General features: G+C 43.0%; 187 protein-coding genes and 2 pseudogenes (1 of these 189 cut by a window edge). 92 read left to right on the forward strand and 97 right to left on the reverse strand.

Translation table 11 applies throughout. The features are described from left to right. The 6 genes in view from R7Q47_RS05540 to R7Q47_RS05565 are tightly spaced (at most 12 nt apart) and all read left to right on the forward strand, a layout consistent with a single transcriptional unit that may run on beyond the window. On the forward strand, positions 1–563 hold the final stretch of the coding sequence (locus R7Q47_RS05540) for a class I SAM-dependent DNA methyltransferase (protein ID WP_065779135.1). Its footprint begins 1,477 nt before the window's first position; the window shows 563 of its 2,040 coding nt (coding positions 1,478–2,040); the start codon falls outside the window, past its left edge; the stop codon is at positions 561–563. Next, complete coding sequence (locus R7Q47_RS05545; RefSeq protein ID WP_065779134.1) at positions 563–1,912, forward strand: restriction endonuclease subunit S; 1,350 nt, start codon at positions 563–565, stop codon at positions 1,910–1,912. Before R7Q47_RS05540 ends, R7Q47_RS05545 begins: the two co-directional genes overlap by 1 nt. Next, positions 1,912–3,054, forward strand: a complete 1,143-nt coding sequence (locus R7Q47_RS05550; RefSeq protein ID WP_065779133.1) for an FRG domain-containing protein — start codon at positions 1,912–1,914, stop codon at positions 3,052–3,054. Before R7Q47_RS05545 ends, R7Q47_RS05550 begins: the two co-directional genes overlap by 1 nt. A gap of 12 nt (positions 3,055–3,066) precedes the next feature. Next, positions 3,067–3,279 (forward strand): hypothetical protein, encoded by a 213-nt coding sequence (locus tag R7Q47_RS05555; protein ID WP_031847882.1) that lies wholly within the window; start codon positions 3,067–3,069, stop codon positions 3,277–3,279. Then, positions 3,276–4,316 (forward strand): YhcG family protein, encoded by a 1,041-nt coding sequence (locus R7Q47_RS05560; RefSeq protein ID WP_065779132.1) that lies wholly within the window; start codon positions 3,276–3,278, stop codon positions 4,314–4,316. The genes R7Q47_RS05555 and R7Q47_RS05560 overlap by 4 nt, the downstream gene beginning before the upstream one ends. After that, complete coding sequence (locus R7Q47_RS05565) at positions 4,317–7,556, forward strand: type I restriction endonuclease subunit R (protein ID WP_065779131.1); 3,240 nt, start codon at positions 4,317–4,319, stop codon at positions 7,554–7,556. 95 nt (positions 7,557–7,651) lie between these two features. On the opposite strand, the gene R7Q47_RS05570 is transcribed toward R7Q47_RS05565, so the two are convergent. The 4 genes from R7Q47_RS05570 to R7Q47_RS05585 form a co-directional block, all read right to left on the reverse strand. Further along, positions 7,652–8,089, reverse strand: a complete 438-nt coding sequence (locus R7Q47_RS05570; protein ID WP_065779130.1) for a hypothetical protein — start codon at positions 8,087–8,089, stop codon at positions 7,652–7,654. 171 nt (positions 8,090–8,260) lie between these two features. Then, positions 8,261–8,746: a hypothetical protein gene (locus R7Q47_RS05575; protein ID WP_237769429.1), complete on the reverse strand. Its 486-nt coding sequence runs from the start codon at positions 8,744–8,746 to the stop codon at positions 8,261–8,263. 57 nt (positions 8,747–8,803) lie between these two features. Continuing rightward, positions 8,804–11,227 carry a DEAD/DEAH box helicase family protein gene (locus R7Q47_RS05580; protein WP_065779128.1) on the reverse strand — a complete coding sequence of 808 codons (2,424 nt, stop codon included), beginning with the start codon at positions 11,225–11,227 and terminating at the stop codon, positions 8,804–8,806. Positions 11,228–11,937: 710 nt separating this feature from the next. Further along, positions 11,938–12,381, reverse strand: a complete 444-nt coding sequence (locus tag R7Q47_RS05585) for a hypothetical protein (protein WP_006071682.1) — start codon at positions 12,379–12,381, stop codon at positions 11,938–11,940. A gap of 188 nt (positions 12,382–12,569) precedes the next feature. Between R7Q47_RS05585 and R7Q47_RS05590 the strand changes: the two genes are divergently transcribed. The 3 genes from R7Q47_RS05590 (at position 12,570) to R7Q47_RS05600 (ending at position 14,716) form a co-directional block, all read left to right on the forward strand. Next, on the forward strand, positions 12,570–12,950 hold the full coding sequence (locus R7Q47_RS05590; protein ID WP_006071684.1) for a hypothetical protein: 381 nt from the start codon (positions 12,570–12,572) through the stop codon (positions 12,948–12,950). Positions 12,951–12,970: 20 nt separating this feature from the next. Beyond that, positions 12,971–13,246 (forward strand): hypothetical protein, encoded by a 276-nt coding sequence (locus R7Q47_RS05595; RefSeq protein ID WP_054868370.1) that lies wholly within the window; start codon positions 12,971–12,973, stop codon positions 13,244–13,246. Positions 13,247–13,565: 319 nt separating this feature from the next. Next, positions 13,566–14,716, forward strand: a protein-coding gene (locus R7Q47_RS05600) for an IS3 family transposase (RefSeq protein WP_139103814.1) whose coding sequence is annotated in 2 segments (ribosomal slippage) — positions 13,566–13,809 and positions 13,809–14,716 — 1,152 coding nt in all. Because the reading frame shifts where the segments join, the coding sequence is not laid out codon by codon here. A 27-nt stretch (positions 14,717–14,743) separates the two neighbouring features. On the opposite strand, the gene R7Q47_RS05605 is transcribed toward R7Q47_RS05600, so the two are convergent. The 3 genes and pseudogenes from R7Q47_RS05605 to R7Q47_RS05615 all read right to left on the reverse strand — a co-directional run. Continuing rightward, positions 14,744–15,985: a type II toxin-antitoxin system HipA family toxin gene (locus R7Q47_RS05605; protein WP_065779125.1), complete on the reverse strand. Its 1,242-nt coding sequence runs from the start codon at positions 15,983–15,985 to the stop codon at positions 14,744–14,746. A 172-nt stretch (positions 15,986–16,157) separates the two neighbouring features. Continuing rightward, positions 16,158–17,861, reverse strand: a complete 1,704-nt coding sequence (locus R7Q47_RS05610; RefSeq protein ID WP_065779124.1) for an FAD-dependent oxidoreductase — start codon at positions 17,859–17,861, stop codon at positions 16,158–16,160. Positions 17,862–17,945: 84 nt separating this feature from the next. Then, positions 17,946–18,113, reverse strand: a pseudogene (locus R7Q47_RS05615) (pyridine nucleotide-disulfide oxidoreductase); the annotation flags it as partial. Positions 18,114–18,264: 151 nt separating this feature from the next. Between R7Q47_RS05615 and R7Q47_RS05620 the strand changes: the two are divergent. Genes R7Q47_RS05620 through R7Q47_RS05630 form a run of 3 tightly spaced genes read left to right on the forward strand, consistent with a single transcriptional unit; the run spans position 18,265 to position 19,429 of the window. Then, positions 18,265–18,555 (forward strand): ArsR/SmtB family transcription factor, encoded by a 291-nt coding sequence (locus tag R7Q47_RS05620; protein ID WP_005376206.1) that lies wholly within the window; start codon positions 18,265–18,267, stop codon positions 18,553–18,555. A gap of 5 nt (positions 18,556–18,560) precedes the next feature. Further along, entirely contained in the window at positions 18,561–18,974 is a 414-nt protein-coding gene (locus R7Q47_RS05625; RefSeq protein WP_411912868.1) for a YeeE/YedE family protein, read from the forward strand. 14 nt (positions 18,975–18,988) lie between these two features. Next, complete coding sequence (locus R7Q47_RS05630) at positions 18,989–19,429, forward strand: YeeE/YedE family protein (RefSeq protein WP_031781165.1); 441 nt, start codon at positions 18,989–18,991, stop codon at positions 19,427–19,429. A 36-nt stretch (positions 19,430–19,465) separates the two neighbouring features. Here the strand turns inward: R7Q47_RS05630 and R7Q47_RS05635 are convergent, their stop codons facing one another. Then, positions 19,466–20,329 (reverse strand): endonuclease/exonuclease/phosphatase family protein, encoded by an 864-nt coding sequence (locus tag R7Q47_RS05635; RefSeq protein WP_033907051.1) that lies wholly within the window; start codon positions 20,327–20,329, stop codon positions 19,466–19,468. A 309-nt stretch (positions 20,330–20,638) separates the two neighbouring features. Here R7Q47_RS05635 and nrdD point away from each other — a divergent pair, with 309 nt between their 5' ends. Further along, positions 20,639–22,759: an anaerobic ribonucleoside-triphosphate reductase gene (gene nrdD / locus R7Q47_RS05640; RefSeq protein ID WP_318088679.1), complete on the forward strand. Its 2,121-nt coding sequence runs from the start codon at positions 20,639–20,641 to the stop codon at positions 22,757–22,759. 84 nt (positions 22,760–22,843) lie between these two features. Continuing rightward, on the forward strand, positions 22,844–23,314 hold the full coding sequence (gene nrdG / locus R7Q47_RS05645) for an anaerobic ribonucleoside-triphosphate reductase-activating protein (protein WP_017634628.1): 471 nt from the start codon (positions 22,844–22,846) through the stop codon (positions 23,312–23,314). An 84-nt stretch (positions 23,315–23,398) separates the two neighbouring features. On the opposite strand, the gene R7Q47_RS05650 is transcribed toward nrdG, so the two are convergent. Further along, positions 23,399–24,784: an MATE family efflux transporter gene (locus R7Q47_RS05650; protein ID WP_005376214.1), complete on the reverse strand. Its 1,386-nt coding sequence runs from the start codon at positions 24,782–24,784 to the stop codon at positions 23,399–23,401. A gap of 120 nt (positions 24,785–24,904) precedes the next feature. Between R7Q47_RS05650 and R7Q47_RS05655 the strand changes: the two genes are divergently transcribed. The 3 genes from R7Q47_RS05655 (at position 24,905) to R7Q47_RS05665 (ending at position 27,800) form a co-directional block, all read left to right on the forward strand. Continuing rightward, positions 24,905–25,762: an AraC family transcriptional regulator gene (locus R7Q47_RS05655; RefSeq protein ID WP_005376215.1), complete on the forward strand. Its 858-nt coding sequence runs from the start codon at positions 24,905–24,907 to the stop codon at positions 25,760–25,762. Positions 25,763–25,917: 155 nt separating this feature from the next. Next, on the forward strand, positions 25,918–27,105 hold the full coding sequence (locus R7Q47_RS05660) for an aromatic amino acid transaminase (RefSeq protein ID WP_005376216.1): 1,188 nt from the start codon (positions 25,918–25,920) through the stop codon (positions 27,103–27,105). A gap of 11 nt (positions 27,106–27,116) precedes the next feature. Beyond that, the gene (locus R7Q47_RS05665; protein ID WP_318088680.1) at positions 27,117–27,800 is read left to right on the forward strand and encodes an ATP-dependent zinc protease; all 684 of its coding nucleotides are present in this window, start codon (positions 27,117–27,119) and stop codon (positions 27,798–27,800) included. A 123-nt stretch (positions 27,801–27,923) separates the two neighbouring features. Here the strand turns inward: R7Q47_RS05665 and R7Q47_RS05670 are convergent, their stop codons facing one another. After that, complete coding sequence (locus R7Q47_RS05670) at positions 27,924–28,460, reverse strand: hypothetical protein (protein WP_017634623.1); 537 nt, start codon at positions 28,458–28,460, stop codon at positions 27,924–27,926. 155 nt (positions 28,461–28,615) lie between these two features. Further along, positions 28,616–28,990 (reverse strand): YgiW/YdeI family stress tolerance OB fold protein, encoded by a 375-nt coding sequence (locus R7Q47_RS05675; RefSeq protein WP_005376220.1) that lies wholly within the window; start codon positions 28,988–28,990, stop codon positions 28,616–28,618. A gap of 155 nt (positions 28,991–29,145) precedes the next feature. On the opposite strand from R7Q47_RS05675, the gene R7Q47_RS05680 reads away from it, so the two are divergent. The 4 genes from R7Q47_RS05680 (at position 29,146) to modC (ending at position 33,242) form a co-directional block, all read left to right on the forward strand. Further along, positions 29,146–30,597, forward strand: a complete 1,452-nt coding sequence (locus R7Q47_RS05680; RefSeq protein ID WP_053308076.1) for a cobyric acid synthase — start codon at positions 29,146–29,148, stop codon at positions 30,595–30,597. 69 nt (positions 30,598–30,666) lie between these two features. Further along, positions 30,667–31,422, forward strand: coding sequence for a molybdate ABC transporter substrate-binding protein (gene modA, locus R7Q47_RS05685; protein ID WP_005376225.1), 756 nt, complete (start codon positions 30,667–30,669; stop codon positions 31,420–31,422). 27 nt (positions 31,423–31,449) lie between these two features. Continuing rightward, positions 31,450–32,139 (forward strand): molybdate ABC transporter permease subunit, encoded by a 690-nt coding sequence (modB, locus tag R7Q47_RS05690; protein ID WP_005376227.1) that lies wholly within the window; start codon positions 31,450–31,452, stop codon positions 32,137–32,139. Beyond that, on the forward strand, positions 32,136–33,242 hold the full coding sequence (gene modC / locus R7Q47_RS05695) for a molybdenum ABC transporter ATP-binding protein ModC (protein ID WP_005376229.1): 1,107 nt from the start codon (positions 32,136–32,138) through the stop codon (positions 33,240–33,242). The genes modB and modC overlap by 4 nt, the downstream gene beginning before the upstream one ends. Before the next feature lie 76 nt (positions 33,243–33,318). Here the strand turns inward: modC and R7Q47_RS05700 are convergent, their stop codons facing one another. Beyond that, positions 33,319–33,756, reverse strand: coding sequence for a DUF3069 domain-containing protein (locus tag R7Q47_RS05700; protein WP_005376232.1), 438 nt, complete (start codon positions 33,754–33,756; stop codon positions 33,319–33,321). 273 nt (positions 33,757–34,029) lie between these two features. Here R7Q47_RS05700 and R7Q47_RS05705 point away from each other — a divergent pair, with 273 nt between their 5' ends. Beyond that, positions 34,030–34,989 carry a diguanylate cyclase gene (locus tag R7Q47_RS05705; RefSeq protein WP_318088681.1) on the forward strand — a complete coding sequence of 320 codons (960 nt, stop codon included), beginning with the start codon at positions 34,030–34,032 and terminating at the stop codon, positions 34,987–34,989. Positions 34,990–35,240: 251 nt separating this feature from the next. Here the strand turns inward: R7Q47_RS05705 and R7Q47_RS05710 are convergent, their stop codons facing one another. Further along, a complete protein-coding gene (locus tag R7Q47_RS05710; protein WP_248486338.1) occupies positions 35,241–36,479 on the reverse strand; it encodes a GGDEF domain-containing protein in 1,239 nt (412 codons plus the stop codon). A 253-nt stretch (positions 36,480–36,732) separates the two neighbouring features. Here R7Q47_RS05710 and R7Q47_RS05715 point away from each other — a divergent pair, with 253 nt between their 5' ends. From R7Q47_RS05715 to R7Q47_RS05760, 10 genes are all read left to right on the forward strand, one after another. Next, a complete protein-coding gene (locus R7Q47_RS05715; protein ID WP_005376241.1) occupies positions 36,733–37,101 on the forward strand; it encodes a late competence development ComFB family protein in 369 nt (122 codons plus the stop codon). 41 nt (positions 37,102–37,142) lie between these two features. After that, positions 37,143–37,424, forward strand: a complete 282-nt coding sequence (locus R7Q47_RS05720) for an HlyU family transcriptional regulator (RefSeq protein WP_031781167.1) — start codon at positions 37,143–37,145, stop codon at positions 37,422–37,424. Positions 37,425–37,858: 434 nt separating this feature from the next. Further along, positions 37,859–39,415, forward strand: a complete 1,557-nt coding sequence (locus tag R7Q47_RS05725; protein WP_248486340.1) for a Re/Si-specific NAD(P)(+) transhydrogenase subunit alpha — start codon at positions 37,859–37,861, stop codon at positions 39,413–39,415. Positions 39,416–39,423: 8 nt separating this feature from the next. After that, positions 39,424–40,800 (forward strand): Re/Si-specific NAD(P)(+) transhydrogenase subunit beta, encoded by a 1,377-nt coding sequence (gene pntB / locus R7Q47_RS05730; protein ID WP_005376248.1) that lies wholly within the window; start codon positions 39,424–39,426, stop codon positions 40,798–40,800. A gap of 155 nt (positions 40,801–40,955) precedes the next feature. Beyond that, positions 40,956–42,410, forward strand: a complete 1,455-nt coding sequence (vxrA, locus tag R7Q47_RS05735; RefSeq protein ID WP_025767766.1) for a sensor histidine kinase VxrA — start codon at positions 40,956–40,958, stop codon at positions 42,408–42,410. Further along, positions 42,385–43,047: a response regulator transcription factor VxrB gene (gene vxrB, locus R7Q47_RS05740; protein ID WP_005376251.1), complete on the forward strand. Its 663-nt coding sequence runs from the start codon at positions 42,385–42,387 to the stop codon at positions 43,045–43,047. The genes vxrA and vxrB overlap by 26 nt, the downstream gene beginning before the upstream one ends. 6 nt (positions 43,048–43,053) lie before the next feature. Beyond that, complete coding sequence (locus tag R7Q47_RS05745; protein ID WP_053303637.1) at positions 43,054–43,935, forward strand: DUF2861 family protein; 882 nt, start codon at positions 43,054–43,056, stop codon at positions 43,933–43,935. Positions 43,936–43,995: 60 nt separating this feature from the next. After that, positions 43,996–45,117, forward strand: coding sequence for a conjugal transfer protein TraF (locus R7Q47_RS05750; protein WP_085569025.1), 1,122 nt, complete (start codon positions 43,996–43,998; stop codon positions 45,115–45,117). A gap of 41 nt (positions 45,118–45,158) precedes the next feature. Beyond that, positions 45,159–45,320: a YoaH family protein gene (locus R7Q47_RS05755; RefSeq protein ID WP_005376257.1), complete on the forward strand. Its 162-nt coding sequence runs from the start codon at positions 45,159–45,161 to the stop codon at positions 45,318–45,320. Between the two features lie 874 nt (positions 45,321–46,194). Next, positions 46,195–46,584: a universal stress protein gene (locus R7Q47_RS05760; protein ID WP_318088737.1), complete on the forward strand. Its 390-nt coding sequence runs from the start codon at positions 46,195–46,197 to the stop codon at positions 46,582–46,584. A gap of 90 nt (positions 46,585–46,674) precedes the next feature. Here the strand turns inward: R7Q47_RS05760 and R7Q47_RS05765 are convergent, their stop codons facing one another. Together R7Q47_RS05765 and R7Q47_RS05770 are read right to left on the reverse strand one after the other, a co-directional pair. Further along, on the reverse strand, positions 46,675–46,887 hold the full coding sequence (locus tag R7Q47_RS05765) for a hypothetical protein (RefSeq protein ID WP_005376260.1): 213 nt from the start codon (positions 46,885–46,887) through the stop codon (positions 46,675–46,677). Positions 46,888–47,183: 296 nt separating this feature from the next. Beyond that, the gene (locus tag R7Q47_RS05770) at positions 47,184–48,023 is read right to left on the reverse strand and encodes a LysR family transcriptional regulator (RefSeq protein ID WP_213962452.1); all 840 of its coding nucleotides are present in this window, start codon (positions 48,021–48,023) and stop codon (positions 47,184–47,186) included. A gap of 81 nt (positions 48,024–48,104) precedes the next feature. Here R7Q47_RS05770 and R7Q47_RS05775 point away from each other — a divergent pair, with 81 nt between their 5' ends. Then, the gene (locus R7Q47_RS05775) at positions 48,105–48,455 is read left to right on the forward strand and encodes a hypothetical protein (protein WP_213962453.1); all 351 of its coding nucleotides are present in this window, start codon (positions 48,105–48,107) and stop codon (positions 48,453–48,455) included. Positions 48,456–49,142: 687 nt separating this feature from the next. Here the strand turns inward: R7Q47_RS05775 and yciH are convergent. The 4 genes from yciH to R7Q47_RS05795 form a co-directional block, all read right to left on the reverse strand. Continuing rightward, positions 49,143–49,454, reverse strand: coding sequence for a stress response translation initiation inhibitor YciH (gene yciH / locus R7Q47_RS05780; RefSeq protein WP_005376292.1), 312 nt, complete (start codon positions 49,452–49,454; stop codon positions 49,143–49,145). 1 nt (position 49,455) lies between these two features. Then, positions 49,456–49,842, reverse strand: coding sequence for a DUF3319 domain-containing protein (locus R7Q47_RS05785; RefSeq protein ID WP_005376294.1), 387 nt, complete (start codon positions 49,840–49,842; stop codon positions 49,456–49,458). Positions 49,843–49,970: 128 nt separating this feature from the next. Then, positions 49,971–50,960: a D-alanine--D-alanine ligase gene (locus tag R7Q47_RS05790; RefSeq protein WP_033907069.1), complete on the reverse strand. Its 990-nt coding sequence runs from the start codon at positions 50,958–50,960 to the stop codon at positions 49,971–49,973. A 149-nt stretch (positions 50,961–51,109) separates the two neighbouring features. Then, on the reverse strand, positions 51,110–51,679 hold the full coding sequence (locus R7Q47_RS05795) for an SPOR domain-containing protein (RefSeq protein ID WP_005390018.1): 570 nt from the start codon (positions 51,677–51,679) through the stop codon (positions 51,110–51,112). Positions 51,680–51,915: 236 nt separating this feature from the next. On the opposite strand from R7Q47_RS05795, the gene R7Q47_RS05800 reads away from it, so the two are divergent. Next, positions 51,916–54,549, forward strand: coding sequence for a bifunctional acetate--CoA ligase family protein/GNAT family N-acetyltransferase (locus R7Q47_RS05800; protein WP_248486342.1), 2,634 nt, complete (start codon positions 51,916–51,918; stop codon positions 54,547–54,549). A 77-nt stretch (positions 54,550–54,626) separates the two neighbouring features. Here R7Q47_RS05800 and R7Q47_RS05805 read toward each other — a convergent pair whose 3' ends face one another. Further along, the gene (locus R7Q47_RS05805) at positions 54,627–55,514 is read right to left on the reverse strand and encodes a LysR family transcriptional regulator (protein WP_318088682.1); all 888 of its coding nucleotides are present in this window, start codon (positions 55,512–55,514) and stop codon (positions 54,627–54,629) included. A gap of 231 nt (positions 55,515–55,745) precedes the next feature. Here R7Q47_RS05805 and R7Q47_RS05810 point away from each other — a divergent pair, with 231 nt between their 5' ends. Continuing rightward, entirely contained in the window at positions 55,746–57,884 is a 2,139-nt protein-coding gene (locus R7Q47_RS05810) for a TonB-dependent hemoglobin/transferrin/lactoferrin family receptor (protein ID WP_053303617.1), read from the forward strand. Positions 57,885–58,219: 335 nt separating this feature from the next. Here R7Q47_RS05810 and galE read toward each other — a convergent pair whose 3' ends face one another. Next, a complete protein-coding gene (gene galE / locus R7Q47_RS05815; RefSeq protein ID WP_005376309.1) occupies positions 58,220–59,236 on the reverse strand; it encodes a UDP-glucose 4-epimerase GalE in 1,017 nt (338 codons plus the stop codon). A 54-nt stretch (positions 59,237–59,290) separates the two neighbouring features. Beyond that, the gene (locus R7Q47_RS05820) at positions 59,291–61,249 is read right to left on the reverse strand and encodes a diguanylate cyclase domain-containing protein (RefSeq protein WP_213962459.1); all 1,959 of its coding nucleotides are present in this window, start codon (positions 61,247–61,249) and stop codon (positions 59,291–59,293) included. 319 nt (positions 61,250–61,568) lie between these two features. On the opposite strand from R7Q47_RS05820, the gene R7Q47_RS05825 reads away from it, so the two are divergent. The 3 genes from R7Q47_RS05825 to R7Q47_RS05835 are packed head-to-tail and all read left to right on the forward strand — an operon-like array spanning position 61,569 to position 63,939. Then, positions 61,569–62,324, forward strand: coding sequence for a 5-oxoprolinase subunit PxpA (locus tag R7Q47_RS05825; protein WP_005386314.1), 756 nt, complete (start codon positions 61,569–61,571; stop codon positions 62,322–62,324). Beyond that, positions 62,324–63,007 (forward strand): 5-oxoprolinase subunit B family protein, encoded by a 684-nt coding sequence (locus R7Q47_RS05830; protein ID WP_213898332.1) that lies wholly within the window; start codon positions 62,324–62,326, stop codon positions 63,005–63,007. The genes R7Q47_RS05825 and R7Q47_RS05830 overlap by 1 nt, the downstream gene beginning before the upstream one ends. After that, entirely contained in the window at positions 63,004–63,939 is a 936-nt protein-coding gene (locus tag R7Q47_RS05835; protein WP_318088683.1) for a biotin-dependent carboxyltransferase family protein, read from the forward strand. The genes R7Q47_RS05830 and R7Q47_RS05835 overlap by 4 nt, the downstream gene beginning before the upstream one ends. 28 nt (positions 63,940–63,967) lie before the next feature. Here the strand turns inward: R7Q47_RS05835 and R7Q47_RS05840 are convergent, their stop codons facing one another. The 3 genes from R7Q47_RS05840 to R7Q47_RS05850 all read right to left on the reverse strand — a co-directional run bounded on the left by R7Q47_RS05840 (position 63,968) and on the right by R7Q47_RS05850 (position 68,908). Continuing rightward, positions 63,968–65,407: an FAD-dependent oxidoreductase gene (locus R7Q47_RS05840; protein WP_213962460.1), complete on the reverse strand. Its 1,440-nt coding sequence runs from the start codon at positions 65,405–65,407 to the stop codon at positions 63,968–63,970. Positions 65,408–65,759: 352 nt separating this feature from the next. Then, a complete protein-coding gene (locus tag R7Q47_RS05845; RefSeq protein ID WP_213867710.1) occupies positions 65,760–68,216 on the reverse strand; it encodes an ABC transporter permease in 2,457 nt (818 codons plus the stop codon). Next, positions 68,216–68,908, reverse strand: coding sequence for an ABC transporter ATP-binding protein (locus R7Q47_RS05850; protein WP_005376323.1), 693 nt, complete (start codon positions 68,906–68,908; stop codon positions 68,216–68,218). Before R7Q47_RS05850 ends, R7Q47_RS05845 begins: the two co-directional genes overlap by 1 nt. Here R7Q47_RS05850 and tesA point away from each other — a divergent pair. From tesA to R7Q47_RS05870, 4 genes are all read left to right on the forward strand, one after another. Next, a complete protein-coding gene (gene tesA / locus R7Q47_RS05855) occupies positions 68,907–69,509 on the forward strand; it encodes a multifunctional acyl-CoA thioesterase I/protease I/lysophospholipase L1 (RefSeq protein WP_005376324.1) in 603 nt (200 codons plus the stop codon). The two genes, R7Q47_RS05850 and tesA, sit on opposite strands and share 2 nt — an antisense overlap. Before the next feature lie 82 nt (positions 69,510–69,591). Next, positions 69,592–70,791, forward strand: coding sequence for an enoyl-ACP reductase FabV (fabV, locus tag R7Q47_RS05860; protein ID WP_213867709.1), 1,200 nt, complete (start codon positions 69,592–69,594; stop codon positions 70,789–70,791). Between the two features lie 180 nt (positions 70,792–70,971). Then, positions 70,972–72,882, forward strand: a complete 1,911-nt coding sequence (locus R7Q47_RS05865) for an EAL domain-containing protein (protein WP_213962461.1) — start codon at positions 70,972–70,974, stop codon at positions 72,880–72,882. 71 nt (positions 72,883–72,953) lie between these two features. Beyond that, entirely contained in the window at positions 72,954–74,609 is a 1,656-nt protein-coding gene (locus R7Q47_RS05870; RefSeq protein ID WP_213962462.1) for an ABC-ATPase domain-containing protein, read from the forward strand. Between the two features lie 79 nt (positions 74,610–74,688). On the opposite strand, the gene R7Q47_RS05875 is transcribed toward R7Q47_RS05870, so the two are convergent. Together R7Q47_RS05875 and R7Q47_RS05880 are read right to left on the reverse strand one after the other, a co-directional pair. Then, positions 74,689–75,309 carry a DNA-J related domain-containing protein gene (locus R7Q47_RS05875; RefSeq protein WP_213907675.1) on the reverse strand — a complete coding sequence of 207 codons (621 nt, stop codon included), beginning with the start codon at positions 75,307–75,309 and terminating at the stop codon, positions 74,689–74,691. A 128-nt stretch (positions 75,310–75,437) separates the two neighbouring features. Then, positions 75,438–76,277, reverse strand: a complete 840-nt coding sequence (locus tag R7Q47_RS05880; RefSeq protein ID WP_005386285.1) for an isopenicillin N synthase family dioxygenase — start codon at positions 76,275–76,277, stop codon at positions 75,438–75,440. A gap of 242 nt (positions 76,278–76,519) precedes the next feature. Between R7Q47_RS05880 and R7Q47_RS05885 the strand changes: the two genes are divergently transcribed. Further along, complete coding sequence (locus R7Q47_RS05885; protein ID WP_005376330.1) at positions 76,520–77,116, forward strand: DUF2238 domain-containing protein; 597 nt, start codon at positions 76,520–76,522, stop codon at positions 77,114–77,116. On the opposite strand, the gene cutA is transcribed toward R7Q47_RS05885, so the two are convergent. The 5 genes from cutA to R7Q47_RS05910 form a co-directional block, all read right to left on the reverse strand. Continuing rightward, on the reverse strand, positions 77,078–77,410 hold the full coding sequence (gene cutA, locus R7Q47_RS05890; RefSeq protein ID WP_017634166.1) for a divalent-cation tolerance protein CutA: 333 nt from the start codon (positions 77,408–77,410) through the stop codon (positions 77,078–77,080). The two genes, R7Q47_RS05885 and cutA, sit on opposite strands and share 39 nt — an antisense overlap. Positions 77,411–77,424: 14 nt before the next feature. Continuing rightward, complete coding sequence (locus R7Q47_RS05895) at positions 77,425–77,676, reverse strand: hypothetical protein (RefSeq protein WP_005376334.1); 252 nt, start codon at positions 77,674–77,676, stop codon at positions 77,425–77,427. Continuing rightward, positions 77,660–79,369: an SgrR family transcriptional regulator gene (locus R7Q47_RS05900; protein ID WP_033907082.1), complete on the reverse strand. Its 1,710-nt coding sequence runs from the start codon at positions 79,367–79,369 to the stop codon at positions 77,660–77,662. Before R7Q47_RS05900 ends, R7Q47_RS05895 begins: the two co-directional genes overlap by 17 nt. A gap of 79 nt (positions 79,370–79,448) precedes the next feature. Next, on the reverse strand, positions 79,449–79,682 hold the full coding sequence (locus tag R7Q47_RS05905; RefSeq protein ID WP_005386281.1) for a DUF3389 domain-containing protein: 234 nt from the start codon (positions 79,680–79,682) through the stop codon (positions 79,449–79,451). A 6-nt stretch (positions 79,683–79,688) separates the two neighbouring features. Continuing rightward, on the reverse strand, positions 79,689–80,123 hold the full coding sequence (locus tag R7Q47_RS05910; protein ID WP_005376340.1) for a hotdog fold thioesterase: 435 nt from the start codon (positions 80,121–80,123) through the stop codon (positions 79,689–79,691). Between the two features lie 201 nt (positions 80,124–80,324). On the opposite strand from R7Q47_RS05910, the gene R7Q47_RS05915 reads away from it, so the two are divergent. Next, positions 80,325–81,113 (forward strand): M48 family metallopeptidase, encoded by a 789-nt coding sequence (locus tag R7Q47_RS05915; protein WP_017634168.1) that lies wholly within the window; start codon positions 80,325–80,327, stop codon positions 81,111–81,113. 74 nt (positions 81,114–81,187) lie between these two features. On the opposite strand, the gene R7Q47_RS05920 is transcribed toward R7Q47_RS05915, so the two are convergent. Beyond that, positions 81,188–82,216, reverse strand: a complete 1,029-nt coding sequence (locus tag R7Q47_RS05920) for a site-2 protease family protein (RefSeq protein WP_246544170.1) — start codon at positions 82,214–82,216, stop codon at positions 81,188–81,190. 422 nt (positions 82,217–82,638) lie between these two features. On the opposite strand from R7Q47_RS05920, the gene R7Q47_RS05925 reads away from it, so the two are divergent. From R7Q47_RS05925 to R7Q47_RS05940, 4 genes are all read left to right on the forward strand, one after another. After that, complete coding sequence (locus R7Q47_RS05925; RefSeq protein ID WP_031781326.1) at positions 82,639–83,874, forward strand: outer membrane protein transport protein; 1,236 nt, start codon at positions 82,639–82,641, stop codon at positions 83,872–83,874. 20 nt (positions 83,875–83,894) lie between these two features. Beyond that, positions 83,895–86,303: a VolA/Pla-1 family phospholipase gene (locus R7Q47_RS05930; protein WP_318088684.1), complete on the forward strand. Its 2,409-nt coding sequence runs from the start codon at positions 83,895–83,897 to the stop codon at positions 86,301–86,303. A 136-nt stretch (positions 86,304–86,439) separates the two neighbouring features. Next, positions 86,440–86,649, forward strand: coding sequence for a YgdI/YgdR family lipoprotein (locus R7Q47_RS05935; RefSeq protein ID WP_005376349.1), 210 nt, complete (start codon positions 86,440–86,442; stop codon positions 86,647–86,649). Between the two features lie 289 nt (positions 86,650–86,938). Continuing rightward, the gene (locus R7Q47_RS05940; RefSeq protein ID WP_005376350.1) at positions 86,939–87,496 is read left to right on the forward strand and encodes a PhnA domain-containing protein; all 558 of its coding nucleotides are present in this window, start codon (positions 86,939–86,941) and stop codon (positions 87,494–87,496) included. 185 nt (positions 87,497–87,681) lie between these two features. Here R7Q47_RS05940 and R7Q47_RS05945 read toward each other — a convergent pair whose 3' ends face one another. The 3 genes from R7Q47_RS05945 to R7Q47_RS05955 all read right to left on the reverse strand — a co-directional run bounded on the left by R7Q47_RS05945 (position 87,682) and on the right by R7Q47_RS05955 (position 91,537). Further along, a complete protein-coding gene (locus R7Q47_RS05945) occupies positions 87,682–87,873 on the reverse strand; it encodes a hypothetical protein (protein WP_005376351.1) in 192 nt (63 codons plus the stop codon). 279 nt (positions 87,874–88,152) lie between these two features. Then, positions 88,153–89,172: a TerC/Alx family metal homeostasis membrane protein gene (locus tag R7Q47_RS05950; protein ID WP_256902701.1), complete on the reverse strand. Its 1,020-nt coding sequence runs from the start codon at positions 89,170–89,172 to the stop codon at positions 88,153–88,155. Positions 89,173–89,794: 622 nt separating this feature from the next. Next, entirely contained in the window at positions 89,795–91,537 is a 1,743-nt protein-coding gene (locus R7Q47_RS05955) for a bifunctional UDP-sugar hydrolase/5'-nucleotidase (protein WP_318088685.1), read from the reverse strand. A gap of 268 nt (positions 91,538–91,805) precedes the next feature. On the opposite strand from R7Q47_RS05955, the gene R7Q47_RS05960 reads away from it, so the two are divergent. Next, positions 91,806–93,440 (forward strand): ATP-dependent endonuclease, encoded by a 1,635-nt coding sequence (locus R7Q47_RS05960; protein ID WP_017634174.1) that lies wholly within the window; start codon positions 91,806–91,808, stop codon positions 93,438–93,440. A 153-nt stretch (positions 93,441–93,593) separates the two neighbouring features. Here the strand turns inward: R7Q47_RS05960 and R7Q47_RS05965 are convergent, their stop codons facing one another. Together R7Q47_RS05965 and R7Q47_RS05970 are read right to left on the reverse strand one after the other, a co-directional pair. Then, entirely contained in the window at positions 93,594–94,076 is a 483-nt protein-coding gene (locus R7Q47_RS05965) for a DUF1097 domain-containing protein (RefSeq protein WP_017634175.1), read from the reverse strand. Between the two features lie 228 nt (positions 94,077–94,304). After that, positions 94,305–95,210: a LysR substrate-binding domain-containing protein gene (locus tag R7Q47_RS05970; protein ID WP_005376369.1), complete on the reverse strand. Its 906-nt coding sequence runs from the start codon at positions 95,208–95,210 to the stop codon at positions 94,305–94,307. A 301-nt stretch (positions 95,211–95,511) separates the two neighbouring features. Here R7Q47_RS05970 and focA point away from each other — a divergent pair, with 301 nt between their 5' ends. Next, on the forward strand, positions 95,512–96,963 hold the full coding sequence (gene focA / locus R7Q47_RS05975) for a formate transporter FocA (protein ID WP_213898341.1): 1,452 nt from the start codon (positions 95,512–95,514) through the stop codon (positions 96,961–96,963). A gap of 137 nt (positions 96,964–97,100) precedes the next feature. Here the strand turns inward: focA and R7Q47_RS05980 are convergent, their stop codons facing one another. The 3 genes from R7Q47_RS05980 to R7Q47_RS05990 all read right to left on the reverse strand — a co-directional run bounded on the left by R7Q47_RS05980 (position 97,101) and on the right by R7Q47_RS05990 (position 98,623). Then, positions 97,101–97,670, reverse strand: a complete 570-nt coding sequence (locus R7Q47_RS05980; RefSeq protein WP_017634178.1) for a YceI family protein — start codon at positions 97,668–97,670, stop codon at positions 97,101–97,103. Then, positions 97,667–98,206 carry a cytochrome b gene (locus tag R7Q47_RS05985; protein WP_005390157.1) on the reverse strand — a complete coding sequence of 180 codons (540 nt, stop codon included), beginning with the start codon at positions 98,204–98,206 and terminating at the stop codon, positions 97,667–97,669. Before R7Q47_RS05985 ends, R7Q47_RS05980 begins: the two co-directional genes overlap by 4 nt. Positions 98,207–98,380: 174 nt before the next feature. Further along, complete coding sequence (locus R7Q47_RS05990; protein WP_005376386.1) at positions 98,381–98,623, reverse strand: DUF2164 domain-containing protein; 243 nt, start codon at positions 98,621–98,623, stop codon at positions 98,381–98,383. A gap of 183 nt (positions 98,624–98,806) precedes the next feature. On the opposite strand from R7Q47_RS05990, the gene R7Q47_RS05995 reads away from it, so the two are divergent. Both R7Q47_RS05995 and R7Q47_RS06000 read left to right on the forward strand, forming a co-directional pair. Beyond that, on the forward strand, positions 98,807–99,439 hold the full coding sequence (locus R7Q47_RS05995; RefSeq protein WP_005376385.1) for a hypothetical protein: 633 nt from the start codon (positions 98,807–98,809) through the stop codon (positions 99,437–99,439). A 187-nt stretch (positions 99,440–99,626) separates the two neighbouring features. Continuing rightward, entirely contained in the window at positions 99,627–100,415 is a 789-nt protein-coding gene (locus R7Q47_RS06000; RefSeq protein WP_054576002.1) for an EAL domain-containing protein, read from the forward strand. Positions 100,416–100,442: 27 nt separating this feature from the next. Here the strand turns inward: R7Q47_RS06000 and R7Q47_RS06005 are convergent, their stop codons facing one another. The 3 genes from R7Q47_RS06005 to R7Q47_RS06015 all read right to left on the reverse strand — a co-directional run bounded on the left by R7Q47_RS06005 (position 100,443) and on the right by R7Q47_RS06015 (position 102,627). Beyond that, positions 100,443–101,702: a DEAD/DEAH box helicase gene (locus R7Q47_RS06005; RefSeq protein ID WP_318088686.1), complete on the reverse strand. Its 1,260-nt coding sequence runs from the start codon at positions 101,700–101,702 to the stop codon at positions 100,443–100,445. 67 nt (positions 101,703–101,769) lie between these two features. Then, entirely contained in the window at positions 101,770–102,372 is a 603-nt protein-coding gene (locus tag R7Q47_RS06010; RefSeq protein ID WP_017820947.1) for an ACP phosphodiesterase, read from the reverse strand. Positions 102,373–102,453: 81 nt separating this feature from the next. Further along, a complete protein-coding gene (locus tag R7Q47_RS06015) occupies positions 102,454–102,627 on the reverse strand; it encodes a hypothetical protein (protein WP_005376381.1) in 174 nt (57 codons plus the stop codon). 314 nt (positions 102,628–102,941) lie between these two features. Here R7Q47_RS06015 and R7Q47_RS06020 point away from each other — a divergent pair, with 314 nt between their 5' ends. Next, entirely contained in the window at positions 102,942–104,372 is a 1,431-nt protein-coding gene (locus R7Q47_RS06020) for a methyl-accepting chemotaxis protein (protein WP_005376380.1), read from the forward strand. A gap of 430 nt (positions 104,373–104,802) precedes the next feature. Here the strand turns inward: R7Q47_RS06020 and R7Q47_RS06025 are convergent, their stop codons facing one another. Then, on the reverse strand, positions 104,803–105,471 hold the full coding sequence (locus R7Q47_RS06025; RefSeq protein ID WP_031778921.1) for an HAD-IA family hydrolase: 669 nt from the start codon (positions 105,469–105,471) through the stop codon (positions 104,803–104,805). Positions 105,472–105,666: 195 nt separating this feature from the next. Then, entirely contained in the window at positions 105,667–106,176 is a 510-nt protein-coding gene (locus R7Q47_RS06030) for a hypothetical protein (RefSeq protein WP_005376378.1), read from the reverse strand. Positions 106,177–106,321: 145 nt separating this feature from the next. Between R7Q47_RS06030 and R7Q47_RS06035 the strand changes: the two genes are divergently transcribed. From R7Q47_RS06035 to glgC, 4 genes are all read left to right on the forward strand, one after another. After that, on the forward strand, positions 106,322–106,792 hold the full coding sequence (locus tag R7Q47_RS06035) for a CreA family protein (protein WP_005397614.1): 471 nt from the start codon (positions 106,322–106,324) through the stop codon (positions 106,790–106,792). A 233-nt stretch (positions 106,793–107,025) separates the two neighbouring features. Continuing rightward, positions 107,026–108,330, forward strand: a complete 1,305-nt coding sequence (locus tag R7Q47_RS06040; RefSeq protein ID WP_005376376.1) for an inosine/guanosine kinase — start codon at positions 107,026–107,028, stop codon at positions 108,328–108,330. Between the two features lie 236 nt (positions 108,331–108,566). Next, positions 108,567–110,315 (forward strand): formate--tetrahydrofolate ligase, encoded by a 1,749-nt coding sequence (locus R7Q47_RS06045; protein WP_186585332.1) that lies wholly within the window; start codon positions 108,567–108,569, stop codon positions 110,313–110,315. A gap of 537 nt (positions 110,316–110,852) precedes the next feature. Beyond that, the gene (gene glgC / locus R7Q47_RS06050) at positions 110,853–112,070 is read left to right on the forward strand and encodes a glucose-1-phosphate adenylyltransferase (protein WP_213960955.1); all 1,218 of its coding nucleotides are present in this window, start codon (positions 110,853–110,855) and stop codon (positions 112,068–112,070) included. A 97-nt stretch (positions 112,071–112,167) separates the two neighbouring features. Here glgC and R7Q47_RS06055 read toward each other — a convergent pair whose 3' ends face one another. After that, positions 112,168–115,329, reverse strand: coding sequence for a chitinase C-terminal domain-containing protein (locus R7Q47_RS06055; protein WP_213962473.1), 3,162 nt, complete (start codon positions 115,327–115,329; stop codon positions 112,168–112,170). A gap of 277 nt (positions 115,330–115,606) precedes the next feature. Further along, positions 115,607–116,488 (reverse strand): AraC family transcriptional regulator, encoded by an 882-nt coding sequence (locus tag R7Q47_RS06060; protein ID WP_318088688.1) that lies wholly within the window; start codon positions 116,486–116,488, stop codon positions 115,607–115,609. A gap of 206 nt (positions 116,489–116,694) precedes the next feature. Here R7Q47_RS06060 and R7Q47_RS06065 point away from each other — a divergent pair, with 206 nt between their 5' ends. The 7 genes from R7Q47_RS06065 to R7Q47_RS06095 all read left to right on the forward strand — a co-directional run bounded on the left by R7Q47_RS06065 (position 116,695) and on the right by R7Q47_RS06095 (position 123,229). Beyond that, a complete protein-coding gene (locus R7Q47_RS06065) occupies positions 116,695–117,843 on the forward strand; it encodes an iron-containing alcohol dehydrogenase (RefSeq protein ID WP_017634188.1) in 1,149 nt (382 codons plus the stop codon). A gap of 294 nt (positions 117,844–118,137) precedes the next feature. After that, a complete protein-coding gene (locus R7Q47_RS06070) occupies positions 118,138–118,794 on the forward strand; it encodes a lysoplasmalogenase (RefSeq protein ID WP_005376394.1) in 657 nt (218 codons plus the stop codon). A 162-nt stretch (positions 118,795–118,956) separates the two neighbouring features. After that, positions 118,957–119,691: an amino acid ABC transporter ATP-binding protein gene (locus R7Q47_RS06075; RefSeq protein ID WP_213962475.1), complete on the forward strand. Its 735-nt coding sequence runs from the start codon at positions 118,957–118,959 to the stop codon at positions 119,689–119,691. Beyond that, complete coding sequence (locus tag R7Q47_RS06080; RefSeq protein WP_318088691.1) at positions 119,691–120,488, forward strand: amino acid ABC transporter permease; 798 nt, start codon at positions 119,691–119,693, stop codon at positions 120,486–120,488. The genes R7Q47_RS06075 and R7Q47_RS06080 overlap by 1 nt, the downstream gene beginning before the upstream one ends. Positions 120,489–120,497: 9 nt before the next feature. Continuing rightward, complete coding sequence (locus tag R7Q47_RS06085; protein ID WP_213880725.1) at positions 120,498–121,316, forward strand: transporter substrate-binding domain-containing protein; 819 nt, start codon at positions 120,498–120,500, stop codon at positions 121,314–121,316. An 81-nt stretch (positions 121,317–121,397) separates the two neighbouring features. Beyond that, entirely contained in the window at positions 121,398–122,318 is a 921-nt protein-coding gene (locus R7Q47_RS06090) for an amino acid ABC transporter permease (RefSeq protein ID WP_213962477.1), read from the forward strand. A 92-nt stretch (positions 122,319–122,410) separates the two neighbouring features. Next, positions 122,411–123,229 carry an EAL domain-containing protein gene (locus R7Q47_RS06095; protein ID WP_213962478.1) on the forward strand — a complete coding sequence of 273 codons (819 nt, stop codon included), beginning with the start codon at positions 122,411–122,413 and terminating at the stop codon, positions 123,227–123,229. Positions 123,230–123,335: 106 nt separating this feature from the next. On the opposite strand, the gene R7Q47_RS06100 is transcribed toward R7Q47_RS06095, so the two are convergent. After that, positions 123,336–123,869, reverse strand: a complete 534-nt coding sequence (locus R7Q47_RS06100) for an RNA-binding S4 domain-containing protein (protein ID WP_005376400.1) — start codon at positions 123,867–123,869, stop codon at positions 123,336–123,338. Positions 123,870–124,095: 226 nt separating this feature from the next. On the opposite strand from R7Q47_RS06100, the gene R7Q47_RS06105 reads away from it, so the two are divergent. After that, positions 124,096–125,049 (forward strand): endonuclease/exonuclease/phosphatase family protein, encoded by a 954-nt coding sequence (locus R7Q47_RS06105; protein ID WP_025767799.1) that lies wholly within the window; start codon positions 124,096–124,098, stop codon positions 125,047–125,049. Positions 125,050–125,066: 17 nt separating this feature from the next. Here R7Q47_RS06105 and cra read toward each other — a convergent pair whose 3' ends face one another. Continuing rightward, positions 125,067–126,047, reverse strand: coding sequence for a catabolite repressor/activator (cra, locus tag R7Q47_RS06110; protein ID WP_086047419.1), 981 nt, complete (start codon positions 126,045–126,047; stop codon positions 125,067–125,069). 373 nt (positions 126,048–126,420) lie between these two features. Between cra and fruB the strand changes: the two genes are divergently transcribed. The 3 genes from fruB to fruA are packed head-to-tail and all read left to right on the forward strand — an operon-like array spanning position 126,421 to position 130,293. Continuing rightward, complete coding sequence (gene fruB, locus R7Q47_RS06115; RefSeq protein ID WP_005386065.1) at positions 126,421–127,554, forward strand: fused PTS fructose transporter subunit IIA/HPr protein; 1,134 nt, start codon at positions 126,421–126,423, stop codon at positions 127,552–127,554. Between the two features lie 9 nt (positions 127,555–127,563). Then, positions 127,564–128,535 carry a 1-phosphofructokinase gene (gene pfkB, locus R7Q47_RS06120; RefSeq protein ID WP_318088696.1) on the forward strand — a complete coding sequence of 324 codons (972 nt, stop codon included), beginning with the start codon at positions 127,564–127,566 and terminating at the stop codon, positions 128,533–128,535. 18 nt (positions 128,536–128,553) lie between these two features. Then, positions 128,554–130,293 (forward strand): PTS fructose transporter subunit IIBC, encoded by a 1,740-nt coding sequence (fruA, locus tag R7Q47_RS06125; protein ID WP_033906530.1) that lies wholly within the window; start codon positions 128,554–128,556, stop codon positions 130,291–130,293. A gap of 82 nt (positions 130,294–130,375) precedes the next feature. On the opposite strand, the gene R7Q47_RS06130 is transcribed toward fruA, so the two are convergent. From R7Q47_RS06130 to R7Q47_RS06145, 4 genes are all read right to left on the reverse strand, one after another. After that, the gene (locus R7Q47_RS06130) at positions 130,376–131,086 is read right to left on the reverse strand and encodes a hypothetical protein (RefSeq protein WP_005376411.1); all 711 of its coding nucleotides are present in this window, start codon (positions 131,084–131,086) and stop codon (positions 130,376–130,378) included. Positions 131,087–131,261: 175 nt separating this feature from the next. Beyond that, positions 131,262–134,321 (reverse strand): efflux RND transporter permease subunit, encoded by a 3,060-nt coding sequence (locus R7Q47_RS06135; protein ID WP_169628827.1) that lies wholly within the window; start codon positions 134,319–134,321, stop codon positions 131,262–131,264. Continuing rightward, a complete protein-coding gene (locus R7Q47_RS06140) occupies positions 134,321–135,382 on the reverse strand; it encodes an efflux RND transporter periplasmic adaptor subunit (RefSeq protein WP_154204341.1) in 1,062 nt (353 codons plus the stop codon). The genes R7Q47_RS06135 and R7Q47_RS06140 overlap by 1 nt, the downstream gene beginning before the upstream one ends. Then, complete coding sequence (locus tag R7Q47_RS06145) at positions 135,382–136,455, reverse strand: efflux RND transporter periplasmic adaptor subunit (RefSeq protein ID WP_154204340.1); 1,074 nt, start codon at positions 136,453–136,455, stop codon at positions 135,382–135,384. The genes R7Q47_RS06140 and R7Q47_RS06145 overlap by 1 nt, the downstream gene beginning before the upstream one ends. A gap of 160 nt (positions 136,456–136,615) precedes the next feature. Here R7Q47_RS06145 and vdeR point away from each other — a divergent pair, with 160 nt between their 5' ends. Further along, on the forward strand, positions 136,616–137,344 hold the full coding sequence (gene vdeR, locus R7Q47_RS06150) for an efflux transporter transcriptional repressor VdeR (RefSeq protein ID WP_017820966.1): 729 nt from the start codon (positions 136,616–136,618) through the stop codon (positions 137,342–137,344). Positions 137,345–137,414: 70 nt separating this feature from the next. Here the strand turns inward: vdeR and gcvT are convergent, their stop codons facing one another. Both gcvT and R7Q47_RS06160 read right to left on the reverse strand, forming a co-directional pair. Next, entirely contained in the window at positions 137,415–138,533 is a 1,119-nt protein-coding gene (gene gcvT, locus R7Q47_RS06155) for a glycine cleavage system aminomethyltransferase GcvT (RefSeq protein WP_154204339.1), read from the reverse strand. 260 nt (positions 138,534–138,793) lie between these two features. Next, a complete protein-coding gene (locus R7Q47_RS06160) occupies positions 138,794–139,417 on the reverse strand; it encodes a helix-turn-helix domain-containing protein (RefSeq protein ID WP_005376429.1) in 624 nt (207 codons plus the stop codon). Positions 139,418–139,796: 379 nt separating this feature from the next. Here R7Q47_RS06160 and R7Q47_RS06165 point away from each other — a divergent pair, with 379 nt between their 5' ends. The 3 genes from R7Q47_RS06165 to gcvP all read left to right on the forward strand — a co-directional run bounded on the left by R7Q47_RS06165 (position 139,797) and on the right by gcvP (position 144,517). Then, positions 139,797–141,092 (forward strand): serine hydroxymethyltransferase, encoded by a 1,296-nt coding sequence (locus R7Q47_RS06165; protein ID WP_005376430.1) that lies wholly within the window; start codon positions 139,797–139,799, stop codon positions 141,090–141,092. Positions 141,093–141,145: 53 nt separating this feature from the next. Then, positions 141,146–141,526, forward strand: coding sequence for a glycine cleavage system protein GcvH (gcvH, locus tag R7Q47_RS06170; protein WP_005376432.1), 381 nt, complete (start codon positions 141,146–141,148; stop codon positions 141,524–141,526). A 126-nt stretch (positions 141,527–141,652) separates the two neighbouring features. Further along, a complete protein-coding gene (gcvP, locus tag R7Q47_RS06175) occupies positions 141,653–144,517 on the forward strand; it encodes an aminomethyl-transferring glycine dehydrogenase (RefSeq protein WP_154204337.1) in 2,865 nt (954 codons plus the stop codon). A 239-nt stretch (positions 144,518–144,756) separates the two neighbouring features. Here the strand turns inward: gcvP and R7Q47_RS06180 are convergent, their stop codons facing one another. The 3 genes from R7Q47_RS06180 to R7Q47_RS06190 all read right to left on the reverse strand — a co-directional run bounded on the left by R7Q47_RS06180 (position 144,757) and on the right by R7Q47_RS06190 (position 147,408). Continuing rightward, positions 144,757–145,158, reverse strand: a complete 402-nt coding sequence (locus R7Q47_RS06180) for a VOC family protein (RefSeq protein ID WP_137282666.1) — start codon at positions 145,156–145,158, stop codon at positions 144,757–144,759. Positions 145,159–145,408: 250 nt separating this feature from the next. Then, the gene (locus R7Q47_RS06185; RefSeq protein WP_239945295.1) at positions 145,409–146,236 is read right to left on the reverse strand and encodes an MBL fold metallo-hydrolase; all 828 of its coding nucleotides are present in this window, start codon (positions 146,234–146,236) and stop codon (positions 145,409–145,411) included. Between the two features lie 266 nt (positions 146,237–146,502). Further along, positions 146,503–147,408 (reverse strand): LysR family transcriptional regulator, encoded by a 906-nt coding sequence (locus R7Q47_RS06190; protein WP_005376440.1) that lies wholly within the window; start codon positions 147,406–147,408, stop codon positions 146,503–146,505. A gap of 93 nt (positions 147,409–147,501) precedes the next feature. On the opposite strand from R7Q47_RS06190, the gene R7Q47_RS06195 reads away from it, so the two are divergent. The 3 genes from R7Q47_RS06195 (at position 147,502) to R7Q47_RS06205 (ending at position 149,916) form a co-directional block, all read left to right on the forward strand. Then, positions 147,502–148,413 carry a DMT family transporter gene (locus R7Q47_RS06195; protein WP_154204335.1) on the forward strand — a complete coding sequence of 304 codons (912 nt, stop codon included), beginning with the start codon at positions 147,502–147,504 and terminating at the stop codon, positions 148,411–148,413. Positions 148,414–148,609: 196 nt separating this feature from the next. After that, complete coding sequence (locus tag R7Q47_RS06200) at positions 148,610–149,071, forward strand: carboxymuconolactone decarboxylase family protein (protein ID WP_005376442.1); 462 nt, start codon at positions 148,610–148,612, stop codon at positions 149,069–149,071. 104 nt (positions 149,072–149,175) lie between these two features. Next, positions 149,176–149,916: a helix-turn-helix domain-containing protein gene (locus tag R7Q47_RS06205; RefSeq protein WP_170960428.1), complete on the forward strand. Its 741-nt coding sequence runs from the start codon at positions 149,176–149,178 to the stop codon at positions 149,914–149,916. Positions 149,917–150,035: 119 nt separating this feature from the next. On the opposite strand, the gene R7Q47_RS06210 is transcribed toward R7Q47_RS06205, so the two are convergent. From R7Q47_RS06210 to R7Q47_RS06225, 4 genes and pseudogenes are all read right to left on the reverse strand, one after another. Then, a complete protein-coding gene (locus R7Q47_RS06210) occupies positions 150,036–150,530 on the reverse strand; it encodes a YcxB family protein (RefSeq protein WP_213962484.1) in 495 nt (164 codons plus the stop codon). Between the two features lie 224 nt (positions 150,531–150,754). After that, complete coding sequence (locus tag R7Q47_RS06215; protein ID WP_005376453.1) at positions 150,755–151,015, reverse strand: DUF5062 family protein; 261 nt, start codon at positions 151,013–151,015, stop codon at positions 150,755–150,757. An 82-nt stretch (positions 151,016–151,097) separates the two neighbouring features. After that, a pseudogene (locus R7Q47_RS06220) lies at positions 151,098–151,466 on the reverse strand (threonine aldolase); the annotation flags it as partial. After that, positions 151,467–152,327 carry an immunity 49 family protein gene (locus R7Q47_RS06225; RefSeq protein ID WP_017820973.1) on the reverse strand — a complete coding sequence of 287 codons (861 nt, stop codon included), beginning with the start codon at positions 152,325–152,327 and terminating at the stop codon, positions 151,467–151,469. Between the two features lie 355 nt (positions 152,328–152,682). Here R7Q47_RS06225 and R7Q47_RS06230 point away from each other — a divergent pair, with 355 nt between their 5' ends. The 4 genes from R7Q47_RS06230 to R7Q47_RS06245 all read left to right on the forward strand — a co-directional run bounded on the left by R7Q47_RS06230 (position 152,683) and on the right by R7Q47_RS06245 (position 156,847). After that, positions 152,683–153,297: a PolC-type DNA polymerase III gene (locus R7Q47_RS06230; RefSeq protein WP_017820974.1), complete on the forward strand. Its 615-nt coding sequence runs from the start codon at positions 152,683–152,685 to the stop codon at positions 153,295–153,297. Positions 153,298–153,549: 252 nt separating this feature from the next. Then, positions 153,550–154,077: a carboxypeptidase-like regulatory domain-containing protein gene (locus R7Q47_RS06235; RefSeq protein ID WP_248486356.1), complete on the forward strand. Its 528-nt coding sequence runs from the start codon at positions 153,550–153,552 to the stop codon at positions 154,075–154,077. Positions 154,078–154,194: 117 nt separating this feature from the next. Then, the gene (locus R7Q47_RS06240; protein ID WP_248486358.1) at positions 154,195–155,955 is read left to right on the forward strand and encodes an ABC transporter ATP-binding protein/permease; all 1,761 of its coding nucleotides are present in this window, start codon (positions 154,195–154,197) and stop codon (positions 155,953–155,955) included. 499 nt (positions 155,956–156,454) lie between these two features. Further along, on the forward strand, positions 156,455–156,847 hold the full coding sequence (locus tag R7Q47_RS06245) for a hypothetical protein (protein ID WP_005376463.1): 393 nt from the start codon (positions 156,455–156,457) through the stop codon (positions 156,845–156,847). Between the two features lie 40 nt (positions 156,848–156,887). On the opposite strand, the gene R7Q47_RS06250 is transcribed toward R7Q47_RS06245, so the two are convergent. The 4 genes from R7Q47_RS06250 to R7Q47_RS06265 form a co-directional block, all read right to left on the reverse strand. Continuing rightward, entirely contained in the window at positions 156,888–157,892 is a 1,005-nt protein-coding gene (locus R7Q47_RS06250; protein ID WP_318088710.1) for a metal-dependent hydrolase, read from the reverse strand. Positions 157,893–158,220: 328 nt separating this feature from the next. Beyond that, positions 158,221–158,679 carry a hypothetical protein gene (locus R7Q47_RS06255; protein ID WP_005388759.1) on the reverse strand — a complete coding sequence of 153 codons (459 nt, stop codon included), beginning with the start codon at positions 158,677–158,679 and terminating at the stop codon, positions 158,221–158,223. A gap of 93 nt (positions 158,680–158,772) precedes the next feature. After that, positions 158,773–159,801: a phospholipase A gene (locus R7Q47_RS06260; protein WP_017820977.1), complete on the reverse strand. Its 1,029-nt coding sequence runs from the start codon at positions 159,799–159,801 to the stop codon at positions 158,773–158,775. A 226-nt stretch (positions 159,802–160,027) separates the two neighbouring features. Then, positions 160,028–160,531: a DUF2938 domain-containing protein gene (locus R7Q47_RS06265; RefSeq protein ID WP_005376471.1), complete on the reverse strand. Its 504-nt coding sequence runs from the start codon at positions 160,529–160,531 to the stop codon at positions 160,028–160,030. 84 nt (positions 160,532–160,615) lie between these two features. On the opposite strand from R7Q47_RS06265, the gene R7Q47_RS06270 reads away from it, so the two are divergent. Beyond that, entirely contained in the window at positions 160,616–161,023 is a 408-nt protein-coding gene (locus tag R7Q47_RS06270; protein ID WP_031778925.1) for a helix-turn-helix domain-containing protein, read from the forward strand. A 72-nt stretch (positions 161,024–161,095) separates the two neighbouring features. Here the strand turns inward: R7Q47_RS06270 and def are convergent, their stop codons facing one another. The 8 genes from def to R7Q47_RS06310 form a co-directional block, all read right to left on the reverse strand. Continuing rightward, positions 161,096–161,602, reverse strand: a complete 507-nt coding sequence (def, locus tag R7Q47_RS06275) for a peptide deformylase (RefSeq protein WP_005388756.1) — start codon at positions 161,600–161,602, stop codon at positions 161,096–161,098. A gap of 234 nt (positions 161,603–161,836) precedes the next feature. After that, on the reverse strand, positions 161,837–162,301 hold the full coding sequence (locus R7Q47_RS06280) for an ABZJ_00895 family protein (RefSeq protein ID WP_017820978.1): 465 nt from the start codon (positions 162,299–162,301) through the stop codon (positions 161,837–161,839). Positions 162,302–162,333: 32 nt separating this feature from the next. Continuing rightward, positions 162,334–162,663, reverse strand: coding sequence for a YceK/YidQ family lipoprotein (locus R7Q47_RS06285; RefSeq protein WP_053349143.1), 330 nt, complete (start codon positions 162,661–162,663; stop codon positions 162,334–162,336). A 396-nt stretch (positions 162,664–163,059) separates the two neighbouring features. Continuing rightward, positions 163,060–163,599 carry a tetratricopeptide repeat protein gene (locus tag R7Q47_RS06290; RefSeq protein WP_053349144.1) on the reverse strand — a complete coding sequence of 180 codons (540 nt, stop codon included), beginning with the start codon at positions 163,597–163,599 and terminating at the stop codon, positions 163,060–163,062. A 1-nt stretch (position 163,600) separates the two neighbouring features. Next, positions 163,601–164,425, reverse strand: a complete 825-nt coding sequence (locus tag R7Q47_RS06295; protein ID WP_258656207.1) for a hypothetical protein — start codon at positions 164,423–164,425, stop codon at positions 163,601–163,603. Positions 164,426–164,671: 246 nt separating this feature from the next. Next, positions 164,672–166,117: an AGE family epimerase/isomerase gene (locus R7Q47_RS06300; RefSeq protein ID WP_213886083.1), complete on the reverse strand. Its 1,446-nt coding sequence runs from the start codon at positions 166,115–166,117 to the stop codon at positions 164,672–164,674. Positions 166,118–166,230: 113 nt separating this feature from the next. Next, on the reverse strand, positions 166,231–166,767 hold the full coding sequence (locus R7Q47_RS06305; protein WP_318088714.1) for an AAA family ATPase: 537 nt from the start codon (positions 166,765–166,767) through the stop codon (positions 166,231–166,233). Between the two features lie 295 nt (positions 166,768–167,062). Continuing rightward, positions 167,063–168,406 carry a magnesium transporter gene (locus tag R7Q47_RS06310; protein ID WP_033906508.1) on the reverse strand — a complete coding sequence of 448 codons (1,344 nt, stop codon included), beginning with the start codon at positions 168,404–168,406 and terminating at the stop codon, positions 167,063–167,065. A 215-nt stretch (positions 168,407–168,621) separates the two neighbouring features. On the opposite strand from R7Q47_RS06310, the gene R7Q47_RS06315 reads away from it, so the two are divergent. After that, positions 168,622–169,497 (forward strand): universal stress protein, encoded by an 876-nt coding sequence (locus R7Q47_RS06315; protein ID WP_053349149.1) that lies wholly within the window; start codon positions 168,622–168,624, stop codon positions 169,495–169,497. Between the two features lie 43 nt (positions 169,498–169,540). Here R7Q47_RS06315 and R7Q47_RS06320 read toward each other — a convergent pair whose 3' ends face one another. Beyond that, entirely contained in the window at positions 169,541–169,930 is a 390-nt protein-coding gene (locus R7Q47_RS06320; RefSeq protein WP_005376487.1) for a MazG nucleotide pyrophosphohydrolase domain-containing protein, read from the reverse strand. Between the two features lie 26 nt (positions 169,931–169,956). Continuing rightward, positions 169,957–170,385: a PaaI family thioesterase gene (locus R7Q47_RS06325; protein WP_031781242.1), complete on the reverse strand. Its 429-nt coding sequence runs from the start codon at positions 170,383–170,385 to the stop codon at positions 169,957–169,959. A gap of 211 nt (positions 170,386–170,596) precedes the next feature. On the opposite strand from R7Q47_RS06325, the gene gloA reads away from it, so the two are divergent. Together gloA and R7Q47_RS06335 are read left to right on the forward strand one after the other, a co-directional pair. After that, positions 170,597–170,983: a lactoylglutathione lyase gene (gene gloA / locus R7Q47_RS06330; RefSeq protein WP_318088716.1), complete on the forward strand. Its 387-nt coding sequence runs from the start codon at positions 170,597–170,599 to the stop codon at positions 170,981–170,983. 11 nt (positions 170,984–170,994) lie between these two features. Then, positions 170,995–172,095, forward strand: coding sequence for an alkene reductase (locus tag R7Q47_RS06335; protein WP_045545997.1), 1,101 nt, complete (start codon positions 170,995–170,997; stop codon positions 172,093–172,095). 119 nt (positions 172,096–172,214) lie between these two features. Here the strand turns inward: R7Q47_RS06335 and R7Q47_RS06340 are convergent, their stop codons facing one another. Next, on the reverse strand, positions 172,215–172,490 hold the full coding sequence (locus R7Q47_RS06340) for a nitrogenase-stabilizing/protective protein NifW (RefSeq protein ID WP_005498697.1): 276 nt from the start codon (positions 172,488–172,490) through the stop codon (positions 172,215–172,217). A 241-nt stretch (positions 172,491–172,731) separates the two neighbouring features. On the opposite strand from R7Q47_RS06340, the gene R7Q47_RS06345 reads away from it, so the two are divergent. After that, positions 172,732–174,582, forward strand: coding sequence for an acyltransferase family protein (locus R7Q47_RS06345; protein ID WP_318088724.1), 1,851 nt, complete (start codon positions 172,732–172,734; stop codon positions 174,580–174,582). Positions 174,583–174,660: 78 nt separating this feature from the next. Here the strand turns inward: R7Q47_RS06345 and R7Q47_RS06350 are convergent, their stop codons facing one another. The 4 genes from R7Q47_RS06350 to R7Q47_RS06365 form a co-directional block, all read right to left on the reverse strand. Then, a complete protein-coding gene (locus R7Q47_RS06350) occupies positions 174,661–175,131 on the reverse strand; it encodes an RES family NAD+ phosphorylase (protein ID WP_005376497.1) in 471 nt (156 codons plus the stop codon). 1 nt (position 175,132) lies between these two features. Further along, positions 175,133–175,585: an antitoxin Xre/MbcA/ParS toxin-binding domain-containing protein gene (locus tag R7Q47_RS06355; RefSeq protein ID WP_054574610.1), complete on the reverse strand. Its 453-nt coding sequence runs from the start codon at positions 175,583–175,585 to the stop codon at positions 175,133–175,135. A gap of 153 nt (positions 175,586–175,738) precedes the next feature. Beyond that, positions 175,739–177,913 (reverse strand): catalase/peroxidase HPI, encoded by a 2,175-nt coding sequence (gene katG / locus R7Q47_RS06360; RefSeq protein WP_213969415.1) that lies wholly within the window; start codon positions 177,911–177,913, stop codon positions 175,739–175,741. A 186-nt stretch (positions 177,914–178,099) separates the two neighbouring features. After that, positions 178,100–179,641, reverse strand: coding sequence for a glutamate synthase-related protein (locus R7Q47_RS06365; protein WP_248486368.1), 1,542 nt, complete (start codon positions 179,639–179,641; stop codon positions 178,100–178,102). 156 nt (positions 179,642–179,797) lie between these two features. Here R7Q47_RS06365 and R7Q47_RS06370 point away from each other — a divergent pair, with 156 nt between their 5' ends. Continuing rightward, positions 179,798–180,277: an aminoacyl-tRNA deacylase gene (locus R7Q47_RS06370; RefSeq protein WP_005376501.1), complete on the forward strand. Its 480-nt coding sequence runs from the start codon at positions 179,798–179,800 to the stop codon at positions 180,275–180,277. A gap of 175 nt (positions 180,278–180,452) precedes the next feature. On the opposite strand, the gene R7Q47_RS06375 is transcribed toward R7Q47_RS06370, so the two are convergent. The 3 genes from R7Q47_RS06375 to R7Q47_RS06385 all read right to left on the reverse strand — a co-directional run bounded on the left by R7Q47_RS06375 (position 180,453) and on the right by R7Q47_RS06385 (position 183,126). Then, positions 180,453–181,865 carry a coniferyl aldehyde dehydrogenase gene (locus tag R7Q47_RS06375; RefSeq protein ID WP_017820990.1) on the reverse strand — a complete coding sequence of 471 codons (1,413 nt, stop codon included), beginning with the start codon at positions 181,863–181,865 and terminating at the stop codon, positions 180,453–180,455. A 125-nt stretch (positions 181,866–181,990) separates the two neighbouring features. Next, positions 181,991–182,563 (reverse strand): GNAT family N-acetyltransferase, encoded by a 573-nt coding sequence (locus tag R7Q47_RS06380; RefSeq protein WP_017635338.1) that lies wholly within the window; start codon positions 182,561–182,563, stop codon positions 181,991–181,993. A 104-nt stretch (positions 182,564–182,667) separates the two neighbouring features. Beyond that, on the reverse strand, positions 182,668–183,126 hold the full coding sequence (locus R7Q47_RS06385) for an NUDIX hydrolase (protein WP_005376504.1): 459 nt from the start codon (positions 183,124–183,126) through the stop codon (positions 182,668–182,670). 168 nt (positions 183,127–183,294) lie between these two features. Here R7Q47_RS06385 and R7Q47_RS06390 point away from each other — a divergent pair, with 168 nt between their 5' ends. After that, complete coding sequence (locus tag R7Q47_RS06390) at positions 183,295–184,200, forward strand: DMT family transporter (RefSeq protein ID WP_248486370.1); 906 nt, start codon at positions 183,295–183,297, stop codon at positions 184,198–184,200. 79 nt (positions 184,201–184,279) lie between these two features. On the opposite strand, the gene R7Q47_RS06395 is transcribed toward R7Q47_RS06390, so the two are convergent. Beyond that, a complete protein-coding gene (locus tag R7Q47_RS06395; RefSeq protein ID WP_005376506.1) occupies positions 184,280–184,594 on the reverse strand; it encodes a DMT family transporter in 315 nt (104 codons plus the stop codon). 394 nt (positions 184,595–184,988) lie between these two features. Here R7Q47_RS06395 and R7Q47_RS06400 point away from each other — a divergent pair, with 394 nt between their 5' ends. Further along, positions 184,989–186,353, forward strand: a complete 1,365-nt coding sequence (locus tag R7Q47_RS06400; protein WP_239945290.1) for an endonuclease/exonuclease/phosphatase family protein — start codon at positions 184,989–184,991, stop codon at positions 186,351–186,353. A 284-nt stretch (positions 186,354–186,637) separates the two neighbouring features. Here the strand turns inward: R7Q47_RS06400 and R7Q47_RS06405 are convergent, their stop codons facing one another. The 4 genes from R7Q47_RS06405 to R7Q47_RS06420 form a co-directional block, all read right to left on the reverse strand. Continuing rightward, the gene (locus R7Q47_RS06405; protein ID WP_033906497.1) at positions 186,638–187,171 is read right to left on the reverse strand and encodes a hypothetical protein; all 534 of its coding nucleotides are present in this window, start codon (positions 187,169–187,171) and stop codon (positions 186,638–186,640) included. Then, on the reverse strand, positions 187,165–187,551 hold the full coding sequence (locus tag R7Q47_RS06410) for an MAPEG family protein (protein WP_005376510.1): 387 nt from the start codon (positions 187,549–187,551) through the stop codon (positions 187,165–187,167). Before R7Q47_RS06410 ends, R7Q47_RS06405 begins: the two co-directional genes overlap by 7 nt. A gap of 209 nt (positions 187,552–187,760) precedes the next feature. After that, positions 187,761–188,666, reverse strand: a complete 906-nt coding sequence (rarD, locus tag R7Q47_RS06415; RefSeq protein WP_213969418.1) for an EamA family transporter RarD — start codon at positions 188,664–188,666, stop codon at positions 187,761–187,763. 102 nt (positions 188,667–188,768) lie between these two features. Beyond that, positions 188,769–189,491 (reverse strand): sulfite exporter TauE/SafE family protein, encoded by a 723-nt coding sequence (locus R7Q47_RS06420; RefSeq protein ID WP_042520743.1) that lies wholly within the window; start codon positions 189,489–189,491, stop codon positions 188,769–188,771. Positions 189,492–189,935: 444 nt separating this feature from the next. Between R7Q47_RS06420 and R7Q47_RS06425 the strand changes: the two genes are divergently transcribed. Further along, a complete protein-coding gene (locus R7Q47_RS06425) occupies positions 189,936–190,466 on the forward strand; it encodes a prepilin-type N-terminal cleavage/methylation domain-containing protein (RefSeq protein WP_005376513.1) in 531 nt (176 codons plus the stop codon). A 49-nt stretch (positions 190,467–190,515) separates the two neighbouring features. On the opposite strand, the gene R7Q47_RS06430 is transcribed toward R7Q47_RS06425, so the two are convergent. Continuing rightward, positions 190,516–191,496 carry a chemotaxis protein gene (locus R7Q47_RS06430; RefSeq protein WP_025998672.1) on the reverse strand — a complete coding sequence of 327 codons (981 nt, stop codon included), beginning with the start codon at positions 191,494–191,496 and terminating at the stop codon, positions 190,516–190,518. Between the two features lie 683 nt (positions 191,497–192,179). On the opposite strand from R7Q47_RS06430, the gene R7Q47_RS06435 reads away from it, so the two are divergent. Continuing rightward, positions 192,180–192,788, forward strand: a complete 609-nt coding sequence (locus R7Q47_RS06435) for a response regulator transcription factor (protein WP_213969421.1) — start codon at positions 192,180–192,182, stop codon at positions 192,786–192,788. Here R7Q47_RS06435 and R7Q47_RS06440 read toward each other — a convergent pair. The 5 genes from R7Q47_RS06440 to R7Q47_RS06460 all read right to left on the reverse strand — a co-directional run bounded on the left by R7Q47_RS06440 (position 192,785) and on the right by R7Q47_RS06460 (position 200,614). Beyond that, complete coding sequence (locus R7Q47_RS06440; protein ID WP_213962497.1) at positions 192,785–193,672, reverse strand: LysR family transcriptional regulator; 888 nt, start codon at positions 193,670–193,672, stop codon at positions 192,785–192,787. The genes R7Q47_RS06435 and R7Q47_RS06440 overlap by 4 nt on opposite strands. 157 nt (positions 193,673–193,829) lie before the next feature. Beyond that, complete coding sequence (locus R7Q47_RS06445) at positions 193,830–195,200, reverse strand: GGDEF domain-containing protein (RefSeq protein WP_086047447.1); 1,371 nt, start codon at positions 195,198–195,200, stop codon at positions 193,830–193,832. 9 nt (positions 195,201–195,209) lie between these two features. Continuing rightward, a complete protein-coding gene (locus R7Q47_RS06450) occupies positions 195,210–195,806 on the reverse strand; it encodes a response regulator transcription factor (RefSeq protein ID WP_213962498.1) in 597 nt (198 codons plus the stop codon). Further along, complete coding sequence (locus R7Q47_RS06455) at positions 195,799–196,965, reverse strand: EAL domain-containing protein (RefSeq protein WP_017821555.1); 1,167 nt, start codon at positions 196,963–196,965, stop codon at positions 195,799–195,801. Before R7Q47_RS06455 ends, R7Q47_RS06450 begins: the two co-directional genes overlap by 8 nt. Further along, a complete protein-coding gene (locus R7Q47_RS06460) occupies positions 196,949–200,614 on the reverse strand; it encodes an ATP-binding protein (RefSeq protein ID WP_213962499.1) in 3,666 nt (1,221 codons plus the stop codon). The genes R7Q47_RS06455 and R7Q47_RS06460 overlap by 17 nt, the downstream gene beginning before the upstream one ends. A gap of 447 nt (positions 200,615–201,061) precedes the next feature. On the opposite strand from R7Q47_RS06460, the gene ylqF reads away from it, so the two are divergent. Continuing rightward, positions 201,062–202,006 (forward strand): ribosome biogenesis GTPase YlqF, encoded by a 945-nt coding sequence (gene ylqF / locus R7Q47_RS06465; RefSeq protein WP_005376521.1) that lies wholly within the window; start codon positions 201,062–201,064, stop codon positions 202,004–202,006. A 337-nt stretch (positions 202,007–202,343) separates the two neighbouring features. Then, on the forward strand, positions 202,344–203,525 hold the full coding sequence (cqsA, locus tag R7Q47_RS06470; protein WP_213867675.1) for an alpha-hydroxyketone-type quorum-sensing autoinducer synthase: 1,182 nt from the start codon (positions 202,344–202,346) through the stop codon (positions 203,523–203,525). Between the two features lie 103 nt (positions 203,526–203,628). Here the strand turns inward: cqsA and R7Q47_RS06475 are convergent, their stop codons facing one another. Then, a complete protein-coding gene (locus tag R7Q47_RS06475; protein WP_064369289.1) occupies positions 203,629–205,674 on the reverse strand; it encodes a response regulator in 2,046 nt (681 codons plus the stop codon). Between the two features lie 363 nt (positions 205,675–206,037). Between R7Q47_RS06475 and R7Q47_RS06480 the strand changes: the two genes are divergently transcribed. After that, the gene (locus R7Q47_RS06480; RefSeq protein WP_005388227.1) at positions 206,038–206,655 is read left to right on the forward strand and encodes an HAD family hydrolase; all 618 of its coding nucleotides are present in this window, start codon (positions 206,038–206,040) and stop codon (positions 206,653–206,655) included. Positions 206,656–206,822: the final 167 nt, after the last annotated feature.

Consider the following 206,822-nt stretch of genomic DNA (forward strand, 5'->3'; position numbering starts at 1 on the left):
AGCGCCCGCGGCAACTGGCCATTTACCCGAAAGACGAACTGCGCCTTGAAGCGCTTCAAGCCGACAGCGCATGGGCGAAAATGGATGAAACGACTCAACAAGCCATTCTGGATGCGCTCGCTTCTTTTGAACAAGAGAAATATTTATCGCGTGACAAGTTCCTCAAGCAACTCAAAGCTAGACTAGCAGCCGTTAAACTCAGCGCAGTTCAACTAAAACTGATCGTCAAACACCTAGGCGAGCACGATGACGAAGCAGAAGTATGCAAATCAAAAGGCCAGATTGAAGCCAACCCAGACTTACGTGATAACGAGAACGTACCACTAACTGAAACGGTTGCCGATTACTTTGCTCGTGAAGTTCTGCCTCACGTTCCTGATGCGTGGATTGATGAAAGTAAAACCGACCCTAAAGATGGCGAAGTGGGAATTGTCGGTTATGAGATCCCATTCAACCGCCATTTTTATGTGTATCAACCACCAAGAGCATTAGAAGCAATTGATGCGGATTTGGATGCGGTATCGGCTGAGATTATGCAGTTGCTGCAAGAGGTGCATTCATAATGGCTGGTCGCTATAAAGCATATGCCGAGTATAAAAACTCTGGAGTAAAATGGTTAGGAAATATACCAACCCATTGGAATGTCTCAAAACTAAAGCGATATTGTCAGGTTACGGACGGAAGTCATCACTCACCTAAGATTGAAGTTGATGGAAAACCATTTGTATCTGTGACTGACGTTGGAGAAAACTCGATAAACTTTGAAAGTTCAAAAAAAATATCTGTCGATAACTATGTGAGGCTAGTTAGAGAGGGGTGTAAGCCTAAGATTGGAGATGTTCTTTTAACCAAAGATGGAACTATTGGGCGCGCTTGTATTGTAAAAAAAGATATGCCCGACTTCGTTATTCTTTCATCTTTAGGGCTACTAACACCATCAAAGTTAGTCTCGGAAACATACCTGTATTACTACCTTGTCTCAGGTATCAATATCGATCAGATGAATAGCCTTATTCATGGTTCAGCACTGCGTAGAATGACAATAAGCAAGATTGATGATTTGGTTTTTTGTTTCCCTGAAAAACAAGAACAACAAAAAATCGCCAACTTCCTCGATCACGAAACCGCCAAGATCGACACCTTAATCGCCAAGCAAGAAAAGCTGATTGAGCTGTTAAAAGAAAAACGCCAAGCGGTGATTTCTCACGCTGTGACCAAAGGGCTTAATCCGCAAGCACCTATGAAAGATTCTGGTGTGGAGTGGTTGGGTGAAGTGCCTGAGCACTGGACAGTAGGTCGAGTAAAAAACTTAGCTAAATTAATATCAAAAGGCACAACTCCGAGCACAATTGGAGGAGATTTTATTGATGAGGGAATTCGTTTTTTGAAAGGAGAGAACATTGGTAAATCGCTGTTTGTTAATCCATCTCCGACCTTCTATATATCTGAAGAGGTAGATGCTCAACTATCAAGAAGTAGATTACAAGAAAATGATGTTTTAGTTATTATTGCAGGAGCAACAACTGGTAAAGCATCAATTTTGACCAAAGAGCTATTACCTGCAAATACAAATCAAGCGGTAAGCTTCATTCGTCCTAAAAAAGCAATATATTCAAAGTTAATTACTCTTTGGTTTTCAACTGAATTTGCTCAACGCATAATTTGGATGGGAGCGGTTCAAGCTGCTCAACCAAATTTATCAATGGAAAATCTAGGTAATTTACCAATTGTGTTACCTGATGAAGTCGAAATAGCCCCCTTACTAAACGAAATTGATAAAAAGGTAGAACAATTTGATGCGCTAATTATAAAAGCAAACTCCGCTATTGAACTTATGAAAGAACGCAAAACAGCCCTGATTTCAGCAGCAGTAACAGGCAAGATTGACGTGCGTGATTGGGAGCCTAAGTAGTGGCAGTAAAAAACATCAAGTCGTTGGCGCACTTTATAGCAGCGTGCTCAGAAATAAAGGTAAAAGATGACCACACTCTTTTCTATCGTGGTCACGCTTCGGATGCGTATACTCCGCTGCCGACTATTTTTAGAAACCAAAACGACGACCCCAAGAAAAGCCGTTATGTTGAAAACGAGGGTGAGTTATTTCACAACTTAGTGACTCAGTGCCCTGAAGAGTTTAAGGATTGTGTTTCAACATTCGATTTCTTAGTGAAAATGCAGCACTACGGTCTGCCCACTCGATTACTTGATATTACAAGTAACCCGCTGGTTGCACTCTACTTTGCATGTTGCACACTGATACCTGAGACATCTCGGGACACAAATGCCAAAAATGGACAGGTACTAATCTATCAAGTGCCCAATGATGAAATTAAGTATTTCAATAGTGATACTGTGTCAGTTGTTAGTAACTTAGCTAGAGCAGAAGCAAACTTTGACTTTTCAAAGCCTGAAGATCAAGAGCGCTTTCTTCACTCAATTCAAGCGGAAAAGCCTTACTTCAAACCTTACATTAAAGAAGAACATCTTCACTCTGTGATTTGTGTAAAGCCAAAGCTCGATAACCGAAGAATAGTCAAGCAGAGCGGTGCTTTCTTTCTGTTTGGTATGGGTAATAGGAAAACAGATGCCATTCGCATACCAGAGCATTTCCGTCCTGATGTTAAGCATATAGCGATCCCTAAAGGGTCTAAAGAGAATCTGTTAAAAGAACTTGCAACACTGTCTATTTCGGAAGCAAGTCTGTTTCCTGAAATTGACAATGTTGCTAGTTTCTTAAAGAAGAATATTAAGATAAAAATTCAACCACAGGATGATGATTCAATCAGTTTTGACGAGATAATTTCACCAATTTACCACACCCTTATTGCCGATCGCTTGATGGCAAATGAAGACCTTATAGAGCAAATAAAAAACAACCCTGAAGATCGAGCGAAACAAGGACTCTACCCCGACCTACTGGAAAAAGCGATTATCGAAAGTCTGGATACTCATAACGAAATTGCTATGAAATTACTTGCTAAAGGAGATGTTGCCAAGCAGTTTTCAAGTAACGTTTTCAATCAGTTAAAGCAAAGAACTGTAGCTATGGTATAAAAGGACTAAACAATGTCAGACGCAGCACAAGAAAAAATATTCCAAAACGACATTCTTGACCAAATGCAGTCTAAAGGTTGGTTGCTGGGCGAGTCAAACAAGTACAACAAAGAACTGGCCCTTTACCCTGAAGATGTGATTGCTGTTGTGGCAGACTTGCAAGTTGAACAAAACTCAACCACTAGGAGTTCCCGAATAGTTCGTCAAGGAGGATTCGTTAGATGACACAGAATTTGCCAACAAGCCATACCCTTTTAGTTGAGGATATATCACTACTGGTGGCATCGGCTAAGCAGCGTGCCGCCGCCGCCATTAATAATGAAATCACCTTGCTCTATTGGCAGGTCGGCAACCGAGTTCGTCAAGAGGTGTTAGGCGGTGAACGGGCTGATTATGGCAAACAAGTGATCGCCACCCTAGCCACCGAACTCACGGCACAATATGGTAAAGGGTGGAGTAAACGCAATCTTGCCCAAATGGTTAAGTTTGCAGAGGTGTTTACTGATGCTCACATTGTGCAGACGCTGTCTGCACAATTGAGCTGGAGCCATTTTGTTATCCTTTGTGCCATTGACGACCCGCTCAAGCGGGATTTTTACACCAGCATGGCCATGCAAGAGCGTTGGTCAACCCGTACCCTTGATGAGCGCATTGGCGCATTGCTTTTTGAGCGCACCGCCATTTCTAAAAAGCCCGACGAAACCATCGTCGCCGAGCTAACTGAGCTGAGAGTCTCTGGTCAATACAATAAAAACTTGCTGTTAAAAGATCCCTATATATTGGATTTTCTAGAACTGAATGATCGCTATCTCGAAAAGGACTTAGAAGACGCCATTCTAAGAGACATTGAGCAGTTTTTATTAGAATTAGGTGCGGGCTTTACATTTGTTGCCAGACAAAAGCGCATTCAAATTGATAACGATGATTTTTACATCGACCTACTGTTTTACAACCGCAAATTAAAGCGACTGGTGGCGATAGATTTAAAGCTAGAAAAATTCAAACACAGTCACAAAAGCCAGATGGAACTTTACCTTAGCTGGTTGAAAAAATACGAAACCGAAGAAGGTGAGAACCCGCCACTAGGCATAATATTATGCTCCAGTAAAAAACAAGAACAAATTGAGTTACTCGAGATGGAAGGCAGCGATATTCACGTGGCTGAATATTTGACCCGCCTGATAGACGTTGAATTACTAGAGCAAAAGTTACAACACTCGATTGCCAACGCGAAGCAGCGACTCAACAATCAAGGCGGATAAATGAACCAAGAAAAAGCATTAAAAGAGTTTCAGTTTCAAAACGACATCCTTGAGCAAATGCAGTCTCACGGTTGGTTACTGGGCGAGTCGAACAAATACAACAAAGCGTTGGCACTTTACCCTGAAGATGTGATTGCCTTTGTCAAAGCAACACAACCTGAGCAGTGGGAAAAGTTAGCTCAGCACTTCCCAGAGACGGAGCGTAACCCCAATGCAACGGCTGACGCTCTGCTCAAATCATTAGAACAAGAGCTAAAAAATGAAGGCACGCTGTGGGTACTGCGCAACAAACTCAGTAATCGTGGGGCCAAGTTTGACCTTTGCAGTTTCAAGCCTGATCACGACTTAAACGAAGCGGCAACCGCCCGTTATGAACAAAATATTCTGCGAGTCGTGCCCGAGCTGGTTTACTCACCCAATGGCTATGATGGACGTTTAGATTTAACCCTGTTCGTCAATGGTATCCCTGTTGCTACCTGCGAGCTTAAATCTGAGTTTAAGCAGTCGATTGATAACGCCAAAGTCCAATATATGAAGGACAGGCAGCCAAAAGACCCAAAAACGCGTAAACCAGAGCCGTTATTAACCTTTAAGCGTGGTGCATTGGTTCACTTTGCCGTGAGCCAATACAATGTCGCAATGACCACGCGCTTAGATGGCAAGAAAACCTTTTTCCTACCATTTGATCAAGGGACAAGCGAAGGTGGTAAGGGGAATGATGTTCCTGAAAATGGTAGCTATGCTACTTCTTACCTTTGGAACGAGATTTTCCAAAAAGATAACCTGTTACTGATCCTTGGCCGCTACATTCACCTTGAAGTGAAAGACGTTGAAAACCTAGACGGTTCAATCACTCAAAAAGAAACGATGATTTTTCCTCGTTATCACCAGTGGGCGGTGGTTTCTAAGCTGCTTAAAACGGTCGATAGTGAAGGCACAGGGCATAAATACCTTATCCAGCATAGTGCGGGTTCAGGCAAATCAAACTCGATTGCGTGGCTGTCTCATCAACTCGCATCAAAACACTACTACACCGACCATCCAGAGCTTAATAAAAAGGCAGGGGATAAGGTTTTTGATTCTGTTATTGTCATCACTGACCGAACGGTACTTGATAGCCAGCTACAGGACACGATTTATCAGTTTGATCATAACGAAGGTATGATTGCGCGTGTTAACCGAGAAGAGGCGCAAGGCTCCAAATCCAGCCAACTGGCAGGAGAGCTAAAAGCAAGCACCTCGATCATTATCGTCACCATTCAAACCTTTCCTCACGTTTTGGAAGCGATCCGCAAAGACTCAACCCTTGCAGGTCGAAGCTATGCCGTGATAGCAGATGAAGCCCATTCTAGCCAAACAGGGACAACCGCTCGCAAATTGCGCGAAGTGCTCATGGCGGAGCAATTAGACGGTGATGAAGAGTTAGACAGTGAAGATATGCTGCGTTTATCACTGGAAGCCCGTAAAGGTTCAAACAAACTCAGCTACTTTGCTTTTACCGCTACGCCCAAGGCGAAAACACTAGAGCTTTTTGGTCGCAGACCAAACTTTGATGAGCCAGCGAGCGATACCAACAAGCCTGAGCCTTTCCACGTTTATTCAATGCGTCAAGCAATTGAAGAAGGGTTTATTCTGGATGTGTTGCAAAACTACACCAGTTACCGAGTCGCTTACCAGTTAGCGCACAACAACCCAGATTTGGATCACGAGGTGGACAGTAAAAAAGCCGCTTCGAAAATGGCGAAATGGGTTCGCTTGCACCCGTATAACATTGCTCAAAAAGTAGAAACCATCATTGAGCACTTTAACGAGAAAGTGAAACATCTGCTTGGCGGTGAAGCAAAAGCGATGGTTGTCACCAGTAGCCGTTTAGAAGCGGTGCGTTACAAACTGGCGTTTGAAAAATACGTGCAGGAAAAAGGCTATACCAACGTCAATGCAATGGTGGCCTTTTCGGGCGAAGTGAATGATCCTGACTTACCTGATCAGCCATTCACGGAAACCAATATGAACCCGAATCTGCGTGGTCGTGATATGCGTAAAGCATTTGATACCACAGATTATCAGGTGATGCTGGTGGCGAATAAATTCCAGACTGGCTTTGATCAACCCAAGCTGGTGGCCATGTATGTCGATAAACCATTAAAAGGCGTTGAGTGTATTCAGACTCTTTCAAGGCTAAACCGTACCTACAAAGGCAAGGACAAAACCTTTGTGCTCGATTTTGTGAACGACCCAGAAGAGATCTTGGCAGAGTTTAAGGTTTACTTCCAAACCGCAGAACTCGCTGGTGTATCCGATCCAAACATCGTTTATGAGCTGATGAAGAAGTTGGATAAGGTTGGCATTTACCAATGGCGAGAGGTTGAGGCGTTTGTTGAGTCGTATAACAACAAACAAGCAAACCAAGCTAAATTAGCCAACTTGTGTAAACCTGCTGTTAATCGTTTCTCTGTTCGTTATAAAGAAGCGACACAAGTGCTTCAATCCGCACAAGCGGAACTGTCAAAAGCGAAAATTGAGCAGAACGACAAGAAAATCAAGTTTGCCGAAAACAGCGTCAAACACGCCAAGGAAGCACGAGATATTCTGGAAGTGTTCAAGAAAGATTTAATCTCTTTCTATCGCTTCTACGAGTTTACCTCTCAAATCGTCAATTTTGATGATTATGATCTGGAAAAGCTGAGTATCTTCGCCAAACATCTTTACCCATTGCTGCGCCTTGATGTGGTGGAGGATGAAATTGATTTATCCGATGTGGTAATGACGCACTACCGCTTGCACGAGCAGCGTGAAGCCGATCTACAGCTTGGCGTGAAAATCGGTGAAGAGCCAAAGTCTTACTTGCCAGCCGCAAAGGAAGGCACTGGTGCCGTGCCGAAAGATCCAAAAACTGAACTACTTAACGAGATCATCCAGAGAATGAACGATTTGTTTATCGAGGATGGTTTGTCTGAAAATGATATGCTCAATTATGCCAATACCATTGCAGGCAAGATCTCGGAAAATGAAGTGGTAATGGATCAACTCCGCAGCAATACTAAAGAGCAAGCTATGCTCGGCCAATTCCCAGAGTCAATCAACAATGCCATTATCGAGAGTATGGACGTACATAACGAGATGGCGATGAAGCTACTGTCCAACGAAGCGGTAGCGAAAGGCTTTGCTGGGTTGATGTTTGATGTATTGATGAAGGGGTTAGGCAAATCGGTTTCAGAATCGAACTCATCGTCAACATAGAGATGAAAGATGCTTGTATGACGGAGTTTGTTTTGTGATTAAAAAAGCCAGTGCGGATGCACTGGCAAAATCGATGGGGTAGAGGAAGTGCATTATTATAATGATGAACTTTGGTTTAAGCGGTAAAGCCACTCTTGTAATGAAAAACAATTAGAAATGATACTTTCAGAGTCAGATAAATCATCATTGAGATAAATCTTTAACTGATTATCTTCGAAATGAGTTTTAATGAGGTTCGATTTGTTCATCGTAAACACGGCTTCTAGAATGTCATCAAAACTCTCAACTTGATGAAGAAAGCGATTTGATAAACGCCCGAATAAAAGACTTCTATCTTCTGAGTATTCATGTGATAAACATACAAACCTATGGGCTTGAGCGAAGACAACAAATAAATCAATGGGATCTTGAAAATGAACTGTTCGAGGATGATGTTTTAATGCACTGAAGTTTAAGCTAACAAGAGCGCTAGTATCAGCCGAGGTAGGCTGTGATGACAGTGCTTTTTGATTCTTAGATATAGCAAAATTCATAAATTACTCCATAATAAACTAAACCTCCCCAAAAAAGATTTAATGATTCGTTTATTATAGATTAATTTAAATGTGTAAAACTGGGGTTTAAATTACACGGTTACAAAGCTAATATGTTAAGTGGTGATTGTCAAATGTTTTTTAAATGTATAAAATTTGATTTTTAGAAATTTAATCTTCGCTATAGAGTTCTTCGTAATCGATAAGATGCATGTTCCTATCAATCCGTTTTAAATCATCAAAAGCAAAAAATTTTTTAGCTAAGCGAATAGTGTCATAAGGTTCAGTTGTGTTAGCTATTATTACTTCATAGCTATGAGGTACATGAACAAACTCAATGCTGCCAAACCTAGTCTTATAAAAACCTGATTCCCCTGTTGTACCCAGAATTAAAATCATCGGGATCTGAGAGATAACACTCCATCTTGAGAGGGCATCTTCGAAAGAGATATAACACAGTTCGCCTTCTCGCAGTGACAAAGCTAGTTTGTCAAAGAAATCAGGCGGCAATGTCGAACGCAAGTAAACAAATCGCTCAAGATCAATACTCACGATATAGTCGTGTTTTGCAATGATCTGCTCAATATCATCACATCTAAAGATTGAGCAGATCTCTTCACGTTTATAAATGAACTTTTCTGTACGGCGGTACTGCATTTCGAAAATCATTTTCATAGATTAAAAGGTAGAATTGCTTAAAACCGAACAGAATGATTACATAATAGCTTGTTTTATATCAAGTGAAGTTTCATAATAATCATGTTGATTGAGTATCGATGGATACGCGTGTGAATTTAACCAGATGTTATACTTTCTATAATTTCCGTTTGTTTTATGATCAACTTCAGTGTCAAACCCGAGTTTAGAAAGAAAATCATTTATTGCCCGTGTTTTATAGCCTTCAGAATGTGACTGTGAAGTGATGGGCTTCAACATAGTATTCATCGAACTCAGTTTTTTACAGAGTGCGGAATTACCATTTAATAACTGGTTGATGATATCATAAGCTTCATAATAACTGGATTTAGGGATAGAATGCTTCTGGTCAATACGTTCAATAGATATGTTTAAAGTTTTAAAAAGAACATTCATCAGATTAAAAAGGGGCTGGTCTGATGTTTTAGTCTGGCGCCACTCAGTATATTCTTGCAAATGTTCTAATAACGAAGCTTTGTTTCTAGAAAATGAGATTGCGTCGTCAGTCAAATAATCAATTTGAATATGCAACCTTTCTGAAATCACTCTCTTTTCAGCAGCACTCAGTTGCAAGTTGTTTGCTTGGCCTGATTGAATGACTTCATTAGCTTCATCTAGGTCAGTGATATGTTCAGGCGCGTTATAAATCGATTCGTTAACTGAGGCCCTGTATACTTCTTCAAGCTGCTTTTGCAGCAGAGATTCATTGGCATCTTGTTTTGCGTAGTATTCTTCAGCGTTAACTCGAAAACCTAACGCTGTCGCGGTGCGCTTTAAAGATACAGGCATATTATGGCGCGTATGCGTCGAGATATGATGGATAACGTGCTGCATGTGTTCGAAAGTAAACGAACTATTGATTGGTTTACCAGAAGAATCTATGTTTTTGTACTCATAGGGGATAACGTTGTCGGTTTGAATACCGTAAGTAATTTCTTTTGCTTGGCGAAACCTTCTCCCCATCTGAATGAGTCCCTTAGGTGTGAGTATGCTATGTGATATAACTAAAATCTTATCTGTGTAATTGGTTTCGATACTGACTGCTGAATCGATGTAGGGCGAGTATAAGATTTGCTTGTACAAGAAACATGAAACGTTTGGGGTAGCTAGATATTTACGTACAGCATCAGTATTACAAGTATCACGGGTAACCACTAGATACCCAGCTTCCAGTGCTTTTTCAGCACAGCCTTTACCTGAAGATTTAAGGCCGATCGAAAACAAATATTGGTACAAAGCTTCTTTCTTATCGAAAGCAATCACCTGATAAGCGTTATCTTCGTTCCTGATTGCGTTCAGTACGGTATCTCTATTCACGAGGTTGATGTTGATGTCAGAATATTTTCCGCCCTCGACTTTATAGAACTGATAATCGTGAATTCCTGTAGACTTAACTAATTCAGCCGTGATGCAGTTAGTGCTGTCAGCATCCATCATGATAACTTGCTTAGCGTAGGTGATGACCGTTTTTAAAGCGTTAAATGATTTTGCTTTCAGTCGTTCATTTTTATAATGATTACCGTCGAGTGATAAGAAGCCTTTTTCGCTCTCATCGAAGATAACTAAATCGCAGCCGAGTACATACTGCAGCATGTTAGGCAGTGAGTTTGTGGTTGAAACGATGATTTGTGCCTCTTCAAGCTTTCTTAATGACTTAGTGTTGTGATTTGCTTCCTTCGCATTGGGTAGCAGCGTTGAGATCTTATAATTTATGTTAGTATTGATTTCGTTTTTATGAGCAATGATGGCAACTCTTAAGTTCGAATCCTTTTTCAGAAGATCACGAAGATAATTATCAATGACATACGTTGTTTTCCCAGTCCCTGTTTCAGCAGAGATAACATTAACTCGGTTTAACGATAAGTCGATGTTGTTTAAACAGGAAACCGTCTTTGCTTCTGAAAAGTTCAGGGACAGAGTGATCGCTTCATTCTCCTTTAGCCTGACGGAGCGTAAACGCTGATTGATCTCATCGTCACTGATTTCAAAGAATGTTGAAGCAAAAGACTTCACAAAATCAATAGATGCAGAAGACGTTTGCACAGCTTTTCTGAGCAGCTTGAACGCATGTTCTATTAACTCATCACTGTTGATGTCTAGCTTACATGCCTGAGACGTTAAGTAGACTTCTTGAAATATAGGGTGCATATCGATCAAATCTATCGGGTGGCCTGAGATGAGCAACTCCTTTTTAAATCGGATGGCTGTGGCTATGGCATCGATAATTTCGTGTAAATCAGTCGATGCGTAAATACAGATTGAACTCACACAACGGTTGTAGACGTGGTTATTAATGAGTACTTCACTCGGAGATCGTATAGCTAAGTCATCACGTGCTTCGGTGTCTTTTATAACATCCGTTTCATTCTTAGTAATGTGAAGTCTAATATTTTTGTTTTTTAAAGGTGTAGCTGTGCTGATATTTTTATAAAAATATTCCATGATTTAATCTCGATTAATTAGTTTTTGAAAATTCTAATTAATAAATAACGACAAAATCAATCTATTTTTTATTGTTTTTTATAATGTCTATTTATTCTTTGTATTTCAATGATTTAATTGTTATTGGTTTTTCTATTTTAATTTTAATATATCGATGATATTAAAATTAAAATAGAAAGGTTAAATGAGTTCTTACGTTGTTAATAATATTATTTAAATAATATTACTCCCATGTATAACGAACTTTTCAGGTTGTAACTGAGTGTATTTAAGTTTAGAAATATGACTTGCTTTGACTTATGATCGTATACCAATGTGTCCATTTCTGTATTGTATATATAATACAGAAATGTAGATGTGGACACTGAGAGCCTGTATTCCTAAACATAAACTCTTAATTGACATTGAATTATTGAACTATGCATGCGGTAGCATGCTGAGTTTGCTGGTTGTTCAATTTGAGTAAAAGTTAACCTTTGAATGGCTATCAACCTATGTGTCCACTTCTCAAATGTATATATAATAATAAATGGAGAAGTGGACACTCAAAATTAAACATTAAATCTATATGCCACTTGCGAGGTATTATGCATCAGTGCATCAGTTCATCAGTAGGTAGACTCGCTCTTTGAGCGAGAGCTTCAATAGATGAGTACGTGATCATAACTCCAGTAAACGAATGGTGATACTTAATGATATTTAGACTTAAACTAAAGGTTGTCATCCTCAACGATTTCATCGGTTTTAAAGTCTTTCTTAGTCAGTTTTGTACCATTTTCACTATTGTATCTTTCAATTGCTGCCGCCAGTTCACGTGATGCTTTACCTTGGGATCTTTCTTTAAAAACATCTTCTCCTACTTTAAATTTAACAAGTGGTGCTGGTTTTCGCTTCGTTGCGGTAGAAGACTTTGAACCTGTTAAAGTTTTATACTTTTTTTCGAGTTCGTGAGGGATTTCAAAGTCAATTACTTGTAAAGCGTGTATGGCTGCTTCAACAGCCTTCACTTCTTGCGCAGTATTAAGCTCATCGATAACGTGGCTAACTCTATCACGGATTGCTTCTAACTCACCCAGAGATAGTTCTAAGCCTCGGATATTATTGCGACTATTAAATATTTCTATGGCTGCTTCTTGTTTTTCAGTCAATGTCATTAGTTTTATTCCTATTAGATGTACAACTGCAAAACTCCAATTTTAAACCAAACTTAAAAAGTGTGGAAGTTTTTAATTATTAAAAATTTTTTGTTTGATTTATATTTTTGTTTTTATATTTACAATGATTTTTAAATGTGGTTTATTAAAAGGGTGTTAAACGTCTTCTCGATTTAAAGGTGACCATAATGAATCGTCGTAAATATGTATATAAAAACCCAAAACTAAACCTTGTTAAAAGTCGTTTAAATGATGGTTTAAATCCCAATGTTGATTTAAATCCTTTTGATGATTATTTGATCTCAGATTGCGAAGCATTACTTAAAGCGAACAGTTTAACTGTTGAAGAACAGCAGCATAGAATTAAACCAAACGCATCATTCTCCAATAAAAAATCGGCTAACTGTATGTTGTCGAGTCAATACCATATTAAAACGGATAGACTCCAATCAGCGCAAAGCAATCAAACACAGAAGGAATCTCGTGTCCCTGGACTCTATGGTTGCAATCGTTACAAATCAAAACGAAAAGAGCAAGTCAAAGAAAGCGAAATGTTTTGTTTCTTTTAATGTGAATCGGGATAGATATTATGACGAAGCAGCATCAATGTGAACAAATGCCTGAGGAAGTTCAAGTGTACTATACAGATCACTACACAACTGAAGAACAATGGTTTTTGTTTGTCTCTGAAACCGCAACAGAAATGGATCTAGAATTAAGCCATGAACTTAATGATGTAGGAGAGTTGCTGTGGCAAACTGCTTTTAACATCATTCATTGTCCGTATTGCGGCTTGAAATTTGAAAAAACTACACAGAAGGTTACTGCTCATTTTCATAAAGCTGTTAACTATAAACTGATTTAGTCGCTTTACTTTTGTATTTGTCATGCTTATCAGCATGACTAAAACCCTAATTTTGAGAAGCGGTTAGGCCTTGTTTGAGCTTTGATAGAACCGCTCATAGCAATCTATGATCACAGAAATCTATGCTCTCGGTAAACTCGGCTTAGCCCCAAAATGAGTCAGGCCAACAATATTGAAATTAGTATAGGTAATGTAAAATATGCTCAATTTTTGAGTTTGACCTTTGTAAAATGTCTAAAGTAAGTGAAATCCCATATTGATCCGCCCCAGCAGTTTTGGACACCGAGTTAAGTGAGTACAATCACTAACGAGGTGAACAATGACAACCAAGAATACAAGAATCAAACACACTCCTGAATTTAAAGCTGAAACCCTTAAATTAGCTGAAAAGATTGGTGTGGCTGCCACTGCAAAACAGTTATCGCTGCATGAATCTCAAATCTATGCATGGCGAAAGGCTTCGAAGAAAGATACCAACACCAGTAATCGAGAAAAAGAACTGGCTGCTGAAAACGCTAAGCTCAAAAGGTTACTTGCTGAGCAAGCAGAGGAGCTAGAAATCGTAAAAAAGGCCGCCACCTATTTCGCGAAGCATCTAAAATAGATTGCTATGAATTTATGCTCGAACACTTATTAAACTTCCGTATAACCAGTATGGTTAAAGTGTTCGATGTTTCACGAAGTGGGTTTTATTACTGGATTAAGCACCGCCACAAGACAACGAATCGTGAGACATTTCGTCAACAGCTTGATTGTAAGGTCAAGAAAGCTTTTGATAGCAGCAAGGCACGAGACGGCTCCAGACGAATTCAAAAGGAACTGGCTGATAACGGTGATGAGCACGACGTAAAAACCATTGCAGCCAGTTTGAAGCGGCAGAATTTAACGCCGAAAGCTGCCCGAAAATTCAAATGCACGACAGACAGTAAGCATGAAATGCCTCTAGCCCCGAACCTGCTTGCTCAGAACTTTGACGCTTCAGCCCCCAATCAGAAGTGGGCTGGTGATATCACCTATCTAGCGACGAGTGAAGGCTGGCTGTGTTTGGCGGTAATTATCGACCTTTACTCAAGACAAGTGATTGGCTGGTCTATGGATACTCGCATGACTGCAAAACTAGTCAGTGATGCTCTATCAATGGCGTTGTTCCGACGGGGCTTCCCAGAACAAGTTATCATCCATAGTGACCGTGGTAGCCAGTACTGCTCTAAAGATTATAGAGATCAGATAGCCGCTTATAATCTAAAGCAAAGTATGAGTAGGAAAGGAAATTGTTGGGACAATGCTTGTGTCGAGAGCTTCTTCCATTCAATGAAAGTTGAAGCCATTCAATATGAGCCAATCATGACAAGAAGCGAGATGCGTCAAACGATCTTTGAGTACATAGAGGTTGATTATAATCGGACAAGAAGGCACAGTGCTCTTGGGTATTTAAGCCCAGTCAACTTTGAACAGCAATATGTCGCTTAGCAAGGTGTCCAGTCTTGCTGGTGCAGATCAGTAGGGTAGGTGGTTAACTACTTGTTCAATAGCATTCGGAAAGGAGTCAACAAACTCGTCAAGTATCTCTTGCATTCGAATTGTGCAGAAACCAACGGTTTCTGCTGTTGCAATAAAGTGACGGGGATATACCTTTTCAAGATGCCACTTATTGCCGCTTGAAGTGGATTTGAGAGACATAGCTAACTTTAGTTTACGCGTGTTTATACCTTTGCCATTTGATGCGGGATAGGCTGACATGATGTCGTAGAAAGGTGTTAGTCTATAAGCACCGTTGGTCTCAATAAAAATTGAAAAGTTTTTTGAATGACCGTCGGTTGCGCCTATCAACCATTGAAAAACTTGGAAGCGCATGAAGTTATCACGGTCTTTCTCTGCGTTAGTGGAGCTGTTCAATAGCTGCATTATTTCTACAATACCAATTCCTCCGTCAGCTTGATATTTCATGCTGGTGGGTAAAGACAATGCTTGGCACATATCTTCTTGAGCTAATCTTATAAGCGAACCTGTACTTGTAGACCATGCACGACCAAACCGTTCAACAACTAAAGATTTCACATTATCAAAGTCTAATATCTCTACGCTAGGTACTTTGAATCCCATTGCTTCTGCTAGTTTGATACAGAGATACTCATTTTCAACGCTCTCAGTCATGTCTAGTGTAGCGAATGGTTGCTGAATAACTCCAATCGGAAATTTGAGAATATGAGTACTTGGATAATCCAAATTGGGTAAAAACCAATCATTTTTAATCTTAAGTAGCGCGGTTTTCTCTTGTGCCCCTGATATTGTGATGCGAAAGTCATGCTTGTCGATTATGCCAAGTGGGTTCTGCTGCTTATGAGCAGTTATGATACTGCGCAAATCATCAACTGAAAGTGTCTCCAACTTGGCTAGATCTAATCTATCCTCAACTTCTTCTTCAGGTACTAATGATAATGAGCCTACACAGTCTCGACCGATTGCATGCAATAAATCGAAGGTATTTGTTGAGGCGGTGCTATGGCGACGCTGTATGTTCTTACGTGTTGAAGTTAGGTCAGGTAACAGATTATCAAAATAGTTTGCTACAGGGTCACCTTTGTGTGGCTGGCTTTGAAGTGGAAGAGATAGCGAAATCGGGTAGGCATTCGGTTTATCTAACCAATTATCGTCATAGCAAAATTGCAGTTTGCCATTAGTAAGCTTGATCAAATGGGCAACTTTGGTGCTGTTGATGTGTATTAGTAACGTGGTCATCTGTTTCTTCTGAACAAAATTGAAGGCGGAGAGGTGTACCTAAATCATATAATTAGTTAACAAAATAGCTAGTGCTGATTTTTACAGCACAGCGGACTGACTATTAAGGGATACGGTAGGTTATACAACAGCCAGCAATCAAATTTCTGGCTGTCAATTTTGTTAATTGTAATTACATTTTTGAATGAAGATAGGTTCGATAACCGCCTATAAGATTACGGGCTTTGTAACCATTGTTAACTAACTGACGATAAGCAACGTTACCACGTAACCCAACTTGACAGTAAATCACAATCTCTTTGTCTTTTGGTAACTCGTCCATTCGGTGACGTAATTGATCAACAGGGATGTTGATCGCATCCTTTATAAAGCCAACACTTTCAAGCTCACCTGGGTTACGTACATCGAGTAGCACTTGATTTTCGGTTAAGGAATCCATTTCATCATAGTGAATTGCTGTAGCATCACCTTTAATGATGTTGTTGGCGACAAATGCCGCTTGGTTTATGACATCTTTTGCACTTCCGTAAGGAGGCGCGTAAGTCAACTCCAGATGTTGCAGTTGTTCGACCGTCATGCCAGCTCGTTGTGCAACAGCCATTACGTCAATTCGCTTATCAATGCCATCTTTACCAACCGCTTGTGCGCCTAAGATCTTACCAGTCTTTGGTTCGAACAACATCTTGAATGAAACGACTTCAGCGCCAGGATAGTAGCTTGCATGGCTTGCGGTGTGGACATAGACTTTTTCGTATTCCATACCTGCTCGTTTTAGCTGTTTTTCATTTTTACCCGTTGAAGCCACAGCAAGGTCAAAGATCTTACAAATTGCCGTACCTTGTGTACCTTGATAAGTCTCGTTACGACCTAGCATGTTGTCGGCTGCCATACGACCTTGACGGTTGGCTGGACCCGCTAAAGGAACAAGTGTCTGCTCGCCAGTGACAAAATCTTTTTCTTCAACTGCATCACCAACAGCGTAAATTGAAGGATCGCTGGTTTGCATGTATTCATTAGTGTAGATACCACCAAGCGTCCCAATTTCTAATCCCGCTTCTTTTGCTAATTTAGTTTCTGGACGAACACCAATAGCCATAACCAGGATGTCGGTGGTTAGTTTTTCACCGTTATTAAGCGTAAGAACCAATTCACCTTCTAAGTGTTGATGTTTCTCACTCTCACCAGCATCCACGCTAGCCACATGTTCATTTGGAATAAATTGTACAGACTCAAGAGCAACGCCCAATTTAAGGTCGATCCCTTTTTCACGGATTTCTGCGTGAGCAAAACCTGCCATTTCACGGTCAATAGGTGTCATGACTTGCTCTGCCATTTCAAGCAAAGTGGTTTTGATACCCAGTTGGTGGAAGGCTTCCATTACTTCTAAACCAATGAAACCGCCGCCTACAACCGTGGCGTGCTCTGGCTTGTTCATCTGGATCGTTTTAATGATGCGATCCATGTCAGGGATATTACGTAGTGAATGAGTCAACGGATTGTCCAGACCAGGGATTGGTGGAACGATAGGGCCTGCACCTGGGCTAAGTAATAGGAAGTCGTATGTTTCTTCGTATTCTGAGCCATCAAGAAGATTTTTTACTGTCACTGTTTTGTCTTGACGGTTTATCGATACCACTTCATTCATTACACGAACATCAACGTTGAAACGCGCTAAAAAGCTTTCTGGTGTTTGTAGCAATAATTTACTGCGATCTTTGATGTCGCCGCCGATGTGATAGGGAAGGCCACAGTTAGCAAAAGACACGAAATTACCTCGTTCGAACATAATAATTTCTGCATCTTCACTTAAACGACGAGCGCGAGCTGCTGCTGATGCACCGCCAGCTACACCACCGACAATGAGAATTTTGGTCATATAGACACTCCAACTTAGCGAGTAAAAAACAAACAATAATACACTCGAAAACAAGTGAATTTTTGTTTGTTTTTAAGGTTATATTAGGAGCAGTGCTAAATTATTTTTAATGTCGCTAATCATGTAGTTGACTAATGACACAAATGGACCGCGTTCAAACATAATGATTTCTGCGTCTTCACTAAGACGACGAGCGCGAGCTGCTGCAGATGCACCGCCAGCAACGCCACCAATAATCACGATTTTGCTCATGGATTTCTCCTGCTGAATGATCGAAAACGCCTACACCTTACTTAAATAAATTAGCCAAGTCTAATGTTATTTAATCTACATTAGCATTGACTTAATAATATTAATTAGTAATATCTAATAAAATGTAATGTAGTAATGAAGAGGCATAAGAATGGGCGACAGTATGCTACAAAGTGCGACCGAAGCGAGTGAGCTGCTTAAAATTATGGCTCATCCAGAGCGCCTAATCGTGATGTGTAAGCTGATTGAAGGCGAGAAAGGGGTCGGTGAACTGTTTGAAGGTTCATCATTAAGCCAATCTGCTTTTTCACAACATCTCACCGTATTGAGAAAGCACGACATTATTAAAGCTAGAAAAGTTTCTCAGCAGGTATTTTATTCAATTTCTGATGAAAGAGTTGGTCCGCTGGTTGAGGCCTTTAAGCAAGTTTTCTGTAAGTAATTAGTTTGGCGGTTGCTATGTTTGAAGTTCCTTGGATGTCGCTGTTGGGCGGCATAATAGTTGGCGTATCAGCGATAACACTGGTGCTATTTACTGGCAAGACTGCTGGGATCAGTGGGATCTTAAACGGTGCCGTTGAGAACGCAGATCGCGTTTGGCGCATTGTTTTTTTAATTGCGATGGTATTAGGTGGCGTGTTTGCTATTTATGTTCTTGGCGGGCATGTACCAGAACAGTACAGCGGTTCTGTTGTTTTAGTTATCGTTGCTGGCTTGTTAGTCGGTGTCGGTACGCGTATCGGCAATGGTTGTACTAGTGGTCATGGCATTTGTGGGATAGGGCGTTTCTCAATCCGTTCTGTGGTCGCGACGTGTACTTTTATGGCCACAGCCATGTTAACCGTCTTGCTAGTATCGTGAGGAATAGTGCCGTTATGAAAACTCATGTAATGAAAAGTATTAAGCAAATGTCCGTTGTTGCATTTTCTGGTGTGCTCTTTGGTATTGGTATGGTGGTCTCTGGTATGGCTGAACCGGCAAAAGTGATTGGCTTTCTCGATATTACTGGAGCATGGGATCCAAGCTTAGCCTTTGTAATGGGCGGAGCACTTGCGGTGTTCGTTCCAGCTTATCTTTTATTAATAAAGCCAAGAAGCGAATCTGTGTTTGGTGATGAGATTGTCTGTCCGACTTCTAAAGCGATAGACAAAAAGTTAGTCGGTGGTGCTGTACTGTTTGGTATTGGTTGGGGGTTACTGGGTGTGTGTCCTGGTCCTGCGGTTGCCAGCCTTTTCACTGGCAACACACAAGTTCTGCTCTTTATAGTGGCAATGTTGGCTGGGTCATTCACCGCTAAAAGAGTGGTTCGTCAATAAAGAAAGTACTTCAACGTTAAAAATAGTACTTAAACGCTAAAAAGTGAGTGTCGTAGAAACCGGGCAATGGTCACTCAGTTTATAGTCGAGTACATCTTGTGTTTTGAAAACGGTTTGAACACCAGACGACGCCTTTAAATCACCACTCACAATAATGTGGTCTATCACCGAGCGGAATTGGTGGGTTTTATTCGGATTACGATTAGAACGCACTTTACATTCCGCTTTAGTCTCTTTAGTCACTAGCTTTGCACTAGTATTGTCCGATATCACGTCCCACAACCAATCTCCTTGATAACCCAAGTTGTGGTTAAAGTCGCCAAGCACGACATAATGTTGTTTGTTGTCCTCGCGCGCCTTTATCCACTTAGCTAGTGCCTGTCCTTGTTGTTTCACTATCTTACAATCGCGGTTATTACGATACGCGCCACTGCAACCCGCTTTCAGATGTACAGAGAGTAGGTGAGTCTCGTTTTCTTGGTTTGGATTTAAAACAAGGTAGCTCGCGAAGCGCAGCTTGCTGTTGCCTCGTGTGATAGAGAAGTCTGGCTTGTCTAATACGCTTACGCCATTGCGCACGGCAAAGCCTGTGTATTGGTTGGTGTCGTTAAACTGAAGGTGTCGGTTGGAGGCGTTTGAACGATCGGAAAGATAGATAGTGAAGTCATTGCCAACAGCTTTTTGCATTGCAGCGACGCTTTCGACTTCTTGAAAAGCAAGAATGTCGGCTTGTGTTTTATCCACATAGTGGGTCAGTTTTTCAAAATCTTGTGGTGTTCTCGACACTTTTCCACCATCTATAGATAACCATTCTATGTTCCAACTGGTTAGATTGATGGAGTTTTGAGCAAATGAAAGAGAACTAAAAAGTAATATTAACGTAACAAAAAGTGATCGCATTTTGGCCTGTTGCACTCCTATCTTTTAGCGTATTCCTTTCCATCCTTTATCCTACAAGACCTCCAAAAATAGCAAGTAGATTTAGTACCAATTTTGCAATTTTCATGGTTTTCTTCGCAACTGAGATCAACGCCAATAAGATCGATTTCTTCTTGTTCGCTAGCCAATCTTTATTGATCAAAATCAATGTTTTCGAGTGGTGCTTCTCGTTAAATACGCCACAATATATTGTGTTGCTAGAATAAAAAATAACCCCATATAGTGTGTTTGTGGATAACTCTGTGAGTATGCTCGGGTAAGGAGAACAAGGTGAAACCAATCGTAATCAAACGCGACGGATCAAGAGCTCCGTTCAACAGGGATCGTATCCAAGCAGCAGTTGAAGCAGCAGCGGAAAACAAAGATAAAGATGTCGCTATTTATGCTCTTAATGTGGCTCTTGCTGTCGAGTTACAGTTAAGAGAACACGATGAAGTTCACATCCATGAGATTCAAGACTTAGTCGAAAATGAACTCATGCAAGGTCCTTACAAAGCCCTAGCGCGTTCTTACATTGAATATCGCCACGATCGCGACATCGCTCGTGAGAAGCAAAGTGCACTAACTCGCGAAATCGAAGGTTTGATTGAAGAAAGTAATCTGGATCTAATCAACGAGAACGCGAACAAAGACGGCAAAGTAATTCCGACTCAACGTGACTTGTTGGCTGGTATCGTAGCGAAACACTATGCGAAGACGCACATTCTTCCTCGCGATGTGGTTCAAGCGCACGAAGTGGGTGACATTCACTACCACGATTTAGACTACGCACCGTTCTTCCCAATGTTTAACTGTATGCTTATCGATCTTAAAGGCATGCTGACGCATGGTTTTAAAATGGGTAACGCTGAGATTGATACGCCAAAATCAATTTCGACTGCAACAGCGGTAACAGCGCAAATCATTGCTCAAGTCGCGAGCCACATTTACGGCGGTACAACCATCAACCGTATTGATGAGGTTCTAGAACCGTACGTAATCACAAGCTACGAGAAACACCTAGAGATCGCAAAAGAGTGGAACATTGCTGAGCCAGAAGAGTTCGCAAAATCGCGCACTGAGAAAGAGTGTTACGACGCATTTCAATCTCTAGAATACGAAGTAAACACGCTGCATACAGCGAACGGTCAAACCCCATTCGTTACGTTCGGTTTTGGTCTTGGTACAAGCTGGGCATCACGCCTGATCCAGAAATCGATTCTGAAGAATCGTATTGCAGGTCTAGGCAAGAACCGTAAAACAGCGGTATTCCCTAAACTTGTATTCGGCATCAAAGATGGTTTGAACCACAAATCAGAAGATCCAAACTACGACATCAAGCAACTTGCGCTTGAGTGTGCGTCTAAGCGTATGTACCCAGACATTCTTAACTACGACAAAGTAGTGGAAGTAACCGGTTCATTCAAAACGCCAATGGGTTGCCGTAGCTTCCTTGGTACTTACGAAGAAAACGGTGAGCTGATTCACGAAGGTCGTAACAACCTTGGCGTCGTGAGCTTGAACCTTCCTCGTATCGCTATCCGTGCAAACGGAAGCGAAGAGAAATTCTACGAGCTTCTAAATGACCGCCTACGTCTTGCTCGTAAAGCACTAGAGACACGTATCTCTCGCCTTGAAAACGTGAAAGCACGTGTGGCCCCAATCCTATACATGGAAGGCGCATGTGGTGTTCGCTTGAAAGCAGACGACTCAATCGCAGATATCTTCAAGAACGGTCGTGCGTCTATTTCTCTTGGTTACATCGGTGTACACGAGACAATTAACGCGCTATTCGGTACAGAAGCGCACGTTTATGATGACGCTGTTTTGCGTGAAAAAGCGGTCGCGATCATCAAGCATCTAAAAGATGCTGTGAATCAATGGGCTGACGAAACAGGTTATGGCTTCAGCTTATATGCAACGCCAAGTGAAAACCTATGTAGCCGTTTCTGCCGCATCGATGCGAAAGAGTTCGGCGTAATTGAAGGCGTAACAGACAAAGGTTACTACACCAACAGCTTCCACCTAGATGTTGAGAAGAAGGTGAACCCATACGACAAGATCGACTTTGAGATGCCTTACCCAGAAATCTCAAGCGGCGGCTTTATCTGTTACGGCGAGTTCCCGAACATGCAACGTAACGTTGAAGCACTAGAAAACGTATGGGACTACAGTTACACCCGAGTGCCTTACTACGGTACAAACACGCCAATTGATGAGTGCTACGAGTGTGGCTACAACGGCGAGTTTGACTGTACAAGTAAAGGCTTCACTTGCCCAAGCTGTGGTAACCATGACTCAACTAAAGTATCAGTAACACGTCGAGTTTGTGGCTACCTAGGCAGCCCAGATGCACGCCCGTTTAACTTCGGTAAGCAAGAAGAAGTGAAGCGCCGAGTTAAACACCTGTAAGGTTTACTACCACTCGTTTTAACACTTTGAAAATCAACTTTAAACAGGTTGATTTTCTCTTTCGCGATAACACAGAGACGCATTATGAATTACCACCAATACTATCCAATTGACGTTGTTAACGGACCGGGTACGCGCTGCACGCTGTTTGTGTCGGGTTGTGTGCATCAGTGCCGAGGGTGTTATAACCAGTCGACGCAACGTTTGGATTCTGGTGTACTTTTCACGCAAGAAGCGGAAGACAAAATCATCGCTGACTTAAACGACACGCGTATCAAACGCCGTGGCTTGTCGTTGTCGGGTGGAGATCCGCTTCACCCTGCTAATGTGCCTCATATTTTGAAGATAGTGAAAAGGGTGAGAGAGGAGTGCCCAGGTAAAGACATTTGGGTTTGGACTGGCTACACGCTGACGGAACTGAATAACGCGCAAAGGGAAGTGGTGCAATACATCGATGTTTTGATTGATGGTAAGTTTGAACAAGACAAGAAAGACCTCAATCTCGAATGGCGTGGCAGTTCAAACCAAATCATTCATCGCTTTACGGACATCTAATCAAGCATTCTCTGCACATAAAAAGGGCTCACGCGTGCATAACGGGTGAGCCCTTTTGGTGTGAGTTCGTTAATGTCTTTTTGGTTACGCTGTCACCGATTGGTCATCTTCAACCATATTATTTATCCAACGTTTAGATTGAATACGGTAAGTCGTCAGTACGCCTTTCACTAACTCTTCCGCGAGCAGAGACATCAAGACAAAATGCAAAGGCAGCCCTAACACCATGCCTGTGTAATAAGTAAGGGGGATGCCAATAGCCCACTGACCGAACGTGTCGATGAAAATGCTATAGCGAATATCAGCGCCACTCTTTAGTACGCCGCCAATCCCAACCATGTTAAACACCCTCAAAATCATACCTAGCGCCATGACTAAACATACGTTAAGTGCCATGTCTGCATCGGTTAACGGGCTCAGTACCAATAGGTGATGAATCATGGGCGAGCTCAACCACACTAGGAAAAACAGCAAGGTGGCTAAGATTGCGCTGGTTAACACATACCACCACGCCGTTTTCTCGACTCGGTCATAATGTTTTGCACCAATATCATTCCCAAGAAGAACGGATGCAGCGACCGCAAATCCCATAAAGGTTGAAATCAGTACCCCTTCAATCGGTGATAAGAATGAGATGATCGCCAGTTCTGAAACGCCCAATTGACCATAGATGATGCTGTAAACGATCAATCCACCAGTCCAAAGCGCATCGTGGACCAACATGGGTAAAGAAACCTTAAAGTACTTTTTTCGATACTGTTTTAAGCGGCCTTGTACCCAATCGAACTTAGTCGGAATTAGGTAAGCATATCGTTTGTAGAAAAAATAAATCAAGACGGCCGTTTGGAAAAATCGAGAAACAAAACTACCTACGGCTGCACCAAATACGCCCCATTGAGGGAAACCAAGTAAACCAAAAATCAATACATAATTAAGCGCGACGTTAACGACAATGGCGGAGATACTAACGTTGGTTGCCAGTTTGGTTTGGCCCACGGAGCGCAATACCGCTTCAATCGGTACTACTATCGCCGTAGCAATGAGGCTAAAGCCCGTAACCACAAGATAATCACGTGCATAAGTGACGTATTCAGGATCGTCTGACATAAAAGAGACGATCTCTTCATCAAAAATCGCATAAAGAACGATAAACGGCAGCGTCACCAAAATGGAAATAAACCAAGATTGCGCCAACGTTCTGCGAATTCCGGCTAGGTTTCCTGAGCCGTAGTATTGAGAAGCAAGTACGGTAACTGCACCGCACAGGCCAAAGACAACCGCTAGGTTGAAGAAAAAGATACGATTTCCAACTCCAACTGCTGCCGTTGCAGATTCACCGAGTAGGCTTACCATGAAAATATCCACGACGCCGAGCAAAGAAAAAAGCATGGACTGAAGTGAAACAGGTAGGCCAATCGTAATCAGCTTTTGCCAAAATGCTTTATCGATGTATTCGCGTGTTAAGAGCATCGCATTTCTCCTTAAAGATTAATGCGAGTAGTTTATCCTCATGATTTGGCGGTGTATTTTTCAAAGGAATCCAAAACCTTTGTAAAACTCTCTACTAACGCACATGTGAGCCAATAAATCATGGAAGATAAACAAGAACGCTACGCGATTTCAGAAAAAACTTATCAAGAGTTTATTGATCACAGTCGAGTATTAGCACTTGAGGAGAGAGGCATTGTGCAGTGCGGCATTGCCACTTGTCGTGACTTCTTCTCTGTTTATCGTAAAAACCAAAAGAAACACATGCTGCTCTATACGGTGCGTGGTAAAGGGTGGCTAGAGAGTGGGACTTATCGATACGATTTGGAACCGGGCTCGTTGATTACAGTACCCGCAGGTGTTGAAAACGGTTTTGGTATAGAAGAAGAACCTTGGCAGATCGCGTGGCTTTTTCTTGCTCCTGATAGAGAGTGGCCGATATTAGAATGCGATGTTCGCTACCAGCTTTCATCTACACCTGAAGTGATGTATGCATGTATCCAAACACTACTACGCAGCATTCACCTTCCAATCGATTATGGTGGTGCGGTAGGTGAGCATAGTGTGGCTCAGTTAGAGCTGATGTTAAACATGCAGCCCTCAGAGTCGATATCACGCAGCCAATTGAGGCTTCGGCGTGTATTTGACCTTGTCCAACGTCAGCTCCATAAGGATTGGAGCGTTGAGCAGGTAGCGGCTCTATATCCATGTTCGGAGCCTCATTTGCATCGACTGACTCAAAAGCAGTTTGGTCGAAGCCCAATGGCACATTTAACGCGTATGCGCATGGAATATGCTGCTAGGTTACTTCGTTCAACAGAATGGCCAATTCAGCATATTGGAGAAATAGTCGGATATCCGACCAGCGCTAACTTTAGTACACGTTTTAAAGCGTGGTCGACCATGACACCAAGAGAGTTTAGAAAAAACGGTAGAGTGGATTGGTACGACGAGGAGTGAATCGTTCTTTTTCTGAACGATAGAGCGCACAAAACTCACCGCAATCCAGAATTTTGTTCTCTAATTGATGAAATAAGTGAAAAATCATTTCGTCATTTTTTGCGATGGTGTTAACGTGAGGTTCGGTACTTGAATTTCAAAGGGTTATGACTTTCATGTTTTCTAATCTCCCAACTCCCGTATTAGATCCTATTTTATCTCTATCCGTTGCATACCGTAACGATGAACGTCCAAACAAGGTTGACCTTGGCATTGGCGTATACAAAAACAGCGCAGGCGAAACGCCGATTATGAAAGCCATTCAAATGGCGCAGGATGTCGTTGTTGAAACTCAAAAAACCAAGTCTTATGTTGGTCTTGCGGGTTGCGAAGAATTTAATAAAAGCATGATCGATTTGCTGCTGACGGGAACGTCTGCAATGGATCGTGTTGCAGCAATTCAAACGCCAGGTGCAAGTGGTGCGCTGCGTATGCTCGGTGATCTGATGAAGATCGCACAGCCAGATACGACGGTTTGGATTTCCAACCCAAGCTACGTAAACCACAAGCCAGTAATGGAAGCAGCAGGCCTTAAAGTTAAGTTCTACCACTATTTCTCTTCGGAAACGAAACAAGTAGACACCGCAAAAATGATGGATGATCTTGCGAAAGCTGGGCCTTCAGATGTGGTACTTCTTCATGGTTGTTGCCACAATCCAACTGGTGCGGATATTGACTTATCTGCTTGGCAAGCCATTACAGAATTGTCGCAGAAGAACGGTTTCATCCCATTTGTGGACATTGCCTACCAAGGCTTCGGTGATGGCCTAGAAGAAGACGCAAAAGGTCTTCGTTTTATGGCAGATAACGTTGAAGAGATGTTGATTACTACTTCATGTTCGAAGAACTTTGGTTTGTACCGTGAACGAACTGGTGCAGCGATTGTGGTTGGTAAGAACATGCATGATGTAACCAATGCAAAAGGTAAACTCCTCACTCTAGCTCGCTCGACTTACACGATGCCACCCGACCATGGTGCAGCTTTAGTCAAGACCATTCTGCAAGATGACAAGCTCACTTCCGTTTGGAAGCAAGAATTGAGTGAAATGCAACATCGTTTGGTTAGCCTTCGTCAAAGTTTGTGTAACGAGTTGAGAAACAACCATAATACAGATCAATTTGATTTCATTGAGGGTCACAAAGGCATGTTTACTGTGCTAGGCTTTAGTGGAAACCAAATGGCGCAACTGCGTGAAGATTATGGCATTTATGGTGTTGGCGATGGTCGAATTAACATTGCCGGACTTACCGAAACTCATATTCCATACGTAGCGGACGCAATTAAGAAAGTATCTCAAGCTTAATTGGAGTGTGGATGAAAAACTGGAAACTGATTCTGCCGCTTATGATGAGCGGCAGTTTAATTGCTTGTACGTCAACTCAAACGACGCAGGAACCTGTTGAGCCAGAGTCGCCAAAGGTCGAAGAGCCCGTTAAAGTCGAGCCAGAAGTGAAACCTGATGTAGATCCAAAGCCAGAGGTGGAGCCCAAACCAGAAGCGAAACCTGAGAAAAAGCCGGAACCAAAACCTAAGAAGCCAGTCAAGGTCACAAAAACACCCGATGGCATGTTAATTCTTGGTTCTGAAGAATGGGTTTATGTTCCTGAAATTGACCAGACTTTCAAGGCTAGAGTCGATACAGGTGCGACAACATCATCAATTAGTGCGACTGACATTGTTCCGTTTGAGCGTGATGGTAAAGACTGGGTTAAATTTAAGATAGATTTAGGTGACAAAGACACCAAAGAGTTTAAAGTACCCGTTGAGCGCTGGGCTAAAGTTAAGCAGTCTTCGTCAGAAGAGGTGGATAAACGAGCGGTGGTAATAGCCTACATTACCGTTGGGGATCACAAAGAAAAGACAGAGTTTACGTTAGCGGATCGCGGACATATGACGTTTCCAATTTTGCTTGGTCGAAGCTTTTTTAGAGATATCGCCGTTGTAGATGTATCGAAAAAATATGTGCAAGATAAACCTAAAAAAACCGCTAAAAACTGATGTATTAAAGCTGGTTTCTGCTACAAGCTAATAATTCGTGATTAACAAAAAATGGCCTCCAAAATCGGAGGCTATTTTTATTGAATCATATGCTTGCTTGTGATGCCCTAGTAGTCATGTCCACTAAAATGCAAAACGAGCAGACATTACAATTTGCTGGCCATAGACACCATTATTTTTGAAATCTGCACCAAGCGATAGTTGCTGAGTTGAGTGGAATCGTGCGCCCAGATTGTAAATGGTGTTCGAATCGTCATTATCTATGATTTGGCCGATACGGCCATGTAGCTCAACATTTTGCATAAACCAAATACGAGTGCCAATATTCACTTCCGTGCGCCACTCGTCGCCCACTTTATCACTGCCGTTCTCCTTAATGTTGTGTACCAACATTTGGCCATAAATATCTGCAAATTGGCCTGCTGGCCCATTAAAGCCTATACCACCAGCAATGTCCCAGTCTCCGCTAAACTCACTGTCTGCGCGAGCAATGAAATGGGTATTCTCTGTAAAGTAGGTATTGAACTCGCCACCAAATGTACCAGGGCTAGTACCCATGCGAAATTCCATCGTGTTGTAGTTGAAATTATTTGCATGTGCGGAAAGTGGCAAAATAGCACACAAACCAAAGGCTGCAACCTTTAGAGCTTTACCTAGCATGGTGTCTCCGGGCAAGATGATTAAAATGAACAAAAAAATGGTCTGCAAAAAGCAGACCAAGATTGATAAAGCTATCATTTTAAGTGCTTGCCGTCACTATTTAGCTGTAATCGTCACTACATCATGTTGATATGCACAGCAATCGGGGTTTTGTTTTACATGACCACGAGTTGTTCGACTTCAATCTCTGGCTTATTTCCGCCTTCAAATTCGCCAAACAGACGGACTTTAGTCGTGTGATCAATCGGAGTATTTAGCTGAATATCGTCATCGAGTTCGACCATCACTTCACCGGAACCATCGCTAAAGACAAACTTATCCGCGCGAACTTGACGCAATAAGTTACCTTCAACGACCACATCTTTTTCAGTAAACATATTGGAGTCGTTTAGCAAGGCATCCAATTTTTCCACAGTGACAGGACCGTTAAACTGCAAGTTTGATTGGTTTTGAGCGTTATCTTTCGCGAACGCGATAGAAGGAGCAATAGCTAAGGCGGCGATTGTTGCGATAATTGTATTCTTTTTCATGTTACATCCTCATCGGTTTGTTTTGATGGGGTCATTAAAGCAGGGCTTGTTTGAACCAATGATGATTTCAACATTCATATTCTATTCATTTGCTTGAGTAAGTGGGGACGATGACGTTATGATTGTTCATCTTCCTCTATTCCTTACAAATGTTCATGAAATCAGCGATCCCATCTTTAATGGTTCAAGGCACCACTTCGGATGCCGGAAAAAGTGTCCTTGTGGCAGGTTTATGCCGTGTATTAGCACGAAAAGGGATAAATGTTGCCCCATTTAAGCCACAAAACATGGCACTAAATAGTGCGGTAACCAAAGATGGCGGTGAAATAGGTCGAGCACAGGCCGTTCAGGCACAGGCGTGTAATATTGAGCCAACCGTACATATGAATCCGGTTTTAATTAAACCTAACAGTGATACAGGTGCTCAGATCATTTTGCAGGGTAAGGCGATTTCCAATATGGATGCGGCTGGCTTTCATGATTACAAGAAAGTGGCGATGGACACGGTGTTAGATTCCTTCTCTCGTCTGACTCAAGAATTTGATTCGATCATTATCGAGGGCGCGGGGAGTCCTGCTGAAATCAATTTACGAGAAGGCGATATTGCAAACATGGGTTTTGCTGAGGCCGCTGATGTACCAGTGATCATTGTTGCTGATATTGATCGTGGTGGAGTGTTTGCACATTTGTACGGAACACTTGCGTTACTTTCTGAATCTGAACAAGCGCGAGTAAAAGGATTTGTTATCAACCGTTTTCGAGGTGATATTCGTTTATTGCAATCGGGCCTCGATTGGCTAGAAGAAAAAACAGGTAAACCTGTACTTGGTGTACTTCCTTTTCTTCATGGTTTGAATTTAGAAGCAGAAGACGCGATCACTGCGCAGCAAGAGTTGCACTCTGAGGTAAAACTGAATGTTGTTGTGCCTGTTTTAACCCGGATTAGTAATCATACTGATTTTGATGTGCTGCGATTGAATCCAGATATCAATCTACGTTATGTAGGTAAAGGCGAAAAAATAGATAAAGCCGACCTTGTTATTTTGCCTGGGACCAAATCAGTGAGAGACGACTTAGAGTATCTAAGAAGCCAAGGGTGGGATAAAGATATCTTGCGTCATATTCGTCTTGGTGGAAAAGTGATTGGTATCTGTGGCGGCTACCAGATGCTTGGAAACTTGATTGATGATCCAAACGGCGTCGAAGGCCAACCAGGTCAAAGCGAAGGACTTGGCTTGCTTGATATCACTACGACGCTAACTAACAGCAAACAGCTTACAAACACACAAGCACAGCTTTCTCTTAACGGCAAAACAGCCAATGTAAAGGGTTATGAAATCCACGTAGGGCGAAGTGAAGTACGGGGCCTGCAACCTCTTACATTCAGTTCCGGTGAAGCGGAGGGGGCGATCAGCGAGTGTGGCCAAATCATGGGAACCTACCTTCACGGGTTCTTTGACGAGGCAGCTGTCTTAAGCCTGGTATCAGAATGGGTAAACGGCACCCAAATCAAACAACAAGACTTTGAAGAGTTAAAGGAGCAAGGCATTAATCGCATCGCAGATGCGATAGAACAACATGTGCGCCTTGATTTTTTGTTTAAATAGCCCATTAACTGATTGAACTTTATATTTAAATAACCTGTTCTTTCGCTTGCCTTGTATTGGAGTATCTCTATGAAAGCATGGAAACAGTATGCTTGCCTTACGGTAGTATTAAGCATTTCATTTTCAGCAAACGCATCAACGAACCTAAAAGTGTATGCAGCCTCTTCTATGACGAATGCGATTAACGAGATCGCGCAAAACTTTGAAGAAAAGTATGACGTTTCTATTACTCCCGTTTATGGTGGTTCTTCTTCTATCGCTCGACAAATTATCAATGGCGCACCAGCGGATGTATTCATTTCTGCGAACACGAAATGGATGGATTATTTGGTCGATAAAGACGTCATTTATCGTGACAATGTCACAAATCTAGTGCGCAATAGCTTAGTGTTGATTGCTCCTCAGTCTTCAGAATTAACCTCATTTAACTTTTCTGATGCAAAGGCATGGGAGAAGGCATTGCATGGAAATCGTCTTGCTTTAGGCAATCCGACGTCAGTACCTGCTGGTATGTACGCGAAAGAGTCATTGACTACACTGGGTGTATGGAAAGCGGTTCAAACTCACGTCGCACCAGCAAAGAATGTGCGCTTAGCTTTGGCGTTGGTTGAACGTGGAGAAGCGCCTTTAGGTGTGGTCTACAAAACCGATGCTCAGTTAACTGATAAAGTCAAAATTGTCGGCGAATTTGCGAGTGATACGCATGCGGCTATTGTTTACCCGGCTGCAATTGTGAATGATTCTACTGAGTCGGAGCAGTTCTTCCAGTACCTAAAATCGGACGAAGCCGCACGCGTTTTTGCTCAATATGGCTTTCAGCAATAAACCGGCCTTCAATTATAGGAACGAAGCGTGACAGAACTGGAATACCAAGCCTTAATGTTAAGCCTCAAAGTAGGCGCGTACGCAGTACTTTGGCTGATTCCTCTCGGCGTTTTTCTTGCTTGGCTACTTTCTCGAAAAACGTTCTTTGGTAAATCGATTCTCGATAGCTTAGTTCATTTACCACTGGTATTGCCGCCAGTGGTAATCGGCTATTTGTTGTTGATTTCTTTAGGACGACAAGGGTTCCTTGGAAAGTGGCTCTATGAAAACTTAGGGGTAGTCTTTAGCTTTAATTGGAAAGGGGCAGTAGTCGCTTGTCTTGTCGTGGCTTTGCCTTTGATGGTTCGTTCAGTACGCTTAAGCTTAGATAGCGTCGACCCTAAATTGGAGCACGCAGCCTCTACGTTAGGCGCTTCTCCTTTAAAAGTGTTTCTCACCATCACGTTACCACTGACCATTCCCGGAATTATTACGGGCACGATGCTGTCATTTGCTCGTAGTCTTGGCGAATTCGGGGCGACGATCAGTTTCGTCTCTAACATTCCGGGTGAGACCCAAACGATTCCGCTGGCAATGTACAACTTTATTGAAACGCCAGGTGCAGAAATGCAGGCGGCTCGTCTGTGTATCATTTCTATCGCGTTAGCCTTGTCTACATTAATGATCTCTGAATGGCTAAATCGTAAAGCGGCAAGCAGATTGGGTGCGAAGCAATGACGATTAAAGTCCAATTTAAACAAATGCTTGGTGAGACTGACTTCGACATCAAACTTAAGTTACCCTGTAACGGAATTAGTGCCTTGTTTGGACGATCTGGTGCTGGTAAAACGACGTTGATTAACATCATCAGCGGATTGGTAACTCCAAGGCAAGGGTATGTTGCGGTTGGTGAGCATGTTTTGTTTGACAGTGAACAGGGAATCAACCTACCAACGCACAAGCGTGGTATTGGTTATGTGTTTCAGGATTCACGTTTGTTTCCTCACTATTCGGTTCAAGGCAATTTGTTATATGGCGTTAAAGAAAAAGATGACGAGTATTTTGATGCAGTCACCGAACTCTTGTCTATCAAACCGTTACTAAAGCGCTTTCCGGTATCACTTTCTGGTGGTGAAAAGCAACGTGTTGCGATTGCGCGCGCATTGCTATCTAAACCCAATTTGCTTTTGATGGATGAGCCACTTGCCTCACTCGATATGCCAAGAAAGCGTGAGGTAATGCCTTTTCTTGAGGAGTTGTCGGAGAAGGTAAATATCCCTATTATCTATGTCACACACAGTCTCCAGGAAATTTTAAGGCTTGCTCAGCACCTTGCAATTATTGACCAAGGTAAAATTTCGAGTTCAGGTAAGCTTGAAGAAGTGTGGGCTTCTCATGCTATGCGTCCATGGCAATCTTTCTCAGATCAAAGCAGCTTATTTGAAGGCCGGATTGCTGAACATCATGAACGTTATGCACTGACTTGTATCAGCCTTGCACCTAATGTATTCCTGTGGGTGCAAAAGATTGACGGAACACCAGACACGCCAATACGCTTGCAAGTGCGTGCCAACGACGTTTCTATCACGCTCGAGCAGCCCAAGGCGACGTCGATTCGAAATATTCTGCCTGCTATTGTCGATTCCATCGAAGTGTTTAACGCAGCCGATGACAAACAGAGTATTAATGTATCACTCAAGCTAGACGAGAAATGTTATTTGTGGGCAACGATCACACCGTGGGCCCTTGACGATCTCAACCTAAAAATTGGTAGCCGTGTTTTTGCACAAATTAAAGGTGTCAGTGTGACACAAAAAGATATGGCACTAGCGCCTCATTAACCGTTTAGACTGATTTACGCTTCATGATCAAAAAAGGCCGCAAAGTGCGGCCTTTGTTACTAGAAGAATGTCGGAATTACTTCGCGAATACTTCTTTGAATTCACGCTTAAGAAGTGGGTCACGACGTGCTTTCTTAAGTTGCTTAACCATGTCTTTCACACAGTTGTGAAGCACATTATCAAGTAGTTGAGCACGGTATTCTTCTTTATCTTCATCTGTCATGTTTTCTGGCAGATTAAGAGTCGGAAACTCTTCCATCACATTAATACCAGCGAATGCTTGGCCTACAGAAACTAGAGCATGAAACTGTTCAAAGTTGTCTAGAATGTTCTGTGCACTTGCTGGCATTTCGTCCCATGATTCACGTACCGCTTCTTCAGACACTTCATGGATAGAGGTAACCATTTCGAACATTTGCTCTGGAACTTCGTCAAATTCGATAACTTTACGTAGCTCTGGAGAAATGCTGGCTAGATCGATTTTTTTGCTTTCGCTGTTAGTTGCTTCTGACATGGTGTGTCTCTCATTACAAAAAGGCGGGAATATTAATACCAAATGCATCAAATAGCTATACCCATTAGTCCGCAAGATGACCAAAGTGAATGAGTTTGTTGAACTTCTGCTCACAGGCTATGATTAGATAGGGTAACGTCCAGTCTAACTGCTTTATGCAATGGATTCCGTGATATTCAAACAAAAATATAGCACTTAATTATGAGTCGAATGCAACAACTCTATGAGTATGGTATATGTTTAATAAAGACATAATTAAAAATGGAACGCGTTATGCAACCGACAGGGACATCGATGCGAATCCTTCTGGTTGACGATGTTCAGCTAGACAGGATGCAGTTGGCTATTCGTCTAAAGCAACTTGGACATATTGTAAAAGCCGTAGGTAGTGGACTAGAGGCGTTAAATACCTACGAGAGTTTTGATCCGGAACTGGTGTTACTCGATATATCAATGCCAGATATGAACGGTTTTGAAGTCTCTCTTCATATAAGAGAAACGTTTCCGGATTGGATCCCAATTATTTTCTTGAGTAGTCACGAAGAGCCAGAAATGATTGCTAAAGCCATAGACGCGGGCGGTGATGACTATTTAATTAAGCCGGTAGATAAACTGGTACTGAACTCTAAACTTATCGCAATGCAGCGTATTGCTCATATGAGACGAGAGCTTAAACAAGCGACAGCTCAATTAGAGCAAGTTAATCAACTTTTGACTCAACAAGCGAATGAAGATGGCCTAACCAAACTCTATAACCGCCGTTATATCGACCATAAGTTGGAATCGATGGTTGCATGGCATGGCCGTCACAACATGCCAATGGCTTTGATTCTATTGGACGTCGATTTTTTTAAACCGTTTAATGATAATTACGGTCATATTGAAGGCGATCGTTGCTTGCAAGCGATTGCGAATCAACTCAAGGCTACTTTTTGTCGCTCTGGGGAATATGTAGGTCGATATGGTGGAGAAGAGTTTGTCGTGTTGCTAGGGTGTACCGACACTCAAACAGCAGAAAGAGAAGCCGAGCGTATACAAGAGGCTATGTATTTTCTCGATTACCCACATGAGTATTCTAGTGTGTCAAATAGAGTGACAGTGTCACAGCGTGTTTTTGTTTTTCAACCGACAGGGAAAGAAGTGCAATCAGACTTGTATGCAACCGTTGATAAAGCGCTATATACCTCGAAGTCTTTGGGAAGAAACACACATACTTTAGTTAATTCTCTTTAAAAACAAAATCTTATGAACGCCACTCTTTTTGTTGCGTTGTCACTTTTTGGTGGTTATTTTAAAGCTCACTCAAAGTAAGATAGGCAAACAGTGCGAACGGAATGTCGCAATCGGGCGTATACCTTATACCTTTGATTAGATAGATAACATCGGGATAGTGGCAACGATGAGTGCAGTTATTATGCTGATGGGGAAGTTCGGTTTTGTTGTAAACCCAGACAAGCTTGTTAACTTTCACGATTGGTGAGAGTCTAACGAAGCTTTATGCAGTTACGTCCGGCCTTTTTCGCTTTGTAAAGTGCTTCGTCCGCTGATTTAATGACGTCCAGAGGAGCTTGCCCATTCCGGCTATCAGCAACTCCGAAACTTGCGGTAACAAAAACCGACTTTCTTTTGGAACTGTTGCTACCACGACGTTTTTGTCCTTGTTTATGGTTCTCAGGGCGAGATTCTTCATCGCGTAATATCATCTCGTATTCTGCAATCGATTTGCGAGCTTCTTCCAAAAAGTTCTTACATTCGTCAGTGTATTTGCCTTTAAAAACGATGGTAAATTCTTCTCCGCCAAATCGATAAACTTTTGCGCCGCCTGGGGTTTTAGTGAGGCGCGAAGCGACCATTTTTAGAACGTCATCACCAGTATCGTGACCGTAGGTGTCGTTAAACTTTTTAAAATGGTCAACATCAAGCATTGCGATCGTGAACTTCTTACCCATGTGTTTTAGATCGAGATCAAGTGCACGTCTGCTCGGAATCAGCGTTAGGCTATCGGTGAAAGCCAGTTGATGGCTAGCGGAAGCGGCATAAATAATGATAAGCAGCCCTGTTAGCGTAAACATGGTGCTTGATATGTACTGCACATCAAAGAAAATGAACGTCGCAGACGCCAATACCATGGCAGAGTAGGTCATCGCATGGATAATTTCATTCTTCTTTAAAACAAGAATTCCAAGAAAACAGACAATACCCACGCAATATAAAACAAGAATGAAAGGCAGTTTAGAGACCGTCGGTACAATAAATAAAATACCGCTTGTCCATTGTTCAAACCCTCCTTCAACGTAATATGCTAGCGTTAGATAAGACCAAAGAACGAACATTGCTAACATCAAGATGTAAGTCAACATGGCTCTGGAGTCAAAACCTTCTTTACTAAACAAAAATACCGTAAGAAACGAGACAGGAAGTAACGTGGCTAAAATGGTTAGCTCAAGTAAAGCGGTACCACTTTGAAGCGGGACTTGTAGGCGATGCTGTATCACGAAGTAGGCTAGCAACATTGCCATGCACACCATGGACTCTCTGCCTTGCTTAAATGAATAACAAAGGAGTAGCGCACAACCTAATAGTATGTACGGCAAGTTTGCGGCAATGCCCCAGTTTGCCTGAGTCATCTGAATAATGCTGTCCATGCCCGAACTCACTATGCCCAGTAGCAAAAAAGGGAATAAGAATCTGAAGCCTGATGAAGTCATTGACGATGAGGACATCTATTACAAACTGCCTGAAAATAGTTGACTATATAATTGGTTAGGTAAATCGTTTTATCAATATGGATATTTATCCGTTATTGAATTTCGAACTTTGAGAACTAGCAAGAATACGTCTATTTGTTCCTTTTCCCAAGTATTTTGGAAGACATTACGGCAAAAAGAGAGAGATTGATTAAATTAAGAGCAATCAATAAGTTGTTATAAACAAGTCGTTGCTATACTCATTTCATAGGAAAAAGGAGATTTACAGATGCAGATAAGCTCAGATGTGCACAATTACATGGAAACATTAGTAGGCCAGGTTCTCAGTTTGCCCGAATTTTTAGAACAGTATGACAACGAACAGTTAGCCGATATTGCTTGCCTTGCGCTTATCCAGCTCAAGCCTGTCTATATCCGTCATGATATTGATTTTTTGTCTTCACTTCCTGAACAAAAATTAAGCCAGTTTAAGCAAAGCGCGGATATAGCGGTGAAAAACGCCGCAGAAATGGTGAAAGAAGACAGGCGTAAAAACCGAGAGTATGATGTGCCTGTAATTTTTTCCCATACTAGTTATGATGATGACAAAGAGTTGGATTGGTATGAAAAACCGATCCTTAACGTTAATATTAAGTAAGAGTCGCTCAGTTGACTAGTGAGCTGACCCAAGGAGGAATCGTGGGATTTTTTTCGCGTTTGTTTGGTGGTAGTGAGAAAACCGCTGAAGCTAAAACTATCGAGCCAGTTGAGTATAAAGGTTTCTTTATTTACCCAGAGAGCCTTTCAGAGGGCGGACAATATCGCATCGCTGGTCGAATAGAAAAGCATGACAATGATGAAGTGAAAACACATCGGTTTATTCGCTCCGATTTACTTGGCTCAGAGCAAGATGCCAATGACCTAATGTTGAAGAAATCTCAAATGTTTATTGATCAAATGGGCGATAAAATCTTCAACTAGCAATTTACTGCAATTTGATTCCAGTCATCTTAAAAAGAGCCATTAGTGTATATGCTAGTGGCTCTTTCTTTTTAACGCTTAAATCTCTGTTAAGTCAGTATTTAATCGTTACCTGGTTAGACCTCAGTCTAGTACGGTGTTGCGTTGTTATTTTTCGAGCACAGAGCGACAATCATTCATTACTTAGCGTTATATGTAATGAAATTTAGTATTTAAATTACAAAAGACTTGAAGTAATGAGACGCGTTCGATACAAACAGAATAATAACAGGGCTGTTAGTCAAGGTGTTATTGTGCAAATGGGTGTCCCCAAACATCATCTTTCGTTTGCAATTGTCTTGCGTGGTAAACAGATAGAAATAAAAAAGAATTAGAGTAGAGCGACGCTCTGTTTTGGGACTAATTTATTGATATGTATACAAGGAGTATGCGTTTTGCAAATCGGTGTACCTAAAGAGATACTCGCGGGTGAATCGCGAGTGGCTGCATCGCCGAAGTCGGTTGAGCAGTTAATAAAATTGGGATTCGATGTCGCGATTGAATCCCAAGCGGGGGTGCTAGCGAGTTTCGATGATGCCGCTTATGAAGCAGCTGGTGCGAAAATCGTTTCTAGTGAAGAAGTTTGGGTATCTGGCCTTATTTTAAAAGTTAATGCGCCAATTGTGGATGATGAGCAAGGCATTGACGAAATTGCGTTACTGCAAGATGGAGCAACACTGGTTAGCTTTATTTGGCCGGCTCAAAATGCTGAGTTGATGGAACAACTTTCAAGTAAGAACATTAACGTTCTTGCCATGGATTCCGTTCCTCGTATCTCACGTGCACAAGCCTTAGACGCGCTATCTTCGATGGCTAATATCGCTGGTTATCGTGCAGTGGTTGAGGCAGCTCATGAGTTTGGTCGTTTCTTTACAGGTCAAATTACGGCTGCCGGTAAAGTGCCTCCAGCGAAAGTATTGGTTGCGGGTGCTGGCGTCGCTGGCTTGGCGGCTATCGGTGCTGCAGGTAGCTTAGGTGCCATTGTCCGTGCGTTTGACGTCCGCCCAGAAGTAAAAGAGCAAGTTGAATCGATGGGCGCTGAGTTCCTGACCGTTGACTTTCAAGAGGAGTCAGGCTCCGGGGATGGCTACGCAAAAGAAATGTCTGATGACTTCAACAAAAAAGCGGCAGAGTTATACGCAGAGCAAGCTAAAGATGTTGATATCATTATTACGACCGCGCTCATCCCTGGTAAACCTGCGCCGAAGTTGATCACCAAAGAAATGGTCGACAGCATGAAAGCGGGCAGTGTTATTGTCGATTTGGCAGCTGCTAATGGCGGTAACTGTGAATATACAGTGAAAGACCAAGTTATCATGACGGATAACGGCGTAAAAATTGTTGGTTACACTGACATGGTTGGTCGTTTGCCAACACAATCTTCTCAGCTTTACGCGACAAACCTTGTCAATCTTCTAAAACTGTTGTGTAAAGAGAAAGATGGCAACATCAATATTGATTTTGAAGATGTTGTTATCCGTGGCGTTACCGTGGTGAAAGAAGGTGAAGTTACTTGGCCAGCGCCACCAATTCAGGTTTCAGCTCAGCCGCAAGTGAAACAAGAACAGCCTGTGAAGCCAGAGCCTAAAGTAGAAGAACCTACGTCTCCAACGAAGAAAGTTATTGGTGTGGCAGCGGCTGTTGGAGCCTTTGCATGGGTAGCATCGGTTGCTCCGGCAGCGTTTCTTTCTCACTTTACTGTATTTGTTCTAGCGTGTGTTGTCGGATACTACGTAGTATGGAATGTTACTCATGCACTTCATACACCACTAATGTCAGTAACGAATGCTATCTCTGGCATTATTGTCGTTGGTGCATTACTGCAAATTGGACAAGGTAATGGCGTCGTTTCATTCCTATCTTTTATTGCCGTATTGATCGCGAGTATCAATATCTTCGGTGGTTTCACCGTCACCAAGCGTATGCTTGAAATGTTCCGCAAAGATAAATAGGAGTCACAATGTCTGCAGGATTAGTACAAGCAGCTTACATTGTTGCTGCATTATTTTTCATCATGAGTTTGGCGGGGCTTTCAAAGCAAGAGTCTGCTCGTAATGGTAACTACTACGGTATCGCTGGTATGACGATCGCGCTGATAGCGACGATCTTTAGCCCAGATGCTCAAGGTTTTGGTTGGATCATTATCGCGATGGCGATAGGTGGTGCGATCGGTATTTTCTATGCGAAGAAAGTAGAAATGACCGAGATGCCAGAACTGGTTGCGATTCTACACAGCTTTGTAGGTTTAGCTGCGGTTTTAGTTGGCTACAACAGCTACCTAGATGCGCCAGAAGCAGCAACACATGCTGAGCATGTTATCCACCTTGTAGAAGTATTCTTGGGTGTGTTCATCGGTGCCGTAACTTTCACCGGTTCAATTGTCGCATTTGGTAAGCTGCGTGGTGTGATTTCTTCGTCGCCACTTAACCTGCCCCATAAGCACAAAATGAACCTCGCAGCGGTTGTTATCTCTACGCTTCTTATGATCTACTTCGTAAAAGCAGATGGCAGCATGTTCGCTCTTATTGTGATGACTTTGATCGCGTTCGCATTCGGCTACCATTTAGTCGCTTCAATCGGTGGTGCTGATATGCCAGTTGTTGTCTCTATGTTGAACTCATACTCAGGTTGGGCAGCAGCGGCAGCAGGTTTCATGCTAGCAAATGATCTATTGATTGTAACAGGTGCTTTGGTAGGTTCATCAGGTGCGATTCTTTCTTACATCATGTGTAAAGCAATGAACCGTTCGTTTATCAGTGTTATTGCCGGTGGTTTTGGTCAAGAGATAGTGATTTCAGGTGACGAAGAGCAGGGCGAATATCGTGAAACAACGGCTGAAGAAGTTGCAGAGATGTTGAAGAACTCAAAATCAGTAATCATCACTCCAGGATATGGCATGGCAGTAGCTCAGGCACAATACCCTGTTCATGAAATTACTGATGTACTTCGTTCACAAGGTATTGAAGTTCGCTTTGGGATTCACCCAGTAGCGGGTCGTCTACCGGGGCATATGAATGTGTTACTCGCTGAAGCAAAAGTACCGTATGATATCGTTCTTGAAATGGATGAAATCAATGATGACTTTGCAGAAACCGATACCGTATTGGTTATCGGTGCTAACGATACGGTCAACCCAGCCGCACTGGAAGATCCGAACAGCCCAATCGCTGGTATGCCCGTATTGGAGGTATGGAACGCGAAAAACGTAGTGGTATTCAAGCGCTCAATGAATACTGGTTACGCAGGAGTACAGAACCCACTGTTCTTCAAAGAAAATACATCAATGCTATTTGGTGATGCGAAAGAAAGTGTTGAGTCTATTTTTAAAGCACTTTAACCATTCTTGATTTAAAACTATACAGGGTCAGCAATCGCTGGCCCTTTTTTGTTCCGTTTCAATGTTATAGTAATGCAAATCCTTCTGTTAGCAGATGTCAATTGCTTGTAGATTGATGTATAGTTTTGGCTAATGTAACAAGTGACGGTAACAGTTTGATTAAAAAGTTTTTGCTCGGTTTTGCAACTGTATTGCCGCTTTTTTCGGCACCTGCATTTTCCGATTCACTACCAGAAAGAATAGATACGTTTACAGAGCTATTTAACTATGAAGTAGCTCTTAAGTCGTACGATATTCGTATTCTGCAATCAAATTATCCTACCAAGTTACTTGCGCCAGATTCGCTTCTGCCGCAAACGTCTGACTATCCGTTAAAAGATATCCAACAGCTTTACAGCTTGGCGAATACTTGTCGTGGCAAATTACCATTAAGTCCTTTAATTACTGAGCCTTTAGTATTTACAAGGGCGATTTGTAAAGGGACGCAGCTGACACCTCGTTGGTTCTCGCGTAGTGGTCTCATTCACCCTGGTGGTGGGACGTATGCGGCACGTTATGTGGATAAGTATCCAGAACTCAAACCCAAACTATCTCAGTACATGCATATAAAAGAGCGTGATAACGAGGAAGGGGATGAGTTGCTAGAAAGCTTGAAAAACATGGATGACGACGCCATTAATGCTTTGATTGCAGGCGCGAGCATGTTTATTGAAGGTAACGAACTTTGGTTAAGACGTGGTGACCGTTACTTTGTTTTCGAGAAAGATATCTGGCAAGAGAACGTAGCGAATGCGGGTCTGTCATACGCTCTAGCGTCTCAAAGCAAAAGTTGCTTTGTTAAACGAGGTAATATTTGTTGGGATGTAGAAGATCACTCGCAAGTTTTGCGGATCAGTATGATCATACTGGTAATCGCCAATATTCTTTTGGTGATTGGTTGGGCGGTGTACCGTTGGAATAGCAAGCGAGAAGAACTACGTAGTAGAATGCTCGTGTTGCAAATTTTAACGCATGAGCTCAGAACACCGATTGCATCTCTGTCACTAACGGTTGAGGGCTTTCGTCGAGAGTTCGAGCATTTGCCTGAAAGTGTGTATGACGAATTCCGTAGATTGTGTGAAGATACGCGCCGCCTGCGTCAATTGGCAGAAGCGAGTAAAGATTATTTGCAATCTGATAACCAAATGCTTGCAACAGACTGGGTACCATCCGTTGCAGATTGGTTAGAATTTAAGATCGAAGAAGAATTTGATAGTGCCGTGCTTTTTAACATCAATGAAGATGTGGCTGCTAAAGTTAATGTGTACTGGTTAGGAACTTGTATCGATAACTTGCTTCGTAATGCGCTTAAGTACGGTGTCGCACCGGTTGAATTGGATGTCTCAACTAGTGAAGAAAAAATAGTATTCCAAGTCCGAGATGCAGGAGGCCTAACGGCTAAAGATTGGGCAAATTTGAAGAAACCGTTCGTAAGTAAGAGCGGGTTAGGACTTGGATTAACAATCGTTGAATCTATGGTAGGCCGCATGGGCGGAAAAATGTCCTTAATGGGACCACCTACAACTTTTATATTGGAGATACCTTGTGAAACAGACACTGCTTCTCGTTGAGGACGATAAAAACTTGGCTGACGGCCTGTTAGTAAGCCTGGAACAAGCAGGATATGAGTGTTTACATGTGGAGCGTATTGCAGACGTAGAGCCACAATGGAAAAAAGCTGACTTGGTAATTCTCGATCGCCAACTCCCAGATGGTGACTCTGTACAATGTCTCCCAGAATGGAAACAGATTAAAGACGTACCAGTTATCTTGTTAACAGCACTTGTTACCGTAAAAGATAAAGTTGCAGGCCTTGATTCCGGCGCGAACGACTACTTAACAAAGCCTTTTGCTGAAGCGGAGCTTTTTGCGAGAATCCGTGCACAGCTACGAGCACCGGATTCAGCAGAACAAAGCAACGCTGATAAAGTGATTACGAAAGACTTAGAGATTGACCGCTCGACTCGTGAAGTGACTTATAAAGACGAGCTAATTACGCTTACTCGAACAGAGTTTGATTTGCTGCTATTTTTGGCGTCAAACTTAGGTCGCGTGTTTACTCGTGATGAGCTACTTGACCACGTTTGGGGTTACAATCACTTCCCGACAACACGTACGGTTGATACACATGTACTGCAGCTTCGTCAAAAACTGCCAGGACTGGAAATTGAAACACTTCGTGGTGTTGGCTACAAGATGAAAGCATAAGTCGTAATGAAAATACTACTCCCTGTAGTTCTCTCATTAGCGTTAGTGAAACCAGTCCATGCGATGGACTGGTTTCAAACTAACACGCCTTTAACACAGGCACATCAACACTTACTTGAAGATGATCTTGCGGGTATGTTCAACTCTCTTGTTGAACTCTGGCAAACTGAACCAAGTAAAGATTTGACTCCTCACCTTAATGATCTTCTTGGTCAGTCACTATCTAAAAACTGTGGCAAGGCTCTCACTGGTGTAACGCTGCCTGATTGGATAAGTGGTGTGAACGTTATTCGTCAGACTATTCAAAGCCCTGGGCGAGATACATTTAGATTGGTGATCAAGCTAAGAGCTACAACTGACATCGAAAATATTTCATTTAATCGATGGGTGGATGATTCTATATCCGCGGACAGTTCATTCAGCTATGAACAACAGCCGAACGGGACAGAACTTGCCAACGAGCGTAGTTACTCGAAACGCTATAACTTAACAGGTAAGCTTGAAGCTGGTTTATATCACTTAACCGTTGTTTCTACTGATAAACAAGAGTATCGAACTTGGGTAATACTTGGAGATTCAAACTCTTCTCAATATGTTCGTTGGACATCTAAAGAGAATTGGAAAGTAGAAAAGAGCGCACTTCGTAATCCCCATTGTCCATTACCGCAACTTGAAGTCGGTTTGTATGACTACATTGATGGCCAGTACGAGCAAATGTGGAAAAAGACTTACGAGTCTAACTATCCAAATTCATTGGAGCTAGCGGGTGTCCCAAACGATAGATACGTATTGGCGGTAAGTATCAATAGTCGCCGTTGGCAGGGCGATATAATTGTTGAGCAGGCTCAAACTATTAGCCGAACCTATGATCTTTCCCAAGAAGAATAGTTAAAGAAATACTACTTGTGCCGATAAAGGTTCAGGACGAACTAAAATCATAAGTGTAGTATGAAAAACAAATATAAAATTCTTGCCACTTCTGTTGCTACTCTTCTTTTCGCTAATGCTGCTTCTGCTGCTACTTATGCGATAGAGGCTCGTAGTGATGCAATGGGTGGCGTTGGTACCGTATCAGCAACTTATCTAACTGCGCCTTTTTTCAACCCCGCTCTTACTGCGATTTATCGCCGAAATGACGATGCAGGCATGATCGTGCCAAGTTTTGGTGGCAGCTACGATGATCAATATGATCTAGTTGATGAGATCGAACGCATCAGCAAATTGACAGACGTCGATGAAATCAAAAAATCGATGGATGCTATCGATGGGAAAAAGACAGACTTTGATCTTGGTGGTGTCGTTGCCATTGGTATTCCCAACAAATTCTTATCTGCAACTGCATACGGTAAGCTATACACTGAATCATTCGTACAACCAAATGTTGATACCTCAGGTACTAATCCATTAGATGATAGCTATGTACAAGGTGTTTCTATTGGCGTGGCTGAAGCAGGTATTTCACTTGCTAAATACACTAATTTCATGAATCAACACCTTTCTTTTGGTGTTACTCCTAAACTTCAGCGTATATACACATACTCATACGCCACGAGTTTTCAGAATTTTGATACTAAAGACTTACGTGAAAATGAGACCGCGGAAACGATGTTTAACTTAGACGCAGGCGCACTTTGGTTCTTTGGCCCATATCGTCTCGGTATTTCAGCGAAAAATTTGATCGGAAGAGACGTTAAAACAAAATCATTCCAATATGGCAGCGATACGATAAAATCATACGAATATAGCATGCGTCCTGTATACACCGTTGGGGCAGGGATTGTTGCCGATTACTTTACGATGAGTGTTGACTACGATCTTAACGAAGAAAAACGTTTTTCATCCTTTGATGATAATACGCAAATGATTCGAGCTGGTATTGAATTTGATATTTTGCGTCAAATGGCATTACGAGCAGGGTATATGAAGAACTTAGCTCGAAGTAATGACGAAGGAACCATTACTGCTGGCATCGGGTTGTCCCCACTTAAGTTGTTCGAATTGGATATCGCAGCTCAGTACACAAACGAGAACGCTATGGGTGCATCCATTAATTTCCTTGCTACCTATTAGTTGAATCGTTATAGTCAGCTCCTCAAAATGAGGAGCTTTTTATGTTTGACGATTTACCCCCTCTATCCCACCAAGAGCAACAACAAGCTGTAGAGAGAATTCAAGAATTGATGGCGAAGGGCACAAGTACTGCAGAAGCTATCAAAATTGTTGCCGAACGGATTCGTTCTGAGTACGCAGAAAAACAACAACAACAAAACTAATCAATTCATGGACAGGGCATACGCCCTGTTTTTTTGCCTTTCTATTTTCTATTCCTTTACATTCCCAAACACCACCCTAATTACGCTGTAACTACAATTTACTAAACCTATATGATTTTAATCTTGTTCAATTGCCTTTAAGATTAAATAGCGAGTTAGTAAAATTTTACCTAATCGTGTTAACCTTAGTTTTCGTAGCACAGGCAATTAGGCTTTTTTTAAAGAGATCATAAATTAAACTCAATAATATCAATTATTTACCTCGGGCATTTAATCTGCCAACCATATTGGTTGCGATTGATCTTGTAATTTAATTACAAAGTGCGAGAGGGCTTCGTTCCAAGGTAGAGGATTATGCTGAAAAAAGAAAAAAGATACACCGTAACTTATAACGGTAATTAAACTAGACTTATTAAATACGCGATATAAGAACAGTAAGCACTCGCAGACATATGTAATAGATGAATCGGAAGTTCATCTTATTTAGCTGATTTTTTAGCCGAAATACGTCTCCTGGATTTGAGCGGAGCGTTACATATTGAACACGCTTAACCTAAAGTAGTTTTACTAAACTAGGCGACGTTGAAGTGGGTAATATGAAACCTCAAGAGTAGTAGAAATAAAGAGCAGTGACGAGCGTTACAACGTAATGTTTCTTAGCATCCTTCCTGTTAAATAGTCCGATAATTAGAGAAGAAATTGGAAAAACATCGTTGATCTTTGGATGAGAGGAAGCAACAAGGTTGCAATGAAAACTATTTGCCTGTTTTACACTAAACTCCTTTAACTATCATGTAGCAGTAGTTTTGATGTTGTGTTCGCTCTATGTGGACTAGACTTAATATGAGAACAAAAACTAACCAAGGGAGGAATGATGGGTTACAAGCACGTTTTGGTTGCTGTCGACTTATCTCAATCTAGCCAAGCCGTTATCGAAAAAGCAATAATGCAAGCAGATAACTCAAGCAGCAAACTCTCATTTGTTTACGTAGATGTTGATCGCATAGTCATGGAAGCGAAGGAAGAGCAAGAATTGGAAAGAAGGCTGCAAGAGCTCGCTGATAAATGCTTATACCCAGTACACGAGACCATGGTAGTAATCGGCGATCTTCATATAAAACTATCGGGAATCGTCAAAAAAGAGGGGATAGATTTAGTTGTCTGTGGTCATCATCACAACTTATTGAGTCGCTTTTTTTCATCGATACCAAAGGTTGTGAACGAAGTTGAAGCTGATTTATTAATCGTCTATTTAGAAGAGTGATCGACAACTCTTGTTCGCACTCATCATTTTTTGTCACTAAAAAGCCGAACTTTTATGTTCGGCTTGGTGTATCGGTGATAATAAAAGTTTTTAGCCAGGAATGATTGATGCCTCATGAGATAAAACAGATGCAGACTCCGCGTTTGACTGCAGATCAAAATGTACGTTAACTTGCACGCCTTCTCGCTCAAAAGTGACATCATCAAAATCGGTCATAGCTATTTTGAATCCATTTCTAGCAAAAAAGCCAGTCACCATAGTTCGCTGCTTAATTTCTAATGCAGACGCGAGTAGCTTATCCATGGCATTCTCCTTGGTTATTGTGGGGATATGGGTAGAAGATACACATAGATTGGTATGAAATCAATTTTATATAAAGTTGCTTTTGATGAAAATTTTAATGTAAGTCTATCTATCGTTTACCCCACGTGATTTATTCCACGCAAAACCTTGATAACAAGACGGCAGAGCATCTCACATTGTGATAGCAAGCATAAAGATGGGGGTGTTAATAAATACTGCCGAAACAATATGTTACAAATATTAGCGTTAGGCCTAGTTGAGTAGACAACGCAAAATTCTAAATCTGAACAACCGCCCTAAAATGACTCACTCTTCAATACTTGTGATAACTCAGACCTAATAAAAGTAGATATCTCAGCTAGCTTTCTTGGCAAAGGGTTTTGATAAGGGTAGGCAATATACATGGAACGTTCTATATCAAAAGTTTGCGATATTCGGATGTTTTTGTCTATATAGTTACTTTTAATAAGATAGTTTGGAATGACACCAACCCCAACTCCCTCAGAAACAAAGTTTATTAAAATAGAGGTGTTATCAACTTCGATAACATCAGTATATTGATTTTTAATTGATTCCTTATTCGAATGATGTTTGTAGATTAATAGTGTTTTGTGGTTGGCATTACTTACCCTAGATATCAAAACATCACTATAATCACCAATTTTATGTGCAATAAGGGTGTCATCAATAACATTATTAAGCCTAATCGCTAAATCTACGTTGCTTTCTAATAAATTTTCTACATTGTTACTTGACGATATTTCAAAATCAACTTTTGGATATCGTTCTTTTAAGTCTTTAAGAACAGAACCAAAAATAGAAGAGGCTATAGAGTTGGGCATTGTGATTTTAAACTTTCCATCAATGCATTCACTCAACGAGCTAGCTCTGTAATTTAACTCGTGCAAACTCTCTAACGTCTTGATAGCAAGCTCTCTAATGCTTTCGCCATGATCAGTTAAAACGAGTTTCCTTGTTGTTCTGTGGACGAGTGTTACGCCAAGTTGTTTTTCTAATGCTGCTAGCTGCCTGCTGACTTGAGCTTTAGACTTTCCAAGTTCTTTTGATGCCTCTGTAAGAGAGAGGTGTTTACAAATGGCTGCAAAGCAGATCAGCTCATTGTTCATCAATTCCATGATTGTTACCTTTTTGCAACTCTGAGTCACGTTGTCTTTTAACTGGTGGGAAAGTATAACTTGCATCATCGGAGGGGGACAATGATATTTAAAAACCGCCATGAAATAATGGCAGACTACTATCTTAATAAAACCATATTGGATATTAAGTTAAACCGATATCCTGAAGAAATTAACTCAATCGGATTAAATATAGAAAATAAAGATTTAAAAATAAAGAATTTGTCTCGTGAAATTACTAAGTTGGATTCGGGTGATTTAATTGTTGATTGTGCATCATTGATAATGACTCATTACATATCTAAAAAAGTAATAATAAAAGTTGAAATTGATTTTTTAAATTATAAAGTTAAACGTGTAAGGATATTAAAATATGAAGACTGCAATACAAAATTCGAAAAGATCTGTTTATCAGAAAGATACATTGTATAGAATAATAAATAATATTAGTGCTTTGTATACCAAATCACTAGTAAAATTATTTGGTGAAGAGTTGAGAATCCATCATTGCAAACATAAGATTAATGTAAGAACCACTAACGAGTTGAGTGAGCATATGAAGAAAGATCTAGGTATAGATTGAAAAGTAGAGAGTTTACATCTGTTAGATTCCTTGTTCCTATAAAGGTAATCTAGTACTTATACGTTTGGGTTAAGCAAATGCGTGTCTATGTTGACTCATATTGAATGAGCAAGATGCAAAACCAACGTGCATGGTGTCGGACGTAACCAAAGATACAGTTCAAGTGGTCGCTGTGGTGGAATCGAAGTTCATGGCCCATACAAGACAGCTGATGAAGCTTGCAAGGAAGCAAAAGCCAAATACGGCGTAACTAAGCTGACTTCACCAATGCTAATCTTCTAACTCTCAAGTTCGTATTATGTATATTATGTTAAATTGTCTATTGCCATACGCTAAATGTTGTCTGAGTATACTCCTATTCCCCTGCAGATTTTAAATTTAAGGGCCTTACTGTAAGTATTAAACATAATGGTTATTTACCATAAAATAGCTAATATCGATCTATCAATCTACGATTGCTTGCTCTTCAATTAGCAACTTATAAAAAATGGCGTCTATTTCTTTAGACGCCATTTTTGTTTACTGGAAATATTAAATTAGCCACCGGCTAATTTGACTGTCATGCCTTTCTTTTCAAGATGTGCCTTGATCTTGTCTCTAGCATCACCTTGAATCTCGATATTGCCATCTTTTACAGAGCCACCACAGCCACAGACTTTTTTGAGTTCTGCCGCTAATAACTTTAAAGGTGCATCATCCAAGTCTAAACCTGTAACAATGCATACGCCTTTACCTTTACGGCCTTTCGTTTGGCGCTGAATCCGAACAACACCATCGCCTTTAGGGCGAGATACTTTTTCTTCTTCCGGTTTAATTCGACCGGTTTCTGTTGAATACACCAGAGTCATTCTATTGTTTCTTTTGTTGTTGAGCTTGCATCGCTTTTTGCTTTGCAACCAAATAAGCTTCGATATGGCGTTGAATAGCGGCTTTACTGCCCTTAATCAGTTTACCATTAAACATACAGTACCAAGAGTTAGGTTGGCCTGTATCGTTTTGAATAGTATAGCCGTTAAAGACCTCTGATTTTGCAACACCAGTTTGCTGCACTCTTTGTCCGAGTGAAGCAAACTCTTTGGGATCAATAATCGATGCGGTGTCACACCACCAATCAATGCTTTTCTTTACCGCCGTCAAACTGCCCTGTAAAACGTGGTTCTTGATTTTAACCTTCCAAACACTGCCATCTGATCCGACTGACTGCAGGTTAAAACCTCTATAATTTGAAATCGCCATACCACTGAGTCATCTGTTTAATGCGTTGATATAATCATAATTGCTACTGAGCAATATTCAAATACGGCTTGAATAATCCTTGCTCTAGAAAACAACTTGTATCATAAAACGCGTCTCGATAACGTTAATCACTTTGCACTGTTTATACAATCTTCCAAGAACTCATGAAATTTGTGCCCGTTGTTTTGAAGCATTTTAGGGAACATTGAGATCGGAGTCATTCCTGGAAATGTGTTTACTTCGTTTAAGTAAATCTCATCATCTTCCGTTAGGAAAAAGTCGATACGAGATAAATGACGAAGATTCATTTGTTTAAATACCGTCTCTGACGCGTGTTGGATGGAATCTAATTGTATTTGAGTTAGATTCTTCGCCTCAACTTCTGTGAGCGAGTGACTTGAACTGCTGTACTTTTCATCGTACGAGTAAAAAGCACCATCAGGCGCGATGACCTCGCCTGGCTTAGTGATATGTAGTTGGCCATTCATCTCATATGCAGCAACTTCAAGTTCTCGAGGTTTTACTGCTTTCTCAACCAACACTTGGTCAGAAAACCCAAAAGCATCATTTACTGCATTAGAAAGCTTGTCTTTTTCTGTGACACTGTAACAGCCAACGGAAGAACCTTGGCGAGCGGCTTTAACAAAAACTTTTCCCCACTTTTCAAAGGCTTTATGAGCTTGAACGTGAGCTTCTTCATCGTTTCGCGTTAAGAATAAGTATGGCGTATTGGGTATGCCAATAGCGTCGTACCAAAGCTTAGATGTGATTTTATTGAAACTATTGCTACTCGCTTCTGGCCCGCAGCCAAGATAAGGAATACCTGCGATTTCAAACAGAGATTGAATGTCGCCTGTTTCGCCAGGAAAACCATGTATACAAGGCACGATGAAATCAATGGTTTGATTAGATTCACTTGAGCACAACTGCTTGGTATTGAGATCCAAGTAAACCAACTCACCTTGGTTGGTCATCCAACCTTCGTTTTTTATTTCTACGCGTGTAACGTGAACGTCTTCAATAAGATTTAGTTGTTGTTCGACAAAGTTTGCAGACAATAATGAAATCTCGTGCTCAGAAGAGCCACCGCCGCATAGTAAAAGAATATTTTTAATCATGAATCCATCTTTCCGTGACCTACAAAAGATACTATTTATTATGATAAACCTTTGAAGTGTGACGTACAGTAATTTTAATGTGAGGAATGTTGTTCGAATAGGATTTGAGCAAATAAATAAGGGAGCTATTCGCTCCCTTATTTGATGTGTTAATTTAATTTGTTAAGCGTTGGGTAAGCTGAGTTTTTGATTGCATCAATGCTTTTAACAAATGGTCTTAACTGCTGAAATTGAGCTGGCAAAGTCGAAATCGCTTGCTTGGCTTCTGCGCTTGTTGCGTAGTCTCCGTATAAAACTGAGAACCACTTAGTACCGTTTACAACTTTGTAGTTTTCCCAAATTGGCTGACCGTTCTGTGGCAGCTTATTTGCAAACTGATCGACTTTAGCTTGGCTACCCACAGCTGCGACTTGAATGGTATAGCCGAATCGTTGAATGCCAGCTTGCTTTTTACTTGGTGGTACGATCTTAACTGGCTTCGCCTGCTCTTTTGGCGTTAGCTTGACTACTTTCTTTTCTTCAGGCTTTGCCGTCATTTTCACAACAGTTGGTTGTACGTCTTTTTCTACTACAGCGTTTTCAGACGCCATAATTGGTTTAGAGATACGATCTGATTTGTAGTCCTCTCGGTAACTTTCTGAGGTCACATCCGTGATGTAAGTTTCAGATGCACAAGCAGAAAGCAGAACTGACAAGCCGATGATTGCGATTTTTTTCATGAAGTAACAAATGCTCTGGATAAATATTACGATAAATCATGCCGATAGCAGGGCCGTTTATCAAGCATCAAATACAATAATCTGTGATTTTGATGTGATGAATAACACAAACTCCATAAGCATCGTACACATTTTCTGCAATGTCTGGTCTGAAGATGTTTTATCAGTAAATTATTCGTTTATGATTGATATGAAACCGAGAAGCCAACGTGACTTACAAACGGCCAGGAGTCAGCATGAATAAACTACATAAACTCTTTAAACCCAACTCTGTGGCCGTTATTGGGGCATCTCAAAAAGCATTGCGAGCAGGACATGTTGTGATGCGCAACCTTCTACAAAGTGGATTTGGTGGCGCGATTATGCCAGTAACGCCGCGATATAAAGCCGTATCTGGCGTGATCGCTTACTCTGATGTAGCTTCCCTGCCCTATACGCCAGATATTGCAATTTTGTGTACGAACGTTTCACGTAACGAGCAATTGCTTAAAGAGCTAGATGAGAGAGGCACACCGTTTGCGATTGTTATCTCTGATGACCCTAACCCTTTAGATATCTCATCATTGAACATTCGAGTCTTAGGCCCAAACAGCTTAGGTATCATCCTTCCTTGGCACAATTTTAACTGCACGTTTTCCCCTGTTGCAGCTAAACCCGGAAAAATTGCTTTCATCTCACAATCCGCGGCGGTTTGTACCACGGTTTTAGACTGGGCAAATGATAAGAACATTGGTTTTTCTTCGTTCATTTCGATTGGGCGCGGACAAGATATCGATTTTGCAGATTTGCTCGACTATTTGAGTATGGATGGAAACACTGAAGCTATTCTGCTTTATGTTGATAATATCCAAGACGCTCGCCGATTTATGTCTGCTGCGCGCGCCGCTTCACGTAACCGACGTATATTGGTGCTAAAAGCGGGCCGCTCTAAAGAGATGAATACTTTTGAGCAGCAAGACGGAGATACACTTGACGTAATTTACGATTCTGCTATTCGCAGAACTGGTATGTTACGAGTCAGCAATACGCATGAGCTTTTTGCCGCGGTAGAAACACTCACGCATTCTGTGCCACTTCGTGGAGAGCGTTTAGCGATCATCACCAATGGCGGCGGCCCTGCTGTTATGTCCGTTGATACTTTGATTGAACGTGGTGGCCAACTCGCAACGCTTGATGACGCTTCCATTGAGCAATTACAAGCAGTACTTCCATCCAACTGGCGTGCTCGAAATCCAATTGATCTGTCTGGTGACGCAACCCAAAAACGCTATATTGATACCATTAACGCACTGATGAATAACGACTGTGCAGATGCGATATTGATTATGCATAGTCCTTCTGCTGTTTCTGATCCTCTTGAAACTGCTCAAGTCGTTATTAATGCCATCAAATCTCACCCTCGGCATAAGCATTTTAATATCTTGACCAACTGGTCAGGAGAACAAACGTCGAGAGAAGCGCGACTGGCCTTTACTCAAGCAGGCATTCCAACCTATAGAACACCTGAAAGTGCGGTTGTAGCATACATGCACTTGGTCGAATACAGACGAAACCAGAAACAACTAATGGAAACGCCAACGACGGCAGAGCCATTACATTCTGGAAGTGTGAGTTCAGCAAAAGAATGGGTAAACGAACGACTACTGGATAAAAACACAGTCACCTTGGATACGCATCAAACCAGCCCATTATTTAAGCTGTTCGGGTTTAACGTTTTGCCTACGTGGATTGCATCTGACGACATTGAAGCCGTTCATATGGCAGAAAATATTGGATATCCTGTTGCGGTTAAATTGCGTTCTCCAGACATTCCTCATAAATCGGATGTTCACGGTGTCGCTCTAAATTTAAGAAACAGTCGAGAAGTTTCCAACGCAGCGCTATCCATTTTAGATACCGTAAAGCTCAGCTACCCTTCCGCCAATGTACATGGGCTGTTGGTACAAGGGATGGCAAAGCTCGGCAGCGCTGAAGAGCTACGGATTAGTATTGCAGTAGATAAAGTCTTTGGACCAGTGATCTTGCTTGGTCAAGGCGGCTCTGAGTGGAATATCGCCCAAGATGCCGTCGCTGCACTTCCTCCTTTGAACATGACGCTTGCGCGCTACCTTGTCGTTGTTGCCCTAAAGTCTGGAAAGATTCGCCTGCAGAAACACAAAGATGCGCTCGATATTACTGAGTTGTCGAAGTTCTTGGTTCGTATCTCCCAAATGGCAGTTGAGTTACCAGAAATACAAAGGCTGGATATCCATCCAGTGCTGGTATCCGGAAGCGATTTAACTATCCTTGATGCAGATGTCACACTGTGTAAATACGAAGGAGACGCCCAAAAACGGCTAGCGATTCGCCCTTTCCCGGCAGAGTTTGTCGAAACTGTAACGCTTCGAGATGGCCAACCTATCCTGCTTCGCCCTATCTTGCCTGAGGATGAACCGCTGCATGCTCAATTCATTAATAGCGTATCGAAAGAAGATCTCTATAAACGTTTCTTTTCTGAAGTTGGAGAGTTCAACCATGAGGCTTTGGCAAACTTTACTCAAATCGACTACGACCGCGAAATGGCGTTTGTTGCGGTAGCGTTTAATACTGACGGACCGTCTATCATAGGGGTAGCCCGCGCATTGATTACACCAGACAATAGTGACGCTGAGTTTGCTATTTTGGTTCGTTCAGATTTGAAAGGAAAAGGTTTAGGCAAAGTGCTGATGCAGAAAATAATCAGCTATTGCAAAGTTAAAGGCACAAAGCAAATGTCTGGAATGACCATGCCAACAAATAGAGGAATGTTGATGTTGGCTCAGAACTTGGGGTTTGAGATCGATGTCCAGTTTGCAGACGGTACGGCAGATATGGTGCTCCCTTTAAATTGAAAAGCTCAGCATTAGCGATGACTTTTACTTCTTACATTCGATAATCAATGGGAATTTAAGAAGTAAAAGTTACGTTGTTACTTTAGTTTCCAATTCTTTTTTAGGTACTGAATACACCAGGATTTTGCTTCACCCATAGTGTTCCGGCGCCATGCCAAAATAATATCCATCGGCTGTTCTTCAGTGCCTTCGATTCCTTTCAATACACCACTATCAATAAGAGGTTGCGCAATTTGGCTTGGTAATGTACCAATGCCTAAACCTGCAGTGAGCGCTTCTACTTTTGCCGTAAAGTTGGTGACGGTCAAGCGAGGCTGTTTTTGAATGATATTAATTGAGAGCGCGGGTTGCTCACGTGCGGTATCTGCAATAGCAATAATCCGATACTTTTCTCGCGCTGCTTCATCAAACTTACCACTACGCTTGTGAACATAGTGATCAGCGGAAGCTACCCAATACATACTCATTTTACCAATTTTTTCTGACTTAACTTCTTGAGGAAGCGTATCCAGTGATGGGCAAATCAGTAAATCAGCTCTCCCCGTATTCAACGACTCCCAGCTACCAGCCAGAATCTCCTCTTGCAGCCTGACTCGAGTTGAGCTGACCTCGGCCAGCGCATCAACCATCGGGAAAAAGTTGGATATAGGAATAATGCCATCGAAGGCAATGGTAATATCCAGTTCCCAGCCATTCGCCAATAACGTTGCATCGTTCACTAACTTTTCACTGGCTTGTAAAATGGCTCTTCCTCTTTCAAGAATAAGCTTACCTGCTTCAGTAAAATGGGCTTTGTGACCAGAGCGATCGAAGATAATAATGTCTAAGTCTTGCTCGAGTTTCTGGATTTGATAGCTCAGCGATGACGGGGCTCTGTCTAACTCATTCGCAGCAGCAGCAAAACTCCCTCTTCGATCAATAGCATCTAGAATATGGAGTGCTTCTAACGTAATTGGACTCTGCACACGGCCTCTCTTAATGTGATATTCATCACATTCGTTGTATTTGGATGAACTTATCAAGAACTAACGACAAATAATATAACATATTGATAACTAAAGACTAGGAATGCTCATAGCCTAAGAAGAAGATTCAATACAAATCAATAAATGACAATGGTAATGATAGTAATTACCATTTAGATCCATTAATATCCGCGTGTTGTTACCTATTATGGATCTAAGGTATTGAAGCCAATGTATAAAAAATCAATTTTGTCAGCCTCCATTTTAGTTGCCCTTTCCCATACTGCTTATGCGGAAGAAGCTTCTAAGTTTGAAGAAGTCGTTGTGTCGGCCACCCGTACCAACCAAACCATAAACACTGTTGCTGCTTCTGTTGCTGTTGTATCAGAGAAAGACATCGAAGAAAACATGGTAAAGGACTTGAATGATCTATTCGAGTATACGCCAGGTGTTACTGTTAATGGCACTCAACGCCAAGGCGTCCAAAGTATTAACATTCGCGGGATGGAAGGTAAACGAGTTAAAATCTTAGTAGACGGTGCATCTCAACCAGGTGTATTCAGCGGTGGACCATATTCGTTTATCAATTCTAGTGCCGTTACTGTCGACCCCGATATGCTAAAGAGTGTCGAAATTGTTAAAGGAGCAGCTTCTAGCCTACATGGTAGTGATGCAATTGGCGGTGTTGTCGCATTCGAAACAAAAGATCCGAAGGATTTCCTCAAAGATGGTAAAGACTTTGGTGGTCAAGCTAAACTCTCTTATTCATCGGAAGATAACTCTTTTAGTGAGCATGTAGCTTTAGCAAAGCGTTTCGGTAATACAGAAGCACTTATAGCCTTTACACGCCGTGATGGTGCAGAGCTACAAAATTTCTCTAAGGCGCCTTACGATAACTATTCTGTGGACAACCAAGATTATTACAAAAACGATCTATTGGTAAAACTTCAATCTCAATTGAATGACGCTCATCGCTTGGAGTTCTTGGGAGAAGTTATTTACAACGAGACTGACTCAGAGATCGCACATAAAAGTTACAAAAACTTCAACGCTGAAGACACAACCAAGCAAAATCGCATTGGGCTCAAGCACATTTGGTTTGCAGATGCAGCTATCTCGGATACGATCACGTCCAAGCTTACATGGATTGGTAAAGAAGAAAACGGCGTGTCTAATCGCTTTATCGAAGCCAGCCCTGGTTACCCACCTTATGTACCGCCTAGTGGTGACAACCAACAGAAAAAAGATTACGAATATACTGAAGACAAATTTGAATTCGAAACTCAGTTAGATAAAGAGATTCAAAACCACTATATTGTTTACGGAATATCGTACAAACATAGTGACATCAGTAATACCAATCGCGAGTTTAATTCCGATCCTGGCACGCCAGATACTGTTTACGTTTACACACCGGATGCAAAAGAAGAAAGCTTTGGTTTATTCTTGCAAGATGAAATTTCGCTTCTTAATGACAAGCTAATTCTGACTCCAGGTGTGCGTTACGATTACTTCTCTACTAATCCTTCAAATACTTCTGAAGAGTCATTCGAGAAGTTTAGCGACTCTGCATTAACTGGTCGTTTAGGAGCAACTTACTCTGTATCGCAACCTGGCACGATCTTCGCGCAAGTGAGCCAAGGGTTCCGAGCGCCATCGTTCGACGAGCTTTACTACACCTACGATAATCCGGCTCATGGCTATACCAACCGCCCTAACCCAAATTTGGGATCTGAAAAGAGTTTGTCTTATGAACTTGGTTACCGTCATAACACTGCAGCGTCTGCAACTGAAGTAGCGTTCTACTACAGTGATTACAGTGACTTTATTGAGCAAACGTCATCAAACAATGGTGGTTTAACTGAATTCACAAATATCAATATTAGTGAAGCAAACATTAAAGGGGTTGAGCTCTCTAACCGTCTTGATTGGCATGCTATTGCCGGTCTTCCATCAGGCGTAACAACTCGCTTTGTTGCAGCATACACAGAAGGTGAAGATGGTGATGGTAATCCTTTGAACAGTGTAAACCCATGGAATGCCGTGGCTGCTGTAAATTACGATTCACCAAATGCACTTTGGGGGACAAGCCTAAAAGTAAACTACACGGCTAAGAAATCGAACAGTGATATCAACTCTGATGGTGATAAAGGCGGAATCAAAGACCAAGTTGCTTTGCCGTCTGCGACAGTCGTTGACTTAACGGCGTACTACAAACCAATGAAAGATATAACCATTCGTGCTGGTGTTATGAATCTAACGAATGAAGAATACCATCTTTGGAACGATGTTCGCGGTAAGACTGAGTTAAGTCGAGACAAAACGCAAGCTGAGCGTAATTACAACATTAGTGTTAAATACGAGTTCTAAACCTTAAAAACACAAAAGCCAGCGTAATGCTGGCTTTTTTTATGGCTTTCATTTCAAAAATGTAAAGAAAAGTATGAAAAATGAAAGTTTACTGTTTTGCCATCTCTTTTTTCACCATTACTGCTGCTGCAATGATGAAAGTGATGATCAGACCGAGTTCCATGAACTACCCCAATAGCTATGAGAAAATTTATAACCCAAATTAAGAGTCGGGCATAGTTTAACAGCTCTATATATACTTGCTACCTTTTAACCAGTAATTTACGATTTTTTCCGATTTGGATCAAAAAAGACGCAATCACGCGCCTTTTTGTTACTATTATGTAAATTAAAGATTAGGCGTCTGGATAACCTTGAGGGTTAGTAGACTGCCAGCGCCATGTATCGCCAGTCATTTCTTCTAGAGTGCGAGTTGCTTTCCAACCTAACTCATTCATCGCTTTTGATGGATCCGCCCAACACTCTGCAATATCACCTGGACGACGCTCAACAAGTTGGTATGGGACATCTTTACCACTTGCGGCTTCAAATGCTTTCACCATGTCCAGTACACTGTAGCCGTTACCAGTACCGAGGTTATAGATATGAAGGCCAGCTTTGCTACCTACTTTTTCTAATGCAGCAACGTGACCATCGGATAAGTCCATTACATGAATATAATCACGTACGCCTGTGCCATCTTTGGTCGGATAATCACTACCAAACACAGAAAGGAACTCTCTGCGCCCTACCGCAACTTGAGAAACAAACGGCATTAAGTTGTTGGGAATACCTTGAGGATCTTCACCTAGCTCGCCTGTTGGATGTGAACCTACCGGGTTAAAGTAACGAAGAAGTGTAATGCTCCAGTCAGGGTTCGCATTTTGGAAGTCGGTTAAACACTCTTCTACCATTAATTTGCTGCGCCCATATGGGTTAGTTGCGCTAGTTGGAAAGTCCTCTGTGATGGGTACAGAAGCAGGATCACCGTATACAGTCGCTGATGAACTAAATACCAACGATTTAACTCCGGCTTCACGCATTGCATCAACCAATACTAAAGTGCCATTAACGTTGTTGTCGTAATACTCTAAAGGTTTTGCTACAGACTCACCGACGGCCTTTAAACCTGCAAAATGGATAACAGCTTCAATATTGTGCGACTTTAGTGCTTCTACCATCGCCAATTTATCTCTGATATCGGCTTTAATGAAGGTTGGCTTTACACCACATACCTTTTCAATTCGATCTAATACCGTAGATTTACTGTTGTACAGGTTGTCTAGAATCACTGGCGTCATGCCAGCTTCGATCATTTGAATACACGTATGACTACCGATATAGCCCATACCACCCGTAACGAGTACTTTCATTTTATTATTCCTTCTGACGCGAATTGAGTTAGTTTAAAGCTTTGACGTTACGATTTAAACTGTCTCTTGTAATTCGCATCCCATTAATATTGCTTGGCCTTTCCCGGCTTTCTTTGCTTGATACATTGCCGTATCCGCACTTTTTAAAACTCGAGTAGCATCGCGCTCATTTACGCCGACTAATTTTACGCCGATACTAACGCCAACTTTGAGTAAGTGACCTTTGTACTCAATTGGAGCACATATGCTCTCGAGCAACTGTTCTGCTATTCGGGTGACCACTTTTTGATTGGCGGGATTTACCAACATGACAAATTCATCACCAGAAAGTCTTGCGATTAAATCACTATGTCTCGTCGCAGATGTTAGACGCTCGGAAACTTTTTTCAAAACTTCATCACCTGCATCATGACCGTAGGTATCGTTAACTTCTTTAAATCCATCCAGATCGAGGTACAAAACTGCAAATTCGTCACGCAAGTATCCAGAGCGTTGTACTAGTTGTTCCAACTCTAAATGGAACTTAGATCGATTGGCTAACCCCGTTAAAGCATCGTGATGAGCTAAATGCTCCAATCGTTCCATCTCTTTTGCGCCTGAAAGGTCGGTAAGAACAATAACCAGATCATAGAAACCATAGTCTTCACACTTAACGATACGATTGACTCGAGCAAACATCGGTACAAACTGACCAATATGGTTCTTCTCGATAACTTCACCTTGCCAAACGCCATAATTTTCTATCGACTCGATGATACTAGGCATCATTTCCTGTAACTTGCGCCACTTTAGCGTTTGGATGAATGACTTCCCAATAAGCTGATCCACCTCTAAGCCGACTAACTTAGTGACGGCAGGGTTTGCCATCGTAATGACACCGCGATGATTAAGAACAATGAGACCATCTTGGCTGCTTTCAAAAACACGTCCCGCAACACGTTGCCGGTTTATGGCTTCTTCAATTTCGGTGATATCTTGAATCGAAAACAGTAAGTATTCATGTGTCGAGAGGCGACGACTGGTTAGGCTCAACTGCTGTTCGTTATCTGCATTTTTGAGGTGAATATCATCGCACTCTAGGCCTCGACTCAGGATCTGACTCAGCTCATTCGGTGTTTTGGTTTTAATTAGATCACGAATATTGGCATATTTAAGTTCATCTAATTTTTTTTGAAATATTTGCTGGGTCGCCGTATTACAATGAATAACACGTCCGGAATTGTCTGTAATAACTAATGCATGCTGAACAGATTCGATAACCTCTTCTGAAAATGCGCGCTTTTGTTCTAGTGTGTCTAGTGAATGTTGCCGCTGCTTCTCACGTACTGTTAACCTGTTCATCATTTGATTGAAAGATCTCGCGAGCTCTCCAATTTCATCGTTGGCGTAATAGCGTGCTTGATTTTCCGTGCTTCGTCCGTGTGTCACATTCTCTATTACGCGGCTAAGCTCCATAACGGGCTTGAGAACAAGCCTCTCGATACTTATGTAAAAAACAGTGCCACCAGCGATCAGAAACAGAAGAAGTAAAGCGCCATCTTGAAGTAAAGATTGTATGGCTTCTACAATTGGACGATGAGAAAGCGTGACTCTAATACTACCAATGACATAGCCATCATGGATAATCGGCTCTAGAACATAAAGAAATTTGGTTGATAAGGCATAGCCTAGAGCGTGCAACCTACTTCTTTCGGTTTGACTGGGAACGGGTGCTAGTGCCCCACTTATCTCCATAACAGCGAATGGTTGATCATCTTGGTCATAAAGTTTGACCCGCGTTACATTTGGCTGGTTTAAAAAGTTGGCGAGAATAGTTTGAGCTTTTTGCTTGTCCTTTGTCGTCAGCGCATCTTTAATTGAGAAAGAAACGTTGTTAATCAACTTTCTTGTCTGCTCGACCAGTTCATGCTTAGACGATTGGTATACAGTATACGAGGTGTAACCTTTTGAGATAACAAAGATAGCCGTTAAAAAGACCAGAAGAGGCCAAATAAGCTTCGCTCGTAATGACATATATATTCCTGTCGCAGACAACCACAAAAATGACAGAAGAACCATTATGCAATCTATCACCCATGAAGGGCGACAAGATTAACACGATGCTAATGCAAAATAACCTTAAATTCTCAAAAATTGGATGGAAAAGAAACGAAATACCTCAAAATTCGGATCAACTCAAATAACGGCAACATCTTTATGGACTAACGTGATCTTTTTCGTCAGCTATCTGCTCAAAAAGCTTCGTTTTCATGATAGAAGAATGAAGTGAGTCACTGAACCTAGATGCATTTTCCTGCATCGTAAACCCATTGCTTGTGTAGAAATAAAACGTATGACATTGAATAAACAGCAACTTACATTGAACTGTGATATGGGCGAGAGCTTTGGCTCTTGGAGTATGGGCGCAGATGAAGACGTGATGCCCCATGTTGATATGGCGAACATCGCGTGTGGTTTTCATGCCTCCGACCCTAATGTCATGCACGACACCATCACTCTAGCGAATGACAACGATGTTGATATTGGCGCACACCCAGGTTACGCCGACCTACAAGGCTTTGGCAGACGAAGCATAAGCATGACGGGTGATGAAATTACGAACATGGTTATATATCAGGTTGGTGCTTTACAAGCATTATGCCGGGCGCAATACACAGACATCAGTTACATAAAGCCTCATGGCGCTCTATACAACGACATGATGAAAAGTGATGCGATATTTAGAGCGGTAGTAAAGGCGGCAGCACTGTTCAAAGTACCGTTAATGATCCTAGCTTCACAGGAAAACGAAAAATACTTAGAAATCGCAGACGATTATGATGTTCCCTTGCTATTTGAAGCATTTGCAGACCGTTTATACCAAGATGACGGCTTACTGACTCCTAGAACACAGCCCAATGCCGTGTTAAAAAGCGAGCACGCGATACTTGAGCAAGTCCGGACCTTAGCTGACTCTGGGCGTGTCAAAACCGCTTCAGGCGGTTACATATTATTGGAAGCCGACACAATTTGTGTTCATGGTGACAATGAAGAGTCGATCGCGCTGATCCAAAAGATCCGCCAGAGCCTATACGCTGGAGGAAATTAATGCATAAAGAGAAATTTAATATCTCTTTGATCTCCGAGTGCAGTATTTTCATTAAGTTTGATGAGAGTATTTCTGAAAATGCAGTCGGAGAGCTTGCTCGCAGCATAAGAGAAACTTTCGCTTCAATTGTTATGAACGTTGTCCCCTCCTATCAAACTATTCTCATTGATTACTTACCTTTTCGAATCAACGAAAAGAACTTAGCCAATGAGCTGCAACAAATCGTGAGCCAGTTTGATACTCAATCACTTAAGCTTTCCCAGCCGAATCACATTACTATCCCTGTATATTACTCTGAAGAAACCGCGTTAGATCTATCTCGTTTTAAAAAGCGAGGTCTGTCATTAGACGATCTTATTACCCTGCATACGAAAACCGAGTACGCGGTTTCTGCAATTGGCTTTGCTCCAGGCTTTGCATTTCTCTCGGACGTTGATACTCAATTGCACATGGCAAGGCTTGCCACACCAAGAACTCACGTGCCGGCCGGAAGTGTAGGAATCGCAGACTCTAAAACGGCCGTCTATCCATCAGATAGTCCTGGCGGATGGAACATTATTGGTAAAAGCCCGCTTGCGCTCTTCTCCGACTCTCCTCCTTTTATACCGTTTGAAGTGGGTGACAAGGTCACCTTTAATGCTATTTCAAAACAAGAGTTTATCGATTTAGGAGGCGTACTATGAGTTACGGTGGATTACTGGTGGAAAAGCCAGGACCGCTCTCTTTAGTTCAAGACTTTGGTCGTTTTGGCTTAGCGCATATCGGTGTGACTCAAGGTGGCCCGGTCGACGACTATGCTTACAGTTGGGCCAACCATTTGCTTGGTAACGTAGTCAATTGCGTTGCGATTGAAATTACTCTGGGTAACGCTTGTTTTATTGCATTGCATAACTGCCACCTTGCTATATGTGGCGGTGATTTAAATGCAAAAATAGATGGTGAACCTATTTCAAATTGGTCTGACTTTACGTTGAAAAAAGGACAGAAGCTTCAGTTCGGAGTCGCAAGGAATGGACTTCGCTCCTACCTAGCGGTTAAAGGTGGATTCAATGTTGCTCAGCACTTAGGAAGCGCATCGACCGTCTTGCGAGAATCTCTAGGTGGTTATGATTCAAATGGTGGCGCTTTGAAAGCTGGTGATATTCTTCCCTTTGTCCCTCATAACTTACCGAAACGTAAACCAAGGCAAATGACGTTTCGCTTTAAGCCAGATTACAACTTACCCATTAAGCTGAGAGTGATTGAAGGCTATCAGAACGAGGACTTTGATGAAGACGCTCGCCAAGCATTTTATAACAAAGCATTCATCATCTCCCCAAATTCGAATCGCATGGGCTACCGTCTTGAGGGCAATAACATTCGTCCACCTTACGAAGGCGTCCTATCAGAGGGAATTGCATTAGGTTCAATTCAAGTACCTAGCGATGGTAACCCTATTGTGCTGCTCAACGATCACCAGACTATTGGCGGGTATCCTAAATTTGGCTGCGTAGCCCGTATTGATTTACCTAGACTGGCACAGGCGAAACCCGGACAAAAAGTCAATTTTGTTAAAGGAGACAGACTAGGCTTGCAAGAAGTATGGTGCCAATGGGCTCAGTTTTTTGGGTATTAATACAACCACTGAGCCCAAACACAGCCGATTATGCAGGCATACCATAACGCACTGCTAAAGCTTGAGGATAGCCTCGCTCTTGAGTGAGTTTAATCGCGTACTGCTCGACCTCTTTTTCAGACCACTTTACAGCGACCGGATGCTGTGTTTCCACATTTTGGTTAGGATCGATGTCAAACCAGAATTGAAGCATTTTTTGTGCTGCGAGTAGTGTCGATGACGCTTTTACCACCTCTATTCTCGCGTAGTGGTTATCTTCAAAAGTCACATCTGCCGCTCTGAGTACTGGATCTGTGCCGGGAATTTGCTGAGCGCCAAATAATGCTTTTCCTCCTTTTACAGCAGAGTGATAGTCGGGTATGAACTGTGCCATGTGTTTGATGGCGTTGTTCGTTCGCTCTTCTAACACTTCTTCTCTCCAGCCGTTACGGATCTTCGAGAGTAAAGGCATAGGCAGTTCAGGTTGAGCAGATGAGTTCGTGCTCTCCACTAAACCATCTTCAAACAGCGTGATTCCTTTTGTCATACCATGAAGTTGAAAGTAACCATCGCCATAAGGCGTCAATTGAGCCATTCCTTTATCGGTTCCACGCGGGCCATGAAAAATAACTTCTGGCCATTGTTGTTGACAGTCTGCCCACCTCGTAACGTAAGCGGCTTTAAACTCCACCAACCTGTCTCGCTTGGCACCAACTGTGTTGTCAATTGAGCCTGTTTCAAAGCCACACGCGTTAACCAAGTAGTCGCATGTCATCAGGTAATCGATACCTTCACGTTCATAGCCAAGTTGCCAGTGTTCCCCCATCCAATCGGCTTGCTTAAACGTTGCTTGTGTGAAGACCGAAGCATTAGGAAGCGTATCTAGTGTTAAGTTGGCAATTGCGGCGAGGCGAAAAACACTCCAACCATATTCTTGAACTGCGACAACAGGATACTTTAGCGCTTCAAGATCAGCATGTTGAGCAAAAGGAATGCACCACTCATCGAAGTCTGTAGGATGACTTGGTTGAGTACGTTGCGCGAGAGCTTCTAGCTCCGCTTTTGAATAAAGTTTGTAGTATTCGCTTGGTTCGCCGAGCACTTTATTACTCTCATCTATATCAACGAGCGTCTGATAAGCACTTTTCACAACCTCTAATCGCGGAATTAGTGTGGATGGGTCTCCACCATCGGAATGAGGAACCGCGATGATTGTCGGACGAATATTCAGTGAAAGCGGATACAGGCGAACAGTATCAATAGATTGTGCTAACAAGTCTAAGCATTGTTGCTCGGAAATCTCTCGATATAAATTACCACCAGCATGTAAATGACAAATGGGTGGACCATTTACTAGTGATACGCCCTTCTCTATTACGGAAACTTTAAAACCCAGCTCCGCAAAATGAATTGCTGCTGTTGCACCTGCTACACCGCCACCAACAACAGCGATATGCTTATCTTTATAACTTGGAAACTCAGACTTCATTGCTTCACTAAAAATTTTATAAGGACAATTCTTTACTAACGGTGGATTCTACTCGTGTTTAGACTTGATTAAAATCACAAAAAGTTCATGGGTTTGCGAAATATCCAACAGCGCCTGTAAAGTGCATTAAAGTAGAAAAAATTTGCGAAAAAGTACTTGACGACATGGTTAAGAAGACACTTTTTTGTGTCTATGTGAATAAGAATTTCACTGTAAGACCCATGGCGCAAAGCCTGCAGAAACACCCCACTTTTTACACCATTTAGTTATCCCAAAAGTTATCCACTGTTTTTGTGGATAACTAAAATAAAAGTGTCATGGAGTGTTCCAAACTTGATAACACTCGCTGCGATTAAGTGTTTACTGGCGTTAACAATCTTTTCAACAAACTCATCACTACAAGTGCCAACGTAACAAATGTTGCAAGCGGTAAAGCTATCCACAATTCGGGGTGAATTTGTGCATTGAGATCGAACCCATATGTCATGACTGCGGCCACACAAATTTCCGCAGCGAATACCGCAACACCACTAGCAATCAACGCCATAATTCCGTACTCGGCCCACAGGGTTGTGTTGATCCGTTTCTTACTTGAACCTAATGTGCGATACAAACGAATCTCTTGTTGACGTTGGGACAAGCTTAACCTCAGTAGAGTAAAGATGAGCAGCAGACCAGCAACAACGCCTAAAAGAGCAAGGATGGTGATTGCTGATACGATTTGCTGAATCAAAGCCTGAATTTTCTCGCCCATAGTTCGGATATCTAAAACAGAGACCGTTGGGTGAGCACGTGACATTGACGTCAACAACGCTTCATTTCCTTCTTCAATCCTATAACTGATGAGGTAAGAACCAGGTAAATTAGCCATCACGTCAGATGAGAAAATAAAATAAAAGTTAGGCTTCATGTCACGCCATTCGACATAACGGATGGTATCTACTACTGCATCGTAATTCTGACTGTTTATTACAAAGCGCAGCGTATCACCGAGTTTGATGCCTAAGTCATTTGCTACATCCGCTTCTACAGATACACTCCCTTTGTTTGTCCATTCACCCGAAAGCACATCATTATATTCTGGTAGGCTATCTCCCCATGTCAGGTTTAGCTCTCGACGTATCGCGTCAGAACCTTCTCCTTCGTACTCAACCTCTTTGACGTTTTGACCGTTGATCTCTGTTAGTCGTCCACGAATTATTGGATAAGCTTGTGACCGCGTAACTCCGTTTTTATCTAGGGTTTCTAGGTAGTTATCGAGCTCATAATCACCAATGTTCAAAGCGAACACATTTGGCGCGTCTGCAGGTAAGGTTCTCTCCCAATCAGCGAGAATATCGCTGCGCACAAGCCAAATGATAGACAGCAACATCAAAGATAATGCCAAAGCACCAAACTGTAGACCGCTGGTTACTGGCGTCCGGTTGATACGACTCAACGCAAGCTTCATTGCAGGATGGGTTGACACACGTGCAAACAGCTTTGTGAGTATGACGCTAACTGCTGCGAGTACCACAAACAGTACCGCTATACCAGTGAGCACGATCCAAACTAAGGTGTTATCTGCATACAGTAAAAGCAATGGAACAACGGGAACTAGAACAAGTAACATTCGCTTCCAAGAACGTTGCGCTTTACCCTGCTGTAGCACTTCTAACGCGGGAGTTTTAATCAAGCCTAACAATGGTATACCGAGAGCAGGCACCGTAATCAAGACTGCTGAGATAAATGCCACCAAAAATGGTGTGACACCGTAACCAGGGAGTGGATCGGGTAATAAGTCTTTGAGTGGAATGCGTAATAAATATTCCAGCCCGCTCCCTAACAATAGACCGACGACACTGGCACTAATGAGAAGGATTGTGACTTGAATAAATAACCACTTTTCAATCCATCGGCGACTCGCACCAAGACTTTTCAACATCGCGATAGTTTGTGTCCGGCTGTTCACGTAATTTTGACAAGTAAGAACCAATGTTGTCGCTGCCATAATGATGACAATCGCTACGGTCAACGACAGATACTGCGTCGTGCGTTCAAAAACCTCATTACTACGACTGGCAGTATCTTGCGTGCGCCAGCGATCGCTCGGAGAAAGCTGCGTATCATCTTGTAAGCTATTTAGTGTTTTATCATCGGCTTGTAAAAACAGACGGTATTGAACTCGGCTCCCAACTTGAATTGCTCCTGTTTTATCTACGTCACTTTGATGAATGTATGCAGAAGGCATTTGTTGAAATGGATTAAAGCTCAAGCCTGGTTCCATCAATACTGCGCCTGATACAGTAAACTCGGCATCGCCTATCGTGACGCTGTCACCTGACTTTACGCTTAGTTGAGTCATAATCCGCTCATCAAGCCAGAGTTGGTTCTCTTTAACGCGACCGGCTGGATTATTTTCAAGAACGAGCTCTCCCATTAAAGGGTAATTATCATCCACCGCCCTTACAGAAATAAGCTGCATACCATTATCGCTAAATGCCATAGTGGCAAAGCGTGTCATCGTCGAACGGTCAAGGCTTTCAGTCGAGGCTAACAACGTGTCCGGAATGGGATTAGCAGACACAAACACCGCATCTGCCGTTAATGCGTCCTTCCCCTGCTTGACGATCACCTGCTCCATTCGTTCTGCTAATGCAGAAAGCGCAAAGATACTCGCAATCACGAGAATAAGAGCAACGCTAATAGGCCAAAGATTCCCCTGCCTTATTTCGCCGAAACTCCAGCGTATCAAACTTTTATTCGACGAGTGCTGTGTTGTACTGTTTTGCTCTGTGGATGTTGCTTCACTTGATGATACTGCAGACATTATATCTCCTCCTTAAGCTCACCCGCCTCCATACGATAGATACGGTCACATCGGCTTGCTAGATGACCATCGTGTGTTACTAAAATCAGAGTTGTCCCGTGCTGTTCATTAAGATCGAATAGCAGCTCAATCACTTTGTCTGCGGTTTGATGGTCAAGATTGCCGGTAGGCTCGTCTGCGAACAACAGCTCAGGCTGTGTCATAAATGCACGCGCTAGCGCAACTCGCTGTTGTTCACCACCAGATAACTGGCTTGGTAAATGGTCGACACGTTTTTCCAATCCAACAGCAGCTAATAATTCCGCTGCTCTTGCTTCATCTTCGGCTTCACCACGTAAAAGACAAGGAAGTGTGACATTACGTAATGCACTCAAACTCGGGATTAACAGGAAACTTTGGAAAACAAAACCTAAAGAGTCAGCCCGAATTTTCGCGCGTGCTTCATCGTCCAGTTTTGATAATTCATGACCTAATAAAGTAATTTCGCCTGATGTCGGCGTATCAAGACCAGCTAGCAACGTCATCAATGTTGACTTACCTGCACCGGAAGTTCCGACGATGGCGATTTTTTCTCCTTTTCGGATGTCAACATTTACGTCTTTGAGGATTGTTAATTGTTCTTGATTAGTAGAGACTTGTTTAGAAACCAAATTGGCTTGAACAATAGGTGCATTAAGTACAGGTGTTTGCATGATTCGTATACTTTCCTTAGTTCTATTTTTTTGTTTTTCCGCTACTGCACATGCGAGCGAAAAGCTACTTGTCTTGGGTGATAGCTTGAGTGCAGGCTATCAGATGCCGATCGAAGAGAGTTGGCCTAGCTTACTCCCTGATGCGTTGTCAGAACATGGTCAAGATGTAACAGTTATTAATGCCAGCATTTCTGGCGATACAACCGGCAATGGCTTAGCACGGTTACCTCAGTTGCTAACTCAGCATAGCCCTGACATGGTACTTATTGAGTTAGGTGCCAACGATGGACTGAGAGGTTTCCCTCCTAAACTTATTACGTCGAATCTTTCAAAAATGATTACCATGATAAAAGATTCTGGTGCGGACGTTGTCATGATGCAAATTCGGGTTCCACCTAATTATGGTAAGCGCTATAGCGATATGTTTTACGATATCTACCCTAAGCTTGCACAGCATCAACAAGTTGCCTTGATGCCATTCTTCTTAGAGCATGTTGTCACCAAACCAGAGTGGATGATGGATGATGGCCTTCACCCAAAACCAGATGCACAACCTTGGATCGCTGATTTCGTTGCTCAAGAATTAATTAAACATCTCTAATTTTAATGGTCTAGCTCAATAAGTTTTACGTAACTTTACGTTAATCTATTTTCAATTCCACTCATCGAGGATAGATAACAACATGCGAATAGAACCGTTAATTCAAGGTGTTGTTGCTCGCTCTGCGCACCCCAAAGGGTGTCATGCATCTATTAAAGAGCAAATTGAATACGTAAAACGCGCCCCACAGATCAAAAAAGGCCCAAAACGGGTTTTGATTATTGGAGCCTCCTCTGGTTTCGGCCTAGCGGCACGAATCGCCTTAACGTTCGGTGGCGCTAACGCCGATACCATTGGCGTCTCATTTGAGCGTGGCCCTTCAGAGAAAGGGGTTGGGAGTGCGGGTTGGTATAACAACGTCTTTTTTAAGCAAGAAGCAAATCAAGCCGGGCGTACCGCAATAAATATTGTTGGTGATGCATTCTCTGGTTCGGTGCGCAATCAAGTGATTGAAGCCATTGAAACGTACTTTGAGGGTGAAGTTGACTTAGTCATCTATAGCTTGGCAACCGGTGTTCGACCTAAACCTGAATCTGATGAGTTTTGGCGCAGTGTCATTAAACCTATTGGTGAACCTGTCACTGGCGCTTCTATCATGCTGGAGAACGATAAGTGGACAGAAACCACCTTAACGCCTGCAACAGAAGAGGAAGCCAATGCCACCATTAAAGTAATGGGCGGCGAAGACTGGGAAAGCTGGATTGACACACTCATTAATAACGACTCTATCGCAAACGGCTGCAAAACCATCGCCTTTTCTTACATGGGCCCTGACATTACGCACCCAATTTATCTCGATGGTACGTTAGGTCGAGCGAAAATCGATTTACACCAAACCAGTCATTCATTAAACCTCAAACTCGCCAACTTTGACGGCGGTGCTTACGCAACCGTGTGTAAGGCGTTGGTGACGAAAGCCAGTGTATTCATACCTGCTCTAAGTCCTTACCTGTTAGCGCTTTATCGAGTGATGAAGGAAAAAGGTACTCACGAACGCTGTATTGAACAAATGCAGCGACTGTTTACTACGAAGTTATACGATCAAGAGAAAGTGCCAGTTGACGGTGAACGCTTGATTCGAATAGATGACTTGGAACTTGAACCGCAAGTTCAACAAGAAGTCCACGCTCTTTTAGAACAAATGAATGCTGATAACTTTAAAGAGATTGGTGATTACCAAGGTTTTAAAGATGAGTTTATGAAGATCAATGGCTTTAACTTTGAATATGTCGACTATTCGCAAGACATTTCTATTGAATCGTTAATGTCGCTTAAGCCTTGATGCTTGTTATCTGTTTCAAGGATGAGATATGTGACAACTATTCCTAGTCCTGAACACTTTTCAGGACTTTTTTTTGTTTCGAGCCCTAGCCACCCTATACTTAATTAAAAAGCGAGAACAAAATAGAGCAGTCTGCATTTTTAATTCACAGGAAGTGAAACCACGTAAAGGATGACCTATATGGGGAGATTGCAAACATTAGACTACGAAATCCCTGAGTCTATGCGAAGAAGTTGGCAGGAAATCGTCAACTTACTGGCTCAAATAACGCACGTACCCACCACATTAATTATGCGTATCCATCCAGATCGCATAGAAGTAAATACATCCAGCGAAACTATAGGTAATCCTTATCGTACTGGCGATACTGAGTTGCTTGGCAACGGTTTGTATTGTGAGCATGTCATAAAACACAAAAGTGAACTTATTGTCCCAAACGCGCTTGAAGATGAAGAGTGGCAAAATAACCCTGATATCAAACTAGGTATGATCTCTTATTGCGGCTTACCGCTATTCTGGCCAAATGGAGAGACGTTTGGAACTATTTGCATGCTTGATTCTAAGGAGAATGAATACTGCGACACTTACCGGCAATTGCTTGGGACTTTTAAAGATTCAATCGAAGCGCAGCTTTCCATCGTGCATCAGCAACACAAACTTCAGCGTCTTAACAACGAACTCAAAAATAGAGTTGAGAATCGCACTACAGATTTGGCGCAGTTAAGTTATTCCCTAACGCAAGAGATTGATCGTCGCAGAGCCGCTGAAAAGCAGGTTAGCTACCAAAAAACACACGATCAAGGAACTGGATTCCTAAACCGAGCAGCACTCGAAAATATAGTCAGTGACACACTCAGAACGTTAGATCACAGTCAGCAATCATTAATCGTAATAAACATTGGTTTTAGCAATGCACGCAGTATCCAAACCCGTTATGGCTTTGAAGCTTTCGACGAAATATTGAAAGAATTTCGGTATCGTCTTGGTAAGCGGGAGTCCAGACATTTTGTTACGGGGAGGCCTAGCTCCAATGATCTCGTATTGCTCGTTTGGGGCACAGACATCGATATAAAATTGCATCAGCTACTGAATGATATTACCGATATTGGTATGGGAAGTTATTATGTAAAAGACACAGAGGTTCACCTAAACTCTTACATTGGTGTTGTACAAGCTCACCGAACCAGCAATGCTAAACAACTACTCCAGAACGCATGTTATGCCATGCTTTTGTGTAAAGAATCTGGCGAAGCGTATAGTTATTTTTGTGAAAGCCATTCAAATGAACTCAACAACCACAATCAACTGGAAAGCTACTTATTGCAAGCGGTAAGAAACGACGACCTAATGCTCTACTTTCAACCCAAAGTACACCCTCAAACCCACAAGTGGATTGGCGCAGAAGCGTTACTACGCTGGAGGCATCCAATACTTGGCGACGTATCCAACGAAGCATTAATACATATGGCTGAACAAAACGGGCTTATCTTTGAAGTTGGCTCTTTTGTTCTGCGTACCGCGATAGACAAAGCAAAACAATGGTCTGAGTTAATCGATAACTTCAAAATGGCCGTCAACGTTTCTCCCATTCAATTACAAAACGTAAATTTTGCGGAACAAGTGCAACACTTACTCGAGTCTTTTCACTTGCCAGCGCACTTTCTCGAGCTCGAGGTGACCGAGAGCGCTTTAATTGCCGATGAGGTCGTAGCACGCACTACATTAAATAAACTGCACAAACTAGGCGTGACACTGTCACTTGACGATTTTGGTACAGGATATGCCTCGTTCAGCTATTTAAAGAAATATCCATTTGATGCCATCAAAATTGATAAAAGCTTCGTCCAGCAAATGGAAAAGTCGGACGATGACCGCGCGATAATTTGTTCTATCATACACATTGCGAAAAAACTGGAACTCCAAGTCGTGATCGAAGGCATTGAATCTCCCCAACAAGAACAGTTTCTCATTGGTGAGGGCTGTGATATCGGACAAGGTTTTCTTTATGGTAAACCTATGCCTTGTAATGAATTTGAGCAAAGTTTGTTTAATCAGCGCCTTTCTGGCGGGCAATACGCCTACTCTTCCTAAGCATTCTCTTTACTATGAGGGCGGTGGTTTCTATAATCGCCGCCCGCTTCTATTAAAAGGCTAATATCTTCATGGATCAGTTGACTGCCACGCTTAAGAAAATTGAAAAGCAGAACTACCGAGCTTATCAGCAAATCAAAGGTCAATACGACTTCACTGATTTCACTTTGTTTATCGATCATGTACAGGGTGACCCTTATGCATCGGCGTCACGTTTTCGTGCGACTCGCTCATGGTCTTTGACTGGTCTTGAGTGGCTAAGAGACGAGTCTCCTGCATTTCAAAGAGCTGCACGTGATTTTATTGCGCGTAGTTTTGAGCAGTTTGCTAAACAAGAAAACTCAGTATCAATTTCACTGACAGGCCAAACAGTACTGGATAGCACCGCGGTGTTGTTTACTGAAGAAGGTATTGAACTGCGTTTTCGAGTTAACTTACCAGCCGAAGGTCGTTCAGTATTGGGGAAAAAAGCCAACAACATACTGACTTTCCACCTGCCTAAGTTTATCCGTCGAGCAACTTTAGAGCGTGAACTCGACAAAGCCGCTTTAATTAAGCACTGCCAAGTTGTTGAAGACCAAGATGCCCTGCGAGAACAGTTGGAGGCCAATAACTTAGTCGCGTTTGTCGCAAACGGCAGTATTCTTCCTCGAATTGCAGGTAATTGCGACCTTCCTATGAAAGAAGCCGTTGAGTTTAAAGCCCCTGAATCTCTACAAGTCACTTTACATGCGCCAAACAAGGGCCATGTCACAGGATTAGGAATTCCAAAAGGTATCACACTGATCGTAGGTGGCGGCTTCCACGGTAAATCTACCTTATTAAATGCAATAGAGCGTTCAATTTACGATCATATTCCAGGAGATGGTCGCGAATACATTGTTGCCGATAACAAGGCTATGAAGATTCGTGCCGAAGATGGCCGATGCGTACACCACTTGAACCTCTCGAACTACATCAACCATTTACCGATGGGTAAAGATACGGCGGACTTTTCTACTCAAGACGCATCAGGCTCAACGTCGCAAGCCGCTTGGCTTCAAGAGTCTATTGAAGCGGGTGCAAGCACATTATTGATTGATGAAGATACTTCTGCTACCAACTTCATGATTAGAGATGAGCGTATGCAGGCATTGGTGGCAAAAGGTGATGAGCCAATTACTCCTCTCGTCGACCGCATTGGTCAATTACGAGATGATCTTGATATCTCTACCATTATCGTTATGGGTGGGTCGGGCGACTACTTAGACGTTGCCGATACCGTCATTCAAATGCACGACTACCAAGCCGTTGATGTAACTGAAAAAGCGAAAGAAGTTATCGCTCAGCACCCTACTCAACGCCATAACGAGTCAGAAGAACGTTTACAGACCTTCCCACCTCGAGCACTGAACCGCGTTGCGTTGATGAATATTCTCACTGACGGCAAGTTCCGTGTGAATGCGAAAGGCAAAGAGTCACTTCGATTTGGTAAAGAGTTTACTGATCTCAGCGCTTTGGAACAGATAGAGTCAGCCGATGAAGTCAACACAATTGGCTGGTTATGGTTCCAAATTGCTCAACTTCCAGGTTGGTGTAATCATCCGGCGAAGGAGATTGAAGAAATGCTGTCTGGTGAGTGGCATGCCGTTCTTCCTAAGCAAGGCGACTTAGCCAAACCACGCACACTAGACGTTATGGCTGCCCTCAACCGCATGCGAAAATCTCAGTTTAAGTCATCATGCTAGTTTTGATACGCTGACAGAGACAGTTCAATCAAAAGGCAGCTATAGTTAGCTGCCTTCCTTTATCTTTATTCTTAGCGAATCATTCGTTTCTCAGTACATTCCACGCTTCACAAAGAACTCTAAATCTTTCTGCATCGCCATTTTCTCGATCAGGATGCCAACGAAGCGCGAGTTTTCGCCATTGTTTTCTAATTTCCGCAGGCGTAGCGTCAGTGTTAAGTTCAAATAGTGACAGTGCCTTTGTCTTATCTACGCTGGCTACTGACGAACCACCGATGAACTTTTGATAAGTTGTCCAAAATTCATTCAACAATCGACGCACTTCATCTTCGTCCGCTTCGTAATTGCGCCAATCTAAGTAATAATCACGCAAAGGATCATGAATATCGATCTTATGCCTCAAAGCTTCCATCGAAGACATGAGCTGAATATCCATGGCTTCGACTTGAAGCCAGCTATCCGGATACAGAGTGTCTTGCAGTTGATATAATGCATTCATGATCAGGAAATTTCTTTTGAATAAATCCTTATCGGGAGAGTCGTCCAGCTTTGAAATATAACCTTGTTCACCCAACCAGCTTGCCAAGGTGTGCACTTTCCAATTAGAGGGCTGTTTTCTCAGAATTTCTAGCATTGGCCAAAGCAGCGGATTTTCTATTGCATGAGGCTCAATACTACTGACAGTACGTTGTCCTTCCATTCATCCTCTCTGACACGAGTTTAGGGCCCCATTCACGGCACAAAAAACATAGTTTCCACTTTGTAGCATAAATGCAAAAAGGCCGATAGTCATTCACCATCGGCCTTTGTAAGGAGATCACGTAAAGGTTAAATAACCCCTAGCTCACGTAAACGTTCCATAAGGTAGCTATGTGCAGTATAGCGCTCAGATAACACCACTTCCGGCTTTGGATGCAGGAACAACGGTAATGAGATACGTGACTTTTCTTGACGGCCACCCGTAGGGTTGATTACACGGTGAGTCGTTGAAGGGAAATAACCACCTGACGCTTCTTGAAGCATATCACCAATGTTGATGATTAAGTTCCCGAAGTCACATGGTACATCGATCCAATCACCCTCTTTACTCTTTACTTGCAGTCCAGGTTCATTAGCAGCAGGCAAAACCGTTAACAGGTTAATGTCTTCATGCGCAGCAGCACGAATAGCGCCTGGCTCTTCTTCGCCTGTCATCGGTGGGTAGTGAAGCACGCGTAGTAATGTTTTGTCACTGTTATTGATCATTTCTGACAACGCGATAGAGAACTTCTCTTGAACGTCCTTAGGTGCGTACGCTTCAACCCAGCCTAATAGCTCTTGAGCAAATGCATTGGCACGCTCGTAGTACTCTAAGATTTCAGCTTTAAGCTGCTCTGGGATCTGACCCCAAGGGTAAACATGAAAGTACTCTTTGATGTCTTTCACTTTGTGCCCTTTTGCCACTTCAGACACAGAAGGTGGGAAGTAGCCATCTTGGGTGTCTACGTTAAAGTGAAAATCATTCTTTTGTTCTGAACAGAAAAACTCATGCCAGTTTTTGTAAATTGACTCTACAAGCTCTTGTGGAATCGGGTGGTTTTTCAACACACCGAACCCCGTTTCGCGTAAAGAGGTAACGAACTGTTGAGCAGCATCGTCAGCAAGATAATCGACAGTTTCCAGTTTCATGGCTTTACTTCTTTTTTATTAGACTGAATCATGGATTCTATGGATGGGCATGTTGTAAATCAAACTTTAATGAAAAGTGCACGCGCAAACGTTTTAATGTTGAGCAGTTTGCCAATAAATCAACATTTTCAGTGATCAAAAAACCCATTAAAATATCAATTGCACACCGTTCAATTAAGTGTAATCATTAACACAATCTATGGAGTCCCACTGTAAGATAAATTGAAGGATCAAATAACTCTATGAAAAGCACCTCGACACTCTTAGGATTAACGATTTTTTATGCCATCGTGTTTTTATTTTCTGCGTTGGAACCTAACTCACGTGCAGTTTGGTTTGCGGAGATTATCCCGGCGATTGGTATTCTTGTTGCTATTTGGGCGATTTCGATTCGCTATCAGTTCAGTAATACGGCTTACTTTTTAATGTTCATCTGGCTCTGTTTGCACACTATCGGTGCGAAATATACGTTCTCCGAAGTGCCGTTTGACTGGTTTAACGACATGATTGGTTCAGAGCGAAATAATTTTGATCGCGTTGCGCACTTTTCAATTGGCCTTTACGCATATCCGATCGCTGAATACTTGATAAACAAAAAACGGTTCAACAAAGCGTTCTCTTGCTGGTTTGCTTTGTTTGCTATCATGTCACTTGCTGCTGGCTATGAGATTATCGAATGGTGGTATGCGGAGTTGGCTGGTGGCGATGAGGGAATTGCCTTTCTGGGCTCGCAAGGTGACATATGGGACGCCCAGAAAGATATGTTGTGCGATACCGTTGGTGCAGTGTTGTCGTTATTCTTAATGTCGGCTCAACGTCGATTCTCTCAACCATTCTAAATAAGGGTTAAACCCATCAACAATTGGAACCTGTACGATTTGAGCGACCTCGTATTCGTGCAGGTTTTCTATTTTCTCTTCCACCAATTCATAAAGTTCTCGACGAGTCTTGATGACTAGCAACCATTCGTTGTCAGTACAAACCTCCCCTTTCCAAACGTAGTGGCTTTCAATAGGCATTGTTTGAATACACGCGGCTAATTGGGCATCTAGCAAACCTTTAATGATCTGATCTCGATTTTTTTCATTACTGGTTGTACTTAAAACCATGCAATAGTCATGTTTCATACTCATTTTCTAGCCCTTTATTATTTCATCGTCACTTTGCCGCCAATCATTTTGTAAGCGGGGGTTCCTCTTACTAGGGTATCTCTTGCAAACTCTTGTCCGCAAGCGGGGCAAATACATGGGGTTTGTGTGAAATCGTCAACAATGCGCTCTTTGAAGCATTTAACCAGTGCGCCTTTCCCGCCTTTACGGTACTTAAATAGTTGAGTTTTACATTTAGAGCAAAAGATATCGACGGTTTTCGTCGGTTGTTTTTTATTCGGTTTCGCCATGGTTACTTTCTATATCCGGTTTGACCCATACATTATTAAAATCAAACCAACCTAAGGCATTACACTTTGCATTTTGTAACGCACCGCTGTGGTCTTTATTCACGCCTAGCCAGCAGTGAAACATAGGAATCACCTGACAGCTTTTTACTAACTGTCGTCCTAGCTCACGCGCAGGAAAGTCTGTGTGCATCCCAGCACGCCATTGATCGACAAGTTTAGCCCATTCACTAAAATCGTAACCTGAACTGAACTTCTCAATATCACTGTAATCCAGGAGCCAGCCCGCCAACGCGTCATTTCGGTTCGTTGCAATGCCCATAGCTTTCACCCAGATATCCACTTCCTCCGGCGCGGGCGGTTGAGAATCATAACGAATAAACTCAACCTCTATACCGTGCGGTTTTAAGAGTGTCTTGATGGCCTTGGCAACTACTGGAAACATCGGATGCTTTTTCTGATACGCTACGGAAATTACCTTATTAGCCTGTGGTACGCTGCCCGCTTCCGCTGGCCTGAGATCAATCCAACCGGGCTTAAGGCCAAAGGCTTGCAATACTCCCAGTTCCATCACTTTATCTTGTGGAACATGCGCGTAAATCTGGTGACTGTTGAGGGTTTGCGAGAGGAACTCTGCCCAACGTGGATCTTTTGCAATCCCAGTGTTTTTGTTTAGTAATAGGAATGTACAGCCAGGGTCCAGCTCGACTTCATCGGATGAACCTTGTTTATCCATCTTCGGCTTTGACAGGCTTGGATAAACCATTGAAGAATAGGCTTCATCGATTACCCACACCTCCACTTGGTCAAGTAAAGGGCGAAAACCAAAGTAGCCATCAAAAGCCGTCAAAATAAGACGCTTATCATCATTCATTTTAACTTGGAACGGCCCTGTCCCTATCGGTTGTCTATCGAAGCTTTCAGAACGCAAAGCACTCGGTAGCAAAATTTTTGCTTGCGACTCACTCAGAGCCAGAGGCAGGTAGCGATCAGGACGGATGAGCTCAATATCAACGGTCCACTCTTGTGGCGAAGACACCCGCTTTATGTGAGAAAACAAGTTCAAGCTATTTAACGCAAGCACACTCTCAAGAACACAACTGGTTGTTAACGGTTCACCGTTATGAAAGCGTACTCCACGACGAAGATAAAAACGCCAATGTGTATCAGAAATTGCTTCCCACGTGTGGGCTAAATCTGGTTGAAGTTGTTCATTTTCATCAAGGCGAGTGAGTCCGCTAAAAATTTGTCTGGCGATGTGCTGTTCAGAACGCCGCATCGGTTTCTGCGGGTTTAACATCGACAATGGTCGATAATAAGGCAAACGCACGACCTGCTCGCCCTGTCGATGCTGAAGCCCTAAATAACCTTGGATAACCTGCGTCAATCGTGCCGCATCGTTATCAAGCGCATCTAGAGCCTGACCGATTTTCCCTTCATCGAGATAACGCCTGGCGAGGTTTTCGCTGACGTCGCTTCGATTACGTTTAAAAACGAGTTTCGAAAGTTTTCCTCGACCCGCTGCCGGATGCCACTCAATCCAGCCCTCTTCTTCAAGTTTATTTAGAACAATACGAGCATTACGACGTGTACAAAACAACGCTTCGGTGATGTCTTCGAGCTGAACGTCCGTATCGTGACCGGAAAATTTTTCAAACAGTGTTTCGAACTGAACACGTAAACGAGGGCTACTCATAAAGAGGAAATTCTTATCTTGTTGTCGATAAGCTAAGTTTCCTCATTTTTACCAAAAAGTGCAAACATCACACTATAAATTATTGAATATCGATACCAATTTCTCGCGAAAGTTCAGCCAGTTGTACCTCGTTGTCGAGCTTGATAGACCATTTGCACTCTGCTCCATGAGATAAAACAACGTTCGCTCCTCTACCCAGCAACTGAATTGCATCGGTTTGCGCTTGCAAGGTTACCATTGCACTACCGGAGAGCTTAATCACTATTTCACGCTGGGTTGCAATGATTTTTCCTAATGAAAACTCAATCACCATCTTAGTTTATACCGACTTTGTTTTGTGTTGTTTCACAGCGATGGTCAAGCGACTGGTACACACTAAACGGCCTCGCTCATCAGTGATATCGATTTGCCACACTTGCGTTGAAATACCCAGATGAAGCGGTTTTGCCGTACCAATCACATGACCACTTCGCATGGCTCGCACATGGTTCGCGTTAATATCTAAACCGACGCAGTAGCTGCCCTCATCGACAGAGAAGTTTGCAGCCAATGAGCCTAATGTTTCTGCGAGCACGACTGATGCACCACCGTGAAGCATTCCTAAAGGTTGATGAGTAAAGCTGCATACGGGCATGGTTGCTGTCAGGGAGTCGTCAGTGAAATCTGTATATTTAATTTGTAGGTGCTCGATCAGGGTATTTTTTGACGTGGCATTCAGAATCTCTATGCTTACGGGCTTTTTCCATATACTCATTGTTTTACTCTTAGTTTCACAAACTGGTTTGTTAGGTTGTAACGATGTACTGGGAAGCTAGCATAGACGCTACCTGGGCATAACTTCAAGACGTAACATCTCACCTTCTTTATCAATCAGATGAATAACTTGATCCATGCATCATGTTACTATTTGGGTATATACTATTGCTTCAAAACAAAAAATTAAATGGAGCCTATTATGAAGGTATGGATGAAAGCCTCTGCTCTTTTAACTATCGCGGGTTTAACAGCGTGTAGCGCATCACCGACGGGTCGCAACCAGATCCTGATGTTTTCAGATCAGGAAATGTCATCGCTTGGCGCTAAATCTTTCGAACAAATGAAGAAAGATATCCCAATCAGCAAAGACCGCAAAACGAATGCCTACGTTCAATGCGTTGCCAAACACATCACTGACACCATTCCCGCTCAATCTGGATTTAAAGACTGGGAAGTCGTTGTTTTTGATAGTGAACAAGTCAATGCGTTTGCTCTACCAGGTGGGAAGATCGGCGTGTATACCGGGCTTTTAGATGTCGCGAAAAACCAAGATCAGTTGGCAACAGTCATTGGTCACGAAGTCGCTCACGTCCTCGCTGACCACAGTAATGAACGTCTCTCACAAAGTCAGTTAGCAAATGCCGGGTTGTCTCTAGCAAACGTTGCCATTGGCGCTTCCGAGTACAAACAGTATCAACAAATGACGATGGCGGCACTTGGTGTCGGTGTCCAATACGGTGTTATTTTGCCATACGGTCGTACTCAGGAATCTGAGGCTGATATTGTCGGGCTGGAATTCATGGCAAAAGCAGGTTTCGACCCACGTCAAAGTGTCGATTTATGGAAAAATATGAGTGCTGCATCAGGTGGTTCTCAACCACCTGAATTCTTCTCAACCCACCCATCGCACAGTACGCGCATTAAAGATTTACAAGCAACCATAAATAAGCTGCCTGCGTATAACGCGAAAGCACCAAGGTGTGGCTAATTCATTGCTACTATCGTCTACTACTTAAGCTTGCCAAATAAAAAAGCTCCCTAGGGAGCTTTTAATGATTCTAATCAAGTGCCCAATATCTGTAGCGGCAAACTTAACAAACTATCTCCGAGAGTGGCAAAATACCAGATGATAGAAACAAAACCTCCGACAGAGACCAAGTACCAAGCCAGTGAGAATAGCTGCCCATAACGGGTTAATGGCAATAAATGGCTTTGATGTCGAGCTCTCCATTCCATCACCACTTCCAACATTCCCATTAACAATAAAAACCCTAGCAACGTCAGACCGAAATAGTAACTGATAAAAATGCCTAATAAAGCGGTCGCAATACTGCCAACTAACCCGACCCAAGTATTCATTGAGAAGGTAATACTTTTGAGCACATGGCCACCATCTAATGGTAAAATAGGCAGCAGATTAAATAGGTTTAGCAAGGCGTTAAACACGGCAAGCCCAGCGAAGATCACCTCACCAGTCATCCAATAAAGCAAAGTAAAAACAATACTAAGTACTAAACCGAAAAATGGTCCCATGATTGAGATAACCACATCCTGCCAGCGCGTGTTTATCTTTTCGTCACTTAGCGCCAAACCACCTAGGAATGGAATCAAATAGATTCCTTTGGTCTTCATTCCAAAATACTTCATCGCTCTAATGTGACCATATTCATGAAAAACCAAACAAGCGATCAACGCTAGCGCGAACTCGATGGAAAATAGCCAAGAATATGCAGCGAGACTTGCAGACGCTAACGCCACTTTAATAACTTTCGCACTTTTAAGTGCTTTCATCCCAAGAGATACGAGGCCTATTACACTTAAACGCTTTTCGGATGGTGGCGTAACTTCTGGCACTTGGCGCTCGATGTCTTTTTCATTTCGACAACCTTCATTGATGAGCTCACCGTTAATTGTGACCTTGTAACTCAATTCAAACGGTTGCCATATTAAAGAACACTCTAAATGACAGTTCAGGATTTCCTCACCCGCAGAGAGCCTAAACTGGTGTAGACAAGTCTCTGCGGTATTGTCACTGGCATCGATTTGAGACACCAACGTATTATCCCAATATAACTGCTGCCACCCAGCCATCGATCCTTCGAGCCTTAGCGAACGACCTAAAAATTCAACATTCAGTAATTCCAATGCGGTTCCTATTGCGTCTATTGAATAACTACATAGCGAGCGCGAATTATGCCTGTGAAGTGAAGAAACAGCAAAGCGAGCTATCTCTTGATTTGATCGTTATTTATCTATAAAGCTCGCAAAACAATTCTGGTCGTACCATTCTCTTCAAAAATATAACGATAATACATGCCCTTACAAGCCATCGTTTGACCTATGCATCATATTTAAAACGCAAAATACGCTCAAACTTTGACAAGTTATTAAACATACAATTAACATTACATTTACATCACCGTTGTATTTCGCGTATTAACAATTGGTGTAAGTACCACACAACAATTACAAGGACTTCGGTCCAGCATTATGACACCCTAGGAGGGTCAAGGATGAACAAGAAGCACTGCTCTCTGCTTACAATTTCAATATTGTTTGCGTGTAATGCCCACTCAGCGGGCTTCCAGGTAGCTGAACATTCGGCATCTGGTCTTGGTCGAGCATTTTCAGGTGAAGGGGCTGTCGCAGATAATGCCAGCGTCCTTGCTCGTAACCCTGCAGCAATGACACTTTTCAAAGAAGCTCAATTTTCGGGCGCGTTATCTATCATCGACCCTGAAGTCGATGTGTACGACACTGTAAACAATGAACACGCGAAAGATGTCGCCCCTTTACAGATCGTGCCAGCAGGTTATTACATCAGCCCTATCAATGATAACTGGGCTTGGGGCATCGGTATGTTCACAACATACGGTGTTGCCACTGACTATCCAAATGATATTTCCGCAGGTGATATGGCGGGTGACACTTCCCTACTTTCAGTAAACATCAACCCTAATGTCGCTTACCGTATCAACGAGTCTTTCAGTGTCGGTGGTGGTATCAACCTAGTATACGCTGAAGCAGAGCTGACTCGCCACAAAGGCGCACTCGCCGGTATTTTAGGTGGTAATAAGTCCGATAACCTTGTCGGCATGGAAGGTGAAACTTTCGCTTGGGGTTGGAATGTCGGCGCTTTATTTGAGCTAAATGAAAACAACCGTTTTGGCTTTGGCTACCGCTCTAAGGTTGATCTAGATTTTGATGACGGTGAGTTTAGTAGTTACGACTCTGGTCGAGCTTCATCACCAAAAGTTGATGGCCGTTTAAAAATCTCTCTCCCTTCAATTATCGAATTATCGGCTTTCCATCAACTGAATGAACAATGGGCTGTACATTACGGCTGGCAACAAACCGACTGGAGCACATTTAAAGAACTAAAAGCGACCAGTAACGAATGTAATGACGGAGTATGTTTCTTTAAACCTGAGAAATATGAAGACAACAATCGCTACTCCATTGGTGCAACTTACATACTTAATACAGACTGGACATTCCGTGCAGGCTTTGCGTACGACGAACAAGCAGGTGAAGCGACATTGAGTATCCCTGACAGTGACCGTTTTTGGTACAGCGCGGGCCTAACTTACGCAATGAATGAGAATTTAACTTTCGATGCAGGCTTTGCACTTGTTAAGAGTAAATCAGGCTCTTTCACTGAGACAAATGCTCTGGGTGAAGAGATTAAGTTTGACTCAGAAGGTACTGCTTACATCAGCGCGGTACAGATGAACTACACCTTCAAATAATGGGATTACGGAGTAAACCAATGAAACACACGTTTAAATTATCAATGCTTTGTTCTGCAATCCTTCTTGCTGGTTGTGGTGATGATACCTCCAGTTCTGGTACTTCCGACAAAGTTCAATTTGAAGATGAAGTCCAAGCATTGCTTGATCGCGAAACATCCATCAGTTTTACGCTTCAAGGAGCGAACGCAGATGTACCGGCACCGTCTTACTTATTAATGGACACAAGCGATGGTACGCTTGGTCTGCCAACTGATGGCGATGATGCTTTAACCAACCCTAGAGCCTCAATGAACACGATGGATGGATGGTCAACGTCTATGCCAATCGTTCTTAACTTCAACGGCGACGGTTTTGCAACGGGCATGCTGTCGTCTGGTGTTAAAGTCATCAAGATTAATCAACGCTTAACCGAGTGGGACCGCAAATCTAACCCAATCGAAGAAGAGCTTGTTCAGAACCAAGACTACGTAGTTCAAGCAAAAGGTAACTCTCTATACATCCAGTTCTTGGCTGCACTTGATGAGTCAAGCGAGTACATTTTTGCGGTCACACAAGATGTTACTGACGTAAATGGTGAGCCAATTGGTACATCTGCAAGCTATGCAACTGGTAAATCGAAAGAGATCGTTTATGAAACTGGCGACCTTGCTTCTGTTCAAGCAGTCACTCAGGCGGTTGAAGGAATTTTTGGTATTGCCAAAGTAAACCCTGCAGACATCGTTTATTCTTCATGGTTCAGCACCCAGTCAGTAGGTGATACGTTAGCGGCAGTCAAAGGAGTAACCGCTACTGGTTTTTCTACTGGCGCAAACACACTAAATACCGTTTACAAAAATGACTCAAACGAAGGTTCAGTTGACTTATCAACGGCCTACACAATAACGCTCGGTGAAACCCAAGACTTTAGCACTGCGCTAGACTCTGACGATGACTTTAGTAAATACATTAGCGATCTAGACGCAGCTAAAACGGCAATTAAAGGCCTTTACATGCAATCAGGTGCCGATGTAAGCGTGACACAAGGTGTGGTAAGACTGCCTCATTACTTGGAAAAAGGCGCAAGCTGGAACATGCAACCAATGGTATCTGCGATGCCAAGCCTAGCGAAGCTAAGCGCAGCATTAGCGGATCCGAACGAGCAAGCAAACATGGTTCAGCAGCTATCAACAGGCGTTTTTGCAAATGATCCTGTTGATGTGACAAAGCTTGCTACAGATCCTACAGAGCAGCTAAAACTTGTTGGAGCTAAGCTTACTCTTACCGATGGTACCCAGCTTGATAGTGAGCGTATTATTACTCGCTACTCGCCTGTTCCCGTAGTGAAATCGGTTGAAGATGTCGAAGTACTGGTCTTCACACCTAAATCTGGCGTCGCGACAGACGTTGTGATTTATCAACACGGCATCACCTCAGCGAAAGAGAATGCGTACGCGTTCGCGTTCAATATGGTAAAAGCAGGTGTGGCAGTTATCGCTATTGACTTACCTATTCATGGTACGCGCAGCTTAGATGAACAACGTTCCGCAAATGCGAATGTACTGGCTTATCTAAATCTTTCCAACTTAGCCGTTGCGCGTGACAACCTACGTCAGAGTGTTCTGGATGTGTTAGGTTTGCGCGCTAGCTTGGTAGTATCTGCTCAAGGCGGTCTTTTAGCTGGAGGTCCTCTGCAAGGCTTCAACCCACTGACGGGTTCAAAAGTCAAAATGCTAGGTCATTCACTTGGCGGTATTGTCGCTACATCTGCCGTCGCAGCAGCAAACAATACATTGGGCAGCCCTACTGCGGATGCACTGTACACCTTTAGTTCTGCATCAGTACAGAACTCTGGTGGACAAATTGGTAATTTGTTACTGGGTTCAGACAATTACGGCCCTCAGATCAAACATAACCTCGCTTATGCAGCATCTAAAGACTATGCGAGTTACGCTGATGCATCATGTGCGGATCTAGAAGATAAAACATGTTACGAAGCATTTGAGGCTGCGGCAACGGAAGCTCAAGTAGCAGCGCTAGAAGCAGGTTTCTCACAATTTATCTATGCAGCACAGACTACACTAGACACTGTCGATCCGTTCACAAACGCTTCAGATTTAGTGGCATCTGGTTCGCTAACGACACCATTCTTTATGACAGAAGTGGATGGCGATAGCACAGTACCAAACAGCGTTCCAAATGCACCATTCGCGGGTACTGAACCGCTCGCTAATAAGCTAGGGTTGAAGACTGTGAACAGTACGGACACTGATGTGAATGCAACTGCGAGCTTCGTACAGTTTAATGCTACTGCATCGCACAGTACTTTTGCTTCGCCAAATGGCACTCTGTCTGATATTGATCATCATGTAGAGATGCAGATGGAAAACACTGACTTCTTAATGGATGACGCACTAACAGGTGTCACTAACACTTCTGTTTTGAAGTAATCGCAACGCCCTTCCTACCAAAGCCCAGTTTCTACTGGGCTTTTTCATTTCAATTGTATTCAAACCCACTCATATTTCCTCTGCTATAGTTAAAACGATGTCTTTGCCTAACTCACTTGTTTAAAAGGAAAACTCTATGCGCGTATTGACTGTTATTGCCACTGTATTACTTCTTGCTGCATGCGGAAGTAGCCAATATCTGATGTCGACAAATGAAGGGAAAATTATTACCTCTTACGGTAAACCAGACCTGAACGAGGAAACGGGTATGTACGAGTATGAAGACATGGATGGTAAAGAAATGAGTATTTCAAAAGAGCAAATTGTCCAGATTGTCGAACGTTAACGACAGGCCCTCTGTAAATTAGAGGGCTATGTTCTAGCCACCCTCTCTCTACATTTCCCTCTTTTAGGCTTGTAATCGTTGTAGAAATTGACACAACCAATTCATAATCCAAAACAATTAATAGTGTCTATTATACTTCCGTATTATTTATTTAGCGAATATTTTACATCTTCATCTTAATCAGGTTGGAGTATTGTAAAATCTAGTCTTTAATTCGCTAACACCCTTTTATTTCTCAGGATAAAGTGGATAATACCGCCACAAAATAACATTACTAAGGTGAGTCCTTATGTCTATTGAAGCTACTCTGCTTGCGCGCTGCGAGTCAAAATGTGAACTGTGTTCTTCTGAATCTCAACTAACTGCATACGCTGTCCCACCTCACGGTAATGTGACGGTTGATACTGCCATCATGGTTTGTGATAAGTGTCTGGGTGAGATCGATGAGCCAAAAGACATTAACCACTGGCGTTGTCTAAACGAAAGCATGTGGAGCCAGGTTCCTGCTGTACAAGTGACTGCATGGCGCCAACTCACTCGCCTAAACACAGAAAGCTGGGCTCAAGATGCTCTTGACATGATGTACATGGAAGAAGAGCAAATGAACTGGGCAATGAAAGGGATGTCTGCTGACGATAAAACGGTTGACTGTAACGGCACTGAACTTAAGAAAGGTGACGATGTAACAGTAATTAAAGACTTACCAGTAAAAGGCACTAACCAAGTAATCAAACAAGGTACAGTGATTCGTGGTATTAGCCTTGGCGATGATCCAAAGCTAGTTTCGGGTAAGGCAAATGGTGGTCAGTCGATGTACGTGATCGCAGAATACTGCCGCAAGAAGTAATATCTCACTTCAGTCATGTCAAAACGGGGCACCAATGGTGCCCCGTTTTTCTATACAACACTTAATCTACTATCATGTCTACCTCCTCTAGAGTGTTTCTTTTCTAGGGCGTAGGTTGAGTAGGCATGTTTTACAAATAAAAAAATACCGGCTCATAGGCCGGTATTTCTTACACTATTTCAATATTAACGGTACATACCGATGTCTTTTTGAATATGTGCTGACAAGTCTTCTGCGTAGTAACTGCGTGGCGCAGTGTTATCTACAAATAGAATGTCCAGTAAGTGAGCAATCAGTCCTTTGAAGTTAACCGCGTAGGTTTTCTTATCCATAGAGGTTGGTAAAGCTACATTTGTCATTTGCATTGCTTGTGCCATGATTGCCTCTCTTTAAAAGCAGTAGTCTGTTTAGTTGGTTGTATATTAGTCAGTTTCTTACTGTTTAAGAAATGACAAATTTTACCCATTCAAATTAGAATTTCTAATAAAACAAACTCATTACAAAACTCAAAAATACAAATGAATAATAACGGCATAAATAATCACAATTGCTGTAATTACATTGAATAACTGAACATTACCTGCATAATCGCCCCTTAAGCAACAACATATATTTAACAATATTTTTCGTTATTTCTTTTGATTTTAGTGCTTACTTTATATTTTTTGATTAGTAATATTAACGCTAGTTTGACGCTTCGCTTTATTTTTTAGGAGTGATGCCACCACTGCCGATGTCATCACAACAACTAAAAATGTGAGAGACCATGTTGTCGGAATCTCATATTCTGTTCCAACCAATAGCATTTTTACCCCGATAAACATCATGATTACTGATAATGCTGGTTTTAAGTATACAAACTTGTCTAACATTGCTTGAAGAACAAAGTACAGCGATCGCAAACCCAATAATGCAAATACGTTCGCGGCTAAGACTAAAAATGGCTCTCGCGTTACCGCGAATATAGCTGGTATAGAATCCAACGCAAACATAACGTCCATTACTGCAATGACACCGACAACGATCAGCATCGGTGTTGCCACCCACTTACCAGTTTGCTTTAAGATTAAGTAATTTCCTTGGTAGTCATCTGTAACTGGCAATACCTTTCGAATCAACTGCTCAGGATATGGATTAACCTCTTCTGCTTCGCCTTTGTCGCGAGCTAACTTAACACCCGTCCAAATAAGGAAAGCAGCAAATAAGTACAATACCCAGTGATACTGTGCAAGTAACTGAGCACCAACCGCAATCATGACAGCGCGTAAAACTAGCGCACCTATCACCCCCCAAAGCAATGCTCTCGGACGCAAGTGCTCCGGCACACTGTATTGTGCAAATATGATGGCAAACACAAACAAGTTATCCACGCTTAGCGACTTCTCTAGTAAGTAACCAGTTAAGAATGAAATCGTTGCTTTGTCGTTCGTATAAGCGCTATGTGGCGCGTAAAAGTCCCAGAATAAATAAATAGAACCTGCAAAAACAAAGGCAAGCAAGAACCAAAAAACACTCCAAACGATGGCTTTTTTCATCGTGATAACGCCACCACGTGTTTGATAGATATCAAGCGTCACAAGAACAAGGGTAAACAAACCAAAAGCACCATACATCGCTAATGATTCTTGAAGAGGCACCGATTGGCTCAATTGGGTGGTATTTTCGATAAGAGACATATTTCCTCCCATGGCGGAAGGACTTCGTTTGGTGACCTTCCGCAGACAATAACAACCAACAGCCACATAACGATTATGTGCTGCTAGTCAATGAATGCGTTGGTCTCGTTGAAGTGTTGACGTGAATGAACCACGTAACACCTTTACTTACCGGATAAGCTGATGCTTAACGAGATGACGATAAGTAAACTTGCGCTAACTACTCCCCAAACGCCGACATAATAACGCCGAGCGTCAGGCTTTCCAACAAAAAAGCCTTGTCTTATCGAAATAAAATTCTTATCAAAAATCAGGAAGCACTATAAAAAGAAAGAAATGGATTCAACCACCTGAACTGCAGTAAACAGACAAAAAGCAGCAAATGGCTCAAGACAAACTCTTCATTGGTTAGAGCCCTAACGGGGAAGATAGATACAAAAAAGGAGCATTACTGCTCCCTTTTGTAACATCCACATTCTTAGCAATTCAAAAGCCGCTTAGAGGCACAAAGTAGACCAGTGTTGACCAAATTGCGATCCAGGCAACCACGACTGCCGTATCTGCCCAATCTTTATTCCACATACTGCCATCCTCATCAACCCATGTAGTAAGTGGAGAGCAGCAAAATCAATACCAGTATCTATTATCGACGTCGCTTTGTGTAAAGTTTGTGATTTTGATTCAAACAGTTTGGCTCATCGGTCAGGAGTTCAATAAAACAATCAGCCATGGACAAACTGGTCACACGCCCTTCTCCTTTCATCTCCTGCAATGCGTCATACCCCTCTTTCCCTTTCATCGTATAGGCAGAAGAAGTCCCTCGATACCAAACATCATCTTGAACACCTACCCATTGTTTGCCATCAAAAATCACTAATGATTGAACTCTTTCACCTTTTGGGGCATCTGCGTGGTACTCGAAGTTTAAATTGTAAGTGTACGGATAACTGCCAGATCCAGTGCCTTCTACGCCATTGTTGAGTGCATTATTTATCGCGCCTTCAAGTGCACGGCGAATAGCGCTGCCTTTTACATCGTAAAAGCCGATAGGAACGGCAAAAGGCAACAGTCGTCCGGCAATGTCTGCCACTGTGATGTTGCCAGGGTTCAAAGAGGTTCGCACGCCACCCGCATTATGAATTGCAAATTGAACGTCATATCCACGTTTGTTTAAACAGTGCAGAAATGAGCGGGCAACGGAGGAAGCCAACTCACTCTCACCAAATTCATCGGGAATTCTCACATGACGCTTTTTGGTGTCAACACTAGCAATGACTTGTGACTGTAACTGCCTGACCTGAGGAATATACTTATCGCTCAGGATCGCTTGAGTTTCCGGGTGTTTCTTACAAACCACGACATTCGGTTGACCATGGATGAAGTCGCACGCGGTTTCGAATACACCTTGGTCGAGCTGTTGGTTTAGCGTCGAGTCCCAAAAAATACGTCGACCAAGCAACAGTTCATTTTGTCCACTCAACATCGTTGCTTTACCGTGTTCATCAAACTCAATGACGCAGTGCCCCATTGTCAAAGCATGGAAACCCGCTTGCACCACATAGGTATCATTAATTTTGATACCGTAGGGATCGTCTTGTCCTAACCCTATTGATGAAAAATCACCTTGCAACCGGTGGCTGTGTCCACCAACAATTATACCAATACCTGCGACTTGCTCAGCTAACTCTAAATCACCTTCATAACCTAAGTGGCTCAGAAGAATAATATTTTTTATACCTGATGAATGGATTTGTTTTACGGTCGCCTTGGCGGTTTCAATTGCTGAGTGAAAAGGCGTGTCTGCATCAGGGTTTGCGATGTCGCTCATTTTATCTATGGATAATCCGAAAATCGCGACCCGCTCACCATGGAATTCTTTAACAATGTATTGAGCGCTCTGTGTATCCGGTTGGTAACTATATACATCCTTACAATCACTGATACGGTGAGGTTTTTTAAGTGATTCATTGGATAAATCCCAGTTGCCAGCAAGCAATGGGAACTGAGTACGTTGGCAAAACAATGCAACTGGCTCATTCCCCATATCTAATTCATGGTTACCTAACGCCATTGCATCAATCTTTAATGCGTTCAATAAGTCGGCATTGGCTTTGCCTTTAAATAGTGAGAAATACAGCGTACCTTGGAAGCAATCTCCGGCATGGAGGAACAACATCCCATGACCTTGGCGCTGAGCATCATCTCTTAACTGCTCGACTCTGGTTGCGATACGAGAAAAGCCGCCAGCACTGACATAGGGTTCTAGCGTGAGTTCATTGTTTATCTTAAGCTTTAACTGTAATGACGTTGGTTCAAAGTAGGAATGTGTGTCATTGATGTGTGCCAGTTTGATTCTCACTGGCTTATGATTGTTATTCATCTTCATCTTCTCTTTTTTCATTCCTTATAATAATAAGAAGTGAATCATGACAGAATCATGAATTTTATGAAACTGCGATTTAGGATTTCATGTTTAAGTGATCACGATGCTGTCCCCCGGCTTTGAAAGCAAGCCTCGCTTGTAACGGTCTCTATTCAGTAAGAGGCTCTCGTAATTTTGTGAACTGAGCTTAACTCAAAAATTCCGAATTCATATATGCTTAGGAGTAGCAAAATAACTCTCGATAATTCAAATAATTGCAAGGAGGATTGAGATGAGACTAGAACGCATCGAAATCTCCGGGTTTAGAGGCATCAAACGCCTTTCACTCTCTTTTGACGAACTCACCACGCTCATCGGTGAAAACACGTGGGGCAAATCATCATTGCTCGATGCCCTTTCCATCGCACTACCTGCCAATGGCTCATTGTATCAATTCAAACTGAAAGATTTTCACGTTGACTACTCAATTTCTCATCCACAAACACAACACTTACAGATCATTGTTTGTTTTAAAGCACAGGATAAAAACGAAGTAAAAGCGGGACGCTACAGACGCATAAAGCCTACATGGTGCACCAACGAAGATGGTGAGCAAGTCATTTACTATCGTATTAGTGCGTCTCGCGATGAGCACGGCATTAATACAAAGTACGCGTTTTTGGATCATAACGGCAAACCCAAAAAACTTCACCACTCAGAGAAACTCGCTATTGAGTTAATGACACTTCATCCTGTAATCCGACTACGTGACTCCCGACGCTTCCCAGATTTAAACCATGTCAACGGCGATGGTAAAAATGCTCGGATTGAAAAACGAATCAACAACACCTGTCGACGCTTATTGGCTATGCCTGGCCATGTGAATAAAGGTGAGATTCGTAGTAGCCTCGACTCAATGCAAACGCTTGTTGAACACTATTTCGCGTTCAGAAGTGTCAGTAAAGGCAACCCACGCAAACCTCGTGATGGTCTTTTCTATACAAGCCCTTCCTCTGATAAAGGCTTGAGTCAGTTCTTGAAAGAAACCAATGACAAACAAAGCCGCTTGCTTTTAATGGGGTTACTCAATGCCTATCTTCAAGCTAAAGGCCCCACCGATTTAAGGCGCTGTGCGAGACCAATACTGATCATTGAAGATCCAGAAGGTCGACTGCATCCAACTCATCTAGCGAGAGCGTGGTCCTTATTGCAATTGTTGCCAATGCAAAAGATATTAACCACCAACAGTGGCACGTTACTCGGTTCTGTTCCACTGTATTCAATTCGACGTTTAATTCGGCTATCAGACAGAACCATCGCTAAGAGTTTAAACTCAACAAAGTTTGGTCGAGACGAGTTGCGCCGAATTGGTTTCCATATTCGTTTTCATCGTTCAGGAGCATTATTTGCACGGTGCTGGTTACTTGTTGAGGGCGAAACCGAAGTTTGGCTTTTTCATGAACTGGCTCGTCAATGCGGGTATGACTTGGCTGCCGAAGGGGTTCAAATCGTTGAGTTTGCTCAATCAGGTCTAAAATCACTCATCAAAGTAGCAAAAGAGTTTGGTATTGATTGGCATGTCGTTACCGATGGCGACCCAGCAGGGAAAAAGTACGCGCATGCAGTGCGAGCACAGCTCGACCATGATCAGGAAAGGCATCGACTTACGGAGTTACCCGACCGAGACATCGAGCACTTTCTGTACAACAATGGTTTTGAACTTTTCTTTAAGGACATCATCAAAGTTCCTCATGACCACCCTATCCCTGCTAAAAAAGTCGTAAATCGTGTTTTGAAAAAACATGCAAAACCGGACTTAGCTTTGGCCATTGTTTCTCATTGTGAAGAGAAAGGCATGGAGTGTATTCCTGTACTTCTGCGCTGGACACTTAAACGCGTTGTTACCATGGCCAACGGCAATACATGAGTTAGGCCTATTTCACACTCAGCGTATTGTCTTGTAATACAAAAAAAGCACACCAATTTGGTGTGCTTGTATCAAACATCATTAATTTTGATTAAGGGTATTGAGAGGGATAAAACTCAATACACAGTGGATACCAATAAGACCGGGGGTTCACTACTGTGCTTGCTCAGCAAGCGAAGATGAAGTAGCGGTTGATTTCGTATGCAACCATAGCCCTGTCGCTTTCATTAGATAGCCAAACACACCACCTAGCAACAACGATGGAATGACAAGTTGCCAGTTTCCGTCAGCCGCAAATGTTGCGCATGAACCAATAAAAGTACCAGGGATGTACGCGAGCCAAGCCTGTTTAGCTTGAATACACATGAAGAATGCCACAATAGCGGTAATCACATAGCCAATAATTTCCAACCCCACGTAAGTGGAACCGTGAATAATTACCATTGCCCAGAATACGCCTGTCATATTGGTGATTAAGCTGATGCCTAGTCCTTTCAATCCGCTCGTTGGCGCTGCAAAGTAGCTCGTGCAACCTAAAAAACCAGCCCAAGAAAGCAAACCTAAAGAGATGGCGATCCAACCCCATACGCCAGATAAAATTCCAGTAGTGATAGAAATAGCTAAAAGTGTCGTCATGGTAGTCATACCTACTCGGCTATTATCGTACCTATATGGTTCAATAACTGCCTTCATACATTGAAATCAAGGACACATGTTAGATACATCAGCTCAGCTTATCGGTGATACTGATCACAATAAGATATTATTATTTTCACAATTTACATTAAAAGTTTGACGCAACCGATAAATCAACAGATTTAGGGAATAAACCCAACTCATCTCGTAGGCATGTTTAATCAACCTTTAAAGAACTGAAGGCTTCCCTTTCATCATTCGTAGTCCCTCTCTTTTAATGCAGTCGACTAATGGGTTTTCTGCCATATCTGAACGCCATATAAATGAAAGCGTCCTTTCCATTTTTAACTCAGGTACATTTAATGCCACAAGATGACCTGCTTCTATATATCGCTCTACATCTAAATACGGTAAGCAAGTAAGGTACTGACCATTAGCAACTAAACTACGTAACACCGGAACGTGTTCGTACTCGCGCCACACATCCAAATCTTCAATAAGGTGGTGAATAGAACTATCAAATGTTTTTCGTGTGCCAGAGCCATGCTCTCTTAGTACCCACTTCGCTTGCTCTAACTGCGCAAGGCTAACAGACTGATTACGCGCAAAAGGATGATGAGAAGCTGCGACAACAGTAAGATGATCACGACACCATACTTCTTGGTGTAAACGGTTATCATCACAGCGCCCTTCAATAATCCCTAAGTCATACTTGTAATCTAATACCCCATCAATCACCCCTTTTGTACTTTGTACACCGAGGGAAATACGCATTTCTGGAAAGTCATTATCAATGATACTGATAAGGTCGGGAACTAAGTGCTCTGCTGGAGTTTGACTCGCTCCCATACGAATCTCACCACTCAATAAATGTTGCTCATAGAAGCCCATTTCAATCTGCAATGCATCTTGTAGCAAGCGTTTTGCTTTTGGTCGTAACCACATCCCCCAATGGGTTAACGCCATTTGCTTGCCTTGCCTCTCAAACAACGGCCTGCCAAGCATCTTCTCTAATTGCGCAAGCGACATGCTTGTCGCTGATTGTGTCAAAGCCAATTTTTCTGCGGCTTGGCTTACACTGCCGGTATCTGCAACTGCGTCGAAAACCGCTAATTGCTTAAGTGAGTAGCGCAAAGTGTCCTCCATTATTAGTGGGTATTTCCCAATCCCCACAATTGTTAAAGCATGCCCCAATAAGCAATAGAGTTCATTTTACCTGGCCCCGTAAAGTTATCAATTAATTTGATGAGGTTTCTAAATATTATCAATTTTACCTTACTAACCGTTCTCCCTATTCTGAGTACGCGGTTCGGGAACACCGCAAGCCTCAATGGTTTTGAAACTGAAGTCATTGAGGCTCTTAATAAAAACAACAATTTCATTTTTGAGTTAATAACCAAGGATTTTTTATGCGATTACAAATTAAGGAGTCAATATGGCGGTGACCAGTTCTCAAAATCACCAGTATTTTTCTCCAAAAGAGATGATGGTTGAAGCGGAAAAATTTGCGTTAAGTAAGGCAAACAAAACCAGCAGTATGACATTAAGCCTCGCGATTATGGCCGGCGCGTTCATCGGGTTAGCATTCTTGTTTTACATCACGGTGACCACCGGCAGTACGGGCGCTGGTTGGGGCTTGAGCCGCCTAGCTGGTGGACTCGCATTTAGCATGGGATTGATCCTCATAGTGATCTGCGGTGGTGAATTATTTACCAGCTCCGTCCTATCCAGTATTTCTTGGGCCAATAAGCAAATCTCGTTCGGTAAGATGCTTTCGATCTGGGGCAAAGTTTACGTTGGTAACTTTATTGGTGCGATGTTCCTACTTGCGTTGGTTACTGCTGCTGGTCTTTATCAGATGGATGGCGGTCAATGGGGATTAAATGCGCTTAACATCGCACAACACAAACTTCACCACACTCTCATTCAAGCGTTTGCACTCGGTATTCTCTGTAACCTGTTGGTCTGCCTAGCGATTTGGCTGACATTTAGTTCTGCAAATGCAATGACAAAAGCAGCAATGACAATTTTGCCTGTGGCAATGTTTGTCAGCAGCGGTTTTGAGCACTGTGTTGCGAACATGTTTATGGTTCCACTTGGTATTGTTATCGCGAATTTTGCACCTGAATCTTTTTGGGCATCTGTCGGTGTGCCCGCGTCACAATACACAGACCTAAACATTAGCCACTTTATCACCGCTAACTTGATTCCTGTCACGCTTGGCAACATCGTCGGCGGAGCGGTATTAGTTGGCCTTTCAAACTGGTGTATTTTTCGCCGACCAGAACTAAAAGCAGCGAATATTTCTTCTATCACTACAACTACAACACTGTCGTCAGTTAAGGATTTCACCATGAAAAATGCCTCTTTTGTTAAAGACATTATGAACCCAAAACCAGTCACCGTTCGTGCAGAAACGCCAATTGCAGCCGCTCTGGATGTGTTACTTGATAACAACGTAACTAGCGCACCTGTTGTAGACGTACAAAATCGATTAGTTGGCTTCTTCTCTGCTCACGATGTGATGGTAGAACTATGGTGTGAGGACTACATTCCGGTGAAAGACCAAAAAGTCGTCGACATCATGAGCCGAGATGTGGTCGCAATTGACGCTGGTGATCGCCTCGTTGATGTTGTGGAATTCCTATGTATCGATAAAGAGCAGTTGTACCCAGCGAGCAGTATGGGTATTGCCACTCGCTTGACGTCTTTGTCTCTCGAAGAACGCGCTAAAAGTATCAAAGTAAGTAAGCCACAAGTGCTTCCTGTGCTTGAAAATGGGCAGATGGTCGGGGTGGTTGCTCGTACTGAAGTATTAAAAGCACTACGCCCGATTTTTGGTGAGCGTTTAAACCTAGTGGAAAAAAGCGAGTTAGAAACAGCGTAATTCGCTAAACATTTACAACGTCTATTGGCTTTCAATCGCTATCACTGACTGGTTTATCGATGTTAGTGATGTGATTAAGATAATAAAAAAGCGCTCTTCAAGTGAAGAGCGCTTTTAGTGTATCTAAAAGGAACTAATTACTTCTTAATACCTTCGATATGAAGTTCCATATCGACGTAGCTTGAAGCACCCATTACTGGGATGTCAAAGTCAGCAAGCTCTAGGCGAGTGTTGCCAACAAAGCCAGCGCGCTCGCCGCCCCATGGGTCACTGCCAGCACCAACGAATTCAGCCTCTATAGTAATAGGCTTAGTAACACCGTGTAGCGTTAGATCACCAGTTACATCTAGTTTGCCATTGCCTTTATCAACCACTTTTGTGCTCGTAAAGGTTGCTTCACTGTATTTACCAGCATCGATGAAGTCACCACTACGAATGTGTTTGTCACGTTCAGCATGGTTTGAATCTAGGCTGGTTGTATCAACAACAACATTTACTTTTGAGTCAGCAATGTTGTTTTCATCAAAAGAAAAGTCACCAGAAAATGTATTGAAACGACCTTTGATGAAACTGTAACCCAAGTGGCTAACTTTAAAGTTGATTGAAGCGTGAGCACCTTTGGTATCGATGACATAATCTGCAGCTTGCGCGCCAAATGGCAGTGCCATAGCGATAGCTAATCCTGTAGCGAAAAGTGACTTTTTCATTTTGAAGCTCCTAACATTTTTCTTAATGTGTTGTCTTTATCGATAAAGTGGTGTTTTAGTGCAGCAATAGCATGTAAACCTGCAATCAGGATGACTGCCCAAGCTGCATAGAAGTGAATCTCACCTGCAATATCTGATTGGCCTGGGAATAACTCTCCCGCTCCTGGCACGGTGAACCAATTAAACACTTCGATACCGCGTCCATCAGACGTTGAAATGAGGTAACCTGAAACAAAGATGGTGACCAATAGTAGGTACATAACACCATGCGCTGCTTTAGCAGCAAGCACTTCGTAACGTTTGCCTTCTACCTTTGGTGACGCCGTCACATGTTTCCATACGATGCGTGCCAAAGTTAAAATAGCGAGTAAAATACCGACAGAGCGATGGTAATGCGGCGCAGTTCGATACCATTCGCTGTAATAGCTAAGGTCGACCATCCACAAACCCACTGCAAATAGACCAATAATGCACAGCGCTGATAACCAATGCATCACGCGTGCAGTAAGGTTGTAATTCTTTACCAGTGTATCCATCTCAAGTTCCTAGATATATTCCTAAGTTAATGCTGAGCAAGAAACACTACATTAACCTATTTACGTCATATGAAACAGATTATTTACCATCATTTACATCCAGCCAATGGTACCGTATCTATCAAGTTGTTCGAATTTTTTGAAGGAACTTTAAATCGTTTGTAAAACTGAAACTTACAGCTTAATTTCTTGTTCTATCTCATACAGCTCTTCGGAAACTTCTAACATTCTGCGTTCAACCAGTAACTTAGCATCTTCAACACCCTTGTTATAATAAATTACCCCTAGTTTTTCTGTAATAAAATCAATTAGAAACTCACTATCGAACTGGCCAATTTCAACATCTAGCTCGTCTTGCATGTAATCTTGAATGGCGGTGGCCAACGCCTCTTTTTGTGCGCGTTCTAGCTTTATCATTTTTTCCCTTTCAAATTTTTGTTCAACTTCTGCTTCTTTCGTGTTGCTCTATTAAAGATTAAACACGGTCATTTGTGAGAAATTTGGTGTTTAGATCAAGAAGTTGCCGAAGTAAATTAGTCTATTCTCAAAAGACTATGCTAACCTTTTGCAGTTCGTTTTGTAATTATTAAGGGATATTCTTTGCTACTCGACCTAGTTATTCAAAGTGTTAATGATTTTCAAGACGACTGTCTTAAGCTGTGTGAAAAGCATTACCCTGCGGTGCATAACCAAGGCATGAGTGAGCATCATCTTGGTCTCGCGTTTTCAAGAAGGATGGAACATACTTTTCGTCACTTTGGATACAACTGCGTGATAAAGCCAATCGAAGTGTTGGATTCTCCAGACCTTCCCCATCACTATCGAATTTCATCCGACATCGGCACTGTCTGGGTTCTGAGTCACCATATGGTCAGTGCCGGAAAATCTTGCCGGGAAAACTTACTCTCATCAATTACCGAATGGCAGAGTGAATATGGCTATGCCTTACAGCCTAATGACCTACTCTTTTTGGTTTGCGATCATTGGATAAGTCGCAGCAAAACGAGCCGAGAATTGCTTCATTGGTGGATGGGGGAACTACCCGATCAGATCAACGAATACACAGAACAAGGAATCACACTGTACACCAGCGAGTCGCAACTCACGCAATCGTTGGACACTCGATTCGGTATTAGCCCTTGTTACATTAAGTTTGGGCATCCTTTACGGCGTTCGAACAAACAGCAGTTAGTCAGAAAATATTTGCAGTTGTATGCCGTACTGCAATGGTAGCATCAAATTGAAGTGCTGAGATTATCAATTATTTCATCAATTTGTTTGATATCACTCGACAAAACTACCCATCCATTACCATCGTTCTTGCTTGAGTTAATTAGCACACTTAGATTCATTGCCAATGAAATAGAAAAATTAGCGCGATAACGCTGATGTTGAGACATTGATTTAGGTTGTGGTAACAATGATGAGCATCTCGCAACTACTTAGTTGCATCCGGAAACAAGCCGACGGGCAGTATATTGCGAAATACGCGAACTTCACTCTCCGCAGTGTCTTTCAACCCATATATAAGAACGATATTTCCATCGTTGGCCTTGAAGCACTGGTAAGAATTAGCAATGCCAATGGCACCATGGTTAGGCCAGATCAGTTTTTCCAATCCAAAGCGACTCCCACTCAAGATTTGCTCAACGTTGAACGCTTAAGTCGCCTAATCCATATCAAAAATTTCTCTCAGTCTCGCTTTCACACAAAACAATTGTTTCTCAATGTATTACCGGTAGCGGCAGAGATACTAGTTAAAGACATCACTTATAACCGACTGCTAAAACAAACCATTTATGAATCGCATTTGATGAATGAACAAATCGTCATGGAGTTACTTGAATTGAAGGTGGAGGATGAACTCTCTTTGTCTCAAGCTGCTCGGGAGTTAAGTCTTGAAGGATTTAAATTAGCGATTGACGATTATGGCGTCAATGCATCGACAACTGAGCGAGTGAGAAGCGTTTGCCCAGATATAATCAAGATGGATCGCTCTTTATTGCTAAGGTATGAAAACGGTGATTTTAAAGCGCTTAACGATGCATTATCACTCGCAAAAGCGTTATGCTCTAAAACCGTTATCGAAGGAATTGAAACCGAACATCAACTTCGCTTAATGAAAAAGCTCGGTTTCGATATGTATCAAGGGTACCTACTTGCTATCCCCCAGACGTTAGACGTCTATGAAGAGGCAAAAACAGCCTGACTATGTAAGAACAAAAGTTTGCGCGGTTTAGCGAGAGCTACGTGATTTACCACGATTCTTATGAATCGCCAATTTTGCTTTTAGCTTACGCTTCTCAGATGAACGACTACGACGACGCCCACCCCCATTTTGTTCAGGCTCAACTTCTTCTACAAGACTTGGTTCGAAACCTGCCAGCCATTCTTGGGGTAAGCGTTGATCAAGCAGGTTCTCGATAGCTTGCAACAAGTACTCCTCATCTCTACTCATCAGAGAAACCGCCAAACCTGACTTTCCTGCTCTTCCAGTGCGGCCAATTCGATGGACATAATCTTCTGCTTTGAATGGCATATCAAAGTTCACGACTTGTTCTAGCTCTTGAATGTCTAACCCTCGTGCTGCCACATCGGTTGCAATCAAAGCACGTACCTTACCTTGTTTAAATTCATCCAAAGCTCTTTGGCGGGCACCTTGTGATTTATCACCGTTGATAGAAACCGCTTTGATGCCATCTAACTTGAGCTCTTTCGCTAACTCATCACTGCCTTGCTTCGTTTTTGTAAATACAAGCACTTGCTGCCAATTCCGCGAGCCAATTAAGTACGCTAGCAATTCACGTTTCCGTTTTTTATCCACTGGATAAACCATTTGTGTTACCGTTTCAGCAGTCGTATTTGCTGGTGAAACTTCGACTTCAACTGGCGATTCCATGAGTTTATACGCAATAGTTTTGATTCGCTTCTCAAATGTCGCAGAGAACAATAGGATCTGTTTCTCAGCAGGCAAACGTCGGAAGATGCGCTGCAAGTCAGGCCAAAATCCCATATCTAACATACGGTCGGCTTCGTCTAACACGAGCATATCGGTTTTAGAGATGTTTACGTTACCATTAAACAGGTGATCCAAAAGGCGGCCTGGCGTGGCAATCAAAATATCAGCGCCCTCTTCTAACTTTCTCTTTTGTACGCCAATGCTTGTACCACCATAAACACACACGATGCGAAGTTCTGTTTCTGCCGAGTAGTGATTCAAATTATCAAATACCTGCTGTGCAAGCTCGCGTGTTGGAACCAAAATCAATGCTTGAGGTGTGCCGTTAAGTTTCTTTTGCTGAACGGTTTGTATGATAGGTAAACCAAACGCAGCCGTTTTTCCCGTACCAGTTTGTGCAGCAGCAAGTAAGTTTTTTCCTGCAAGGACGTGTGGAATTGACTTTTCTTGCACTGGTGTTGGCGTCACGATATTTAGATTGCCTAGCGTCTCGATTAGCTTTTGTTCGATGCCTAAATCAGCAAAATTAACAGACATGTGTAACCTCATTATTTTTGGAGCGCAGAGTTTACCAGAGCCCCTAAAGCCATACTACTTTTCTATCTCATTGAGTTGAGTCATTAAGCTGTTGCTGAAAATCATACGACTGGCGCAAAACATCTCGATAAAGTGACGAGAACTTCTCTTCTAATTCGGTGTAATCACTTTCAATCACTTTAAATGTTGTAATTAAGTCTGCCATTCTAGGACTTCTTTGCGACATCCGATGTAGTGCAAATTCTATATTGTCTAGATCTTGATAGGATTGAAGCCATCGGCCATGCCACATCCTACTGTGGAGCACCAAAAAACGTGGCGGCAAATGTTCATGAACCTCTCGGTTTACTCTCTCGTATGCCGTTTGTACAAAGTGTTCGAGAGGCACGGAATGAAAGTCGTTCCAGTGTTTTGCGAGGCAATGATCCCAAAACATATCCAAAGCGATAGGTGCAAAACGTCGCGCAACACCAGTGAAATGAGGCTTACATTCGTTGACGATTGGATGATGGTCAGTAATACGGTCAACAAATCTATGTAATCTGATACCATTTGAGATATCGCGATCATACAGCTTGCTTGGATCTCCTTTTACGAAGTCTCCAAGCAAGTTTCCCAATAAATGGCTGTTACTGTGATCTGCGATATGCAGGTGGGCTAGAAAGTTCATTCGACGCCAGTTTTGGCCTCTAGGGCTTGGTGTGACATGAACCTAGTATAACGTCAATTACGACGAGATGAGAGTGTTCCGCTATTCGGCTTCGTTGTCTGAGCCAACGTATTCCGACAAGATAATGCCAATTTCAAGCGCATCTAGCAGCTCTAGGCTCTCATCGTTTTGGTATTGGTCGCTCATTGTGACCTCCTTTATTTTAAGCTCTCTTGCTTTTACTTGCTGACGGCCTGACTCTTGCCATATCCACATCAGCAACTCCTTTTTATAGTCTTTATATGACACATTCATGACAGCGAGAAGTAAAGATTTAAAAACCTATGAGCATAATCAAAAGTAAACGATTGCAATTAGATTTCATATCCGCTTAACACTTTAGAGAAATGACTCTTTTATCAACATTCATGTCAATTTAAAGATATAACATACTGTTATAGGCGTCCTTAGATCTCATTTCTTAAACTAAATTTAGTATTCGTTACATATTTTGCTGATTAACTTCGCATATTTTGTTTCGATATAGCAATAGATTTGGTCAATATCTTTTATCTCTAATGGAGCTTTAAATGAGAGAAGTTGAGTTTAGAACGATAGACAGGCTGTTTATCAAGATGTCTATCAACGACAAAATGTGGGTTATATTCCTACTATTTTTAGTAGCCCTCACTTCAGTGGCTGGAAGCCGCTACTTCAATGAAATACAACAATTTGAGCAGCAAGCCATCTCGGCGAGCGAAGCGAAGCTTTCTGGTATCGTTGATGCTCAATCAAACCGCGCTACAGAAATTGACGGCGTATCGAAATCGAACCGCGTAAGCGAGAGTTCTTTTGTCGATGGGTCTGTGACCGCTTATGCCAAGTTGCATTCTGGGGAAGTGATTAAGCTGACTCAAAATGTGTCCACACAATACGAATCGTTAAAATCATCAGCTCTATCGTCACTATTACTCAGCTTCTTATGGGTTATTCCTTTTGCCCTATTCTCTTACTGGGTGGCAACGTTTATCGGAGGAGCTCTGTGGGTTTTATATACAACAACCGAAAAAATTGGTGACGGTGACTTAACCTCTCGTCTTGGTTTCCATCCAGGTCGAGATGAATTCGGTACCATCGGCTGTGCGCTAGACAAGTCTATGGATACCTTAAGTGAACTGGTTAATAGTGTTAAAAATAATGCAACGATGTTGAGCGAGACATCTTCTGCATTCGAAAAAGATATGCAGTTGAGTGAAACCCAGATATCTCATCAATATCAAACGCTTGATTCAGTCGCGACGGCAATGGAAGAAATGACAGCCTCTGCAAAGGAGGTATCAAGTATTTCTCAACAAGCAACGACGCAGTCAGACCAAGATGCCCAGAAGATCGAACTAAGCAGAAGCCGTGTACAAAACGTGATTGGCGAGATAGAGACGTTATCTAGCTATATTGAACAAGCCTCTACGTCAGTAACCAATTTAAACGAGAATACGACGCAGATTAATGACGTGATCACAACGATTAACGCCATTTCAGAACAAACTAATCTGTTGGCACTAAACGCAGCAATCGAAGCAGCCCGTGCTGGTGAACAAGGTCGTGGATTTGCAGTGGTTGCCGATGAAGTACGTACATTAGCAAGCAGAACTCAACAGGCAACAGTAGAGATCCAAGCCATGATTGAGAAGCTTCAAATTGAGAGCCAGAACATTGCTTCAATCACCAACCGAACCGTTCAGCAAGCTCAAACCAGCAGCCAGCTTATTGATGAAATCGGCCATGATGTTACCTCTATTGCCGAGTCAGCACGCTCATTAATGGACATGAGCATTCAGATTTCCACATCTGCTGAAGAACAAAGCGCAGTTGCTAACGATATTGCATCGGAACTTTCAGAAATTCGTAGTCAATCAAGCACAATCAGAGAAGTGGCGGAGCAATCTACCGCTGGCGTCGCTAATCTCACGCAAGCCTCCGTTTCTCTTGGTGAGATATTACAACGCTACCGCACCGCATAACGTTGTGGAACTTATGATCAACAAGGGCTCCTTAAGGAGCCCTTTTCTTTAAACCGTGTTCAACTATTACCTTCGATATTTTCTACGACATCCAAGTGGATATTTGAAGTGAATCTCAAGTTCTCGCTGTACCGGATGAAATAATGTTCTTAAACAAAGCGTTCCGCTATGCTTGATCTTGCCAATTCCAATTTGCTGCTGGAAAACAATATGAATAATTACAAAGACACAAAAGACATAGAGAACCTGAACTGCCCACTCTGCCAAGGAGATGAATATCTCATTTCATCGGATGGCGAGAAATTCACATGCGCTGCTTGTGGATTTCATACAAAAAACTTCTCATCTATCCAATGTCTACATCAAACGCCTTACCTACAGTCTAAACTTAAGCACATCCACAGCTTGAGTCCGGTTTGCCATTAGTAGGTCAAACAGAGCAGCCACACAGCTGCTCTTTTAATTCATCTAAATGATGGATGCGAATTACACGCTCGTCATCAACAAGATTGATAGCTTCACCATTAAATAACTGCACCGTTTTGATACCGGCGTTTAGTCCCGCCTCGACTCCTTTAGGCGTGTCATCAATATAAAGACAGTCACTTGGTAAAAAGCCCATGCTCATAGCACTGTACATGATTAAATCGGGCTCAGGCTTCCAACTATTCGCATCGAATGCCGAGAACACTTTCCCTCGGAAAGCATCGAGTAAACCGGTTAACTCCAAAGCGTATTCAATTTTATCTTTAGGTCCATTAGACGCCACACAATATTCGATATTATGCGAATCCAAAAACTGAATTAATCGTTTTGCGCCATCCATCGGCTGTAAGTGACGCACAAAAAGAGACTGGACTTCTTCTCGGTATTGCGGCTCTAAAACATCAATTGGGACTTTGATATCTTTCAATTCTTTAGTATCTAAAAGGATGTCAGCGAGCTTTCCTCCTTTAAAGTGAGAAACGCACTCTTCCATCGTTAACTCAGCCCCATGCTGGTTAAATACATTGACGAGCGCTTGGCAACACAGTCTTTCGCTGTCGACCAACGTACCATCACAGTCAAATATCACGCACTTAATATTGGTAATTGCCATAGCCATCTCCAGACGTCTTAAAGGCTCAAGCCCAAGCTGATTTTAAGAATGTTTGGATTAATCTTATTTGAGTTTGGGATTGTTGAAACGACGAGCTTGGCATTTCATGGAAATAGAAGGGAGCAATTACAGTTTTTCTAAGCAAGATCACCCAACGTCATCTTACTTTACTTTTTATGCACATTGATGTGTAAGTTAGTTTTCGATAACCACTGAGTCTAACAGTTTTTGCTCGGTGCTTAGTCTTTTAGCCAGATCAGCCACAAACGAGCTTTTGTATTTTGATTCAGAAACAGCAACATCAGAGATGAGTGTATTTCCTTCGAGATGGCTAACAATAGCAGCACCAATTGGGACTCCAGATTTAAAACCAACATATAATTCAAAATCTGGCGTGAGGATAATCTGTGTCAGATATTCAATGATCATATCTTTATCATACTGCTGTTCCCAGCGCTGAGATTGCAAGATAGAGAACATAATGGTCAGTCGATGAAAATCGACCAGAAAAATATCGTCGGGGTTAAATTCAGAGTCACTTTCCAGTAGTGTGTCTTTGTCGACTACTTGATACGTTGCTTTTTCTAGCGTTTTGAAATAGACATCGCGCCCTTTCAAACTCTCTGGTGTCGGAAATTCAACTTCGACCAAATCATACAGCCATGTATTTTTACGCTCGATACTGGCTAACTGTTGTTCATTCATCTTGATACCTTCGTTTAGAGCAGTACATTAGCATGAAGCCCGCAATAAACCTAGCGCACATAGACCTTTCCGTGGCTAAATTTTGTTTTAGGTGCAAACCTCTGATAGATTTCATCAATATCTTTCCTAGTTAAGGACAAAAATAATGAAAAAGATGCTGTTAAGTGCATTGCTTGCTACTACTCTAGTTGGTTGTTCAGATAACGATGTTGCTGACGTGGGGCTCGGTTGGTTTACTTTGAAAGACATCAAAGTCGGTGAGTTGAAAGACGAGGTGGTAACAGGTGTCACATGTCACATCGCCTCTATCGAAGCGGATTTCAGCTTAGCAGATCCAAGTGATAGCTCAATATCATGTCGTCAGACTGGCGAAATCACACCGGAAATGATTGCAAAAATAGATAAGAGTAAGTCCGGTGAAATTGTATTTAAGAAGTCAAAAAGCATTTTCTTCAAAACAATGAAGGTTCGCCGTATTTATGATGCCGATAACCAAACCTTACTCTACTTGTCTTATACAACAAAAGAGACCGATGGTAGTTTTAAGCATAGCCTTTCGACAGTCCCACTTTGGGGTACCAAGGCTTACGTTGAGCCAACTGAAGTGAAAAAGTAACGCGGGTAAATTTAGTTAGCGCGGAGCAGGCTCTTTCCGGGCGCTGCTGAGCAACAAGTTTAAAAAACAACCCATTGCAATACGACAAGCGTCATAAATTGCAGCTGCTTTGGTTGCTATTTACTCAGCTCGCTGATTTTTTCAGCGAGCAGACTTCTTTGTAATAAATCGCCACGATTTTCATTTTTTTGTGATACAATCCCGCCTCTTTTTTTTCTCACTCAAGAACAAGCATGAAGTTTCCTGGTCAGCGTAAATCTAAACACTACTTCCCAACTCACGCTCGAGATCCATTAGTAAACCAAATCCGACAGGCACCTAAGCTATATCGCCCAACTATTGTTGGTGTCGGTCAAACCATTGTAGATATCGAAGCACGTGTAGATGACGCGTTTTTAGAGAAATACAACCTGAGTAAAGGACATTCGCTCGTTCTTGAAGAAAGCAAAGCAGATGCACTTTACGAAGAACTGGTTGAGCAAGGCCTGATCACACACCAATACCCAGGTGACACGATTGGCAATACTCTTCACAACTACTCAGTTTTAGCCGATAGCAAATCCGTTTTGCTCGGTGTGATGTCTAAGAACATTCAAGTCGGTTCTTTTGCTTACCGCTACCTTTGCCGTACGTCTTCACGAATGAACCTTAACCATTTACAAACGGTAGATGGCCCTATTGGTCGCTGCTACACCCTAATTTCTCAAGACGGTGAGCGTACATTTGCTATCAACGAAGGTCATATGAATCAACTACTTCCGGAAAGCATTCCTGAAGAGATCTTTGAGAAAGCATCAGCCCTGGTTGTTTCTTCTTACCTAATGCGTGGTAAAGAAGAAGATCCAATGCCTAAAGCGGTACAAAGAGCGATCGACTTTGCTAAGAAGCACGATGTCCCTGTTGTACTTACGTTAGGGACGAAGTACGTTATCGAAGGTAACGCACAGTGGTGGCAAGAATACATTCGCGAAAACATTTCTGTTGTCGCTATGAATGAAGAAGAAGGTGCGGCGCTAACAGGTGAAACAGAGCCGCTAGCAGCTGCTGATAAAGCACTTGAATGGGTTGATCTCGTACTTTGTACAGCAGGACCAAATGGTCTGTATATGGCTGGTTACACCGATGAGAAAGTAAAACGAGAAACCACACACGACATCCTTGAAAGCTCCCTCGAAGCCTTTAACCAGTACGAGTTTAGTCGTGCGATGCGTAAAGAAGACTGTCAAAACCCAATGAAGGTCTACTCTCACATCGGCCCTTACCTTGGTGGACCATTAGAGATTAAGAACACTAACGGTGCGGGTGATGCAGCCCTTTCAGCCTTACTGCATGACATGGCAGCAAACTCTTTCCACCAAAAAGAAGTGCCTAACTCAGAAAAGCACGAAGTACGATGCTTAACCTACTCCTCTCTTTCTCAGATTTGTAAATACGCAAACCGAGTAAGCTATGAAGTGTTGACGCAGCACTCTCCTCGCCTATCGCGAGCGCTTCCTGAACGAGAAGATAGCTTAGAAGAGACTTATTGGGATCGTTAAAACGACAGCTTTAAAGCTAAAAATATATCAAGGTCACCATTTGGTGGCCTTTTTGTTTTTATCTAGCACTATAACGAGTAGATTTCGTTAGTATGTCGCACAATACGAAGCAGTAAACTCTTTACAAGCCTAACCGAAACAGTACCATCACCAAGCAGACCTTTGCCTCACAATAATACTCGTTATAACTCAGGTAGTTTTTCAACGCTACCTGTGTGCCACTTTGGGGATTCTCCATGCAGTCAGATATCGAAATTTGCCGAAACACACCACTTTCTTCTATTGATGTTATCGCGGAAAAAGTAGGACTATTGCCCGAAGAGTATGACACTCACGGGAAGCACAAAGCCAAAGTCCACCCAAAATGTTTGGAACGACTCAAAGCAAATGATGACGGTAAACTTGTACTCGTCACTGCGATCACGCCGACTCCTCTTGGCGAAGGAAAAACCGTTACGACGATAGGCCTGGCGCAAGGTTTAGCAAAGCTTAATCAATCTGTTATTGCATGTATAAGGCAGCCTTCGATGGGACCTGTCTTCGGTATTAAAGGTGGCGCTGCGGGCGGCGGTTACTCTCAAGTAGCTCCAATGGAAGAGTTAAACTTACACCTTACTGGTGACATTCACGCAGTGACAGCGGCGCACAACCTTGCTTCAGCCGCTCTTGACGCTCGCTTGTTCCATGAACAACGCGAGGGTTATGATGCCTTTGAATCACGCACCGGGTTAAGAGCACTTAAAATCGACACGGCCAGTATTACTTGGAAACGAGTGATGGACCATAATGATCGTGCACTACGTAAAGTCAAAATTGGCCTCAATGATGCAGGAAAAACCATCAATGGTTTCGAGCGTGACGAAGGGTTCGATATTTCAGCCGCTTCCGAGTTAATGGCTATCATTGCACTAGCCAAAGATTTAAAAGATTTACGTCAACGTATCGGGAAAATTGTCGTAGCGTACGATTTGAACGGAAACCCCGTCACTACGGAAGATCTACAAGTTGCAGGAGCAATGGCAGTAACACTAAAAGAGGCGATTGCACCAACACTGATGCAAACTCTAGAAGGTGTTCCTACGTTGATCCATGCAGGTCCATTTGCAAACATCGCCCATGGAAATTCATCCATTATCGCGGACGATATTGCGCTAAAACTGTCAGGTTACACGGTAACTGAAGCCGGTTTTGGTTCGGATATGGGATTCGAGAAAGCGTGTAACATTAAAGCTGCTGCCGCCAACAAAGCCCCGGACTGTGTAGTGATCGTAGCAACATTACGCGGCCTCAAAGCGAATTCCGGACACTACGATTTACGACCAGGTATGGCTATTCCAGATTCCATTTTTAATCCGGACCAAGCAGCATTGGAGGCTGGGTTTGAAAATTTAAAATGGCACATAAATAACGTTCATAAATACGGTTTACCTGCTGTCGTTGCCATTAACCAGTTTCCACAAGATTGTGTGAAAGAGCTTAAAGCTCTTGAAGAGCTGATTCACCAATTTAATCCCGAAGTTAAAGTAGCCATCAGCACCGCTTTTTCGCAAGGCGGACAAGGCGCAACGGAACTAGCTCAACATGTTATTGATGCGTGTACCACGCCTGTAGAGTTTTGTCCGTTATACAACAAAGAGCAATCATTACTCGAAAAGCTCATGGCAGTATGTGAAGCGGGCTATGGAGCAACCAATATAGAAATGACTCCTATCGCGACTGAACAGCTCAAACATTTTGAGCAATTAGGCTTTAACAACTTAGCGGTTTGCATCGCGAAGACACCACTATCTATAACCACAGACTCCGCAGTCAAAGGCGCACCAACTGGTTTTACCGTCCCAATCCGCGAGCTGCGCTTGTGTGCGGGCGCAGGATTCGTTTACGCATTATCTGGTACCGTGATGACGATGCCAGGCTTACCTGATAAACCCGCATTTATGAATTTAGATCTTGATGATGAAGGAAATATCATCGGTCTCTCTTAGTACAGTGATAACGTATCGCTATCAGTGAAGTGAGCATATTCATTAAGTGAGTGGTCTACTTACCTATCCACTCACTCTCAACAACTGTGAAAAGAGTTGTCTCAGGCCTTCTACTCTTGAATTGTTGATACAAAGCTCTCCTGCCTTACATCAACGCGCCTGTTTTAGACCTTTAGAGTTAAGAGGCTAACCCTAAGCCTTGTTTAGCCATAGTTATTAAGCTAGAAAACCCTATTTATCTTCTTGTTTTGTCGCCACTTTACATTGTAAATCCATACTTTTTGACTTCTCCTTTCTACAATTTTGCGCCAATTTGATGCACGGGCTATTTAGCGCTTCACTAATATGGTGCAGTTGTCTTACAGTGAAATTTTAACCTCCTTGATTTTTAAGGAGATATTCTATGGCTCGATTCTTGTAGTAGACTTTTCACTAATAAGCACATTAGCACATGCTTTTCAAAACCTCTGCGTTGCATACCACCTCCTTCAGGTTAGCACCGTTTTGATGCATGTGAGAAAAGGGAAAGGGAATACTATGGAAGACGCACTCGCCGTAATTTTAGCAGGAGGGATGGGGTCTAGACTCAGCCCACTCACCGATGACAGAACCAAGCCAGCCGTACCTTTTGGCGGAAAATATAGAATTATAGATTTCACACTAACCAATTGTTTACATTCGGGTTTACGCAAGATCCTTGTTTTAACCCAATATAAATCTCATTCACTTCAAAAACACTTACGAGACGGCTGGTCGATATTCAATCCAGAGCTAGGCGAGTACATTACTGCTGTTCCACCACAAATGCGCAAAGGTGGTGCATGGTATGAAGGAACCGCCGATGCGATTTATCACAACATGTGGTTGCTATCGCGAAATGATGCAAAGTATGTGGTTGTGTTATCCGGCGATCATATCTATCGAATGGACTACGCCGCAATGCTTGAAGAGCATAAAGAGAAAGGTGCTAAGCTCACCGTTGCCTGTATGGATGTTCCCGTAGAGGATGCTTCAGCATTCGGTGTAATGGGCACCGCAGCAAACGGGCTCGTTACTTCGTTTATAGAGAAACCTGAAACCCCACCTACTCTTCCTGGAAGCGCGACCAGAAGCCTTGTTTCTATGGGAATATATATCTTTGATATGGATGTTTTGAAAGAAGCGCTTGAAGAAGACTCAAAACTCGATTCATCAAGCCATGACTTCGGAAAAGACATCATACCTAAGCTGATTGATACCGAATCCGTTTACGCTTATCAATTCTGTGGCAGTAAAGGGCGCGTCGATAAAGATTGCTATTGGCGCGACGTGGGTACCATTGATTCCTTCTATGAAGCGAATATGGATCTACTAGAACCTGTGCCACCAATGAACCTTTATCAGTCCAATTGGGCGATTCGTACTTACGAGCCGCAGTTTCCACCAGCTCGTACTGTATCGTCGGCCACGGGTAATGAAGGCATTTTTATTAACTCCATCATTGCTACCGGTGTCATCAATTCCGGAGGCTCGGTACAGCACTCCATTATTTCCTCTAATGTACGCATTCAAGATAGTGCAACGGTAGTCGATTCCATCATTTTTGATGACGTAGAAGTCGGTGAAGGAAGTCAGTTGGTCAACTGCATAGTTGATAAACATGTTCGTATTCCGCCACATACTCAAATTGGCATCAACAAACTTGAAGATGCGAAGCGATTTAAAATCTCAGACAAAGGTATTGTCGTCATACCCGAAAGTTACCAATTCGATTAAACGACAAACTATCACAACAAAAAAGCGCACGATAATCATCGTGCGCTTTTGTTTAAGTGCCTGTAAACATTAGGCTATAACAAATAATCCATAATAATTAGATGTTACATACCGTTGACCAGCTACCATCTGTACCCGGTTCAGCCGCTGTCCACCAGTTCGCTTGGTAAACCACACCGTTGTGGATGATCTTATCACCTTGGTTAGCGTGGCTTGGATTACCTGCCCAATCCGTTTGTGGCAGAGCTGGGTATGTCACTAAACCTGTCGTATCACACGTACCTGGTTCAGTGGTACCACCACCCGTGCCCGCATTGAGATCACCAATTGGTAGAGCTGGCTGTTCAAACTTAAACGCAAACTCTTTACCACCAGAAATCACTGAGTAGTTAGCCGGACCAGAGATTGGTAGGTAGTAAACCATATCAAGCTCGTAAGTGCCGCCCGCCGGCAAGTCTTTCCATGCTGGTAGAGAGAACGACACACGGTGCATTACGCCATCTAAGCCACCAATGTTGTTTGCTCGAGTATGTCCAGAAGCAATTACTTTCAAACCACCACCTGATTGGTCTTTCGCGTTGTCCGGCGCAGATACTGGGATATCGAATTGGAATTCAGTACCGCCAGGGATCGCTTGACCAGTGTTGTTCGTAAACGTGATTTTCGGGTTAATTGGGTAGTTTTGATCGCCAACTTTGAAGCCGCCAACACTAACAGTAATGTCTACTGCTTCAGTTGGTGTTGGACCAGTCGCTACTTTATTACCGTAAGGCGTCGCAGACTTAAACTTGTCGTAGATAGCTTTGGTCATAGTGTTACCCATGTGGTATTCACCATTACCCGCCGAACAAGCTTGTTCAGTTGCATCTACTGCCGTACGATTACCATTTGCATCCAGTACGTAACAGTTGTAGTCACCGGCTAGTTCCCAGAACATGATACCGCCGATCTCTTTATCGATAACGTAATCGGCTTTCACCTCGATAGAAGCTTTATCTTCCGTAGATAGGAATACGCTCTTCTCCGCGTTCCACAACCAAGGTGCTACAGCAACGCTATCGTAATGACGAGTATAAGTACCAACAAACTTATCTGAAGGATCGTTGACTGGGTCAAGACCGTAAGCAGCTGCGTAAGAGCCCCATATACCGTTTTCTAGGTTCTTAGCATGCCACATTGGGTTAGAACCAGCGCCCATTTCGTTTCCTTTAGGGTCGGTATCATGCCACATGTTGTCGATACCAATAGCGCCGTGACCACAGTTGTTCTTCTCACCTTCACCTGTGCCCGGTTGGCACTCTGCTTGGTTTGGTAGTGCCGCTCGGCCCCAAAGGCCATTTTCACCACCAGTAACACCTTGCCAACCACGGGTGTAGTAAGGAACACCAATGTTAATACGACCTGCTGGCATAGAACCACGGAAGTAATGGTAAGCCCAGTCTGTGTTCAAGTAACCGATACCACCGTATGCAGCAGTGCCGTATACGTTCCACTGCGCTAGCTCAGAGTCTTTACCTGTATCGAATAAAGCCGCGTTATGACCAACGTGATCATTCCAAGCCCCATGCAAGTCGTAAGACATGATGTTTACGTAGTCTAGGTACTTAGTTACATCGAAGGTTTCCATCCCACGTAGCAAGTAACCTGAAGATGGTGCTGCGATAGTCAGCATATAATGAATACCATCTTGCGCGGATGCCGCATCAAGTTTCTCACGCAATACTTTCATCAGCTCTTGGTAAGACGCCCATAAATACTGACGACGTGGTTCCATGAAGTCTTTGTCGTAAGGGTTACCAGCACCAGCCATTGACGTCGGGTATTCATAGTCGATATCCAGACCATCGAACTTGTACTGACGCATCATTTCAACGGCTGAAGTTGCGAACTTCTCAATACCAGCATGATTAATAGAACCGTCCGCATTCGTCGTCATGGTGTAGAAGCCACCATCAGCTACACGATCGCCGTTCGTATCGAAGTGACCGCCCGTTTCAGCCCAACCACCAATCGAGATTAGCGTTTTAACATCATGTTTTTGCTTGTAAGTTGCTAGTGCACCAAAATGACCTTTAAAACCAAGAGCGGGATCTACCTCAACGCCTGGCCAAGTTTTACCTGTAGCAGGGTTGTTAGGATCATTTACGTCGCCAACGTTTACTTTGCCGTCAGAACCAATGCTCACAAACGCGTAGTTAATGTGAGTAAGTTGTTCCCAAGGAATGTCTTTAACAAGGTAAGTCGATTGTGGGTCGTCACCTGATCGCCAACTGGTGAAGTAGCCGATTACACGACGTGGGTGATCAGCCCCCATTTTCTCACGGCCTTCTTCGTCATAAATAGAACAGTAAGGAACATCTACACCCGTTGTTTGATAAAGACCATCAGGACGACAATTAGATGTCACTGCGCCGCCGTTTACTGTTAACGTCGCAATTGCAGAATCTGCTGTTGCTCCAGCATCATCGGTTGCTCTCGCATAAACACTTAATGAGCCAGCTTGTGAAGGGGTTACATCCAGCGTGTATGGCGCTGTTGTAGCAGTGCCAGCAAGCACACCTGCAACATAAAAATCAACTTTAGCAACGGTACCATCCGCATCCGTAGCATTTGCAGTCAGTGTTACGGAACCACCCAGGTCAATAGAGCTCGCAGAAAGCGCGACATCCACTGTCGGCGCTTCGTTACCAGGTTGCGCTGATGCCACAGTTAACGTCACAACACTTGCCGTACTAACGGCACCTGCATCGTCATAGGCCTTGGTAGAGAACTCGTGCTGTCCTTCAGTTGCTGTCCACGATGCAGCATACGGCGCAGACGTTGCCTGACCAACTAATACACCATCAACAAAGAACTCTACTTTGCTAACAGTCCCATCAGTATCTGCCGCATCTGCAGCTAGGTTAACAACATCACCCGCAGTCACAGAAGCCGACGCAGAAGGCGATGTCAGAGTAACCGTCGGGACTTCATTCTGAGGTGGATCAACCGGTCCTGCGCCATCACAAGCGCCAAGTGTTTCCCACTCGCCCCACTCACCAGATTGCGCTGGATTGTTGTTTTGCGTCCAGTAACGCGCTTTATAAGCATTACCTTCATGCTGAACTTGGTCGCCACCGTTATAAACTTTTGATGATTGCCAAGTTTCTAGAGGGGCACAGTCAACTGCTGCGTAGCTATTGAAGGCCATAAGACAAGAAGCGGTGAGTGTGCTTAGTGTGAACACGTTTTTCACTGCGTTGCCGTTTTTAAGGTGCATAATCGCTCTTCCTTAAGTTATTGTTAAAACAATACTAAATGCGCTAAACGAAGCGCATCTATACTTTTATTTCGACATAAAATAACTTAAGTACAAGTTGGTGATTTCACACTATCTATTTACGAGTTTTCCACACCGCCTCGCAACAATCCACTAAATGATTGCAACAACGTACCTATTATTTGGCACCAGTAACTAATTTTATAACTCAAATAAACATGTCACTCGCAAATTAATAAAAAAGGTAAAAAAAGTCGCCATTTTGAAATAAAGATCACTAAGCCTTTGTTGACCTTGGCGTTTCATTAAAATGCCGCTTGTACTCGCGACTAAACTGTGATGGGCTCGTGTACCCAACCATTCTCGCTGCATCATTAACACGTCGCCCCTCTAACTGGATCAATTCGCGCGCTTTGTTAAGTCGAACTTTCTTAATATATTGCAACGGAGATTCAAGCGTGACATTGCGAAATGCTTGATGGAAAGCAGACACACTCATGTTGGCTTCTTCAGCCAATGCTTGTACGTTCAACTGTTCGTGATACGCTTGATGTACACGATTTAGTGCTTTAGCTACCCTCGCGTAAGAACCTTCTTGATGTGCTAGGTCAAATAAAACATACCCCTCTTTGCTCACCAAAGTACGATACACAATTTCCTCAAGAAGCAGCTCGCCAAGCATGATGACATCAAGCTCGTCACACATTGCTTTCATTAACCGCTTGCACGCATCCAACATACCTTCATTCATACGTACCGACTTAAGGCCGCAACGGGTCGCATCCAGACACTTATTACTGAATTTCTCACCCTCTAATTTTTTAACGAGTTTATGAAGAAGCGTTGGCGAAATATCTATCGAAATGCCAAGTAAAGGCTCATTGTTTGTCGCAAACGCTTCGAACTCTAGTGGCATGGGAACCCCGACAACAAGGTAATCTTCGGGCCCATATTGCACTGGTGTATCACCAATATGAATGTTCTTATGCCCTTGACCCAATACGATGATGCCGGACTGATAGACAAACGGCTGGCGATGATTCCCTTTGCTACTGCGATAAAACCATACGCCATCTATCGCTGTTTTCTTCATACCTTCTAGGTCATGCAGCCCCTGCTTTTCAACATATTGCTGCATGATATCTGCGAGAGTGTGCATTAGAGCGCTCCATCAATGACCAACGAGTTTGGTCTCTATTATCGTTTCGAGCACTATACTTCCTCTCGACTTTAACTTTCTAGCTCAAGAGCATTAATTTTGTAGAAATAGGCAAATTATTTGCAGAAATCGACCTGTTAACCATCGTTAATCAGGACTAATATGCATGTATTCAATCTCCTTCACTGGAAGCAAGAGGGCTAATAATGAACTTTTCTTATGTAAACCCAACCAAGATTTTCTTTGGTCAAAAACAAATCGCAGCAATCAAAGAAGCTATCCCATCCGACCAAAAAGTTTTAGTGGTATACGGTGGTGGCTCCATCAAAAAAAATGGCGTGTACGACCAAGTAGCGGAAGCTCTTGAGGGACATGAATGGCTAGAGTTTTCAGGTGTTGAACCAAACCCAACCAAAGAAACACTCGATAAAGCAGTCGCAATGGTAAAAGAGCATGGCGTTGACTTTATTTTAGCGGTAGGTGGTGGTTCAGTCATCGATGGCTCCAAATACGTAGCAGCGGCATCAAAGTATGATGGTGATGGTTGGGATATCATGATTGGTAAGCACCAAGTCACTGAAGCGACGCCTCTAGCTGCAATTTTGACATTGCCAGCAACAGGCTCAGAGTCAAACATGGGCGCAGTTATCACTAAAAAAGAAACTCAAGACAAACTTCCGTTCATGTCTCCAGCAGTGCAGCCAAAATTTGCCGTGTTAGACCCAGATGTAATGAAAACACTGCCAGAACGCCAGCTTATCAACGGCATTGTTGACGCATGGGTGCACGTATGTGAGCAATACTTGACGCTTCCTACCGGTGCAATGGTTCAAGATGGTTACGCAGAAACACTGCTGAAAACCTTAAAAACACTCGGAGAACAGTTTGCGGAACGAGACGACGATATGTGGCGCGCAAACTTAATGTGGTCTGCTAACCAAGCATTGAATGGGTTAATTGGTAGTGGCGTTCCACAAGACTGGGCGACACATATGATCGGCCATGAATTAACCGCTCTATGGGGCGTTGATCATGCGCGTTCTCTTGCAATTGTCCAACCATCGTTACTTCGTAACCAAATGCAGTTTAAGCGCCCTAAGTTAGAACAAATGGGTCGCAACGTATTTGCTCTTGAAGCAGGTGAGGATTTAGCAGAGCGCACAATCGAAGCTATCGAAGCGTTTTATCATCAACTTGATGTCGCAACTAAGCTCGAAAACTATGGTGAGAGCCGTGAACAAGCTATCGATGCCATCATTGATCAACTAAACAAACACGGCATGACTGTTTTAGGTGAAAACCAGGCGATCACACTTGAACGTAGCCGAGAAATCTTAGAGTTAGCTGTCTCATAACTGCAACAATTCTTCACTGCCCTTCCTAGGGTTTAACGGTATTGTGACTTAACAGTCACAATACCGTTTTTTTATGCTATTTTGTAAGCCACATCACGTTCAAAACGAGGAGGCTTCTAAAAACAACGATTCCCTCCAGACAAAAAATCGGCCGTGTTGGTTAGTAAAGAGACAACTGTCCAGCTTTACACAAATAAAAATAATTGAGATCAAAGAACGAGTTAACTCGTTAATTAAGTTTTGATTTGTTGTAGTGATGTACTACATAATTTTGTCTGTTCGAGAAAACACTTTATGTGGCTAGTTGTTGTCGTATTAGCATTCATACATATCATCAGTATCCGTAAAGGCTCTAAATGGCTCTTTTACGTTTCTAAACCATTACCAGTGCTCTGTATGCTTGGTATTTTAATTCAGTCCCCGGCTTACCCAATGCCATATGCGCATTGGATTTTGATTGGCTTATCGCTCTCGTTGCTTGGTGACGTGTTATTAATGCTACCTAGAGACAAGTTCATTACAGGATTAGTGCTCTTTTGCTCTGCCCATCTCTCCTATAGTTATGGTTTTGCCATCATGTCAGCGTGGCATTTTACACCTTGGCTCCCAATTGCCTTGTTCGGACTCGGTATATGCGTCTACTGGTTGTTCCGACCGGATCTCGGTAAAGAGAAACGGCCAGTTGCCAGTTATATATTGGTACTGATGACTATGTGCTGGGCTTCGATCGAGTATTATTTGAGTGGGAAAACACAATCCTCCTCCTTTGCAGTGCTCGGAAGCTTTATCTTTATTATCTCTGGCATCGTATTGGCTTTCGAACGCTTTGGAGGACGGTCAATATTTTCACGACAAGTTGTCATGGTGACCTACTATTCTGCACAGACATTAATGGTTATGTCTGTTGTTGCGATTGTTGTTCGTTATCCGTATCTCGTTGAACTGAGTTAGTCATACTCTAGACTGCACCAACATTAAAGAAACATGGATGTATCTTGTAAGCGATCTGAATAGAGTCTTAAAATCATCGCCTAAACATTAGCTTATTCTTAATGAAATTACGCGCACAACTTGCTATTGTAAAAGGATATTTTTCCGTTATAGCGTGCCCCTTTGAAAGAGAATACTCCCGTCGTTGAGTTTAGCGACGTAAATAAGTGGTATGGCGATTACCACGCTCTAAAAGACATCAACTTCTCCGTGCATTCTGGCGAGATCGTCGTGGTGTGTGGCCCTTCAGGTTCCGGAAAATCAACGCTCATTCGTTGCATCAATCATCTTGAATCGATTCAAGAAGGCCAGCTTCATGTGTTCGACCAGCCTTCTCACGCAAAATCTCTCAAGCCCGGTAAAATCGGCATGGTGTTCCAACACTTTCACCTTTTTCCTCACTTGACTGTACTGGAAAACCTCACCTTAGCGCCGATTCGCACACTCAAATTATCAAAACAAGAAGCTGAAAAACGCGCAAAACATTACCTAAAGCGAGTCAATATTGAAGAGCAAGCGAGTAAGTATCCAATCCAGCTTTCTGGCGGTCAGCAGCAACGCGTCGCGATTGCCCGCTCCTTGTGTATGGAACCGGATTTACTCCTGTTTGACGAGCCAACTTCAGCGCTTGATCCGGAAATGATCAACGAAGTGTTGAATGTCATGGTTGAGCTGGCTCAAAGCGGAATGACGATGATTTGCGTCACGCATGAAATGGGATTTGCCAAAAAAGTAGCGAACCGCGTGGTATTTATGGACGAAGGCCAAATCGTGGAAATGAACTCTCCAGTCGCCTTATTTGAGACACCACAGCATCCACGAACCCAAGCATTTTTGAACCAAATTTTAAGTTACTGATGATAGTTCGCGTAATCAAACCTGTCCTTCAAGCTTTACTGCAAATGACGCTCCTCTTCATCGCGATTGTGTGGGTGTTGGACTCTGGTGCCGACGCTATGGGCTATCAATGGCAATGGGAGCGCGTACCTGATTACATCGCTTTTTATGAAGATGGCGAATGGTGGCCGGCAGAACTTATTGATGGGCTATTGGTCACGCTTAACATCTCGGCTATTAGTCTATTTTTTACCTTAGTATTAGGGTTGGTTACCGCGTTACTAAGGCTTAGCGATTCGAAAGTCGGCAATGTTATTGGTACCACTTATGTCGAAGTAATACGTAACACGCCGTTGTTGGTGCAAATCTATTTACTCTACTTCGTGTTTGGCCCCGTGATTGGTTTGGACCGATTCAGTACCGCCGTTTTGGCATTATCCCTTTTCCAAGGTGCCTACACCGCGGAAATATTCCGTGTAGGTTTAAACAGTATTCCTAAAGGGCAATTCGAAGCAGCACAAACTCTCGGACTATCACCGTTTTACACCTACAAAGACGTAATTTTTCCTCAGGTTTTACAGCGCACATTACCGCCATTAACCAATGAAGTGGTTTCTTTGATCAAAAACTCTTCCATTGTAAGCGTGATGGCGATTTTTGATCTAACAACACAGGCACGCAACATCGTCTCAGAGACGGCGATGCCGTTTGAAATTTGGTTTACCGTGGCAGCAATTTATCTTGCTCTCACTCTGTCACTTTCTGGCTTGTCTGCATGGCTAGAACACAAACTCGGAGCCAGATGGCGCAAATTATAAGGAGATAACATGAAGTTATTCAAAGCGACCATTACTGCATTATTAGGGCTAGCCATCGCTATGCCTACTCTCGCGAAAGAAGGTGTTGCCACACCCAATGTAGATCAAATCAAAGAACGAGGCACTTTGCGCGTTGGTATGTCAACATTTGTACCTTGGGCAATGCGTAACAAGCAAGGTGAGTTAATCGGTTTTGAAATCGATGTTGCCAAACGCTTAGCACAAGATTCAGGTTTGAAAGTGGAATTCGTACCGACTGCATGGGATGGCATTATTCCCGCATTACTGGCGAAAAAGTTCGACGTGATCATTGGTGGCATGTCTGTTACGCCTGAACGCTCCAAAAGCGTCTTGTTTACTGAGCCCTACTCGCACTCAGGCGTTCAAGTAGCAGCAAACAAAGAACTCGCCTCTGGTTTTAGCGAATTTTCGGATTTTGATTCACGACGCGTAAAAATTGCGGCTCGTCGCGGCGCATTCACCGTTCAAGTAGCCAGAGAAACCTTCCCGAAAGCGAAGATCCTGCAATTCGATGACGACGCACAAGCGTTCCAAGAGGTGCTGAATGGTAACGCCCACGCGGTCATTGCTTCTAGCCCAAAACCAGAACATGAGACAGTGAAACACAGCGACAAACTATTCCTTCCATTCTCTGAGCGACTATCACAAGGTAACGAAGCCTTTGCAGTTCGTTTGGGGGAAGAAGATAAAAAGGCCTTTTTCAATAAATGGATTGAAGCAAGAACCCAAGATGGATGGTTAAAACAACGTTATGAATACTGGTTCTCGACATTAGATTGGCAAGATCAAGTCGCGCAAGGCCAGTAATCTTAATGGCTCGTGGACGCCGCGAGCCTATACTCTCCAATCATTCATTTTACTTTTCCATAACTTATCGGAGTCAAATTTTTGGGCGAACACACTACCACTCGCACAGCACCCGCGAAATCCAGCACAGGCTACCTTTTACCGCAATTAAACACACTAGACTGGGTACTACTTGTTATGTGCGGTATCGGTGGTGTTTGGCTGTACCATCGGTCCGCTGTTGGTGTGCATTATTTGTGGCAGTGGAAAGAGGCACTTGAATTACTTTTCACGCCTAGAGCAGATGGTGGTTTGCCCTACTTCTTCCAAGGTTTGATTTCGACGTTAAGGCTCAGTATTTGGGGCATCAGCTTCGCATTAGCGTTTGGCACTTTGTTAGGCTTAGCACGCTTCTCTCGTTCCGTTTGGTTGCGCACACCTGCCAATGCGCTTATCCAGTTAGTGAGAAACATCCCTCCGTTGGTGTTTGTTTTTATTTTCTACTTTTTCATTTCTAACCAATTGATCCCGTTACTCGGTTTGGAAGATCTTCTACGAAACTACAACGGCGAACCAAATGCGCTACAGCGCTTTCTGTTTGGGCCTTCTAACCTTTGGGAAAACCTTGCCTCTGGCGTGTTATGTGTCGGCTTACTCTCTTCTGCCTACATTGCAGAAGTTGTGCGCGGTGGTTTACAAAGTATCGACCAAGGTCAGTGGGAGGCGGCTGACTCATTGGGCTTGTCTCGGTGGGTGAAATACCGATTTGTTATCGCGCCACAGGTGCTTAAATCAATAACACCTGCACTTGCCGGTCAAACCATCTCTTTGGTGAAAGACACCTCTATTGTTTCACTGATTTCGATACAAGAAATGACGTTTGTTGGGACAGAGATGGCAAATTCATCAGGGTATATATTTGAAATTTGGTTGATTGTCGGCCTCGCTTACTTCTTAATTTGTTTTGGTCTGTCACTTATTTTTCGCCATATTGAAGCAAAATCGGAAGCCATTTCAAATTAACTCAACCGCATATGTAATTAGGCACATTTGATTCATCAAATCAGAATTGCACCCTGTTACATTGGCAAGATGCTAAATTTTCGGCGTTTTTCATGGAGTTAAAGAATCAATCCGACTACGAGCGATACATAAAACAAGATAATCTTGGTGAATATTACGTAGTTCTCAATCAATTCACTTTTCACAGTGTTTATCAGCCAATTTTTGATAGACGCCAACGTATTATTGGTATGGAAGCCTTACTGCGTATTCGTGGCATTGATGGTTCCCTAATTCGTCCTGACGTGTTTCTGGCCAATAATGGTCTTGATCCCTACTTTCGCTTATGTGTAGAGTTTTTATCCAGAGCAATGCACATTAGAAATTTTGCACGCTATTTCGCAGGGACACCGATCAAACTGTTTCTTAACGTCATGCCTCAAACGCTACTCACACTAACCAAAGACATGGGCTTTAAAGATAACGGCCTGCTTTACAAACGCCTTTCCGAACTTGGTATGAGCCCAACAGACGTAGTTTTTGAAGTAGTCGAAGAGTCATGCGGAAATACGGATTTATTAATCAAAGCCGTACAGTTAATGAAAGCGAATGGTTTTATCTTTGCTATCGATGATTTTGGCGCCCAACATTCTGACATCGCACGTGTTCAGCAGCTCTGCCCTGACATCATCAAAATCGATCGTTCTTATTTGCTAGACTACTGCGCCGGAGAAACCTTTTCCATACATAGCGCCGTTGATCTAGCGGATCATATGGGAGCAAAAGTCATTATAGAAGGGGTTGAAGAAGACGGGCAGCTACAAGCTATGTATCAACTTAATTTGGATTATTACCAAGGCTTTTACTTAGGAAAGCCTTGCGCCATTCATCACTGGACAGATAGCCTAAACATCGAGACGACAGTGCATTAACACTGCCCACTTACAGCACAGTGAAACCAAAAAAGCGCCGATATAATATGCTCGGCGCTTTTTAGTTTTACTCAGATGTCACTTATTTAGTTAAGCGTTCATTTCCCTAGAAAAAATCAATAGAATTACGTCCGCTCTTCGGATCACGAGTCGCTTGCGGTTTGTCTTCTTTTTTGCCTTTCTTAGCAGACTGAGACAACGCTTCTTTCTGCGCTTTACGCTCTTTATGTGCCGCTTTACGGCCTGTTGATTTAGGCCCAGAAGCTTTAGGTGACTTACTTTGACGAGACTTATCTTTACGAGAAGACTGCGCTTCTTTTTTCGCTTTCTTTTCTGCTTTTTGCTCTGCCGTTTCAGGTTCGGTTACTGGCGCATCGCAAACCACAACATAATATTCCTGGTTAAACTCAAAAAAGTCACCATCATACATCTTGCGGCGCTTACGTGTTTCTAGTTCACCATTCACCGCGACGTAGCCTTCCTCGATGATATGTTTTGCTTCGCCGCCACCGCTGACCAAGTTTGCGATCTTAAAAAGCTTGTACAGTTCGATTGGATGCGCATCAACATCGATGCCAATCGCTTCGATCTCAATCTCTTCGCCTTCTAAATACTCTTCGTGGTCGTAATCTTGGGTCATGTTACTTACTCTTACTATTTAATGCCCTGAAGTTTAAACGCAATGCTTAAAAATAGAAACCTCTGGCGATGTTCAATCACCGATTCGCCTTGGCATTTGAGCACCTCTTAACCCATTTAACTTGTCGCTCGTTAGCTTGTATACCGATGCGTAGCTCAAACGAAGCTGCAATTACGCAACCTGAAGGTATATACTCTCTAAGTTATTGTTGAAAAGAGCGAATACTTTGTCTCAACCAAGTAGAATTACCTTTGTCACTGCGAACTTGTTTAATTTTGTCGCACCGCCTAACGCCTACTATGATTTCGAGAACATATACTCGTTAGAGCAATGGCGAGACAAACTTTCGTGGACGCAACGTCAAGTTGAAAAACTGGAAGGCGACGTGATTGGCTTACAAGAAGTGTTCAGTATCGAGAAGACCCAGGCATTCTTTTCAACCATCGGCTACCCCTACTTTGCGACCGTTGACACCCCACATGTTGAGGATGAGTACATTTACTCAAGCCCTGTTGTGGCAATCGCCTCTCGGTTTCCAATAGAAAAAGTACAAGCGGTAGAGTTTGACTTAGCAACGCTTGAGCCTTTTGGAGTAAGTGTTGCTCCAGAGTTCAGTCGCAAACCTATCTATGCCCAAGTAATACATCCTGTACTTGGTCATATCGCCGTTTACGTAACGCACCTGAAATCTCAACGCCCGGCCGACTCAGAACAACCAGAAACGTCTAGCACGATTATTGGGCGCTGGTTATCCACCCAGCAAAGAGGCTGGGAAGCAGCGATGTTAAGAGACGCGATGCAAAAGAGGTATCGAAAAGAACCAATGCCGACAGTGTTAATGGGCGATATGAATCAACCTATCACTCCTATCAGCGTTAACAGCGCATTGGTATCCAATACTGGTGACAGCGTCACTGAATTACAACTCAAAGATGGTTGGTTATTGCAAAGTGACACCCTGAAGGATGAACGCCCAGCCACGCACTATCATTTTTCCACTGGGAATGTACTCGACTATATCTTGCTCTCACAAGAGTTTGACACCTTATCAGATATATCGGTTGCCGAGGTTGTTGACTATCAAGTGTCTAACCAACATCTGATCAACCCGATTTATGACAGAGATAAAAACGCCAGCGACCACGCATTTGTGGCGCTGACGGCTGAAGTAAAGCTTTGAGCAACCTATTTAGTTACTTAGTGACGTTTCACAATTTTACGCGGGATAAGTTCTACGCCAGGCTTGTAACGCTTAGCGGAAGCATTGAGTGCTAACTCCATTGCGCTGTCCGCGATCAACTCAAACTGTTGAGGCAAAGAGTTGATTTTCACAGGCAAAAAGTCCAGCAGTCGATTATCACCAAATGTCGCTAAACGCACCTTTCCCATCAGTTCTGGTTTTTCTAGCATTACATCCAACACACCTTCTAATAGTGTGTATGACGTTGTAACAATGGCATCTGGCAATGCGTTCTCTGTTAACCAACTCTCTAAGACTTTCTTGCCTTCTTCCCGGGAGAAGTGTTGTCCATAACCCACTGTTGCCGTTTTGCCACCTTGTTGAGAAGCAGATAGAAAACCGAGCTCACGCTCTTTTGAGACTTGAAGATCTTGCAATGCACCGATTAAGCCAATGGACTTAATATCTTCGGACAGTACTGACTGAGTGAGTTCAAGTGCGGCGTCAAAATCTTCGCTGATGACACAACAAAAGTGCTCATCATCCATTGGACGGTCTAGCGCGATAACTGGCGTACCAGAATTTTGCAACTTAAGATAATACTCGTTTGCAGTGGGCATACCACTTGCCACAAACAACGCATCAATACGACGACTGACTAATGCTTCCGCCACCTTTTGCTCTGTATCAGGATCATCATCAGAGCAGCCAATCAAAATTTGGTACCCCGCTTTCCGGGAGTTTTGCTCTATCAGTTTTGCAAGACGCGCATAACTGGTGTTCTCTAAGTCTGGGATGATAAGCCCAAATGAGCGTGAATTACCTGCCCGCAAGGAAGACGCCGCATGATCTGGCTTATAATTGTACTCTTCTACAACGGCCATCACCTTTTTCTGAGTCTTCTCGCTGATGCGGTATTTCTGCGCTTTTCCGTTAATCACATAGCTTGCAGTTGTCTTAGAAACACCCGCTAATTTGGCTATTTCATCCAGTGTCATATTCTAAACCTTATTCTGTGCGCGCGATCATATTAATACATCAACGATCTTTCGATAAGTTGAATTATAAGCTGAACCGATTCAGTATAAAAGCTGAAAGGATTCAGCAAAACTTAAAAATTGACGTAAATCACCCGAACACGCAACAAACCAATTTGTGAGCTAGGCTATAGGACAGCGGCAAAGGCTCGTTTGTTAACGTCAGTTTTTAAAACAGTTTTTCTGAGTCTTTTAAAAAATTTACCAACAAGCTGAATCGATTTAGCTTGAAATATAAAAGGTTTGAGGAGTGATAAGCGCTCAGAAGAAGCGGCGTTCAACTTCTCACACAGAATACATTTTTAAATTGATACCTTAAGGCTGGAGAAGCACCATGCTTAAGCTAAATAAGAACGACATTACCCTCTCGCAATCAGCGACAGATAAGTTTGAAGCAATAAAGAGTATTGCTCATAGCCTGACTGATAAAGGCCTAGTTGAGCAAGGTTACGTTGAAGGCATGCTAAACCGTGAAAACCAAAACTCTACGTTTTTGGGGAACGGTATTGCCATACCGCACGGTACAACCGACACTCGTGCAATGGTGAAAACAACGGGTGTTGCTGTGCACCACTTCCCACAAGGTGTCGACTGGGGTGATGGCAATACTGTGTTCGTCGCTATCGGTATCGCAGCTAAATCTGATGAGCACCTTGGCATTCTTAAACAGCTCACCAAAGTGCTAGGCGCAGATGGCGTAGAAGAGCGTCTGCGTAATGCAAAAAATGAAGACGAAATCATCGCCCTACTGCACGGTGATGTTCAGCTTGAAGCAGACTTTGACGCTTCTTTAATTCAACTGATGTTCCCTGCGAGCGACATGCTACAGATGAGTGCTGTTGCTGGTGGTCTGTTGAAAAATACGGGATGTGCTGATAACGAATTCGTTGCAGATCTCGTTACCAAACAACCAACTCACTTAGGTAACGGCCTGTGGTTAATTGGCAGTGACAAACATGTCACTCGCACAGGTGTGTCATTTGTCTCGACGGCAAACGACTGCGAATATGAAGGTCAAAAAGTGCGTGCACTTGTCGCGTTCGCGGCATGTAACAATGCTCACCAACCTATCCTAAAAACGCTTTCTAATATTGTGTTTAACAATGAACACGGCAAGCTTTTAGATGCATCAGTAGAACAGATTCTTGCTTTGTTCAAAGGTGAAGAAGTCACAGCTGCATCTTCAGAAGAAGGCAATACCGCTGTATTTAAAATCAAAAACTCTCACGGCCTACATGCTCGTCCGGGGGCAATGTTAGTCGCAGAAGCGAAAAAGTTTGAATCCACTATACGTGTTTCCAACCTAGACGGAGATGGAAAAGCAGTAAACGCGAAGAGCCTAATGAAAGTCATCGCGCTGGGCGTTAAGCACGGTCACCAACTTCAATTTACAGCAGAAGGCCCTGATGCCCCGCAAGCCTTGGAGTCTATCGGAAATGCAATCGCTTCTGGCCTTGGTGAAGGTTAAGGACCCGATATGACAAACAAAACAAATAAGGTTGTCACTATTACGCTCAACCCGGCATTGGATTTAACAGGTTCAGTAAATGAACTAAACGTTGGTTCCGTGAGCTTAGTACAGCAAAGCAATCTCCACGCGGCTGGTAAAGGCGTAAACGTAGCGAAAGTATTGAGCGATTTAGGCGCAGACGTCACGGTTACCGGCTTTCTCGGTAAAGATAACCCTGAGCTATTTCATCAGCTTTTCAATGACATCAACGTTAAGAATGAATTTGTGGAAGTAAAGGGTGCCACTCGTATCAACGTTAAGCTGGTTGATGCCAATGGCAACGTCAGTGATATCAACTTCCCTGGCGTTCAAGTAGCGGCCGACGAAATTACTCGCTTTGAGGAGACACTATTTCGTCTAGCGGAGACGCATGATTACTTTGTACTTGCAGGTAGCTTACCTGGAGGCGTAACCGCCGAACAATGCGCTGCATGGATAGAAGCACTGCATCAACAAGGCAAAAAGGTGTTGTTCGACAGTAGCAAAGCCGCATTGAAGTCAGGTATTGAGGCTCACCCATGGTTGATTAAGCCTAACGATGAAGAACTTGGTGATTTTGTTGGCGAACATCTAGCAACACCTGAACAATGCCAAGCTGCAGCGCAAACACTGAGCGACAAAGGCATAGAAAACATCGTGGTTTCTATGGGACCTGACGGTGTTATGTGGCTCAACCAAGGCGAATGGCTTAGTGCAAAACCGCCTCGAATGAATGTAGTGAGCACCGTTGGCGCAGGCGATACGCTGGTCGCTGGCTTGTGTTGGGGCCACATGCAACTGATGCCTAAAAACGATTTATTGCGCTTCGCTACGGCACTTTCTGCTTTGGCAGTTAGTCAAGTTGGCGTAGGGCTAACCAGTCAGGAAGAACTGGAAAATATCAAGCGACAAACTGAAGTTAGCGCGCTTTACCCTATTACAAACTTAGAACAAAACTAAGGAACAGAAGGTTATCGTATGAATATTGCCATTATTACTGCCTGTCCGAGCGGTGTAGCAAATAGCATCCTTGCGGCAGGATTACTAGAACAAGCCGCCGCAAAATTAAACTGGAATGCCAAAATAGAATGTCAATCAAGTGTGGTTGAACCAACACTATTGACGGAAGCTGACGTTGAACAAGCAGAAGTCATTGTCATTGCGGCAAATACTAGCGTCGACACTTCTCGTTTTGTAGGAAAAAAGGTTTACCAAGCGGAAATTAGCGAAGTAGCAAAAGACGCAACTGCGTTTCTCCAGCAAGCGGTTGAAAACGCCACTTTACTTGAAAAAGCAACCACACTTGCAGCCCCTATCACTACAGATACAACATCAGCATCAAAGAAGATTGTTGCAATCACGGCATGCCCTACTGGCGTTGCGCATACCTTTATGGCGGCAGAAGCTTTAGAAGAAGAAGGCAAGCGTCGTGGCCATCAAATCAAGGTGGAAACTCGTGGTTCAGTTGGCGCTAAAAACCAACTGACTGAGCAAGAAATTGCAGATGCCGATCTGGTGATCATTGCTGCGGATATTGAAGTGCCACTTGATCGCTTTAACGGCAAAAAGATGTACCGCACGAAAACAGGCCCAGCTCTGAAAAAAACAGCCGAAGAGATGGACAAAGCATTCGAGCAAGCCACGATTTACCAACATTCAGGTTCTGCAAATTCTGCTTCGGCAGCAGACGAGAAGAAAGGCGCTTACAAACACTTGATGACAGGGGTATCGCACATGCTGCCTGTGGTTGTCGCTGGTGGTTTGATCATCGCCCTATCGTTCGTGTTTGGTATTGAAGCATTTAAAGAAGAAGGCACACTAGCAGCAGCCTTGATGAACATTGGTGGTGGCTCTGCATTCGCATTGATGATTCCTGTACTTGCTGGCTATATTGCGTTTTCAATCGCTGACCGTCCTGGTCTCGCTCCTGGTCTTGTTGGTGGTATGCTAGCAAGTTCTACTGGCGCAGGTTTCCTTGGCGGTATCGCGGCTGGTTTCATTGCTGGTTACGCAGCGAAACTCCTCGCAGATAAGGTGAAACTGCCACAATCGATGGAGGCGCTTAAACCGATTCTGATCATTCCATTTGTGGCAACATTGTTCACTGGTCTTGTGATGATCTACATCGTAGGCGGCCCAGTTTCAGGCATCATGAACGGCCTGACTGACTTCCTAAACAACATGGGTTCTGACAGTGCAGTACTACTGGGTATTATCCTTGGCGCAATGATGTGTTTCGACCTAGGAGGCCCGGTAAACAAAGCCGCTTACGCATTTGGTGTTGGCCTTCTGGCTTCACAAACTTACGCGCCAATGGCGGCAATCATGGCCGCAGGTATGGTTCCTGCGCTAGGTATGGGTTTAGCGACCTTCATTGCGAAGAACAAATTTGAACAAAATGAACGTGAGGCAGGTAAAGCATCATTTGTCTTGGGCCTTTGTTTCATCTCTGAAGGCGCAATTCCATTTGCTGCGAAAGATCCAATGCGCGTGATTCCATCTTGTATGGCAGGTGGCGCACTTACTGGTGCCCTATCGATGCTATTCGGTGCGAAATTAATGGCACCACACGGCGGTCTATTCGTGCTGCTAATTCCTAACGCAATTTCACCAGTATTAATGTATTTAGTGGCTATTGCAGCAGGTACAGCGGTAACTGGCTTTACTTACGCATTCTTAAAAAGCAAAGCAGAAGCGAAACAAGAAGTCGCAGCTTAATTAGAGCGACTCCGGTTAACAATGCCACCCTCGAATTTGGCATTTAGCACCTCCCTTTAATTCCGGTTAAGGGAGGTGTTTTTTATTCCGCAGCCGGAACGGCTACAATGTCTACTTCCCCACTGCTCATATCCACCGTTGCTTGATAAGCGCTATGCGGGTCACCGTAGTGCTTGAAGGTAAAGTGGTAAACGTTAGCTGGCGTCCACAAGGTTTTTGACTCTGCGGGCAGAATGTCATAGCCGTCTTGCTGATAAAGCTCTGTCGCCATTACATTTGCGATTGCCGCCTGCTGGTTAGCGTCTCGATCCACCTTTGGCTCTAGTGACGGGTTACTTGGATAAGACTCACCGTTGTAACTCATGAGTCGATATGAGCCATTACTCCAAACGATAAAGTCCTGCCAACCATTACTGTAACTGTCGGCTAGTACAATAGGCGTGCGAGTTACCGACATTCGATTAATAACGTTTCCCTCATTATCAAACATATATGCAGAGCAGCCACCACTACCACAGAAATAGCGATCTTGAAGCAACACTATGTGTTCTGCCTTTCCGTCGCTGTTTAGGTCGGCGCTACCCGATAGATAACGTAGATTGTCTTGCTCGAGCGACAGCCCTTCAGGGGCTAAAACCTTACTATCAATCCAACTGGAAATTACTTCAGCACTAACACTGTTGACTTTAGGGGCAGGTTGTTTGGTTTCTGTCGGCATGCTATCCGTCGCGGTGCAGCCAACCAAGGTGAAAGAACCAACGAAGAAGAGTCCGTTTAATATGCGCTTATTCATGTAATCTCAATCTTTGATGTGTCGTTACATCAGTATACGCATGATTTGCATTGTAATCGTAAGAAAATCATTAAAATCAAGCAAATGAATGGTTTGGTATATATTAGTAAGATCAAAAAAGCCCCGAAGAAAACCTTCAGGGCTAGGCAGGAAGCTGGCAAATAGCCAGGAGTCCCTATGCAGTGGTCGGTTTTACCCTAAACAGAATTGCAAACATCACTGGCACCACTATCAGTGTCAGTACAGTAGCAAAACCAAGACCTGCCATAATCGTTATTGCCATCGAGCCAAAGAAGGCGTCGAAGACCAGTGGAATCATCCCCAAGATAGTTGTTAGTGCCGCCATACTTACCGGACGAACGCGGCTTATCGCACTATCAACAATCGCGAGGTAAGGATCTTTACCAGACTCCAACTCAAGGTTAATTTGGTCAAGCAACACAATACCGTTTTTCAAAATCATGCCACTTAGGCTTAACAAACCAAGGAATGCTGTAAAACTGAACGGCATGTTCGTGGTAAGCAAACCAAAAGCAACGCCAATGATCGCTAACGGAACGGTGAACCAAATGACCAACGGCTTTTTGATTGAGTTAAACAGTAAAATAGTAATGATGAACATCAACAAGTAACCCATCGGCAATGAACCGAATAGGCCTTCTTGTGCATCTTTGGATGATTCGTACTCACCACCCCATGTGATTTCGTACCCTTCTGGAACATGCAATGCCATCACTTTAGGCTGTACACGAGCAAATAAGCTTGCTGCCGTGTCGTCACTCAACACATCATGGTCCGCGAGAACGGTTAACGTACGCTTACGGTCACGACGCTGAATTAGCGGCTCACTCCAATCCAGTTGAACGCCATCAATCACTTGATCAACCGGAATATACGTTTGCAACGAAGGACTCCAAATGGTCACGTTTTGTAGTGATTCAAAATCTACGCGTTCTTCTTCAGGAAGGCGTGTCATAATTGGCAACGTATGTGTACCATCACGCAAGTAACCTAAGGTGCTACCACCAAACGCCATTTGCAGTGTGCTTGAAAGATCTTCTTTCGAAATACCTAAGCGACGAGCTTTAGACTCATTGAAAACGGGTACAAGTTCCTTGGTGCGCTCTCGCCAATCGTGACGAATGTTTCGGGCACCAGGATCGGTATGAAGGATGTCTTCAACTTGCACCGCCAAGTCACGTAAAACTTGTGGATCAGGGCCAGTAATACGCGCTTCGATCTTAGACGCTGGTGATGGACCAAATTCCATCAATTTAAACTGGAACGTAGGCGCATCAAATGTTTTCGCCAGATTATCATCTAACTTATGCAGTAAACCAAACATTTTCTCACGATCAGTCGCGCGAACTTGGAACTGAGCGTACGCTTCGTAACTTTTTTCTGGTTGATAGGTTAAAGCAAAACGCTGTAGGCCCTGCCCAATCGAAGCAGAAACAAAGTCAATATCATCTTGCTGACGAATGTAGCTTTCGACCTCTTCAGCTTTTTTGATCGTTTCACGGATGTCAGTACCCTCTGGCATCCACATATCCACGTAGAACATCGGCGTATTCGATGGTGGGAAGAACTGCTGTTTTACATTACCAAATGCCACGACAGCACCCACTAATAGCGCCACCATGCCAGCAACGGTAAGCCAGCGGAATCGCAATGCAAATTTCAGCGATGCCCCAAATACGACAAACAACCAGCCTTTATAAGGATCATCTTCGCTAGTACCCTGCTCTTTGTTTTCCTCTTTCAACAAAAGATCGGCAAGGAAAGGCGTCAGTGTAATAGCGGTAATCCAGCTTAAAAATAATGAGAAACACAGCACCCAGAATAGAGAGCCCATGAACTCGCCTGTCGCATCTTGCGACAAGCCGATAGGTGCAAAAGCCGTAATTGCAATAACAGTTGCGCCCAGCAAAGGCCATTGTGTTTGCTTTACAATATCGACAGCCGCTTGAACTTTGGTACGCCCTTTCTTTAGGCCAACCAATATGCCTTCCACGACAACAATCGCGTTATCAACCAGCATACCCAAGGCAATAATTAACGCGCCAAGAGAAATACGATGCAGTTCGATGTTGTTGTAATTCATCAAAATGAAGGTACCAAATACCGTCAATAACAACACAACTCCAATGATGACACCACTGCGTAAACCCATAGTAAACAGCAACACAATGATTACGATCGCCACTGCCTCCGCTAGACTAATTACAAACGCTTTAACAGATTCATCCACCTCATTGGCTTGGTTGTAAAAGTAGTTCATATCGATGCCAGCAGGCTTGATAGACTCAAGGCTCGCGAGCTCCGCATCCAAACGTTCACCAACCTCAACCACGTTCACACCCGATGCAAACGAGATACCGATATTAATCGCTTTTTGACCGTTAAAGAGTACGACGTTGCTTGGCTTCTCTTGAATACCGCGAGAAATCGTTGCTACGTCTTTTAGACGAATTAGATTTCCTGTGTCACGGCCATGAATGATCAGATTTTCTAGTGCTTCTACAGTGTTTAAGGTGCCGCTTGGGCGAATAACAAGGCTTTCGCCATTGACCATCACTTCACCTGCTGAAACCACATTGTTTTGCTGGTTCAACAAGCTCGAAACCACATTCATGTCTAAGTTCAGTGCAGCAAGGCGATCAAGTGAGATCTCAACGAATAGCATTTCTTGCTGATCGCCCGTGATGTCTACCTTACCAACACCATCAACAAGCTCGATTTCACGGGTCAGGTAATCCGCATAACGTTTCAGCTCTACATAGTCGTAATCGTCACCAGTGAGCATTAACATCACGCCATAAACGTCACCGAAATCATCAATGATCTGTAAAGACTGAACACCTTGAGGCAATGATGGTCGTAAATCATTAATTTTACGGCGCATTTCATCCCAAATTTGCGGCAGTTCATCAGGACCATAGTCCATTTCCATGCTCACCGTTATTTGAGACATACCATTAGAAGACGTAGAGGTAATTTTGTCGATATAAGGGAGTTTTCGAATCTCTTTTTCTAGAGGATACGTCAGCTCTTCTTCAACTTCTTTTGACGTCGCGCCAGGGTATGTTGAGATGATCATGGCATCTTTGATCGTAAATGCCGGGTCTTCTAATCGTCCAAGCTCCAAAAATGACGTTAAACCACCAACAGCAAGGATAATAATGAACAACCAGCTGATGACTTTGTTTTTTATTGAATACTCAGCAATGTTCATTATTGGTTATTCTCCACAACATCCACATGTTTACCTTCGCGTAATTTACGCAGATTTGAATTAATCAGAATATCGCCCTGGCTAACACCTGACGACACAATGGCTCCATTGCCATTCACTTGAGAAATCATGACAGGCACCCGTGTGACAATGTCACCTTCTTTTTTCCACACAAAGAACTCATTCCCTTCACTGCCTGCTTGAAGCGCCGTGACAGGAACACTGTAACCATCAATAGAGGTAATGCCCGCCTTCACCATATCGACCAAAACGCTTACGCTGGTTCCCGGCAATATCTCTGTTTTTGGCTGTGGCATCGTCAAGTACATTTCGTAGGTTTGAGTTTCAGCGTTGGGTTCACTTGTGTGCTCTAAATAGTCCAAAGCAAATCTGCCATCGATGCCGGAGAAGGTTGCTCTAGGCTTGTAGCTCATGCTGTCTGAGTTTGGGTCTACCATCGCTAAAACATTGTCGGAAAGCTCAATGCGCACGTAAACCAAATCGTTTTGGTATAGGTTTAACACGGGTTCACCAATTGCCACACGCTCAAAACGTTCTTTGAAAACATCAGATACTTTACCGGCGAAAGGGGCGAATAAACGGGTGTAATTCAATTGATTGGTCGCGTTATAGAAAGTAGCCTCAGCTAGCTCTTTATTGGCGGTTAGCTCATCAAGTTCCGCTTTTGAAATCATTTGACGTGCATGCAAGTCTTCACCGCGTTTAAGCTGACGAATTGCAAGTGTGTATTGTGCTTCTGCGTCATTCACGGCTTGCTTCTCTTTGCTATCATCTAGCTTTGCGATCATTTGCCCCTGCTTAACAACGTCACCCGCTTTAACCAATACGTGCTGAACTTCCCCAGCGCGGCGAAATGCCATTGGCGTTTGCTCTGCAGGCACTACTATGCCTTTGAACGCGCGATGTTGACTTTGTACTGGTGCATCCACCGAGATAGTCGACACAAAAAGTGGCTGCTCGACGATAGCTTGGTTTTCATTTTTGCACCCTGTTAAAACTGCAAGTGCAATCGCAGAGATCGTAAGTAGAGAATGTTTCATTAAATGCCTCCCTCACGAACCCAAGCTTTCACCACTTGTCCTTCAACCAGTCTCTCAACACCAGCAATAACAACGTAATCATTGTTATCAAGCCCGGCTTTCACACCACCTGCTGCATCAAGTGAAACTGTGACTTTATTGACCTGCTGCGTGTTTCTGTCCATTACCCAAACTTCACCTTGCGTCCCATTTTTGTTAACCCAAGCAGACTGAGGTAACGTCATCGCGTCCGATACATGTTGTTTAGCAATGTGTACCTGCCCTGTCATACCTGTCAGCAAATTGCGATCTTCTGGTCGAGTGATGGTCACGATCGCCTCATAACTATTGGTATCGATGTTTGGCTGCGTCGAAATTTCTTTAAATTGCCCAGGAATACGTTTTCCTGGCTCGCTATCCATCGTCACCCACATATCGGAGTTTTGCAGTGACTCAAGTGATACGGATTCCGCATAACTTACAGGCAAGGTGAACGACACATCCAACGTCGTGTTATCAATGAGATTCAAGATCTCCTGCTTCTCTGCTACTACTTGAAACGGGTTGACATAGGTATATGACACTATGCCATCAAACGGTGCATGAATTTTGGTATAGCTCAAATCGGTTTTAGCTTGTTCGTAGTTCGCCAATGCCGCTTTATATTGAGTTTCTTTCTGATCGTACTCATCAGTACTAATGAGTTTTTTTCCGTAAAGGTTTTTCGCGCGGTCCCATTGTGTTTTCGCTAACGCGTACTGCGCTTGAGCGGCATCTAACGCAAGCTGAAGATCTTTAGGGTCTAACGTTGCGAGCACTTCACCTTTTTGGACCTTTTGACCCATGCGTACACGTAATTCATCTACCTCTCCACCAACCTGAAAAGAAAGCTGCGCGCGATGTGTTGCATCAATACGCGCTAAAAAGGCGTGCGAGTCTTCAAGTTCTAGGTCTTTCACCGCCAGTAATTTTACAGGTTTGATTAAAGGTTCAGACGGCTCAGAAATGGCTTTATTACACCCAGTTAGCATTCCAGAAAGACTTAATGTCACCACTGCGCCAACTAAAGTGCGCTTTAAATATTGTTTTCGCACCCGCTTTCTCCGTAGGTTTTATATATTACACAGCCGTGCAGTATAAGCAGAATTTGAAATTGATCAACATATTTTCCAGGTGGATAGCAAATTAATTAGTCAAAGCGTTCGGTTTCTGGTAAAAGTAAGCGCGTGATTAATATTCGGGAAAATTCGAACTATGAATGAAAGAAAGCAGGGGCGTAGAAGTGCTGAAGCAGCAGAACAAACTAAGTGTCTGATCCTTAAAGTGGCAGCAGATATGTTTTGTGAACTTGGTTACGAGCGTGTCTCGCTGCGCAATATCAGTGAAAAGGCTGGTGTTTCACATAGTTTGATCCGTCACCACTTCGGCAGCAAAGAGAAAATCTGGCAAGCGGTTAGCGATGCAATGGACGAGTTCATGCAGTGCTATATGGCTGAACTCATCAATGAAATGCCGGAGAACACACCTTCGAATAGAAAAATTTATCTGTTTATGGTTCGCATGCTAGCATTTGCTCTCGTCAATCCTCATCCAGTACAGATGATCGCCGATGCCATTCGACAAGGCGATGACGGTGCTCTACTGCAGTATTTCTTAAAGTCAAAAGATGAGTTCGCTGCAATATTTACCGGAATTTTCGAGCAGTACAACAGCGAAAACCCTAATGCACAATTTGATCAGTGGGAATCAAAGTGGCAAATGTTGATCTTCGCACATGGTGCTGTCAGTCTCGCGCCAATGATGCAAGAAACATGGCCGGATATTGCAGATAATCGCGAAAAACTGCTGATCAAGCATTGGGAATTGTTTAATACCATTATGGCCTCTCAATTTGGGATCGCAAAAGAAGAGATGATTCATCCGGAAAAGCTTGAAGATATCGTTATTGATATGTGCTGTACTATTGATGAAGCAGTAAACTAAAAGCAAACAAGCGAAAAGAAGACATAAAAATGCCGAGCTACAAAGCTCGGCATTTTTGTTTCAATTCGTTTTAACCACGGTAGTAGCGTTGTGGTACGAACGGCATTTTTTCAACTGTCATTGGTAGCATTTTGCCACGCACTTCAGCGAACACTTCAGTACCAATCGCCGCCAAATCCGCACGAACATACCCCATTGAGACTGGCTTACCTGCATTCGGGCCCGCCGTACCGCTGGTTACAACGCCAATTTTAACGCCGTCAGCATCAAACAGTTCAACACCTTCACGCACTGGCGCTTTGGTTTGACCTACTAGACCCACACGCTTACGCGCCACATCTTTAGTCTCAATCTGTTTAAGAATAATGTCTGCGCCAGGGAAACCACCTTCACGTTCACCACCAATACGACGAACTTTTTGGATACCCCATAGCAAGCTCGCTTCAACGGGTGTTGTTGTTGTGTCTAGGTCATGACCGTATAGACAAAGGCCACACTCAAGACGAAGTGAATCACGAGCACCAAGGCCAATCCATTCAACTTCATTTTCCGCAGTCAGTTTACGTGCTAGCTCTTCCGCTTTGTCAGCAGGAACCGAGATTTCGTAACCGTCTTCGCCTGTATAACCACTACGAGAAACAATACACTCGGCGCCTAAAATATCGACTTTACGAATATCCATGAACAGCATTTCAGAAACTTCTGGTGCAAAACGCGCCAATACAGCCGCCGCTTTAGGGCCTTGGATTGCAAGTAGAGCTCGGTCTTCGATAATTTCTAGCTCAACACCAGATGGTAAATGCGCTTGTAGGTGTGCGATATCTTGCGCTTTACATGCTGCGTTCACAACCACAAACAGATGATCGCCTAGGTTAGCCACCATCAAGTCGTCCATGATGCCGCCCTCTTCATTAGTGAAAAAAGCGTAACGCTGTTTACCAGACTCAAGATCCACAATATCCACTGGAACTAATGTTTCTAGGAACGCAGCTGCACCGTCACCAATTAGGCGAAGCTGTCCCATGTGAGAAACATCAAACAGACCTGCCGCATCACGAGTATGTAAGTGTTCCTTCTTTACGCCTAGAGGATACTGAACAGGCATATCGTAACCCGCGAACGGGACCATTTTGGCACCAACTTCAACGTGAAGTGCGTGTAGTGGTGTTTTCAGTAGTTCTTGAGTCATTTTCGTCTCCATTTAGATAGACCCGAGAATGCTATCGGCATTCGATGTGTTTCCAATAATAAACATGGCTCATTCTATTTTGCACGAACAAGACGTAGATCGACTTGCAAAAGTGTGACTCTTAACATTTTAATCACAACAAATCGTACAAAAAAAGCGCTTTAATGAGTAAGTTCTCATCAAAAAAGCGCTTTTTCATCATAACGACCACCAACAGCAATCGTTTGCTTTCACTATAGGAAATTTACAAGTATTTATCACTATTTGGCTGTCACCCACAAAATGAGCGCATCTTCCTCGCTAACACTGGTCAACATATGTCCCATATTTGCATCGTAATAAACGCTGTCTCCCTCGCTTAAAACAACAGGTTCGTAAAACTCAGAATAGAACATGACCTCACCAGATAAGATAAGTAAAAATTCTTCGCCGTCATGACGAACCCAGTCTTTATATTCATCAAAACTACGAGCTCGAATTTGGCTCTTAAACGGCATCATTTTCTTATTGGAAAGTTGTGTCGCGAGCAGTTCATGTTCATAGGTTTGTGTTGGGTGTGGTTTACCTTCATTCTTCTTGGTAACATCCCTGCGCCCTGTCGCTACCTTTTTTCTAGGTGGCTCAAAGAGTTGTGGCATGTCAATTTGTAAGCCTAGTGCCAATTTTTGCATCGCTTGAAACGTCGGGGAGATCTGCTCATTTTCTATTTTGCTCAGTGTAGATCGAGCAAGCCCGGTTCGCTGACTCGCTTCTTCTAATGTGATACCGAGTTTCGAGCGGATATCCTTAATACGCTGGCCCAGTTTTAACGGCTCGATATTTTGGTCATGTTGCTCTTTTGCCAACGTCATCGATGGGTATTCATCGTAAATACTTTCTGCCATAAATCCCTCTATAGATATCCATATTTTTTGTCTTACTCGCATTGTGCATGAAGCACATAGTGGATAGAAGTCCACCAAGTGAATTAAAGCGTGCTCTTGTTAACAAATTTTGAAATCTTGTTTCCTATAGGAAATTTTTGGTTGATTGTTCCCGTCACAGGCGCTATGTTACCAACTTGTTAGATGTAGAGATGCATATTTCCGTAAGAGATTGGTAAAGGAAACACGCAATCCAACGGAGTTTTTGCCCAAATTTAGGGCCGGATGTTCACTCTGTTCTGCTACGCAGTTCAGCTGTTTTTGAGGACAAATGAACCACAACCGCAAATCATAACTCATCTATTGCGGGTTCATTTTCAGATTTGGAAGGTCAACTACCATGAATAAGAGTTACCCTAACCACAGCTTGGAAAACTTTTTCTCTACCAACCTCTCTGCGACAGATGATGCTGTCTTTGCTGGAATTCAAGCGGAATCCGCTCGCCAAAACGAACAAATCGAACTTATCGCTTCTGAGAACATTGTTTCTAAAGCGGTAATGCAAGCTCAAGGCACATGCCTAACAAACAAATACGCTGAAGGTTACCCAGGTCGCCGTTACTATGGTGGTTGTGAGCACGTAGATACAGTGGAAGCCATTGCTATCGAACGCGCAAAAAAACTTTTCAATTGTGAATACGCAAACGTTCAACCACACTCAGGCGCACAAGCAAACGGCGCAGTAAAGCTGGCACTGCTTCAACCTGGTGACACCATTCTTGGTATGTCTTTAGACGCAGGTGGTCACCTGACGCACGGCGCACGCCCTGCACTTTCTGGTAAATGGTTTAATGCAGTTCAATACGGTGTTGATCGCGAAACACTGGAAATCAACTACGAAGATGTTCGTGAGCTAGCACTTGAGCACCAACCTAAAATGATCATCGCAGGTGGTAGCGCTATTCCACGTACTATCGACTTTGCAAAATTCCGTGAAATCGCAGACGAAGTAAATGCAATTCTTATGGTCGACATGGCGCACATCGCTGGTCTTATTGCAACAGGCGCACACCCTAGCCCACTGCCACACGCACACGTTGTTACGACTACAACACACAAAACATTGCGTGGCCCTCGCGGCGGTATGATTCTTACTAACCACGAAGACATCATTAAGAAAATCAACTCAGCCGTATTCCCTGGCCTACAAGGTGGCCCACTGATGCACGTTATCGCAGCCAAAGCGGTCGCATTTGGTGAAGCGCTTGGCCCTGAATTTAAAACTTATATTGATTCGGTGATCAATAACGCAAAAGTCCTAGCGGAAGTATTGCAAACTCGCGGTTGCGACATCGTAACTGGTGGCACAGACACGCACCTAATGCTGGTTGACCTTCGTCCGAAAGGGTTGAAAGGCAATAAAGCAGAAGAAGCTCTAGAGCGTGCTGGGATCACATGTAACAAAAATGGCATCCCATTCGATACAGAGAAGCCTATGATTACATCGGGCATCCGTTTAGGAACGCCTGCGGGTACAAGCCGAGGCTTTGGCGCTGAAGAATTCAAACTCATCGGTAATTGGATTGGTGACGTACTGGACGGTTTAGTGAACAACCCTGAAGGTGACGCAGAAGTTGAAAAACGCGTTCGCAAAGAAGTAAAAGAACTTTGCAGTCGCTTTCCTCTATACCAGTAAACGATTTTTTTGAAATCATAATAATTCCTGACAAGTTATTCGGAGATTAAGCAATGGACAAAACACTGAAGTTTGCAGATAGCCACGAGTGGGTACGTGACAACGGTGACGGCACAGTAACAATTGGTATTTCTGAGCATGCACAAGAAATGCTAGGTGACGTGGTATTCGTTGACCTACCAGACGTAGAAGACGAAGTTGAAGCAGGTGAAAGCTTCTCTCTCGTTGAATCTGTAAAAGCAGCGTCAGACATCTACGCACCAATCACTGGTGAAATCGTAGAAATCAATGAAGAACTAGAAGACAGCCCAGAGCTAATTAACGAAGAGCCGTACGAAGGTGGCTGGATCGTAAAAGTGAAGATGTCTGATGTATCTGAACTAGATAACCTGAAAGACGCAGACGAATACCTAAACTCTATCGAAGAAGAGTAATTAGGATGTGACGAAAGCTGTTCCCTAGTCTGTTTAGAGAACAGCTTTTTTTCTAGGTTCGGACGTATAATTTAATTTATCAGTAACGCAAATCCGCTACCCGAACCAAGGAGTAGGTAAAGGACAATGACTGAATTACTTCAAAGCCTCAGCACACAAAACGAGTTCGTTGCTCGCCACAATGGACCAAACAAATCTGACCAACAGAAAATGTTGGAAGCGATCAACGCAGTTAGCCTAGATTCGCTTATCGACGAAACCGTACCAGCACAAATTCGCCTAGAGCAACCAATGAGCTTGGCAGAAGCGAAAAGCGAAGCAGACATGCTGGCAGCAATGCGTAAGTTCGCCGATCAGAACCAAGTTAAACGTACATTCATTGGTCAGGGTTACTACAACACCTTCACGCCGAACGTGATTCTACGCAACGTGATGGAAAACCCGGGCTGGTACACTGCTTACACCCCTTACCAACCAGAGATCTCACAAGGTCGTTTAGAAGCACTTCTAAACTACCAACAAATGGTGATGGATCTTACTGGTATGGAAATCGCGAACGCGTCATTGCTCGATGAAGCAACGGCAGCAGCAGAAGCGATGACACTTTGTAAGCGTGCGGGTAAAAGCAAGAGCAACGTATTCTTCGTTGCTGACGACGTTCACCCACAAACCATCGAAGTGGTAAAAACTCGTGCGAAATTCATCGGCTTTGAAGTCTTGGTTGGTTCTTTAGAATCACTACCAGAGCAAGACGTGTTCGGCGCACTAGTTCAGTACCCAAGTACAACAGGTGAAGTTCGTGACCTAACGGACATCATCGCTAAAGCGCAAGCAAACAAAACACTAGTGACTGTAGCAACGGACCTTCTTGCTTCTACCCTACTTAAACCTGCAGGTGAAATGGGCGCAGACGTAGCAATCGGTTCAGCACAACGTTTTGGCGTGCCGATGGGTTACGGCGGTCCACACGCTGCTTTCATGGCAACGCGTGATAAGCACAAGCGTACAATGCCTGGTCGTGTTATCGGTGTTTCTATCGATACTAATGGTAACCAAGCACTGCGTATGGCAATGCAAACGCGTGAACAGCACATCCGTCGTGAAAAAGCGACATCAAACATCTGTACTGCTCAAGCACTGCTAGCGAACATGGCGTCTTTCTACGCGGTTTACCACGGCGCAGAAGGTCTACGCACGATTGCTCGTCGTACGCACCACATAACAGCCATCCTAGCCGCTGGCCTAACTAAAGGCGGCTTCGAGCTTGCTCACAACAGCTTCTTCGACACCATCACTATCAACACAGGTGCACAAACTGAAGACCTATACGCGAAAGCACTAGCCGCAGACATCAACCTACGTAAGTTGGGTACTCAGCTAGGTGTGAGCTTCGACGAAACCACAACCGTGGCAGATGTAGAAGCCCTATTCGCAGTATTCGGTGTGAAAGAAGAAGTCACAGCACTATCAACTGAAATCGCAGGCAACGAGTTTGCAGCCATTCCAGAAGCATTGCGCCGCACAACAGAATATCTAACACACCCTGTGTTTAACACGCACCACAGCGAAACACAGATGATGCGTTACCTAAAACAGCTAGAGAACAAAGACTTCTCACTCACGCACGGCATGATCCCACTGGGCAGCTGTACGATGAAGCTGAACGCAGCAGCAGAGATGATTCCAGTAACTTGGCCTGAGTTTGGTTCGATCCACCCGTTCGCACCAGCAGAACAAGCAGCTGGTTACGCAGCACTCGCAAAAGACCTTAAAGAAAAGCTATGTGAAATCACTGGCTATGACGCATTCTCACTACAACCAAACTCTGGTGCATCGGGTGAGTACGCAGGTCTTATCGCGATTCAACGCTACCACGAAAGCCGTGGCGAAGGTCACCGCAACGTATGTTTGATCCCAAGCTCTGCGCACGGTACTAACCCTGCGACAGCATCTATGGTGTCAATGAAAGTGGTTGTGGTTAAGTGTGATGAAGAAGGCAACATCGACATCGACGACCTAGCAGCGAAAATCGAGAAACACAAAGACAACCTATCAAGCATTATGATCACTTACCCTTCGACGCACGGCGTTTACGAAGAGAAAGTGAAAGAAGTGTGTGAAATGGTTCATGCCGCCGGTGGTCAGGTTTACCTAGACGGCGCTAACATGAACGCGCAGGTTGGTCTAACATCACCAGGCTTCATCGGTTCAGACGTTTCTCACCTAAACCTACACAAAACCTTCTGCATCCCGCACGGTGGTGGCGGTCCGGGTATGGGTCCTATCGGTGTGAAATCTCACCTAGCTCCTTTCTTACCAGGGCATATTGAAGACGGTGTAGAAGGCGCAGATTTCGCAGTATCAGCAGCAGATATGGGTAGCGCTTCTATCCTGCCTATCTCTTGGGCTTACATCGCAATGATGGGCGAAGCTGGCCTAACAGATGCTACAAAAGTAGCAATTCTGAACGCAAACTACGTGATGGAAACACTTCGCCAACACTACCCTGTTCTTTACCGTGGCAAAAATGGCCGCGTAGCGCACGAATGTATTATCGACATTCGTCCGCTGAAAGAAGAAACAGGTATCAGCGAAGAAGACATCGCGAAGCGTCTAATGGACTACGGTTTCCACGCACCAACTATGTCGTTCCCTGTAGCGGGCACGCTAATGGTTGAGCCAACGGAATCGGAAGATCTAGAAGAGCTGGACCGCTTCTGTGATGCGATGATCGCTATCCGCGAAGAAATGGAGAAAGTGAAAAACGGTGAATGGCCACTGGATAACAACCCACTTGTTAACGCGCCACACACTCAAGTTGATCTTTCAGCTGAAGATTGGGACCGCCCTTACTCTCGCGAGATTGGCTGCTTCCCGTCTAAAGCGACCAAATCTTGGAAGTACTGGCCAACGGTAAACCGCGTAGATAACGTATACGGCGACCGTAACCTAATCTGTTCATGCCCAAGCATCGATAACTACGAAGATTAATTTTTGTAGTCTCTAAATCGACAAAGGCGAACCGTTTGGTTCGCCTTTGTTTTTGGTGTGCCGCCCTAACATTTGTTGATACATCGAGAAGGAATGATGGCTAGTTATTGTTTGCACAAAAGTGATTTAGAAATACAGTGACTTCTGAGAACCTTTGAATTAGCACTAATATCTCAGAGCCTTAAAAGCTTGTTGGAAACTCCTCATGAACACTATGTTATGCAGGTGCTATGTAGTTTCTAGTTCAGTTGCAGTAAGTCCCATTTATTACCATAGAGATCTTGGAACACCACCACTGTCCCGTATTCTTCCACACGAGGCTCTTCATTAAATACAACACCATTTTTCTTCATCAACTCGTAGTCACGCCAAAAATCATTAGTTTGCAGAAACAGGAAAACACGGCCACCTGTTTGATTTCCTACTGCATGCGTTTGCTCCGGTGTACTCGCTTGAGCTAAAAGTAGGTTTGTACCATTGGAGTTTGGAGGAGAAACTTGAACCCAGCGTTTACCACCACCTAGGTTGGTATCTTCAACCAGAGTGAATTGAAGTTTTCGAGTATAGAATTCGATAGCATCGTCGTAATTTTCAACGACTAGAGCAATGTTTCCGATTTGCTGCTGAACAGTTTTGGCCATGATGATTTCCGCTGTGTCAAAACGCTAATTGTACGCTATTTTGAGACTTTTCTAGAAAGCACGTAACGCCTTGCAAATGTTTAAGGCACACAATACGAATGTTTACGCACAGCGCCTTTGCCACTAGAACCTACAAACAATATAGCTACCACAAGTGTCGAATCTTGATTGAGCAACTCATCAAAGCCTTAGCTATAACTCAAGAGCAAACCTCTAACCTAATAACGAAGGCTGCTCGTATACCACGGTATTATAGTTCTTCTAGTTTTCCCTTAGCTAAATCTTCTTGTTGCTTAAGGAACATGAAGAAGTTTGCCTCACTGATAAACGGGTTACCGCTTGTGCCGAGCTTCTTCCTATTTTCAAAAAGGAAATTTTTATGTGGATGGTTCGAAAGGTTAACGTTCACAATAGGTGCCTGTAGTGAAATTTTTCTAATTTTCTCCATGCTAGTCAGGAACTGGCCAATAACTTCTGGATCATTGCTACTTACGCTATGCCCACCAACGATAAAAGCACGATATTGTTCGCCATTATCTTCAACAGTGAAGTCTAAGGAATAATCACCTTCCGTGTGGCCAGGTGTGAGATAGAACTTAAACTCATGTCCACCAATAGCCATAGAGCTATCGCTTTTTATCTCTATGTCTAAATTTGGAGGAAGGAACTTGTTCTCACCTTCGCTTTTGTTTGATTGCTGTATAGATAGTTCATGAGCGCTTTTGGTCATCACGACTTTGGAACCATACTTCTCTTGAAGTAACTGGGCGCCTCCAACGTGGTCAGAATGCCCATGAGTTACCAATATGTGCGTTATTGGCTTATCTTTTAGCCCTAGCTTTTCTAGGTTGATAGGTATCCACTCAGAGTAAGGGAAATCAAGCGTATCAATGATAACCAGTCCGTCGTCTGTAGCAATGGCATATGATGAGACCCACTTGTCTCCTATATAATAGACATTATCAAACATTTGAAATGGTTCTACATAACCGTTCTTATCATTCATTGCTGGAACATATTGACTTAAAGAAGCAAAAGACGAAGCACTTAAAAGTAAACCTACAACAATTTTTTTCACGAAATCACACACAAATATATCCTTAATAATTTCTTATAGAACCTCGCGGATGAGAAAGCTCTAAACGATTTTCAGACGCAAATACAACTGCAAATACTTTCTACTTAGCTTTAGTTTTAGCTGACCGAATCACTTGTAAACTCGAATCCCATTAACTGCCTATGTATTCATGATTCTTTTAGAGGTTAAATAAATGAACTCAATTGAAGCAGAGTCATGAAGCTTCAATTGAGGTTACCGGCACAGCACAATGTGATAAACCTCTTTCAAGCAAACATTTGAATGCGATTTTTCCAATTTAAGACATGTTCAATAAATGCATCAACTCTTGCAGGCCTTTTATCGCGGTCTCGATACATAATGAATACTTCTTTACCCGAGCATTGCCATTCTGGCAACAAAGGCAGCAGGTTATGTTGATCATGATTTAGCTCATGAAAGTAATAGGTTGGAATCCACGCAATTCCTAAACCATGGATGACGGCGTCTCTAACTAGCAGTACATCATTTGAAGTGAATTGAAACTTTAGCGGATGATCAAATGTTTCATTGGTGATTTGATTAACTAATTTCCATTGGCTGTCGTTGTTTACCGTAATTAGGCGATGATGAACAAGTTGTTCTGGATGGGTAATCGGTTGGTGTTGTTCTAAATAGCTTCGTGATGCACAAAGCGCAAATGGAATCGACCATAATTTCTGAGCAATCCAGTCTTGTTCAATAAGATCACCAAGACGAAAACTAACATCGACACGGTTAGATACAAGATTGATTTTTTCATTCTGTACATCTAAATCGATACATATCTTCGGATGTTGCTCTGCAAATTCATAAACGCACCGCTTTAACCACATCTGTGTCATGTTAATTGGCGCTGATATTTTGATCGTTCCGCTTAAAGACTGACGCTCAGTCGCAATTCTCGATGTCACATTATTTAAGCTAAGAAGTAACGGCTCACAGAGTTGATAATATTTTTCGCCATCAGTTGTTAACGCAAAGTGGTGTGCACTGCGGTTAAATAGTCTGCAATTTAAGTTTGTTTCCAGCCTTTTTAACTTCCGGCTTAGCGTGGCTAACGGGACATTAAGACGCTCAGATGCTTGTGTTAGGCTTTGATAGCGAGCAACAGAAACGAATAACAAAAGATCATCCAAAGAGTGACGTTCCATATTTGGGATTAACCCTCTTAAATTTGGCTATTAAAAATCAAATATGAAATATATAGCATTATCGCGTCAAGTTAATTTTTATCAGGAAGATCTATGTCTAAGCATTTATCAATTTGGTGCGGTGTTGTTGTCGCTATCTTTTTTTGGTCTAGTAACTTTAACGTAATAAAGGCTATTAATAGCGATGTCTCTCCTTTGGATTCAGCGACGTTACGATTTTCCGTTGCAGCTTTAATACTCTTACTGATAAGAGGTACTAAACGCTCTCCATATGGAGCCAAACTCACACGAAAAAGTATGTTGTCGTTGTTTGTTATAGCAACCGTGGGTGTAACTATCCAAAACTTCTCTATTTTCTCTGCAATGAGATTTACTACCCCAGTTAACGCAGCGGTTGTTCAGGCAAACCTACCACTTGTCACTATCTTGTTGTCGGGCTTTATTCTCAAAACTTCCATTTCGGTTAAAACTCTTTTAGGTGCACTAATCAGTTTTTGTGGAGTGGTAATCGTCATTACAGGGGGAAATATTCATTCTATTAGCAGCAATAGTAATATTGGTGATCTATACATGTTATTTGCTTTAATTAGTGGGTGTTTATACACAATTCTAGCGAAGCGTTTAACATCTCATATCCCAGTAACTCAGCAGTTACGTTGGGTGTTAAGTATTGGTGCCATTCAAATGGTCGCTATAGCGATGTACCACGGCGACTTTAGCCGTAGCTTAAATGCCATAACATTTAAAGACCTAGCATTAATAGCTTACATGAGCCTGTTTGGAACTTTGATTGCTTATTACTTTTGGATGAAAGGCGCTATCGTTCTTGGTCCAGATAAGATGTCTCCATTATTTAATATTATGCCGGTATTCACTCTACTGATTTCGTTCATTTCTGGTGAGCAGGCTCAATGGGAAAATGTTTTAGGCGTCTTTATCGTTGCGGCTGGTGTGTATATAGGTAACTCAGCACCTTTTGCTCGTTTACGGAAGGTGGTGGAGTAAAAATAGACGCCAACCTTAAGTCGCATTATTTAGAGCAATACTTTGTTAATTGGCATAAGTTTTCTTGGTTTCCAATAGGTACACTTTTCGCTTTCGTCGTTCACTCTTTTATCTAATTTTATTGAGTGCATGTCGAAAATCTTCAATCTTTTGCTAAGAGCGTTTTTTACTATGTAAAAAACAGAGGAGAATGACCATGAAAAAACGACTCAACTATATTGAAGTAGCGCCAAAAGCAATAGAAATCCTATACGCTCAGGAAGCTTACTTCCATGAACAATTTAGCCAATCAGAAACTATGAACATGATCATATGGGAACTGGTTAAGTTACGCATATCGCAAATCAATCAATGTGCATTTTGTATCGACATGCATAGTAAAGATGCGCTTAAGTTAGGTGAAAAGCCGGAACGCATATGGGGGCTTAGTGCATGGAAAGATATGCCATTCTACAGCGATGCAGAACACGTTGCGCTTGGCTGGGCTGAATTACTAACTGCTGGCCTACCAGTAGATGATGATACCTATCAGCTGACCTTGAATACCTTTGGAGAAGAAGCTATGGTCAACCTAACAATTGCGATCAACGCGATCAATAGTTGGAACCGAATAGTTAAGGCATTTAAGCCAAAGGTTGGAGTCTATAAACCTCGATAATTCTATTTGACGGTTCTTACTTGTAAGCCACTGCTTATGCCTCAACTTTATATGATGAAAAGTACATGTGTATCACTTTCTCATTTAAGTTGAGGTTAAATAGGATGATTCATTTGAACTTAGAATTTGATATTTTAAAACCTCAAAAGGCTTTAGCTGGCTATGTTCAAGCCATTTGGTCAGCATCCGTCAAACCTGATACGACGCAAACCGTACGTAAACAATTACTCAGTGATGCTGGTACAGGTGTGGTATTCATTTTACAGAATGAAGTACAAATGGATGGTGAGTGGCAAACGCCGGGGGTTGTCCTACTGCCTATAAGCATTCTCGCACATCAGGTCTGCCTACCGCCAGGCGCGGTGATGACTGGCGTACGCTTTCATCCTGCTGTTGGTTATCAACTATTTGGTAAACGTCTAGAACAGCTATTGCGGATTCAAGACGACCACCCTTTGGCTTCTTCTGCGCTAGCAACATTTGAGTCTCTGCAAACAGCGCGTTCGCCATATGCAAGGATTTCTACGTTATATCGCTGGGTTCAAACACTGATTGAGGAATATGAACCGCAGTATGTCGGCCACATTATTGACCAACCTACAGGGACCATCAGTCAGCGCCAGAGAGAGCGCAATTTTCAGAAATGGTTGGGGATTACTCCTAAACATTACCAACGCATTAAACGAGTGAAGCACACTTTAGAGCAACTCCGAGCGCAACCCGATCTTACTTTATCGGAGTTGGCGCTGGAGCAAGGTTTTTCCGATCAAGCACACATGACTAGAGAGTGTAAGCAGATTGCGCGCATGACACCGAAGCAGTATGTCCGAAAGAGAAACCTCTAAACCTTATTAGCTTTCTACATCAAACCCCATTGATTCAGAATCGACCATATACTTGTTACAATGTTCGATCATATATCACCTACTTTTTCGATCGCTCATTCCAGCTTGATGTGAGTTGGTTAGCTCGCTTTTGATGCCGCGTGCCGCTCTACCATAAACGCGATCACTTCTTCGTTTAAGCAAGATTTGCTGATGTATTGGCGTTGTTTACCAAGGTGAAGGATAAAGCCCAAATCAGTTTGTTCGAGTTGGTCGATATCATTCCAAGCGAGGCTGCGGTCAACTTTACCGCTTCTGTAGCGCACGCCATCTGCATTAACTTCAAACACCACTTTGTTGCCACGACTTGAACTTATGGTTTGACGCCATAGCCACCAGGTTCTTTTGAAGTAAACGCTACACGCTTCAATCACACTCAATACGATAAAGAACCAACCGACGTAACCGTTAGGTAGCAGTTCAAACTCCAATAAAACCACACCAAAGATAAGAAACAGCATCCCTTTTAGGTACGCTTGTGGGAACTTCGTTGGCTGGCTAGTTTGATCATAACACTCAGCAAAGAAAGGTTTGTCGAGTATGTATTCTGTAGTGAATTCGAAATCTTTAGACATGTATGGTTACTTCAAGGCTTCTGTAAATGAGTAATCTTGGTTGCACTCTCGGAACACCTGCATTGTAGCGCTTCTCGGGATTTATCTTTAGTCCTTTTGATTCTGTTTTGTAAATCAATGATACCGCCACGCCAAAAGACCTCGGTGCACTCGCCAAGATCAAACAAGGCGAACCATTTGGCTCGCCTTGCTAATTAATAACCTGTGTGACTTGTTGAGGTTTTCTACTTTAGAGGGTCGTTGTCTGGCAACGCACTGTGTATCCATACTGCCAGTCGGTGTTTGATGCTTGCGCCGTCTAGCTTGCTTTCCGGTAGTGGCGTGATCTGTTTAGCATCAACCAAGAATAGGTAAATCGCTTTTACTCTTAGAGGTTGTGGTGACTGAGGAAGGTCAAAGCCTTGTAGCTTCGCCATCTTCCCACCAATCTCTAGTGCCTTCTTAACCAGTTTGTCTTCATTGTGAAGCTTGGAGCTTTTTGACATTTATAAATCCTCTTCTTCGCTTCAATTAAGAATACATGAAGTGTCGCGTATGGCGTGTTAGTAAGCTCGCATATTGATAAGTTTATGCCTTCTTACCGAGTAACTGATTGAAAAACGACCTTAATTCGTCATCACCAAGATTGAGCAGGTAGTCACCAATATACCATTCAACAATCGATTGATTTGGATGTGCCGTGACTTGCGGGTTACCAAACCAAATGCCCTTTTCCGTGGCAAACGTGTGTTGGAGTTCTTTCAACTCTTCGCAGCTAAATGGCAGGATAAGGTGCAACATATTTGCTTGAGGCTGGGTTGGTCTTACCGCCAAAGATGGGAACTCATCAATGATCTTGTAGATTTGTTTTGTTCGCTCAAACAGAGCCCGCAGCTGCGCCAACCTTTCATCGAACGGCATTGCCGCAGACACTACATAAGGTGTTCTACTAATGATTTATTTAGAACAGAGATCATGCTCACCGTAAACGAGCCACTTTGGCAAATATGCGGTTTCTGGAATTGTCCAGCCATACTTATCGTATGCCAATGCAGCAAGACCAATCAGTTTCAGAGAAACATTTCCTTTTGGCGAATAGCGAACATCTTCATTTATGTAGAACTGGTAATGCGCCTCTAACGCATCCCTCAGTGCCTCTTGATAATGTGCCTCATCGCCATCGATAATGGCAACAAACACATTCACAAATGGAATAAACAAAGAGTGTACATATGGCACTCTGGTTGATTCTAAGTATTGCGGGGAGGATTTCTCCATCACAGTTTGCAATAACTCTGGTAACGCTGATGAATTGCTAAATACACCGTTAACGAACTCGACTAGCGCAACATCGAATGGATCTTTTAAACGCACTAACGACTCATCCATGATGGTCATCAGCTCTACGCAGCGCCAATCTCTCGCGGCCATCGCTAAACAGATTTCATCCAACCAAGCATCCATCGTTCCCCCTGCAATAGAACGGTTACCTACTTCCGAAAAATGTCGGTGCCCAACGGAGAATTCAACCACTTTGTCTGAATGATTGGCCAGCAAGTACACGTTATTCAGTAACTCAAGCGCTCTTTTTATATAAGCTGGCGAGGCCTGATGTTGTCCGTATTTTGAAGCAGTGAAGAATGAATCAAGCGAATACCAAGCGTCGCCTTTCATTCTTTTGAGAGGTTGCTGATAAAAAGATTGTTTTTCATCAAGCATTTCTTCCCAGAAGTTGTAAAAATCTTCATCTTCCTCACGAAAAATACGCAATTTTCTTTCTTCAGGTATATCTAAATAGTGATTTTTTATTGTTTCCATCGTTCCCTAGCCTCGCATTATAAATTGTTCTAATTTTTTGCTGTGATGATATTCATCCTCAAAATCAAGCCGTGAATGATGCCGAAGTTGATTTATAAAATCAATTTATAATCAGTATGTTGTGTCGAAAGTTAATGCTTAATTGAAATGAATCGAAAAGCCGAAAAACATTTGAAATATAAGGCTACCGCACAAGCCGCGATGGGTAAGCCAGAACGTACCTGTCCATAAACAGTGGACGACGAATACTGACTTTGTGGAGTAAAGATAGACAGATATTCACCATTGTGTTCGCCTTTCTTTTTCTGTCGCTTTCGATAATACTCTTGCGCAATATTACTCAGCTGGAAATTTTATGCCTCAAGCAAACTCTGTGGTCGTACTCGACTTTGAAACCACAGGTCTCTCTCCTACTTTAGGTGATCGCGCAATAGAAATTGGTGCAGTAAAGTTAGTCAATGGCGAGGTTGTCGATAGTTTTCAGCAACTCATGAATCCCGGTTTCAGAGTGAGTTCTTTCATTGAGAACTACACCGGCATTACCAACAATATGTTGCGATCGGCACCAAGCTGCGAAGAGGTAATGGCGTCATTTAGTGAGTTCATTGCTGGCGAGAACCTTATCGCTCACAACGCGTCCTTCGATAAACGATTTTTAGATGCAGAGCTTGAACGAATCAACTGTGGTTATTCGGGTGAGTTTGCTTGCACCTTACTGGTGGCAAGACGGCTCATTCAAGATGCCCCATCACATAAGTTAAGTGAACTTGTTCGCTATAAAAATATCGACAACGACGGCGTTTTCCACCGTGCACTAGCCGATGCGCAAATGACAGCCAAGCTTTGGCTCTTAATGGTCGAAGGGATAGAAAACTCAGGCGTCGAAAAACCAAGTTTTCAGTTGATGCAAACGGTCAGTAAAACAGCCAAAGGAAAAGTCGACCTGCTACTCGCCAAAAGCCGTGCGTAACACCCTCCGAACTAAAAGCTGATTCTAGTCTCTTAGACGTTTAAGTGATTTTCGATATACATGCGATATTGGTTATATCTGTCAATATCGCAGTGCTTCTTATTCAAAACAAAGATCGCTTGGGTCACTCTATCCTCCAAAACTTCTAAAAAAATCGTGAATTATGTCTCACCGATTTAGATACTCGCTATAGTCACTCGAGACAATACGCAACAATTCGAGGTGTATTCACTGACTACTGATTTGTAAGCTATGATCAACAATGTTTTTCTGTTCTTAGAACAGTTTGCAGCTTTACTCATACTCGTACTGATTTCTGTTTTTGCTGTTGGCTTTTTATTTTTTGGTAAGGAAGCTCAAGAGTTTACACCAAGCATAAAAGGACGTATTACGAAGAACGATACTCCCATAAAGAATGCAAATGTAGTACTTAACATTCGGTCAGCAAATCGTTCTTTCGAACGTAGCTTCACCACGAATACAAATGGGGAATTCAAGTTTGATCCTGTTTTCAGAAAAAGGAACAAAGTTCTAAGTATTTTCGATGGCCTATTTCAAACAATATGCAGTGTAGAAGTGACCACAACCGTTGCCAATCAAAAGGTTGTTATTTGGAAAGGAATTTTCAGGCATCATGTCATCGGTATGAAGGAAAGAGTAAATATGTCTAATTTAAACTGCGAAGCCACCAACCCCATCAGAAAGTTTGAATTTCAATCCCATGGGGATTCCGTAAGTAGTCAATGTGACTTAAGTGATTACTTAAAAGTAAACAGATAGAGTAATGTTTACTCTATCAAACTCCTCAACTTCCTAATCCGAACGCGGCAGTTCGCTGGTCTCACCAACCAAACTGGCTTACTATGCCAGGTACCTAAAACGCTTTGTGAGTCACTCATGAGCAGAAAAAATAACAAAAATCTCAGCATTCTTCTTAAACTCAACACCTTTGTTTCACCTTATAAATGGCGTGTTGCTGCTGCCTTAGTTGCCCTAATCGCAACAGCCAGCCTAACGCTATCCGTCGGCTACGGCGTGCGCATTCTTATCGATCAAGGCTTTGCTCAGCAATCATTGCAAGAGCTTACCAATGCGATTCAGTTTATTGTCGGTGTCACATTGTGTATTGCCATTGGGACTTTCTTTCGCTTTTACCTTGTCTCTTCCGTAGGTGAGCGCGTTAGTGCGGATATTCGCCTTGCGGTGTTTAACCATGTGATTACGCTGCATCCGAGCTATTTTGAGACCAACAGTAGTGGCGACATTATGTCGCGCTTGACTACCGATACCACATTGCTGCAAAGCATTATTGGTTCATCGTTCTCGATGGCGATGCGTAGCGCTTTGATGTGCTTTGGGGCCATCATAATGTTGTTTGCCACTAACGTTAAGCTCACGCTGATTGTGCTTGCTTCTGTGCCTTTGGTTCTGGTTCCGATTTTGTTTTATGGACGACGCGTGCGTGCGCTCTCTCGCCAAAGTCAGGACTCAATGGCCGATGTCGGAAGCTACGCTGGAGAAGCGATAGAGCATATTAAAACCGTGCAAAGTTTTAGCTCAGAGTCGCATGAACGAGCGGCTTTCGCTGTCGAGGTGGAAAAAGCTTATGAAGTAGGCAGACAGAGAGTAAAGCAGCGAGCGATCCTGATATCAGGCGTTATTGTGATTGTGTTCAGCGCGATTGCAGGCATGCTTTGGGTAGGCGGCAGCGATGTGATTCACGGAAAAATGTCTGCGGGTGACCTAGCCGCATTTGTGTTTTATGCCATTATGGTTGCCTCATCGACTGCAACCATTTCCGAAGTCATGGGTGAATTGCAGAGAGCCGCAGGTGCTACCGAACGGCTGATTGAGATCCTTCAAGTAGCCAGTGATATTAAAGCGCCAAGCAACCATTTGCCTGTCCGTGCCGACATGCCTGCTGAGGTTAACTTTAATTCAGTGAGTTTCAACTACCCTTCTCGCCCAAATCAACCAGCTATCAAAGAGTTAAATCTAACTGCTGAACAAGGAAAAGTGTTGGCGTTGGTCGGCCCTTCTGGTGCAGGTAAAACAACACTATTCGAACTGCTGCAACGCTTTTATGATCCGCAAAAAGGGCAAGTGTTGTTTGGTGGTGAAGATATTCGACAGTTCGATCCAAACGAGCTTCGACGTCAAATGGCGCTCGTACCACAACAACCAGCGCTGTTTAGCCATGATGTTTTCCATAATATTCGCTACGGTAATCCTGAAGCGACGGATCAACAAGTTATCGAAGCCGCGAAAAAAGCCCATGCCCATGAGTTTATTGAGAAGCTTCCCGAAGGCTATCACAGCTTTTTAGGGGAGCGCGGCGTTAGGCTATCAGGCGGACAAAAGCAGCGCATTGCGATTGCTCGCGCGATTCTAAAAGATCCAAAAATCTTACTGCTAGACGAAGCTACCAGCGCCCTTGATAGTGAAAGTGAACATCACGTTCAGCAAGCACTTGAAGCTCTAATGAAAGGACGCACAACGCTGATCATTGCTCATCGTCTTTCGACTATCCAACATGCGGATAAAATTGCGGTGCTCGACAATGGCGAATTAGTCGATGTTGGTAACCACCAATCATTAATGCAAAGCTGTGAGTTGTATCAGCGACTTGTGGCATTGCAATTTAAGCACTTGGAGTAACGCCTAGTTAAGCGCTCAAAAATAAGCAAAGGCGGACCAAATAATTTAATAACAGGAGTTTAACGATGTTTTTGTGTCAGTCCAGCGAGCCCTTGCGAGACTAGGAATCTAATAGCAGCGCTCTGAGTGGTTAATGAGATAATTTAGACCATGAAAAGCTAGGGTAGAAGATCCCACATCATATCCCATCGTCGCTGTACAAGGTGACGAAATACAAAAGATGCCACTCGCAGTTAAACGAGCGGCATTAAACCAAGCAGCTCGCCTTTTAACAAAGGAATTCCAGTAAGAATCCAGTAACCAGCGTATTCTTCCTTCAACTAGAAACACCGTTCACAACCACCATATAAAAACCATTCAACTTCATTTGTAACAATCTAGGTTTCAAAAATAGGAAATCATTGCTGAAAAAGTTTACCGCGTTTTGTGTTGCTATCTATGGTTACAATGTTTGAGACATCAATGCCTTTAAACCAAGCAACACAAAAGCGGCACCGATATGAACAGCGAAGCGAAACAACTATTTTCTTATCTATGTCAGCGATACGATGCGCTTTCTCAAGAGCTTGAGTCTCGCCCTTTTCCTGAATTTTCTGAGACTATTACTCATCCTCTTGGGCACTGTTTAGTCCGTTGCCCAGCAGGTAGCCAACGCTTTTCTATTGTAGCAGTCAACTTTGCACCCTCCGTTCGCGGGCAAGGCGTGCTTACTGCATTTATCGACTACATCAAAAGCAATCCATACCACTACCAAGGTGTTGAGGTTGCAATCATTGAAAACAAGAACTTAGCTAAACGGCTTTTGTCTCTTGGCTGGAAGTACAAGTCCCTGTTTGGCAAAATTTTCTTCGCCAGCAAGCCAACCCTAGTAAAGGACTTTCAGTCTGCGTAATGGTTATTACGACACCGCATCGACATCCAAAGTAAAACCATCACTCAAAATCCGTAAGCATGTTGAAAAAAACTTGGCGATCTTCTGCAGTACTTCCTCGATGAGCAGTGTATTCAACGTGCGCCTCTGCGTTGGCTTTTGGGGATAGATTGATGCCCCATAACGCATTAATTTGGTTTGGTACGATGGAATAACGCATATCAACAATTCGCAATTCATTATTCGGATCCGTCGCTACAAAACCGTTTGAAAACCAACGGAAACGTTCGATGTCTCTTGCTTGTTGCGATTGCGGGTTTAGCCACGGAAATTGCTCTTTTATATTTAACTTTGGAGTTGATTCGCCAGGGTAAATTTTTATTGAACGCCCCACCCTTACGGCATCTACATAGTAGCTCTCTTCCGTTTCATAAATTAGTTTCCAAACCAAAAGATTGCTGAAACTTGGTTTGGCTTTTAATTGTATAGCGTTGTGTTGTCGCTCTTTGACGATTTCCCAACCAGCTACTTCTGCTCTATCTCGTTGTATCGTTCCAAGACTTAGGTAAGCCAGGCACCATAAAAATGCAATGCGGGCATAGTTTGGGCTTCGCTTCAGTGCAGCAAACAAAAGCAATATTGAAATAGGGAGTGTGAACGCGGGGTCGATTACCGAAATAGTGTTCCAAGCATAACGCGTGTTGCTTATCGGCCATAGAAGCTGTGTTCCATAACTGGTGCATGCGTCTAATAACGCATGGGTACTATAACCAAGCGCACAGTAAAGCCAACTCTGCCGGAAGCTTAGTCCTCGCTTCTTTGCGAACAACGGATACAACAACAAAGCACAAATGAAACTACCAAACGAGATAAACAAGAGCGAGTGAGTAAATTGGCGATGGTATTCCAAATACAGCAAAGGATCAGTTGAAGAACGGATGAGTACATCTAAATCCGGAGCCATCCCAGAGACCACACCCAACACGCCAACAACTGCAAGGTTTCGCTTGTTGCTCACGGCCAGTGGCAAAGTTGCACCCAATAAACCTTGCGTTAACGGATCCATCGTTCACTTCCTTTAGATAGATGAAGCTCAGCTGGAAAGCGTACACGCTCAATAGTCGGTTCCAATTTAAAAACCAGAAGGTTCTTCGACATAAATTATCCGCATTTAAGTGGAAAACAATACACGACTTAGTCATGCATTTGCTTGTTAAGCAACAAACACCTTGATTTAGTGTAAGAAGGAATCACGCCGTTCGCTAGTGAACGAACAAATCTGAGTCTAGGCTTGTTTGGTATTTCAAACCCGAAGGTTTATCTGACGCGAAAAAACAAGGCGATCCAAATGGCTCGCCTTGTTTCTAATTTACTGAACGATAAACGACAGGTGTTTAGTCTTGAGGATTCTCTTTCGCGTTGATTTCAGCGTAAGTGTGCAGCAGCTCCGTCAATGTTTTTACCCACGCAAAAACATCCGAAGGTGCATTTTCGATTAGTTTTTCCACTAGAGCACAGTGTGTTTCTAGCGTGATGGCCTCTTCCAAACGGAATGAGATCGCGTAGAAATGCCAAAGCACCAATCGCGTCATTCGCTCGCTATTTTGCTTTGCGTTGTCTGAGTCATCAAACGCTTGTTGAATTTCACTCAGTGCGATTGCTGTCATGCGTAGCATTGCATCAAGACGTGCAGACAACATGCGGTCTTCACTATCCACTTCTTCTTGATCAAAAGTGAACAGCTCATTCATCACGTCTTCTGGCACCATTTTACTGATCATACGAGCACTAAACTCTTCCAGCTCATGGCGAGGCATAGTTACAAGACAATCGAAGGTGTAATCACGAAGCATAAAATCACTCTAGGTTAGAAATCAATTTCAGCCTCGCATTCTAAATATTGAAATTTCAATTGCCAGTGTTAATTTCTATCCATCTACGAAAAACTACAAAACACCGTTGATTGCAATACCAACACCAATCCGCTGCTGATTATGATCATAGTCGATCAAGCTCTTACCATAACCCGCTGAGTATTGTGCGTACCCCTGAACTTTGCCCCAAATCGGAAATGACACACCCAGTTCTGCAAAACCCTTATGTGTTTGAAAGTTCTGGCGACCTAAAAAGGTAAACTCGTAACCATTCCACTTGTAAGCACTCGATAGCTCAAAGTGTCCCATATAGTCTTCGATATCCGGGTTATCATCACCTTTGGGATCATTAGGCGATGTCTTTTCATCTTCAGGTATACGCCACCAAGGCTGGATAGAAACCGCAAAATTGTCTTTTGCAAAGGTTAAGTTGGCATAGACACGGTTCCAACTGCGCGATAGCTCCTGTCTCTGACCGTTAGACTCATGTTCAATACCAAAACCTAACCAAGTCGAACCATCAAGTGGTTTCCAGTCTGTTGGGGTGTAGTAAAAAAGCTCTGGACGATAATTGGTTTCACGGAATGGACGAGATGCTGCACCCGTGTATACCTGCCAAAATGATTTAAGAGTCATTCCAAAAAACAGACCATCGCCATCAAACAACAAGTCATCATAGTTCATTGGTACTTTAAAACTGATTTGGAACTCCGCCTCTTCCTTACGCAGTTCATCGCCGTATTTGGTGTCGGCATACGCGCGTTTATTTACACGATCACTGTATGTAAACGGAAGAATATAGTTAACGCGATGCGCGACCAGACTAAACGGTTCGAACGCGTTTTCTCGTTCTGATTCCAAACGCTTGTCGACCAAACTTTCCTGAAGTTCTTCAGGCTCTTCAATTTCTGGATCAGCGGGCACTGTGCTGGTTACTGTGTCAAGCTCACACTGCGCGCGAATGCTCTTTATGGTTTCTTCACCTTTGCTTTGCTTTATTTTGTCTAGCAAACATAAATCATAAGCACTGGCTGTTTCTCCCATCGCAACTGGCGCTGCCAATAAACTCAGTATTGATATCCCTGCCACTTTTGAAGCCATCTGAAACCCTTAATATTCTTTATGTCAAACCAGATAATTTTAGTTTTTCTTGGTAAACCGCTTGCCATTCTGACGTTAAGGCAATGTTAAATGTCCGCCGACTTTACGTCTTGGATAAATGCAACAGACTTTAGACATATCGGTCAACTATGATCAAAGCGCAAAAAACAACCAAGAGTTGAGCATCATAGATAAAAACCACTCGTTTGCATGATGCTCATTTTATCTATGCAAAATACTGGCTCGTAACTTTGATTGCAAACCCGGCTATGAATAAACCCAAACCATAACCCAAATGCGCCAATGTGCTAAGAAAACGGGCTTTCCAAGGTGTTGGGGTTTTACTCGCAGCAAAACCAAATCCTAGACAAGGTTGAATGACCAAAAATGGGAAGATCAACGTTACCACGCCTGTAATTAAGCTGGGCATTAGACTGGGCTCTACCAACCAATGATGACCAAAAACAGTAACGTGAGCCAAAGCGAAAGTAACGCCGATGGCATAATGCAAAAACCAGCCAAGTGACTTTTCTCCCGGCATCGCCTCTGACGCCATAATTGGCGCATGCATAAGCTTTCCTTGGGGCATGTACAAAACCCAGCGCGCAACCAACGCATAGTTTAATGAAGGAATACCAAACACTCTCCTTTGTAACCATGCCCATAAATCCATTATCAAAGTGGCACCAATCCCTATTAGCACCGCTTGCAATCCCATTAAAAGCAGCATTTTTCTCTCCTCAAGTTTTTGATTTGTTAAGGTCTTAGTTGCATGCTACAACTTAAAGCCAACTTGAAGTCAATGGGGAATAATATGGATATTGCAGAAGTGGTTAGAAAATCAGGATTGCCGACTTCAACGCTCAGGTACTACGAACAGCTGGGGTTAATTCGCTCGATAGGAAGGAATGGATTGAGACGCCAATATTCACCAGAGGTACTCAATACACTCAATTTAATTAGTTTGGGGCGTATCGCTGGAATATCGCTTAACGAAATGGCAGAAATGTTGAATCAATCAGAAGTTTCAAAGCCATATATCGATCGTGACTTACTAACGAAAAAGGCACTTGAGATTGATGAGCAAATAAAACGTTTGAAAGCGGTGCGAGACAGCCTAAACCATGTTGCCACCTGCCCTCATGAGTCACATATGGACTGTTCTTCATTTCAGAAGCTTATGAAGGTCGTAAAGCGTTATGTCCCCCAAAAGCAGAGATAAACCGCTCTCCCTACCGTCCTATTCTTGATTTACAAGGAAGTAACTCGCGGTTGTGAGTTACTTCCTTTCATATTACTTAGCTTGCGATTTTACGTACTTCTTCACTTTTTTCATCGCCATTTTTTGCTTTAACGGTGAAAGGTAATCAATGAACAAGTTACCAGATAGGTGATCAATTTCGTGCTGCATCACAATCGCCAAGAACTCATCGCTCTCGATTGTAATCGGGTTGCCATCACGGTCTAGTGCAGAAACAACAACTGACGTGTAACGCTCTACATCTGCGTAGTACTCAGGAACAGAAAGGCATCCCTCTTGACCAAGTGCTTTGTTTTCTCCGCTCACCACTTCTGGGTTAACCAAGATTAAAGGATCATTGCGTTCGTCAGAGATATCGATGACAACAACCGCCTCTTTTCTGCCTACTTGGGTTGAAGCTAAACCGATACCATTGCCCGTTGCGTAAAGTGTTTCTAGCATATCGTCTATCAGCGTTTGTACTGTCGATACATCAGTGACTTTTTCTGCTTTTACTTTAAGCCTTGGGTCTGGAATGGAGAGAATTTCGAGGACTGCCATACTTACCTTTCATATCTATAAATCGTAATTCGTGGCGAATTATACACACGTTTCTCGATACATAAACCTGCTAAGCTATCTTGCGCACAAGGCATAAACCATTAACTCAAACGACAACACAATAAATGGGTTTGCCTTTTAGACAAAAAATCCTACAAACAGGAAACTAAAACGCCAGCACATTATGGCTGGCGTCTTGTCATGATCCTAATTGAATCGTTTGTTGTATTTTATCTACTGACTTTCCTTGGCTTTGAGTAATACTCTAATCGCCATTTTCTCACCACTTTTTAAAATTAAGTAGGCGATGCCAATCGTTATTAGCATTATGATAGCAATAAAAATACTTACCCCACCGAGCTCAGATAATAAATAAAACGGAGAAATATCTAACGACATTAAGATAAGAGAGAACACTACCAAACTTGCTAAAGTCCACAGTAAAACAGCATACCATCTTGTTTTTGATGGCATTACATCTCCAGTCTTGTAGCCGAAGTAATAACCAACACTCATGGCTGGGATTAACGTGCTAAGAAAGCCTGTACCACTCATTTCTATCCCAACAATATATTCAATGGCCAACAGCAATGCAGCCCAACAAACGGACGCCAGACACAACAGAGACGTAACAAGAAGTACCGATGGTGGCTGGTTTATTTCTGATTCTGAATAGTTACTTTTTAATTCCACTTTCATTTCCTTCCATTTATTTGAATAAAATAAGCGTTTTAGATCATGCTTCCGCTTGGACAACCTAGAGAAACAACACCGCCATAACTCGTTGTTGGTGTAGCTACCATGACTAAATCAACAGGAAGAAACACAACGTCCGTTGCTAACGACAAAGGAATGTCAATCAATGATAGTGGGTATAACGCGATAGAAGTAATATCAGCTCTTAAATAGCAAGGTTGTCGTGCGACTGATAACGCGGTGCCTGAAAACGGCTTTCCGTATCCGCCACCAGCATGCGCATCTATAGACGAACACCCCACCATTAAAGATGCTGACACCACAAGAAATACAACTTGTAGCTTTTTAAATAGTTTTATTTTCATTTAACCTAGATTCCAACTAACTGTTATTTTTTTAAAACTAAACCCTCTCTCTCAAATTGTATATTCAATAAGTTTACTCATATGGGTCTAGTGCAACCATGTTAATACGTTCTATGTATCAGAAACAATTCATTTATTTCCAATGGCACTAGTGAGATTATGCGACGTGATTGGAATCTCACTTAAGTTTTCATGGACCTATCGCGCTGAAAATTGAAGCCTCTACCTGTCATAGAATAAAAAGCCGTCAAAACCAGTTGGTTCTGACGGCTTTTTATTTTCTATTACACACTCGATTATTGTTGCAGATTCGCTGTGGCTTCTACTGCTTTGTAGAAGTCCAGCACTCTCTGTTTGAGGTTCGATTAAAACCCTATAAAACATTAAGCCGCAATATTAATTGAGTTGTTCTATATAGCGATTCAGCTCTACCGCATATGTTTTTTCATCAATCGCAGTGTCACCTATTTCTTCATCTAGAAATCCAAGTAGCATTTGTGCACCACCTTCACCATTATTTAACGCTTGCGTCAAGTAATAGGCTGAAAGCACCTTATTTTCAAGTAAACCACAGCCATCATCATACAAACATGATCCTAAATAAAATTGTGCACTAGCCAACCCATCATCAGCAGCCTCTGAGATTAAAGAAAAGCCCCGCTTAACATCCATGACTTTTGGCTCTTTCAGAAGGATTACCCCTAAAAGCTCTTTACTATGAACATCATCCACTTCGATAGCTTTGATCAATAAAGACTTTGCTCCTTGCACATCACCTTGTTCATAAAATTTATTTGCTTCGCTGTACAACTGCTCTGGAGCTTCTCGGGTCTTAGTTAGGAGGCTTTCTGTCGTTTTAGTTGCCTCAAACTTTGACGTAGTATCGTTACATGCCGTAACAAGGAGCACTACTAATAAAACGTTAACAATTCTCATGTTATTCCCATGTGCATTTGATAAACAAGACTGCTGTCGAGTATGAATCGTCATACTGACCGCTTACAATTTGAAACTTTGTATTGATAGGAGCTTTAGCACTAGCTTCACACATATTGGCAATTTGACCACGAACATAAGCACTCGAATCAAAGTTATACTTGTCTTCTTGAGAAATTATACTTGCTAATGAAACTCTAGATAGTTGAGGAGCTTTCCCATATTCCCTTTCAACTTTCAAATACTTCACATTAACAATCAAAATGCAGCCAGATGATTCTAGATTTGCATTGTGTACTCGATTAGCTAGTACTCTAACGTTTTGTCGGATAATATCAAAAAGAAGCATAGCTCTGCCTTTCTGTAATACCATCCCTAAGGCCATGGCTCTTCCACTATTTGCTTTCACTGCAGTAGAAGCTAGAGTTGACGACTGTATTGGAGCTAGAGACGAAAATTTACGTGAAGGAATAACAGCTTTGTTTTTCCAGTGCATTCGAACTGTTAACATACCAGACTTAACCGCCATGTTGCGATCTATCTGTTCCTTAAGCTTTTGTAACCTTTTCTCACCTGTAATATCATTTGGAAGCTTACGTAATGGTCCCGCAAGAGAAGTATCTTTTATGGTATTAACGGGAATTTTCTCATTATCTAATTTGCTTCTTAGTTCGACACAAGAGCTAAATAGTTTGTCAGCTGGATACATGTAATTAATGTAGTTTATTGATAACGGCGTATCTCTCTCGTGCGTTAGTATAGAAATAAATATACATAATGATTCTCTCAAAACCATCACTATGAACTGAATTGCATAAAGTTCCAAGCTCTAAGTTGTCCTAATTGTGAGATATACCCTAATCAATGAAAGTTAATTTATAGTTGGATATTTGTTAGAAACACTCAGCGGTCATTACAAATAAACATTCGTTAACTATATGTGTTGTCACCATTACATGTAAGATTATTAAAAATAAAGGCTAACCAGTTGGTTAGTCTTTATTGATATTACTGCTACAATTTTGCTTTGGCTTTTACGCGGACTTTAACTAACACATCGCCATCGACCAACCTAAGGTCGAATATTGGTGAATGTCGCGATGGTGACTCCATCACTTTGTGACGACAACGATTTTACCTCTGCGCTAAAGTAATACGGATTAAGTGGCATTTTGCTCTCTGCTGGTCGCGCGTAGTAAAGCTTGGCAGGCTGTTTTGCCATTTGTTGCGCGTACAAATACCCGACCAACGCATGTTCAAACTGGTGGTAACCATTTCCCCAATGGAACGCTTTGGTTGATTTAGGGCTTAGACCGACGCCTCCATATTGATGATCCACCCATACATCCATAAAAGTGGGTAACGTGTATTGAAGCGTTTCTTTCATCGAACCATCAACAAGGGAAACTGTCATCGCCGCTTGATCGAGCTCTGCCCATTCCCAAGACGAGCTATAATGCTTGTGCGGTCTTGATTGCCAAGCAGGAATGCTCTCTTGCGTCCATTTACTCTGCCATTCTGGTGAGAAAAGCGCTTTGACTTGCTCAAAGTTTTGCTGGTATTGCGCTTGTTTAAGTGTGTGTTTCATTCCTTTGAAACCAAACTCTGTCCAATTGGAATTCTCCAACAACTGACCAGTGAGATACGTCATCCAATACGCTTTGATGGTGTGTCCAAAATCATTGTGTTTCGCATCTGGCATCATTACCGCTTTGTGGTGTATCGCGCCATAAAAGCGCCGCTCTTTGTCGGAGTGGTAGTTATCCAGCATCACTTGCGTCAGCCACTCCAGATCTTGTTTCCACTTGGCTTGCGCTGGTTCTGGTAAAAGTGGCGCCGTTAACAACAGGTAGCCATTAATTTGGTCAAGTTGAGCGACTAGCTCTTGCTGCTTCGCACTTTCCCCATCACCGTCTTTCAAAACCCAAGCCAGACCGCGATCATCGCTTCGTCGGTATTGTTTAAATATAAACGCTTGCTGGTCGATAAGCGCTTGTTCGACCTTTGGATCTTGAGTCAAGTAGTAGTACATCGCCAAACCCACTAAGGCGTAAGCTTGGTCTTGAGAAGTTCGTTGTTGCCACTCCATCCCCGGTTTCCCACTACGCGTAAAGCTCACAAACCCGCCGTTTTTCTCATCTTGTAGATGATCAATCAGGTAATAAGCCCCTTTCTTTGCTAGCTCTAATGCTTGCTTGTCACCCGTAAGATGAAAAAGTACGCCATAAGCGTAAGTTTGGCGCGATTTCATGCGGGTGTACTCGCGATCGAAGTGCGGGCTAATCCACCCTTTGTTTAATTCTTCACACGGCTTTTGTGGGTCGAGAATGACACCGTTATCACAACGAAAAGTCGGAAAATTCCCCGCAGGTTGTCCATGCGCGCTTTCCATCATCCAATATGGGGCTAGGCCATTCGTCACATGGTTTAACCAATCATCCCCCGAAGGCAGGCCTACATCAGCAAAGCTGCTCATGCTCGTCGTTGCGAGCAATAAGGTAAGATATTTAAAAGACATAACACTCAATTAAGTTATTGAATTTTATCCAGTATAAATAACTCCCTTTACACATATTGTCGTCGTGGTCACAATCGCCTTACGCATTTGTTTGCATCAATCATCTTTCAGCCTTATTCGATGATTGAGCCGCGAATAAACGCTACTCTGTCTTCGACTGACATTTTGGGCACTTCGATCAATTGATAACCAAATTTGTGATAAGCGCTGGCCATCTGTTGATACGTAGCCACCGCTTCAGAAAAATCTTGCTTTCGCTCTTCGTCGTTGCTGAATATCGATGCCCAAGGTGGAAAAAGGAATACTTGAGAATGATAACGAAGCATCTGGCAATGCGTGATGAGCTCATGCGAGATTGGAAGTTGTTCCAACTTACTGTAGCCATATACGTCCACAATACTGCGATCAAAAAACACGTCCCCTTGGTGGGCATTGAAAGCTCGGTAATTACTCACTTCTGCCTTCATCATTTCGTCTCGAAAAGCTTGTTTGTCATTCCAAGGTAATGCTGAACCGTGATTGGCAACCTGCGTTTGTATTACTTGACGGCCGGTTTCTGGCGCGCAGATAAAGCCTTGTGTTTTTAGTTGTTCGATAACCGAGGTTTTTCCTGCACCGGGGCCACCAGTGAATACGATGAGTTTGTTCAAAATCTTTTCCTTATTTTTTTGTTTGAGTGAAGTAATGCGTGTACAGCCAAGAAAATTGGCATCATTTGGCGTTTGAAATTGGCATGGCATTTGGTACGCCAGCGTTAAGCGAGATCGTTAGTGGAAAGTTTTGGGGTAGAAATGAGCAGTGGAAAATATTGATGAAATGAAAGCTTAAACGGCGTGTTCAGCGTTTATGAAAAACGGAGGAATTTTGAGCGAACCAAACTTGCCCAAAATATTGAGTTGAGAAATGAAGAGATTGGATCATTAGGTTAACGCGTCAATTGGCTTTCTATATCAAGAAAATGGCACCTAAGCCTAAGAACGCAAAGAAACCGACGACATCGGTAACGGTCGTCAATACTACCGAGCCAGCCACGGCGGGGTCAATGTTAAACTTCTTCAACGTGAATGGTATCAACGTCCCCGATGCCGCGGCCGCCAAACTATTGAGGAAAATTGCACAACAGATAATAAGCGCCAATGGCCAAGAGTCAAACACCATGTAGACGACACCCGCGATGACTAATCCCATGATCAAGCCATTAATGGTGGCGATTTTTAATTCCTTATTCACCAATAGCTTCAAGTTACTTTGGTGCAAGTGGTTCAATGCGATACCCCGAATGGCCACCGCTAAGGTTTGGCTACCTGCGATGCCGCCCATACTCGCCACAACGGGCATTAAGATAGCAAGCGCAACGACTTGCTCGACCACATTATCAAAAAGCCCAATGATGGCGGAGGCTACGAAAGCGGTCAGCAAGTTAATCACCAACCAAAGTGCTCTTAGCCTTGTAGCCACGCTTAATGGTGTAAACAAATCTTCTTCGCTTCGTACGTTTTCTGCCACTACAGCTTGTAGGCTGAGTTCACGCAAGGTAATCGCGATGGTCGCCATCGACAAGACGCCCATAATTTTGCCACCAGCCATGATAGGAAACCAATGTGCTCCACCATCAATCGAGACTTGTTTGCTGACGCTTTGAATCGTTTGAATATCTTCTAGAATTGGCGTAACTACGGTCAAGTCGGTAAGTTTGATATGATTTTCGTGCAGCAACAGGGTTTGCGGCTCTATCGTACCAATCACACCACTTGCATCACGCACAATAATCAACCGCACTGGACTTTGCCCACGTTTTAGCAGCTCGGTTTTGATGCCTCCTACGCTGTTTTTAGGGTTTGCGACCAGAAAGTGAGGCTCGGCATAACGTCCAACTTTGTTGTCTTCATACGACAATGCTTGTTGGATATGCGCGACAGACTCTTCACTTTGATCAATAAGGTATTCATCTACAAATTCGGTCGGTAGAAAGTCCGCAAAGATGATCAGTTCTGAATCCGTTATGTACGCCAAGCGTTCATGTTGTAAGTCTTTATTGAGTGATTGATGAATGTGCTTGGCGGTGTCGTATCGGAGCAAATTTAATACCGTCCAATACTTCTCAGGCGGCACTGCTTCTATGACACGCTTACGGTAAGCAATGTTGACCGATTCCAAAATGTTCGCAATCTGTGCTTCTTGATAGTCTTTCAAAAAGCTCAAGTCTTCGGTCGATTCTATCGCTTTAATGATCTCAGCAAGCAAATGTGGCACTTTGCGGTTAATTTGCAATTGGTTGGAATCTATCATTACTTTTACCTATAGCTTTCACTACCACATTCGCCGCATTGACGATATGTGCTATCCGAAGGCATGAATTCTTGATGTTAAAATTCTAGGCGATAGTTGACTTAATTGCGGAATTTATATTTCGCTCGCAGAAACAAAACGCCTCTGCATCAGTTCATGGTATAGACTTGAATGTGTGTCAGGCTCATTCGCCTTGTTTGATAATGGAGTAATCAATGGCACCTGTATTTTTTCTGACTCAGCAGGCCGCCTTACCAAGTCGTAAGGTGCTTCGCAAAGTGATTCAATTTTCGACAGCGTTGGCTCAGCCTATTGTGGTTTTAGTGGAAGACCATCGCCGAAGTGAAGATCACGCATTCGCTCATTTTCTCAGTTTCAACTCTGACCATATAAAAAAAAGACAAGCTGAGTTTGAAGCTTGGACCTTAAAGTTCAACGCATTAATTGTCGAACTTTGTGAAGAAGAAGAGCTTGAAACACCAACGCTCTCTTACGAGCATTTCAAAGGGAGCCATTGGGTTGAGCAAGTTGCGAAACGACTTGTTGACCACACTGACTTACTGCTCGTGGGACACTTTAACAAACACGAGATTCAAACGATGCTCACAGAACTAGCACAACAAGATTGCGACTTGTTGCTACTGAGTGAGCGGTCATGGCCTTCTCACGCCAACATGCTTTGTGCAATCGACCCACTTCATCGAGGGGATGAAAAGTCGATAGTAGATAAAGCCATCGTCTCGCGAGGCTCAAAATTAGAACAAACCTTAAGCGGGAAAATGACGCTCGTTTACTGCCGATACGTCGCACCATACCTCTCTCGCTATCGTGCAGAGATATTAAGCAATCAAAAAGCAGGCATTACAGATTTTATTAGTGCGCAAAAGTTAACGCGAGTTCCATTACTATTACCGGAAGGAAACCCTGAAACGGCGTTACCAAAAGCAGTTAAGCAATCACAAGCAGCGATTTTGATTATGGGGGCATGTAAACGAAGCATGTCATCTCAATTTTGGTCTGGCAGCACTGTAGACACGTTACTTGATCAACCACCTTGTGACCTACTGTTGGTCAACAGTTCCAAGGGCTGACTAGGTATTCCCTATTAACCAACCCTTTCAATACCAAGCGCAGTTATTGGCTCTTTACATCTTCTAACTGCGCGGCTTCATGCTCTGCGTTCAAGGCTTGTTTCTGCTGCTGTTTTATCTCATCCCAACTGCGTCCCGACTCAATCGCAGATACACGCTGATCGTATTTGTTGCAGGCTCTTTCGAGTACTTTCTCAGGATCTATACCCTTTTCTCGTTCCAGCGCTTTTAATACGTTAAGATAGTTCCACAACACATCGCCTAACTCGTCTTCCAAATGACAAAGGCGATCCTCACGAATCTCTTCGCGGACTTCATCAACTTCTTTGCCAATGGCCTCCAGATAAGTCTCTACGCCTTTAAACCAAGTGTTGGTTTGGTCATATTGAGATTTTCTCGTCGCAATTGCATACAGCTCATCAAATTTCTTCATTGCCTCTCCGTAGAACACGTTTTTATTTATGCCTTTTTAGGACGAATAAACTTCCCTTTAGCCGTCACTCTAACTTCGCTTTCGACCCGCAATTGAGCCACCAGTTGATATATACCGCGTCGTTCACCTTCACAGTGTGCAGTAATCGTGACTCGATCATCTAACTGAATAGGTGCATGGTAGCGCACATCCAACTGCGCCGTAAGGGCTTGAATGTCTCTAGATAACAAACAATGCGTCATTGCACCATCGAGAAGCGAACTGGCAATACCACCATGCAACAGGTCTGTATAACCTTGATGACGCGGTAAAACGTGAAACTCTCCGACAACAGAACCATCGGCTAGGTATTGGTAGTTCACGGCCAAAGAGTTCGGATTCACATTAATTGAAGAACAAACCGCACATTGATGATGAGATTCGTGAGTGTAATGACAATAGCTGTTTGTGGACATGATAGTTACTCGGTTTCTCAAAAGAGTAATTAGCATATGCCAACAATTAAAAAGAAACGGCGAGTAATCTTTGTTTGCATGTTGCAGGGCCAGCAACCTCGCTTTTCATAACACTAAGTAATCATTTTAATAATTAACGATAATTTCCAGTTTATTTAGAGTGGCGATATGGTTTGCATAGTGATTACGCAACGTTATGAAAAGGCGACTTATGAAGTTTCTCCACACGATGATCCGTGTAGCTGACCTAGACAAATCTATCGAATTTTATACAAAAGTTCTGGGAATGAGTGTTTTGGATCGTTTTGAAAACCAAGAATACCGTTACTCACTGGTGTTTGTTGGTAGCCCTGATCAACCAGATGGCGCGACCATCGAGCTAACTTATAACTGGGATACCGGCAGTTACGACTTAGGTAACGCATTCGGGCACATAGCGCTTGGGTGTGAAGACATTTACGCAGCTTGCGAAAAAATCAAAGCGCTTGGTGGTAACGTCACTCGCGAACCCGGTCCAATGAAAGGTGGAGAAACACACATCGCCTTCATTAAAGATCCCGACGGCTACCCAATCGAACTGATTCAAACTAAACAATAACGAGGTTTCCTATGACAGACGCATTATTTCAACCGATTCAACTTGGCTCTCTCTCATTAAAAAACCGCATCGTCATGCCTCCGATGACGCGCTCTCGAGCCTCTCAACCGGGTAATGTTGCCAACGACATGATGGCCACCTACTACGCTCAACGCGCCGAAGCGGGATTAATCGTTGCTGAAGGCACGCAAATTTCACCAATGGGTCAAGGCTACGCGTGGACACCGGGTATTTATAGCCCAGAACAAATTGCTGGCTGGAAAAAAGTAACTGATGCAGTGCACGAGAAAGGCGGCGTTATCTTCGCGCAATTATGGCACGTTGGTCGTGTGACTCATCCTGACAACATCGGCGGCGAGCAACCTATTTCTTCTTCTGCGCTCAAAGCAGAAAACGTGAAAGTATTTATCGACAATGGCACTGACGAACCTGGCTTTGTCGACGTGGTTGAGCCACGTGAAATGACCAAGCAAGACATCAAGAATGTTATTGAAGAATACCGCCAAGCCGCATTAAACGCGATAAAAGCTGGGTTTGATGGTGTCGAACTTCACGCAGCAAATGGCTACTTGGTTAACCAGTTTATCGATTCTGAAGCGAACAACCGCACTGATGAATACGGCGGCTCAATTGAAAACCGTCTGCGTTTTCTTGGTGAAGTGGTCGAAGCAATGACGCAAGCCATTGGCGCAGAGCGTGTTGGTGTTCGTCTTGCACCATTCACTTCGTTAAACGGCACCGTTGATAGCACACCTGTCAACACCTACACCGCTGCTGCTGCGCTGCTTGATAAACTCAATGTGGTTTACATTCACATTGCAGAAGTGGATTGGGACGACGCACCAGACACTCCGCACGACTTTAAAACCGCAGTTCGTGAGGCGTATAAAGGCAAACTGATCTATGCCGGTCGTTACAACGCAGAAAAGGCGCAACACGCGATTGAAAGTGGTTTAGCCGACATGATCGGTTTTGGTCGTCCGTTTGTTGCAAACCCAGACTTACCAAGCCGCATCAAGCACGGCTATCCGCTGGCAGAACATGACCCTACGACATTGTTCGGCGGCAATGAAAAAGGCTTAGTGGACTACCCTGCGTATCACGCGGGTTAATTCATCTGCGTAAAGCTGATTCGCAACTCGCGACAAACCAACAGCTAACCCAAAAGAACCTTGCTCTTCCCCCTGTGACGCCAAGATGCAGGGTTCTTTTTTAGGCAAGCCACCAAGAATTAACGTCTTTGACAAGATGTACAACCTCGACACGCAGAGCGCGTCGTTTTACTTAGTAAACTGCGTTGTACTTTACAGTAGGCGTTTTTCAGTGCGCGGCGGCCTGAAAACCAATCATCCGGTTTAGTGAGGATTAAGTAGCCGTTAAACCTCTTAACCAACTCGGTTCGATTGTTTTCGATAAATCGGCTATCAAACTCGATTTCGAAGTAATCCAACGCTTCTTCGATACAAGTAAAGCTGGCAATTTTTTCCTGAATCGTATTCTCTGTCATTGTTTCTTTAGCGTTATCATTTTCAATGAAGTCTAAGAGCCTCGCGCTTTACGTTCTTTGATTTAGCGCTTCTTAACATCACTCTTTCTGGGATTTCCATATTGAAATTCAATTTGGGAATTCGTTATTTCCCCCAGCCTTTTCATTTTGACAATCAATTTAAGGTACTGATTTAAAGCAATATTATTTCTGGTTCATATTTTGCTCTACTTCGTTAAACGGAATGTTGGAGGGACACAATATGACTTACAGAGCGGAAGTAGACGGATTAAGGGCGATTGCTGTCACGTTAGTGATTTTGTTTCATGCAGGAGTTGAGCAATTCGCTGGTGGCTTTATTGGCGTCGACGTATTTTTTGTTATCAGCGGCTATTTGATCACCACTATCGTGATTAACGATTTGGAAAACCAGAAGTTCAGCCTCGGTGATTTTTATGAGCGACGCATTCGCCGCATACTTCCCCTGCTACTGGTGGTGATTGCCGTCAGCTATTTGATGTCTTGGTGGCTATTTTTGCCACAAGCACACAAAGACGTTGGTCAGTTCGCAGTGTCTTCTATTCTTTCTTCATCCAACATTCTTCTGTATTTAAAAGGCCACAATTACTTCGGTTTAGAAGATCAAGCCAATCCGCTATTTCACACCTGGAGCTTGGGCGTTGAAGAACAATACTACATTGTCATTCCTTTGCTACTCATGCTACTCGCTCGTGGCAAAAACGCGTTTTACCTGACTTTTTTCATCGCGGTATTTGCGCTGAGTTTGATGACTATTGTTTATGCGAGCAACGATCCTGATTTCGCCTTCTACATGATCTTCTCTCGTGCTTGGGAGCTGGCAACCGGTTCATTACTCGCATTAGTAATGAGAAAAGCTCAAGTTCGTTCCAACGATACGCTGGCAACCATTGGCATCGTTTTGATATTGGCCTCTGCACTTTTGTTTGAAAAATCGCAAGATGGCGCGGGTATCACTTTGCTGGTGCCAGTCATCGGTAGCGCGTTAGTGATTTTGTTTGCCTCTAAAGACAATGTCTGCGGTAAATTGCTGAGCCTAAAATGGGTCGTGTTCGTCGGCTTAATCAGCTACAGCTTGTACTTGTGGCATATTCCGCTATTTGTATTTTACCGCTACATGCTGGACGCAACTCAAGACGTCAATATCCCGATTTACATTGCCGCTCTTTTTGTACTGTCTTACTTCACTTGGCGCTTTATTGAAAAGCCGTTCCGCAGCCGAAAAGCCACGAGCATGCGCACTGTGTCTGCGGTTGTTGTGGTGTTGACGTTACCCTTGCTGACGTTCGGCGTTATTGGTCATCAAAACGGTGGTTTTCCAGAAAGAAGTGCATTTTTCGAGGCCATGCGCGTTAACAACGGTTACGGTTTAGATTGCAACGGCAACACCGACGTTAACGATGTGTGCTCGTCTGCGCCGCAGCCCACCATTGCTGTGTTAGGCAATAGTCACAGCATGGTTTACGTGAAGCGTCTGTCCGAAGTAACACCAACTGGCGTGGTGCAACTTACTCAAGATTCCTGTGCGGTCGGTTATGTCGACATCCTCGAAGCTGCTGGCTCAATTTCTTGCCGACAGTTCTTCAAACAGGCAGTCGATACCATTTTGCGTACCCCTTCTATTCGTCGCGTCGTTACCTCTTCCAACTTCAATAAAGAGCTTTCACAAGCAGATTATGAGGCATCATTAACTGGATTGTTGAATGAACTGGAAGGGAAAGAAGTGGTCGTTTTCGGCCCAACGCCTTCTGCACCGTTTGCGGTAGGAGAATGCCTTTGGAAAGCGCGTTTGTTTGGCGAGACGGAAGAGTCCGCATGCGATTTCTCTCCCAAGCGACATCACCCTCAAAACGTGGCGAAGTTAGTGAACTACTTTGATCAATTTGAGCACGTTGAGTTTGTCGACTTGACCGATGCCATTTGCAGAAATGGCGTATGTCGAATGAAAGTTGGTGCGAACAACGCCATGTATACCGATGACAGCCATTTATCTTACAAAGGTGCTGAGTTGGTGCTTGGGCATTACCACAACAGTACGAATGAAGCTCAACAGTTCACTTACGACCGACAATAACCAAGGAATTAGCTTTATGCTTCAGCGCTTATCTCAGGTAAGCGCTGAATATTTTAAAGCAAGACAAAACCAACGCCTCTATTTGAAAATGCGCGGGTCAAACGCAAAATCAAGCTTTTCAGCTTTCTTGATGATCTCTTTCATTTTGGGATGATTTGGGTTCACCACGTAGTTTTTATCACGAGGTGAAATCGTTGAAGGCACTTGCAGCGCAGCAAACTCAGGGTGAGGATCATTGAGAAACTGGTCACCAATGTATTGCGTAGACTCGCTTGCCGGTATTGCTCGCCACGTCACTGGGAGATCTTCTTCATCTAAGGTGGCGATGAGGTATTCTGGCATTTCAATACGATATAAATCGTACAGTTTGGTGATGGCAGGATCGTTGTTTACGTGAACAAACACTTCCAATGAGCAAAGGGATTCCGATTCAGAGAAGTAGAGGGCTTCGGTTCCTTTTGAGTTCCATCGCCCTCCAAACAACTTTGCGCCAACGGGGCTGAATGGCGTGTCAGCAAATTTCTTTTGTGTGAGACGATAGAGCTTCATATTACGAGAATACCCCGTGCTCTAAACGGCCGATCAAATCTTTTACGATTTCAAAATCCACCGTGGTCGAGACCATATCAAGTGGACGTTTACCTCCTAAGCCATACACATTCTCTCTCATCCATGTTAACGCGCGCTCTTCGTCGTCAAACAGCTCTGTCGCGAGTTTCAATAACATCGCTAATCGATAGATTGCATCACTTTCTTGCGTATTGAAGCGTTCATCGTTTTTTAGACGACGCTTGACCGTGCTGACAGGTATCAATGTGACGTTTTGAAACTCACTCTGAGAAAGCTTCACACGCTCAACAATATTGCGATACACCTTTGGCTCAAAGCCTTTGTGAACCGCATCAGTGCGACCTGTTTCAGCGTCTTCAATACCCAACATAAACCAGAAATTGGCTTTATGAGGTTGTTTCGGTTTGAAGCTTTTTAATGCTGCAGTTGCCATATCAAGCTCCTATGGTTCATATGGTCCAGTTATTATGGTTCAAATGAGCTTAACTTTCAATCAAAGTAAAAAGATAGGTAAAGAAAAAGGCGAGCTTTTCGCCCGCCTCTCTTACTTATTCATCAACCCATCTACCGACGGGCATCGTTTCACTTATTGCAAGTCAAAACGATCCGCGTTCATGACTTTCGTCCATGCGGCGATGAAGTCATGGATGAATTTTTCCTGATTATCATCTTGCGCATACACTTCCGCATACGAACGCAGGATCGAGTTTGAACCAAAGACAAGATCCACACGGGTTGCCGTCCACTTCACAGCGTCGGTTTTACGATCACGGATTTCGTACTGATTAGCACTTACTGGTTGCCACGCATATGACATGTCAGTAAGGTTCACGAAGAAATCATTCGACAAAGTGCCGACTCGGTCAGTAAATACGCCCTCTTTTCCACCGCCGTAGTTACTGCCTAGAACGCGCATACCACCGATAAGTACCGTCATTTCTGGCGCCGTTAGCCCCATAAGCTGAGCACGATCTAATAAAAGCTCTTCTGGCTTAACCACGTAGTCTTTCTTCAACCAATTTCGGAAACCGTCAGCAACAGGCTCAAGTACTTCGAATGATTCAACATCCGTCATCTCTTGGGTGGCATCACCTCGGCCTGGCGCGAATGGCACAGATACATCATGACCTGCGGCACGCGCAGCCAGTTCAATACCTACGTTACCAGCAAGCACGATAGCATCTGCAACACTACAGCCCTCTTCTGCTGCTATTTTTTCTAACACCGCAAGAACACGGCTTAGACGTTCAGGTTCGTTCCCTTGCCAATCTTTTTGCGGAGCCAAGCGAATTCTCGCGCCATTTGCACCGCCTCGGCGGTCAGAGCCACGGTAAGTACGCGCACTATCCCACGCCGTACTTACTAACTCACTAATGGATAGGCCACTTGCTTCGATTTTTGTTTTTACTAAATCAACATCGTAGTCTGTCTTACCTGCGGGCGTTGGGTCTTGCCAAATAAGATCTTCGCTTGGCACATCAGGGCCGAAATAACATGATTTTGGTCCTAGATCGCGGTGTGTCAACTTAAACCAGGCACGAGCAAAAACGTCATCAAAGTACGCAGGGTCATTTTGGAACTTTTCTGCAATCTTACGATATTCAGGGTCCATTTTGAGCGCCATATCGGCGTCGGTCATGATTGGATTGTAGCGCTTAGAACCATCTTCAACATCGACAGGCTTGTCTTGTTCTTCAATGTCGATTGGCTCCCATTGCCATGCGCCGGCTGGGCTCTTTTTCAGTTCCCAGTCATACTTAAATAGTAGGTGGAAGTATCCGTAATCCCATTGTGTAGGGTGTGTTGTCCAAGCACCTTCAATACCACTCGTTACCGTGTCACGGCCAATACCACGTGTTTTGTGATTAATCCAGCCAAGACCTTGCTCATGAACGTCTGCTGCTTCGGGCTCTGGGCCAAGGTTTGCGGCATCACCATTACCATGACACTTACCCACCGTGTGACCACCAGCTGTGAGCGCGACGGTTTCTTCATCGTTCATTGCCATTCGCGCAAAGGTCACTCGCATGTCATGTGCTGTTTTGAGAGGATCTGGGTTACCGTCTACCCCTTCAGGGTTCACATAGATAAGACCCATCATTACCGCAGCAAGCGGGTTTTCTAAATCTCGCTCACCAGAGTAGCGGCTGTTATCAGCGTCACTTGTAGCTAACCATTCTTGCTCAGAGCCCCAGTAAGTGTCTTTTTCTGGGTGCCAAATGTCCTCTCGTCCAAACGCAAAGCCAAAGGTCTTAAAACCCATGGATTCGTACGCCATGTTACCGGCAAGGACAATCAGGTCTGCCCAACTTAGTTTGTTGCCATATTTTTTCTTGATTGGCCATAAAAGGCGTCGAGCCTTATCGAGGTTGGCGTTATCTGGCCAAGAGTTGAGAGGAGCAAAGCGTTGGTTGCCTGTAGCAGCACCGCCACGGCCATCCGCAATACGATAACTGCCCGCTGCATGCCATGCCATTCGGATCATTAAACCACCGTAGTGTCCCCAGTCGGCAGGCCACCAGTCTTGGCTATCAGTCATTAAATCTTTTAAATCTTTTTTAAGTGCTTCGACATCTAGCTTTTTCAGTTCTTCTTTGTAATTAAAGTCCTGACCAAATGGGTTGGTTTTGGAGTCGTGTTGATGCAGGATGTCTAAGTTCAAGGCATTCGGCCACCAATCCATCACCGACTTATCTGTAGATGTTTGCCCACCATGCATAACTGGACATTTACCTACCGAACCGCCGTTTGCTTTGCTCATATAATGCTCCTTCGTGTCGTGGTTGTGGTAACCACTCTTTGTTATTCAATAAATCGAATATCCACCTCAAACAGCGTAGTTCATACACTGTTTTTTTAGTTAACGCCAAGTCAAAATTTCAAACATTTCAGCGAATAAATAATTGTTATCAAACATGTACCTATATGCAGAAAATATGGATAGAGATCAGTTTAAGTCCATACCTGAATACTTAATCCCAGACAGCCTCGCCATGTTGTGATCCCAGGTCGCTAAATCATGATGACTAAATTCATTCAGAGCGTGATGACCACACGCCCTCGCCATGACTTTCATGAGCTCGACCGAGGATTCGAAGAAATTTTTCAGTTGCTGGGATGACTTTTCAACGTCGAGACGCTGCCTCAAATCGGCATTTTGTGTCGCAATGCCTGCCGGGCAATTATTGGTGTTGCAGATGCGAGCCGCGACACAACCGATCGATTGCATCGCACTGTTTGCTATCGCTACTCCGTCTGCTCCAAGTGCCAACGCTTTGACAAAATCCGTAGGAACTCGCAACCCACCGGTGATGATTAATGTGACACGGTCACTTACGCCTTTTTCATCTAAGTACTTACGTGCACGAGCTAATGCAGGGATGGTGGGTACACTAATATGATCACGGAACATAGTTGGCGCCGCACCCGTGCCACCACCGCGACCATCTAAGATGATATAATCAGCCCCAGCATCAAGCGCAAACTGGATGTCTTGCTCAATATGGTTGGCACTGAGTTTAAATCCAATTGGAATACCGCCTGTGATGCCACGAACTCTGTCAGCAAACTTTCTGAAATCGTGAGTAGTGTGAAGATCTTTGAACGTTGGTGGTGATATCGCTGGTTGTCCCTCGGGGATGCCTCTCACCTGAGAGATCTTACCTACATTTTTATTTGCAGGCAGATGACCACCCGTGCCCGTTTTTGCTCCTTGCCCGCCTTTGAAGTGAAACGCCTGAACATTAAGAAGCTTAGATTCGTCGTAGCCAAATTGAGCACTAGCAAGCTCATAGAAATACCGTGAATTGGCGGCTTGCTCTTCCGGTAACATGCCACCCTCACCAGAGCAAATCCCAGTCCCTGCCAACTCTGCACCTTTTGCTAGTGCAATTTTCGCCTCTTCAGAAAGTGCGCCAAAACTCATGTCCGACACCAACAAAGGAATGGCGAGTCTGAGCGGCTTACGCGCGTTTGGTCCCACAATCAACTCGGTAGACACAGGAACGTCTTCCAACAACGGTTGTGTCGCCATTTGCGCCACCATAATTTGTATAGCATCCCAATGTGGTAGCAAATGCCTAGGAACCCCCATTGCAGCCATCGGACCATGATGACCGAGTTTAGAGAGTCCTTCTCTCGCTAATTGGTGGATAAACTCGAGGGTTGGTTCTTCTTGAGTAGCAGACGCCGTTGGTTTGTCTCTTTTCTCTCGCTTTTGTTCCGGTCCCTCTTTACCGACTTGCTCTGCGGTAAATCGCTTGTGTGTACCATCACAAAAAGGAGCATTGGCGGTATGCTTACATTGGCAGAGATAGGCATCTTCGTCTTTTTCCGCACTAAAGCTCATTGGCTTTAAGCCGGTTCCCGAATGAGACCCATCGCAGTAAGGTTGTTTTTTAGAACGCCCACATCGGCAGAAGTAATATTCTTGCCCAGCTTTCAACTCTACTTTGAGCGGCTTGTTATCAGCGATGATTGGCTTGCTCATGTTGCCCCCTATTTATTATTGTTAACCATGCTTTCTCGCTGGCTTGCAATAAGCGTAGAACAGGAGCGTAAAGAGCGTCAGTGTCGCCGAGTAAAATGCGCGATTGTCGCCCGACTAACCTATACTTTTTATGGGTCTCATACACGTGGAGGCTATATGACGATTGCAACCCGATTAGATGAATATTTGACTGAGCATAACATTCACTTTCAAACCGTGAATCACAGCCACAGTCATAGCTCGCTACAAAGTGGTGTTGCAGCAGGTGTGCCTTTAATGAATATCGCAAAAGGTGTGATTCTAGAGGATCATGAAGGGCGTCATATGATGGCGGTCTTACCTGCCAACAACAAAATCAGTTTGTCGAGATTAAACGACGAATTTAATGCCACCTTCCACTTGGTGAAAGAGCGTATGGTTTACCGACTCTTCACCGATTGTGAACACGGCGCTATTCCACCGATTGGTAGCCCTTACCACATGTCGACAGTTTGCGATGAAAGACTAGCAAACTTGGAACATGTCTACCTTGAAGCTGGCGATCATGAAACTCTGATTAAGCTGGACCGAAAGGCGTTTAAAGAACTGATGAACGACTGTAGATATCTAAGATTCAGCAGTGAAGTTCTGCATTAAACTTGCCAAGATCTCTCGACACTTCCTGAACAAGGCTCTTTCAACAAGAGCCTTTCTTTGTTTTGTTGGTAGCACGCGATGGAAGTTTCTCGGACTTTGGTGCCCAGCGTTTCAGAGCATATAGAAACAAAAAACCGTCTATTCGGGCGGTTTTTTATCAATCAAATCATAATTATTATCGAACAAAGATCTTTTGGATCGCTTTTATCGCCATAGCCCTACGGCGCATTAATACGCTCGTTCTTGGCAACCATTTCGGTGTGTGAAGAATGGTTTTCGCATGACTAAAAGTTCTGAATCCTTCCTCTCCGTGATAATGCCCAATACCCGATTCACCAACGCCACCAAAAGGCGCATCTTCAGCGCCAACATGTAAAACCGTATCATTAACGCCGACGCCACCACTGTGGGTGTTGCGTACAATATGTTTGATAGTCGATTTGTCGTCCGACATAACATACAGCGCAAGTGGTCTTTGGTGCTGATTAATGTAGTCAATCGCTTCATCAACGGCATTGTAGGGCTTAACAGGTAGAAATGGCCCGAAGATCTCCTCTTGCATGATTCGCATATTCGGCGACACATCCGTGACCAAATGAGGATACAGAAGTCGTTCCTCTTGGGGCGACGCCTCAACAGTGTGAAGGTTAGCACCTTGCGCTTTTGCATCCTCAAGTAGCGCAGTCAAACGATCATATTGTCGTTGGTTGACAATATGGGTCAGCTTTTGATTCTTGTTGGATTTTAAATAGAGCTTTTCAAAACGTTTTAAGAATAGCGAAATGAACTCTTCGACACGTTCTTGCGGTACAAATGCGTAGTCAGGCGCGACACAAATCTGGCCTGCATTAATGCATTTACCAAACAAGATAGCATCAACGGCTTTCTTCATGTCTGCATCTTTTGCAATGATCACCGGGGACTTTCCACCCAACTCTAACGTCACCGGGGTAAGGTTTTCCGCTGCCGCTTTTGCCACTGCGCGACCAACACTCGTAGAACCCGTGAACAAAAGGTGATCGAATGGCAGTTGGCTGAATGCTTGTGCGACGTCTGCTTCACCCTCAAAAACTTCGACATACTCAGACAACCCACGGCAAATATCGACGATGACTTTATTGGTTTTTGGCGTAAATTCGCTGAGCTTCATCATCACGCGGTTGCCAGCAGCCAATGCTGTCACTAAAGGCGCAAGGCTCAAAATCACAGGAAAGTTCCAAGGTGAAATGATCCCGACGACACCTAACGGTTGATACTGAACGGTGACTTTAGAAGGTGCGAGCAATAAGCCGGATTCGCGCTTGCTGGGTTTGCACCATTTTTTTAGTCGTTTGAGGGTATAATTAATATGCGAGACCGTTGGCAAAACGTCGGTCATAGCGGTATCAAATTCTGAGCGATAGCCAAAATCGTCACTTAACGCTTCAACCAGCGCTTGTTTGTTCTCAAGCAGCGATTTTTTTAACAAAACGAGGCGCTGTTTACGTTCATCCAAACTAGGATAAGGCTCGGCTGCATATGCCGCTTTTAAGCGTTCGAGGCTTTGCTGTAACAAGTTATCTACTTCAACCTCTGTGATTGCGTTCATGATGCTTCTCCTAGCCTAGTTTCTACCAATGACGCCCCAAGTTAACACGAGCGCAACAATGTTACTATTGTAGCGCTCGTGAAGTTAGAGTTCGAACTCTGATTAAAATATCTCTAGGGTGGATACTACGTCAAACGTAGTTCATAAATGCCTAGTCGTTGAGAGCGGTCAAGCATATCGAACTCATGATCAACGTATTCTTTTAATGTGGCGCCTGCACGCTCAGCAATATTGATGCTAGCGATATTATCTTCCATACAATGGAACTGAATGAATTGTGCGTGCCCTTTCTTCTTCAAGAAAGGGATCAATACTGCGAGTACTTGATCAATCACACGATGGCCTCGCCCATTGTTAGCAAGCCAGTAGCCAATTTCAGTAACACGTGTATGTGAATCCACACCTTTAATGCCAATAACACCCGTAAGCTGCTCATCAAAATAAATTGCACACCAGTGGGAATCCAGCGCGTTACTGTTCACTCGCTGGGAAATGTAGTTCACGGCCTCTCGATGATTCGTGACAGAATCCGTCCAAGGTAGATAGCCCTCAAGGCTCTCTCGGTGAGTGTTCACAACCTCTAGTAAAGCGGACGCGTGTTTCGTATTGAGGGGCTCAATTGAGATCCTTTGCGAGACGGAAAAACGCTTCTGTAAGTGATTTCCTTGATACGTCTCTTGGCATGTGACTTCATCCATAGATGTTATTCCTTTTTATTGTGAACGCTCAGCGCAAATCCTAACGCTTCATTTTATGAGAACAAACCTCTCTATAAAAACTAATCAAAGCCGTTGCCGTTCATTTAGCCCTTTTGATCGATCAGCGTAAATGGCGTTAGTGATGCCACATCTACATAATGCTTCCATACATGTTCATAGAGGTGATGCTGATTGGCAAACGGAGCCAGCTGCTTAGCTTCTTCAAGTGTACACCAGCGATACTCTGTATGCTCTTCGTTAAGAACAACTGATTGGTTAGGCGGACAAAATAGCACAAAACATGGGATAACCATGATACGGTTATTTTTTGCTTCGTAGAACTGCTCTAGAAAGTCTGCTGTATGTAACTCAACTTGGTCAATTAGTGTCTCTTCTTTTAACTCTCTTAAAATGGTTTGCCACCCGGCTTCACCCGCTTCGATACCACCTGCAACATGGCACCAATAGCCACCTTTTACGCGTTTGAGTAACAGCATTTTTTCTATGCCATCAATTTTTGAAATGACAACGCCTGAAACATGCGTTGCTTTTATCGGGATCATGTAAGCTCCTTAAATATCGAGTTTTTATTGTTACGCTGAGAGAGGCAGATTAATTGCTACGTATTCTACTGTTTATTCATCTTGTCGACAGAAGTGTTTGAGTTTAGAGGATTTAATCGCTAACTAAGTATGCTAAAGTGAGATCTGTCGCAACAAATGAGCAGTAAAATGTCCAATTCATTCAACACTATGATTCCCATCGGTGTGCGCTTTATGGTGCTTTCCGCGTTCGGCTTTGCTCTGATGTCAGCTACAGTAAAGCACGTCGGCAACTACGGTATCCCCGTTTTTGAAATCGTTGCAGCAAGAGCGCTCGTTTCACTTATCATTAGTTATTTCGATGTAAAGCGAAAACGAATTTCTGTATGGGGCAATAATAAGCCATTACTATTTGCACGCGGTGCTGTGGGCACGATGGCTCTGATGTGTGTATATTATTCAGTGACCACCTTACCTTTGGCAGAAGCGACGATATTCCAGTATATTCATCCGGTATTTACTGCACTACTCGCCGTATTTTTCTTGAAAGAGCGCATCCAGCCGTCAACTTTCCTTTGTATTGCGTTGTGCTTACTCGGCATCTATATCATGGTAAGCCCAGAAACTGGGCAAGGCTCAGATAGCGCTTTACCAATGTTTAGCGTCATGATTGCGATCTTAGGCGCATTTGGTAGCTCAATTGCCTACGTCATTGTCAGAAAACTGAGTAAGACAGAAGACAGCTCAGTGATCATTTTCTATTTCCCGTTGGTTGCTCTCCCCGCTTCACTCTTACTGATTGGCGACGATTTTGTAATGCCCGATCTATATCTGACTTTCATGTTGGTTCTAGTTGGTGTCTTTACCCAAATTGGGCAATTGGGGTTAACCAAAGCGATGCAAACTCAACAAGCGGGTAAAGCCTCCGCTTATTCGTATATCCAGATCGTATTTTCTGTGTTGTTAGGCATCATTTTCTTTGGCGAGGTTCCGATCATTTGGACGTACGTCGGTGGCGGTCTGATTGTTACAGGCGCATTAATTAATGCGTTTGGTCATCACTTACGGTTACCTTTTATTAAGCGCAACGCTTGATATACCTACCCAGAACCGTAAACACGACATTTAGAAAAACAGCCAGAGTGACTCTGGCTGTTTTGTGTTTAGCCTAACGTTAAGCTGATATTTTTAACCCTGCGATACCAGCGACAATCATTAGCAAGCTTAAGGCTTTGATAAGTGTTGCTGGCTCATTGAACAGATAAATACTCACGACTGCCGTGCCTATTGCGCCAATCCCTACCCATACGCCATAAGCAATGCCTAAAGGCAAGGTTCTTAACGCAATGCCAAGCAACCAAAAGCTCAATAACATAAAGACAATAGTGAATGCCGAAGCACCGAATTTGGTAAACCCTTGTGAATATTTAAGACCGACAGCCCATGCGATTTCACACAAGCCCGCAATGAAGAGAATTCCCCAAGCCATGTCACATTTCCCAACGAGATGGGGTCGTCCCCGAGAAAAGATAGAGCGGTGAGGTCGTCCTCACTTCTGATTGACTGCTTATTATATACAGAAATTTAAACATAAAAAATAAAACACGGCGATAAGCATACAACTCAAACATCTCATGTACGCTTAAATTCTACGCTTTTCTTTTTAACGGTGGCGGACTCTCTATTTCGCATCAATAACGACACCGTTTTTTAACAATTTACATATAACCTTCTGGTGTTGAAAGTGTTGCATTTATTGCACAAATCACACAAAAACTAATTGAACATGTAAATATGAAAACGTTTGTGTGACTAATATCGCTTAAAACAATGACTGATGACTTTAATATTCAGCCGAATTAATTATAAGGTATGACGTACCCATGAAAGCAATCAAAACCTCTATCGCTGTCCTTGTTGGCGCCGCTCTACTATCTGGATGTAATGACGATACTGAATACGTCAATGTTCAGCCTAAAGAAGTAAAAATAGCGACTTACAACCTCTCTTTTGACCGCGCTACCTTCGAAACTTTGGTAGATGAAATGCAAATTGAACCAACGCAGCAAGCTGCGTTGGTCACCTCTTATTTAGACGGTTCAATCGCAGCCGAAGACAAAACCACTGCGGAAAAAGTCATTCAAATTCGTAACGTTGCAGCAATCATTCAAAAGAATCGTCCTGATGTTCTCATGATGGCGGAATACAACAACGATGGAACAGGTGAAAACAAAGCAGCCATTGAAGGATTCCAGAAGAACTACTTGTCTGTCGCGCAAAGTATCGATGGCGCGGGCGGTGAAGCAAACCTTGAGCCTATTGAATACCCTTATGCTGAATCTTACTCAACTAATACAGGGTTGTTGAGTGAGTTTGATCTCGACAACAACGGAACCGCAGGTCAAATGCCAGGTGATGCATGGGGCTTTGGCATGTACCATGGTCAATATGCATTTGCCCTTATGTCTAAGTATAAAATTGACACAGCAAACACACGTACATTCCAAGCATTTAAATGGAAAGATATGGAAGGTGCGACAATTCCAACCATTACTATCTGTGACGGTTCGCAAAAGATTCCAGACGGCATGAAGTGTGGTGATGAATGGTACTCAGCGGAAGAGTGGGATCAAGTGCGTCTATCTTCGAAAAATCACGTCGACGCGCCAATCATCATTCCAACTCGTAATGGCGAGGAAGTTGTACACTTGTTGATGTCTCATCCTACTCCACCAGTATTCGACACCGGCAAAAACAAAGCGCAAAACGCAGCAGAAGTGGAGTTTTGGCATCATTACATTCAAGGCAAAGACTATTTTTACGACGATGCGGGTAAAACAGGTGGCTTAACGAACGGCGCTAAATTCGTAATGATGGGTGATCAAAACCTTGATCCAGTGTCTGGTGACGGCATTAGCTCTGTAATGCAAGAGCTGCACAACGATCCATTGGTTAATCAAACCGTGATGAATGGTGAGCTTTACCCAACAAGCTTTGGTGCAGCTGAACACGCTGTTGACCGCAGTTCAACTCACCCATATCCGAATCGCATCACTTCAACGTTTGGCTTAGGGGTAGACTATGCCTTGCCTTCAGCAAATTTGAATGTAATAGACTCTGGTGTGTACTGGTCAGCGTCTTATGAAGAAGGCCGTAAACTATTTAACGATGCACGTATCGGTAAGTATGGTTATGGTAAGGATGTATCTTCCGACCATCGCATGATCTGGATTAAAGCACAGTTCTAGACTGCATAAAAAAAAGCCAACCACAAGGAGTCGTGATTGGCTGTATATATTTGTGAACAAGATGGTTCACTAACAACGTCAGTTGGCTAGGTGACCCTCGGCTTAGAAAGGGTCTCTCATACTAAAGCATGAGGCGTGCCAACTTTTCAGTGCACAAAAACAGGTTGTTATTTAATCACTTTCATTAAAAGTTAACCAATAGCTACTGTTTGCTCACAGAATAAATTGCAATTTGCAAACTACCATTGGCATTTCGCAATAAACCTGATCTTTAGCTCTTGCTTTTATTGCTTCCTGGCTAAGTCGCGTGCAAGGATTAACGCAAGTCCGAATACTTGCAAGAAGAGTCCGATATTCTTGTACCAAGCGATCTTTTCATCCTGCTTTGCCATTACCTCATTGAGCTCTACATTCTCAATGTAGTAATTATCGATGCGGTCTCTATACGAAGCTTGTGCCTGATTTATCTTTGACATTAGTTGAGGAAGTTGATCAATTTTTATTTCATCCGACTCGTTGAGAACCCAAGAAGATAAATGCCCTGCTAATACCTCTTCTAGCTCTAAAGGTATCGCTACGCTCTGACTTATGTGCACATGCAGCAGTAAAGCTTCTCTTTTCCTTTCTAGGGTTTCCACACTGTTCCATGCGAGTTGGATGGAATACAAGTTTTCTGCTGTTTGCTCTGCGAGCTGCGAGTGCTGTTTACCCAACTTATCAAGGACTAAGCTAGTAACGATGATCGCGCCAATATTCAGTACTAATCCAATCAGAACGAGTACCCAAGGTGGTGGAATGTAACGTCGCAGACTTACCATAACTTATCGTATGGCAGGTAAATCATATTTAACACAACCAATGAAAGTATCACCAGAAATGTCACCTGCATCCCTCTAATGCGCTTTTTCAAGTCTTTTTTCAATATGCCTTTAGCATGAATAACTCGACCAATTACAAAAATAATACCGGTGAGATGTATCCATGTTGGGTAAGCACTATTGAATTCTAAAAGTGCCATTAAAATCAGGGTGATGGGGATATATTCTGTCGCATTGCTCTGGGCACTACGAGCAATTTGTAGAGCCTCTACCCCACCATCGGCATAAGCAATTTGATTTAAGCGACGTTGCTTAATTACTTGAACAGCCAACCAAATAATGAGTATTGCGAGAATGTTGGCATACAGAGCTGTGATCATATGTCGTCCTTCTTGATCTGGTTTTCACTTATATAAGCGTGTCACTTGGCTATAACTATAGCGGTATCATTATGATAATGCGTCAAATAATCTCAAGTTATGATTTCTATTCGGGCAAAAAACGAAAGCCAATGCTTCATGACATTAAAAATGCCTTCGAATGGAGGGCATAAGAATAAAGAAGCTAATATGTGAGAATATTGAAACCACTATAAGGGGTGTTTGACCAGCCTTTTGCGCCGATGCCCTTTGATAATACTTTCAAAAATTGTGAACAACAGCCCTACCCAAATAAATGCAAAGGTCACCGCTTTCACTTCGTCAAACAACTCGCCAAAAAACATAACTGCCAACACAAACTGCAAGCTTGGCTCGATGTATTGCATTAGACCGACGGTTGATAAATTAGTTATACGTATTGCGATAGAATAAAATACGAGTGGCAAAAGTGTGATAGGTGCACTGCCAAAATACAAAAGCAATGTTGTGGTATCTGTGCCCGAAGCCAGTTCACCAGTTGCCCATTGTTTATAGAGCAAATAGGCGAGTGCAACTGGAGTCAGTAACAACGCCTCAACAAACAAGGTTGTACTCCAGTCATAATTTATCTTCTTCTTGTACAGCCCATACAAAGCAAAGAACAACCCCATCGTTAGTGCGATAACGGGCAGCTGACCATAGTGAATCACTTGATACATAACACCAATTGTTGCCAGCACGATTGCAATAAGTTTGCCTTTTGAGAGCCTATCCCCAAGAATAAATACGCCCAGCGCAACAGATACTAATGGCCCAATAAAGAAGCCTAAGCTGGCATCGATGACCCGATGATGGGTCAAAGCCCAAGTGAACGCACTCCAAGAAATACACATCAAACTGCTCGCCACAAACGTGTACCACAAGGATTTTTTATCAAGCCAGATTTCTTTCCAATTCAGCCCTCGACGGGTTATCCCAAGTACAATTAGAAACCCGACAGGTACAGACCCAATGATTCGCCATGCTAGCAACTCATCCATAGAAGCATTTGGTAAATAACGATAATAAATTGGTAGCAATCCCCAGATCACAAAGGAGAATGCTGCCATAAAAGTGCCATAACGAGTGTTATTCATAAAACTATCGCCCATCTAAACGACCAATTTGGCGTAAGTAAACAAGTCCGCCATACATAAAAAGGAATGCAATCCCGCAGTGACTTTATGATGCAGATGGCATTATTGGCTCAACGCTTGTACGACGGCGGTAAAGCCACTCACAAAACACAACATAAGTGCCCCAAACCGAATCTTTTCTTTTGGTAACGACTGGGTAGTTTTCATTGCTAGCCAGTAACCAAGCGCCGCAGCAGGTAATAGAGGAATAGTAATGACCAAATGATGCAATGTGAAGAAGCCCACTGGGATTTGTACTATTAGTGAAATAATCGAACTGAAAACAAAAAAAGCCGATAAGTTGCCGCGTAACTGATTTGCTTCTTGATGCTGCAACAATAACGCCATCGGAGGCCCTCCAATCGCAGAACTGGTACCAAACAACCCAGAAAAGAAACCAGCACATGTCATACGCGAAGGCGTAGGCTCAACCCGAAACGGTAAAACACTCACCACGACTGCAAACAGCACCAACAAACCAATCCAAAGCGTGAGAGTTTGTGTAGATACAAAAAAGAGTAGCAAGCCACCAGCAATTGATCCCGGCACTCGCCCAATCAACGCCATCTTTAAGCCGCCGATTTCAACACTACTGCGGTGCTTCATCGCATTCATCAACGAAATAAATAACGCGACTAAACAGATTGGCGCAGGAACATATTCTGGCGCCCAAAGAATCAGTAAAGGTGCGGCAACAATAGCCAAGCCAAAACCGATTGCGGTCTGGACATAAGAGCCAAGAAATATCAAACCTATTGCAAGGAAGTTTATCGAATCGAATTCCATTTAGATTATTCTTATATTTGAAAAATAAACACAAAACCAAAGCACATTCGCATGATGAATACCTCAGGCATACTGCGATATGAATTCCGCGTAGCATTCATCAAAGTGAATAAAAAGACAATCCATTTGTGCGGTTCGCCCTCATTTGCATTTTGTATTTCATTCCGCTGATGTACATGTTTGCTTACATCGAAGAGGATTCATGCTCGCCTGTTCACGCAGCATTTCTTCAGCGGAATTAATGACCTCTTAAAATCTAGCAGAATTAGACCCGTGAATTCTCCATTGCATTTAATGGATTCAGTCAATTAGTGCGGCGTCGGTATAGCACTTTACAACTCACCTCTTTATACTACTGATCGATTTATCATTACCGTACTTATTTACACAATAAACAAGTGTACGGTCAGTGTTTTTCTACCTTTAACTTGCTGTGAAAATAATATGAAAAAACAAACGGGATTTACTCTAATAGAGTTAGTCGTAGTTATTGTCGTGCTCGGTATTCTTGCTGTCACTGCCGCGCCACGCTTTTTAAACCTTCAAAGCGATGCACGTGAAGCACGTTTGGAAGGAATGAAAGGCGCTATTGCGTCAGCATTAGGCGTGGGTTATGGGAAAATGGCGATTGCGGGATTGGAAAGCAAGCCTTACGTTTCAAACTTCGTAGACAGTGCTTTAATGGCAGATTTACCATTTGACGGCTGTAATATTGGTGGTTCAAAGCGCTGTGTTTTTTTATATGGATATCCTGATTCTGATAGCGAATCGATGAAGTTACTCGTGCAAGGACTGAACGAAGAAGACTCGGATTGGAAAACATTTCATCACCCGGCTGGTTCAACAACTCGCGAAATGGTCATTGCTGCAGCCGACGAAAAAAGAGCTAGCCTTACACAATGCGGAATTTTATATGGGCCACCGCAGACTCCAAACGAGAGTTACACCTTAGATATTCTTCCCTGCCCTCAATAAAAATAAGGCTGCCAATCGGCAGCCTTATTTGTTTCATCTGATCGGTTTTTTACGCAAAGTTAAACACGTATTTATCCATCATATTCACCATGCGGCCAATCTCTGGCTTGGTAATCGTATCATTTGCGCCAAGAGATAGTGCTTTCGCTCGGTTATCCTCACTCATCAATGACGAGAACATAATGATCGGCATTTCATGAAACGCTTCGGTATCGCGTAGTCTCTTCACTAAGTGCATACCATCCATTCGAGGCATTTCTACGTCCGTAACCACCGCATCTAATAGCTCTTTAACTGGCAAGTTTTCTTCTTTCGCAACCTCGATCAAGCTCATCAACTTCTCATGCGCCTCACCACCGTCTTTACATGTGATCACATTGTAGCCTGAAGAAGCTAATGTATCTTGGATCAAAGAGCGAATAAATGCTGAGTCATCCACCACCATGATCGTTTTAGCATTACGCTTACCGACCATTCTCTGGTTGAGATCCACCGACTTGTCCCCTTTCACATCGTATTTTTCCATACTCAGTTCTGGGTTGATGTCTGCGATGATTTTTTCAAAGTCGAGAATCATGATCAGGTTGCCTTCTTTACGGACAACGGCTACTACACAATCTTGTTCGCCCGCTTCCAAAAACTGACTTGGTGATTCCACATCATTCCAAGAGATACGATGAATACGCGAAATGCTGTCAATTAAGAAGCCATTGGTCATTTTGTTGAAATCCGTAACGATTACAAACTTGCGCTCCAGATCTTGTCGTGTTGGCACACCTAACCAACCAGCTAAATCCACTAAAGGCGTCAGTACATCTCTGGATGAGAACACACCAATCATATGAGGTTGTGCGTTTGGATAATCGGTTGTTTCTGGCACGCGAATCACTTCTCGTACTTTCGCAACGTTAATGCCGTAATAACAAGTTTTTGTGCTGCCATCTGGCAATGTTTTTTCTAAATGAAACTCGATGATTTCAAGCTCATTGGTACCACTTTCTGTCAAAATGGTGCTGGTTACGTTACTCATAAAGCCAATTATCCAACCAAAAATACGCATCAGAAAAGTTTGATGCAAACGCCATGAGAAGCCGTTCTCTGGCTAAAAATCCAAAAGTCCTTTTTAGTCGTTACAACAAAATTTGTAAACCATCAAAAGGACGGCTAACGCACATTTCCATACCAAACCATGTAAAATTGTCTCATTTTTGAACACGACATTATGAGTGGCCAAAGTGCGAATTAACACCTCCACTTTTAGCGGCAGAGTCAATGAAAAGTTTAGAAATAATTTGAAGTGATGTTCAGCGTCAATAGCCAAACCTATCTAACAGATATCAGTACAAAGTTGGCTACTGTGCTCATGCCTGGTGTATAACAAGCTCTCTTCAAGTGGCATGGTATAAAACTGCGCTTGTGAACACACGGGTTTAAATCGAAGCGCTAGAGGCATCGCAAGAAAATCTGAAGGCATAGAACACTGAAAGAACACTTTCAGTTTGTTAGTTTTCTGTCAGCGTAAGTTTTAAGCAATCATCCTATCACTAGGTATTTCAATACCTGACATCGCTATTCCCATAATCAAGACACTGATTTTCACTTTTGGAAAGAGTCATTTTCCTTCCTCTTAGCAAGGTTTTTCCTACAATCCTATTCATCCAATTGCGCTGTCGCCTGACAGCACACTAGTTGATGTATTAGGTGAGGTTAACTTTGAATAATGTTCTTATTATCGACGCTCAACCATTGTATAGCGAAGCTCTTGCTTCTCTAGTTGAATCTGTAGTCAACACAGCTGAAGTGATTCAAACCACTGACAGTGCGGAAGTGATGGATCTTGTTCGAGGCCAAAAGATTGATTTGATTACTCTAGACGTAGTGCTTGGCGACCGCGATGGTATGCGTTTAGCCAAAAACATTTTAGCGACGGGATATCGTGGCCGACTGTTATTTGTTTCTTCACGCGACTACTCGAGTCTTTCTAAAGCAGCGTACGAAATGGGCGCAAACGGCTTCTTAAGCAAACATGAAACAAGAGAGACCATTATCGACGCAATTGTGAGTGTTTCACGCGGTTACTCAATGTTTAAGTCGACTCACACACCATCGTCGGGTAACGTAACACTTTCAAATCGCGAAGCCATGGTGTTCCATTATCTTGTACAAGGCTACTCAAATAAGAAGATTTCTGAACAACTTTCACTCAGCGCTAAAACAATCAGCACCTACAAAACGCGTATTCTGAAAAAGTACCATGCGGACACGTTGATTGAACTTCTGCATACTATTCCTCAGTCAGAAAACATTGAGTTTTGCCGCTAAGCGCTCATGTATTTTGCAATAGCACCGATTAACAACTGGTGCATTGCATCATGTCTTAAGCTTTGCTTCACCTGTACAACCACTTTTGGCCAGCCATCTGGGTAAAAATGCTCTGGCACTCTTATAAATTTATATCCATCAATTGGCGCCTGATATTCAAGTAATACGGTTGCGGCGCTTTTTTGCTTAATTAGCTTCAATACGCTGCTTACGTTGTCTAGAGCCGCAATACGGTTGATGACCATACCGTGGCTTTCCATTGCACGCTTAACGAGCTGCTCTTTCTCTTTCCAACCGATAATCTCTAACATGATAAAGGGAAGTTTGGCCGCTTCTTCCAGGGTGGTAATTCCCAGCTCTTCAGGGACAACTACCACAGCAGGCGCATAGCCGATGAACTTCTGATAAACAGATTTCGGAACATCCTCGTTGAAGTAATGTAACTGCGCATCCACTTTGCCTAGGATTATCTCTTCTATCGTATACTCTGTAATCGTTGCTATCGAAATGTGCGCCTTGGGAAACAGCGCCATTAAATCCAATGCAAGTAAATGCCCAAATGAGTATTGAGCGGTTTGCGGTAAACAAATGGTGATGTCTTTTTCGTAATTTTCCGGTTCAAACTCATCTCTAATTAGACAAGTTTCAAGCTTCTCGAGTGCATCGGAAATTTTAGGTAATTGACGTTTTAAATAGTCCGTCGGTTCCATGTGGTGAGGATGCCGAATAAACAATTCATCGTTTAGCTGGAGTCGCAATCGGGCAAGATATTTGCTAATTGACGCTTCGCTCTTCCCCATCGCTTTCGCAACGGGCTTGAGCTGACGGTGCTTATCCAGTAAGACAAGTATTTTAAGTAAGTTTAAGTCGAGATCTTTGTTCACGTGCGACACCAAATGTAAGGTCGAGAATAAATAGAGCAATCACTATTTGTTGACTGCTCTAATATAAAAGACCACTCATTCTGTTTGGTCAAATTAATCAAACAGTTATGTCATGGTTATGTTCCGTAACTTAACATTGAGTCAATACTAGCGCTGCTTAATGGGACTTTTGTCTGTGTTTTTTCATCTCATAGAGATCTTCATCTGCACGTACAATAACGTCCTGAAGCGTTTCGTGTAATTCATTCGCCGCGATACCAGTACTCACACTAACTTCGATATCCAAGGTCTTTAGTCGGTTATCTTTAACGACACTACGAAGCTTCTTCGCCAATATTGAAGATTGACTGATACTGCAACCCGGCAGAATCGCAACAAACTCATCACCACCAGTTCGAACTAGATAATCACTATTTCGAAACACTTTAGACATAGCATCAGCAATAATCCCAATAACTTCGTCCCCTACATGGTGACCGTAATGGTCATTGATTCGCTTGATCCTATCGCCATCTATTGCAATGACAGAATATGGCGCGGTTTCCAAACGACGTTTGAATTCGCTATCTTGAAAGACTCTGCGGTTAAACAATCCCGTTAAATCATCTTTCGTCACGTTCGTCAGTGCTTTCGCGAGGCGAAGTTTGCTCTCTTTAGATTCATAAGCTTTGTTGTAATACGCTAAGGTTACGAAAAAGAAGATGATAAACAAGAACACGTAATCCAATACAATTTTACTAAATGGGTACATGTAAACGATAAGATTGTTGTTGTCTGCGACATATGATTGGGTGTACGCGAATGATGGAAAGGGGTAGCCAGCGAAATAAATCACCATTTGCTTGTTCCCATTCGCTATTTGAACATCTACCGCTTTCCCATCATTATAAAGCGGCGAGAGGTATAATTGTTCCGAGAACTCTCCCACTAACTCACCTTGAAAGTAAACCGGACTCATGATGCTTATCGCCATGTCATCGGAGTATGTCGTTTTAAATGGTAGGGAAAACAATACCCGGTCCGTTAGTTGCTCTTTCCACGCGGCTAACACACAAGAATAATTACTTTTACACCAATCAACATCAAATGTGGCTTTCACTCCCTCTAACGCTTCAATCGGTCTCTCTAAGATGAGTTTGTTTCCAGTATAAGAACGAAAATACATAACGGCATTTTGTCGATTGAACGCATTTGATAAATACGCTTCAGCCTGATGAAGCGATTTCCGTGCAACAACTTCAACGTAATTGAGTTTTTCATAAGGTGACAGGGAATAAATCGCATCTTGAAAGCTTAGCTCTGTTTGCGCTTCTACTTCACTCACGCTCATGCCTTTGTATTGCTCGAGCTGCGCTTCCGTCAATAGCCCCATGAGAATCACTTTTTGTTTTATTTTGGCTAAATTATTCGCGTAAGTGTTGAACTGCTTTACTTCATAAGAAATTAACACCGCACCAATCATTGTGACAGAAGTGACGAATAGTAATGTTGCGATGAAAAGAGACAACGCGATACTTTTAAGTGTCATGATGCGGTCTTACGCCCCCGCCACTCTTGTTAGCTCAACAATGTTCTTTACGTTAAATTTATCCAATAGACGACGTTTATATGTGCTGACTGTTTTGTCACTTATTGATAGCACTGAAGCGATTTCTCGATTGGACTTTCCTTGTAATAAATACTTCATTACTGCGCTTTCTCTGCTTGAAAGTTGTGGCATTTCTCGAACGCTGTTAACAACTTGCTTAAATTTGAAGAAGGTATACCCCTTCTCTACCGCTTCTATCGCGTCTTTAAGAATGCCGTGATTTTCCGATTTACACACATAGCCATCAGCGCCAGAACGAAAAGCCATTTGGCTGTACATTTGGCTAGTTTCAGCGGAGAAGAAAATGACTTTGCCTTCATAACCATGGGATTTGATACGTTTGTAGAAATCAAACCCATCGCAATCTGCCAAGTTCACATCTAAGATCAACAGTTGAATTTCTTCCTTTTTCAATATTTGTAATGCCATCTTCGCTGATGTTGCAGTAAATACCCCATTTGTTTTACCTAACTCTTCCAACAACGACTTGATTGCAACACAAACGAGAGGATGATCGTCAAAGATCAAGTAATTCAATTTATTCATATCTTTCATTTAGTATGGTTATGGCTTCTAGTGGCATGGGTTTATCAATGTAGAAGCCTTGGCAAAGATCAATGCCATACTCACGTATCGCTTGCAATGTGACTTCGTCTTCAATACCTTCCGCGACCAGTCGTATATTCAAACTTTTCGCTAACGCGCAAATAGCAACAACGATGTTGCGTTTTTTGATGTCGCATTCGACACCTTGTACAAACGAACGATCGATTTTTAACTCGTTGAATGGCAGTTGAGCCAGTTTTTCAAACGTCGATGACCCCGTGCCAAAATCATCTATTGAGACAGTGACACCGTTCATCCTCAACTTGAGTAAATTCTTGTACAGGGACGCGCTAGTCTGAAATGTATCTCGCTCTGTAATTTCAATGGTGATTTGTGATGGGTCAATCTCGCTCTCTAAACATTGCTGTAAAAAGTAATGAGAGAACGCCGTATCTTCTAAGTTTTCATGGTCTACATTGATGGATACGTTTTGCGTCAATCCGCGGTGTTTCATGTCATAGATAACATTACTCAATACAGCTTGAAACAACTCTCCAGAAAGGCGGCAACGCTCTACAATTGGCAAAAAATAATGAGGGGGTAACACACCATAAATAGGATGATTCCAACGCGCGAGCGCTTCATACCCAAGCACTTCCCCACTTTGCACATCGACTAAAGGCTGGTAATAATTTTTCACGCGCCCTTCAGCCAGAGCAAACAGGAATTCTTGATCTTCCACTTCAATAGGTTGAGCAAAGCTGACTTGTTTCGCTTTTTCATCTTTTATTTTACCCAACAAATCAACGACTTCATTTTCATCGTATGGCTTAGGCAGCTTCCCTAATACTTCAAAGCTAAATCCCTCGCACATGGCTCTTACCGCAGAAATAATGGTCAATTCCATTGCACTGACCAGTACAACTTGCCCCTGGTACTGGACTTTATCGAGCATTTCCATCATATCGATGCCGTCTTTTCCGGGCATTTGGATATCACAAAAAATTACGTCAAAATGTTGTTCCTGCACACTCTGAATAGCAGCATCCACACAGTTAAAAGGGATGACTTGCGCGCAATAGCGATCCAATATTTGCGTAAGTATTGTGGTTTGTAGCGGATGGTCATCAATCACCATCACATTAAATTGTGTATTCATTTGTCTCTACCCAATAGTTTATGTTTTCGATCTCCTGCTCGATTCGTAAAATTAGCTCCGCTGTTCGCCTTTCAAACTCTGCAGCAGTAACTCGTTCTGCCTCAATGCAAAGCTCAGCCAGCATGCTTACCCCTATCGCCCCAACCGCTCCTTTGATGCCATGAATGACCCGTTTTTTGTCTCGCTCAGTCGATACGGCGTTTAAGTTTTTTATATCTGTAGACATTGATTGACTAAACACGCGCGCAATCTCTTTTGCGTCCTGTGCTTTGAACCGTTTAATCCAGCCGGGCAGCCTACCCCTTTCTTTTTCGCCAATAAATGGAATCAAAACGGTTTTTAATTGATTAAGGTCATAGGGCTTGTAGAGCACATCATCAATGCCGATATCCTGTGTGCGCTCAATGGCAAGACGAGCATCTTCTGCTGTCACACCGATGATTGGAATTGCTTTAAATTCGGAGTTTTTCACGTGCCTAACAAGCTCATAGCCATCCATTTCTGGCATATGAAAATCGGTCAGCAGCAACACAACGTTTTCATCTTGGTTGATGTATTCCCATGCTTCGCGGCCGTTATTCACAATGACAGGTTCGATTCCAAGTTCATGAAGCTGCATTGCTATCACACTTTGGTTAATGGGATTATCTTCTGCGACCAGTACCGTGCCGAGAACCCAAGAAACCACTTCTTGATTTACGTCACTAAGCTTGGTTTCTTGCTGCGTTTGGCTGAGCAAATTGAACAATGTATCTGGATACTGAAGCTCTCTTAACGTAAGACTGCCAAGTACTCTTTGTTCGTCACGCAGCATTAGGCCATTAAAACTGGCATCGCTGTCGTGTATAGGGTGAAGGTTCGCCACCATTGTTTTTAACGTCGCTGGACGCATTTTCCACGCGTCACACCACTGGCGAATATTAAGTGGTAAGCTCTCGCTATACGTCCAGTTCAAACAAACGTCTGGCTCAGAGTCGCAATGCTCAATTGGCAGTTTGACGGTAATCGTCGTGCCTAAGCCAAATTGTGAATCGATGCAGAGCACGCCGCCCATGCAGTCGATCAATCGGTCAACAATGCTCAGCCCCAATCCAGTGCCGCCATATTTACGCGTAATAGTGTCATCCGCTTGAACAAAAGGATTGAGAATGCCTTCGAGTTGGTCATCCGTCATGCCGATACCTGAATCTGCCACTTTCAAGATAAGCTGCTTTTCATGAAGAATGACACTGATTCCAACCTCGCCTTCCGCAGTGAATTTCACCGCATTGGAGAGTAGATTGGTGGTAATTTGCACCAATCGCAGCGCGTCGATTTCAATGAAAGCATTCGAAAATGGTTTGATTGTCACTTTGTAATCCAAACCTTTCGCGAGCGCTCGTGGTTCAAAGCTTCGAAACACATCGCACAAGGTTTTAAGCAAGTCGGTCTTAACTGGGGCGACGGTTAAGTACCCTGCCTCTAACTTTGAATAATCCAGTACTTCGTCTACTAACGTATTCAAATGATTGAGCGAGCGTATGGCTTGGGCAATTAACTCGCGATTTGAATCTGCCGTCACTTGGTGATTTAGCAAATCGAGGATGCCGTGTGCTGCCGACAATGGCGTTCTTAATTCGTGACTCATGGTTGCCAAAAAGTTTTCGCGCGCACGTACCGCGGTTTGCGCTTCTTTTTGCGCATCGATTAACGCCTGCTCACGTTCTTTTTGCTGGGTAATATCTTGAATAACAGTCAGTACAAACTTGTTCTTACCGCTAGGAGAAGCGATGACTTTGCGTTCTCGATATACATGTTTAATATCAAGTTCACAGCCCGACGAGGCAACCTCTTCTGAAATACGCTTTCCAGCAATAACAGTGGTCAGTTCATCAAAATTATTCACCAGAGGAGCGTGTGCAGAATCACTTTTCAACTTACATTGTTGGCACTGTTTACTGTTGTAGTTGGCACAATTGCTCATCTCCATATGGTTATTTTCACTATGGATAAAAACCAAGCTATTGATCTCTTTGATGATGTCCATCAGCCATTGCTTTTCCGCTTCCTCATTGTCAGCATTAAATTCGGCTAACCTCACTTTAAGTCGCATGTGAGATAAGATGAAATACGCCGCAATTAACATGAGACAGAATATGAATGAACCAGCAACAACAAATGTAGCGATCTGCTCCGCGTCATAGCCATAAGTCAGTTTGAAGCTTCGGTGAGAACGCAGCAGTTTTTCGATCTCGTTAGAATCAATGGTTTCGATGATGCTGTTCAACATGTGTTGAAGTTGTGTATTGTGGTTTGCAACCGCAAATGCATTAGAGAACGTCAAAACGTCCTCCGCATTGATCACCAAGCCATCGACTTGATCTTGTGCAATCATGTTGTGAACGATGTCGTCAGGAATATAAGCCACATCCAAAACGCCCGATTTCAAATCGGTAAGCAGCTTTTTCAAATCATCATAATGATCAACTTGGCCTTGCTGCCAAGTGCCCAAATGAACTAACCCTTGCTTTTTCAAAGTGAGCAGAATACCCGCTTCTTTCAGTGCAGATTTATCGCGCTTACTCTGCTCCGCTTGGATAGCCACGTAATTACTGTGCATGAATGGTTTAGTGAACAACCAATCTGACTTAGGTAGCTCACCCACATAAGAGATGGGGACTATATCGGCATCAAATGCCGTTAATCCATTAGAAAGGCTCGACGTCGGCTTCACATACTTAAAGCTCAAGCCAGTACGAGACTGCAATAAGTCGACAAAATCTGGAAAGAAGCCATCTAACTCGCCCGTTTGCGAATCTCGGTAGAGAAACGGATAAGCTTCGTCACTGCTGCTGTAAGTTATCACTAGTTTGTTTTGATGATTACGTCGGTAATCTACCAATAACTTATCACTGATATGGTAAGGATTTTTCGAGGCGACGGAGCGAATGTTTTTTCCATTTTGCTCCCACTGAAGGATTTTGTTGATGTCATCGATCAGACTCTGTTTGTCCAACGAAGCGATAAAACTCACCTCTTCGTTTTTCAACCAACTGGGAATATCGACAACCCCTTTTACAATGTCATTCAAATCCAAATATTGGGTAATACCAACATAAGTGTAAATCAGCGCGTTCGCTTTACCTCGCTTAACTTCATTAAACGCCTCTAAACGTGTTTTAACGTAATGTATCTTATCGATACCGCGTTCAGTGAGGTTGTCACAATACACACTGCCCTCAACACACACCCATTTAAGATCACGCGCATCACTATCTCGGTAAGTGGCATTCCGATACCAAACCGCGATAGTGCTCGAAAAGAAAGGCATCGAAAACAAGAAACGCTTTTCTCTTGCTGCTGTTTTACTAAATCCAACCGCACCATCAATCTTCTTGCTTTCGACATCCGCAAGTAAAGACGGAATATGCTTGTAAGTCCGAAGTTCTAACTCATAATCCAAAGCTTTAGTAATGTTAGACAAATACTCAAGACTAATTCCGTACGAAGGACCAACGCTACCGTCAAACGAGTCTTTAGCTTCGTCTTGCGCAATAACACCAACGATGACCTTCGGTTTAGGACTCTGTTTGGCAGTTGAGCAAAAAGAACTCGCTAAAAAAATTAAGGCGACGGACGATACCGTAATACTTCTAAGAATACTGAGCATGACTGCTTCCTCTGAATGGAAGCTCAGACTAGTTTTTGTCAGATAAAAGTCAAACTTCGCTCAATAGCGAAATAAAAATAAAGCTTTGATATAAAACCAAAAAACCAAAATTCGTCAGAACAATCTGACAACACAATCCACCTTTGACTACACAGTGTTTGCGTTCGGTCTCTCACCCAGACGGATATTCACTGCGAGTCGGTATACATAAGGGATGTGTGCTTTTAGGTTTGCACGCCATAGCTTTTTACTTTCATCTTGAATGATTCATCATCATTCCATGATAAACTGGCGTATTAACATGAAAGAAAGCTCAACTCCGCGGTTTCGAGCAGCTTGAAGTAAACACAGTTTTAGAAAATGCGTTCTAGTATTGTGTCACTCAAGATTCACATTGCTACTTTTACAACCGCTGGAGCATTAGAAAAATTAAGGTATTAAATTCAAATGGTTAATAACTCAATCCAGTGGTTTCCTGGCCACATGCACAAAGCACGTAAAGAGATCGAAGAAGCAATCCCTCAAGTGGATGTGATCATCGAAGTACTGGATGCTCGTATTCCTTTCAGTAGTGAAAACCCTTTGATTTCTCAAATCCGTGGTGACAAACCTGTCGTTAAAGTTTTGAACAAACGTGATTTGGCCGATCCAGAATTAACTCAACTGTGGATTGAGCACTTGGAGCAAGAGCAACATGTAAAAGCAATGGCGATCACGACTTCTGAACCACAAGAAGTGCATCGAATCATGGAGCTTTGCCGCAAACTCGCCCCACACCGAGAAGAAATTGGTAAAAACATTCGCACCATGATCATGGGCATCCCAAACGTTGGAAAGTCGACGATCATTAACACCCTCGCAGGTCGAACAATCGCTGTAACAGGTAACCAACCCGCGGTTACACGTCGTCAACAACGTATCAACCTGCAAAATGGCATCGTATTATCTGATACTCCAGGAATTTTATGGCCAAAAGTGGAAAATCCACACAGTGGCTTCCGCCTTGCGGCTACCGGCGCGGTAAAAGATACAGCGATGGAATATGACGAAGTCGCATTCTATACCATTGAATACCTAGCAGCTCATTATGCAGACAAGCTTAAAGAGCGTTATCAAATTGAAGAGCTTCCAGAATCAGATATCGAGATCATGGAAGAAATTGGTCGTCGCCGCGGTGCACTACGTGCAGGTGGACGTGTTGACTTGCACAAAGTATCAGAGATCTTATTGCACGAACTTCGTCAAGGCACTTTGGGCCAAATTACATTAGAACGCCCAGAAATGATCACTCAAGAACTGATTGAAGTCGAGATTGAAACCGCCCGTAAAGAAGAAGAGAAAGCGAAGCGTAAAGAAGAGCGTCGTAAGCGCTATTTACGTAATAAGCGATAAGCTTGTCTTTTATCTACTCATGTTTCAAGGCGCGATTTTCGCGCCTTTTTTGTTACCTAATGCGCCCATTTTTTTCACTTTTTAAACTTTATATTCCTCATCCAAAATCCCAGATATGAAGCACGAAAAAACACCGCAAAATCGCCGTATAAACTTTAAGCACAAACTAGTTTAGACCCCGGGCCCCTATAGAGTTACAGCCACCATCCAACCCTCAAATGTCGAGTTTGCAAGGGTCTGCAAACTTATGCAACCTGGTTAGTGACACTCTCCCCAAAATCCGCAATATGAATAAGTGTCAGCGCTGGCGTTTTTCCATATGAAGAAGAGATTTATTATGAGTGAAACTATACAAAGCAAACCACTTCCCTCCTTTATCGAGGAACGCCTAGATTTTTATATTCAAGATCTAATCGAACCGAATGAGAACAAAAAACACCTTGTTCTTGGTAAACGCCCACCGTGTAATGCCGTCGTCCTGCAAAGCAATGATTACCTTGCGCTGTCTCATAATAAGGAGATTCAAAACGCGCATCGTGATGCGATTTCCCAGCACGATGACAACGTCGTGATGTCCGCGATTTTCTTACAAGATGATGAATCGAAACCTGCATTTGAAACGCAACTAGCCAGTTTCGTTGGTATGCCTAGTTGTCTACTTTCTCAATCTGGTTGGGCTGCGAATGTCGGTTTATTGCAGACTATTTGTGCACCGAACATACCTGTGTACATTGATTTCTTTGCACATATGTCTTTGTGGGAAGGCGCACGTATTGCCGGAGCACAAATTCATCCGTTCATGCATAACAACACCAGTCACCTAAGAAAACAAATTTCACGTCACGGTTCAGGGATCATTGTTGTGGATTCGGTTTACAGCACTATCGGGACCATCGCTCCTCTACGTGATATCTACGAAATAGCACAGGAGTTTGACTGCGGCCTGGTTGTAGATGAATCACACTCTTTAGGTACACACGGTCCACAAGGTGCGGGGATACTGCAGAGCCTTGGCTTAACTCATAAGGTAGATTTTATTACCGTTAGTCTTGCCAAGACATTTGCTTATCGTGCTGGCGCGATTTTAGGCCCAGAAAAACTGTCGAAGACGCTTCCGTTTGTGGCGTACCCTGCAATATTTAGTTCTACCGTATTACCGCAAGAGATCATTCGGCTAGAGAAAACACTGGACGTCATAAGAAAATCAGATGATAAGCGAGATATTCTGTTTGAAAGAGCCAAGTCTTTAGCCGTTGGTTTAAAACGCATTGGATTTACTATTCGCAGTGAATCACAAATTATCTCATTAGAATGCGGCAACGAGAGAAACACTGAGCGAGTCCGCGATTTTCTCGAAGAGCGAAATGTTTACGGCGCAGTGTTTTGCCGCCCTGCAACTGGAAGGAACAAAAACATCATCCGTTTTTCAGTCAATGCCGACATGACAGCTGCTGAAGTTGATCATGTACTCACTGTCTGCCAACAAGCATTCGCACACCCTGACTTAGAGTTTGTGTAAGTTAGTGTGTAGATAAAACTAAAGAGCTCAACAGTTTTGCTGAGCTCTTTATTCGTGTTATTCGTTGTGAGCAACTCGCCTCAAGAAAACAAGTCGCGAATGATTAGATCCAGTTTGCGATTTTATCGAACAAGCGATTTTTATCCGCCGGTTTTACGATGAAGTCAGACATACCCGAAGACCCAATTTTGTCCAACGTGACAGGTGAACTATCCCCTGTATGTGCAATAATAGGTACCGACGCATAGTTTTTATCCGAGCTTCGAATTCGCCTAGACGCTTCTACACCATCCATAATTGGCATTTCGATATCCATCAGAATGAGATCAACATCTTCTTGCTCTAGTGTATCCAGAGCCTGCTGCCCGTCTTCTTTCTGAATCACTTCAAAGCCTTGCTTTTCAAGTAACATTGCCGTGAATTTACGCAAAGATTCATTATCATCCACGACCATAATTGTGCGCTTATTTGAATTATCTAACGTCACCGAGGCCGTTGGTGTCGATACATAGCTTGAATCATATAAGAGACGCTCAATAGTTGGTTTAGTATTCAATAACCAGGCTTGCGTTTCGATCCAAATAGGTTCATATGCAGCCTTACGTGCTCTCTGAGTCGGATGATGCTCAAAAAGATAAACGATGCGTGCTTCAGTGAAAGACAAGAGAGATTCTAATCTATCCAATTGGTTTGCTCTTGGATCTAAGCTCTCAAGATCGATAAAAATCAGATCGAATTCGAACTCGTACTCTTTCTTTTTGAGTACTTGGTTGGCATCTAAAATCGTCGAGTCAAAGCCCATAAAACGGCTGATATCTGTTACTTTAGACACCAAGATATCTTGGCTAGTCACCGTTAGAATGGTTTTGAGTTTAGTCAGATCGTTTTTGATTTCATTAACGGTATCAGATGTCGTTAGTGGGAAAGTTAATGTAAATTGAGACCACTCCCCTAACTGAGATTGACACTCAATGTTCCCCCCAAATGAACGCATGACTTTTTTACAAAACGGTAGACCCAAACCATAACTTCCTGATTTGCCAGTGGTGTAAAAGTCTTGAAAGATATTGCGTAGAACATCAGGAGCAATGCCAGCACCATTATCGGTTACAACAATTTGATTAAAGCGTTCTGAACTTATCATGGATACATGTATGTGAAAATCTTCAGATTTACGGTGATGGAAGGCATTCTTGAAGAGGTTATACATAACGTATTTAAGTAACGTATCACTACCTAGAAACTCAAACTCACTTCTCGCATCCAGCGATATGGCAAATCGATCAGTGGCACGTTTATAACTGAAGCTTTCAATTGCCTGTTCAACGACCGAGTGAACTGAATATTTTTTGAAGCTAGAACGAGAAACTCGATTTTCATCAATCGAAGTTAGCAATAAATCGATGGTTTCATTACCCGATTGGATAATGTTCATTGCATCCTGACTCACTTCACGTAATAAGGTGACATCCTCTACACTCATGACGTACTGCTCTTTTCCTGCCTCTTTCATGTTGGGCAAGATCGACTGGATAACATCTATTGAAGTGCAAAGCCCACTCAACGGGTTACGCATTTCATGTGCAATCCCTGCCCCGAATGATTTTGCCAGCGAGACTTTCGCTTCATGTTCAACTTGGTTACGAAAATAGAACAAATTACCGAAGACATAAATAAACAGAAAGATTGGCACATGAGTCCAATCCATGGTCAAGTCAAGATGGAACCCTTTTGCAACCCAAGCGAAGAATGTTGCTAAACCTATCCCAGCAAAGGTTTGAGCAAACATGACCCTAGTAACATGAACCAGTAAAATGTGTAAGAAAATTGCAGACATAAACGACATAACCCATACATTGGACCAGTCATTCATCAGTAACATATAAAAAAAGAAAAACGGTAAGCACAGCGTTATCGTCACTTGGTAGTAAATAGGAACATAATCTCTCCAAGTCGATGATAAGCGGTTTCTAAAAATGATGCCGAAAAACAATAACGAGCAAAACAATCTAAGAGGTAAATTTTCATAAGCCTGTGGAAAGGCAAACTCCCAGACAAAGTAGTACAGCGGAAAGCCAAGAAACCCCATCCAGCCAACGAGAGTTAGGTTTGGTTCTGCATATTGATAAACCTTACGTATCGAGTCCATATAATCTGTTTTGCTTACTCCGCCTGACGCACAACAATGTGATTTTGATTCACTTTTATCATTTTATTATTAACTAATTATATATTAATCATCATTTATAAGCAGCGCGAAATGACGTAAACAGCTCGCAATACTTATCTTTAGTTTCAATCTTTTAAGACAGCTGCACTTGATTTACAACCAAATAAACAAAGTTGCATATAGTTTAGTGTAATTTTGCGATAATCGCTCTGTATCCAATTGGATGTTAATCTCATTTTGTTCTAGAAACTTAAGTCGCGCCTTTGGCACGGCTTTCCAACGATTTAAAAACAGCACTCACCGCATATAGCGCGGTGACAAACAATTGGCTTGGGGTGTGTCATGAATTCTTTCCAGATAAAAAATGTCATTTTTGATGTAGGTAATGTATTGGTACGCTGGTCTCCAGTAGAAATCGTTCGCTTAACATTTGGTGGTTCCGTAGAGTCAGAGAAAATGGCTCAGATGCTATTTTCATCACAAATCTGGAAAGATTTAAATAAAGGGACGATCTCCGAAAGGGAAGCAAAACAGCGTTATCAACGTGAACACCAAGTAACGACGGAAGAAATGGACCGCTTCTTTTATTATGTAAAACACACTCAAATATTACTTTACGGCAGTATAGAGCTGTTAAAACGAGTAAAAAGAGCCGGATATGGCGTATATGCGCTCACAGACAACATCAACGAAATTGTGGAACATCTTCGTACTACCTATGAGTTTTGGCCACTGTTTGATGGAGCAATCATCTCTTCTGAAGTTCAATTACTAAAACCACAAGCGGAGATCTACCAAACTCTACTTTCAAAGTATCAGCTTAACCCCGAAGAGACAGTATTTCTTGATGACATGCCTTACAATGTTGAAGGTGCCCGAGCAGTTGGCATGGCTGCTATTCAGTTTGAAAATGCTCAGCAATGTGAGCTCGAACTAAAAGCCATGGGGGTTAACTTCTAGAAAGCTTTTAATAAAACATAACGTTAGGGTGCGTAAGTAAATTACCACCTTCTAAAGAAGGTGGCTTTGTGTGAGCCCCCTAAAAGGGGGCCTTTGTTTAGTCCAGCGCCAATTGCTGCTGCTCTACTCGCTCTTGCTTCTCTTGATGTCTTACATATCGGCGTATT

The sequence above is a fragment of the Vibrio sp. Vb0349 genome (assembly GCF_033338975.1).

Coding starts and splice junctions, on each gene's coding strand:
- R7Q47_RS05545 (WP_065779134.1), top strand. CDS start 563: ATGGCTGGTCGCTATAAAGCATATGCCGAGTATAAAAACTCTGGAGTA.
- R7Q47_RS05555 (WP_031847882.1), top strand. CDS start 3,067: ATGTCAGACGCAGCACAAGAAAAAATATTCCAAAACGACATTCTTGAC.
- R7Q47_RS05560 (WP_065779132.1), top strand. CDS start 3,276: ATGACACAGAATTTGCCAACAAGCCATACCCTTTTAGTTGAGGATATA.
- R7Q47_RS05565 (WP_065779131.1), top strand. CDS start 4,317: ATGAACCAAGAAAAAGCATTAAAAGAGTTTCAGTTTCAAAACGACATC.
- R7Q47_RS05570 (WP_065779130.1), bottom strand. CDS start 8,089: ATGAATTTTGCTATATCTAAGAATCAAAAAGCACTGTCATCACAGCCT.
- R7Q47_RS05575 (WP_237769429.1), bottom strand. CDS start 8,746: ATGCAGTACCGCCGTACAGAAAAGTTCATTTATAAACGTGAAGAGATC.
- R7Q47_RS05580 (WP_065779128.1), bottom strand. CDS start 11,227: ATGGAATATTTTTATAAAAATATCAGCACAGCTACACCTTTAAAAAAC.
- R7Q47_RS05585 (WP_006071682.1), bottom strand. CDS start 12,381: ATGACATTGACTGAAAAACAAGAAGCAGCCATAGAAATATTTAATAGT.
- R7Q47_RS05590 (WP_006071684.1), top strand. CDS start 12,570: ATGAATCGTCGTAAATATGTATATAAAAACCCAAAACTAAACCTTGTT.
- R7Q47_RS05595 (WP_054868370.1), top strand. CDS start 12,971: ATGACGAAGCAGCATCAATGTGAACAAATGCCTGAGGAAGTTCAAGTG.
- R7Q47_RS05605 (WP_065779125.1), bottom strand. CDS start 15,985: ATGACCACGTTACTAATACACATCAACAGCACCAAAGTTGCCCATTTG.
- R7Q47_RS05610 (WP_065779124.1), bottom strand. CDS start 17,861: ATGACCAAAATTCTCATTGTCGGTGGTGTAGCTGGCGGTGCATCAGCA.
- R7Q47_RS05620 (WP_005376206.1), top strand. CDS start 18,265: ATGGGCGACAGTATGCTACAAAGTGCGACCGAAGCGAGTGAGCTGCTT.
- R7Q47_RS05630 (WP_031781165.1), top strand. CDS start 18,989: ATGAAAACTCATGTAATGAAAAGTATTAAGCAAATGTCCGTTGTTGCA.
- R7Q47_RS05635 (WP_033907051.1), bottom strand. CDS start 20,329: ATGCGATCACTTTTTGTTACGTTAATATTACTTTTTAGTTCTCTTTCA.
- nrdG (WP_017634628.1), top strand. CDS start 22,844: ATGAATTACCACCAATACTATCCAATTGACGTTGTTAACGGACCGGGT.
- R7Q47_RS05650 (WP_005376214.1), bottom strand. CDS start 24,784: ATGCTCTTAACACGCGAATACATCGATAAAGCATTTTGGCAAAAGCTG.
- R7Q47_RS05655 (WP_005376215.1), top strand. CDS start 24,905: ATGGAAGATAAACAAGAACGCTACGCGATTTCAGAAAAAACTTATCAA.
- R7Q47_RS05660 (WP_005376216.1), top strand. CDS start 25,918: ATGTTTTCTAATCTCCCAACTCCCGTATTAGATCCTATTTTATCTCTA.
- R7Q47_RS05665 (WP_318088680.1), top strand. CDS start 27,117: ATGAAAAACTGGAAACTGATTCTGCCGCTTATGATGAGCGGCAGTTTA.
- R7Q47_RS05670 (WP_017634623.1), bottom strand. CDS start 28,460: ATGCTAGGTAAAGCTCTAAAGGTTGCAGCCTTTGGTTTGTGTGCTATT.
- R7Q47_RS05675 (WP_005376220.1), bottom strand. CDS start 28,990: ATGAAAAAGAATACAATTATCGCAACAATCGCCGCCTTAGCTATTGCT.
- R7Q47_RS05680 (WP_053308076.1), top strand. CDS start 29,146: ATGAAATCAGCGATCCCATCTTTAATGGTTCAAGGCACCACTTCGGAT.
- modA (WP_005376225.1), top strand. CDS start 30,667: ATGAAAGCATGGAAACAGTATGCTTGCCTTACGGTAGTATTAAGCATT.
- modC (WP_005376229.1), top strand. CDS start 32,136: ATGACGATTAAAGTCCAATTTAAACAAATGCTTGGTGAGACTGACTTC.
- R7Q47_RS05700 (WP_005376232.1), bottom strand. CDS start 33,756: ATGTCAGAAGCAACTAACAGCGAAAGCAAAAAAATCGATCTAGCCAGC.
- R7Q47_RS05705 (WP_318088681.1), top strand. CDS start 34,030: ATGCAACCGACAGGGACATCGATGCGAATCCTTCTGGTTGACGATGTT.
- R7Q47_RS05710 (WP_248486338.1), bottom strand. CDS start 36,479: ATGTCCTCATCGTCAATGACTTCATCAGGCTTCAGATTCTTATTCCCT.
- R7Q47_RS05715 (WP_005376241.1), top strand. CDS start 36,733: ATGCAGATAAGCTCAGATGTGCACAATTACATGGAAACATTAGTAGGC.
- pntB (WP_005376248.1), top strand. CDS start 39,424: ATGTCTGCAGGATTAGTACAAGCAGCTTACATTGTTGCTGCATTATTT.
- R7Q47_RS05745 (WP_053303637.1), top strand. CDS start 43,054: ATGAAAATACTACTCCCTGTAGTTCTCTCATTAGCGTTAGTGAAACCA.
- R7Q47_RS05750 (WP_085569025.1), top strand. CDS start 43,996: ATGAAAAACAAATATAAAATTCTTGCCACTTCTGTTGCTACTCTTCTT.
- R7Q47_RS05755 (WP_005376257.1), top strand. CDS start 45,159: ATGTTTGACGATTTACCCCCTCTATCCCACCAAGAGCAACAACAAGCT.
- R7Q47_RS05760 (WP_318088737.1), top strand. CDS start 46,195: ATGGGTTACAAGCACGTTTTGGTTGCTGTCGACTTATCTCAATCTAGC.
- R7Q47_RS05765 (WP_005376260.1), bottom strand. CDS start 46,887: ATGGATAAGCTACTCGCGTCTGCATTAGAAATTAAGCAGCGAACTATG.
- R7Q47_RS05770 (WP_213962452.1), bottom strand. CDS start 48,023: ATGGAATTGATGAACAATGAGCTGATCTGCTTTGCAGCCATTTGTAAA.
- R7Q47_RS05775 (WP_213962453.1), top strand. CDS start 48,105: ATGATATTTAAAAACCGCCATGAAATAATGGCAGACTACTATCTTAAT.
- yciH (WP_005376292.1), bottom strand. CDS start 49,454: ATGACTCTGGTGTATTCAACAGAAACCGGTCGAATTAAACCGGAAGAA.
- R7Q47_RS05785 (WP_005376294.1), bottom strand. CDS start 49,842: ATGGCGATTTCAAATTATAGAGGTTTTAACCTGCAGTCAGTCGGATCA.
- R7Q47_RS05790 (WP_033907069.1), bottom strand. CDS start 50,960: ATGATTAAAAATATTCTTTTACTATGCGGCGGTGGCTCTTCTGAGCAC.
- R7Q47_RS05795 (WP_005390018.1), bottom strand. CDS start 51,679: ATGAAAAAAATCGCAATCATCGGCTTGTCAGTTCTGCTTTCTGCTTGT.
- R7Q47_RS05800 (WP_248486342.1), top strand. CDS start 51,916: ATGAATAAACTACATAAACTCTTTAAACCCAACTCTGTGGCCGTTATT.
- R7Q47_RS05810 (WP_053303617.1), top strand. CDS start 55,746: ATGTATAAAAAATCAATTTTGTCAGCCTCCATTTTAGTTGCCCTTTCC.
- galE (WP_005376309.1), bottom strand. CDS start 59,236: ATGAAAGTACTCGTTACGGGTGGTATGGGCTATATCGGTAGTCATACG.
- R7Q47_RS05820 (WP_213962459.1), bottom strand. CDS start 61,249: ATGTCATTACGAGCGAAGCTTATTTGGCCTCTTCTGGTCTTTTTAACG.
- R7Q47_RS05825 (WP_005386314.1), top strand. CDS start 61,569: ATGACATTGAATAAACAGCAACTTACATTGAACTGTGATATGGGCGAG.
- R7Q47_RS05830 (WP_213898332.1), top strand. CDS start 62,324: ATGCATAAAGAGAAATTTAATATCTCTTTGATCTCCGAGTGCAGTATT.
- R7Q47_RS05835 (WP_318088683.1), top strand. CDS start 63,004: ATGAGTTACGGTGGATTACTGGTGGAAAAGCCAGGACCGCTCTCTTTA.
- R7Q47_RS05840 (WP_213962460.1), bottom strand. CDS start 65,407: ATGAAGTCTGAGTTTCCAAGTTATAAAGATAAGCATATCGCTGTTGTT.
- R7Q47_RS05845 (WP_213867710.1), bottom strand. CDS start 68,216: ATGTCTGCAGTATCATCAAGTGAAGCAACATCCACAGAGCAAAACAGT.
- tesA (WP_005376324.1), top strand. CDS start 68,907: ATGATTCGTATACTTTCCTTAGTTCTATTTTTTTGTTTTTCCGCTACT.
- R7Q47_RS05850 (WP_005376323.1), bottom strand. CDS start 68,908: ATGCAAACACCTGTACTTAATGCACCTATTGTTCAAGCCAATTTGGTT.
- fabV (WP_213867709.1), top strand. CDS start 69,592: ATGCGAATAGAACCGTTAATTCAAGGTGTTGTTGCTCGCTCTGCGCAC.
- R7Q47_RS05865 (WP_213962461.1), top strand. CDS start 70,972: ATGGGGAGATTGCAAACATTAGACTACGAAATCCCTGAGTCTATGCGA.
- R7Q47_RS05870 (WP_213962462.1), top strand. CDS start 72,954: ATGGATCAGTTGACTGCCACGCTTAAGAAAATTGAAAAGCAGAACTAC.
- R7Q47_RS05875 (WP_213907675.1), bottom strand. CDS start 75,309: ATGGAAGGACAACGTACTGTCAGTAGTATTGAGCCTCATGCAATAGAA.
- R7Q47_RS05880 (WP_005386285.1), bottom strand. CDS start 76,277: ATGAAACTGGAAACTGTCGATTATCTTGCTGACGATGCTGCTCAACAG.
- R7Q47_RS05885 (WP_005376330.1), top strand. CDS start 76,520: ATGAAAAGCACCTCGACACTCTTAGGATTAACGATTTTTTATGCCATC.
- cutA (WP_017634166.1), bottom strand. CDS start 77,410: ATGAGTATGAAACATGACTATTGCATGGTTTTAAGTACAACCAGTAAT.
- R7Q47_RS05895 (WP_005376334.1), bottom strand. CDS start 77,676: ATGGCGAAACCGAATAAAAAACAACCGACGAAAACCGTCGATATCTTT.
- R7Q47_RS05900 (WP_033907082.1), bottom strand. CDS start 79,369: ATGAGTAGCCCTCGTTTACGTGTTCAGTTCGAAACACTGTTTGAAAAA.
- R7Q47_RS05905 (WP_005386281.1), bottom strand. CDS start 79,682: ATGGTGATTGAGTTTTCATTAGGAAAAATCATTGCAACCCAGCGTGAA.
- R7Q47_RS05910 (WP_005376340.1), bottom strand. CDS start 80,123: ATGAGTATATGGAAAAAGCCCGTAAGCATAGAGATTCTGAATGCCACG.
- R7Q47_RS05915 (WP_017634168.1), top strand. CDS start 80,325: ATGAAGGTATGGATGAAAGCCTCTGCTCTTTTAACTATCGCGGGTTTA.
- R7Q47_RS05920 (WP_246544170.1), bottom strand. CDS start 82,216: ATGGCTGGGTGGCAGCAGTTATATTGGGATAATACGTTGGTGTCTCAA.
- R7Q47_RS05925 (WP_031781326.1), top strand. CDS start 82,639: ATGAACAAGAAGCACTGCTCTCTGCTTACAATTTCAATATTGTTTGCG.
- R7Q47_RS05930 (WP_318088684.1), top strand. CDS start 83,895: ATGAAACACACGTTTAAATTATCAATGCTTTGTTCTGCAATCCTTCTT.
- R7Q47_RS05935 (WP_005376349.1), top strand. CDS start 86,440: ATGCGCGTATTGACTGTTATTGCCACTGTATTACTTCTTGCTGCATGC.
- R7Q47_RS05940 (WP_005376350.1), top strand. CDS start 86,939: ATGTCTATTGAAGCTACTCTGCTTGCGCGCTGCGAGTCAAAATGTGAA.
- R7Q47_RS05945 (WP_005376351.1), bottom strand. CDS start 87,873: ATGGCACAAGCAATGCAAATGACAAATGTAGCTTTACCAACCTCTATG.
- R7Q47_RS05950 (WP_256902701.1), bottom strand. CDS start 89,172: ATGTCTCTTATCGAAAATACCACCCAATTGAGCCAATCGGTGCCTCTT.
- R7Q47_RS05955 (WP_318088685.1), bottom strand. CDS start 91,537: ATGAAGATGAATAACAATCATAAGCCAGTGAGAATCAAACTGGCACAC.
- R7Q47_RS05960 (WP_017634174.1), top strand. CDS start 91,806: ATGAGACTAGAACGCATCGAAATCTCCGGGTTTAGAGGCATCAAACGC.
- R7Q47_RS05965 (WP_017634175.1), bottom strand. CDS start 94,076: ATGACGACACTTTTAGCTATTTCTATCACTACTGGAATTTTATCTGGC.
- focA (WP_213898341.1), top strand. CDS start 95,512: ATGGCGGTGACCAGTTCTCAAAATCACCAGTATTTTTCTCCAAAAGAG.
- R7Q47_RS05980 (WP_017634178.1), bottom strand. CDS start 97,670: ATGAAAAAGTCACTTTTCGCTACAGGATTAGCTATCGCTATGGCACTG.
- R7Q47_RS05985 (WP_005390157.1), bottom strand. CDS start 98,206: ATGGATACACTGGTAAAGAATTACAACCTTACTGCACGCGTGATGCAT.
- R7Q47_RS05990 (WP_005376386.1), bottom strand. CDS start 98,623: ATGATAAAGCTAGAACGCGCACAAAAAGAGGCGTTGGCCACCGCCATT.
- R7Q47_RS06000 (WP_054576002.1), top strand. CDS start 99,627: ATGATGAGCATCTCGCAACTACTTAGTTGCATCCGGAAACAAGCCGAC.
- R7Q47_RS06005 (WP_318088686.1), bottom strand. CDS start 101,702: ATGTCTGTTAATTTTGCTGATTTAGGCATCGAACAAAAGCTAATCGAG.
- R7Q47_RS06010 (WP_017820947.1), bottom strand. CDS start 102,372: ATGAACTTTCTAGCCCACCTGCATATCGCAGATCACAGTAACAGCCAT.
- R7Q47_RS06015 (WP_005376381.1), bottom strand. CDS start 102,627: ATGTGGATATGGCAAGAGTCAGGCCGTCAGCAAGTAAAAGCAAGAGAG.
- R7Q47_RS06020 (WP_005376380.1), top strand. CDS start 102,942: ATGAGAGAAGTTGAGTTTAGAACGATAGACAGGCTGTTTATCAAGATG.
- R7Q47_RS06025 (WP_031778921.1), bottom strand. CDS start 105,471: ATGGCAATTACCAATATTAAGTGCGTGATATTTGACTGTGATGGTACG.
- R7Q47_RS06030 (WP_005376378.1), bottom strand. CDS start 106,176: ATGAATGAACAACAGTTAGCCAGTATCGAGCGTAAAAATACATGGCTG.
- R7Q47_RS06035 (WP_005397614.1), top strand. CDS start 106,322: ATGAAAAAGATGCTGTTAAGTGCATTGCTTGCTACTACTCTAGTTGGT.
- R7Q47_RS06040 (WP_005376376.1), top strand. CDS start 107,026: ATGAAGTTTCCTGGTCAGCGTAAATCTAAACACTACTTCCCAACTCAC.
- R7Q47_RS06045 (WP_186585332.1), top strand. CDS start 108,567: ATGCAGTCAGATATCGAAATTTGCCGAAACACACCACTTTCTTCTATT.
- glgC (WP_213960955.1), top strand. CDS start 110,853: ATGGAAGACGCACTCGCCGTAATTTTAGCAGGAGGGATGGGGTCTAGA.
- R7Q47_RS06055 (WP_213962473.1), bottom strand. CDS start 115,329: ATGCACCTTAAAAACGGCAACGCAGTGAAAAACGTGTTCACACTAAGC.
- R7Q47_RS06060 (WP_318088688.1), bottom strand. CDS start 116,488: ATGCACACTCTCGCAGATATCATGCAGCAATATGTTGAAAAGCAGGGG.
- R7Q47_RS06065 (WP_017634188.1), top strand. CDS start 116,695: ATGAACTTTTCTTATGTAAACCCAACCAAGATTTTCTTTGGTCAAAAA.
- R7Q47_RS06070 (WP_005376394.1), top strand. CDS start 118,138: ATGTGGCTAGTTGTTGTCGTATTAGCATTCATACATATCATCAGTATC.
- R7Q47_RS06080 (WP_318088691.1), top strand. CDS start 119,691: ATGATAGTTCGCGTAATCAAACCTGTCCTTCAAGCTTTACTGCAAATG.
- R7Q47_RS06085 (WP_213880725.1), top strand. CDS start 120,498: ATGAAGTTATTCAAAGCGACCATTACTGCATTATTAGGGCTAGCCATC.
- R7Q47_RS06095 (WP_213962478.1), top strand. CDS start 122,411: ATGGAGTTAAAGAATCAATCCGACTACGAGCGATACATAAAACAAGAT.
- R7Q47_RS06100 (WP_005376400.1), bottom strand. CDS start 123,869: ATGACCCAAGATTACGACCACGAAGAGTATTTAGAAGGCGAAGAGATT.
- cra (WP_086047419.1), bottom strand. CDS start 126,047: ATGACACTGGATGAAATAGCCAAATTAGCGGGTGTTTCTAAGACAACT.
- fruB (WP_005386065.1), top strand. CDS start 126,421: ATGCTTAAGCTAAATAAGAACGACATTACCCTCTCGCAATCAGCGACA.
- pfkB (WP_318088696.1), top strand. CDS start 127,564: ATGACAAACAAAACAAATAAGGTTGTCACTATTACGCTCAACCCGGCA.
- fruA (WP_033906530.1), top strand. CDS start 128,554: ATGAATATTGCCATTATTACTGCCTGTCCGAGCGGTGTAGCAAATAGC.
- R7Q47_RS06130 (WP_005376411.1), bottom strand. CDS start 131,086: ATGAATAAGCGCATATTAAACGGACTCTTCTTCGTTGGTTCTTTCACC.
- R7Q47_RS06135 (WP_169628827.1), bottom strand. CDS start 134,321: ATGAACATTGCTGAGTATTCAATAAAAAACAAAGTCATCAGCTGGTTG.
- R7Q47_RS06140 (WP_154204341.1), bottom strand. CDS start 135,382: ATGAAACATTCTCTACTTACGATCTCTGCGATTGCACTTGCAGTTTTA.
- vdeR (WP_017820966.1), top strand. CDS start 136,616: ATGAATGAAAGAAAGCAGGGGCGTAGAAGTGCTGAAGCAGCAGAACAA.
- gcvT (WP_154204339.1), bottom strand. CDS start 138,533: ATGACTCAAGAACTACTGAAAACACCACTACACGCACTTCACGTTGAA.
- R7Q47_RS06160 (WP_005376429.1), bottom strand. CDS start 139,417: ATGGCAGAAAGTATTTACGATGAATACCCATCGATGACGTTGGCAAAA.
- R7Q47_RS06165 (WP_005376430.1), top strand. CDS start 139,797: ATGAATAAGAGTTACCCTAACCACAGCTTGGAAAACTTTTTCTCTACC.
- gcvH (WP_005376432.1), top strand. CDS start 141,146: ATGGACAAAACACTGAAGTTTGCAGATAGCCACGAGTGGGTACGTGAC.
- gcvP (WP_154204337.1), top strand. CDS start 141,653: ATGACTGAATTACTTCAAAGCCTCAGCACACAAAACGAGTTCGTTGCT.
- R7Q47_RS06180 (WP_137282666.1), bottom strand. CDS start 145,158: ATGGCCAAAACTGTTCAGCAGCAAATCGGAAACATTGCTCTAGTCGTT.
- R7Q47_RS06190 (WP_005376440.1), bottom strand. CDS start 147,408: ATGGAACGTCACTCTTTGGATGATCTTTTGTTATTCGTTTCTGTTGCT.
- R7Q47_RS06195 (WP_154204335.1), top strand. CDS start 147,502: ATGTCTAAGCATTTATCAATTTGGTGCGGTGTTGTTGTCGCTATCTTT.
- R7Q47_RS06200 (WP_005376442.1), top strand. CDS start 148,610: ATGAAAAAACGACTCAACTATATTGAAGTAGCGCCAAAAGCAATAGAA.
- R7Q47_RS06205 (WP_170960428.1), top strand. CDS start 149,176: ATGATTCATTTGAACTTAGAATTTGATATTTTAAAACCTCAAAAGGCT.
- R7Q47_RS06210 (WP_213962484.1), bottom strand. CDS start 150,530: ATGTCTAAAGATTTCGAATTCACTACAGAATACATACTCGACAAACCT.
- R7Q47_RS06215 (WP_005376453.1), bottom strand. CDS start 151,015: ATGTCAAAAAGCTCCAAGCTTCACAATGAAGACAAACTGGTTAAGAAG.
- R7Q47_RS06225 (WP_017820973.1), bottom strand. CDS start 152,327: ATGGAAACAATAAAAAATCACTATTTAGATATACCTGAAGAAAGAAAA.
- R7Q47_RS06230 (WP_017820974.1), top strand. CDS start 152,683: ATGCCTCAAGCAAACTCTGTGGTCGTACTCGACTTTGAAACCACAGGT.
- R7Q47_RS06235 (WP_248486356.1), top strand. CDS start 153,550: ATGATCAACAATGTTTTTCTGTTCTTAGAACAGTTTGCAGCTTTACTC.
- R7Q47_RS06240 (WP_248486358.1), top strand. CDS start 154,195: ATGAGCAGAAAAAATAACAAAAATCTCAGCATTCTTCTTAAACTCAAC.
- R7Q47_RS06245 (WP_005376463.1), top strand. CDS start 156,455: ATGAACAGCGAAGCGAAACAACTATTTTCTTATCTATGTCAGCGATAC.
- R7Q47_RS06250 (WP_318088710.1), bottom strand. CDS start 157,892: ATGGATCCGTTAACGCAAGGTTTATTGGGTGCAACTTTGCCACTGGCC.
- R7Q47_RS06255 (WP_005388759.1), bottom strand. CDS start 158,679: ATGCTTCGTGATTACACCTTCGATTGTCTTGTAACTATGCCTCGCCAT.
- R7Q47_RS06260 (WP_017820977.1), bottom strand. CDS start 159,801: ATGGCTTCAAAAGTGGCAGGGATATCAATACTGAGTTTATTGGCAGCG.
- R7Q47_RS06265 (WP_005376471.1), bottom strand. CDS start 160,531: ATGCTGCTTTTAATGGGATTGCAAGCGGTGCTAATAGGGATTGGTGCC.
- R7Q47_RS06270 (WP_031778925.1), top strand. CDS start 160,616: ATGGATATTGCAGAAGTGGTTAGAAAATCAGGATTGCCGACTTCAACG.
- def (WP_005388756.1), bottom strand. CDS start 161,602: ATGGCAGTCCTCGAAATTCTCTCCATTCCAGACCCAAGGCTTAAAGTA.
- R7Q47_RS06280 (WP_017820978.1), bottom strand. CDS start 162,301: ATGAAAGTGGAATTAAAAAGTAACTATTCAGAATCAGAAATAAACCAG.
- R7Q47_RS06285 (WP_053349143.1), bottom strand. CDS start 162,663: ATGAAAATAAAACTATTTAAAAAGCTACAAGTTGTATTTCTTGTGGTG.
- R7Q47_RS06290 (WP_053349144.1), bottom strand. CDS start 163,599: ATGAGAATTGTTAACGTTTTATTAGTAGTGCTCCTTGTTACGGCATGT.
- R7Q47_RS06300 (WP_213886083.1), bottom strand. CDS start 166,117: ATGTCTTTTAAATATCTTACCTTATTGCTCGCAACGACGAGCATGAGC.
- R7Q47_RS06310 (WP_033906508.1), bottom strand. CDS start 168,406: ATGATAGATTCCAACCAATTGCAAATTAACCGCAAAGTGCCACATTTG.
- R7Q47_RS06315 (WP_053349149.1), top strand. CDS start 168,622: ATGGCACCTGTATTTTTTCTGACTCAGCAGGCCGCCTTACCAAGTCGT.
- R7Q47_RS06320 (WP_005376487.1), bottom strand. CDS start 169,930: ATGAAGAAATTTGATGAGCTGTATGCAATTGCGACGAGAAAATCTCAA.
- R7Q47_RS06325 (WP_031781242.1), bottom strand. CDS start 170,385: ATGTCCACAAACAGCTATTGTCATTACACTCACGAATCTCATCATCAA.
- gloA (WP_318088716.1), top strand. CDS start 170,597: ATGAAGTTTCTCCACACGATGATCCGTGTAGCTGACCTAGACAAATCT.
- R7Q47_RS06335 (WP_045545997.1), top strand. CDS start 170,995: ATGACAGACGCATTATTTCAACCGATTCAACTTGGCTCTCTCTCATTA.
- R7Q47_RS06340 (WP_005498697.1), bottom strand. CDS start 172,490: ATGACAGAGAATACGATTCAGGAAAAAATTGCCAGCTTTACTTGTATC.
- R7Q47_RS06345 (WP_318088724.1), top strand. CDS start 172,732: ATGACTTACAGAGCGGAAGTAGACGGATTAAGGGCGATTGCTGTCACG.
- R7Q47_RS06350 (WP_005376497.1), bottom strand. CDS start 175,131: ATGAAGCTCTATCGTCTCACACAAAAGAAATTTGCTGACACGCCATTC.
- R7Q47_RS06355 (WP_054574610.1), bottom strand. CDS start 175,585: ATGGCAACTGCAGCATTAAAAAGCTTCAAACCGAAACAACCTCATAAA.
- katG (WP_213969415.1), bottom strand. CDS start 177,913: ATGAGCAAAGCAAACGGCGGTTCGGTAGGTAAATGTCCAGTTATGCAT.
- R7Q47_RS06365 (WP_248486368.1), bottom strand. CDS start 179,641: ATGAGCAAGCCAATCATCGCTGATAACAAGCCGCTCAAAGTAGAGTTG.
- R7Q47_RS06370 (WP_005376501.1), top strand. CDS start 179,798: ATGACGATTGCAACCCGATTAGATGAATATTTGACTGAGCATAACATT.
- R7Q47_RS06375 (WP_017820990.1), bottom strand. CDS start 181,865: ATGAACGCAATCACAGAGGTTGAAGTAGATAACTTGTTACAGCAAAGC.
- R7Q47_RS06380 (WP_017635338.1), bottom strand. CDS start 182,563: ATGGATGAAGTCACATGCCAAGAGACGTATCAAGGAAATCACTTACAG.
- R7Q47_RS06385 (WP_005376504.1), bottom strand. CDS start 183,126: ATGATCCCGATAAAAGCAACGCATGTTTCAGGCGTTGTCATTTCAAAA.
- R7Q47_RS06390 (WP_248486370.1), top strand. CDS start 183,295: ATGTCCAATTCATTCAACACTATGATTCCCATCGGTGTGCGCTTTATG.
- R7Q47_RS06395 (WP_005376506.1), bottom strand. CDS start 184,594: ATGGCTTGGGGAATTCTCTTCATTGCGGGCTTGTGTGAAATCGCATGG.
- R7Q47_RS06400 (WP_239945290.1), top strand. CDS start 184,989: ATGAAAGCAATCAAAACCTCTATCGCTGTCCTTGTTGGCGCCGCTCTA.
- R7Q47_RS06405 (WP_033906497.1), bottom strand. CDS start 187,171: ATGGTAAGTCTGCGACGTTACATTCCACCACCTTGGGTACTCGTTCTG.
- R7Q47_RS06410 (WP_005376510.1), bottom strand. CDS start 187,551: ATGATCACAGCTCTGTATGCCAACATTCTCGCAATACTCATTATTTGG.
- rarD (WP_213969418.1), bottom strand. CDS start 188,666: ATGAATAACACTCGTTATGGCACTTTTATGGCAGCATTCTCCTTTGTG.
- R7Q47_RS06420 (WP_042520743.1), bottom strand. CDS start 189,491: ATGGAATTCGATTCGATAAACTTCCTTGCAATAGGTTTGATATTTCTT.
- R7Q47_RS06425 (WP_005376513.1), top strand. CDS start 189,936: ATGAAAAAACAAACGGGATTTACTCTAATAGAGTTAGTCGTAGTTATT.
- R7Q47_RS06430 (WP_025998672.1), bottom strand. CDS start 191,496: ATGAGTAACGTAACCAGCACCATTTTGACAGAAAGTGGTACCAATGAG.
- R7Q47_RS06445 (WP_086047447.1), bottom strand. CDS start 195,200: ATGACACTTAAAAGTATCGCGTTGTCTCTTTTCATCGCAACATTACTA.
- R7Q47_RS06450 (WP_213962498.1), bottom strand. CDS start 195,806: ATGAATAAATTGAATTACTTGATCTTTGACGATCATCCTCTCGTTTGT.
- R7Q47_RS06455 (WP_017821555.1), bottom strand. CDS start 196,965: ATGAATACACAATTTAATGTGATGGTGATTGATGACCATCCGCTACAA.
- R7Q47_RS06460 (WP_213962499.1), bottom strand. CDS start 200,614: ATGCTCAGTATTCTTAGAAGTATTACGGTATCGTCCGTCGCCTTAATT.
- ylqF (WP_005376521.1), top strand. CDS start 201,062: ATGGTTAATAACTCAATCCAGTGGTTTCCTGGCCACATGCACAAAGCA.
- cqsA (WP_213867675.1), top strand. CDS start 202,344: ATGAGTGAAACTATACAAAGCAAACCACTTCCCTCCTTTATCGAGGAA.
- R7Q47_RS06475 (WP_064369289.1), bottom strand. CDS start 205,674: ATGGACTCGATACGTAAGGTTTATCAATATGCAGAACCAAACCTAACT.
- R7Q47_RS06480 (WP_005388227.1), top strand. CDS start 206,038: ATGAATTCTTTCCAGATAAAAAATGTCATTTTTGATGTAGGTAATGTA.